Genomic DNA, 224417 nt, shown 5'->3' on the forward strand with positions numbered 1-224417 from the left:
AGCAGCAGCGCTCATGGGGATGGTCCTTCCTGATTGAGTGCGTTTTTGTGTGGCCGCCGACGACATTGCGGCGCGGCCGAAGCGATCGTACCGAGTCGGCTGCGCACAGGCTGTTTCAAAGCGTTGCAATCGAGCGGGTGAAGCCACGCTAGACCAGCGGGGCAGGGAGTAGGTGGTTTGCACACGGCTCATTCATAGACGCTTCCGCATGGCCTGATCCTGAGCACGCGCACCAACGCCCGCCTACCCGTAATCGCACCCAACGCGCGGCGAGCAATCACGCGCATATCGACACCGGCTTGGGCGAGGTCCCCTATTCCGATCGCAAAGATTCGCATCGAGCGTTGCACCAGCGCTCACCTATGGCCCATGGTCGTGCCGACCAGGAGCGAACCCCACCGATCATTCCCTGCTTATTGTTGGAGGCTCTGCGGTCGCGCATGAGCACAGAGCGGCGCTCTGCGTCTAAGACGCCCCTTGTGATGCCGCAAGATGCCACCACGGCGCATGGCGATCTTTGGCACGCCCAGCAGCAGCCTTGCGATCAAAGGTCTTGGTGTAGACTGCTTACCCCTTGCGACGGACTTGAGTGCGGCGCTTCCCTTGATATTGGATGCTGCTTGCCATCCGTGCGACCGGCGGCCATCGGTCGCACTGGCTATCAACGCAGCGCGCAGCCACAGAGGGAATCGACAGGCGTGCACCATGACGCGTCCCAGGTGTCCCGCCGTAGTTCAATGGATAGAACGAGCGCCTCCTAAGCGCTAGATGTGGGTTCGATTCCCGCCGGGGGGACCAAGCCCGTTCAAGGGTCGACCACGGGCTTGCGTTTGCTGGCCCCTGGCGCGAGCGCACCGGTGCGTATCGATTCATGCGCCACATATCGCGGTAGCACCGCCATGCCGAAGCCCTCTTGGGCTGCAGCCAGCCGGCAGCTGCTCGTCCACGGGGTGGACTTTCGTCGTCTCGCTCATCGATGTCTCCTCTGGGGGTGAATCCGCGGGGGCTGGAACATGGCCAACCCCTCATGGCGGCATGCCGACTCAGTGGGCCTGAGCGCCCTGCTCGAACCAACGTTTGACCAGCGCGCGCTCGTCTTCGGTGATCTGGGTGGCGTTGTTCAAAGGCATCAAACGCAAGACCACCACCTGTTGGTACACCGCCTGCGCATGCTGTGCGATCAGTTCGGGGGTATGCAGCGCGACGTTTTTGCTCGCCAAGGCCTCGTTATGACACATGACGCAGCGCTGTTGCAGCACCTGCTGCACCTGATCGAAGCGCACCGGCGTGGCCTTGGCTGCCGACGCGTTGGATGCCTCGGCGCTTGGCGCACGCCACACCACCACGGCCAGCATCAGCAACACCCCCACCAACGCATGCTCCCACGGCGTGCGCCGCCCCAGCACCTTCGCCTTGTGTCGCGCCACGAAGCTGTGCCGGATCAAAGCGCCGGCCAGCATCAGCCCCACCAGCACCACCCAGTTGTGCTCACCCTGATACAGCCAGCCATAGTGGTTGGACAACATCGCCACGATCACCGGCAGGGTGAAATAGGTGTTGTGAACGCTGCGTTGCTTGCCGCGCCGCCCATGCGCCGGGTCGGGCGCCTGCCCGGCGCGCAAGGCCGCCACCACCTTGCGCTGCCCGGGAATGATCCAGAAGAACACATTGGCGCTCATCGCGGTGGCGATCATGGCGCCCACCAGCAAGAACGCAGCCCGGCCCGAAAACAGCTGGCACGCCAGCCACGAGGACAACACGATGAACCCGGCCACCAGCAAGCCCACCACCAGGTCACCATGGCGACGCTGTCCCAGCGTGCGGCAGATCGCGTCATAGACCAACCAAAAACCCACCAAGAAGCCCAGCGCCGCCGCGGCAGCCGCAGCCGGCGACGACCAGGCATACACCTGCCGGTCGATCAGAAACGTGTTGGCCTGCCACAAGTACATCAGCGCAAACAGCGCAAAACCCGTCAACCAGGTGGAATAGCTCTCCCAGTACGACCAATGCAGGTTGCGCGGCAAGGGCAGCCAGCGCGGTGCCACCAGGTATTTGTTGGAGTGGTAAAAGCCCCCACCATGCACGGCCCACATCTCGCCGTCCACGCCTTTGGCCTTCAGATCCTCGTGCTGCGGCGCGCTCAGGCTGTTGTCCAGCATGACGAAATAAAACGAGGCACCGATCCAGGCGATCGCCGTGACCACGTGCGCCCAGCGCAGCAACAAATTCAGCCAGTCGAGCAGGTAGGACTCCATGACCTCTCACCCTCGGAGCATGCACGGCACCAGGCCATGCAAACACCTCACCACAGCGGGCTCTGTGAGGATGACGACATCGCAACCGGCGCAGGACCTCGAGCGGCCCCACCACACGGGCTCCGCGGCGATACGAGAAAGTGTATACAGTTTTGAATACAGCACTGCTGGGGAATTTCCCTGAGGAGGCGCCTCAAGAGCCGCGATAGGTGGCATACGACCACGGGCTCACCAGCAAGGGCACGTGGTAGCGTGCGGCCGCATCGGCGATTCCGAAGTCGACCGACACCACGTCCAGAAACGCCGGCTCGGGAAGCGCCACCCCCTTGGCGCGGAAGTACGCCGCCACCTCGAAGCTCAGCCGGTAGCGGCCTGGCCTCATCGAAGCCGCCTCGAGCAAAGCGCCGCCATCGTTGCGGCCATCGTGGTTGAGCGTGATGCTCTTCAAGGCTTGCGCCCCCTGTTCGGTGATGCGCTGCAGCGTGACTTTCATGCCTGCGGCCGGACAGCCATGCATGGTGTCCAACACGTGGGTGCTCAAATGGCCCATGATTGCCTCCAGAAATCGGAACGAACACCAACCAGCAAGGGCGGCTTGCGCCCCGTGATTTTTTGTATACACTTTAGCACACACTTTAGCGAAGTCGATCGGCCCGATTGCCGCAGACTTCAACCCGCCCCGCCCGAGCCTTGCGATGAGTCCACTGCCCCCTCATTACCCCCGAGACCTGCGTGGCCACGGCCGCCATCCGCCGCACGCTCAGTGGCCCGGCCAGGCCCGCGTGGCCGTGCAATTCGTGCTCAACTACGAGGAAGGCGCGGAAAACTCGGTGCTGCACGGCGACCCCGGCAGCGAGCAATTCCTCTCCGAGATGTTCAATCCTGCCGCCTACCCGGCCCGGCACCTGAGCATGGAGAGCATTTACGAATACGGTGCGCGGGTCGGTGTGTGGCGCATCTTGCGCGAGTTCGAGCGTCGTGGCCTGCCGCTGACCGTCTTCGGCGTGGGCATGGCCATGCAGCGCTGTCCCGAGGTGAGCGCAGCCTTCAAGGAGTTGGGCCATGAAGTGGCCTGCCACGGCTGGCGCTGGATCCACTATCAAACCGTGGACGAGGCCACCGAGCGCGAGCACATGCGCTTGGGCGTGCAAGCCATCGAAGACCTCCTGGGCGAGCGCCCCCTGGGCTGGTATACCGGACGCGACAGTCCGAACACGCGCCGCTTGGTGGTCGACTACGGCGGCTTCGAATACGACAGCGACTACTATGGCGACGATTTGCCGTTCTGGCTGCAGGTGCGCAAGTCCGACGGCACGCTCGCCCCGCATCTGGTGGTGCCCTACACGCTGGACTGCAATGACATGCGCTTTGCGCTGCCGCAGGGCTTCAGCCACGGCGATGAGTTCTTCGAGTACCTGCGCGATGCCTTCGACGTGCATTACGCCGAAGGTGCAGAACGTCCAGCCATGATGAGCATCGGCATGCATTGCCGACTGCTGGGTCGGCCCGGTCGCATGCGCGCGCTGCAGCGCTTCCTCGACCACATCGAGCGGCACGATCGGGTATGGGTGACTCGGCGCATCGACATCGCGCGTCACTGGAAGGCCACGCACCCCTTCGACCCTGCCACCGCCTTCGTGTGGGAGTGAGCGCCATGCCCTTGACCCTGGACCAACTCAACACCGCCAGCCCGGCCGAATTCGTCGCGCTGCTGGACGGCACGTACGAGCACTCGCCTTGGATCGCCGAGCGCGCGGCCGCGCGGCGGCCCTTTGCCACCGTGGCCCAGCTCAAGCGAACGCTGGTCGAGGTGGTGCGCCAAGCCTCTCGGGACGAGCAGCTCCAACTCATCCGCGCCCACCCCGAACTGGCCGGACGCGCCATGGTCAGCCGCACGCTGACTGCCGAGTCGACCCACGAGCAGCGCAAAGCGGGCCTGACGCAGTGCACGCCCGAGGAATTCGACACGCTGCAGCGGCTCAACGCCCAGTACAACGCCAAGTTCGGCTTCCCTTTCATCCTGGCCGTGCGCGGCCCGCGTGGCACGGGGCTGGACAAGTCCGAGATCATCGCCACCTTCGCACGCCGGCTGGACAACCCGATCGATTTCGAGTTCGCCGAAGCCCTGCGCAACATCCATCGCATCGCCGAGCTGCGGCTCAACGACAAGTTCGGCTGCGAGCCCCAACTGGGCCACCTGGTGTGGGATTGGGCCGAACGACTCGCCGAGCACAGCGAGCCCGGCTATGCCGAGCGTGGCGAACTGACCGTGACCTACCTCAGCGACGCCCATCGCGCCTGCGCCCAACGCATCGCGCACTGGATGCGCGCCGACTGCGGCTTCGACGAGGTGGACATCGACGCCGTGGGCAACGTGGTGGCCCGCTATCACCCTGAACGCGGCGGCTTGGCGAAGTACCTGCTGACCGGCAGCCACTACGACACCGTGCGCAATGGCGGGAAGTACGACGGCCGCCTGGGCATCTTCGTGCCGATGGCCTGCGTGCGCGAGCTCTCGCGCCAGGGCCGGCGGTTGCCTTACGGTGTGGAGGTGGTGGCCTTCGCCGAAGAAGAAGGCCAGCGCTACAAAGCCGTCTTCCTCGGATCGGGGGCCTTGGTCGGCCAGTTCGACATGCGCTGGCTCGACCAGGCCGATGCCGAGGGCATCACGATGCGCCAAGCCATGCAGCGCGCCGGCCTGTGCATCGAGGACATCCCCAAGCTGCGGCGCGACCCCAAGCGCTATCTCGGCTTCGTGGAAGTCCACATCGAGCAGGGCCCGGTGCTCAACGAGTTGGACCTGCCGCTGGGCGTGGTCACCTCGATCAACGGTGGTGTGCGCTACATGGGGGAGATCCTCGGCATGGCCAGCCACGCCGGCACCACGCCCATGGGTCTGCGCCGGGATGCCGCCGCCGCAGCGGCCGAGCTGGCCCTTTATCTCGAACGTCGCGCTGCGGCCGTGCCGGACCTGGTGGGCACCATGGGCATCCTGGAGGTGCCTCACGGCTCGATCAACGTGGTGCCCGGTCGCTGCCGCTTCAGCCTGGACATCCGCGCCACCACCGATGCGGTGCGCGATGCCTGTGCCGCCGACGTGCTGGCCGAGCTCGATCGCATCTGCCAGCGTCGCGGGCTGCGCCATCGCATCGAAGAAACCATGCGCGCTGCGGCGGCCCCGTCCGATCCCGTCTGGCAGCAGCGTTGGGAACGCGCCGTCCAGGCCCTGGGCCTGCCCGTGCACCGAATGCCCAGCGGCGCCGGTCATGATGCGATGAAGCTGCATGAGATCCTGCCCCAGGCCATGCTCTTTCTACGGGGCCAAAACGCCGGCATCAGCCACAACCCGCTGGAATCCATCACCAGCGATGATGCCGAGCTGTGCGTGCGCGCCTTCCAGCACCTGCTCGATCACCTCTGCGCGGAACTCTCATGACTTCGCCCGACCTGTACCAGGCCCTGGATGCCTGGATCGACGCCCACTTCGACGAACAGGTGCGCTTCCTGCAAGCGCTGGTGCGCGTGCCCACCGACACTCCGCCGGGCGACAACGCCCCGCATGCCGAACACACGGCGCAGTGGCTCGCCAGCTTCGGCCTGCCTGCCGAGAAGCACCCGGTGCCCGCCGACGAGGTGCGCGCCTATGGCCTGCAATCGATCACCAACCTGATCGTGCGACGCCGCTATGGCGCAGGCCCCATCGTGGCGCTCAATGCCCATGGTGACGTGGTGCCCCCCGGCGAGGGCTGGACGCACGACCCCTACGGCGGCGAGATCGTCGAGGGCCGCCTCTACGGGCGTGCCGCCGCGGTGAGCAAAAGCGATTTCAGCACCTACACCTTCGCGGTGCGCGCGCTGGAGTCGCTGGGCGTCGCGCTCAAAGGCGGTGTGGAGCTGATCTTCACCTATGACGAGGAATTCGGCGGTGAACTCGGCCCGGGCTGGCTGCTGCGCCAGGGGCTGACCCGTCCGGACTACCTGCTGGCTGCCGGCTTCAGCTACCAAGTGGTCACCGCCCACAATGGCTGCTTGCAGATGGAAGTCACCGTGCATGGCGTGATGGCCCATGCGGCCATCCCCGACACCGGTGTCGATGCGCTGCAAGGCGCCGTGCGCATCCTGCAAGCGCTGTACGCCCAGAACGAGCGCTACCGGGCCGTGCGCTCGCAAGTGCCGGGCATCACCCATCCCTACCTCAACGTCGGTCGCATCGAGGGCGGCACCAATACCAATGTCGTGCCCGGCAAAGTGGTGTTGCGCCTGGACCGGCGCATGATCCCCGAAGAAGACCCGGTCGAAGTCGAGACCGAGATCCGCCGCCTCATCACCGAGGCCGCCGCCGGCATGCCCGGCCTCACGGTCGAGATCAAACGCCTGTTGCTGGCCCACGCCTGGAAGCCCGACGCGCGCAACGCCCCGTTGGTGCAAGCGTTGCAACGCCATGGTGAAGCGATCTTCGGTGAACCGATTCCCACCTCGGGCACGCCGCTGTACACCGATGTGCGCCTGTTCGGCGCCCAGGGCATTCCGGCAGCCATCTACGGCGCCGGCCCGCGCACCGTGCGCGAAAGCAATGCCAAGCGCGCCGACGAGCACATCGTGCTGGAGGACCTGCGCCGTGCCACCAAAGTCGTGGCGCGCACGCTGCTGGACCTGCTGGGCTGAGCCGCAGGCGGCCCGCTCAGCTCGGCGCCGCGGCCGTCACGCCCACCCGGCGGATGAGCGCCTCGAAGTCCTCGGCCGGCATCGGCCGGCCCAGGTAATGGCCCTGGGCTTCGTGGCAGCCATGTTCACGCAAGAAATCCAGCTGCTCGCGCGTCTGCACCCCTTCGGCCACCAGCCCCACCTGCAGGGTGTGGGCCATCGCGATCACCGCGGCGGTCAGGCGCGCGTCGCTCGAAGAGCCCGGCACCCCGACCAGGAAAGACCGGTCGATTTTGAACTTGTCCACCGGCAGCTCGCGCAGGTAGGCCAGGCTGGAGTAGCCAATGCCAAAGTCGTCGATCGCAATCGAGATGCCCAAAGCGCGCAGCCGCGCCAACACCGTGGCCGTGGACAGGGTGTCGCGCACGATGGCGCTTTCAGTGATTTCCAGCTCCAGACGCCAGGCCGGCAAGGCCGCGGCCTCCAAGGCGCCTGCCACCGTCTGAAGCAAATCCTCCGACTCGAGTTGGCGCGGTGAGAGGTTCACGGCCACGCGCAAAGGCTGGCCCGTCGCCTGCTCCCAGCGGCGCGCCTGCATGCACGCTTCTCGCAGCACCCAGGCCCCGATGGGCACGATCAGCCCCGTGTCCTCGGCCAGCATGACGAACTCGCCAGGCGGCACCAGGCCGTGGCCCGGCCGTTCCCAGCGCAGCAAGGCCTCCGCGCCCACCAGCGCGCCACTGGCACAGTCGAACTGCGGTTGGTAATACACCCGCATCTCGCCGCGATCGATGGCCTCATGCAGATCATTCTCCATGCGCAGACGATCAGCCGAGTCGCGCGTCATGCTCTCATCGTAGAACTTGACGTTGTTGCGCCCGGCCGCTTTGGCGTGGTACATCGCCGCATCGGCCGCACGCATCAAAGTGGCCGGGTCGCTGCCCGCTTCGGGGAAGGTCGCCACGCCGATGGAGGGGGTGACCCGCAGCAAATGAGGCCCCACCTGCATGGGAGCCCCCAGCGCGGCGATCATCTTGCGCGCCACCAGTTGGCAGTCGTCCACATGCGCCACTTTGGGCAGCAGCACGACGAACTCGTCGCCGCCCATGCGGGCCACCGTGTCCGAGGCGCGCACCGTGGCACGCAGACGCTCGGCCACGATCCTCAGGATGCCATCGCCCACGTGATGACCCAGCGAATCGTTGATGTTCTTGAACCGGTCCAGATCGATGAACATCAGCGCCACGCAGTCGCTCTCGCGACGCGCCCGCGTGAGGGCCGCACTCAGGCGCTCTTGCAGCAACACGCGATTGGGCAGGTCGGTCAAGGCATCGTGGTGCGCCATGTGGCGGATGTGCTCCTCGGCGCGCTTGCGCTCGGTCACGTCATAGGAGATGCCCAGATAGCCCGCCGGCTCGCCGGCCTCGTTGCTCAAAGCCGTCATCACCAGGATCACCGGCGTGCGACGACCGTCTTTGCGGATACAGGTCCACTCACGCTCGTCCGGACGGCCCCGCCTGGCGCGGGCGATGAACACCTCCACCCCCGCAGGCACCGGCTCGCCCAGCTCGGCGCTGAGCTGCGAGGCCCGCAGCGCGATCTCCTGCGGATCGTGATAGAGGGCCGGCGTGGCGCGCCCGACCAGTTCATCGGCGCTGTAGCCCAGCAGCATCTCGGCCGCCGGGTTCATCGCCTGGATCACGCCGCGCAGATCGAGCGCCACGATCGCAAAGGGAGCGCTGTCGTATATGGTGCGCCGCAAAGCATCGGCACGGCGCAGCTGGCGTTGCGACTCCTCCATGGCCAGTTCGGTGGCGCGCCGCTCGCTGATGTCGCGCAGCATGGCCACTCGATGGGGCCGGCCATCGAGCTGCACGTCGCTGACGGCCAACTCCAAAGGAAAGAGCAGCCCATCGCGGCGCAACCCGGTCACCTCGCGCACCGGGCCGGCCGCCCAGGCCAAGGCCACACCGGCACCTTCACGGGCGGTGTCGGTCGGTGGCAACAGCTCGTTGACACTGGCGCCACGCAACTGCGCTTCGGTGGCGCCGAACATGCGCGCGGCCGCTGCATTCACATCGACGATGCGCCCGTCATGGTCGAACGTGATGATGCCATCGACCGTGCCGTCGATCACGCTGCGCAGCCGCGCTTCGCTCTCCTTGGCTTGGCGGCTCAGGTAGCGCGCCAAGGCGGTGGCCCGCGTGTAGCGACCGGCGAACACCCGCAGGGCCATCCACAACACGATGGAGCCGGCCACCCCGCCCAGCAGCACCGTCAACGGATAAGGCTCGGTGTACACATCGATCGGGCGGCGCGTGATCACCACCTCCCACATCCGCCCCCCGAGGGCCTTCACATGGACCCGCTGATCCTCGGGCTGGACCTGCGGCGGCGGCTCGTAAGGATAGGACCAGACCTCGTCGCCGCGCAGCACCACCGCGCGCGGTTCCACCGGCTGACCACTGCGGTAGTTTTGATCGCCGATGTCGGTGATGCGCACGTGATAACGGCTGGCATCGTGGTCGACCAATGCATAGCGCAACAAATCTGCCGCGCGCAACACCACGCTGACCTGCCCCACATGCACCGGCTCGCCAGCGCCGTCCTGCGTCGCCGACGGTTCGGCAAACAACGCCGAGCGGATCACGAAGCCGCGGGTGGGCTCGACCTTTTGCTGCAGCATCAGCGGGGCCGACAGGGCCGGCCGCCGCGTGTCTCGGGCCCGCTCCAGTGCCGCGCGTCGAGTCGCCTCGGCGGCCTGGTCGTGACCCAAAGCCGCCTCATTGCCTTGCATCGGCTCGTTGTAGAGCACCGGAAAGTACTCGTCGCGCTGCCCCGGCGGATGGATGCGGAACTCGGGATAGCCCTGGGGCGAGAGGCTGGTGTCGGCCCGCACCGATGCCTCGAATTGCGCCCGTTCGGCATGGCTCACACGAGGCGCGTACTGCAGCGCCTGCAAGGCCGGATACCGATCCAGCGCCCGCAGCGATCGGAAGTGTTCATGGAATTCGCGCCGGCTGACGTGCTGGCTGGCCTCGAACAGGGCCGACAGGCTACCGGCCAAATCCATGTAGCGCTCCACCGAGTCCACGATACGCGCCACTTTCTCGCTGGCCACCGCGTCGAACTGCCGGTCATGCTCGTCCCGCAGTGTCTGGGCGCTGTGGCGCCAGCCCAAGACGCTGGCCAGCACGCCCAGCACCAGCACGAGGTCGGCCAGGCGCCGATAAAACACCGGGCGCTCGGGCGGGTGGGCGGGCAAAGCATCCATCGCACAAGTGTGTGGGGCAGGCGTCGCATGCTACCGTGCCTGAGGGCCTTGCGTGCGCCTCGCCCCGGCACAAAGAAGCCACCCGAGACCTTTGCACGCCCCCTCGAGCCGCCGGCAGCGCGTGCCTCAGCCGCGCTGGCGCAACGCACGCGACAGCAAGATGACCGGCAGCAAGCCCACCAGCACGATGGCCAGCGAGGGCAGGGCCGCCTCGCCCAAGCGCTCGTCTTTGGCCATTTGGTAGGCGATCACCGCCAGCGTGTCGCTGTTGAACGGCCGCAGCACGTAGGTCGCCGGCAGCTCCTTCATCACATCGACGAACACCAGCAGTGCGGCGGCCAGCGCCGAGCGCCGCAGCAGCGGCAGGTGCAGGCGTCCCAGCAAACGCCAGCGGGTGGCCCCCAGCATGCGCGCCGACTCGTCCAACGTCGTGGGAATGCGGGCATAGCCCGATTCCACCGATTGCAAAGCCACCGCCGAAAACCGCACGAGGTAGGCATAAATCAGCCCCAGGGCGGTGCCGGTGACCCAAGCCGTCGCCCCGCTGTCGGGCCAATAAGCCTGCACCCAGGCGGCCGGCAACAAGATGCCCACCGCGATCACGGCCCCCGGGACCGCATAGCCCAAAGACACCACCCGAGCCATGGCTCGCAACACGGGGCCCGGCCGATCGCGCTGCGCAAAGGCCAGCGCCAGCGCCAGGCCCACGGCCGCCAAGGCCGCCAGGGCCGCCAGCCGCAAACTCGTCCAGCCCCATTGCGCAAAGCGTGCCCAGGGCAGGCCCAGCTCGGCGTAACGCGCCTCCTGCCACAGCAGGTGCAGCAACACCCCCACCGGCAGCACGAAGCCCAGCAACACCGGCAGCGCGCACAGGACCCAGGCCCAGGCCGCATGCCGGCCCCGCAGCACGATCGGCCGGGCCTCGGGCCCCTGGGCTGCGCCGGGCCGGGCCGTGGCAAAGCGCAGCCGGCGCTGGGCGCGGCGTTCCAGCCACAGCAGCACGGCCACCACCAGCAGCAGCACCGTGGCCAACTGCGCGGCCGCCACCCGATCGTCCATCGACAACCAGGCCCGGTAAATGCCCGTGGTGAAGGTGTTCAGGCCAAAGTAAGACACCACCCCAAAATCGGCCAGGGTTTCCATGAGGGCCAAAGCGACGCCCGCCGCCAGCGCCGGGCGGGCCAAGGGCAGCGCCACGGTGCGCACCCGGCGCACCACCCCGGCGCCCAACAGACGAGCCGCCTCCATCAACTGCACGCCGCGCTCGGCCAAGGCCGCGCGCGTCAAGAGATAGGCATAGGGATACAGGCAAAAAACGAACATCAGCACCGCCCCCCACAGGCTGCGCACATCGGGCAACAAGCGCTGCGACGAGCCACTCCAGGCCCGCCAGGCGGTCTCCAGCGGTCCGCTGTACTGCAGGAAGTCGGTATAGGCATACGCCAGCACATAGGCGGGCATGGCCAAGGGCAGCAACAGCGCCCACTCGAAGATGCGCCGCCCCGGAAAATCGAACAAGGTCACGGCCGCCGCCGTCAGCCCGCCGACCACCGCCACCCCGAGCGCCACCCACAGCGACAGCCACAGCGAGGTCCAGGCATAGCTTGGCAACACGGTGCTGGCCTGATGCCGCAACACCTCCAGGCTGGCGGCATCGAAGCTCAGCCAGGAACCGAAGATCGCCAACACCGGCAAAGCCAGCACCAGGGTCACGAGGCTCAGCAATCGCATGGCAAAAGGCGCAGGCCGGGCCAGCCGGGACAAAGCCCGCCGGCAGTCCTGACCCAGGTCAGGCCGGAATGCGAAAAGTAATCATTTGTTTTGAAGGCTCTATCATAGGGGTTGTCCCGTCCGCCCCTCGGCGTCCGCGTCCGGCAGGCCATCACGCCACCGACCGTCATTCCCATGTTTCTCGAGATACAGCAACTTTGCGTGCGCTATGCCAGCGCGCAGTCTTCCCATCCTGCCGTGCAGGGGCTCAGCCTGGTCCTGCCCGAAGGACAGATCGGTGCGCTCATCGGCCCATCGGGTTGCGGCAAAACCTCGATGCTGCGTGCCATCGCGGGGCTCGAACGCATCGCCGGCGGGCGCATCGCCATTGGCCAGCAAGTGCTCAGCGCCGCCCAGCCCGGGCAGCCCGCAGTGCATCTGCCGCCCGAGCAGCGGCGCATAGGCATGGTGTTCCAGGATTACGCCCTCTTTCCCCACCTCAACGTCAGCGAGAACGTCGCCTTTGGCATCGCCCACCTGCCACGCCGCCAGCGCGAGGCCCGCGTGGCCGAAATGCTCGAGCTCGTCGGCCTGGGCCCGGAGGCGGCCCGCTACCCGCATCAGCTGTCCGGGGGGCAGCAACAGCGCATCGCGCTGGCCCGGGCCCTGGCTCCGGCCCCGCGCCTGCTGCTGCTGGACGAACCCTTCTCCAACCTCGACGTGGACCTGCGAGAGCGCCTGGCCCAAGAGGTGCGCGGCATCTTGAAGCGCTCGGGCACCACCGCCTTGCTCGTCACACACGACCAGATGGAGGCCTTCGCCGTGGCCGACCTGATCGGCGTGATGCACCAAGGCCAGCTGGAACAATGGGACACTGCCTACCAGCTCTACCACCGGCCGGCCACCCGCTTCGTGGCCGACTTCATCGGACACGGGGTTTTCACCCCGGCGCGCATCGTGCAGCAGCCCGGCGGACCGGTGGTGCGCACCCCACTGGGCGACCTGGTCGATGTGGAGGAATGCCCGCTGCCCAGCGCCTACCCAGGCGGCGAATGCGACGTGCTGCTGCGCGCCGACGACATCGTCCACGACGACCAGGCCCCGGTGAAAGCTCGGATCGAGCGCAAAGCATTCCGTGGCGCCGAATTCCTCTACACCCTGCGGCTGGCCAGCGGAGAGATCATTCTGGCCCATGTGCCGTCCCATCACGACCATGCCGTGGGCGATTGGATCGGCATCCGCCCCGAGGTCGATCACGTCGTGACCTTTCCGCGCCAACCCTGAGGGCCTCCCGGGGCACTGCCCGTGCAACTTTCCTGCCCCTGAGGGCGTCCAAGCCAACAGCCTGACCCTATACTGAGTGTCACGTGTTGTGCCTCATTTGTGCCTTATGGCAGCAACGCGGTTTCGCTGAAAAGGACCAGGACCGTCATGGGTGCCAAATTCAAGATCGCAGGCTGGGTGGCCATCGGAGCCCTGGCCGGTGCCCTCACCACGATGCAGCTGCAGGCCACGGCGCGCAATGCTCTGGCGCCGCTGCCGCTGGAAGAGATGCAGCAGCTGGCCGCGGTGTTCGGCATGATCAAATCCGACTATGTCGAACCGGTGGATGAGAAAAAGCTCATCACCGATGCCATCAGCGGCATGGTCTCAGGGTTGGACCCGCATTCCCAATACTTCGACAAAAAGAGCTTCAAGGAATTCCGGGAAGGCACCAGCGGCCGCTTCGTCGGCGTGGGCATCGAAATCGGCATGGAAGACGGCCTGGTGCGTGTGGTGTCGCCCATCGAAGGCTCGCCGGCTTTCCGCGCCGGCCTGAAAACCGGCGACCTGATCACCCGCATCGACGACACCCCGGTCAAAGGCATGACCATCGACCAGGCGGTCAAACGCATCCGCGGTGAGCCCAACACCAAAGTCATTCTGACGATCTTCCGCAAGAGCGAAAGCCGCACCTTCCCGGTGACGATCACCCGCGAGGAAATCCGCGTGCAAAGCGTGCGCGGACGCATCGTCGAGCCCGGCTATGCCTGGCTGCGCATCAGTCAGTTCCAAGACCGCACCATCGAAGACTTCGCCCGCAAGCTCGAAGAGCTGTTCAAGGCCGAGCCGCACATGAAAGGCTTGGTGTTGGACCTGCGCAACGACCCAGGCGGCCTGCTCGAAGGCGCGGTGGCCGTGTCGGCCGCCTTCTTGCCGCGTGATGCGGTCGTGGTCACCACCAACGGCCAGATCCCCGAGTCCAAGGCCACCTTCAAGGCCGCGCCGGAATACTACGTGCGCCGCGGCGGCAGCGACCCCCTGCGCCGCTTGCCCGAGGCGGTCAAGACCGTGCCGCTGGTGGTGCTGGTCAACGAAGGCTCGGCCTCGGCCAGCGAGATCGTCGCCGGCGCCCTGCAAGACCACAAGCGCGCCATCATCATGGGCTCGCAAACCTTCGGCAAGGGGTCGGTGCAGACGGTGCGCCAACTGACGGCCGACACGGCGCTGAAGCTGACGACCGCGCGCTACTACACCCCTTCCGGGCGCTCCATCCAAGCCACGGGCATCGTGCCCGACCTGATGATCGACGAAACCCCCGAGGGCAATGTGTTCAGCGCCCTGCGCACGCGCGAGGTCGATCTCACGCGCCATCTCGAAAACGACCATGGCGACAAACAGGACCCGGCGCGCGCCAAAGCGCGCGAGGAAGCGCTCAAGCGCCTCGAAGAAGAAGCCGCTCGGCAAAGCCAAGTGCCGCAGCGCACCCTGCCCGAGTTCGGCAGCGCCGAGGACTTCCAGCTGCAGCAAGCCCTCAACCGACTCAAGGGGCAGCCCGTGATCCTCTCCAAGACACTGACCGAGCGCAAGCCCGACAGCACCCAATCCAACTGATCCCGCGCCGCAACCCCAGACACGCCACGCGCCCGCCTCGTGCGGGCGTTTTCGCCTTATGCTGCCAGCATGAACGACGACCAGCTCTTGCGCTACAGCCGCCACATCCTGCTCGAAGAGCTCGGCGTGGATGGCCAGCAACGCCTGCTCGACAGCCATGCGTTGGTGATCGGCGCCGGCGGCCTGGGCTCGCCGGTGGCCTACTATCTGGGCACCGCCGGCGTGGGCCGCCTCACGGTGGTGGACCACGACACCGTGGACCTGACCAATCTGCAGCGTCAGATCCTCCATGACCTCTCGCGGCTGGGTCGGCCCAAGGCCGAGTCGGCAGCGCAGCGCATCGCGTCGATCAACCCTGACGTGCAGGTGCAGGCCCTGTGCGAGCGCGCCGACGAAGCCCGCTTGCACCAACTGGTGGCCACCGCCGACGTGGTGCTCGACTGCTCCGACAACTTTGCCACCCGTCACGCCATCAACCGCGCCTGCGTGGCGCACGGCAAACCGCTGGTGGCCGGTGCGGCCATCCGCTTCGACGGCCAGATCGCCGTGTACGACCCGCGCGATGCGGCCAGCCCCTGCTATGCCTGCGTGTTCCCGCCCGACCAGTCCTTCGAAGAGGTGCGCTGCGCCACGATGGGCGTGTTCGCACCGCTGGTGGGCATCATCGGCAGCATGCAAGCCGCCGAAGCGCTCAAATTGCTGGCTGGCGTGGGAGGGTCGCTGGCCGGGCGGCTGCAGATGCTCGATGCCCGTCGCATGGAATGGACCGAGATCCGCGTGGCTCGTCATCCCGAATGCCCGGTGTGCCATGCACGGTCATCACAGACCCAGCCCGCGGCCGAAGCCGGCATCCGCTAAGCTTTCGACCCTTTACCCCGACGACGACACAAGCCCGGCATGGACGACAAGCGCCAGGAACTCAAAGCCCGCAACTTTCCGACGGCCCAGGACGACGCGGCCGCCCTGGCCAGCCTGCCCCGCTACGGCGGCCCCGACAGCGCCTACCGCCTGGCGTTCATCGACGAGGACTTCCTGCTGCGCGAGGAATTGCGCCCGGTGCGCATGCAGCTCGAACTGCTCAAACCCGAGTTGGTGCAACAGCAGCACGGGATCGAGTCGACGATCGTGATCTTCGGCAGCGCCCGCATCCTGCCCGCCGATGTCGCACGCCAAGCCCTGGAGCAGGCGCAACGCAGTGGGGATGCCCAAGCCATCGCACGGGCGCAATCGCGTCTGCGCATGTCGCATTACTACGAAGAAGCACGTCGCTTCGCCGCCCTGGTCACCGAGGCGTCCAAGCGCCTGAGCCCGCCGATCTACGTGGTCACCGGCGGCGGCCCCGGCATCATGGAGGCCGGCAACCGCGGCGCCCATGAAGCCGGCGGCAAGAGCATCGGCCTGAACATCGTGCTGCCCCACGAACAGGAGCCCAACCCCTACATCACCCCGCAGTTGTGCTTCCTGTTCCACTATTTCGGCCTGCGCAAGATGCACTTCCTGATGCGGGCCATTGCCCTGGTGTGTTTTCCCGGGGGCTTCGGCACGCTCGACGAACTGTTCGAGGTGCTCACGCTGGTACAAACTCGCAAGAGTCGCAAGCGTCCGGTGCTGCTGTTCGGACGCGAGTTCTGGAGCCGCCTCATCAACTTCGACGTGCTCGTCGAAGAAGGCATGATCGCGCCCGAAGATCTACAGCTGTTCCAGTACGTCGAGACCGCCGAAGAAGCCTGGCAAGCCATTGCCGAAGCCTATGGCCTGGATGCACCGCCCAGCACCAGCGGTGCCTTTGCCGACGATTTCTGATCTCACCATGCAGCGTCCCCCCAAAGCCGTCAGCCTCATTGGCGCTCCCACCGACGTGGGTGCCGGCGCCCGTGGAGCCTCCATGGGGCCCGAAGCCCTGCGTGTGGCACAACTGCAGCCCGTCCTCGAAGCCCAAGGCTGCGAAGTCATCGACCGGGGCAATCTGGCCGGCCCCCCCAACCCCTGGCAACCCCCCGTGGACGGCTACCGACACCTCGACGAAGTGGTCGCCTGGAACCAAGCCGTGCATGAAGCCGTGTACGCCGAACTGCAGCAAAACCGCCTGCCGATCCTGCTGGGGGGAGACCATTGCCTGGGCATCGGCTCGATCAGCGCCGTGGCGCGTCACTGCCGAGAAACCGGCAAAAAGCTGCGCGTGCTGTGGCTCGATGCGCATGCCGATTTCAACACCAACACGCTCACGCCCACCGGCAATGTCCACGGCATGCCCGTGGCCGTGCTGTGCGGCCATGGTCCCCAGGCGCTGACCCATCTGGGCGGCCAGTGTCCAGCGATCCGCCCCCAAATGGTGCGCCAGATCGGCATCCGCAGCGTGGATGCCGGTGAGAAGCACTTCGTGCATGCAGAAAACCTCGAAGTCTTCGACATGCGCTACATCGACGAGATGGGCATGCGCCACACCATGGAGATGGCCCTGGCCCTGCTCGATGCGCAAACCCACCTGCACGTGAGCTTCGACGTGGACTTCCTCGATCCCGACATCGCCCCCGGGGTGGGCACCACGGTGCGCGGCGGGCCGAGCTACCGCGAGGCCCAGTTGTGCATGGAAATGATCGCCGACACCGGCCGCCTGGGCTCGCTGGACGTGGTCGAACTCAACCCGGCGCTGGACGTGCGCAACCAGACCGCCGAGGTGGCCGTCGAGCTGATCGCCAGCCTGTTCGGCAAGTCCACGCTGATGCGCCGCTGAGCGGGCCTGCCCCACGGGGGCCCGGCTCATCCCTGTGTAAGCGGAGCACCGCCGCCGCGCTCGTCCCTGCCGTATCGGTCACGACGCTGGTGCGGGTCCGTGCGGATGGCAGCGTTGGCGATGGTGTATACAGTATGGTGCACGTCTTGAATGCACCATGTCTCGAATCGCTCCTGCCTCCCGTTCGACCCCACGTCGCGCCGCGCGCCGGACGCCAGCGCGCACCGCTGCGGCGCTGGACTCTCTGGCCGCCTCCGACCGCCGGCGTGCGGCCCCCGCATCCGCGGGTCATGCGACCGAGCGCATCGTCGCGGCCATCACCGCGGCCATCGTCGAGCGTCGCCTGATGCCCGGCACCAAGCTGGCCGAACAGAAGATCGCCGACATCTTTCAAGTCTCGCGCACCCTGGTGCGCCAAGCGCTGAACCAGCTCAGCCGCGACAAGCTGGTCACCCTCGAACCCGCCCGCGGGGCCTTCGTGGCACAGCCCAGCGTCGAAGAAGCCCGCCAAGTCTTCGAAGTGCGGCAGATGCTCGAATCGGTCATGATCAAACGCCTGGCCTCCCGCATCACCCCCGCACAAATCGCCCAACTGCGGGAACACCTCCACGCAGAACAGGCCGCCATCCAACGCACCGACGTGCCCGGCCGCACCCATTTGCTGGCGGACTTTCACGTGGTGCTGGCCCGCATGCTCGGCAACGACGTGCTGGCCGAGATGCTGCACGACCTGGTCTCGCGCAGCTCGCTGATTTCCTTGATGTACCAATCCTCGCTGTCGGCCGAACAATCACAAGCCGAGCATGTGGCCATCGTCGATGCCCTGGAACGAGGCGACGCTCGCGCGGCCACCAAGTTGATGCTGGAACATCTGGACAGCGTGGAACGCAACCTCAGGCTGCATCCGCGCGTCGATGACCTGGCCGCCGTCTTGCGACCGCAAGCCCCCGATCCATGACCGGACGCAGCCGCAGGCCGACGCATCCGCTGTGCATGAAACTTGCTCCAGCCGTTCCATCCTCTTGTCGGAGATCGCACCCATGACGCACTGCCTTCCCTGCTCGACCAAGCGTCGCCTGCTCGGCCTGGCCGCCGCCCTGACGCTGGCTGCGGCCGCCCCGCTCGCCCAAGCCCAAGACACGGCCATCAAATTCCAGCTCGACTGGCGCTTCGAAGGCCCTTCGGCCTTCTTCCTATGGCCGGTGGCCAAAGGCCACTTCAAGGCCGAGAAGCTCAACGTCACCATCGATGCCGGCAATGGTTCGGGCAATGCCGTCAACCGTGTGGCCTCGGGCACTTATGACATGGGCTTTGCCGATATCGCCGCGCTGATGGAGTTCCATGCCAACAATCCCACCGCACCGAACAAACCGGTGGCGGTGATGATGGTCTACAACAACACCCCAGCGGCCGTGTTCTCGCTGAAGAAGACCGGCATCAAGACCCCGGCCGACCTCACCGGCAAGAAACTCGGCGCCCCGGTCTTCGACGCGGGCCGGCGGGCCTTCCCGATCTTCCAGAAGGCCAACCAAGTCGGCAACGTCAACTGGATCAGCATGGACCCGCCGCTGCGTGAAACCATGCTGGCACGCGGTGACGTGGATGCCATCACCGGCTTTTACTTCACCTCCCTGCTCAACCTGGAAGCCCGCGGCGTCAAGCCCGAGGACATCCATGTGATGCCGTATGCGCAATACGGCGTCAAGCTCTATGGCAACGCCATCATCGCCTCGGAGGAATTCCTCAAAAAGAATCCCGAGGCCGTCAAAGCCTTCTTGCGGGCCTTCACCAAGGCCGCCAAAGAAGTCTTGGCCCATCCCAAAGCGGCCATCGACGTGGTCAAGGAGCGTGACGGCATCATCAACCCAGCCCTGGAAGAGCGCCGCCTGCGCCTGGCCATCACCTCGTCCATCGTCACCGACGATGCACGTGCCGACGGCTTCGGCGACGTGAGCAAGCCGCGCCTGGCGCTGATGGCCAGCCAAGTGGGCGACGCCTTCAACACCAAGACGCGCGTGGACCCCGACGCCGTGTGGAATGGCAGCTTCTTGCCACCGGCGGCCGAACGCGCCATCTTCCCCGCCAAAAAGTAAGCCCGCGCCATGCGCCCCGCGACGGGCGCATGGCCGCTGGCCTGGTTTCTCCGACAACCGAGCCCTTCCCGTGATGGCAGGGCCCCCGCGCATGGACGCCTTCGTCGATTTCAAGAACGTCTGGCTCGCCTACAACGACGAGCTGCTCGCTCAGAACCAGTTCGCCGTCGAGGACATCTCGCTGCAAATACGCGAAGGCGAGTTCGTTGCCATCGTCGGACCTTCCGGTTGCGGCAAGTCCACCTTCATGAAGCTGGCCACCGGCCTGAAGCGCCCCTCGCGCGGCAGCATCCTCATTGGCGGCGAGCCGGTCACCGGCCCACTGAAAATCACCGGCATGGCCTTTCAGGCCCCCTCGCTGCTGCCCTGGCGCACCACGGTGGACAACGTGCTGCTGCCGCTGGAGATCGTCGAGCCCTACCGCTCCCACTTCAAGGCCAAACGCGCCGAATACGAAGACAAGGCCCGCCGCTTGCTCCAAAGCGTTGGCCTGGCGGGCTACGAGGACAAGTACCCATGGCAGCTCTCCGGTGGCATGCAGCAACGCGCCTCCATCTGCCGCGCCCTGATCCATGAACCCCGCATGCTGCTGCTGGACGAACCCTTCGGCGCCCTGGACGCCTTCACGCGCGAGGAGCTCTGGAACACCCTGCGCGACCTGTGGACCGCGCAGCGCTTCAACGTCATCCTCGTCACCCATGACCTGCGCGAAGCGGTCTATCTGGCCGACACCGTGTACGTGATGAGCAAGAGTCCGGGGCGCATCCTGGCTCGCCGCGACATCGACCTGCCGCGTCCGCGCGACCTGGAGGTCACCTACACCCCGGCGTTCTCCGAGATCGTCCACGAACTGCGTGAGCGCATCGGCGCGATCCGCCGCCACTGAAGTCCCTCTGCCCTCATGAATCAGAACAAACCACTCGAACGCCTGGCACCTTGGCTGCTGCTGGTGGCCCTGCTGGTGCTATGGGAAGCCCTTTGCCGCGGTCTGGCCATCTCGGAATTCATCTTTCCCAGCCCCTCACGCATCTGGGAGCAGATGGTCGAGTACCGCAGCATCATCGTGCAGCATTCCTGGCGCACCTTCTGGGTGACGCTGGCAGGCTTTGGCCTGGCCATCGTCGTGGGCGTGCTGCTGGGTTTCATCGTGGGCAGCTCGCGCCTGGCCTATGCCGCGATGTATCCGCTGATGACCGCCTTCAACGCCCTGCCCAAAGCCGCCTTCGTGCCCATCCTGGTGGTGTGGTTCGGCATCGGCATCGGCCCGGCCATCCTGACGGCCTTCCTGATCTCGTTCTTCCCCATCACGGTGAACATCGCCACCGGCCTGGCCACGCTGGAGCCCGAGCTCGAAGACGTGCTGCGCGTGCTGGGCGCACGCCGCTGGGACGTGCTGGTCAAAGTCGGCCTGCCGCGCTCCATGCCCTACTTCTTCGCCTCGCTGAAGGTGGCCATCACGCTGGCCTTCGTGGGCACCACGGTGTCGGAGATGCAGGCCTCGAACGAGGGCATCGGCTACCTGCTGGTGTCAGCTGGTTCGGCCATGCAAATGGGCCTGGCTTTTGCAGGCCTGGTGGCCGTGGGTGTCATGGCGATGCTGATGTACGAGTTCTTCTCGTGGATCGAAAAGCGCACCACAGGCTGGGCGCATCGCGGCTCACAAGCGGCCTGAGGCATGGGCTGGCACGGCCAACTGACCCTGAACTACCGCCACGAGGCGCCCCGCACCCTCGTGCACGACCGCCACGAAGGGCCGCTTCGTGTGCTGGCCAGTCTGTATCCGGAAGGACCGGGCATCTGCCACAACGTGCTCGTGCATCCCCCCGGCGGCATCGTCGGGGGTGACCAGCTGCACCTCACGGTGGACGTGGCCTCGCAGGCCCATGCGCTGATCACCACGCCGGGGGCGACACGCTTTTACCGCAGTGCGGGCGAGACCGCCGAGCAGCACCTGGTGGCGCGCGTGGCCGCGCAGGCGCGGCTGGAATGGCTGCCGCTGGAAACCATGGCCTACAACGGCACCCGAGCCATCAATCATCTGAGTTTCGAGTTGGCGCCAGGGGCAGAGATGATGGGCTGGGACGTGCTCGCCTTGGGACTGCCAGCGTCCGAGCAGTCTTTCGTGCAGGGACGCTTCGAGCAGCAGATCGAGCTGCCCGGCCTGTGGCTGGAGCGCGGCATCTTGGATGCGGCGCACCCGCACACGAGGCAGCTGCTGGCCAGCCCCTTGGGTTGGGACGGGCAATGCGTGTTGGCCACGATGTGGTGGGCTGCCGGCCAGGCGCTGGACCGCCCCCGGCGGGAACGCTTGATCGATGCCGCACGCCACTGCGTCGAGGATTCGGCCTTGCTGCGCGATCACTCGGGCGTGACCTCACCCGATGAACGCCTGATCGTGCTGCGCGCCCTGGCCCCCCGCACCGAGCCCGCGCTGGCCTTGTTGAAGGCGACATGGTCGGCGTGGCGAGCCATCGGCTGGCAGCTGGAGGCGTGCCCGCCACGCGTTTGGAACACCTGATCAGGCCGCCGCTGCCTTCGGCGCGGCCGGCGGCGTCTGCCGCGCGCGACGCCGCTGCGACCATACGACCAAGCTCAGCAAGGCCAGGGCGGGAACGAACATCCATTCCTTGGGCGGACGATCCGTCGGCATCTCGATGCCCGTGATGCGCCAGCCTTGCTCCAGGCCGAGCTTTTCCGCCGTGCTGCCGAACTGCACCATGATGATTTGCAGCTCATCGCCCATGGGCACGACGCGCAGACCGGCCTGGGCCAGACGCTCCCGCGCCGAACCGGGTTCGCCCAGCGGCAACAGCACGCCCTTGCGCACTTCCTTGCCTTCCAACGTCAGCCCTTCGACCCAAATGCGTTTGTTTGCGTTGCGCGGCGCGGTTTCGGCAAAACGCATCAGCTCGACCGCCGGCGCCTCCTCGTACGGCGGAAACACCATGTCCCACCAGAACCCCGGACGGAACAAGGTGAAGGTCACCAACAGCAGGGCCAGGGTCTCGTACCAGCGGTTACGCACGAGGAACCAGCCTTGCGTGGCAGCCGCAAAGACCAGCATGGCCACCGTGGCACTGACGATGGTCAGGATCAGATGCCACACGCTGGTGATGCCGATCAGCAGCAATTGGGTATTGAAGATGAACAGGAAAGGCAGGATGGCCGTTCGCATGCTGTACCAGAAGGCCGTCACCCCGGTCTTGATGGGGTCGGTGCGTGCCACCGCCGCCGCCGCAAACGAGGCCAGCCCCACCGGTGGCGTCACATCGGCCATCAAGCCGAAGTAGAAGACGAACAAGTGCACGGCAATCAGCGGCACGATCAACCCGCTTTGAGCCCCCAGCTCCACCACCACGGGCGCCATCAGCGTGGACACCACGATGTAATTGGCCGTGGTCGGCAAGCCCATGCCCAACACCAGGCTGATGACGGCCACCAGCACGAGCATGAGCATCAGGTTGCCCCCAGACAGGGCCTCGACCAACTCGGTCATGACCAAGCCCACCCCCGTGAGCGACACGGTACCGACGATGAGGCCGGCAGCAGCCGTGGCCACACCGATGCCGATCATGTTGCGAGCACCGGTGGCCAAACCATCGACCAGGTCCGCCACCCCCTGACGCGACGCGCCCAGCCAGTCCCCCCGGCCGCGGAAAGCCGCTTGGATGGGGCGCTGCGTCAGCAAAATGAAGATCATGAACATCGTGGCCCAAAATGCCGACAGGCCCGGGGACATCTGTTCGACCATCAAGCACCAGATCAGCACGACCACCGACAGCAAGTAATGCAGACCCGATTTGAGCGTGGGCCCGGTCTCGGGCAGCTCGAACACCGGCGCGTTGGGATCGTCCAATTCCAATTCGGGCTGACGCGCGCCATACCACAGCAGGCCGATGTATGCAGCCAGCAGGCCCGCGCCGATGACCCAGATCGCAGCATCCCCCAACGCTGCCTTGATCCAGCCGATGCCCCAGTACACCAGTCCGGACAAGATGATGAATCCGGCCACCGTCATGCCAAACGACAGCAAGCGTTGCATCGCCGTGCCGCCGCCGCGGCGGGGCAGCCCCGTCATGCCCCCCTTGAGCGCTTCGAGGTGAACGATGTAAAACAGGGCGATGTAAGAAATGATGGCCGGCAAAAAGGCGTGCTTGATGACCTGCGTGTATGGGATGCCGACATACTCGACCATCAGAAAGGCCGCGGCACCCATCACCGGAGGCATGATCTGGCCATTGACCGAGCTGGAGACTTCCACGGCACCGGCCTGATCGGGCCGATAGCCCACCCGTTTCATCAAGGGAATGGTGAAAGTGCCCGTGGTGACCACGTTGGCGATCGAAGACCCCGAGATGATGCCGGTGGCCGCCGAGGACACCACGGCCGCCTTGGCCGGGCCGCCCCGCATGTGGCCGAGCAAGGCAAAGGCCGATTTGATGAAGTAGTTGCCCGCGCCGGCTTTGTCCAGCAAGGAGCCGAACAGCACGAACAAGAAAATGAAGCCGCTGGAGACTCCCAGCGCAATGCCAAACACGCCCTCCGTGGTGAGCCAATAGTGCGAGGCTGCGCGGTTCAGTGAGGCCCCGCGGTGGGCGATCATGTCGGGCATGTACGGCCCGCCGAAGGTGTAGACGAGGAAGATCACCGCGACGATCACCATCGGCAGCCCCAGCACGCGACGCGTCGCCTCCAGCAGCAAGACCACGCCGAGCACCGCGGCATACACGTCCATCTCGGTGGGCTGGCCCGGCCGCTGCGCCAAGTCACGATAGAACAAGAACAGATACGCAGCACAAAAGGCGCCGACCACGGCAAACACCCAGTCCGTCAGCGGAACATGGTCTCGGGGCGAGCGCTTGAAAGCCGGGTAGGCCATGAAAGCCAAGAACACCGCAAACGCCAGGTGGATGGCGCGCGACTCGGTGTCGTTGAGCACGAACACGCCCAGCGAGAAAGGCAGCGGTGAGGCGATCCACAACTGGAACAGCGACCAGGCCACGGCCACCACGAGCAGCAGCTTTTGCATCCAGGGCCCGGGCTTGCGGCCGCCGGTGTCGGTATCGCTCACGAGCTGTTGGACGTCCACGCTCGCGGCTCGATCTTTCTTCTTTCCGAACATGAGGCTTCCACCTTCTGAGTCAGGAGCGGTCTCGGAAACAGTCTGCGGGAGAGGGTGAGGCCCCGCAACACATCCATAGAAAAAGGGCCCCGGGTCACGGGGCCCCTCTCATGCAGGCCGACATTTTACGTCCTCAGCTTGACGAAGAAGCCGGACCTGGACGAGGGCTTACATCCAGCCCTTTTCCTTGTAGTACTTGACCGCACCGGGATGCAGCGGCGCGGTCAAGCCGTCCTTGATCATGCGCTTGGGATCCAGATTCGCCAAGGCTGGGTGCAGCTTCTTGAACTCGTCGAAGTTCTCGAACACCGCCTTGACCAATTCGTAGACGGTGGACTCCGGCACCTTGGCCGAGGTCACGAAGGTCGCCAGCACGCCATACGTAGGCGTGGGATTGGGGTTGCCGGCATACAGCCCGCCGGGAATCTCGACCTTGGCGTAGAAGGGATACTGCGCGACCAGCTTGTCGACGGCCGGACCGGTCAGCGGCACGAGCTTGGCTCCGCAGGTGGTGGTCGGGTCCTGGATGTTGGCCGACGGATGCCCCACCCCGTAGAAGAAGCCGTCGATCTTGTTGTCGCACAGCGCCGGGCCATGCTCATCGGCCTTCAATTCAGCAGCCAAGGAGAAATCGCTGATCTTCCAGCCCAGGGCCCCCAGCAGCTCTTCCATCGACGCACGCGTGCCCGAGCCGGGGTTGCCGATGTTGAAGCGCTTGCCCTTCAGGTCCTCGAAGCGAGTGGCATTGATTTCCTTGCGAGCCACCACGGTGAAGGGCTCGGGATGCAACGAAAACACCGCACGCAAATCGGCAAAAGCGCCATCCTTCTCGAACACCTTGGTGCCCTTGACCGCGTGGTACTGCCAATCGGACTGCGCCACGCCGAAGTCGAGTTCGCCGGCGCGGATGGTGTTGATGTTCACCACCGAGCCGCCGGTGGACTCCACCGAGCAGCGGATGCCATGCTTGGCGCGGTCCTTGTTGACCAGCCGGCAAATCGCGCCGCCGGCAGCATAGTACACGCCGGTGACGCCGCCGGTGCCGATGGTCATGAACTTCGTTTGGGCCACGGCCGATCCGATCGGCAGCGACAGCGACACCAGGGCCGCGGCCGTCAGCCACCGGCGCAGGGGTTTGACTTGGAAGAGAGAATTCACTTCGACCTCCTGTGACACGTTGGGAGAACCTCGAAAGGGCGGCAGCTTACCGCAAGCGCTTGCACCCGTGCGATACCGACCACGCGGTGGCGCAGTCCAAAGGGCAAGGCAGAATCCCGACAGTAGCACCAACGCGCTGCGGTGCCACCCCCGGAAACCCGAAAACCCTGGTGCGTCTCATGCATGGGTCGATGCGATGGCCGCATCGATGGCCAAGGCCAGACGATCGACGATGGCATCGAGTTCGCCATCGCTGACGATGAAAGGCGGCGCCAGCAGCACATGGTCTCCTTGCTGGCCATCGATCGTGCCGCCCATCGGGTACACCATCAGCCCACGCGCCATTGCTTCGCGCTTGATGCGGGCATGCAGCTTGAGCGCAGGATCGAACGCCGTCTTGTGATGGCGATCGCGCACCAACTCGACGCCGCGAAACAGCCCTCGCCCACGCAAATCGCCCACGTGAGGATGCTCGCCCAGGCGCGCCTGCAACCGCTGCGCCAGCCCCTCGCCTTGCCGCTGGCACGCCTCCAGCAAGCCGTCGCGGCGGATCACTTGCTGCACGGCCAGGGCTGCCGCACAGGCCACCGCGTGGCCGATGTAGGTGTGGCCGTGCTGGAACAACCCGCTGCCCTGCGCAAAGGCTTCGACCACACGCCGCTGCACCAGCACCGCGCCGATGGGCTGGTATCCACCGCCCAAGCCTTTGGCAATGGTCATCAAATCGGGCACCACGCCTTCCTGCTCGCAGGCATGCAGCGTGCCCGTGCGCCCCATGCCACACATCACCTCATCGAGGATGAGCAAGATGCCGTGGCGATCACACAGCTGCCGCACCCCCTTCAGATAGCCCGGCACCGGTGTCAACGCCCCCGCAGTGGCGCCCACCACCGTCTCGGCCACGAAAGCGATCACGTTTTCGCCCCCCAAGCGGTCGATGGTCTGCGCCAGCTCCTTCACCAAGCGCTGGCCGTACTGCTCGGCCGTCTCGTCGGCTTGGCGGTCGCGGTACTCGTAGCAGGGCGACACATGGGTGACGTCCATCAGCAGCGGCGCAAACTGGGCGCGACGCCACTGATTGCCTCCCACGGCCAGCGCCCCCAGCGTGTTGCCGTGATAACTCTGGCGACGGGCGATGAAGTGCCGTCGCTGCGGCTGCCCGATCTCGACAAAGTACTGCCGCGCCATTTTCAGCGCCGCCTCCACCGCCTCGGAGCCGCCCGACACGAAGTACACATGACTCATGCCGGCCGGCGCGTGGGCGATCAGATCGTCGGCCAGAGCCTCGGCCACTTCGGTGGTGAAGAAGCTGGTGTGGGCATAGGCGATGCGATCGATCTGGGCATGCATCGCGGCAATCACGTCCGGGTGGCCATGGCCTAGGCAAGACACCGCCGCGCCACCGGAGGCGTCGATGTATTGCCGGCCCTGACGATCGGTGATGTACACCCCGTGGGCCGCCACGGCCACAGGCAGCTCGGCATGCAAATGACGGTGGAAGACATGGGTGGTTTGCGGGTTCATTCAAGCATGCTCCGAACGGACGGCTGGGCGCAGCGGCCGCTCCCAATAGGCTTTGCGGGCCTGCAACAAGGCTTGGCGTCGGCCCAGATGCTCGACCACCGCAGCCCCTCCTTGCGCCGCCACCGCCGCCACAAGGGCTTCGGCCAGCGCCTGGGCCCCGGTCATCGACGGAAAAAACGACGGGGAAGTCGCCGAAAACAACAAGACCTGCCGCGCGCCACGTGCAATCGGCGACAACGCGCTGTCGGTAAGCGCCAGCACCGGCACGCCAGTGTGTACGGCCCGCTGCACGGCTTCCACCGTCTCGCGGGTGTAAGGGGCCTGGCTCACGGCCACGAGCAGGTCTCGCGGGCCCAGCAGATCGAGCTGCTCGACCACACTGCCCGATGGATCGGGCAGCAGCCGCCCCGTACCGCGCACCAGGGCAAAGGTGTAGTGCAAGTGGTAGGCAATCCCGAAGCTGGCTCGCAGACCCAAAAAGGCCACCTGTCGGCTTCGCAGCATCAAGCGGGCAGCGGCCTCGATCCGACCGGCGGCATTGAGCCCGGTGCACGATCGCACATCGGCGGCCTGGGCCTCGTTCAAGTCGCTCACCAGCGAGGCTCGAGCCGCTGCGGCGCGCCGAGCACGGTCCAGGTAGCCGGCAGGATCCTCGGCCTGCCGCGCCAAGGCGCGTCGAAAAGGCTCGCGCAACGCCTCGAAGCTCGGCAACCCCAACTGACGGGCCAGCCGGGTCATGGTGGCCGGCGAGACGCCGGCTTGCCGTGCACTGGCACGCATCGACTGCAGCCCCAAAGCCGCGCCATGTCGCACGACCCAGCGCGCCGCGCGCTGCAGCTCAGGGCTGAGGCGGTCGAAATGCTGCTCGACCAAGGACTGGACGTCTTGGGGCTCCATGGGACGCATGCCCTGCCGCTACCACACCGCCGCCACAGCCTGGCGACGTCACACTTGTTTCATAGTATGACACATGGTTCATTTGTTTCAAACGATGCGCCCGCATCGCGTCGGACGCTGACACCGAAGAGGGTCCTCCCGGGGCCCGACTCACGCTGCCCATGACCGCGCTCGTGATGTCTTTCGACGCCCCCCTTCACCCCCGAGGGGCTAGAACGATTGCGCCGCTCTAGATGGACAAACGCCGCCGCACGCCGTCGGCCTCCATGTGGGCGCCGCGGCCTTGCATCACCACCTCGCCGCGTTCCATCACGAGGTACTGATCGGCCAATTCGGCGGCAAAGTCGTAATACTGCTCGACCAAGACGATGGCCATGGGCGGGTGGCCGTCCATGCCGAGGTCGGCCAACCGGCGGATCACCCGGCCAATGTCCTTGATGATGGACGGCTGGATGCCTTCGGTCGGTTCATCCAGGAGCAGCACCTTGGGCCCAGCCGCCAAGGCCCGCGCAATGGCCAGTTGTTGCTGTTGTCCGCCCGAGAGGTCGCCCCCGCGTCGATGCAGCATCTGCCCAAGCACGGGAAACAGCTCGAAGAGCTGAGGCGAGATGGGCGTGCGCGCGCTCTTGTACGCCAGCCCCATGCGCAGGTTCTCCTCGACCGTGAGGCGAGCGAAGATCTCCCGGCCCTGCGGGACGTACCCCATGCCCTTGCGCACCCGTTCATAGGGCGCATCGCGCACGATGGGCTGCCCATCCAGCGTGATCGAACCGGTTTTGATAGGCACCACACCCATCAAGCTTTTGAGCAAGGTGGTCTTGCCCACCCCGTTGCGCCCCAAGATCACCGTGACTTCGCCCGCCTTGGCCTCGAAGCTGACGTTGCGCAGAATGTGCGAGCCGCCGTAGTACTGATGGATGCCTTCGACCTTGAGCATGCTCAGCGACCTAGATAGACCTCGATGACCTTCTCGTTGGCCTGTACCTGAGCCAACGAACCTTCGGCCAGCACGCGACCTTCATGCAACACGGTCACCTTCTTGGACGGATCGTCACGCGTGAGATCGTGGATGAACTTCATGTCGTGTTCGACCACCACCAGCGAGTGGCTGCCTTGGAGCGATAGAAACAGCTCGGCGGTTCGCTCGGTTTCCTCATCGGTCATGCCGGCCACGGGTTCGTCCAGCAGCAGCAGCTTGGGGTCTTGCATCAACAGCATGCCGATCTCCAACCATTGCTTTTGCCCATGCGAGAGCAGACCCGCTGCTCGCTGGGCCACTTCGCGCAAGTGAATGAGTGACAAGACCTCGCCGATGCGATCGAGCTGCTCCCCAGACAGACGAGAGAACATCGACGCTCGCACGCTGCGGTCGGCGCGCAGGGAGAGCTCCAGGTTTTCGAACACGCTCAGCCGTTCATACACCGTGGGCTTTTGGAACTTGCGTCCGATGCCCATGGTGGCAATCTCGCTTTCACGCAAGCGCAACAGGTCGATGGTCGATCCAAAGAACGCACGACCGGCCTGCGGACGGGTCTTGCCGGTGATGACGTCCATCATCGTGGTCTTGCCGGCCCCATTGGGGCCGATGATGCAGCGCAACTCGCCGGCAGCGATGCTCAGCGACAGTGCATCGAGCGCACGGAAGCCATCGAAGCTGACGGTGATGTCCTCCAGGTACAGAATGACGCCATGCGCCAGATCCACCTCGCCGGCGCGCACGACGCGGCCGTAGCTGGCAGCGCGACCGCCCGAACCGTCGATGCGCTCACGCAAGCGCTGACGGTGTTGCTCCAGGGCACGCGCCCCCGCTTCCATCAGATCGGGGGTCATGCTCGCGCCTCCGAGTGACGGCCGCGCCGGCGCAGCAGGCCCACGATGCCTTGGGGCAAGAACAAGGTCACCCCGATGAACAAAGCGCCAAGGAAGTACAGCCAGAACTCCGGCACGACCACCGTGAACCAACTCTTGGCCCCGTTGACGAAAAACGCGCCGAGAATCGGGCCAATCAAGGAAGCGCGGCCGCCCACGGCCGTCCAGATGGCCATCTCGATGCTGGCCGCGGGCGACATCTCACTGGGGTTGATGATGCCCACCTGGGGCACGTACAGGGCGCCGGCCACGCCGCACATCATGGCCGACAGCGTCCAGATCGACAGCTTGTAGCCCAGCGGGTCGTAGCCGGTGAACATCAGGCGGGACTCGGCATCGCGCACGGCTTGCAGCACCCGGCCGTACTTGCTGTTGACGATCCAGCGGCCCAGCAGATAGAAGCCGATCAACGTCAAGCCCGTCAGCATGAACAGCGTGACCCGCATGCCCGAGGTGGCCATCGGCATGCCGAGGATGCGCTTGAAGTCGGTGAAACCGTTGTTGCCGCCAAAGCCGGTCTCATTGCGAAAGAACAGCAGCATGGCCGCAAAGGTCATTGCCTGCGTGATGATGGAAAAGTACACCCCCTTGATGCGAGAGCGGAAAGCAAAGTAGCCGAACACGAACGCCAACAAGCCCGGCACGGCCACGACCAGCACGACGGTGGCCAGGAAAGAATCGCTCAAGCCCCAGTGCCAGGGCAGCTCCTTCCAGTCCAGGAAGACCATGAAGTCCGGCAACTCCGACTTGTAGTGGCCCTCGGTACCGATTTGGCGCATGAGATACATGCCCATCACATAGCCGCCCAGCGCGAAGAACAAGCCATGCCCCAGCGACAAAATGCCTGTGTAGCCCCAGATCAAGTCCATGGCCAGCGCGCAGATGGCATAGCACATGATCTTGCCGAACAGGCTCACGTGATAGTCGCTGAGGTGCCAGACGCTGTGGGCTGGCACCACCAGATTGAGCACCGGCACCACCAAGACCACGGTCAGGACGGCGGACAAGACCGCGGCCCAGCCTTTGGGCCCCAGCAGCAAGCCGCGACGCGGCACCAGCTCGGCAGCGCTTGCGGCATCGGCATGCACAACCGCGCTCATGCTTCGGCACTCCTTCCCTTCATCGCAAACAGCCCTTGTGGACGCTTCTGGATGAAAGCCACGATGAGCAACAACACGGTGATCTTGGCCAACACCGCCCCCTGCCAGCCTTCGAGCAGCTTGCTGACGACCCCCAAGCCCAAGGCTGCATACACCGTGCCGGCCAGTTGCCCCACCCCGCCAGTGACCACCACCAGAAAGGAATCGACGATATAGCTCTGTCCCAGGTCGGGTCCCACATTCCCCACCTGCGACAGCGCGCAGCCGGCCAGCCCGGCCAGGCCGGCGCCCAAGGCGAAGGCATAGGTGTCGACGCGAGCGGTGTTGACGCCCATGCAGGCGGCCATGGGCCGGTTCTGAGTGACGCCCCGCACGAACAAGCCCAAACGGGTGCGCGCGATCAGCAAGGCCACGCCGGCGACCACCAGCGCCGCGAACACGATGATGGCCAGGCGGTTGTATGGCAAGGTCAGATTGGGCATGAGCGCCACACCACCGCTGAGCCAGCTGGGGTTGTCCACTTGAACGTTTTGTGCGCCAAACACCGAACGCACGGCTTGCATCAGGATGAGACTGATGCCCCAGGTGGCCAGCAAGGTCTCCAGAGGTCTGCCATACAGCCAGCGGATCACGCTGCGCTCGAGCACCGCACCGACCACCGCCGCGGCAAGAAACGCCGTGGGCACGGCTGCCAGCACGTATCCATCGAACCAATCCGGCAGATAGGTCCGAAAGAGGTTTTGCACCACATAGGTGGCGTAGGCGCCGATCATCATCATCTCGCCATGGGCCATGTTGATCACGCCCATCAAGCCATACGTGATGGCCAGCCCCAAAGCCACCAACAACAAGATGCTGCCCAAACTGAGGCCGCTGAACAGTACGCCCGCACGTTCGCCCCAGGCCAGGCGGCTTTCCACCTCACGCAGCGATGACTTCAGCACCTCGCGCACGCGAGCATCGGTTTCGACGAAGCCGTCACCGTCCTGGGCGAGCCGTTCGCGCAACAAGGCCAGCACCGTGGGCTGGTTGCTGCGCCCCAACCAACGCGCTGCCTCCAAACGCAAAGCGGGATCCTCGGCAACGACCAGGGCGGTCGCCCGCAAGACCTGCAACTGCTCGCGCAGCTGGTCATCGGTTTCCCGTTCGAGCACCTTGTCGATCACCGGGAGCTGCTCGGCCGCCAGCGGTTCGCGCAGCATCTGCGCCACGGCGCCGGCCCGCACGGCCGCATCGCTCGAAAACAGCTCGAGCGCAGCCAAGGCGGCCTGCAAAGCCCGGCGCACGCGGTTGCTGGAAACCACTTCCTGCGCATCCTCTGGCAGCGAAGCGGGCTGACCGGTGATCGCATCACGCACCTCGTTGCCACGCACGATGTAGACCCGCTCGTCGCCAACGGTGCGCACCTCATCGTCCAGCAAGGCTTGCAGATAGGCGCGCAGCGCCGGGTCCCCGGTGGCGGCCACCTCGTTGAGCACCGCGATGCGCTCGTCGTTGTCGCCCAGCGCCAGGATCCGGATGTGCTCGGGGCTCAAAGCCGCCGCCGGGCCAGCCAGCGCCCAGCTCAGGACGACCCAGGCCAGGCGCATCATCCATCGTGTCGTGGTGCTCACTCGTGCGTCCTCACAGACCCAGGCTCACTTCTTCTCGGGCTCGTCTTTCTTGCCCTTGTTCTCGGGGATGTAAGGGCTCCATGGTTGGGCCTTGATCGGGCCTTTGGTCTTCCACACGATGTTGAACTGACCATCGGCCTTGATTTCGCCGATGAACACCGGCTTGTGGAGGTGGTGATTCTTCTCGTCCATCTTGGCGACGAAGCCGCTGGGGGCCTGGAAGGTCTGGCCGGCCATCGCCGCGATGACTTTGTCGGTGTCGGTGCTCTTGGCCTTCTCCACCGCCTGCTTCCACATGTGGATGCCGATGTAGGTGGCTTCCATCGGATCGTTGGTCAACGGGCGATCCTTGTGGCCAGGGATGTTCTTGGCCTTGGCGTAGGCCGACCAGGCCTTGATGAACGCCTCATTGGTCGGGTTCTTGATGGACATGAAATAGTTCCAGGCCGCCAGATGGCCGACCAAGGGCTTGGTGTCCACGCCGCGCAGCTCCTCTTCGCCCACGGAGAAAGCGACCACCGGCACATCGGTCGCTTTCAGCCCCTGGTTGCCCAGTTCACGGTAGAACGGCACGTTGGAATCGCCGTTGATCGTGGAGATGACCGCCGTCTTCTTGCCGGCGCTGGCGAACTTCTTGATGTTGGCGATGATGGTCTGATAGTCGCTGTGCCCAAACGGCGTGTAGGCTTCCATGATGTCGCTCTCAGGGATGCCTTTGGACTTCAGGAATGCGCGCAGGATCTTGTTGGTAGTGCGCGGATAGACATAGTCGGTGCCCAGCAGCACGAAACGCTTGGCCGAGCCGCCCTCCTTGCTCATCAGGTATTCCACCGCAGGGATGGCTTGCTGGTTGGGCGCAGCACCGGTGTAGAACACGTTCTTGCTGAGCTCTTCGCCTTCGTACTGCACCGGGTAGAACAGCAGGCTGTTGAGCTCCTCGAACACCGGCAGCACGGACTTGCGCGACACGCTGGTCCAGCAGCCAAAGACCACGGCCACCTTGTCCTGCGTGATCAGCTGGCGCGCTTTTTCGGCGAACAGAGGCCAGTTCGACGCCGGATCGACCACCACGGGTTCGAGCTTCTTGCCCAGCACCCCGCCGCTGGCGTTGATCTGTTCGATGGTCATCAGGGCCACGTCCTTGAGGACGGTTTCCGAGATGGCCATGGTGCCTGACAGCGAGTGCAAGATGCCGACCTTGATGGTGTCGGACTGGGCCTGTACGGGCAGGCCGATGGTCGCAGCCCCCAGGGCGATGGCGCCCAGGGTCTGGTTGAAATGACGGCGAGAGGTGTTCATGGGTTGGCGCTCCTTGATCGACACAACGGCGAGGGTGAGGACCACTGCAGGTTAAGGAGCCCCCAAGAACTGGGAAATACGCCATCTGGCGTAGGCACATGCGCCGGCTGCACCGACGCGCGCCCATCCCCCATGCACGCTATAGTGCCGACGCACACCTCGGCGAAGGTGACCGACACCATTTCATTCGGAGACAAACGTCATGACGATGGCTGCACGCTTTCGCGCGCCCCTGGTCCTCACCTCGGCCCTGTGCGCCACTCTGGTGGGCGGATGCGCCCACACCCCCAGCCAAGAAGCCCCGCCTGTGGCCACATCCTGTCCAGAAGGCGTTCCGGCCGAGACCCGCTGCCTGCGGGGGCGGGATTCCGCAGGTGCGCACTACCTGATCGCCGTGCCGAAGGACTGGAACCGCATGCTGGTCGTGCATGCCCACGGTGGCCCGACCTTGGGCGAGCCTCAGGCCCGCCGCGCCGATGAAGATCTCACACGCTGGGCCATCACGCTGCGGGCCGGCTATGCCTGGGCAGGCTCCGTGTTTCGCCAAGGTGGCGTGGCCGTGCGCTCGGCCGCCGAAGACACCGAGCGGGTGCGCCGCATCTTCGTCGAGCATGTGGCGCAGCCGACCCTGACCCTGCTGCATGGCCAGTCCTGGGGGGCCAGTGTGGCGGCCAAAGCCGCCGAAATGTATGCCGCACCAGGCCAACGCTCCCCCTATGCCGGCGTGCTGCTGACCAGCGGGGTGCTGGCCGGGGGGACCCGCTCCTACGATTTCCGCCTCGATTTGCGGGTGGTGTATCAGTCCCTGTGCCACAACCATCCGCGGCCCGATGAGCCTCAATACCCGCTATGGATGGGTTTGCCGCCCGACAGCACGCTGACCCGCTCGGAACTGGCCGCGCGCGTGGACGAGTGCCTGGGCGTGCGCAAACCGGCGGCTCAACGCACGCCCGAGCAGGCGCGCAAGCTCAAGACCCTCGTCGACGTGATCCGCATCCCGGAGAGCTCGGTGATCGCTCACCTGAACTGGGCCACCTGGCACTTCCAGGACATCGTGCAACACCGCACCGGCGGCTTGAATCCCTTCGACAACGCTGAGGTCCGCTACAGCGGCTCGCAGGACGATGCCGCACTCAACGCCGGCGTGCTGCGCTACCGTGCCGACCCCCGAGCCGTGGCCCGCTTCGGTGCCGACGCCGACTTGACGGGCCGCATCGGGATCCCGGTGCTGACGGTGCACGGCATTGGCGACCCCACGGCGTTCGTCGAACTGGAGACCGCCTTTGCCCGCACCATGGAACGCGCCGGCACGGCCTCACACTTGGTCCAGGTGTTCAGCGATCACCACGATCACAGCTATCTGAGCGACCCGATCTACGCCACGCTTTTCGATGCGCTGGTGCGCTGGGCACGGCAAGGCGACAAACCCACTGCGGCGGGACTGGCGCAGCAGTGCCAAGCCTATGAAGCTCGCTTCGGCCCGGGCTGTCGCCTGCGGCCCGACTACCAACCCGCCCCGTTGGAAGCCCGCGTGCCACCGCGTCGCTGAACGCACGGGCAGCCGCATCACACGGCACCGCACGCGGCGCGGTGCGCCTCAGCGGCGCCCCAGCAGAGGGACTCGACCGATCGCCACGGCCGCCGCCGCGGTGCGGGTCTCCACGCCCAGCTTCTCGAAGACATGCTCCAAATGCTTCTTCACCGTGGCGGGGCTGGCGCCCAGGATGTCGCCGATGTCCCGGTTCGTCTTGCCCTGCACCACCCAATACAGCACCTCGGCTTCGCGGGCCGTGAGCCGAAAAGTGGCCGACAACGCTTCCAGCAATGCCGCATCGTTGGCTTCGCGCAGCACCAAAAACCACTCCCCATCGCCACTGGGGTGATGCAGCACCAGCGTCAGGCGGCCGGCGCCCCGCACCAGCGTGCGGCTTGCGGGCTCGTGCGTGACGAGCACTTGCTCGGCCTGCTGGCGCAGCCACTCGGTCAACCCCGGCTCCAGGTGGCCATCCTCGCTGCCGCCATAGGTTTCCAGATACTGCCGGGCCAGCGGGGTTTGCCAAGTGATGCGTCCGTCGGCCAGCCGCACCGCCAAGGTGGCATTGCCAAAGACGTCGAGCGCCTGCTTGGCCTGGCGCACCTGGCGGGCCCCCTGCACATGGGTGGCGATGCGGGCGATGACCTCGCGCGTGCGCACCGGTTTGGTCACATAGTCGACCCCACCGGCCTGAAAAGCCGCCACCACATGTTCGGTGTCGCTGAGGCCCGTCATGAAGATGATGGGAATGCTGGCCGTGGCCGCCTGAGATTTGAGTCGTCGAGCCACCTCGAAGCCATCCATGCCCGGCATCACCGCGTCAAGCAACACGATGTCGGGCTGCGCCTGGGCCGCGCTGCGCAACGCGCCTTCGCCATGGGTGGCCACCAACACGGTGTAGCCCGACTCGTCCAGCGCATCGTGCAGCATGGCCACGTTGTCAGGCACGTCATCGACCACCAGCACCACGGCGCTGGTCGGGTCAAGGTCGGGAAAGACGGGGTTCATGGACGGCGTTGTGCAGCAGTCGGCTGATCGTGTCGAACTGGAACTCGCGCGCCAGTCCTCGCAAACGGGCCACGAAGCCCGCACACTCGGGCTGCTCGGACTCGATCTGGTCGAGGACGCGAACGATGCCACGGTAATAGCCCAAGGCCACTTGTTCGGCCAGGGCACGCAGAAGATGAGGGGCGGGCAGAACCTCTGAATCCGCAGGCGGCATCTGGGGCGTCGTCTGCGTCGCTCGCACCCACTGCAAGGACAAGCGCGTGCCCAGCCAGTCCAGCAGTTCGCCCACCCGCACGGGCTTGAGCAGGAAATCCTGCGGCGTGATGCCCACGTCGTTGTCCAACCCCTTGTCGAAGGCATTGGCCGACACGATGGCCGCAGGCGCCGCGCTGAGTCGGTCGCGGCGAATGCGCCTCAACGTCTCCCAGCCATCGATGCCCGGCATGGCCAAGTCGAGGAAAATGGCGTCGGGCTGGAGGTGATGCAGCATGGCCAGGCATTCCGAGCCTGATGCGGCCTGATGGATGTCGAAGCCCAAGGGCTGCAACAGGTTCACCAGCAGCCCGCGATCGACCTTCTCGTTGTCCACCACCAGAATGCGCCGACGCGGCCCCAAATAGCCAATGCGTGCCGAACGAGGCGTTTCGCTCTCGATCGCCGTGGCGCGCAACTCGGGCAAGAACAGGCGGATCGCAAAACAGGTGCCCACGCCTGGGGTGCTGCGCACCGTCATCTCGCCGCCCATCAAGTCGGTCAACATCTTGGCGATCGTCAGCCCCAAGCCCGTGCCTCCCACCGAAGCGCCTCCTGCAGCCGAGCCGCGCTCGAAGGGTTCGAAGATGCGCGACAGTTCCTCGGCGCTCATGCCCGGCCCCGTGTCCTCGATCTCGAAGCGCGCCATCTCACGAGCGTACTGCAGGCGAAACGCCACCTTGCCTTGGGCCGTGAATTTCACGGCATTGCCCAAGACATTGATCAGGATTTGCCGCACGCGCTTTTCATCCGCGCGCACGACCTCGGGCAAACCGTCCTCGAACTGCTGCTCGAAGGCGATGCCCTTGCCGGCAGCCTGCAGTTCGAACAGGCGCGCCATCTCGAGCATGTCCTGCCGAAAGCGCATGGGCTTGGGCTCCAGGGTCAGCTTGCCGCTTTCGATGCGCGCCAAATCCAAGGTCCCCTCGATCAACGACAGCAAGTGATCCCCTCCACGGCGGATCACGCGCACGGCCTGCTTGCGGTGAGGCGGCATGGTGTCGTCTTCCTCGAGCAATTGCGCATAGCCCAAGATGCTGTTCAGAGGCGTGCGCAGCTCGTGGCTGATGGTCGTGATGTAGCGGGTCTTGGCCTGATTGGCCAGTTCGGCCTGACGCTTGGCCTGTTGCAGCGCTTCGTCGGTGCGGCGGTGCGATTCGATCTCACGCATGAGCGCCTCGGTTTGACGGTTCGATTCCTCCTGCGCCACCAAGCGACTGCGATGCGTCAGCACCAACCACCACGCCACGATGCCCAAGACCAGCAGCAATACCGCATAGGCCTTCAAAAAACTGAGCTTCAGCGCGGGCGCCAAGGCGGCCGCCTGCTCGCCCAGCGCTCGCATCTCGTGGTGATAGAGCAAGCCAAACAGGCAGGCCAGCGCCGGCGTGATCAGGCTCATCAACAACAGGTATTGAGCCAAGCCGGTCTGGACATACGGGGCTGCGCGGCGCGGCAACAGGCAGCGCAGCGCGGCCGACCACTGTGCGGACCATCGCGCATGCGGCTTGCACAGATCGTTGCAACGAGCATCCAGCGTGCAGCACAAGGAGCAGATGGCGTCCTGATAGGCCGGGCACCAGGCCATGTCCTCGCGCTCGTATTCCCGCTCGCAGATCGCGCATCGATGAACCGCACGCAAGCCCCCATCTCCGTCTCGAGCGCCCGCCCCAGGCGCAAGCGGCGCATCGCGCCGGGCGATGTAGTAGCGTCCCTTCGTGACCCAGGCGATCAACGGTGAAACGATCACGGCCGTCATCAACGCAATCAAGGCCGAAAACGCCTGCGCCACTTCGCCAAAGAACCCCACATGAGCGGTCATGGACAACGCCGAGGCGGCGAACATCGCCCCCACGCCCACCGGGTTGATGTCGTACAGATGGGCCCGCTTGAACTCGATGCCCTGGGGCGACAAGCCCAAGGGCTTGTTGATCACCAAGTCGGCCACCACGGCCATCATCCAAGAGATCGCGATGTTGGAATACAAGCCCAACACCCCCCCAGGGCTTGGAAGACATTGAGCTCCATCAACATCAAGGCGATCAGGGTGTTGAAGACCACCCACACCACCCGACCGGGATGGCTGTGCGTCAGCCGCGAGAAGAAGTTCGACCACGCCAGCGAGCCCGCATAGGCATTCGTCACGTTGATCTTGAGCTGCGAGACCACCACGAAAAGCGCCGTGGCCGCCACGGCCCATCCGTAGTCGGCGAACACATACTCATAGGCCGCCAAATACATCTGGTTGGGATCCACCGCCCGCTCGGCCGGCACCATGTGAGACAGCGCCAGGTAGGCCAGCAAAGCGCCCCCCAGCATCTTCACCACCCCCAGCACCACCCAGCCCGGCCCGCCCATCAGCAGGGCAGCCCACCAGCGCCAGCGGTTGGCGGGCGTCTTCTCCGGCATGAAGCGCAGGTAGTCCACCTGCTCGCCCATCTGTGTGACCAGCGCGATGCCCACCGTGGTGGCCGACCCAAACGCCAGCCATTGGAAGGATCCGCCACCGCCATCCACCCCGGCATAGGACACCAGCCCCGACAGCACCCCGGGGTTGTGGTGGAACACATAGACGTAGGGCAGCACCAGCATCACCAGCCACAGCGGCTGCGTCCAGACCTGCAAGCGGCTGATCATGGTCACGCCATGGGTCACCAGCGGAATCACCACCAGCGCACACACCAGATAGCCCCAACTGGGCGGCAGACCAAAGGCCAGCTCCAGCGCGTAGGCCATCACGGCCGCCTCCAGCGCGAAGAAGATGAAGGTGAAGCTCGCGTAGATCAGCGAGGTCAGTGTGGAGCCGATGTAGCCGAAGCCCGCCCCCCGCGTGAGCAAATCCATGTCCACGCCGTGACGTGCCGCATAGATACTGATGGGCACACCGGCCAGGAAGATGATGAGACCGGTGACCGCGATGGCCACCGCCGCGTTGATGAAGCCATGCTGCACCAGCAGCGTGGCCCCCACCGCTTCCAGGATCAGGAAAGATGCCGCCCCAAAGGCCGTGTTGGCGACCCGCCACTGCGACCACTTGCGAAACGAGCGCGGCGTGAAGCGCAGCGCGTAGTCCTCCAGCGTCTCGCGCGCGACCCATCCGTTGTAGTCGCGTCGGATCTTGATGACGCGCTGCACCGCCCCTGCAGCGGGCGGCTGGCGGTCGGACGGCAGAGCGCGAAGATCCATGGCCATGCCAGGCACACACAAGAATCGCACCAGCCCGCCCTCGGGGCTGGCATCCATCCTGCAAGGAAGACGGCATGGAACTGACCCCGCGCGAAAAAGACAAGTTGTTGATCTTCACCGCGGCCCTGTTGGCCGAGCGGCGCAAGGCCCGTGGCCTCAAACTCAACTATCCGGAAGCGGTGGCCTTGATCACGGCCGCCATCCTGGAAGGCGCCCGAGAAGGCAAATCCGTGGCGCAGTTGATGAGCGAGGGCAAGACCGTGCTCACACGCGCCGACGTGATGGAAGGTGTGCCGGAAATGATCCCGGACATCCAGGTCGAGGCCACCTTCCCCGATGGCACCAAACTGGTGACCGTGCACCAACCCATTGCATGAACCCTGGGCGCGCCTGTTTTTGGTGCGCCCACGACTTGTGGAGGACGCCATGAACCGAATTGCTCCCCGGCTGGCCGCCCTGGCGCTGGCCAGCCTGCCCCTGGTGACCCTGGCCCATACCGGGGGCGATGGCGGCAGCCATCACGGCTTCGTGGACGGCCTGAGCCATCCCTTCACCGGCCTGGACCACCTGGCCGCCATGCTGGCCGTGGGCTATTGGAGCGCCCTGACCGCACGCCGCATCTGGGTGGCCCCGCTGGCCTTTGCCCTGTGTCTGGCCGTGGGCGCCGGCCTGGGCCTCGGTGGCATCGAGCTGCCGGCCATCGAACCGATGATTGCGGTGTCACTGCTGGTGCTGGGCCTGTTGGCGGCCACCCGCGCCAGCCTGCCCGCGTGGGCCGGCGGTGCGCTGGTGGGCGCCTTCGCCCTCTTCCACGGCCTGGCCCACGGACTGGAGCTGGCCGGCAGCGGCACCGTCGCCCCGCTGCTGGGCATGCTGCTGGGCACCCTGGTGCTGCATACGGTCGGCCTGCTGGTCGGCCGCCTCAGCCGCGAGCGCAATCCCTGGTGGCCACGCCTGACCGGCGGTGCCGTGGCCGCCTTCGGCGCCGTGCTGTTGCTGCCCATGGTGGCGGGATGACCCACGGAGGCTCCATGATCCCCGGCGAACTCTTCACCGACGGCCCCGACCTCCACCTGAATCCGGGCCGACGCACGATCACCCTGGTGGTGCAGAACACCGCCGACCGCCCAATCCAGGTCGGCTCGCACTACCACTTCGCAGAAACCAACGAGGCCCTGCATTTCGATCGCCGCGCCGCGCGCGGCATGCGCCTGAACATCGCCTCGGGCACCGCGGTGCGCTTCGAGCCCGGCCAACAGCGGACGGTCGAGCTGGTCGACTACGCAGGCGATCGTGTCGTGTATGGCTTTCGGGGCCAGGTTCAAGGAAAGCTGTGATGGCCACTCTCTCCAGACGCGCCTATGCCGAAATGTTCGGCCCCACCGTGGGCGACCGCGTGCGCCTGGCCGACACGGACCTCCTCATCGAAGTGGAGCAGGATTACACCCTGGCGGCCGGCGGCTACGGTGAAGAAGTCAAGTTCGGCGGCGGCAAGACCATCCGCGACGGCATGGGCCAGAGCCAACGCATCAATGGTCCAGCGGCCATGGAGGCGATGGACTGCGTGATCACCAATGCGCTGATCCTGGACCACTGGGGCATCGTCAAAGCCGACATCGGCATCAAAGGCTCACGCATCGCCGCCATCGGCAAAGCCGGCAACCCCGACGTGCAGCCCGGCGTCAACATCGTCATCGGCCCGGGCACCGAGATCATCGCCGCCGAAGGCATGATCGTCACGCCCGGCGGCATCGACACCCACATCCACTGGATCTGTCCGCAACAAATCGAAGAAGCCCTGACCTCGGGCATCACCACCATGATCGGTGGCGGCACCGGCCCGGCCACCGGCACCTTCGCCACCACCTGCACCCCTGGCCCCGAGAACATCCGGCGCATGCTGCAGGCCGCCGAAGCATTTCCGATGAACTTGGGCTTTTTCGGCAAAGGCAATGCCAGTCGGCCCGAGGCCCTGCAGCAACAGGTGGAAGCCGGCGCCATCGGTCTGAAGCTGCACGAGGACTGGGGCACCACCCCCTCGGCCATCGACAACTGCCTGGAGGTGGCCGAGCGCTACGACATCCAAGTGGCCATCCACACCGACACCCTCAACGAAAGCGGTTTCGTGGAGGACACCATCGCCGCCTTCAAGGGCCGCACCATCCACACCTTCCACACCGAAGGCGCCGGCGGCGGCCACGCCCCCGACATTCTGAAAGTCGTCGGCGAGCCCAACGTGCTGCCCTCGTCCACCAACCCCACGCGGCCCTTCACCGTCAATACCCTCGACGAACATCTGGACATGCTGATGGTGTGCCACCATCTGGACGCCTCCATCGCCGAGGACCTGGCCTTCGCCGAAAGCCGCATCCGCCGCGAAACCATCGCCGCCGAGGACATCCTGCACGACCTGGGGGCGATCAGCATGTTCTCCTCTGACAGCCAAGCCATGGGTCGGGTGGGCGAAGTCATCCTGCGCTGCTGGCAGACCGCGCACAAAATGAAGCAGCAGCGCGGCCCGCTGCCTGGGGACACCGAGCGCCATGACAATGCCCGCGTCAAGCGTTATCTGGCCAAGCTCACCATCAATCCCGCGCTGGCCCACGGCATCGCGCATGAAGTCGGCAGCATCGAAGTGGGCAAATGGGCCGATCTCGTGTTGTGGAAGCCCGCCTTCTTCGGCGTCAAACCCTCGCTCGTTCTCAAGGGTGGCTTCATCGCCGCCGCGGCCATGGGCGACCCCAATGGCTCCATTCCCACGCCGCAGCCGGTGCACTACCGGCCGATGTTCGCCAGCTTCGGTGGGGCGCTGTGCGCCACCTCGATCACCTTTCTGAGCCCATCGGCGCTGGCCGCAGGCGCGGCCGAGCGTTACGGACTGCGCAAAACCGTGGCCGCCGTGAAGGGCTGCCGCCGCGTGAAGAAGGCCGACATGGTGCTCAACGCCTACACCCCACGCATGCACATCGACCCGCAGACCTACCAGGTCCATGCCGACGGCCAGTGGCTCACCTGCGAGCCAGCCACCGTGCTGCCCATGGCGCAGCGCTACTTCCTGTTTTGACCCCTCGCCGACGGACCTTCACCGACATGCTGCCCGTCCACAAACTCCTTCCCCAAGGCCAGGGCCTGGCCGCCGTGCTGGTGCAGCGAGCGGCCACCGTGGCCCTCGACTGGGACGTGCGACAAAAAAGCCGCTTCGACGCCACCGACAGCCTGGGCCGCCCGCTGGGCGTGTTCCTGCCGCGCGGCATCGTCGTGCGCGGCGGCGACGTGCTCGTGGCCGAAGACGGCTCGCTCATCCGCGTGCAGGCCGCACCACAACCCGTGCTGCGCGTGAGCATCTGCCCCGACCACGGCTCGCCCCTGGACCTGCTGCGCGCCGCCTATCACTTGGGCAACCGCCATGTGCCACTGGAAGTGCGGCCCGACCACCTGCAACTCGAGCCCGACCACGTGCTGGCCGAGATGCTGCGGCAGATGCACCTCGTCGTCACCGAGGTGCAGGCACCTTTCGAACCGGAAGGCGGCGCCTATGCGGCCGGCGGCCATGGACACGCTGCCCACGGTCACGGCCACGCGCCCCACACCCATGGCCATGCGCACGGCTGCGGTGGTGGCCCCCACGCCCACTGAGCATCCGCGCCACGCTCACCGAGATGTCGGCCTCGACCCCCTGGTTGCAACTGATGTGGCTGGCCTCGCCGGCGTTGCCGGTGGGCGGATTCAGCTATTCCGAAGGGCTGGAAGCGGCCGTGGAGGCCGGCCTCGTCACGAACGAAGCCCAGGCCAGCGCCTGGCTGAGCGACCACTTGCATCTTGCGCTGGGCCGCGCCGATGCGGCCGTGCTGGCCCAGGCCGTGCCGGCCTGGCAGGCCGGCGACCTGCGGCGGATCACGGTTCTGAACGACTGGGTGCGCCACACCCGCGAGTCGGCCGAATTGCGCCTGCAGACCGAACAAATGGGACGCTCGCTGCTGGAATGGCTGAAAAACCGATCCAGCGATGAGCGCCTGGCTGCGCTGGCCGCCCTGTCACCGGCGCCCACCTATCCCGTGGCATTTGCCCTGGCGGCGGCCCAAGTGGGCGCCTCGGCCGAACAGGCCCTGCTGTCATTTGCATTCGGCTGGGCCGAAAACATGGTGCAAGCCGCCATCAAGGCCGTACCGCTGGGTCAAAGCGCCGGCCAGCGCATCCTCGAGCGCCTGACGCACGACATTCCCGCCATGGTGGCTGCCGCATTGTCCTTGGACGATGCCAGCCGCCAGGCCTTCACCCCGCGGCTGGCCATTCTGTCGGCGCGGCACGAAACCCAATACTCACGCCTGTTTCGATCATGAGCGCCCTCTTGCACACCATCCCCGGCCGCACCAAGAAACTCCCCCCCTTGCGCGTGGGCGTCGGCGGCCCCGTGGGCTCGGGCAAGACCACCTTGGTCGAGATGTTGTGCAAAGCCATGCGCCACCGCTACGACCTGGTGGTGGTCACCAACGACATCTACACCAAGGAAGACCAGCGCCTGCTCACCGTGGCCGGCGCTCTGGAGCCCGAGCGCATCATGGGCGTGGAGACGGGCGGCTGCCCGCACACGGCGATCCGGGAAGACGCCTCCATCAATCTCGAAGCCGTGGACCGCATGCTGGCGAAGTTCCCCAATGCGGACATCGTCTTCATCGAGTCTGGCGGCGACAACCTGGCCGCCACCTTCAGCCCGGAGCTGTCGGATCTGACGATCTACGTGATCGACGTGGCCGCCGGCGAGAAGATCCCGCGCAAGGGCGGCCCCGGCATCACCAAGAGCGATCTGTTCGTCATCAACAAGATCGACTTGGCGCCTCACGTAGGCGCCAGCCTGGAGGTGATGGCCGCCGACACCGCCCGCATGCGGCCCCACCGCCCCTGGGTGATGACCAATCTCAAGACCCATGAAGGTCTGGACCGCGTCATCGATTTCATCGAACGCAAAGGCTTGCTCCAGGCCTGAAGCCGGGGGGATCAGCGCAAGCCGCCAAGGCCGCGTAGAGCCGCCACCATGCCCTCGCCCACGGCCGCACCGAAACGCTTGGCCAGGCGTTCGGCCACGTTTTCGCGCGGCGTGTAGTCGATGATCTCTTCGGCCTTGACCACCTCGCGAGCCACATAGTCCAGGCTGCCCAAGTGGTCGGCCAGGCCCAGGTCGATGGCCTGCTGGCCGCTCCACACCAGTCCCGAGAACACCTCGGCCTGGTCGCGCAAACGCTCCCCCCGGCCTTCACGCACCTCGGCGATGAACTGTTGGTGGATCTGATCGAGCAAAGCCTGGGCATAGGCCCGGTGCTTGTCGGTTTGTGGCGAGAACGGGTCCAGGAAGCCCTTGTGCTCACCGGCCGTCAGCAGCCGGCGCTCGACGCCCAGCTTGTCCATCAAGCCAGTGAAGCCGAAACCATCCATCAGCACCCCGATGGAGCCCACCAGCGAGGCCTTGTCCACGAACACCTCATCGGCAGCCACCGCGATGTAGAAGGCCGCCGACGCACACATTTCCTCGCACACCGCATAGACCGGCTTGCCATGCAACTGCCGCAGCCGTTCGATCTCGTCATTGATCAAGCCGGCCTGCACCGGACTGCCCCCAGGCGAGTTGATGCGCAACACCACCGCCTGCGCGCCGCTGTCTTCGAAAGCATTGCGCAGGGCGCCGATCAGGTTCTCTGCGCTGGCCGGCGCATCGGCGGCAATTTCCCCGCGCACATCGATCAGCGCGGTATGCGGCGCACTGGGGGCCGTGGCTTGCACGCCTTGCCGATACACCAGCACCAGCGCCGAGACGGCGAGCAACAGCCAGGCCAGGCGGAAAAAAAGACGCCAACGCCGCTCGCGCCGCCGATCCTGGAGATAGGCTTGGGCCAGCCGGGCAATCGCATCATCCCCGCGGGACGCGGTGGGGGTGGAAAGAGAGGTCTCGGGTTCCATGACATCCTGTCGAAAAGAAGATTCGTCGTCGTTCGGAGGGGCGCAAAGTGCATCAGCCGTCCGACACCGGTTGCACGTCGTCACTGGGATACCAATAGACCTTGCCCTCGTGTTCGCCCACCGGCACCTCGATCAGGCGCGCGCGGGCGCAAGGTCCAGCAACGCATTCCCCGGTGCGCGGGTCATAGACGGCACCGTGGATGGAACAAATGATCCATTCGCGGCTGTCGTCGAGAAATTCCCCAGGCTGCCAGTCCATCTCGGCCGGCACATGGGCGCAACGGTTCACATAGGCAACCGCACGACCCTCGAAGCGTAGCGCAAAAGCCCGCACCGGCTCGTTCCACAGGCGCACCTCGAACAGCACCGCCTTGCCGCGCTCGGTCAGCGTTTGTGAATCGCACAGTTCGATCCCCGGGTTCATGCATGAGCCTCCAGCCAATGGTGCAGCTCACCCACCGAGTCGGCCACGAAGCGCGGGGACCACTCGCGCAAGGCCGCCGCATCATGAGCCCCGTACGTCACCGCCACGCCCACCGCACCCGCATTGGCCGCCAGCTGCATGTCGTGCACCGTGTCGCCGATCATCAACGTGCGCTCGGGCTCCACGCCGAACTCACGCATCAGTTCCAGCAGCATGCGCGGGTGGGGCTTGGAGGCGGTTTCATCGGCCGTGCGCGTGCCGTCGAAAACGCCTTGGAGCTGCGCATGGCGCAGCGCCTCGTCCAGCCCGCGACGCGACTTGCCCGTGGCCACGGCCAGCCAGTGGTGGCGACGCTTGAGCGCGTGCAACATCGCCAAGCTGCCCTCGAACAGCACCAGTTCGTGCTGCTGCGCGAAATAGTGGTGTCGATAGCGCTGCCCCAGCTCGGCATAGCGCTGCACCGGCAAGCCCGGTGCGACCCGCTGCAACGCATCATGCAAGCCCAGGCCGATCACATAAGCCGCCTCCCGCTCCCCAGGGACGGGCAGCCCCAGGTCGGCGCATGCCGCCTGGATGCAGCGCACGATCAGCGCGGTGGAATCGAACAAGGTGCCGTCCCAATCGAAGACGATCAGGTCGAACTGGCGGGGTCGCAGGCTCATAAGTGGTGGAGCAATTGGGCGCACGCAGGCGGCAGGGGCGACTCCAGGTCCAGGGTCTGGCCACTGGCCGGATGCTCGAAACGCAAGCGCCGCGCGTGCAGGAACATGCGATCGAACCGGTGGCCCGCCACGATCTGCCCCCGCGCCCAGGCGCGATTCAAGGCAAAGTCGCCGTACTTGTCGTCACCCAGAATGGGATGCCCCTCATGGGCCAGATGCACACGGATCTGGTGAGTCCGACCGGTCTTGATGCTCACATCGAGCAAGGTGTAGCCAGCAAAGGCCTGCACCACTTTGACCAGACTGATCGAGCGCCGCCCCTCCTCGGCGCCGGGGGCCACCGCGCGCACCCGCCGTTCGCCCTCGGGCGTGAGATATTTGTGCAGCGCAACGTCGATCCGCTTTTTGTGCGCTGGCCAAGCCCCGACGACCAAGGCGGCATAGGTCTTGCCGGTCTCCCGGCTGCGAAACTGGTCCTGCAAGGCCGTCAGTGCGCTGCGTTTCTTGGCGATGAGCAGCAGGCCGGAGGTCTCTTTGTCCAGGCGATGCACCAACTCCAACATCCGCGCCTGCGGCCGCGCACGGCGCAGCTGCTCGATCACGCCAAAGCTCACCCCACTGCCACCATGCACGGCCACCCCAGCGGGCTTGTCCACGACGAGGAGATGTTCGTCTTCGTACACGACCGGAAACTCACGCGCCGGCGTAAGCACGGACTCACTTCTTGCCGCCAGACGCACCGGCGGCACACGCACCTCGTCGCCCAAGGCCAGGCGAGTGTCGGCTGCCGCCCGGGCCTTGTTCACGCGCACCTCGCCGCTGCGCACGATGCGATAGATGAGCGACTTGGGTACCCCTTTGAGCGTTTTGGCCAGAAAATTGTCCAGACGCTGGCCGGCCGAGGCTTCATCGATCACGACATGGCGCACCGCGGGCTGTGGCTCCACACCGCTGCGCGCAGCCGGCGGTTTCGCCCCTATAATCTGTTGCACCACGTTTGCGTTGTAAGTGTTTGATTTGCAAGAGTTTACCCTTCCCGCCCCGGCGGGGGTGGTCTGAGGGCTCTCGAACACCCAGCGCCAACGGGTCGGCTGCCCACGCTCACCGTGCCTGAGTCCGTGGGGGAGTGGGGGGCGGCCACAAGAGTTGATGCAGCGCAGGCGCGTGGCTGCGGGTCGTCTCCCAAGGTGAGCCGACGGCAGAATCCACGGCCTGCGTCAGAGCCAACGCACACAAGAACCCAACAACAAGGTTTTCCGGCCGCAGGCCGGCATTGCTGGCGAAACCGTCCGCGCCCTCCCGAGGCGCCCCGGTCTCGGAAGCATCCGCCTGCAGCCTTGCGTTCAGTGATCCCATGCGGACCCTGCCTTCCGACCTCCTTCCCCCGCCGCCGCAGCGCTGCGGCCATTCGGCGGCCCTGTGCTTGGGCCGGCGGGCTCGGCGGCTTGGCGGCGAGAAGGCATCCGGCCCAGCCAGCGCAAGGGCGCTGCGGCGCCCACGGTCCGCAATTCCGTTCACTCCTCGCACGCGCCAACGCGGCTGACCGACGGAAGCTCCGTCGTGCCGGCCGTCCAGGGCGATTCCTTCCGGTTCCTGATTGCGTTCCTCGTGCATCGTTGAGCCGCCCCGGTCGTCGAGCCGACGGCGGTATGTGGTAGTGCTTGCGCTGGCCCCCTGAGGGGCCCGCTCAGGCGAAGGAGTGCACATGAAGCGCATGCTGATCAACGCGACGCAGCAGGAAGAGCGTCGCTTGGCCATCGTCGATGGCCAGAAGCTGCTCGATTTCGAGACCGAGATCGAAGGTCGCGAACAACGCAAAGGCAACATCTACAAGGCCGTCGTCACCCGCGTGGAGCCCTCGCTGGAGGCCTGCTTCGTCGATTACGGCGAAGACCGTCACGGCTTCCTGCCCTTCAAGGAAATCTCGCGCCAGTACTTCAAAGAAGGCGTCGACGTGCGCAACGCCAAGATCGCCGACGTCATCAAAGAAGGCCAGGAACTGCTGGTCCAGGTGGAGAAGGAAGAGCGCGGCAACAAAGGAGCGGCACTGACCACCTTCATCTCGCTGGCCGGGCGCTACCTGGTGCTCATGCCCAACAATCCGCGCGGAGGTGGCGTCTCGCGCCGCATCGAGGGCGAAGACCGCGAAGAACTCAAAGAGGCGCTGGACCAGCTCGAATACCCCAAAGGCATGAGCCTGATCGCCCGCACCGCCGGCATCGGCCGCAGCGTGGCCGAGCTGCAGTGGGACCTCAACTACATGCTCAAGCTGTGGTCCGCCATCGACGAGGCGGCCAAAGCCGGCAAGGGCGCCTTCCTGATCTATCAGGAATCCTCGCTCGTCATCCGGGCCATCCGCGACTACTTCACCCCGGACATCGGCGAGATCCTGATCGACACCGATGACATCTACGAGCAGGCTCACCAGTTCATGAATCACGTGATGCCCGAGATGGCGCACCGCGTGAAACGCTACCGTGACGACGCCCCGCTGTTCAGCCGCTTCCAGATCGAGCACCAAATCGAAACGGCCTTCTCACGCACCGTGACGCTGCCCTCGGGCGGGGCCATCGTGATCGATCACACCGAGGCCCTGGTGTCCATCGACGTCAACTCGGCCCGCGCCACCCGTGGCAGCGACATCGAAGAAACCGCCACCCGCACCAACCTCGAAGCGGCCGATGAAATCGCCCGCCAGATGCGCTTGCGCGACCTGGGCGGATTGATCGTCGTGGACTTCATCGACATGGAGGAGTCCAAGAACCGCCGCGAGGTCGAACAGCGCCTGCGCGATGCCGTGCGTCCTGACCGCGCGCGCGTGCAGCTGGGCACGATCAGCAAGTTCGGCCTGCTCGAACTGTCGCGCCAGCGCCTGCGCCCGGCCTTGAGCGAAGGCAGCCACATCACCTGCCCGCGTTGCAACGGAACGGGCCATATCCGCGATACCGAATCCTCCGCCTTGCAAATCCTGCGCATGGTGCAGGAAGAGGCGATGAAGGAAAACACCGCGGCGGTGCACGTGCAAGTGCCGGTGGAAGTCACCAGCTTCTTGCTCAACGAAAAGCGCACCGAGATCACCAAGATCGAACTCAAGCAACGCGTCACCGTCATCCTGGTGCCCAACAAGCACCTCGAGACCCCCAACTACAAGCTCGAGCGCCTGCGCCACGACGACCCCCGGCTGGAGAACCTGCAGGCCAGCTACACCATGATCGAGGAACCCGACGACGAGGTGGGCATCACCCGTCGTCGCGACGCCAACGAGAAAGGGCGATCCAAGCAGGAACCGGTGATCAAAGGCATCCTGCCCGAAACCCCGGCCCCGGTGGCCGCGCCCAAGCCGGCACCGGCGGCCGCGGCGCCTGCCCCAGCGGCCCCCCCGCCCGTGGCCTCGCCGCAGCCCGCCAGCGGCGGATTCTTCGGCTGGCTGAAAAAGCTGTTTGCCGGCCGCTCCGAGCCGGCCGCAGCCCCTGCGGCCGCCCCTGCCCCGGCGCAGCCAGCGGCCAAGGGCCCCCAATCCGATCGACAGGAGCCACGCCGTGGCGAAGGCCGCCGCGCAGCCCGTGGGGGCGACCGCAGCGAGCGTGCCGAAGCACGTGCCGACAACCGCCGCGAAGGGCGTGCGAACCGCGGCGAGGGGCGCGGCGGACGCCCTGGCGAAGCACGCAGCGACGCGACCGACAGCACCGCGGCGCGCGGGGCGCGTGGCAGCGACCCCCGGGGCGAGCCGCGCAGCGACGCACGGCCGCAGGAGTCGCGTCGCCCGGCGTCCGCCCCTCCCGAACGTGAAGCCGCCGCCACGGCAGACGCGGTCGCGGACACGGCCTTCGTCGACACCGTGCCTCAGCTCCCGGGCGACACCCCGGCCGAAGGCAGCCGCGAACCCGGCCGTCGCCGCCGCCGCAACGGCCGGGGCCGCCGGGGTGAGCGCGAGGCCGCCAGCGACACGCTGGCCGCCGCCCCCGACGGCCTGAGCGCCGAAGCCGTGGTCGAGCCTGAGGCTGCCCCCGAGCCGACGCGATCGGACGCATCATCCGAGCAGGCCCACCACGCCCAGGCGCCTGAAGGCGAAAGCCGTCGAGGCCGCGGGCGTGACCGCTTCCGCCGCGAGCGCCGTCCGCAAGACGGCGGTGAGCCGTCGTCCGCCGACGCGTCGGCCGCCGAAGGCTCGGCGTCCGAGGTGACCGAAGCCGCACCTGGTGAGGACGTGATCGCCCCCGCCGCGCAGACGCCCAGCGGCCCGCGTCCCTCGCCCGTGGTGCCGCCTTACGAGCTGCCCGTCTCCAGCCTCCAGCAGCTGGCCGCCTCCGCGGGTCTGGAGTGGGTGCATTCCGATGCGGACAAAGTGCGTGCCGCCCAGGAGTTGATCGCCAACACGCCTTCGCCCATCCACGTGCCGCGCCAACGCAAGCCCGTCGTGATGCTGGACGACGGCCCGCTGGTGCTGGTCGAGACGCGCAAAGACCTCGCCCAGTTCACCCTGCCCTTCGAGGCCGTCCAGGCCCAGCAGCAGCAACAGCAGCAGTGAGGCGCTCAGGGCAGGCGCGCCAGCGCCTGCTGATAAGGGGCATGATGCATCAGCTCGTCCCAGGCGCGCGGCGCGTCCTGGGGCAGCAGATCCAAGCGTCGCGCCTCGCTGTCGGCGCTGGGCTGCCAGCGGCCGTGCTCACGGGCCTCCCACAGGCCGTCCAGCAGGGCGTCCAGCGTCGCCCCACCGTCCACCACCGACTGGTTGCACAACAACACCAAGTCGCAGCCGGCCTGCAAAGCGGCCACGGCCCCCTGCACGGCATCTCCCATCACGCTGGCCCCACGCATGCTCAGGTCATCGCTGAAAATCGCTCCGGTAAAGCCCAGTCGACCGCGCAGGATGTCTTGCAGCCAACGGCGCGAGAAGCCCGCCGGCAAGGCATCGACCTTGGGGTAGATCACATGGGCTGGCATCACCGCAGTCAGCGCCGTGCTCAGCCATTCATAAGGCTTCGCATCCTCGGCCAAGATGGCTTTGAGCGAGCGGCGATCCACGGGAATGTCCACATGCGAATCGGCCGCCACATAGCCATGGCCGGGGAAGTGCTTGCCGCACGACTGCATTCCTGCCAGCAACAGGCCATGCATCAAGCTCTTGGCCAACAGCGTCACCACGCGGGCATCGCGGTGGAACGAGCGGTCGCCGATCACGCCGCTGGGGCCATGGTCGAGATCGAGCACCGGCGTGAAGCTGAAGTCCACCCCACAGGCGCGCAGCTCCGAGGCCAGCACATAGCCGCAGGCCGTGGCCGCCTCGGTGGCGCGCAGGGCATCCTCCATCCACAGCTCGCCCAGGCGGCGCATCGGCGGCAGGTGGGTGAAGCCATCGGTGCGGAAGCGCTGCACACGCCCGCCTTCATGGTCCACGCAGATCAACACGTCCGGGCGCAGCGATTTCACCTCCGCCGTCAGCTCGACAAGCTGGCGGCGGTCGGCCCAGTTGCGCGCAAACAAAATCAGGCCGCCCGTCAACGGGTGCTGCAGGCGGCGGCGGTCGTCCGCATCCAGCGTGGTGCCGGCGATGTCGAGAACCACCGGGGCATGCTCGGGCAGCAGGCTCATGTCACTCCTTCGTTTCCACCACCACGAAGCTGGCGGCATAGTCGGTTTCATCGCTCAGGCTCACATGGGCGCGCAAATGACGGGCCTCGAACCAGGCCGCCAGCTCCCCATGCAAGCGAATCTCGGGCTTGCCGCTCGATGCGTTGACGATTTCGCACGCCCGCCAGGTCATTGGCCAGCGCAGCCCCAGGCCGACGGCTTTGGAGAAGGCTTCCTTGGCCGAAAACCGCGTGGCCAAATAGCGCAGGCCGCGCGCCGACAGCTTGGCACGGCGCCGGCGAAACACCTCGATCTCATGCGGGCCCAGCACCCTGAGCGCAAAGCGCTCACCATGGCGCTGCCAGGCCGCCTCGATGCGGCGGATGTCGCAGATGTCGGTGCCGATGCCGTAGATCACGCGCCTTGCCTCGCCCGCACCGCTTCGGCCTTGAAGTCCGCGATCGCTTGACGCAGGCCCACGAACACCGCATGGCCAATCAGCGCATGGCCGATGTGCAGCTCGGCCACTTCGGGCAGGGCCGCGATCGCCGCGGTGCTGCTGGGCCCCGGATGCGGCGGCGGGCGATCCCACACGGCCAGACCATGGCCGGCGTGGGTCCGCAGGCCCAGCGAGCAGCCCAGCCGCAGGGCCTGCCGGATGCGCTCCAATTCCGCCTGCATGGCCGGCCGGTCCTGGGCCCACCAGGCCTCGGCATAGGTACCGGTATGGATCTCGATGCAAGGCGCACCGGCGCGGGCACTGGCCTCGATCTGCGCCGGATCCGGTCCGATGAACAGCGAGACGCGGCAACCCGCGGCCGCCAGACGCGCGCAGGCCTCTTGCACACGGCCGAACTGTCCCAGCACGTCCAACCCCCCTTCGGTGGTGAGCTCTTGACGGCGCTCGGGCACCAGGCAGACATGCTGCGGGCGCACCTGTTCGATCAGGCCCAGCATCTCGTCGGTGACGGCCGCCTCGAAATTGAGCGGCACGTGCAAGGTCGCTTTGAGTCGGTGCACGTCCTCGTCGCGGATGTGTCGCCGGTCTTCACGCAGATGGAAGGTGATGATGTCCGCTCCGGCGTGCACCGCCAGCTCGGCGGCAGCCACGGGGTCTGGAAAGCGCCCTCCACGGGCATTGCGCAAGGTGGCCACGTGGTCGATGTTCACGCCGAGCAAAGGCGCAGAGGAGGTGCCGGAAAAAATCATGGTTGCTGGAGTTCCATCAAGAGCTGGCGGGTGCGCAGCATGGGCGTGCCCAGATGATAGTGAAGCAAGCCGCGCAGCGCCGACTTGAGCTCGGGCAAGGCCAGGCGGCACGCCTGTTGCACGGCGGCCAGCCCATGCGGCCCGTCGGACAGCGCCAACGCCCGCTGAGCCTCGCGCAGCCAGGCCCCGCGCAAACCCACCTCGCCAGGGGCGAGCGCATGCACCCCAGCCTCGGCATCCAAGCCGTAGCGAACCTCATCCTGCACGGGCAGCTGAGTCAAAGTCTCGGTATGCAGCTCGGGCAGCACGCCAATCTCCCGCAGCAGCGCCAGTTCGAACGCCCGCAAAGCGGCCTGCACACCGACATCCTCCGCCCCGGTCAGGGCCGGCAAGGTGGCCGCATAGTGATCGAACAAACGCGGGTGAGCATCCGAGCGGGCCAGCAGCTTCATCAGCAGCTCATTGAGGTAAAAGCCGGTGAGCAAGGCCGCACCAGTGGGCATTGGCAAACCCCCGGCCCAGTCGGCGGCTTTCAAGGTGTGGACCTCCGCCCCATCCTCATCCCGACTGCTGTAGCTCACCAGCAAGCGCTGAAACGGCAACAACACCGGGCGCAGTTGCGAATAAGGCCGCTTGGCCCCTTTGGCCACCACCACCACGCGTCCGTGATGGCGGGTGAACAGGTCCAGGATCAGGCTGGACTCACTCCAATCGTAGTGATGCAGCACATAGGCGGGCTCGCCCGCCACGCGGTGCGCATGCCGCCGGCCGCCGGAGTTGCGTCTGGCCATGGTGTACGACGAGCAGCCTATTCGTAGCCGTAGGAGCGCAGCCGCTCCTCGTCGTCGGCCCAACCCGAGCGCACCTTCACCCACAGTTCGAGGAAGACCTTGGCGTCCAAGAGCTTTTCCAGCTCCTGCCGTGCTTCGGTGCCAATGCGCTTGAGCCGCTCGCCGCCCTCGCCGATGACCATGCCCTTGTGAGCCTCGCGCTCGACGATGATGGTGGCCGCAATGCGCCGCAAACGGCCTTCCTCTTCGAACTTGTCGACCACCACGGTCGAGGAATACGGCAGCTCGTCCCCGGTGAGGCGAAAGAGCTTCTCGCGAATGATCTCACCGGCCAGGAAACGCTCGCTGCGATCGGTGAGCGCATCCTCGTCGTACCACCAGGGCTGTTCGGGCAGATAAGGCCGCACGATGTCGAGCAATCGCCGCGCGTCCTCAGGCCGCTTGGCCGACAAGGGCACGAACTCCGCAAAGGGATGGCGCTCCTGCATGCCTTTGAGCCACGGGGCCAGTTCCGAGCGACGCACCACCTTGTCCAGCTTGTTGGCCACCAGAAAGACCGGCTTGCGCTCGGGCAACAAGGCCAGCACCTTGGCGTCGTCCATGCCATAGCGGCCGGCTTCGACCACGAACAGCACCACATCGACATCGGCCACCGACGACAGCACCGTGCGATTGAGGGTACGGTTCAGGGCATTGCTGTGGCGCGTCTGGAAGCCCGGCGTATCGACGAAGATGTATTGGGTATCGCCCACCGTGCGGATGCCCGTGATGCGGTGCCGCGTGGTCTGAGCCTTGCGTGAGGTGATGCTCACCTTCTGGCCCACCAGGGCATTGAGCAGCGTGGACTTGCCTACATTGGGGCGGCCGACGATGGCCACCAGACCGCAGCGTTGACCGCGGCTGGGTTCGGCAGGAGGCTGGTTGAGGTCTTCGAGGTTCACGACACATCAGGGCGGACGCACCGCCGAAAAAAAGGCCCCTCAGGAATGCGAGGACTTCAAATAGGCCAGCACGGCCTCGGCGGCCTGCTGTTCGGCGGCACGCCGCGAGGTGCCCTCGCCCAAACGCTCCACCTGCAGCGCCGCCACCGTGCAGCGTACGACAAATTCCTGGCGATGCGCCTGCCCCCGGGTTTCCACGATGGCATAGGTGGGCACCGGCAGACGCCGCGCCTGCAGCCATTCCTGCAATTCGGTTTTGGGGTCCTTGGCCGAGGCCTGCAGGTCGTCTTGGGACAGCACCGGCTCGAACAGTCGGCGCACCACGGCCTGGGCCGACTCGAAGCCGGCATCCAGGTAGACCGCCCCGACCAGGGCTTCCAGCGCATCGGCCAGGATGGACGGCCGCCGGGCGCCCCCGCTGCGAGCTTCGCCCTCGCTCAAGCGCAGGCAGTCGGGCAGTTGCAGGCTCAAAGCCAAGCGGTACAAGGAATCTTGACGCACCAAATGCGCACGCACCCGCGACAAATCGCCTTCGTCACTGCGGCCCAGGCGCTCATAGAGCAGGCTGGAGACGGCCAGCCCCAACACTGCATCGCCCAGAAACTCCAGCCGCTCGTTGTGATCGGCCCCGAAGCTGCGGTGCGTCAGTGCCGCGCGCAGCAGCGCCGGATTGGCAAAGCGGTGCCCCAGGCGCCGCTGCAAAGCTTCCAGGGTCTGGCTCACAGGCTGACGGACAAGGCTCGGGCGCACCTCATCGCGAGCGGCCGCGGTATTTGATGAGCAGGTAGACCGGCTCGATCAGCTCGATCTCCTTGTCGTAGGCAAAGCTGACAACGATTTTGTCGTTGACCTTCGTGATGTCCAAATCTGCCCCGGAGATCGAGGTGATGGAATACTCGATTTGCTTCTGGCGATCGAAAGCGGCCCGGATTTCCGGCACCGTGGTGCCCCCTTCCTGAGCCACCTTGTTGACGGTGCGCTGGATGGTCCAGTACTCGTTGAGCGTCGGGAACACCCGCATGGCCACCAGGGCGACGAAGCCGATCACAACGGCCCAGAACAACAGACCGATCAGGGTCACGCCGCGCTGCGGGTACCGCAGGATAGGGATCATCGAGCTGCTCCTCGTGGTGATGACGGTATTCCGAAAGACCGGGCGGCTCACTGGAAGAAGGTGCCCACGCGGCTGAGGTTACCGAAATTCATCCAGATCAAAAAGGCCTTGCCGACGATGTTGGCCTCGGGCACGAAACCCCAATACCGCGAATCCTGCGAATTGTCGCGGTTGTCGCCCATCATGAAATAGTGGCCCTCGGGCACCTTGCAGACCACGCCTTCGGCGTTGTAGCGGCAATGGTCACGGAAGGGAAAGCTGTCGACGGCCAGCATGAACGGCGGCACATCCTTTTGCAGCAGCACCTGGTGCTCCACGTCGCCGAGCTTCTCGCTGTAGAGCTGGGCATAGCGGCGGCTGTCTTCGTCGTAATACTCGCCCAGCGGCTGCATTGGCACGGGCTGACCGTTGATGCTCAGTCGCTTGTTCAGGTAGGCCACCTCGTCGCCGGGCACCCCCACCACACGCTTGATGTAGTCGATGCGCGTGTCCATCGGATAGCGGAAGACGATCACATCCCCACGCTGCGGTTTGTGGTTGTCGATGATCTTGGTGTTGATCACCGGCAAGCGCACGCCGTAGTGATACTTGTTGACCAGGATGAGGTCACCCACCAGCAGCGTGGGCACCATCGAGCCGGAGGGGATCTTGAACGGCTCGAACAAGAAAGAGCGCACCAAGAACACCACACAGATCACGGGAAACAGCCCGGCCGTCCAGTCCAGCCACCAAGGCTGCATCAGCAGCTTCTGGCGCGCCTGCTCGACGTCGCCGTCGACCTGCACGATGCCCTGCTCGGCCAGCGCGTTGCGGCGCTGGGCCGCCTGCTCGACCAAGCGGGCGGCCGCACGCTCGCGCTGCGGCTTGAAGTGAAAGCGCTCGGCCAGCCAATACAGCAGCGTCACGGCGGTCAGCAGGAAAAGCACGAGCGAGAAATTGCCGTGCCATTGACCGACATACCAACCACCGAGGTAGACGGCCAGACAGGCGTACAGGACTGCAGTGAGCAGCGACAAGGGACTCTCCCAGCGTTTGTGTTCAATCATCGACCTGGAGGATGGCCAGGAAGGCTTGCTGCGGCACCTCGACCGTGCCGATTTGCTTCATGCGCTTCTTGCCGGCCTTTTGCTTCTCCAGCAGCTTGCGCTTGCGGGTGATGTCACCCCCGTAGCATTTTGCCAGCACGTTCTTGCGCAGCGCCTTGATGTTCTCGCGCGCGATGATCGTGCTGCCGATGGCCGCCTGGATGGCCACGTCGTACATCTGGCGCGGGATCTGCTCGCGCATCTTGGCCGCCACCGCACGGCCACGCGCCTGGGCCTGCGAGCGGTGCACGATGATGGACAGCGCATCCACCCGGTCGCCATTGATCAACAAGTCCACCTTGACCACGTCGGAGGCACGGTACTCCTTGAACTCATAGTCCATCGAGGCATAGCCGCGAGAGATGGATTTGAGTTTGTCGAAGAAGTCGAGCACGATCTCGGCCAACGGCATGTCGTACGTCAGCATGACCTGACGGCCGTGATAGGCCATGTTGAGTTGCACACCGCGCTTTTGATTGCACAGCGTCATCACCGGGCCCACATAGTCTTGGGGCATGTACAGATGCACCGTGACGATGGGCTCGCGGATTTCGCGGATGCGGCCTGGATCGGGCATCTTCGACGGGTTCTCGACCTCGATGACCGTGCCATCGTTGAGCTCGACCTGGTAGACCACGCTGGGCGCGGTGGTCACCAGATCCTGGTCGAATTCGCGCTCCAGCCGCTCCTGCACGATCTCCATGTGCAGCAAGCCCAGAAAGCCGCAGCGAAAGCCAAAACCCAGGGCCTGCGACACCTCGGGCTCGAAACGCAGCGAACTGTCGTTGAGCTTGAGCTTCTCCAGCGCATCGCGCAACTGGTCGTACTCGCTGGACTCGCTGGGGTACAGGCCCGCGAAGACCTGCGGCTGGATCTCCTTGAAGCCAGGCAGCGGCTCGGTGGCCGGGCCGGCATTGTTGGGCAGCTTCTTCTCCACCGTGAGGGTGTCACCCACCTTGGCAGCGGCCAGCTCCTTGATCCCGCAAATGACGAACCCCACCTCGCCAGCGTTGAGCTCGGAGCGATCCACCGACTTGGGCGTGAACACACCCAAGTGCTCGACCGGGTAGACGGCATTCGTGGCCATGAGGCGCACGCGCTCGCCCTTCTTCAAGCTGCCATCGACCACCCGCACCAGCATCACCACGCCGACGTAATTGTCGAACCAGGCATCGATGATCATGGCCCGCAAGGGACCATCGGGCTGCCCCTTGGGCGGCGGCATGCGGGTGACCACCGCCTCCAGAATCTCATCCACCCCCATGCCGGTCTTGGCCGAACAGGGAATGGCCTGCGAAGCGTCGATGCCGATGACATCCTCGATTTCGGCCTTGGCACGCTCGGGGTCGGCCTGGGGCAGGTCCATCTTGTTGAGGACCGGGATCACCTCCACGCCCAGATCCAGCGCGGTGTAGCAATTGGCCACTGTCTGCGCTTCCACGCCCTGGCTGGCGTCCACCACCAGCAAGGCCCCTTCGCAGGCCGACAACGAGCGACTCACCTCGTATGAGAAATCGACATGCCCGGGCGTGTCGATCAGGTTGAGCGTGTAGACCTGACCGTCTCGGGCGGTGTACTGCAAGGCGGCCGTCTGCGCCTTGATCGTGATGCCCCGCTCTTTCTCGATGTCCATCGAGTCCAGCACCTGCGCCTCCATCTCGCGCTCGCTCAAGCCTCCGCAGCGCTGGATGATGCGATCGGCCAGGGTGGACTTGCCGTGGTCGATGTGGGCGATGATGGAGAAGTTGCGGATGTGCTTCATGAAACCGAAGGTGTGCGTTGCGACCTCGCGGCCCACCGGCCCGCCAACGAGCCACGATGCCTCAGGGGACCGCGGGAGGGACAACAAAAAAAAGGCGCGTCGAATCGGCGACGCGCCTTCCAACAAAAGGCTTGGCAACTGCTTTGTTGGGCTTTCATTGTAGCCAAATCCACCCCCTTGGAAACCGCGCCAGCCGTGGCTTGCCGCGCGTTGCACGCCACCAACAGGCAAGATATCAACAAGATATCCACAATCTCTTGTGGATGACTTGGGGATAGTCCAGGCCGCCCCGGGGATCCTTCCGCAGCTGCATCGAAAGCGCGTCGAACCACCCCGGATTCTACCGAAGCGGCGCCACAATCCGGCCCGGATCGGAGCTCGTGAGCCCACGCTCACATTCTTGAACGGTGACTTATCAACACCCGAAGGCCGGCCGGCGTGCGGGATTTCCCCCGCCTGACTCTCGCGATGCGAAAAAACCCGACACCCTAGTCGGATGCCGGGTGGCTGCGCTCATCCCGCGCCGGACCTCAGCGCGAGGGTCGAATCATCGTGTAATGGGCCCATTCCCCGCGACGGAAAAACACGTTGAACGGGCGTCCTTTGTCGAGCTTGGCCAGCACCGCCTCGAACTGGCGCACGTCGGCAATCTCGGTGTTGGCAATGGCCAGGATGATGTCGCCTTCACGCAGGCCGGCACGGGCCGCGGGTCCATCGACCGACTCCACGCGCACCCCGCCCTTGACGCCCAGCGCCGACTTCTGAGCCTCGGTGAGATTGGCCACGGTCAGGCCCACGCTGGATGCAACCCCACTGCCCGGCGTGCTGCGAGGTTCATTGCTGGCCACACGGCGCGGCGGGTCGGGCTCGAATTCACCGACCACCACGTTCAGATCCCGATAGCTGCCACGACGGAAGACCTGGACAGTGACCTTGGCGCCTGGCTTGGTATTGCCCACGATGCGCGGCAGCTCGCCGGCCTTGTCGATCACGCGGCCATCGAAGCGCGTGATGATGTCTCCTGCCTCGATGCCGGCCTTGGCCGCCGGACCATTGGGCTCCACGCTGCGCACCAATGCGCCCATGGGCTTGCCCAGTCCGATGGACTCGGCCACGTCCTTGGTGATCTGATCGATCTGCACACCGATGCGCCCCCGGATCACGCGGCCCGTGGTGCGCAGTTGATCGGCCACGCGCATGGCCTCGTCGATCGGGATCGCGAACGAAATGCCCATGAAGCCGCCCGAGCGGCTGTAGATCTGCGAGTTGATGCCCACCACCTCGCCACGCAGGTTGATCAGCGGCCCCCCCGAATTGCCCGGGTTGATGGCCACATCGGTCTGAATGAAGGGCAGGTAGTCGCCGGTATCGCGCGCCTTGGCGCTGACGATGCCGGCGGTGACCGTGTTCTCCAGACCAAAGGGCGAGCCGATGGCCATCACCCACTCGCCCACGCGCAAGCGGTTGACGTCGCCGATGCGCACGGCCGGCAAGCCAGTGGCATCGATCTTGACGACGGCCACGTCGGTGCGACGGTCGCTGCCGATGATGCGCGCCTTGAACTCGCGCTTGTCGGTGAGGGTCACGTAGACCTCGTCGGCGCCCTCGACCACATGGGCATTGGTCATCACGTAGCCGTCGGAGCTGATCACGAAACCGGAGCCCACGCCACGAGGCACCTCCTCCGGCTGCCCCTGACGCTGGCCGCCTCGTGGCGCTGGGGTGCCTGGCAGCGGCACGCCGAAGAAACGCCGGAAGAATTCCTGCATCTCCTCATCCATTTGCGGACCGGCCATCCGCGCCCGCTCGGTGGTACGGATGTTGACCACCGAGGGCCCCACCTGCTCGGCCAGATCGGCGAAGTCCGGCAACGTCGCTGCCTGCGCTCGTGCCGGCAGCGATGCCACGGCCAGGATCCAAGCGACTGCCAAGGCCATCAAAGCGGCCAGCGCACGTCGAGACATCGAGGGCACGATCGTGCCCAGGTGCATTGCTGTTTTCATTTCTCACCTCAACACGGGTTCCGCATTCCGAACGACGGCGCGGCGCGCCATCGTTCACTGCGGCTTCTTGCGTTCGAGGCCCCGGACGAACTCGTGAAGCGTGGCCACTGGCACCTCGCCCACGGCAGTCACCCACCAGGCCCCGTGACGTCTCATGAGCGTATGGGTGGCCCCCATGCTCATCAGCACCTCCTTGCGATGCCGACCGGCGTCATAGGGTTCCACGAAAATCGATACATGGGCCAAACCATCGGAGAAGATGGTCTGAAGCATGCTGCCGTGCTCACCGCCGTCGGCCGCGGGGCTGGCCGCAACCGCCCCATCCACCGCATTGGCACTGCGCTTGACGCAGCTGATGTGACGAAACCCCGGCACGATGCGTCGGTACACCCAGCCTTCGTCCTCATAAAAAGTGGGAGTCATCACCGGACGCTCGACGCGGTAGCCTTTGAGGCGCTTGAGCGGCTGGGTCACGCTCTCCGGTTGAGGGCGCACGCCAATGGACACTTCCGAAAACGCCGAGGACTCGATCACTTCTCCGGCCGGGTTGATCACGTCGGCGCGCAGCAGCAAGCCGGTCTCTTTCTCCGCCCACAGACGGTAGCCATAGCGCATCGCATCTCGCGGCAGGAGCAACAACTGCCGCGCCTCATGGCCGGCCACGCGGTCCAGCCCCTTCTTGCGCACGTCGTAATAGTCGAGGATGTGATCGCTGTCGGCATCCACCAGCCGCGGGAATTTGTTCACCATCTCCCGCTGCTCGATGAGCGCGGTGCGTTGTTGGGGCCACAAAGTGGCCACCAGGGTGTCGTGCCGCAAGATGCGGCGCGGCTGGCCATCCAGGGTGTCGATGCGCTCGAACTGTTGGTGGCCCTCCCAGTAGTGCGCAATGCGTGCGCTGGTCATCTGCCCGCCCGAGCTGACCACGAAGATGCCCTGGAAATTGCGGGTCTGGGCCGCCTCGTGGATGCGCAACAGCCAAGCGCGCACCTCGGCTTTGTCCAAGGGGAGATCGACCGGCGGCGTTTGAGCCAGACCCGTGCCGGCCAACGCCATCAAGCCCGCACCCATCCACGGGGCGAGCCAACGGGAAAACTGCATGCGCGTCCTCACAATCAACGGCCGGGTCCTTCGTGGGCAGCATTGCGCAGGAACAGAGACGGCCCCGCCCCCAGCGCCGAGCCCGCACCGAATTGCTTGTGCGCCGCGAGGTATTGGTCCAGCCGTGCGTCACGGATCAGGGTCTGATCCCCATGCACCACCCGCAATTCCGTGGCCGACGCCGCCGTCGGTGCGGCCGCAGGCGCGGCCACCGGCGTGACGGCCACCGCCGCCTCGGTGCCTGCGGATTGGGCCCGCAGGCCGATACCGGGCGCGGGCCACATCGCGTCGCCGCCGACCTCCCCCACATACAGCACCACCAGCGCCCCCGCGACGGCCATCACCCCCGCCGCCGTGGCCAAGGGGGTTCGCCAGCGTCGGCGCGCACGCGCGGCCGCGTCGGGCGTCGCAGCCGGCGCCAGGATCACCGGCTCACGCTGCAGGCGTTGGCGCACCCCTTGCAAAAACAGGTCGCCACGCGAACCGCCGGCCAAATCGTCGGAGCGCAGCACATCGCCGATCAGGTGGTACAGGTGCCAGTCTTCACAGTCTTGGCGGTGTCGCTCGGGATCGCTGTGGTGCGAGGCCAGCCATTCATCGAACTGCGAGGCAGTGGCCTCCCCATCGAGCAAGGCCGACAGGCGTTCACGAGAAGCCGCCTGGTCGCCCGCAAGATCCATCCGTTGCGCAGACATCACTCACTCTCCTGATCACCAACGTTTGCCATCGGGCGTGTCCAACAGCGGACGCAAGCGCTGCGCGATGGCCTCACGCGCTCTGAAGATGCGCGATCGCACCGTGCCGATCGGGCAGTTCATGACCTCGGCGATTTCCTCATAGCTCAGCCCTTCGATCTCACGCAAGGTGATGGCCTGGCGCAAATCCTCGGACAACGCCTCGATGGCCGCGTTCACGGTGGCGGCCACCTCTTTGCTGGCCAGCACGGCATCGGGAGTTTCGCCGTCGGTTAGTTCGTTTTCCACCCGGGAAGTTTCGTCCTCCTCGTCGGCGGACATCCGCGCCGTTTCAGTGACCAGCGGGTCCCGTTTGAGCTCGGCCAGGCTTTTCTTGGCCGTGTTGACGGCGATCCGGTACAGCCAGGTGTAGAAGGCGCTGTCCCCGCGAAACTGAGGCAACGCCCGGTAGGCCCGGATGAAGGTCTCTTGGGCAATGTCCTGGATCAGGTCGGCGTCGCGCACCATCCGGGCGATGAGGCGCTCGATCTTGCGCTGGTACTTGATCACCAGCAGGTCGAACGCCTTCTGGTCGCCGCGCTTGACGCGCTCAATCAGCACAGCATCGGCGTCGGCGGTCATGCGGTGGACGAGGAGGGTCCTGCCAAGGGGTCCATGGCGCAAGTGGGCGAATATACCGCACAGCGCAAGGCATGCCAGCGCGCCTCCAAGCCAGCGCGCTGCAGCGGCAGCCACACCGTGCCGCGGCCCTGGTGCGGCACGAGCTGCAGCAACATCCACGCCCCCAGGTCGATGCGCACCGTCGCGCGTCCGCGGCATTCATGCCTGCGTTCAGGCTCACGCCAATGCCAACACTGTCCGTCCCAGCGCAGCACGAAGCCCGGACGGCGCCAGTGGCGACCCAGCACCCCCCACAGACTCAGCAGCAGCGCAGGCCCCAGCGCCGCCACGGCCCAGGCTCCCCGATGCGCGACGGCCCAAGCCCCCAGGGCCAGCCACCCGACGCCCGCCAGCGCCAGCACCGCGGCGCGCCACCAGGTGTGACGGACGACCACCACCGTCACCGGCGGTGCGGTACGCTGGCGCATGGGATGGAGCCCGACATCAAACCTGTGCCGCGGCGTTCAGACGCGTTTGAACACCAGCGTCCCATTGGTGCCGCCGAAGCCGAAGTTGTTCTTCAGCGCCACCTCGATCTTCATGTCACGGGCGGTATTGGCGCAGTAGTCCAAATCGCACTCGGGATCTTGGTTGAAGATATTGATCGTCGGCGGCGACACCTGGTGGTACACCGCCAGGGCCGTGAACACCGATTCGACCCCGCCGGCGCCACCCAGCAAGTGGCCGGTCATCGACTTGGTGGAATTGACCACCAAAGCCTTGGCGTGGTCGCCAAAGGCCAGCTTGATGGCGTTGGTTTCGTTCACGTCGCCCAGCGGCGTGGAGGTGCCGTGCGCATTGAGGTAGTGCACCTCATCGGGATTGACGCCGGCATTGCGCATGGCCGCTTGCATCGAACGGCGCGGGCCGTCCACGTTGGGCGCGGTCATGTGGAAAGCGTCGGCACTCATGCCAAAGCCGGCCAGCTCGGCGTAGATCTTTGCACCACGCTTTTTCGCGTGCTCGTATTCCTCGAGCACCATCACCCCGGCACCCTCGCCCAGCACGAAGCCGTCGCGGTCTTTGTCCCAGGGACGCGAGGCCGTCTTGGGATCGTCGTTGCGTGTGGACAGCGCGCGTGCCGCGGCAAAGCCGCCGATGCCCAAGGGCGAGACGGTGGATTCGGCGCCGCCGGCAATCATCACGTCGGCATCGCCATACTCGATGAGGCGAGCGGCTTGGCCGATGCAGTGCAGACCGGTGGTGCATGCGGTGACGACGGCCAGGTTCGGCCCTTTGTAGCCGCACTGGATCGACACATGGCCCGAGATCATGTTGATGATCGACGCCGGCACGAAGAACGGCGAGATGCGGCGCGGACCACGCTCGCTGAGTTCTTGCTGAGTGGCCTCGATCATGGGCAAGCCGCCAATGCCCGAACCCACCATGCAGCCGATGCGCTCGGCCATCTCCTCACTCAGCGCATCGCCGGTGGGCAAACCCGCATCCCGCACGGCCTGCAGTGAAGCCGCCAAGCCGTAATGGATGAAGGTGTCCATGTGCCGAGCTTCCTTGGCCGGCAGATAGTCCTCGATGTTGAAGCCCTTGACCTCGCCAGCAAAGCGACAAGCGAAGTTCGAGGCATCGAACCGGGTGATGGTATCGATGCCGGACTGGCCGGCAACCAGGTTGCTCCAGGACTCGGCCACCGTGTTGCCCACGGGGGTGACGAGCCCCAGGCCGGTGATGACAACGCGGCGACGGGTCATGTGAGGAGGGGGGAATGCGGAACCAGGAACCCTTCGGGCCGATCAGGCCTTCTGGTGCTTCAGAGCGTAGTCGATGGCGAGTTGCACGGTGGTGATCTTCTCGGCTTCCTCGTCCGGAATCTCGATGCCGAACTCGTCTTCCAAGGCCATCACCAGTTCCACGGTGTCCAGCGAATCGGCGCCCAGATCGGCGACGAAGGACTTTTCATTGGTGACCTCCGATTCCGCCACGCCGAGTTGCTCGGCAATGATCTTCTTGACGCGTGCTTCGATATCGCTCATGACTCCTCCAAGAGGGTTTTCCAAAACAGCCCGTGATTCTACGACCGTCAGGGTGCCTACTCTAAGCCCCTCGGCGGCCGGGGTCCCGGACGGGCTCCAACCGGTCGGCGCCCCACGCAGGGCTTCCCAAAAGCCTTTTCAGTCCTTCAATGCCTTCAATTCATGAACATGCCGCCATTGACGTGGAGCTCCGCGCCCGTGATGTAGCCGGCCTGCGGCGAAGCCAAGTACGCCACCGCATGGGCAATGTCCTCCGGGCGGCCCAGACGGCCCAGCGGGATCTGCGCCATCAGGGCCTGGGTCTGCTGTTCGGACAGTGCGCGAGTCATGTCGGTTTCGATGAAGCCGGGGGCCACGCAATTGACCGTGATGCCGCGGCTGCCCAATTCCCGGGCCAGCGAGCGGGTCATGCCGGCCACGCCGGCTTTGGCCGCCGCATAGTTGGCCTGACCGGCGTTGCCGCTGGCGCCCACCACCGAGGTGATATTGACGATGCGGCCGTAGCGCTGCTTCATCATCGGGCGGATCACCGCTCGGCTGAGACGAAACACCGCTTTGAGATTGGTGTCCAGCACGGCATCCCAGTCTTCGTCCTTCATGCGCATGGACAGCGTGTCGCGCGTAATGCCGGCGTTGTTGACCAGCACATGCAAGGCGCCATGCTCTTTGAGGATCGCCTCGACCAGGGCCTCGACGCCAGCGGCATCGTTGACATCGAGCCGATGCCCGCGACAGCCCGGATAGGCCGCCAGCGTGTCTGTGATCGTCGCCGCGCCGGCATCGGTGGTGGCCGTGCCCACGACCTTGAGTCCGTGGCGGGCCAATTCCAGCGCGATGGCTCGGCCGATCCCACGCGTGGCCCCGGTCACCAGGGCGACTTGACCTTTGAAGACGACCTCGTTCATGCGAGCAGCTCCTTCACCTCGGCCAAGGTGGCCGGATCGTACAACGCGGCGCTGACCAGCTCCGCATCGATGCGCTTGACCATGCCGGACAGCACCTTGCCCGGCCCGCATTCCACCACGTGGGTGACGCCACGCGCGCGCAGCGCCTGGACGCATTCGACCCAGCGCACCGGCCCAAAGGCCTGGCGGTACAAGGCGTCACGGATGGCCTGAGGTTGGTCGTAAACGGTCACGTCGATGTTGTGGACCACCGGGATGCGCGGCACGGCAATGCTCACCTGGGCCAAGCGCTCGCGCAAGCGTTCGGCCGCCGGTTTCATCAGACTGGAATGGAAAGGCGCCGACACCGGCAAGGGCAGCGCCCGTTTGGCCCCGGCCGCCTTGAGCACCTCGCAGGCTTTCTCGACCCCGGTTTTGCTGCCGGCGATCACGGTCTGCTTCGGATCATTGAAGTTCACCGCCTCGACCACCTCGCCGCTGGATGCGGCCACCTCGGCGCAGTGGCGACGCACCTCGTCGGCCTCCATCCCCAGGATCGCGGCCATGCCGCCGGCGCCCACCGGCACGGCCTCTTGCATGGCCTGGGCACGAAAGCGCACCAGGGGCAGCGCCTCGGACAAGCTCAACGCACCGGCGGCCACCAAGGCGGTGTATTCCCCCAGCGAGTGGCCCGCCACCACGGCAGGCTCGCGGCCGCCTTCGGCGCGCCAGGCGCGATAGCAGGCGATGCCGGCCACCAACATCACGGGCTGGGTGTTGGTGGTGAGATCCAAAGCCTCCTTGGGGCCCTGCGCAATCAAGCGGGCGACATCCTCGCCCAGGGCCGCGCTGGCTTCGTCCAGCGTTTGGCGCACGGCGGCATGGTCGCCCCAGGCGTTGAGCATGCCCACGGCCTGGGAGCCCTGGCCGGGAAACACGAAGGCGAAAGTGCTCATGACGTTCGAAGTCAAGGAAAACTCAGGAATGCACCCATGCGGCGACGGCCATGCCGCCGCGTTCGTTCAGTAATCGAGCAACACCGCACCCCAGGTGAAGCCGCCGCCGACGCCTTCGAGCAGCAAGGTGTCTCCCCGCTGGATGCGGCCTTGCCGCACGGCATGGTCCAGCGCCAGCGGGATGGAGGCCGCCGAGGTATTGCCATGCTCGTCCACGGTGACGATGAGCTTGTCCTGTGGCAGCTTCAGCTTCTTGGCCGTCCCCTGCATGATGCGGATGTTGGCCTGGTGCGGGATCAGCCAGTCGATGTCGCTGTCTTGACGGCCGGCCTTGTAGAGCACGGCGCGGGCCACTTCGTCGAGCACCTTGACGGCCAGCTTGAACACCGCCTGACCGTCCATCTTGAGGAAGGGCTCGCCCAGCACCTGGCCGCCGCTGACCGTGCCTGGGGTACACAGCACCCCGGAATGGCTGCCATCGGCATGCAGCTCGGTGGCCAGGATGCCCGGGCGGTCGCTGGCTTCGAGTACGACGGCGCCGGCACCGTCGCCGAACAAGACGCAGGTGGTGCGGTCTTTGAAGTCGAGGATGCGCGAAAAGACCTCGGCGCCCACCACCAGGGCGCAATGCGCCGCGCCGGACTTGATCATCGCATCGGCCACGCTGAGCGCGTAGACGAAGCCCGAGCACACGGCCTGCACATCGAACGCCGGGCAACCGGCCACCCCCAGCTTGTGTTGCAACAAGCAAGCCGTGGACGGGAACACCATGTCCGGGGTGGAGGTGGCCACGATGATGAGGTCGATGTCGGCCGCCGTGCGTCCGGCGGCCTCCAACGCATGCCGAGCCGCGTGCAGGGCCAAGTCGCTCGAGGCGACGTCGGGCGCGGCGAAATGGCGCGCCCGGATGCCCGTGCGCTCGACGATCCAGGCATCGGAGGTTTCGATGCCCTGGGCCGCCAATTCGGCCGCGAACTCGGCATTGGTCACACGGCGCGGCGGCAGGTAGCTGCCGGTGCCGGTGATGCGGGAATAGCGATCAGAAAAAAGGGTCATGCCGTCTGGGCGACCGGCGCGGGCGCCGCTGCCTCACCGTTGGCCGGCAAGGCCTGCAGGGTTTCGACGATCCGATCGTGCACCCGGTCGAGCAACCGGTTCCGGGCCGCATCATACGCCCGATTCAGCGCCTGCTCGAATGCGAAAGCATCGGCCGAGCCATGGCTCTTGAAGACCAGGCCGCGCAACCCGAGCAAGGCCGCGCCGTTGTAGCGCCGGTGATCGACGCGCTTTTTGAAGTGGTTGAGCACCGGAAGTGCCACGATCGCCGCAAGTTTGGTGAAGATGTTGCGTGTGAACTCTTGCTTGATGAAGCGGGTGAGCATCGAGGCCAGGCCTTCGGCCGTCTTGAGCGCGACATTGCCCACGAAGCCATCACACACGACGATGTCGGTGCGGCCGGTGAAGATGTCGTTGCCCTCGACATTGCCGTAGAAGTTCAGATGCCCAGCCTGGGCGGCCGATCGCAGCAGCTCGGCGGCCTTTTTGATGGTTTCGCTGCCCTTGATCGCTTCTTCCCCGATGTTGAGCAAGCCCACGCTGGGCTGGGCCTTGCCCTCCACCGCGCTGACCAGCGCACTGCCCATCAGCGCAAACTGCAGCAGGTGCTCGGGCTCGCAATCGACATTGGCGCCCAGGTCCAAAACGGTGGTGAAGCCATCGTTCTGGTTGGGCATCACGGTGGCAATCGCGGGGCGATCGATGCCTTGCAGGGTTTTGAGCACGTAGCGCGAGACGGCCATCAAGGCCCCGGTGTTGCCAGCCGAGACACAGGCATCGGCCGCCGCGCGACCGTCCTCGCCGGGCTTGACCTGGCTGATGGCCACGCGCATGGAGGAATCCTTTTTGCGCCGCAAGGCCACCTCCACCGGATCGTCCATCTCGACCACTTCGCTGGCCTCGACCACGGTACAACGCGGCCAAGCGCGCGCCGGCGCCAGCGCTTCGGCACGCCCAACGAGAATGAGCTCGGCCTCGGGATGCGAAGCCAGAAACGCTTGACAGGCCGGCAAGGTCACGGACGGGCCGTGGTCGCCGCCCATGCAGTCGACGGCCAAGCGCACGACGCGCGTCGCAGCAGGCGTCGCCGACGCAGACGCCACCCTCTGGGTCGTGGAATTCATGGCAGGCGTGGGCAGACCGACATCAGATCACTCGCCCGGGCCGCTGCGGCACGATCAAGCCCACACCGGGCCGCCCAAGAGACCAAGCAGGCCACAGAGCCGGGCAGGCACAAGCCGCCGGCGCCCCGCTTGGGCATCGGCAACCGATGCGACTGCACTCCCATGACGCTGCAGGATCAGGCGTCGGCCTTGGTCTTGAGGACCTTGCGGCCGCGGTAGAAACCGCTGGGGCTGATGTGATGACGCAGGTGAACTTCGCCGGTGGTGGGCTCGATCGCCGTGCCCGGAGGGGTCAAGGCATTGTGCGAACGGTGCATCCCACGCTTGGAAGGCGACTTCTTGTTCTGTTGAACGGCCATGGCTCGCTCCTTGGAAAACCTGTCATTTTAGCATGGCCGTCATGGGCCGGTCTGGCTGACCCAGACGCCCGCACACCGCCTCAGGTGAGCCTGCGTTTAAGCGCGGCCAAGGCCGCAAAGGGATGGGGGCGTTCGGCCACGACCGGATCCGCACCCGTCGGGGCTGGCTCCCCCTCCACCGCAGCGGGATAACGGCAATCGGCATGCCGAGGCACCAAGGGCAGCGCCAGAATGAGTTCGTCTTCGACCAGTGCCTGCAGGTCCAGGCTGCGGTCGAGCACGAGGATGTCCTCTTCGACCTGGGCATCGAGTTCGGCCGCCTCGCGCTCATCGCGCACGAAGCGGAAACTGCGGTCGACTTCGAGCACCACGTCGACCGGATTCAGACAACGCTGGCACTGCAGCCGCACGGTCGCCCGCGCCCCCAGGTGCAGCCACACCTCGGCCGGCGCGCCGAGGCGATCGACACGCTGCCCGTGCGCCTCCCAGAGCACCTCCCGTCCTGCCGGGGCGACCCCGTCGACCTGGCTTTCCGCCAGCCGCGGCAACGCTGCAAGCAGCCAGCGGCCTTGCAGTTGCCCGGCGTCGCGGGCGAAGCGTTCCATGTCCAGGCGTTGCGCGTCGAAGGGCTTGGCGGACTTCATGCCAGCAGTGTAGCCCGATGGCGAGCGACAATGGCGGCATGTCCATGCCATCCATGCCCCGAGCCCTGATCCTGGGCTCCACGTCCCCGTATCGCCGTGAGCTGCTGCAGCGTTTGCGGCTGCCGTTCGACGTGGAGCCGCCCCATGTCGATGAAACCCCTCGCCCGGATGAGACGCCGGCGTTGTTGGCGCTGCGCCTGGCCTTGGCCAAGGCCCATGAGGTCGCCTCCCGCCATCCCGAAGCGGTGGTGATCGGCTCGGACCAGGTGGCCGACCTGGACGGCCGGCCCGTGGGCAAGCCAGGTCATCGGGCTCGAGCCTTGGCGCAGTTGCAAGAGATGAGTGGGCGCACGGTGATCTTTCAGACCGCCGTGGCCGTGGTTTGTCAGGCCACCGGCTTCGAGCAGGCCGCGCTGGTGCCGGTGACGGTGAAGTTCCGAGCCTTGTCGCAGCCCGAGATCGAGGCCTATCTCGATGCCGAGCAGCCTTATGACTGCGCCGGCAGCGCCAAGGTCGAGGGCTTGGGCATTGCCTTGCTGCGCGCCGTGGAAAGCGACGACCCGACCGCGCTGATCGGCCTGCCCTTGATCCGCACCTGCGAGTTGCTGCGTGCCGCCGGGGTGCCGCTGCTGGGTTCGGGGGGTCGATGAGCACCGGCAGGCTGTGGTTGGTGCCCACCCCGTTGGACTTCGGCACGCTGGATGCCGGCGGGCAGGCGCCCGACCTGCGCGAGGTCTTGCCCATGGGCACGCTGCGCACGGCGGCCCGTCTGTCGCATTGGGTGGTGGAAAACGCCAAGACCGCGCGCGCGTTCCTCAAGCGCGTGCATGCGGTGGTGCCTCTGGCCCAACCGCTGCAGTCCTTGCAGATCCAGGAGTTGCCGCGCGGGTCGAAGGGCCCCCGCGGAACGCCCCCCGCGGTGCCCGAGCACTTGCTGCAGCCGGCGCTGTCGGGGCTGGAGATGGGACTCATGTCCGAAGCAGGCATGCCGGCGGTGGCCGATCCGGGCGCCGAGCTGGTGCGCCGCGCGCAGGCGCTGGGCCTGACCGTCACTCCGCTGGTCGGCCCGTCGGCCTTGCTGCTGGCCCTGGCCGCCAGCGGCATGAATGGGCAAAGCTTCGCCTTCGTGGGCTATCTGCCGGTGGACGAAACGGCGCGCGCGGCACGCATACGTGAACTGGAAGGGGTGTCGCGGCGGCTGGGACAAACGCAGCTGATGATCGAAACGCCGTACCGCAACGCCGCGCTCTTTCGAGCGCTGTTGCAGCACTTGCATCCCAGCACCCAGCTGGCGGTGGCCTGCGGCCTGACCTTGGAGGACGGCTGGAACCACAGCGCGCCGGTGGCGCAGTGGCGCGAGGGCCGCGGCGCGGCCGCCCGGCACGTGCCGGCAGACCGCCCCGCAGTGTTTGCCTTGTGGGCGCGCTGAGCGCCTTCACGCCGCCGGCTTCTTGCCACCACTGCCGCCCAGCAAGACCGCCACTTTGCGCTTGGGCCGGATGTAGGCCGACAGCGATTTCGGTGCCGGCACGGGCACGGCGCTGCGTTCACGCTCCCAGGCCGGAGGCTCGGTGCGCTCGATGGGGGGCTCGTAGGGCTGGCTGAAGATGGGATCGCTGGGTTGTGCGCGCGGCGGCGCCGCACGGGGCGCCGCGCCGTCTGCGACCGGGCCGGCCGCCGTCGGGAGCTCGTCGTCTGGGCGGCGTCGCGGCCGGCGCGGGCGCTCGTCGTCCAGCTCCAGCGGCTCGATGTCGATTTTCTTCTTCAAGAGCTTTTCGATCTCGGCCACCAGGCGCTGATCGTTGCGCGACACGAAGGAAATCGCCAAGCCCGAGGCCCCGGCGCGGCCGGTGCGGCCGATGCGGTGCACGTAGTCTTCGGCGTTGAAGGGAATGTCGAAATTGAAGACGGCCGGCAAGTCGGCGATGTCCAGGCCGCGGGCGGCCACATCGGTGGCCACCAGCAGTTCGACCTCGCCACGCTTGAAGGCGTCCAGTGCTTTGAGACGCTCGTCCTGCGACTTGTCGCCGTGCAGCGCGGTGGTCTTCAAGCCATCGCGCTCCAGCGCTCGGGCCAGGCGTGCCGCACCCAGCTTGGAGTTCACGAAAACGATGGCCTGGGTGATGGCGCGTTCGCGCAGCAACTGGCGCACGGCGCGACGCTTGTCCTCATCTTCGACGCTGTAGAAGTGTTGCTCCACCGTGGCAGCGGTGGTGTTGGGCCGTGCCACCTCGACGAGCACCGGGTCGTGCAGGTAACTTTGTGCGAGCTTTTTGATCTCGGGCGAGAAGGTGGCCGAGAACAGCAGGGTCTGGCGCTGCTGGGGCAGGTAGCTCAGGATGCGCTGCAAATCGGGCAGGAAGCCGATGTCGAGCATGCGATCGGCTTCGTCGAGCACCACGTATTCCACCTGGCCGAGGTGGCAGTTCTTGGCCTGGATGTGGTCGAGCAAGCGGCCCGGAGTGGCGATGAGCACCTCGACGCCCGCCTTGAGCTCGGCCTCTTGGGGTTTCATGTCGACCCCACCGAACACGCAGGCCACCCGCAAGAGGGTGTAACGGGCATAGGCCTTGACGTTCTGGGCCACTTGGTCGGCCAGCTCACGCGTGGGGGCCAGCACCAAAGCGCGCACCGGATGGCGCGCCGGCGACATGCTGGCGTTTTGGTGGCGCAGCATTTTCTGCAACAGCGGCAGCGAGAACGCCGCCGTCTTGCCCGTGCCGGTCTGGGCCGCGCCCATCACATCGCGGCCAGCCAGGACGATGGGGATCGCCTTGGCTTGGATGGGCGTCATGCGGGTGTAGCCCTGGTCCGCGATGGCCTTCTGGAGCACGGGGTCCAGGGGCAGGAGCGAGAACTCGCCAGGCTCGGCGGTTCCGATGGAAGGATCGGTCATGCCCCCAATTATCCGCCACCGGGCGGCGCATCATCGGCCCAGACCGCCCGCCCTCCGGCATCGGCCGCGGCGAGCGCCTCGCCGGCGGGCCGGTATTCCGGCACGTGACGGCGCAACCAGGCGCGCACTTCGCGGTCGTCGCCGTCGGCCAGCAGTTCGACCGAGCGGGCCAGTTCGGCCACCCAGGTCTCGTCACCTTGCACGCCCAGCCGAGCGATGCGCAGGCGCGCAAACCGCGTGGGCAGGGTGGTGTCGGCATCGGCCAGCAGCTCTTCGTAGAGTTTTTCTCCGGGACGCAGCCCGGTGTAGACGATGGGAATCTCGTCCAGGCTGTGACCCGACAAACGGATCAGGTCCTGCGCGAGCTGGGCAATGCGCACCGGCTCGCCCATGTCCAGCACGAAGACTTGCCCCGACTCGCCGATCACCGCCGCTTGGATGACCAGGCGCGCCGCTTCGGCAATGGTCATGAAGTAACGGGTGATGTCGGGATGGGTGACGGTGACCGGACCGCCCTGCGCGATTTGCGCCTGGAACTTGGGCACCACCGAGCCGCTGGAGCCCAGCACATTGCCGAAGCGCACGGCCATGAAGCGCGTGGCATGGCCCTGGGCGGCCAGGTGGGACAGCACCATCTCGGCAGCGCGCTTGGTGGCGCCCATCACGTTGGTGGGGTTGACGGCCTTGTCGGTGGAAATGAGCACGAAACGCGCCGCACCCGCTTCGGCGGCAGCACGGGCGGCATACAGCGTGCCCAGGGTGTTGTTGCGCAGTGCCGCCCAGGCATTGTGCTCCTCGGTCAGCGGCACGTGCTTGTAGGCTGCCGCATGGAAGACGATGTGCGGCCGCCAGGCCAGGCAGCAACGGCGCAGCTGGGCGGCATCGCGCACATCGCCCAGCAAGCGCACCAGCGGGATGTGCGGGAAACGCCGACCCAGTTCCTGCTCGATGGTGTAAAGCGCGTATTCGCTGTGCTCGAACAGCACCAGGCGCGCCGGACCGTATTGGGCCAGACGCCGGCACAGCTCCGAGCCGATGCTGCCGCCGGCGCCTGTGACCAGCACGGTGGCCCCCGACAGGCATTCGGCGATGCCTGCCTCGTCGAGCTGCACCGGCTCGCGGCCCAGCAGGTCTTCGGGCTCGATCTGTCGCACCCGGCCGACCTGTGAGCCTTCGATGAGCTCTTGCATCGTCGGCACGGTGAGCACCGGCAGTCCGCTGCGGCTGGCCAGCTCGATCACCCGGCGACGCTGCGGCAGGCGCAGCGAGGGCATGGCCACGATGAGATGGGTGGCGCCCAGGCGCTTGGCCTGCTCGTTCAGGCTGGCCAAAGGCCCCAACACGGGCACGCCGCCCAGACGGGCGCCTTGCTTGGCCGGATCGTCGTCGAGCAGACCGAGCACCACATACCCCTGGTGCTGGATGCCTGCCAGCAGCATGCGCGCAGCCTGGCCAGCGCCCAGCACCAAGGCGCGGCGTGGGGCATGCCCCCCCGGCGACAAGCGCTCGCGCAAATGCTCGTAGAACATGCGGTAGGCGATGCGCACGGCGATCAACCCCATCAGCGTGACCAGGGGATGCAGCGCCAGGACCGAGCGCGGGATCTTGCTCCAGCCCGCCATCAGCACGACCACCGCCGCCACCAGGCCTGCGCCCGCACAAACCCAGGCCAGGCGACGCACCTCGGAGAAACCGGCAAAACGCCACATCGCCTGCGGCACACGCAAGAGCACCAAGCCCAGCAGGTACAGAGCGATCACACCGGCCATCACCCACGGGTCATAGTCGGCACGGGCGCTGATCCAGCGCTCGAAGCCCAGCCGAAAGAGGTAGGTCAGGTTCCAGGCCGCAGCGATCACGGCCGCATCGATGCACAAGGACAGGCCCTGCCGGTGCGGACGCACCCGGGCCAGAACCCGTTCGATGGCCAGCCAGAAGCGCGTCTCCATGTTCAACGCCCCGCCCAGACGCGGCACAAGGTGCGCCACAACACCCGCACATCCGTGGCCAAGCGGGCATGGTCCACGTACTGGGCCGACAACCGCAGCTTGGCGGGCAAGATCTCCTCGACATAGGTGCGCTCCGGATCGCTTGCGCGGCCCAGGCGCTCGCTTTCGTCCAGATGCGCAAGCGAGGCCGGGTCGGTGAGGCCGGGACGCACCGACAGGAGCTTGTCACGCAGATGCTCGGGATACAGCGCCACGTAACGCGGCACCTCGGGCCGTGGGCCCACCAGGCTCATCTGGCCGCGCAGCACATCGATCAACTGCGGCAGCTCATCGAGACGGTAGCGGCGCAAGAAGCGACCGGCGCGCGTGATGCGCGCATCTTGTCCGACGGTCAAGGGCAGGCCGCTGCCGGCCGGGTCGTCCACCATGGTGCGGAACTTGTGGATGCGAAACAGCCGCCCCCCACGCCCGACACGCTCTTGACGGAACAAGACCGGCCCGGGCGAATCGAGCTTGATCCACAGCGCCAGGGCCAGCAGCAGCGGCGCAAGCAAAACCAGCCCCACCAGGGCCGCGCTGAGGTCGAAGGCACGCTTGAGCATGGCTCAGTCTCGCAAGGCTTCGCGCACAGCCTCGGTCACACGGTCGACGTCGGACTCGCGCATGCGGGTATACAGCGGCAGGCTCAGCAAGGTCTCGAAGGCCCGCTGGCTGTGCGGGAACTGCTCGGGACGCAGCCCGTAGCGATCGCGCCAATAGGGATGCAGATGCAAGGGGATGTAATGCACGCTGCAACCGATGCCCTTGGCGTAGAGCCGGTCGATCAGCGCATCGCGCCCCAGGGGGGCGTCCTCGCGCAGGCGCAGCGCGTAGAGATGCCAGGCATGGCGCTCGCCCTGCGCGGGCCGCGGCGGCAGCATCACCGGCAGGTCGGCCAACGCGGCGTCGTAGCGCTCGGCCAGCGCCTGTCGGCGCCGTTGAAAGGCATCGGCGCGCTTGAGTTGGTGCAGGCCCAGCGCAGCGGCGATGTCGCTCAGGTTGTACTTGAAGCCCGGTGCGACGATTTCGTAATACCAACTCGGACGCGGGGCCGTGAAGCGGTCGAAGGCATCGCGGTCGATGCCATGCAAGCGCATCACACGGGCGCGGCGGGCCAGCGCTTCGTGGCGCGTGACCAGCATGCCGCCCTCCCCCGTGGTGATGGTTTTGTTGGCGTAAAAGCTGAACACCGTCGCATCACTGTCGAGCGTGCCCACGAGTCGGCCACCGCAGGTGGCCGGCAGCGCGTGGGCGGCGTCCTCGACGATGCTCAAGCCATGCCGGCGCGCGAGGGCCGTCAGCGCCGGCATGTCCGCTGCCAGCCCCGCGTAGTGCACCGGAATGATGGCCTTGGTGCGGGGGGTGATGGCCGCCTGCACCGCCGCCGGATCGAGATTGAGCGTGGCCGGGTCGATGTCCACCAAGACCACGTCGGCCCCGAGGTAGCGCACCACCTCGGCCGTGGCGGTGAAGGTGTGCGTGGTGGTGATGACCTCATCGCCAGGACCGATGCCCAGCGCTTCGAGGGCCAGATGCAAGCCGGCCGTGGCGGAGTTCACCGCAATGCAGTGCAAGCCGGCATCGCCCAGATAGGCAGCAAAAGCGTCCTCGAAGCGGCGCGCCTTGGGACCGGTGGTGATCCAGCCCGAGCGCAGGGTATCGACGACCTCGGCAATCTCGTCTTCGCCGATCTCCGGCAGCGCGAAGGGCAGAAAAGGCGGGGCAGCGGTGTTCATGCGGGTTTGGCAATCCAGGCCAAAACATGGGTGCGCAGCCAGGGCAGCGCATTGGCCACAGTGTAGGCAGACGGATGAAGACGCACGAGGGCGCGGGCCAGCGGCGGGGCCAGGGTGAGCCGGCGGGCGTGGATGTGCCCGCAGGGAAACAGCGCGCGCACCCGCCGCAAGGGCACCCCGCGCACGTCCGGGTTGCGCGGGTTGTCCACGGTAAAGTCATACCACAGCACGCCGCCGCCGGGGCGCACCCAGCGCCACATGGCCTCGGCCAAGGCCTGCTGCGCGGCGTCGTCCAGCAGCGATGAAAACACGGTGGATTGCATCACCACGTCCTGGCTGGCTGGCGCCACCGGGGCTTGGCTGGCATCGCCGATGAGCACCCGCAGCGCCGCCGGCAGGCGCCGACGTGCGCGTTCAGCCCGCTCGGCCAACAATTCCAGGCCGATGAGATGCGCAGGGTCGAAGCCCAGCAGCAAGGCGTCGAGCAACAGACCGCCGGTGCCACAGCCGACTTCGACCAGGCAGCGCCGTGAGAGGTCGTGCCACCCCAGGCGCCGAAACAAGGCCGCGATGGCACACTGGCGCTCCTGCCATGCCGCCAAGGCCGCCGGGTCGAGCAGGCTGTAGCGGGGATCGTCAGGCATGCGGCGGGCATAGCGCGCGCGCACGGCCTCCAGTTCGGCAGGGGCAGTCATCGCATCCTCAACGGCTCAGCCGCCCCATGCTTGCGCGGGGCCGGCCTCGGCCCCAGGCATCGAAGGCGCCCAGCAGGAAGCCCAGGCCATAGCTCAGGTGGTACGTCGGTATCACCAGCAACAGCCAAGGCAGGTGAGCCCAGCGGCTGCGCGCCGCAATGAGCAGCGCAGCGACCCACACCGCGGCCAGGTACAGCCCGGGCACCAGCGCGCCCACCCATGCCGCCCCCAACCAGGCCGCTGGCAGGCTGCCCACCAGGCCCAAAACCAGAGCCGCCGGCACCCAATGTCGCCAGGACGCGGCCCCCCGATGTTTGCGGATCACGAAGGGCTTCCAATAGCCATACTGCTGATACTGCCGCCACAAGGCCCCCAGGCTGTTGCGCGGACGGTAAGCGCAGCGGATGGCTGCCGATTGCCAGATGCGCCCCCCGCCACGGGTGATGCGCAGATTGTGTTCGTCATCTTGGTTGCGCACCAGGGTCTCGTCGAAGTCGCCAAAGCGCTCGAAAGTGGCTCGCGGCCAGCACCCCAAATAGACGGTATCGACCCAGCCGGTGTAATCCAGCTGGCGTGAGCGGGCGCCGCCGGCCAGCCAACGCGACTGAAAGGCCGCCGCAATGGCCGAGGACAGTTCGCCTTCGCCCTGCGCCCGCCATGGGCCCCCGACGTTGTCCGCGCCGCTGGCCTGCAAGGCCGCCAGGCATTGCGCGATGTAGTCTGTGGCATACGTGGTGTGCACGTCCATGCGCACGATCACTTCCCCCCGGCTGACCGCCAGCGCGCGGTTCAAGCCGCTGGAGACGATGCGTTGGGGATTGTCGATGACGCGCAGCCCGAAGCGTTGGGCATGGTCTTCCAGCCAGGCCCGGCTGCCGTCGTCGCTGTGGCCATCGGCCACCAGCACTTCCATCGTCCAGCCCTCGGGCAACCGCTGGGCCCGCAGCGAGGTGCAAAACGCCTCCAAGTGGGCGCGCTCGTTGCGGCAAGGCACGATGACCGAGACGGTGGGCATCAACGGCCTCCCTGGGTCAGCAGCTCACGGTACAGCGCGGCCATGCGGTCCATTTGTTCGTCGCGCGACACTTCGGGCACGACCCGACGGCGGTTGTGGCGGCCCATGGCTTCCAGGGTTTGGACATCGGCGGCCAGCTCGACCAGGGCCTGCGCCAGCGCCTGCCCATCGCCCGCCGGCACCAGCCGGCCGCCCCGGCCATCGACCCACTGCCGGTTGGCCGGCAAGTCGCTGACGATCACGGCCAGCCCAGCGGCCATGGCTTCCAGCAACGCCACCGAGGTGGCATCGCTTTCGGGCACGGACACGGCCAAATGGGCGTTGCGCACGATCTCGGCCAGGCGGTCTTCATCGACACGGCCATGCCAGCGCACCACACCGTCCACGCCCAGGGCCTGGGCCTGGGCGCGTAGCTCGGCCTCCAGCGGGCCGCCACCGCACAAATGCAATTCGAAGGACAGCCCCGGACGGCGCTCGCGCAACTGAGCCGCTGCGTGCAAGACGAGATCGATGCGGTAGTTGGGTTCCCAGTTGCGCAGGCTCACCAGACGCAAGGGAGTGGCGGTCTTGTGCACGGCGACGAACTTGGTCGTGTCCACGCCCCATAGCACCTGGTGCAAGGCTGCACGGGGACGGTACGCGGCGATGGCCTCGAGCATGTCGCGGCTGTCGGCCGTGACGAGGTCGGCACGGCGCAGGGTCCAGCCGGTGAGCGCGCGCACCAGGCGGCTGTGGCGCGGACTGACCAGCACGTCCGAGCCCCAGGCCGACAGGACCAAGGGATGCCGCCCCAGGCTGGCCGCCCAGAATCCGTAAGAAGTGAGATAGTGGCCATGCACCAGGTCGGGCTGCAGCTGGCCGGCCAGCGCACGCACCCTCGGCAAGGCGGCAAACCAGGGCCAGCGCCCCGGCGGGGTGTTCAAGGCATGGACCTGCGCCCCCGGCACTTCGCCATCCAGGCGGGAAATCACGCTGCAGCGAAAGCCGCGCTGTGCGATCGCACCCACCCAGCGGCGGGTGTGCACGCTGGTGGCATCGGCGACGAACAACAAGTGGGGCGCACTCATCGGCCTGGCCAGCCTTGTCCGCAGTAGGTCGACCGGATCTGCGGGTGAGGCTCGACCCAGGCCGCATCGCCCTGCCGCACATCGCCCACCACGCGGGCCGGCTGACCGGCCACGATGGCGTAGTCCGGAAACTCACCGTCCACATAGCTGAAGGCGCGCACCAGCACCCCGCGGCCCAGGCGAGTGCCGGGCATGATGACGCTGTGGGGCCCGATGAAGCAGTACGGACCAATCTCCGTCGATCGACGCACGAATCCCAGGGGCTGCGGATGACCGAAGTAATCCCGCCCCATCAAGCGCAAGGCGCGGTGGCTCGAATGCGTGAGCACCGAGACGTGATTGGTGATCTGGGTGCCTTCGCCGATTTTCAGACCGCCCGATGCATCGATGAAATTGTGATGTCCGATGAACACATGATCGCCCAGGTCCAGGAGTTCGGGGCTTTCCAGTTCGGTGCTGCTGCCAATGCGGGTGTGGGCCAACCACGCCCCGCTGGGGTGGCGATGGCCGTAGAGCATGCGCGGCCGCAGCAGCGCGCGCAGGGTTCGCAGGATCCAGGACTTGATCGGCATCATGGCGAGCAACAGGCGCAACAGTCTACCGGCACGGCCGCAGCAGATCGCGCCAGCGCAGGCCGGCATGCCGACGAAACAGCGCCACCCCCCAGACCATGGCCAGCCCATAGGACAGCGAGGTGGCCACGGCCGCGCCCGTGGCACCCCAACGCGGCACCAGCCACAGGCAGGCCGCCAGATTGATCAGCAACGACAAGCCCGCCACCGCGGCCGACAAGCGCGGCTTGCCCAGGAAATTGGTGTAGTAGGCCGACAGCGTGGAGGCGCACCCATAGGCCCACACGCCGGGCAGCAGCCACAGCATCAGAGGCACGGCCTCGGCGTAGGGGGCGCCCAGCACCCGCGGCAAGACCCAGGCCGCCAGGGCCAACAGCACGGGCGCAGCGATCGACAGCAACGCCAGATTGAGGTGCACCAGCCGCAGGGTCAGCGCGGCGGCGGCCGCCGGCTCGGGTTGCCCGATGCGACCATAGGCCGCAGCGCTCACCGAGGAGGAGATGAACCACAGCAACTCCGTCACCGTCACGGCCACCGCGTACACGCCGGTGGAAGACAGGCCGCCGTAGGCTTCGACGATGAACAGATCGACACGGTAATTGAGCCAGCTGATCAGATTGGTCAGGCCCAGCACGGCGCAAAAACCCGCCTGGGTGCGCCATGCCGACCAGTGCAGCGCCTGGACGCGCTGCTCGCGCCAGGCCCAGGCCGCACCGACCAGACCCACGAACACGCGCGCGCCCAACCAGGCGATCATGACCGCCCACAGACTGAGCGCTTGATCGGCCCAGGCCCAGACCGCCAGCACCAGCAGCGCCAGCGCCGGCGGCGCCACCGTGAGGACGTTGATCGGACCCATGCGCCCCAGCCCCAGGTACAGCCCCGAGACGGTAGGCGTCAGCAGCAGTGCCGGCGCGGCCCAGGCCAAGGCCGGCAGGTAGCGGTAGGCGGGCGCCTGCGACCATGCCCAGCCGGCCACCGCGAACACCAGCGCCGCGACGCCGCCGGCGACCACCGCCAGCCCCAGCGCCCCCCCCAGCCAGCGGGCGGCGGCTTCGCGGTGGTGCGACACCTGGCGGGCCACCACCAGACCGAAGCCGGAAAACATGGCCGCATACACGGCCTCGGTGGCCACCAGCAACGAGAACACCCCTTGCTCTTGCGGACCCTGGCGAGCCACCAGGCCCAACAAGACCAAGCCCAGCCCCACGGCCGCCAGTCGGCACAGGAAATGGCTGAGGGCCGAGCGGGTCAGGGAAGCAGGCATTGGGCGAGCAGGCACAGTGCAGGGGCGACGAGCGGCGGGAACCGCCCGGATGATACGTGCGCCGGCCCGGTAAAATCGCCGGTTTCCCGCCGATACGCTGCCCACCATGACCGACCGTGCGACGCCTGCTGCCGCCGAGGCTGCCGCCCCGGCCACCGACACCCACCAGCTGATTGCCGAGCGTCGCGAGAAGCTCGCTGCGATTCGCCGGCAGGGCGTGGCCTTCCCGAACGACTTCAAGCCCCAGCACCGGGCGGCCGGCCTGCTCCAGCAGTATGGCGACAAATCCAACGAAGAGCTCGAGCCGTTGGCGCTGAACGTGAGCGTGGCCGGACGCATGATGCTCAAGCGCGTGATGGGCAAAGCGAGCTTTTGCACGCTGCAAGATGCCACCGGCCGCCTGCAGCTGTACGTCACCCGAGATGGCGTGGGAGAGGAGGTCTATACCGCCTTCAAGCACTGGGATCTGGGCGACATCCTCGGCGCCGAAGGCCAGCTCTTCAAGACCAAGACGGGCGAGCTGTCGGTGCACGTGCGGCGGCTGCGCTTGCTCACCAAGAGCCTGCGTCCGCTGCCGGACAAGTTCCACGGCATGACCGATCAGGAACAGAAGTATCGGCAGCGCTACGTGGACCTGATGACCGATGAGCAGGCGCGACGCCGTTTCATCGCGCGCAGCAAGACCGTGAGCGCCATCCGCGACTTCATGACCGGCCACGGCTTCCTGGAAGTGGAGACGCCCATGCTGCATCCCATTCCGGGAGGCGCCAACGCCAAGCCCTTCGTGACGCACCACAACGCGCTGGACCAGGACATGTACCTGCGCATCGCGCCAGAGCTGTATCTCAAGCGGCTGATCGTCGGCGGCTTCGAGCGGGTGTTCGAGATCAACCGCAACTTCCGCAACGAAGGCATCTCGGTGCGCCACAACCCCGAGTTCACGATGATGGAGTTCTATGCCGCGTATTGGAACTACCATGATCTGATGGACTACACCGAGACGCTGATCCGCCAGGCCGCGCGAGACGCCACCGGCTCGGCCACTCTGACCTACCAGGGCCGCGTGGTGGACCTGGAGCCGCCTTTTGCGCGCCTGAGCATTCGCGATGCCCTGCTCCAATACGCGCCCCGTCTGAGCCCCGCCCAATTGGACGACCCTGCCTTCTTGCGCGAAGAGCTCAAACGGCTGGGCCAAGACGCACCGGCCCATTGGGGACTGGCGCAACTGCAGTTCGCCGTCTTCGAGGAGCTGGTGGAAGACCAGCTGTGGGAGCCCACTTTCATCATCGACCACCCGGTGGAGGTCTCGCCGCTGGCGCGCGCCTCCGACACCGACCCGTCCAAGACCGAGCGCTTCGAGCTCTACATCACCGGCCGAGAAATCGCCAACGGCTTTTCGGAGCTCAATGATGCGGAGGACCAGGCCGCACGGTTCCAGGCGCAAGCCGCCCAGAAGGCCGCCGGCGACGAGGAGGCCATGTATTACGACGCGGACTTCATCCGGGCGCTCGAATACGGCATGCCGCCCACCGGCGGCTGCGGCATCGGCATCGACCGGCTGGTCATGTTGCTGACCGACAGCCCCAGCATCCGCGACGTGATCCTCTTCCCGGCCCTGCGGCGCGAGCATTGAGGCACCGCCCATGAGTCGGCACGCGGAAGCTGACGGCGCACTGGGCGCCATCGAGGCCGCGGTGTGGCAGGAACTGGCGCAGGCGGCCCGCGACCGCCAACACCCCTGGCGCACGCCGGTCTTGGCCACCGGGCTGTCCGACGGGGCCGATGCCCGAGTCGTGGTGTTGCGCGAAGTCGATGTGCCGACCCGCACCCTGGTGTTCTATACCGACACCCGCTCAGGCAAGGTGGACCAGCTGCGCCAGCGGCCCACCGGCACGGTGGTGATGTGGTCGGCCGCGCTGGGCTGGCAGCTGCGCTGCCGCGTCCAGCTCAGCCTGGACACCCAGGGGGTGAGCGTGTCCTCGCGCTGGGCCCGCATGAAGCTCTCGCCCTCGGCGCAGGACTATCTGTCGCCCTTGCCGCCGGGCAGCGTGATCGACGCCCCGACGCTGGCGACCTGGTCCCGCGAGGAGCGTGGACACTTCGGCGTGATCTATGCACGCATCGACAGCCTGGACTGGCTGGAGCTGCGCCCCGACGGGCATCGCCGCGCCCGTTTCGATGCCCAAGGCGCACGCTGGTTGCAGCCCTGAGGAGCGCCCTGGCCTCAAGGCTGCCGCAGTCAAGGCTGCCGCAGCAAAGACGCCTGCAGCGAACGCGCCAACAACGCTCGGCTGTCCTCCAAATGGGCCCGCAGGCTCTCCGAGCCCCCCGGGCGGCGCAGCGCCCGGTCGAGCTCCCCCAACAACTGCCGCGCCAGGCGGCGCTGCAGACTCAAGGCATCGGCAGGCCAGCCTGTGCCGCCGCGCGTGAGCAGGCCCGACACACGCCGCAAATGCTCACGCTGCAACTGCCGCCGCAGCAAGGAAATCTCGCCCCCGGTGCGCAGCTCGCTCCACACCGCCTGCTGCACGGTGCGGTAGACCTCGTCCAAGCCCAGCACCGGCTCGCCCGGCTTGGCATACAGCGGCGCCTCCAGCACCCGTGTGGCCGTGCCCGCGCCCAGCAAACGGTCGAGCACCGCCGACTGCACGCCACGCACCAGCTCGGGCACCGACACCGGACCGGCCACATGGCGGTCGAGGTAATCGGTGGGCAGACGGCGCAAAAACTCGGGGCGAAACCGAAAATTGTCGGCACTGAACAAATGCCGCGTCAGGAAAGTGAGCGCGCGGCGCTGCTCATGCGCGGCCACCGGCGTGTAGGTGGCCCGCGCTTGCGGCCCCGGCAAGTCGCGCACCTGCACCATGCCCCCCACGTACTTGGCGGCCAGCTCGGCCACCACGCGCAGCGGCCCAAAGCCGCTGATCATCGCGCGACGCGCCCGCAGCGGATCCTCGCCCGGCTGGGGTTGGCGCGTTTGCAGACGCTGCCACAACTCCTGCGACAACACCAAGCGGCGCTCGTAATAACGCAGCGGGTCGTCCCCGAGGTCGAAGCGGTTGGCCAGCGGATCGAAACCCTCGAAGCCGCCCATCCCTCCGGCGTCGAAGTCATCGGCATAGGCCAATTCGGGCTCGCCACTGCGAGCGGCGATGCGGGCCAAGCCCTGTGCCTCGTCCTCGGGCGCGAAGGGCCGGTAAGCGTACTCGATGGCCCAATAGTCGTAGGGGCCGAGCGTGGTGTTGACGATGGCCCCCTGAGGCTGGCCGGCCGGCGCCAGGTTGTAGGCGTTGTAATCCATCACCGAGCCCGAGATGCCGCGCTCGGCCGTGTCCGCTGCATCCCCCAGCCGCGCCCAAGACACCGTGGTGGACGCCTTGAAGTTGTGCTTCAGGCCCAGCGCATGCCCCACCTCGTGCATGACCACGTCTTTGAGCACCGCCTGCACGAAGGCCTCGGCTTGCGGGCCATCGGGCGCGAGCTGGCCACGGGCTGCCAGCAAGTCCCAGACGAACTGCGCTTCGGCCGCCACCTCGCGGGCATAGTGGCAGGCCCCCTGGGCGGCTTCCCCGCGCCAGGCCGCCGTGAGTTCGGCCAGCCGATCCTCGCTGCTGGCGCGCGGCGTCTCGACGATGAAACGCCGCGCTCCACGGGCGAACAGGTCGGCGATCGCAATGTCCGCATCCAGGATCTCGCCGGTGCGCGGGTCGGCATGGTGCGGCCCGCGCGCCGTGGCCGCATCCGCCCCCACATACCAACGAATCGAGGCATGACGCGCATCCAGGGCCTCCCAGTCGGCCTCATCGCTTTGCTGACGCACCTCAATGGCGCCGATGAAGCCGATGCGCTCGAACGCCCGGTTCCATTCCAACACGCCTGCACGCACCGCCTCGCGGTAGCGCTCCGGGATGTTGCGGTCCAGCCAAAAGACGATGGGCTGGCGCGGCGCTGAGCGCTCGGCCTGGGGATCGGCTTTGTCCAGCCGCCAGCGCGCGATGTAATGCACGCGGGGCGGCACCGGCAGGTCGCGGCTGAGGTCGGTGTGCGCATGGGTGAAATGCCCCAGCCGAGGATCGGCCAGGCGCGGACGCATCGGCTCGGCGGGCAAGGCCAGGAAGTTGTAGACCAAGTCGATGAAGAAACTGCGCGCATCGGGCAGCACGGTCGGCGGCGTCGGCACGGCCGCCGCGGCAGCGCCCGCCGCTGGCGCCGGCAGCACCGGGATGCGCGCCACCATGTGGTGCTGACGCACGCGCACCGCGGTCAACTGCGCGGACTGGTGCACGCGCTCGATCTGCGAATTGGCGCGATCCAAGGTATAGCTCAGACGAAACGCCGACTCGATCGCGCTGCCGTAGGCCCCGATATCGCCCAACAAGAAACTCGCATCGACCAACACCGACTGGCGCTGCGGATGTGGCGCGCTGGCCAACGGCATGGCCGCCAGCAAGCTCTCGGAATAGCCCTCGCCCACGGCCCGGCTCAACGCGGGATCCCCGGGGGCCCGAACCGCCGTGTTCAAGGCCACCAGCTGCATGCGGTCGCCCTGCCGGCGCCACTGCACCAGCCAGCTGCGGCCCATCTGGCTGGCATACAGGCCGCGTTGGCCCACCGAGCCGGCCACGTTGATGCTGAACATCAAAGGCTGGCCCAGCTGCGCAGGCGCCAGCTCGAACCACACCTTGTCCTCGCGCCGCCACACCGGCAGGTGGCCGTCCTCGCGCGTGGCGCCGCGGACCACCTCCTCGAAGGCCGGCAGGGCGCCAGCCGGCGGCCTGGGGGCCGAAGCGGCCGCCGCAGGTGGCGGTGCGGGGGCCTGCGGCGAGGTCGCACCGATGCCGGCACAGCCGGCCACACTGGCGGCAAGCCACATCACGGCCCAGCGCACTGACGAGACATTCGCAGACATGCGCCCATCATGCCGCGACTGCGGGCCGCAGCAGGTGCAAAACCTTTCACACTCGGCCCTAGAACAAACCCCAGGAATGGTTCCGGGCGGGCTGGGCCGGCTTAGACTGCGACGCTTTGCCGCCGGCCTTGTCGTCCCGATGCCCCGCCGCGACCTGTTGTACCTCCACGGCTTCCGTTCCTCCCCACGCTCGACCAAAGCGCAGCACATGGGTGCGTGCGTCGCACGGCGACAAGCCCAAGGGGAAGACTGGAGCTGGCACTGCCCGCAATTGCCCCCATCGCCGGCGCAAGCATGGTCCTTGATCGAATCCGTGCTGCTGCGGCTGCCCCACGACCGACGCGCCGTGATCGGATCCTCGCTCGGCGGCTTTTACGCGACGGTGGCGGCCGAACGCTTCGGCTGCCCGGCCGTGCTCATCAACCCTGCGGTCGACCCGGCGCGTGATCTGGCTCGCTACATCGGTGAGATCACCGCCTGGCACAGCGAGGAACGCTTCTGGTTCCGCGCCGAGTACATCGAGGAGCTGCGCGCCCTCACTCCCGGGGCGATCACCCGGGGCGAGCGCTATTTCGTGCTGGTGGCCCAAGGCGACGAGGTGCTGGACTGGCGCGAGATGGCCGCGCGCTATGCCGGCACCCGGCTGACCGTGCTGAAGGGCGGCGACCACGCCCTCAGCAGCTTTCCCGACCACATCGACGACATCTTTTCTTTCTTGGAGCACGCATGAGACTGCAAGACAAAGCGGCCATCGTCACCGGCGCGGCCCAAGGCATTGGCCTGGCCACGGCGCTGAAGTTCGCCCGCGAAGGTGCGCGCGTGATGGTGTGCGACATGCGCCGCGAGGCCGTGGATGCCGCTGTGGCGCAGTGCCGCGCCCTGGGCGCCCAGGCCGAAGGCCTGGTCGTGGACGTGACCTCGCGCGAACAAGTGCAGGCGATGGCCCAAGTCGCGCTGGCGCGGCTGGGGCGCATCGACGTGCTGGTCAACAATGCCGGCATCACGCAGGACGCACGGCTGCAGAAGATGACGCTGGAACAATTCGACCGCGTCATCGATGTGAACCTGCGTGGCGTCTTCCACTGCACGCAGGCCGTGCTGCCGGCCATGCTCGAGCAAGGCGCCGGCGTGATCCTCAATGCCTCCTCGGTGGTCGGCCTGTATGGCAACTACGGCCAGACCAACTACGCGGCCAGCAAGTTCGGTGTGATCGGCTTCACCAAAACCTGGTCGCGCGAACTCGGCCCCAAGGGCATCCGCGTCAATGCGGTCGCGCCGGGCTTCATCGAAACCCCCATCCTCGCCACCATCCCGGACAAGGTGCTCAGCGCCATGCGCGAGGACGTGCCGCTCAAACGCCTGGGGCGCCCCGAAGAAGTCGCCAACGTCTATGCCTTCCTGGCCAGCGACGAGGCCTCCTACGTCAACGGGGCGGTGCTGGAAGTCAGCGGCGGCCTCACGATCTGAGATCGGGGCCCGGACAGGCGACAATCGGGGCATGTTCGCCCTGTTTGAAGAAGCCGGCAAATTCCTGGCCGGCCGTGTGATGTCCCAGACCGAGGCCTCGGTGCAGATCGAGCTCGAGTCCGGCAAGCGCGTGAAAGTCAAATCGGCCCACGTGCTGCTGCAATTCGACCAGCCCGCCCCGGCCCAATTGCTCGCCCAGGCGCAAGCCTTGTCTCAGGAGATCGACCTCGATCTGGCCTGGGAGTTCGCCCCCGAAGACGAATTCGGCTTCGCCGATTTAGCGAAGGACTATTTCGATCCCCACGCCGACGCGGTCCAGCAAGCCGCCGCACTGCTGCGCCTGTTCGAGGCACCGCACTACTTCCGCCGTGTCGGAAAAGGCCGCTTCAAAAAGGCCCCCCAAGACACCGTTAAGGCCGCCTTGCTGGCCATCGAGCGCAAGCGGCAACAACAGGCGCAAATCGAGGCCTGGGCCACCGAACTGGTCGCAGGCCAGTGCCCCGCGCCGGTGCGCGAGCAGCTCTACAAAATCCTGTTCAAGCCCGACAAAAACGCCCCGGAATACAAAGCCGTCGTCGAAGCCAGCAAACGCACCCACCGCAGCCCGCTGGACTTGCTCAAAGCCGCCGGCGCCATCGACAGCCCCTACCAGTTTCACTGGCGGCGCTTTCTGTTCGAGCACTTTCCCAAGGGCTATGGCTTTCCGGCCGTCAGCGCCCCAGCCATCACCGAGACGCTGCCCGTGGCCGCGGTGCGGGCCTTCAGCATCGACGACTCGACCACCACCGAAATCGACGATGCGCTGTCGGTGCAAGGCCTGGGCAGTGGCACCGTGGTGTTCGGCGTGCACATTGCCGCGCCCGGCCTGGCCATCACCCCCGGCGATGCGCTGGATCAAATCGCGCGCAGCCGCTACTCCACGGTGTACATGCCAGGCTACAAGATCACCATGCTGCCCGACGCAGTGGTGCAGGCCTACACTTTGCAAGAAGGGCGCGACTGCCCGGCCGTGTCGATCTATTTCACGATCGACGAAGCCACGCTCGAAGTCCGTGGCCACGAAACGCGCTTGGAGCGCGTGCCCATGGCCGCCAACCTGCGCCACGACCGGCTCGACGGCATGATCACCGCCGACACCCTCAGCGGCACCGCCCCGGCGACCTACCCGTTCCCGGACGAATTGGCGTTCTGCTGGCGCCTGGCCCGCCACCTCAAGACCCAGCGGGAAGTGCTGCGCGGCAAACCCGAGACCTTCACCCGCCCCGACTACAGCTTCAAGCTCGAAGGCCATGACGGCGGCGAACCCACCGGCCAGGAAACCGTGCGGATCACCCCACGCAAGCGCGGCGAACCGCTCGATCTGATCGTGGCCGAGGCCATGATCCTGGCCAACGCCACCTGGGGCGGCTGGCTGGCCGAACTCGGCGTGCCCGGCATCTACCGCAGCCAGGCCAGCCTGCTGCCTGGTGTGAAAGTGCGCATGAGCACCAAGCCGCTGCCGCACGCGGGCATGGGAGTCAAGCAATACACCTGGGCCACCTCCCCGCTGCGCCGCTATGTCGATCTCGTCAACCAGTGGCAAATCATCGCCTGCGCTCGCCATGGCCGCACCGCCGCGCTGGCTGCGCCTTTCAAGCCCAAGGATGCCGAGCTGTTCTCAGTGATCTCCGGCTTCGATGCCGCCTACACCGCCTACAACGACTTCCAGCACAGCATCGAGCGCTACTGGACGCTGCGCTACCTCGTGCAAAACGATGTTCAGGAGCTCACCGCCACCGTGCTGAAGGACGCGCTGGTGCGCGCCGACAGCCTGCCGCTGGTCTTGCGCGCCGCCGGCACCGAGAACCTGCCGCGCGGGGCCCATGTGCGGGTACGCATCACCGGGGTGGACGAACTCACGCTGGACGTGCATGCCAATCTCATCGAGCGCCTCGATGAAATCCCTCCCGAGGCCGTGGACGATGACAGCGAGGACGACACGGCCGCTGCCGGCCCGATCGCCTTGGCCATCGAGCTCGACGATGGCGACCCTGCGGCAGCGCCCCCGGGCCCTGCCGACGCGGCCGCCTGACCCGACACCGCGCCGCCATGCTCAAGAAGCTCAGCACCCTGCAGATCGCTCTGGCCATCTCCTTGGCCGTGCATGCCGCGTTGCTGACCGTGCGCTTCGTCGATCCCGAAGCCTTCAACCGCGTCTTCGAGGACACCCCGCTGGAGGTCATCCTCGTCAATGCGCGCTCCGCCGAACGCCCGGAACATGCCCAAGCCATCGCCCAGGCCAACCTCGCCGGCGGCGGCCAAGCCGAACGCGGCCGTGCCAGCTCGCCCCTGCCGCCGTCGGCCATGCTGGAGACGGGCAACGCCCTGGAGGATGCGCAACGCCAGATCGAATCCTTGATGGAGCAACAAGAGCGCCTGCTGGCCAGCCTGCGACGCGAGCTGGCCCAGCTGCCAGCGCCCGACCCGCGCCACGCCCAAGGCAGCCCGGAGGCCCGATCGCTCGAAGACAAGCGTCGCCAGTTGCTGCGCATGCTGGCCGAGATCGAAAAGCGCATCAACGAAGAAAACTCACGCCCCAAGCGCCGCTACGTCAGCCCCAGCACCCGCGAAGAAGCCTACGCGCTGTACTACGACCAGCTGCGCCGCAAAATCGAAGACCGTGGCACACGCAACTTCCCGGAGCATCAAGGCAAGAAGCTCTACGGCGAGCTCACCATGATCGTCACCGTCGACGCCCAGGGGCGTGTGGTGGACACCGAAATCGTGCAAGGCTCCGGCCAACCCGTGCTGGATCGACAGGCCGTGGCCATCGTGCACGCAGCCAGCCCGTTTGGCCCCTTCACCCGTGAAATGCGCGCCAAGGCCGACCAAATCGTCGTCGTCTCGCGCTTTCGTTTCACGCGCGAGCAGTCCCTGGAAACCACCCTGACCGGCAACTGATGGACACCGCCGAACGCCCCGACCGCTATGCGGTCATCGGCCACCCCGTGGCCCACAGCAAATCGCCCGACATCCATGCACGCTTTGCCGCTTTGACCGGGCAAAGCCTCGTCTACGAGCGCGTGCTCGCTCCGCTGGACGGCATGGCCGCCACCGTGCGCGACTTCGCCGCCGCCGGCGGCCGCGGCTGCAACGTCACCGTGCCCTTCAAGTTCGAGGCCCACGACCTGGCGCAACGGTGCAGCCCACGCGCCATGCTGGCCCAAGCGGTCAACACCCTGCGCTTCGATGCCGACGGCTGGTTCGGCGACAACACCGATGGCGCCGGCCTGGTGCACGACCTGCAACACAACGCCGGCATCGATTTGGCCGGCCGCGACCTGCTCCTGCTGGGCGCCGGCGGCGCCGCCTCCGGCGTGCTGGGCCCGCTGCTGGCGGCGCGACCGCGCCGGGTGGTGGTGGCCAACCGCAGCCCGGACAAGGCCCGCGCCCTGGTCCAGCGCCATGCCCCGTGGGCCCAGGCCCATGAGGTGGAGCTGTGGGCTTGTGGCTTGGACGACTGCGGCAGCGGCTACGGCCTCGTGCTCAATGCCACGGCCGCCAGCCTGCAAGGCGCAGGCAGTCCAGTCTCGGCCGCCGTGCTGGGCCCAGGCGCCGTCGCCGTGGACCTGATGTACGGCCCGGCCGCCCAAGCCTTCCTGCAATGGGCGCGCGAGCATGGTGCCACCGCCCGCGACGGCCTGGGCATGCTGGTCGAACAAGCCGCCGAAGCCTTTCAGGTGTGGCGCGGCGTGCGCCCCCCCACGGCCGAGGTCCTGCGCGAATTGCGCACCGGGCTGACCGCCTGAACCCGAGGAGCCCATGCCATGCGTCGCATGCTCGACTGGGCTTGGCGTCTGATCGCCCTCTTGCTCGTCTGCACCCTGTCGCTCCAGTTGTATTTCTTGGCGCGGGTGGCCCTCATGCGCGTCATCGATCCGCAGTCCACCACCTTCCAACGCAGCCAGGCTTGGCGCATCACCCTGGAGACAGGTCGTCTGCCCTGGCGGCAGGCTTGGCGCGCCTACGACGACATCTCCGACCACCTCAAACGGGCTGTCATCGCGGCCGAAGATGCCAGCTTCGCCGAACACGACGGCGTGGATTGGGACGCCATCGAGCGTGCCTGGGAACGCAACCAGCAAGCCCTGGAGCGGGCCGAGCGCCTGGCCCGGCGCCGTCCCGAAGCGGCCAAGCCGCCGGTGCGCATCGTCGGGGGCTCCACCATCACGCAGCAATTGGCCAAGAACCTTTTCCTCTCCGGCGAGCGCAGCTTGCTGCGCAAGGGCCAGGAAATCGTCATCACCTACGCGCTCGAACACCTCCTCGGCAAACGCCGCATCCTGGAGATCTACCTCAACAGCGTGGAATGGGGCGAAGGCGTCTTCGGCGCCGAGGCCGCCGCGCAGCACTACTTCGGCGTCCCCGCCGATCGACTCACCCCCTGGCAGGCCGCCCGCCTGGCCGTCATGCTGCCAGCGCCGCGCCGCTACGAGCAGCGCCCACACTCGGCCTACTTGCAGCGCCGTGCGCAAACCATCCTGGCGCGCATGAGCGCCGTGACCCTGCCGTGAACCTCCACACCGTCCCACGGGTCTGACTGCCATGCCCCCCTCCGCCCTCACCGCCGAAATCGCCGCCACCGCCGCCCGACTCATCGTCGAAGACGGCATGGAATACGGGCCGGCCAAGCGCCGTGCCGCCAAACTCGTCGCGGCGCGCCGCGGCGGGACGGTCGAGCTGCCCGACAACGACCTGGTCGAAGAGGAAGTGCGTGCCTACATCGAGCTCTTTTGCGCCGACACCCAGCCGGCCGAGCTGGCCGCACTGCGCAGCGTGGCATTGCGCTGGATGGAACGCCTGGTCCAATTCGACCCGCACCTGAGCGGCGCCGTCTGGAATGGCACGGCCACGCGCCACAGCGACATCTGGATCCAGCTCTATTGCGACGACCCCAAGTCCGCCGAAATCAGCCTGCTCAACCTGGGCATCCCCTACGATGTCGGGCGGGCCCAGGGCTGGCGCGGCGAGCCGGTGGACGTGCTGACCGTCACCGACCGGCATGCCGCGCTCGCGCAGCCGGTGCTCGTGCACTTGGGGATCTACGACCGCGACGACCTGCGCGGCGCCCTGCGCCGGGACGCTCGCGGGCGCAGCGAGCGCGGCTCGCTGGCAGCCCTGCGCGCCCTGATCGACCCCGACACGCCTGCACCCGAATGAACCGACGACACGCCCTTTCATATGCCGGCGCGGCCCTGGCCGCCGCCCTGGCCGGAGCCGGACTGGCCTGGTGGCGATGGCGCCCCACCGAGGCGGCCGCCCATGCCGCAACCACCTTGTTTTCCCAGACCTTCGACAGCCCCGAGGGCAGCCCCCTGGCGCTGCGCCAGTTCGCCGGCCGGCCGCTGGTGGTCAATTTCTGGGCCACCTGGTGCCCGCCGTGTGTGAGAGAAATGCCCGAGCTCGACCGCTTCTACCGCGGCCATCGGGCCCAGGGCTGGCAGGTGCTCGGCGTGGCCATCGACCAGCCGCAAGCCGTGCGCGAGTTCTTGCTCAAGGTGCCGGTGAGCTTTCCGATCGCCATCGCCGGCTTCGCCGGCACCGAACTGGCCAAGGCCCTCGGGAACACCTCGGGTGCCCTCCCTTTCACCGTGGCGCTGAATGCCTCCGGTGAAATCACGCACCGAAAGCTGGGCGAAACCAGTTACGATGAATTGCTCGGTTGGGTGCAGCCGCTGGCCTGAGGCACTGGCCGGAGGTCGCGGCCCCATCGTCCGGCCCCATGCCCATGACGAGGTCGATTGAAACAATTTCTCGACTTTTGGCGTGATTTGCGCTTAAAGTTGCGCCTTCGTCTCACAACTTGCGCGTTCGCGCTTTCCACCCCATGTCGATCCTCGTCCTTCATGGCCCCAATCTCAATTTGCTTGGCACCCGTGAGCCGCAGGTCTATGGGTCGACCACTTTGGAGCAGATCAACGCTGATCTGGTCAAGATGGCGCAAGATCACGGCCAGACCCTGGTGACCTTTCAAAGCAACCATGAAGGAGCCCTGGTCGACCGCATCCATGCCGCCCGGCTGGATGGCACCCGCTTCATCCTGATCAACCCGGCGGCCTACACCCACACCAGCGTGGCCCTGCGCGACGCCTTGGCCGCCGTGGCCCTGCCCTTCGTCGAAGTGCACCTGTCCAACATCCATCGGCGAGAATCCTTCCGCCACCACTCCTACCTGTCGGACCTGGCCGAAGGCGTGATCTGCGGCCTGGGCGCCAGCGGCTACCGGCTTGCGCTGGCCTATGCGCTGGAGCGCCTGAGCCGGGCCCCAGCCTGACATTTCACAACACAAAAAATGATCGGTGCACAATGCGCGCCGATCTCAACAATCCACCTCGAAGTCTGTTGGAGAGCCACCATGGATCTACGCAAGCTCAAAACCCTGATCGACCTGGTGTCCGAGTCGAACATCTCGGAACTGGAGATCACCGAAGCTGACGGCAAGGTCCGCATCGTGAAGTCCGATGGTCAGGCTGCAGCCCTGCCCGCCATGGTGGCCGCGCCCATGCTGGCGCCCACGCCCGTGACCGCGGCGGCCGTGCCCGCCCCGGCGCCTGCCGCCCCGGCCCCGGCCCCGACTCCGGCCGCCCCGACCGGCCATGCGGTCAAGTCCCCGATGGTCGGCACCTTCTACCGGGCCTCCAGCCCCGGTGCCAAGCCCTTCGTGGAAGTGGGCCAGCAGGTCAAGGAAGGCGACCCGATCTGCATCATCGAGGCGATGAAAATCATGAACGAGATCGAAGCCGACAAGTCCGGCACGATCACCCAGATCCTGTGCGAAAACGGGCAAGCCGTCGAATACGGCCAGCCGCTGATGATCATCGAGTGAGGCGCACTCGATGTTCAAGAAGATCCTGATCGCCAACCGCGGGGAGATCGCCCTGCGGATCCAGCGCGCTTGCCGTGAAATGGGCATCCAATCGGTGGTGGTCTATTCCGAGGCCGACCGCGATGCCAAATACGTCAAGCTGGCCGACGAAGCCGTCTGCATCGGCCCGGCGCCGTCCTCGCAGAGCTATTTGCACATGCCGGCCATCATCTCGGCCGCCGAAGTGACCGACGCCGAAGCCATCCACCCCGGCTATGGCTTCCTGTCCGAGAACGCCGACTTCGCCGAACGCGTCGAGCAAAGCGGCTTCACCTTCATCGGCCCCACGCCCGAATCGATCCGCCTCATGGGCGACAAGGTCTCGGCCAAAGCCGCGATGATCAAGGCTGGCGTGCCTTGCGTGCCCGGCTCCGACGGTGCCTTGCCCGAGGACCCGAAGGAAATCATCCGCATCGCCCGCTCGATCGGCTACCCGGTCATCATCAAGGCTGCCGGCGGCGGTGGTGGGCGCGGCATGCGTGTGGTGCACACCGAAGCCGCGCTGATCCATGCCGTGCAGACCACCCGGGCCGAAGCAGGCGCCGCCTTTGGCAACTCGGCGGTCTACATGGAGAAGTTCCTCGAGAACCCGCGCCACATCGAGATCCAGGTGCTGGCCGACCAACACCGCAATGCCGTCTACCTGGGCGAGCGCGACTGCTCGATGCAACGCCGCCACCAAAAGATCATCGAGGAAGCCCCCGCACCAGGCATTCCGCGGCGCATCATCGAGCGCATCGGCGCGCGCTGCGCCGATGCCTGCAAAAAGATCGGCTACCGCGGCGCAGGCACCTTCGAGTTCCTCTACGAAAACGGCGAGTTCTACTTCATCGAGATGAACACCCGGGTGCAGGTCGAGCACCCGGTCACCGAGCTGGTCACCGGCATCGACATCGTGCAGATGCAAATCCGCGTGGCCGCTGGCGAGAAGCTGCCGTTCTCGCAGCGTCACATCCAGATGCGCGGTCATGCGATCGAGTGCCGCATCAATGCCGAAGACCCGTACAAGTTCACCCCGTCGCCTGGGCGCATCACCATGTGGCATGCCCCTGGCGGCCCCGGCGTGCGCGTGGACTCGCACATCTACACCAACTACTTCGTGCCCCCGCACTACGACTCCATGATCGGCAAGATCATCGTGCACGGGGACACCCGCGAACAAGCGCTGGCCCGCATGCGCATCGCGCTGTCCGAGACGCTGGTCGAGGGCATCCAAACCAACATCCCGCTGCACCGGGAATTGATGGTCGACTCCAAATTCATGGAAGGCGGCACCAGCATCCACTACCTGGAAAGCTGGATGGCGCAGCACCAGCGTTGAGGTCATGGTCGAACTCATTCTGCTGGCCGCCGAGGACGACGTCGAAACGGTGTCCGATGCCTTGATGGAACTCGATGCGCTGTCGGTCTCGGTCGAAGATGCCGATGCCGACACCGCCTCCGAGCACGCCTTGTTCGCCGAGCCGGGCCTGCCGCCGCCCCGCGCGGGCTGGCAGCGCTCCACGGTCAAGGCCCTCTACCCAGACGAAGCCGCCGCGCTGGACGCTGCCACACTGCTGCTGGCGCAGCCGTGGGCCGGCAACGTGCACGTGGTCGCGATTCAAGACGTGCCCGACGAGGACTGGGTGCGCCTGACGCAATCGCAGTTCGCGCCAGTGGAAATCACGCCCGAGTTCTGGATCGTGCCCAGCTGGCATGAGCCCCCTGCGCAAGCCCAACGCGTGGTCCGTCTCGACCCAGGCCTGGCCTTCGGCACGGGCACCCATCCCACCACGCGCATGTGCCTGCGCTGGATCGCCCAACAAGCGCCATCGCTGGGCAGCACCTGGACGCGCGTGCTCGACTACGGCTGCGGCTCGGGCATCCTGGCCATCGGCGCGGCGCTGCATGGTGCCGGACAGATCGACGCCGTCGACATCGACCCAGCCGCCGTGGAAGCCACCTGCCGCAACGCCCAGGCCAATGGCATCACGCTGCAAGCCGGGCCGCCCGAACTGGCCCGGGGCGCCTACCCCCTGGTGCTGGCCAACATCCTGGCCACCCCCCTGAAGCTGCTCGCCCCGCTGCTTTGCGCTCATGTGCAACCCGGTGGTCACTTGGTGCTGGCCGGCATCTTGGAGCGGCAGGCCGAGGAATTGCGCGCCGCGTACGCCCCTTGGGCGGCTCTGCACGTGAGCGACCAGGAAGAGGGCTGGATCCTGATGACCGCCCGCCGTGACTGAACCCCTGCCGCCCTTCGGGGCGGATGGTGCATCGTGGCATCATTCGCGCCATGAGCCTGGCTACCCGTTGCCCCGCCTGTCATACCGCCTTCCGCGTGGTGCAAGACCAGCTCAAGGTCTCTGAAGGCTGGGTGCGCTGCGGCCGCTGCAACGAAGTCTTCAATGCCTTGGACGGGCTGTTCGACCTCGAACGCGAGCCCGCCCCCACCCGTGGCACGGCCTCGGCCAGTGGGCTGCCGCAAGACAGCCCCAGCGCGGCCGTGCAGGCCGGCTTGGGCGCCTTGTTGTCCCGCGCCTCCAGCGACATGGCCCCACCGCCAGCCCCTCCTGCGGTCTCGCCCCCCTCCCGCGCGCCCGAGCCGCCCAGCGTGCCGAACGATCCCCACGAGCACGAAGCCATCGCCACTTCCGAAGTGCTGGATTCGCGCTTTCTCGACCGCAGCACCTACGGCGCACAGCACGACGCCGACGGGGAACATGGGTTCGCCGATGCACGCCTGGACAGCCGCCTGCACGGCCCCGACGACAGCCAGCCCCCGCGTCCTTCGGCCTGGACGCCTCGCGCGACCTCCAGCGCCGCACGCGGCGCTCGACACCGCAGCGCCCGTGCCAGTGACACACCCCCAGAGGCGTCCGCCGCCACCCCGGGCTTTTTGCGCCGGGCCGAGCGCGAGGCCCGCTGGCGCCACCCGGCGATGCGCGCCCCGCTGGGCTTGCTTGCCTTGTGTCTGCTGAGCGGGCTGGCCCTACAGTGGGCCTACCACGAACGCCAATGGCTTGCCGCCCATCACCCCAGCACGCGCCCCTGGCTGGAACGACTGTGCACCTGGACCGGCTGCCGCATCGGTCCTTGGCAGTCCATCGACCATGTGGTCGTGGACAGCAGCAGCTTGAGCCCCGGCAGCACACCGGAGAGTTATCGCCTCTCCGTGCAACTGCGCAACCGGGCCCCGGTGGCGCTGGCCGTACCGGCCATCGAATTGGTGCTGACCGATATGCAAGGTCAGCTCGTGGCGCGCCGCGCCCTGCTGCCTTCGGACTTTCGTGTGGGCGACACCCTCGCGCCGCACGGCGACCTCAGCTTGCGGCTCGAATTCCGCACCCCCGGACACCGTGTGGCCGGCTACACGGTCGAAGCCTTTTATCCTTGACGATCCCCCCCTCTCTCTGCTCGGAGCTTGTCCATGCCAGCGCTGATCTGCGGTTCCCTCGCCTTCGACACCATCACCAACTTCCACGGGCGCTTCCGCGATCAGATCCTGCCAGAGCAAATCCACATCCTGAACGTCTCGTTCCTCGTGCCCACCTTGCGTCGGGAATTCGGTGGCTGTGCCGGCAACATCGCCTACTCCTTGTACCAGCTGGGCGGCACGCCGCTGGTGATGGCCACGCTGGGCAGCGACGGACACACCTATCTTCAGCGCTTGCGTGACTGGGGCGTGTCCACCGAGTTCGTGCAGGTGCTCGAAGATCACTACACCGCCCAGGCCATCATCATGACCGACCTGGACAACAACCAGATCACGGCCTTCCACCCTGGCGCGATGGCACAGGCCCACCGCATTCGCATCCAGGCGCGGCCGGACATCGCACTGGCCATCATCGCTCCGGACGGGCGCGAGGCCATGCTCAGCCACGCCGAACAGCTGGCCGCGGCCGGCATCCCCTTCATCTTCGATCCGGGTCAGGGGCTGCCGATGTTCACTGGCGAGGAACTGCGGCACTTCATCGCTCAGGCCACCTGGGTCGCGCTGAACGACTATGAAGCCCGCATGCTGTGCGAACGCACTGGCCAAGATCTGGCCACCCTGTCGCGTTCACACCTGCGCGGCGTGGTGGTCACGCTCGGGGAGCATGGCTGTGAAGTCTGGATCCAGGGCGAACGCCAGCACATTGCCGGCGTGAAAGCCCAGGCCGTGGTCGATCCCACCGGCTGCGGAGACGCCTTCCGCGCCGCGCTGCTCTATGGTCTGGAGCGGGGCTGGCCTTTGGCCCGCTGCGCCGAACTGGGCAATCGGCTGGGCGCCTTGAAGATCGCCTGCAGCGGTCCGCAAAACCACCGCATCGACCACGCCGCCCTCGGTTTGTGACCCGCCAATAAAAAACCCGGCCGCAGCCGGGTTCTCGGTCCGCAGGGCACTGCAGGCACTTGCCGCAGCGCCCTTGCGGGCAGGCTCAGGGCTTGTTGCCCGTCGGGAAGGGCCAGGCCGCTTGAGGGCTGAGCGCCGTCTTGGCCGCGGGGGCCGCCGGAGTCGCCGCAGGGGCAGCCGGGGCGGCAGGGGCCGCTTTGGCCGCAGGCTTCTTCGCTGCCGCCTTCTTGGCCGGAGCCTTCTTCGCTGCGGCCTTCTTGGCTGGGGCCTTCTTGGCCGCCGCCTTCTTGGCCGGAGCCTTCTTCACCGCGGCCTTCTTGGCCGGAGCCTTCTTCGCCGCCGCCTTCTTGGCCGGCGCGGCCTTCTTGGCGGCGACCTTCTTCACCGCGGCCTTCTTGGCCGGGGCCTTCTTCACCGCCGCCTTCTTGGCCGGCGCGGCCTTCTTGGCGGCGACCTTCTTCACCGCGACCTTCTTGGCCGGAGCCTTCTTCGCAGCGGCCTTCTTGGCGGCCGGCTTCTTCGCTGCCGCCTTCTTGGCGGCCGGTTTCTTCGCAGTTGCCATGACGAATCTCCTTGATCAAGTGGCAAAGAGCACCGCGCTGCTCGATACAGCACGGGGATTCACAGCCCGGGGTTCTGTCCTTGCGGGACGCCCCGGTACGGTGAATGCGTTGGCAGGCCGTCGGCGCGGCTTCTACGTCCGCTGCATTGGGCCTGCAAAGTCAGTTGTTCTTCGTTCATGTCCCGAAGCCCGGCCTGCGGCCGCGGCGCTTCAATCCCACGACAGCGCGCCACCGGACTGGTATTCGATGACGCGGGTCTCGAAGAAATTGCGCTCTTTCTTCAGGTCGATCATTTCGCTCATCCACGGGAAAGGGTTCTCCTCATGCGGGAAGAGCTCCTCCAAGCCAATCTGCGTGGCGCGCCGATTCGCGATGTAGCGCAGATAGCCCTTGAACATCGAAGCGTTCAGCCCCAACACCCCGCGCGGCATGGTGTCTTCGGCATAGCGGTATTCCAGCTCGACGGCCTTGAGGAACAGGGCCTTGATTTCGGCCCGGAACTCCGGCGTCCACAGATGCGGGTTCTCGAGCTTGATCTGGTTGATCAGGTCGATGCCGAAGTTGCAGTGCATCGACTCGTCGCGCAGGATGTACTGATATTGCTCGGCCGCCCCGGTCATCTTGTTCTGGCGACCCAGCGCCAGGATCTGGGTGAAGCCGACATAGAAGAACAGCCCTTCCATCAAGCAGGCGAAGACGATCAGGCTCTTGAGCAGCTTCTGATCGTTCTCGGGCGTGCCCGTCTTGAAGGCCGGATCCATGATCACGTCGATGAACGGAATCAGGAACTCGTCCTTGTCCCGGATCGACGGAATCTCGTGATAGGCATTGAAGATCTCGCCCTCATCCAAACCCAGCGACTCCACGATGTACTGGTAGGCATGGGTATGGATCGCCTCTTCGAAGGCCTGGCGCAACAGGAATTGGCGGCACTCGGGCGCCGTGATGTGACGGTAGGTGCCCAGCACGATGTTGTTGGCCGCCAGCGAGTCGGCCGTGACGAAGAAGCCGAGATTGCGCTTGACGATGCGGCGCTCGTCTTCGGTCAGGCCGTTGGGGTCTTTCCACAGCGCGATGTCGCGGGACATGTTGATCTCCTGCGGCATCCAGTGGTTGGCGCATGTGGCGAGGTACTTCTCCCAGGCCCACTTGTACTTGAACGGAACGAGCTGGTTGACGTCGGTCTGCCCGTTGATGATGCGCTTGTCGGCGACATTGACGCGGCGCGTGGAGACCGCAGCAGCGGACAGCGGTGCCCCTTGGGGTGACGATGCCGCGGACCGCACGGCACCAGGCGTCGTGGGCACGGTCTGCAACGCAAGAGAGTTCGAAGCTTGGAGGTCTTCTTCCCAGGCCAACATGGTGGACTTCCTATGGGTGCGAATTATGAGAGTGTTGTGTCCAAACACCAAGCACTTCTTGACAAGGACGCGATGAACTTGTTGCTGTGCTGCATCGAAATCGGCGCTCCTTGCAGCACCTCATCACCGTCTGGTGCGAACACACGATGGCATCGATGCGAGCACGCGGCCGAACACCGCGCCTCGCATCACACCGGTCTGCTTACTGACAGGCCTCGCAGGTCGGATCGTCGATGGAGCAGAACTTCACGTCGGTGGCCGGCACGGCGGCCATCTGCGCACGCGCCTGCGCGGCCGCGGCCTCCAGCGCCGCAGACCCGCCGCTCACACCGCCTTGCGCAGGCACGGCATTGAGCTGACCAGGCCGGACCGTGGACTTCTCGGCATGGGTCGCGCCGATGGTGCGCAGGTAGTAGGTGGTCTTCAGACCACGCCGCCAGGCGAGCTTGTAGGTCTCGTCGAGCTTCTTGCCCGATGCGCCGGCCATGTAGATGTTCAGACTTTGCGCCTGGTCGATCCACTTCTGACGGCGCGCGGCAGCCTCCACCAGCCACACCGGCTCGATTTCGAAGGCCGTGGCATACAGCTGCTTGAGATCCTCGGGCACCCGATCGATGCGACGCAGCGAGCCGTCGAAGTGCTTGAGGTCCATGACCATCACGTCGTCCCACAAGCCCAGCTTTTTCAGGTCGCGCACCAGGTACTCATTGACCACGGTGAACTCGCCCGAGAGGTTGGACTTGACCGACAGGTTGCCAAAGCAAGGTTCGATCGAAGCATCCACCCCAACGATGTTGGAGATGGTGGCCGTCGGCGCGATGGCCACACAGTTGGAGTTGCGCATGCCGTACTGGGCGATGCGAGCGCGCAGCGCCTCCCAGTCCATCGTCGAGGACGTGTCGACCTCGACGTAGCCGCCGCGCTCCTCGGCCAGCATCTTCAGCGTGTCCAACGGCAGGATGCCGCGGTCCCACAGCGAGCCGCGATAGCTGGAGTAGCGGCCACGCTCCTCGGCCAACTCGGTAGACGCCCAGTAGGCGTAGTAGCACACCGCCTCCATCGAGCGATCGGCGAACTCCACGGCCGCCTGGCTGGCATAGGGGATGCGCAGCTGATACAGCGCGTCCTGGAAGCCCATGATGCCCAGGCCGACCGGGCGGTGGCGCAGGTTGGAGTCGCGGGCCTTCTTGACGGCGTAGTAGTTGATGTCGATGACGTTGTCCAGCATGCGCATGGCCGTGGCCACCGTCTTCCTGAGCTTCTCGTGGTCGATGCCGCCGTCCTTGAGGTGCCGCGCCAGGTTCACCGAGCCCAGGTTGCACACGGCGATTTCCTGGTCGTTGGTGTTCAGCGTGATCTCGGTGCACAGGTTGCTGCTGTGCACCACGCCGACGTGCTGCTGGGGCGAGCGCACGTTGCAAGCGTCCTTGAAGGTGATCCAAGGATGCCCGGTCTCGAACAGCATGGTCAGCATCTTGCGCCACAGATCGACGGCCCGCACCTTTTTGTACAGCTTGATCTCGCCGCGGGCGACCATCTCCTCGTAGCGGGTGTAGGCCGCCTCGAAGTCCTTGCCGAACTTGTCATGCAGGTCCGGGCAGGTGGACGGCGAAAACAGCGTCCACTCCCCGTTTTCCATCACCCGCTTCATGAACAGGTCGGGAATCCAGTTGGCCGTGTTCATGTCGTGGGTGCGGCGGCGATCGTCGCCGGTGTTCTTGCGCAGCTCCAGGAACTCCTCGACATCCAGGTGCCAGGTCTCCAGATAGGCGCACACGGCGCCCTTGCGCTTGCCGCCTTGGTTGACGGCCACGGCCGTGTCGTTGACCACCTTCAGGAAGGGCACGACCCCTTGGCTCTCGCCATTGGTGCCTTTGATATGGCTGCCCAGGGCGCGCACGCGGGTCCAGTCGTTGCCCAAGCCGCCGGCGAACTTGGACAACAGCGCGTTTTCCTTGATGGCCTCGTAGATGCCTTCCAGATCGTCGGGCACGGTGGTGAGATAGCAGCTCGACAGCTGCGAGCGGCGCGTGCCGGAATTGAACAGCGTGGGCGTGCTCGACATGAAGTCGAAGCTGGACAGCACTTCGTAGAACTCGATGGCGCGGGCTTCGCGGTCGATTTCATTGAGCGCCAGGCCCATGGCCACGCGCATGAAGAAGGCCTGAGGCAGCTCGATGCGCTGCTTGCGGATGTGCAGGAAGTAGCGGTCGTACAGGGTTTGCAGGCCCAGATAGTCGAACTGCAGGTCGCGATCGGCTTTGAGCGCTTGGCCCAAACGGGTCAGATCGAACTGCAGCAGCCGCTCGTCGAGCAGCTCGGCCTCCACCCCCTTCTTGATGAAGCCGGGGAAATACTCGGCATAGCGCTGGTGCATCTCGGCATGGGTGACCTCCTCGCCGAGCACTTCCTTGCGGATGGTGTGCAGCAGCAGCCGCGCCGTGGCGCGGGTGTAAGCCGGGTCTTTTTCGATCAGGGTGCGCGCAGCCAGGATGGCAGCCTTGTGCACCTCCTCCATCGGCACCCCGTCGTAGAGATTGCGGCGGGTCTCGGCCAAGATGGGCTCGGGTTTGACGTCCTCACCCAAACCCTCACAGGCCGACTGGATCAGGGCCTGCAGGCGCGTCATGTCCAGGGGCACGCGGTGGCCTCCATCGACCACCATCAGCGTGGGCTCGGCCTGCTGGGCGGCCGCCTGCTCGGCTTGACGGGCGCGCTCTTGGGCGCGGCGTTCCCGATAGAGCACATAGGCTCGCGCCACTTCATGGTGGCCGCCACGCATCAGACACAGCTCGACCTGGTCCTGCACGTCCTCGATGTGGAAGGTGCCACCGCCCGGACGTGAGCGCAGCAAGGCACGCACCACCGTCTCGGTCAGGTTGTCCACCGTCTCGCGCACGCTGGCCGAGGCCGCGCCTTGCGCCCCGTGCACCGCCAGAAAAGCCTTCATCAAGGCCACCGCGATCTTGTGCGGCTCGAAAGCCACCACCGCGCCGTTGCGACGGATGATCTGGTAGCCGGCATAGGCCGAGGACGTGGCGCCGGCCGGACGGGCGGTGGAGGCACTGAGGGCGGAGCCAGTGTGCGGCTCGGAGCTGGCAATGGTGGTTTGCATGGGTTCCCCTAAATCTGCGTGTGGCGGTGCATGTCCAGCGGTGCCGGTGGCGCAAGCTCGGTGCGAGCCCTCACCATGACGGGCCGCGGCCATGCACACATCGTCTGGACCGCTGCGCTGCCTGCGGCTCCGGCGGCTCGGCGGCCGGCCTGGCTGACGTGTGTCACCGTGTCTCGGAACGCGCGCAGGGCATCGCAGTCGAAAACACTATATCTAGTGTACCAACCCCTTTCAAGCGCTACCGATAGTGTCCTGAGGGCACGCAATGCAGGATTGACGAACGCCCCGTTTGGTGCTTGCCTGGCCCGCGCAACACCACGCGAAACACCCCGGATCGGCCGCCCGGCCGCTTCACGACGGCCTGGGCCACGGCATGGCCAAGCACCATGCGGGCTGGCGGCCCAAGGTCGGGCGCAAGACCGCGCCAGGCTTGGTCAAGGACGATCAGGCCGACGCAGCGGCCAAGGGAGCGAAGCAAGCCACCGGCCAGTCCAGGGCACGCTGCAAGCCCTGCCAGTCGAAGGCCGCTCCAGGGTCGGCCTTGCGGCCCGGGGCCACGTGCTCGTGGCCGGCGACGTGGGCAATCGGATACACCGCGCGCAATTCGCGCAGCAGGAGGACCAGCGCACGGTACTGCACCGGAGCGAAGGCTTCGCCCTCCAAGCCCTCGAGCTCAATGCCCACGCTGAAGTCATTGCAGTTCTCGCGTCCGCGGAACACGGAGCGGCCCGCATGCCAAGCCCGCCGGTCGCAGGAGACGAACTGCAACAGCTCGCCATCGCGCCGCACGACGAAATGGGCCGACACCTCCAGCCCGCGCAGCCGCTCGAAATAGGGATGCTGCGCGCAGTCGAGCCGGTTGGTGAAGAAGTCCTCGATCTCGGCTCCGCCGTAGCGGCCCGGCGGCAGGCTGATCGAGTGGATCACGACCAACTCCGGCACGACCCCCGGCGGTCGCGGCCCCTCATTGGGACTGGGCACCGCGCGTGCCCCGGCCCACCAGCCCTCGCGCCAGCGCTGCGCCGGCGTCGGCCCCACATCATTCGGATGCATCGCCGTCGGTGGTCACGCCATGCTCGGCCACGGTCACGCCCAGCCGTGCCATGCGATAGCGCATCTGTCGCAAAGACAGGCCCAGGCTCGCACCGGCGGCCGTGCGGTTGTAGCGGTGCCGCTCCAACGCGCGGATGAGGATGTCGCGTTCGACCGCATCGAGGTAGGCTTCCAAGTTGGACGGCAGCGGTGGCTCGCCAGCCACCGTGCTCGGGGCCCCCGCCTGCGGGGCGGGCGCCTCGAGATCTTGGCTCAGGGTATCGCCCTCGGGCTCGTCGGGCAAAAACAGCGCCCCCTCGTCGACCCAATCGCCGCCAGACAGAGCAACGGCTCGGTGCAAGAGGTTCTCCAATTCGCGCACATTGCCCGGGAAGGTATAGCGGCGCAATTGTTCCAGCGCCTGCGGCGCCAGGCGGGGCGGCGGCCACACGCCGGCGTCCTGGGCGATGCGTTCGAGCACCCGCTCGCAAATGGCCGGCAAATCCTCCAGGCGCTCGCGCAGCGGCGGCACACGGATCTGAATGACGTTGAGGCGGTAATACAGATCCTGACGGAAGCGCCCGGCCTGCACTTCGGCAGCCAGATCTTTGTGGGTGGCGCTGATGATGCGCACGTCCACTGGCGTCTCGCTGACCGCGCCCACCGGGCGCACGGCACGCTCCTGGATGACGCGCAGCAGCTTGGACTGCATCGACAAGGGCAGATCGCCAATCTCGTCGAGGAACAACGTGCCACCACGCGCTGCCTGGAAAAAGCCTTCACGATCTTCGTTGGCGCCGGTGAAGGCCCCTTTGCGGTACCCGAAGAACTCGGCCTCCAGCAATTGCTCGGGAATGGCTCCGCAGTTGACGGCGATGAAGGGCTGATCCTGGCGTGGACTGACTTCGTGCACGGCGCGCGCGACCAGCTCCTTGCCGGTGCCCGATTCGCCGGCCACCAACACCGGTGCCATGCTGCGGGCCACTTTGTCGATGAGGCTGCGCACTTGCTGCATGGCCGGGGATTGGCCGGCCATGCGATCCAGGGCCCGACGTGCCGTGCTGCCGCTGCCGGCGGCGCCTGCGCGCGCGGTCGACCGCGGGGGGGTGGACGCCGCCGTGGCGGGTGCCGACGGGCTGGCTGCGCTTTGGCGCCCCAGCGCCGAGGCAATCACCGAGCGGAATTGCCGCAAATCCACAGGCTTGGTGAGATAGTCATAAGCCCCCGCTTTGAGCGCCTCGACGGCGTTCTCCGGCGAGCCGAAGGCGGTGATCACGATGATCTTCTCACGCCGACCGGCCTGTTCGAGGCGGCGCAGCAAGTCCAAGCCGGTGCCATCGGGCAGGCGCATGTCGGTGATGACGGCGCTGTAGGTGCGGTCGCGCAGACGCGCCCAGGCATCTTCGACGCTGGAGGCGGTCTCTACGTCGTAGCCCTCGCGCAGCAGCGTCAGCTCGTACAGGGTACGCAAGTCGGGCTCGTCATCGACGACCAACAGGCTGTAATGGGAGGCGAGCGTCATGTGTCGAGGTGCAGAGTGGGCGAGCTGGCATCGAGGGCTTCGCGCCGCATGACCAGGTAGAACTCATTGCGCGCGACATGGTGAGCACCGCGCAGCCGGTAGTCGATGGTCGCGCCATAGCGCTCACACAACTCTTTGCAAATATACAAGCCCAAACCAGTGCCACGGCTGCGCGTCGAGAAGAAGGGCTCGAAAAGATAACGCTCGACCTCGGGAGGAATCGGCGCCCCGTCGCTGGCCACGCTCAAGGTGACGATCTGCTCGCCATCGGGGTACAAGTGCACCTCCACGCTGCCGGGCCGGCCAGAGGCATGGCGGTAGGCATTGTCCAGCAGGTTCACGAGCACACGGCGCAGGTGGTCCGGATCGAAGCGCGAACCCACAGGCTGCGAGGGCAGGTTCAGACGCAATGCGCTGTGCTCGTCTGAGGGCAGGCCTGCCGTGCGCGCCCAGTCGTGGCAAATGGTGGCCACCAAGGCGGTCAGATCCACCACTGCGGCGGCCGCCGCCGGCCCCCCCGGGGCGACCTCCATCACGTCATCGACGATGCGCTTGAGCCGCTCGACATTGTCACTGACCATCTGCGTGAGCCGGCGTTGAGCCGGGGTGTCGGCATCCTCGGCCAAAAGCGCATTGGCCTGGGCAATGGCCGCCAAGGGATTGCGAATCTCGTGCGCAATGCCGGCGGAGATGCGTCCCATCGCGGCCAGTTTTTCTTGACGCACGCGCGCCTGCACGTCGCGCTCGTCTTCCAGAAACAACACACACAGCTCCTCGCTGCTGTCCGGATCGCGCCGACGCGTGAAACGCATGCGCACCCGCAGCACACGCTCCACGCCAGAGTCGAACTTCAAATGGATTTCGCGCCCCGCCGCGGGCCATTGGCCTTCGGCGAAGGCGCGGCGCACCGCCTGGGCCAACGGCTCCCAAGCCGGATGAGACTGCAGCGGAAAAGGCGCCGGCCGCGCCAGCCCTGAGTCCGAAATGATGCGCCGCGCCGCCGGATTGGCCGCGCGCACCTTGCCGCGGCGATCGACCACCAAAACACCATGGTGCAACTCGTCGATCACCAGCCGATTGAGCTGCGCTTGCTGCCGGGCCAGTTCGAGGCTGCCGCGGGCGGCCAGCTCCTCGCGAGCCAGCCGGCCGGCCATCTCGCCGGCCAAGATCGCAATCACGAAGAAGCCGCTGGCCACCAAGCCGGCCTGTGTCATGAGCACGCCCAGGTCGGCCCCGCGAGCGGCTTCGCGCCAGGCTTCGCCCAAGAGCATGAGCGTGACGGTGGCGGCCACGGCCAGCGCGGTGCGCCTCCGGGTCAACACCCCGGCCATCAGCACCGGCAGCACCAGCAGCGGCACGAAATTGAGCCCACCGCGCGGCGCAAGCAGGTGCAAACTTCCAAAGGCCACCACGTCCACCACGATGGTGCCCAGCCACTGGGTGCGGTTCAGACGCACCGGAAGGCGGCCCAAGCCGCCAGCTCGGCGATAGGCAAACCAAGTGACCAGGGTCAAGACCGCGTAGGCCGCGCATCCGGCCAGCACCGGCCAGGGCACGCCGGCCGTCCCCAACCCTGCGGAGGCCAGCTGGGTGCTCAGCAGCAACAGCCCCACCACCACCCGTGCGCCGAGGAAGGCCCGGAAGATGCGCTGGAACGAGGGGATGCCCGAACCCAGCAGGCGCCGCGCATGACGGGTCAGGAAGCGCGAGTCTTCGCTGGGCAAGGTGTTGCCGTCGTTGTAGCGCGATTCCTCGTCGATCTGCGTGTCTTGCTCGACGCCAATCGCTGCGAACCAAGACTCCGGCGCGGGACGTTCGGCCGCCACAGGGCGGCGCTGCGTGGCGCGTCGTGGGGCGAGCCTGCGGTTCATCGCGGACCGGCCAGGCGGTGGGCCGCGCTGCAATAGTGGCGCCCGTCGTCGCCCGTGATGGCCTCGTCCCGTGGCAGGTGCAGCCCGCAGTGCGCGCAGTCGACCATGGTCTGCGGGCGCGCTCGAGGGCCGGCCGCCCGGGACGCCGCCGCCCCGGCATCGCGCCGGCGTCCGCTGCGCAGCACCCACACCAGCGCCATCACCACCACCAAGACGACGAGATATTTCACGATGCCGCCCCCACGGACACGGCCCGATGCAGCAAGACTTCCATCACGAAGCGGGAGCCGACATAGGCCAGCAACAACAGGCCCGCACCGGTATACAGCCAGCGCGTGGCCATGCGCCCACGCCAGCCGAAGGCACGACGCCCCGCCAGCAAACCGGCGAACACTGCCCAGGCCAAGATGGAGAACACCGTCTTGTGATCCCAGCGCCACGGGTCGGCAAACCACCAGCCCAGCACGAGCGCCGCCGACAACACCACGAAGCCCGCCGCAACGAAACGAAAGGTCAGCTTTTCCACACGCAGCAAGGGCATGCCCAGCGGCGCGGGCGGCAGCACACCGCGGCGGATGCGCATTTGACGCTCTGCATGCGACAGCAGGCCCGCATGCAGCACGGCCGCGCCGAACAAGCCATAGGAGGCAATGCCCAGCACCCAATGCAGGGGCATCCAGGGCGAGTCGGCATGCGCCCGCACCTCGCCCGGAAACGCCAGCATCAGCAACACCGCCGCGGCGCCCAGTGCGGCCAGCCACCGCTGCACGCCCGGCAGCGGCACGAAGCGGCTCTCGATCGCATAAACCGCCAGCACCAGCCACAACGTGGCCGACAGCGCCGGTGCAAAGCCGAAGCGGGCCCCGTGCAAGCCCGAGCCTGCGGTGTCCAGCACCAGAGCCAGTGCATGGGCCACCCAGCCCACTGCCAAGGCCCAGCGCAAAGCGTGCACCGTCCGTGGGCTGCGCAGGGCCGCCAGGGCATAGGCCAGCAGCGCGATGCCGCCGGCGGCCAGCGTCAGGAAGGGCAGACCAAGGTCGGCGCTCAGCATGCGAGACGAGGATCTAGAATCATCCGCACAGTGTACTTTCGCGGCCGGCTGCGCTGGCCCGGCCGCCTCTTCCATGGCCTCCACACTTTCCGAACGCCTGTCTCGGCTGGTCAAGCAGATGCGCGGCCAAGCCCGCATCACCGAAAGCAACGTCCAGGACATGCTGCGCGAAGTGCGCATGGCATTGCTCGAAGCCGACGTCGCGTTGCCCGTGGTACGCGACTTCATTGCGCGCGTGAAGGAGCGCGCGCTCGGGCAGGAGGTGGTTGGATCGCTGACGCCCGGACAAGCGCTGGTCGGCGTGGTGCACAAGGAGCTCGCCGCCACGATGGGCGAAGGCGTCAGCGACCTCAATCTCGCCACCCAGCCGCCGGCCGTGATTCTGATGGCCGGCCTGCAAGGCGCCGGCAAGACCACCACCGCCGCGAAACTGGCCCGCCACCTGATTCAGTCGCGCAAGAAAAAGGTGCTCACGGTCTCCGCCGACGTCTACCGGCCCGCGGCCATCGAACAGCTCAAGACGGTCACCCGGGCCGCCGGCGCCGAGTGGTTCCCCTCGCAGCCGAGCGACAAGCCCTTGGACATCGCCCGCGCGGCGCTGGATCATGCCCGGCGCCATTATTTCGATGTGCTGATCGTCGATACCGCCGGCCGTCTGGCCATCGACGAGGTGCTGATGGCGGAAATCCGTGAGCTGCACGCAGCGCTCAAGCCGGTGGAGACGCTGTTCGTCGTCGATGCGATGCAAGGCCAAGACGCGATCAACACCGCGCGCGCGTTCAAGGAGGCGTTGCCACTGACGGGCATCGTGCTCACCAAGCTCGACGGCGACTCGCGCGGCGGGGCCGCGCTGTCGGTGCGCGCAGTCACCGGCGCGCCGATCAAGTTCGCCGGTGTGTCCGAAAAAATCGACGGCTTGGAGATCTTCGACGCTCAACGCCACGCCGGACGGGTGCTGGGCATGGGCGACATCGTCGCCCTGGTCGAGGAGGTACAAAAAGGCGTCGACATGGAGGCCGCCCGCAAGCTGGCCGAAAAGGTGAAGTCCGGCGACGGCTTCGACCTCAACGACTTCCTGGCGCAGATCAGTCAGATGAAGAAGATGGGCGGATTGGCTGGCCTGCTGGACAAGCTGCCCACGCAGATTGCCGCCAAGGCCGGCCAGGCCGATATGGCGCGTGCCGAACGCGAGGTGCGCCGCATGGAAGGCATCATCAACGCCATGACGCCCTTGGAGCGCCGCAAGCCCGAGCTGATCAAGGCCAGCCGCAAGCGCCGCATCGCCGCCGGCGCGGGCGTGCAGGTGCAAGAGGTCAATCGCCTGCTCAAGCAGTTCGAGCAAATGCAGGGCATGATGAAGAAGATGAAAGGAGGCGGCCTGATGAAGCTGATGAAACGCATGGGCGGGATGAAAGGCCTGCCCGGGCTGGGACGCTGAGTCCTCCGCCCTGCCTTGCCGAGATCGAACTGGCCATGGAGATGATTCTGCTTCTGGGGCTGGCCGCCGTCGTGCTGCTGGGCCTGGTGTTCTGGCTCACGCGCCGCCCCGCCTCGGCCAGCAGCACACGGCCGCGTGCGGTCGAAGCGCTGGACACCCTGATGGCCTGGCAGCCCAGCCCCACGCGCCTACTGACCGGCCCCGAGCGCGAAGCCCATGCGGTGCTGCGCCGCGCCCTGCCCGAGCACCTGGTGTTCGCCCAGGTGCCGCTGGCGCGCTTCCTCAAAGTGCCCACACGGCATTCCTACACCGAATGGCTGCGGCGGGTCGGTCAGGTCTGCGCCGACTTCGTGATCTGCGAAGCCAACACCTTGGCCGTGGCCGTGGTCGAGGTGCGCCCTCCCGAAGGTCGGGACAGCCCGCGCGCCCGCAAACGACAGGCCCGCATGGAGCGGGTCGTGCGCGCAGCCGGATTGCCGCTGCATGTCTGGCATGAAGGGCAGATTCCCGACGTCGAGCAAGCCCGCGCCTCGATCCTGCAGTCCCTGGGCTTGCTCACCACCGAGGAAGGCGCCGCCCACGTGAGTACGCGCGGGGCGGAACATCCCGCCGGCGCGCGCCGACCGATGGCCACGCCCGAGACGACCGAGCCGCCTTCATCGACCTGGTTCGACGACCTGGATTCCGCGCCGACGCCACTGTCGCCGCCCCACTCGGCGCGGCGGCCCTGATCAGCTCAGCAGCGCCTGTGCGAACTCGCGCGCCTGGAAGGTCTGCAAGTCTTCCAGCTTCTCGCCCACGCCGATGAAATAGACCGGGAGGGGCCGCTCACGAGCCAATGCGGCCAGCACCCCGCCTTTGGCCGTGCCATCCAGCTTGGTGACGATGAGCCCGGTGAGTTGCAGAGCATCGTCAAAGGCCTTGACCTGCGCCAAGGCGTTTTGGCCGGTATTGCCGTCCACCACCAACAGCACCTCGTGCGGTGCGCTGGGATCGGCCTTGGCGATCACGCGACGGATCTTCTTGAGCTCCTCCATCAGGTGCAATTGGGTGGGCAAGCGTCCGGCGGTGTCGGCAATCACCACATCGCAAGCGCGTGAGCGGCCGGCGGTGACCGCATCGAAGCTGACCGCCGCCGGATCGCCGCCTTCCTGGCTGACGATTTCCACCTGGTTGCGATCGGCCCACACCGACAGCTGCTCGCGCGCGGCGGCGCGAAACGTATCGGCGGCGGCCAGCAACACCTTTTGCCCGGCAGCGGCCAAATGGTGCGTGAGCTTGCCGATGCTCGTGGTTTTGCCGGCCCCGTTGACGCCGACCACCATGATCACCGTGGGCTGGTGTTCGCCCAGCATCAATGGCTTTTCCAGCGGCGCGAGCAGTTCGGCCAGCGCATCGACCAGCAGGGCTTTGACCGCGGCCGGATCGGTGGCCTTGTGCTCCTTCACGCGCCGTCGCAAGTCGCTCAACAGGAACTCGGTGGCCTTCACTCCTGCGTCGGCCATCAGCAAGGCCGACTCCAGCTCTTCGTAGAGAGCCTCGTCGATGCGCGTGCCGGTGAAGACCTGCGAGAGGCTGCTGCCGGTCTTGCGCAGGCCGTTGCGCAGGCGCTCCATCCATGAGCGGCGCACACCGGGTTCGGCCGCTGGCGGCGTTGGCGTCATGTCCGCGGGCGAGACCGGCGGCGCCACCGCCGTGGCACCCGTCGCCGATGCCGGCTCGGCCGCCGCAGACGTGGGTGCAGGAGGCGTAGGGGTCTTCTTACGGAAAAAGCTGAACATGGAAAGATCGAGGTTTTCGGGCTCGATTCTAGAATCCAGGCCGTGCCTGCCTCCCGCCCTCCCGTCCCCCCCCGGCCCGACCGCCGCGCAGCGGCCCACGAGGTGCGCATCATTGGCGGCCGATGGAAGCGCAGCAAGCTGCCGGTGGCCGACCGCCCTGGGCTGCGCCCCACCCCCGACCGCGTGCGTGAAACCCTGTTCAATTGGCTGGGACAGGACTTGAGCGGCTGGCGCTGCCTGGATGCCTTCGCCGGCAGCGGGGCCCTGGGACTGGAGGCCGCCTCCCGGGGGGCTGCGCACGTGTTGCTGCTCGAACGCGATGCGACCTTGGTGCGCAGCCTGCGCGAGACGGTGCAAAGACTGGGGGCCGGCGGCGTCGACATACAATGCGCCGACGCCCTGGCCTGGATGCGCCAGCATGTCCGCCCCGAGTGGGATTTGATCCTGTTGGATCCGCCCTTCCAGGCCGAGGTGTTCACCACCGCGTTGATGGCGGCGCGGCCCTTGCTTGCCAGCGGCGGGCTCATCTACCTCGAAGCCGATCGGGCCTGGTGCGAGGCGCAGGCCGCCGCCCTGGGCTTGAGCCTGTGGCGCCAAGGCCGCGCTGGCGCGGTGCACTATCACCTGCTGCGCCTGGCCCCGCCTACACTGGCAAGCTGCGACCCTGCGCCCAAGACATCATGACCCGCTCTGACCGCATCACGGCCGTCTATCCAGGCACCTTCGACCCCATGACCTTGGGGCACGAAGACCTGATGCGCCGTGCCAGCACCTTGTTCGATGCCCTCATCGTGGCCGTGGCCGCCGGACACCACAAGCGCACGCTGTTCTCCTTGGACGAGCGTCTGGAAATCGCCCGCGAGGCCGCGGCCGCCCATCCCAACGTGCAGGTGATGTCTTTCGCCGGCTTGCTGCGCGACTTCGTCCTCTCCCAGCAGGCCAAGGTCGTGGTGCGGGGCCTGAGGGCCGTCAGTGACTTCGAATACGAGTTCCAAATGGCCGGCATGAACCGCCAGCTGATGCCGGAGGTGGAAACGGTCTTCCTCACCCCCTCGGATCAGTACCAGTTCGTCTCGGGCACGTTCGTGCGCGAAATTGCCATGCTCGGCGGTGATGTTTCCAAATTCGTGGCACCCTCGGTGCTGGAGCGCCTGCGCCACAAGGTGACTCAGGCTCACTGACGACGACGGGGTGGCCCATGGCCCTGATGATCACCGATCAATGCATCAATTGCGACGTCTGCGAGCCCGAGTGCCCGAACCAGGCGATCTCGATGGGGCCGGAGTACTATCAGATCGACCCGCAACGCTGCACCGAGTGCGTCGGGCATTTCGATGCGCCCCAGTGTGTGCAAGTCTGCCCGGTGGAATGCATCCCGATCCATCCCGACTACCAAGAGGATCGAGACGCCCTGTGGGCCAAATACCAGCGCCTGCAAGCCCAAGGACGGGCCATGGCGCCAGCCAGCGCCCCGGGTGAATCGGTGCCGCGCTCAGCCTGAGGCGGGCCGGGTCTTGGGGCGCTTGGGCGGCTTGGGCAGCCTCACCTTGAAATCCTTGGGCCGGCGCGAGCGGCGCGTCTCCGACGGCGCCGCAGGCGCAGCCGCCTGCGGCGGCTCCTCGGGCAAGCGCTGTGCCGCCCGCAACGCCTCCTCGCGCCGCAGCCGCTGCTGCTCCAGCTCGTCGGCCATCCAGCCCTGGCGCAAGCCGTGCTCCCGCGCTTGCCATCGCTGTTCGTCGGTGCGGGGGTCGGCCAGGTCCGTGCGCAGCTTGGCGTCGGCGCACGGCCGGTCGCTGTACTGCGTGCCGCATTGATACACCGGCTGGGCCGCAAGCCACGGGGCCACCACGGCCCAGACGACCCCGACCCACCCCGGCACGGCGCGGCTCATGGGTGGGGGGCCGCAGGGCTGTCCTGCGGGGCACGGGGGGCCGCCGGCCGGGCATGGATGAGACGCGAGGCCAGCTCCATCTCACCGCGCAGCATCGGCGCCAAGGCCTGCTTGGATCGCGCGATGCAGGCTTCGATGGCTTCGCGCTCGGCTGCCGGCGGCTTGCGCAGCACGTAGTCGGCCACCTCGGCCTTCACCCCTGGGTGGCCGATGCCCAGACGCAGGCGCCAAAACTCCGGGCTGCCCAGCTGGGCCTGGATGTCTTTCAGGCCGTTGTGGCCCGCATGCCCTCCGCCGCGCTTGAGCTTCATCTGGCCCGGCAGCAGGTCGAGCTCGTCGTGCACGACCAAGATTTCCTGCGGCTCGATCTTGAAAAAGCGTGCCAACGAGGCCACCGAGCGGCCTGACAAATTCATGTAGGTCTGGGGCTGCAGCAGCCACACCGCAGTGTCCACCCCGGCCAGGGGACGGTTCACCCGCGCCACCAGCCCTTGATGGGCGCGTTCGGGCAGCAGACGCACGCCCAGCTCACGGGCCAGCTCGTCGATCCACCAAAAGCCGGCGTTGTGCCGTGTGGCCTCGTATTGCGGCCCGGGATTGCCCAGGCCCACCAGCAGTCGAATCATGGACGCCATTATTGCCGCGGCTGCAGCAACGAAAAACCCCGCCGAAGCGGGGTGTGGCCAAGCGCTCGCCGAGAGTGGCTCACTTCTTCTTTTTCGCGTCTTTGCCTTTGGCCGGAGCCGCCGGTGCGGGGGCGGGAGCGGCCACGACCTCCTCCACGGGCTCGACCACCGACACCACGGCCGGATTGGGCTTGCCATGGGTGACCACCTTGATGCCCTTGGGCAGCTTCAGGTCATTGACATGCAGGGTCTGGCCTTTGACCAGTTCACCCAGATCGACCTCCAGGAACTCCGGCAAGGCTTGCGCCAGGCACTGGATTTCGAGTTCGTTGAGGATTTTGTTGACCAGGCACTTGTCGGTCTTGACCGCTGGCGAGTTTTCTTCGTTGACGAAATGCAGCGGCACCTTCTTCTGGATCTTGGTCTTGGGATCGACGCGCTGGAAGTCGACATGCAGCACCTGGGGCTTGTACGGGTGCATCTGATAGTCGCGCAGCAAGACCTTCTCGACCTTGCCGGCCAGCTCCATGTCCAGAATCGAAGAATGGAAGGCTTCTTTCTTCAGCGCAAAGAACAGCGCGTTGTGATCGAGCTCGATCGGCTGGGGCGAACCGGCCCCATAGACGATGCCGGGCACCTTGCCGGCACGACGCAGGCGGCGGCTCGCTCCGGTCCCCTGCACAGTGCGCTCGTAAGCGACGAATTTCATGCAACTCTCCAATGAGTCAGCGTCCGCGACCAGACGCAAGAAACGGGGGGCTCGAAGGCCGCCCCACCCATGAACCGGATCAGAAGTTGTTGTTCTGCTCCGAGAACAGCGACGTGACCGACTCGCCGTCGGAAATGCGGCGGATGGTCTCGGCAAACAGGAAAGCCACCGAGAGCTGGCGGATCTTGGGAATGGAGCGCGCCTCCTCGGCCAGCGGGATGGTGTTGGTGATCACCACCTCGTCGAGTTCGGAATTGCGAATGCGCTCCAGCGCCGGGCCCGAGAACACCGGATGCGTGCAATAGGCATACACCGACTTGGCATTGCGCTCTTTGAGCACCTCGGCAGCCTTCACCAGCGTGCCGGCGGTGTCGATCATGTCGTCCATGATGACGCAATTGCGGTTCTCGATCTCGCCGATGACGTGCATCACCTCGGACACATTGGCCTTGGGCCGACGCTTGTCGATGATGGCCAGATCACAACCGAGCTGCTTGGCCAGCGCACGCGCGCGCACCACGCCGCCCACGTCGGGCGACACCACCACGAGGTCGTGGTAGTTCTTGCTCTTGAGGTCCGACAGCAGCACCGGCGAGGCATAGATGTTGTCCACCGGGATGTCGAAGAAGCCCTGGATCTGGTCGGCGTGCAGGTCCATGGTCAGCACGCGGTTGACGCCCACGGCTTCGAGCATGTTGGCCACGACCTTGGCGGAAATGGGCACGCGGGTGGAGCGTGGGCGGCGGTCCTGGCGGGCGTAGCCGAAGTACGGAATCACCGCGGTGATGCGCCGGGCCGAGGCACGCTTGAGCGCATCGACCATGATGAACAGCTCCATCAGGTGCTCGTTGGTCGGCGCGCAGGTGGGCTGGATGACGAAGATGTCGCGCCCACGCACGTTTTGCTGGATCTCGACCGCGACCTCGCCGTCGGAGAAGCGTCCAACCGAGGCCCGGCCCAGCGTCAGGCCCAGGTGATTGGCGATCTCGAGGGACAGTGCCGGATTGGCGTTGCCGGTGAACAGCAGGGTGTCGGACAGCATCGTGGGCTCCGTCGGACCGGCACCGGCAAGAACCGGCGCTTCAGTGCGGCCCCCGCGGTCCGTGGCTCGGGGGCTCGTGCAAAAACCACAGAACCTCTGGATGATCCCCGCAGGGCTCGTCCAGAGGTTCTCGAAGAAGGTGGCAGGGGAGGAAGGATTCGAACCCTCGAATGTCGGAATCAAAATCCGATGCCTTGACCAACTTGGCGACTCCCCTACACCGGCCATCGCCTGGGCCTCCAAGCCCTGACGCCGGCCGACAACTCGTCGCGCTCAATCCGAAACCCAACCCGCAAGGGGATGTCGCTCCAGACTGCGGCACCTGCGCCACTGCCACCCCTCGGGTACATCAGGACCCTGCAGGCTGACACCGGTTGCGGCGCCAATTTTCTCGCCAACCCATGCGAACACCGCACTGCCCGAACCCGTCATGCGGCTGTTGCCGCACCGCTGCTTCAAGCATTCCAGGGCTTGACCAACCGACGCACAAAGCGCAACCGCTGCCGCTTGCATGTCGTTCCTGCCAAATCCCCGGGGGTCTGCAAGAAAGTCCGCAACTATAGCAGGTTTTGTGTCGCGTACCAAGAGGGGGCTGGCAAAAAGATCGCGGGTGGCCAAGCCTTGCGGGGGTTTGAGCACTTCCAGCTCGGCCGCCGGCAGGTCCAACGGGGTCAAGCGCTCGCCGATGCCCTCGACCCAGGCCGGTCCGGGCCCCAGGAAGAAGGGCACATCCGCGCCGACCGTCGAGCCCAGCTCGATGAGCCGAGCGCGGGGCCAGTGCAAGCCCCACAGGCGGTTCAGCGCGATCAACGTGGTGGCCGCATCCGAGCTGCCGCCGCCCAGACCGGCGCCCCAGGGCACGCGTTTGTCGAGGTGGATGTCCGCGCCGTAGCGGGTGCCGCTGGCCGCTTGCAAGGCACGGGCCGCGCGCAGGCACAAATCGTCGTCGGGCAGGCGTGCGCCCAGGTCGTGCCGCCGCAGCCGGCCGTCGTCGCGACGCTCGATGTGCAGGACATCGCCCCAATCGATCGGCACGAAGACCGATTGCAGCAAGTGATACCCGTCGGCCCGCCGGCCCACCAGATGCAAAAACAGATTCAGCTTGGCCGGCGCCGGCAGGTCGTAACAGGCTTTCATGAGTCCAAACGGGCGCGCACGATCACCGGCACCGGAGCAGCGCGCCGCGCCACGATCAGCCCTTGGTCGGCGCCGTCGAGCTCCACCGTCCAGCCCAGTTGCTCGAAGCCCGCGCCGCCTTCGCGCGGCCGGCTCGAGGCCCCCGGCCAGGGACGGGCACGCAACCAATCGAACAAGGCGGCCACGGGCAAGGATGCCCCCACGAGCTCGCGGGTGAGGTCCTCCAAGCCGGCATAGTCGTAGCGCTGCCCGCGCATCAGCACCCAAGCCGCCCCGGGTTGCCAGGCGGCCACGGCCATCACCGTGCCCAACGGACTGGCCAGGCGCAATTCGCCCCGGTCGGGGTGGCCCAGCAGCTCGAAGGCGGCCGTGGTCGAGCGCACACCTTCGGGGCCATCCACCCGCACGGCCAGGCGCCCCGAGGCCGCCAAGGCCAAGGCCTCATCGGCACCGGGCAGGCTGGCGCAGCCGGCCAACACGGCCAGCACCATGCCAGCCCAGCCGGCGCGCCACACCGCTGCGGCCCCGCGCCTCACAGATCCACCCCGAATCGGCGCAAGGTCTCGCGCAGCACCTCGTTGGACGCATCACGCGCCTGCCCTTCGCGCCAGATGCGCCGCGCCTCCTCGTGCCGCCCCAGCACCCACAGCACTTCGCCCAAATGCGCCGCGATCTCGGTGTCCGGACGCGCTCGATAGGCGCGTTGAAGGTGTTGCAGCGCTTCTTCGCGCTGGCCCAGGCGGTATTTCACCCAGCCCAGGCTGTCGACGATGAAGGGCTCATCGGGCGCCAAGGACAACGCTTTTTCGATGAGGGCGCGCGCTTCATCCAAGCGCAGGTTGCGGTCGGCCAGCGTGTAGCCCAGGGCGTTGTAGGCGTGATAGTGGTCGGGCTTGAGCTCGATGACCCGCCGCAGCAATTCCTCCATGCGGTCGATGCGGTTGGTCTTTTCGGCCATCATGGCCTGCTCGTACAGCAGGTCCACGTCATCGGGAAAGCGTTCATTGGCCTGCCCCAACACCTGATAGGCCCGCGGCCACTGCTGCTGGTCACGCAACAACTGGGCCTCGGCCAGCAGCTTGGCGCGCGCCATCTGGGGCTCGTCTTCGGGCAGGCGGCGGATCAGCGCAATGGCTTCGTCGAGCCGGCCTTGCCGAGCCAGCAAGGAGGCGCGACGCTGCTGCACGCTCAGCGCCGCGGCCGGGTCGTCCACCCGCGCCAGCCACTGTTCGGCCTGCTGCATCAGGCCACGCGACTCGGCGGCCTGGGCCAGCATCAGATAGGCCTGCGTCAGACCCTCGGTGGTGACGGCCGTGGACGCATCGTCCGAACTCGGCGCCGCAGCCCCAAGCTCGACATAGCGACGCAGCGCCTGTTCGGCAGCCTCGAGCTCCTTGAGCTCCAGCCGCAAGGCGCCCAGGCTGAGCCAGGCCGGCGCCAACGCGGGGTCGTGCCGCAGCGCTTCGTCCAGTTGGGCTGCGGCCTCGACATAGCGCTGCTGGCTGACGAGTTGGCGCACATAGCCCAGGCGCAGGGCATGCCCTTGCGGTCGTGCCTGCAAATAGGCCGCCACCACGGCATCGGCTTGCGGCTGTTGGCCCACCAACTCCAGCGCAATGAGCGCCGGCCCCTCGGCAGCCGGGTCGATCTGCTGGGCCTGCCGGGCCAGTTCCAGCGCCTGCAGCGGCTCCCGCAGCAGCAGGCGCATGCGCGCCTGGGCCACCAAGGCCGCAAGACGGGTGTCCGGCTGCGCCAGATAGGGCCGCAGCACCGCATCGAGCATGGCCACCACCTGCGGCAATTGCGCCGCACGGGCAAATTGACGCGGCAGCAGTGCGATCGCGTGCGCCCGCTCGGCCGGCGCGGTGCGCTCCAGCATGGTCTGCAAGGGTTCTTGCGCCTGCGCCACTCGACCCAGGCCCACCTGGATTTGGGCCAGGTAGCGCAAGGCATCGAGCGACTGGGGCACGGCGGCGCGCCAGGCCTGCGCCGCCGCCAGGGCTTGCTCGCCAGCACGGGCTTGCAACGCAATGTCGGTGGCCCGCTGAAACAGGCGCTCGTCGCCGGTCTTGCGTGCGGCATCGAGCAACAGTTCGTAGGCCGTACCGGCCGCGCCAGCGCGCAGCTCCATCTCGGCGACGAGAAGCTGGTAGAACAGGGCCGCGTCCAGGCTCGAGTTCACGACGGCCGGCTCGGCCGCGCTGGGCGTCGGGGCGGCCGAGGCGGCCGAGGCGGCCTGCGCCCGCGCCGGGGCGCCCCAAAGCATGGCCTGCGCGGCCAGGGCCGCGACCAGCACTCGCACATTCAGGGCACGCATGGGCATGAGCAACTCCTCGACGTCGATTGGATTCTACGGACGCCCGGATAATTCCCCGCATGCCCGAACTGCCCGAAGTCGAAGTCACCCGGCAAAGTTTTGCTGCTCAGCTGCTCGGCGCCCGCGTGCTGCACGTGCGCCTGGGCAAGCCATTGCGCTGGCCCTTGGGATGCGCCCCCGAGTCTTTGCAGGGCCAGACGGTGGGCGAAGCCCGTCGCCGCGGCAAGTACCTGTGGCTGCCGCTGGATCGCGGTGGACTGCTGATGCACTTGGGCATGTCTGGCTCGCTGCGCTATGAACGCATGCCTCAGCCGCCGGGGCCGCACGACCATTTCGATCTGTGGACGACCCACGGCCTGCTGCGGCTGCATGATCCGCGACGCTTCGGCGCCGTGGTGTGGTCGCAGTCGCTGGAGACCGACCCGGCGCGCAAGCTGTTGGCCGCCTTGGGTGCGGAACCGCTGGAGCCCGGTTTCGATGGAGCCGTGCTGCACGCCGGCCTGCGCGGACGCCGCTTGGCCATCAAACAGGCCTTGCTGGCTGGGGACGTGGTGGTGGGCGTCGGCAACATCTACGCCAGCGAGGCCCTGTTCGCCGCGGGCATCGACCCGCGCACCCCGGCCGCTCGGCTGAGCCGGCCGCGCTGCGAGCGCCTGGCGCAAGCCATCCGCGAGACGTTGAGGCGCGCACTGGCGGCCGGCGGCTCCACGCTGAGAGACTTTCGCAATGCCCAAGGCCATGGCGGCGCCTACCAGGACCAAGCGCGCGTCTACGGCCGCCAAGGGCTGCCGTGTCTGAACTGTGGCACACCGATCCGTCGCATCGTGCAAGGCCAGCGATCCACCTACTTCTGCCCGCAGTGCCAAACTCGCGGCTGACCCGGTGCCCCACCTCACAAGGTGTGGTCGCCGCTGCGGTCGTGACGAAGGTCCGTCCGGTGACGACCCGAGGCAACGCCGCTGGCAAGCCATGCGCTACCATGCTTGCTTCCCTCTCGCATGCCCGGTATGGCCGCCATGTCCTCTGCCGCTACGTCACCCTCGTTCGCGCTGAAGTTCGATGCCTTGAGTTTGTGGCGCGCCGATCTCGAGATCCAGCTGCAGGAGTTGTCGCGCTTTCTCTTCGACCATGATTTGCTGGACGAGCCGGCAGCGGACTTGCTGGAGTCTTTGCAGACCCGGCTGGCCCGCGATCGCCTGGTGGTGGCCTTCGTCGCGGAGTTTTCCCGCGGCAAGTCCGAGCTGATCAACGCGATCTTCTTTGCCGACACCGGCCGACGGATCCTGCCGGCCACGCCTGGGCGCACCACGATGTGTCCGGTGGAGCTGAGCTACGACCCCGACGAGGCGCCATCGCTGCGCCTGCTGCCCATCGACACGCGATTGGGGACGGCGTCGCTGGCCGAATTGCGCCTGCAAGACGATGCCTGGGTCCAGGTTCCACTCGACGTGAAGCGGCCCGACGAACTGGCCGAGGCGCTGACCCGCGTGATGGCCACGCAGCGTGTCTCGCCAGAACAAGCCCGTGCACTGGGCTTCTGGGATGAGGAGCGAACCCAGGACAATCCGCCGCTGGGCGAAGACGGGCTGGTCGAGGTGCCGGCCTGGCGACATGCCATCATCAACTACCCGCATCCGCTCCTCAAGCGCGGCCTGGTGATCTTGGACACGCCGGGCTTGAATGCCATCGGTGCCGAGCCCGAGCTGACCGTCAGCCTGTTGCCTTCGGCGCATGCCACCGTGTTCATTCTGGCGGCCGACACCGGCGTGACGAAATCCGACCTGGCGATTTGGCGGGATCATCTCTGCGGCCAGCCGCTGGAGCGCTACGTGGCGCTGAACAAGATCGATGCGCTGACCGATCCGCTGAGCTCGCCGGCCGAAGTGGAGGCGCACATTGGCCGACAGCGCGCCCAAACGGCGCAGACGCTGGGCATCCCCGAGGAGCGGGTGTTTCCGATTTCGGCCAAGCTCGCGCTGGCCGGCCGTGTGACCGGCGACGCCGACGACCTGCGCGCCAGCCGCCTGCTGGAGCTGGAGGACGCGCTGGGCCGGCAGTTGCTGCCGCATCGCAAGGAGGTGCTGGCGCAACTGGTGATCGACAGTGCCGGCCAGCTGGAGGCGCAGATCGGCCGCCGCCTGGCCGACCGTCGGCGGCAGTGCGCCGAGCAGTTGCTCGAACTGCGCGGGCTGCGCGGCAAAAACGCGGGCATGGTCGAGGTGATGATCCGTCGCGTGGAGGCCGAAAGCAGGGAGTTCGAACAGTGCATCGCCCATGTGCAGGCCATGCGCTCGGTGCACTCGCGCATGCTCAAGGACGCGCTGGTGGGCATCTCCAGCGATGTGGTGCGCCGGCACACCGAGGTGCTGCAGGAGCGGCTGCGTTCGGCCATTCTCAATTTCGGCGCGCGCAAAGCTTTCGCCGAAATGGCACACACGTTGCGTGCCAAGCTCGACGAGGCCCAGGCCAAGGGCCACGAGATCCATGCCATGCTGGGCGCGTCGTTCCAGAAACTCAATGCCGAGTTCGGGTTCGGCCTGGCCATGCCGGCCGCCCCCGACCTCTCGCGCTTCATGCGCGACCTGGAACTGATCGAGCGCAACTACACGCAATACTTGGGGCTGTCGCATGCGCTGCGCTTGTCCAACGAGCGCTTCATGTCGCAGTTCCGCCGCATGCTCGTCTCCAAGCTGCGCGTGGTGTTCGAAGGCGCCAGCGCCGAGCTCGAGCTGTGGAACAAGACCGCCTCGGCGCAGATCGACACGCAATTGCGCGACCGCCGCCGCAACTTCAAACGCCGCCGCGAAACCCTGGAGCGCGTGCGCAGTGCCGCCGCCGAATTGGAAGCCCGCGTGCATGAGATGGAAGCCCAGGAAGTGCGCATCCGCGAACTTCAGGAGCGCCTGCACCGTCTGGTCAGCCGCCTGCAGCAGCTGGCCGCCGCCCCCTTGCCCGCGGCAGACTTCGAGCCATTGACGCTCGATCTGGATCTCAGCACACAGTCGGCGCCCTTGCAGGCCTGAGTTCGGTCGCTCGAGCGTGCTCCCGTACACCGCCCGCAGCCTCGGTACATGTCGCGCCCAGCTTCGTCCATCGCCTTGCTGCGTCGAGCTTTCGCACCGGCCGTGATCGCTTGGCAGCGCGAGCACGGCCGCCACGATCTGCCCTGGCAGCGCAGCCGAGAGCCCTACCGTGTCTGGCTGTCGGAAATCATGCTGCAGCAAACGCAGGTGAGCACGGTGCTGGCCTATTACGAGCGCTTTTTGCAGCGCTTCCCCGACGTGCATGCGCTGGCCCGCGCCAGCCATGACGAGGTGATGGCCGCCTGGAGCGGGCTGGGCTACTACAGCCGTGCGCGCCATCTGCATCGCTGCGCCCAAGTGGTGGTGGCCGAACACGGCGGGCAGTTCCCGCGCACGGCCCAGGCGCTGGCCGAGTTGCCGGGCATCGGTCGCTCGACGGCGGCGGCCATTGCGGCCTTCTGCTTCGGCGAGCGTGCGGCCATTCTGGATGGCAATGTCAAGCGGGTGCTCACGCGCGTGCTGGGCTTCGGCGAGGACCTGGCTCAGGCCCGCCACGAGCGCGCTTTGTGGGTCGAGGCCACCGCATTGCTGCCAGCCCACGACATGGCCACCTATACCCAAGGCCTGATGGATCTGGGGGCGACGGTGTGCACGGCACGCTCGCCGCGCTGCGCGCAATGTCCGGTGCGGACTTGGTGTGCCGCACATGCCCAAGGCCGCCCCGAGGCCTACCCCGTGCGCAGCCGCAGGCTGCGGCGTGGGCGTCGTGAGCATTGGTGGTTGTGGTTGGAGCACGAAGGCCGGGTATGGCTGCAACCACGGCCCGCCGGCGGCGTGTGGGCCGGCCTGCACAGCCTGCCGGAATACGACAGCGAGGCCGCCTTGCGAGCGGACTGGCCGGGGCCGCTGATCGCCTGGCCCAGCATCTCGCATGCGCTGACACATTTCGACTGGCTGCTGCACCCCCGCCAGTGCGTGCTGCACGGTCCGCAGCCGCAGCCTCGCGGTCCGGGGCAATGGGTCGCCTATGAAGCCTTGGAGGACTGGGGCCTGCCAGCGCCGCTGCGCAAGCTGCTGGCCTTGCGCAGCGCGCCGTGAGGTGCGACGCGCCCTCAGGGGCCGCCGATGATGCCCTTGCTGCGCAAGAATTGATCGACCAACTTCAAGCGCACCTGCGGGTCGTCCAGTTCCATCAGGCGTTGGCGCGCAACCAGCGGGATCGGCAAGATCTCGCACCAGCGGTTGGCGATCCAGCCGGCATCGTCGAAGTGGAAGGGCTCCAGGAAGGGCAAAGGTCCGCGCTGGCGCAACATCCGGATGGCATTGGCCAGGGCCTGTGCGCTGGCCAGATGCTCTTTCTGCGGCAGCACGGCCGCATCGGGCGCCAGCCATTGCACCTCGGCCCACCACAGCCCGTCCTCGCCTTGACGCGTGGACAGGATGCGGAAACGCTGCGAGCCTCGGCAGCGCACCTGCAGGATGCCGGCCTGCTCGCTGTCGACCTCGATCAGCTCGGCCAGGCAGCCCACGGCCTCGAAGGCCACCGCCTCGCCCGGGCGGCGAACCTCATGCCCTTGGCGCAAAGCCACCACGCCAAAGGGATGCTGGGTGCGCAAGCTGCGGCTGACGAGGTCGAGATAGCGCGCCTCGAACACCTTCAGGCTCAGCAAGCCCTCGGGGAACAGCACGGTTTGCAAAGGGAACAGCGGCAGCGCGGAAGGGTCGGGCAAAGCAGTCATGAAGCAGCGTCACGCGCATCGAGTTCGCGGTGACGAATGAGGGTGGAGCCGCGCGCCCGGAAGCGCTGGGCCAGTTGTTCGACGAGGTAGACAGAGCGGTGCTGCCCGCCGGTGCAGCCCACCGCCACGGTGAGGTAGGCGCGCTGGTCCTGCTCGAACGCGGGCAGCCAGCGGCGCAAGAAGGCCTCGATCTGGGCCACCATCTCGGCCACCTCCGGCTGTTGTTGAAAGTACGCGATCACCGGCGCGTCGCGCCCGGTGTAAGGGCGCAAGTCGCGGTCGTAATAGGGGTTGGGCAGCATGCGCACGTCGAAGACGTAGTCCGCATCGAGCGGCACGCCATGTTTGAAGGCGAAGGATTCGAACACCAGCGTCAGCGAAGCCGCCGGGGCCTGCACGATCTGGCGTATCCACTGGCGCAGTTGGGTCGGGCGCAGCTCGCTGGTGTCGATGATGGTGGACAGCTCGCGCAGCTCGGCCAGCAGATCGCGCTCCAGCTCGATGGCCTCGATCAGCGCGCGCTGGGCAGTGGGGTCGGCCGCCGAGGGGTCCGACAGCGGATGGCGGCGGCGGGTTTCCGAAAAGCGCCGCACCAAGGTGTCGGTGGAGGCATCGAGAAAGACCGGCCGCACCGCCACACCCTGCTCACGCAGCCGCGCCAGGGCAGGCTTGAGCAAGGGCAGCGACTGCACGGCCCGCACATCGGCCGCAATCGCCACACGGGCAGAGCCTTTCTCATGCACGAGTCGCACGCAGGGCTCCAGCAGCTCCGCCGGCAGGTTGTCCACGCAAAAATAGCCGGCGTCTTCCAGCGCGTGCAGCGCCACCGACTTGCCCGAGCCGGAAATGCCGGTGATGAGCACCAGCTCGCGCCACGCGTTCGTCGCCGCCGGGCTCATCCGCGCCTCCGTGCCCGCGGCGGCTCGGCCGGCTCCAGCGAGGTGGCCGCCGTGGCCAGCATTTCCTGGGCATGCGCGAAGCTGGTGCCCGAGCGCTGCTGCCCCCCCAGCATGCGGGCGATCTCGGCCACCCGGTCCTCACCGAAGACCGCGCGCAAGCCGCTGGTGGTGTGGCCTTCCTGGGTGGTCTTGCTGACCACCCAGTGATGATCGGCACATGCGGCCACCTGGGGCAGATGCGTGACGGCCAAGACCTGGCGGTCGCGCCCGAGCTGCTTCATCAAACGCCCCACCGTGTCGGCCACCGCGCCGCCCACGCCAGCGTCGATCTCATCGAAGATCAGCGTGCCGGCCTCGCCCAGCTGGCTGGTCGTCACGGCAATGGCCAGCGCGATGCGCGACAGCTCACCTCCGGAGGCCACTTTGGCCAGCGGCCGCGGTGAGCTGCCGGCATGACCGGCCACGAGGAATTCCACGGTCTCCAGGCCATGGGCCTGAGGGGCCTCGTTGGGCACCAGCACCACCTCGAAGCGGCCCCCGGCCATGCCCAGCCGTTGCATCGCCTCGGTGACGGCTTGGGACAGGCGAGGCGCGGCCTCGCGGCGGGCCCGGGACACCTCGCGTGCAGCCTGCTCGTAGGCTTTGCGGGCCTGAGCCTCGGCTCGCTCCAGCCCTTGCAGGTCGCTGGCCGCCTCGAGCCGGGCCAGTTCGTCCTTCCACCGGGCCCACAGCCCCGGCAGATCCGGCGGGGCACAGCGGTAGCGACGCGCCAGGCCCATCCAGCTCGACAAACGCTCGTCCAGCTCTTGCAGGCGCGCTGGGTCGAGCTCGCCACGGCGCAAGTAGGCATTCAGGCTGTGGGCGGCATCTTCGAGCTGCGCCTGGGCGCTGCGCAAGACCTCGATCACGTCGGCCAGCGAGCCGTCGTAGCCGACCACGGCCTCCAGGCCGTCGATGGCACGGGCGGTCAACTCGTCGGCGCTGCCCTCGGACTCCGACACCGCCTGCAAGGCGGCCTGCACCGCATCGAGCAGGGCCTGGGCGTGGCTCAGCCGCCGGTGCTCGGCATCGAGCTCGGCCCATTCGTCCGGGCCCGGCGCAAGCTTGTCCACCTCGCCGATCTGCCAGGCCAGGCGCTCGCGCTCACGCTGCAAGTGATCCTGGCCGGCGCGGGCGTCTTGCAGCGCCTGGGCCGCCGCTCGCCAGTCCGACCAGGCGCGCGCCAGCGGCGCCAGGTCGCAGCCCGCATAAGCGTCGAGCAACCCCCGCACCGCGTCGGGCCGCGTCAGGCTTTGCCAGGCATGCTGGCCGTGGATGTCCACCAGGTGCTCGCCCACGGCCTTGAGCTGGGCCACGGTGGCCGGACTGCCATTGATCCAGGCACGGCTCTTGCCCTGGGCGTCGATGCTGCGCCGCAACAACAGCAGCTCATCGGTCTGGAACCCGGCTTCGTCCAACCAGGCAGCCAAAGTGGCGGGGCTGTCGAATTCGGCGCTGATCTCGGTGCGCGATGCGCCCTCGCGCACCACGCCGGCATCGCCGCGCGCGCCGAGTGCCAGCTGCAAGGCATCGATCAGGATGGATTTGCCAGCCCCGGTTTCACCGGTCAGCACGGAAAAGCCAGGCCCGAACTCGACCTCGAGTTCTTGAACGATGACGAAATCCTTCAGGGCGATGCGGCGCAGCATCGGCTCAAGCCCCCAAACCTTCGTTCCAATGGAGTTTTTTGCGCAGCGTGGCGTAATAGCTCCAGCCACGCGGATGGAGAAAGCGTACCCGGTGCGCCGAACGTCGCACGCGCACGACGTCGCCGTGCAACAGGCTGGCCAGGCTTTGCATGTCGAAATTCACGCTCGTGTCGCGCCCGCCGACGATCTCCACGGCCACCTCGCTGTCGTCGGGCAGCACGATGGGGCGGTTGGACAGGGTGTGCGGCGCAATGGGCACCAGCACCCAGCCGGCGATGTCCGGATGCAGGATGGGCCCGCCGGCGGACAGGGCATAGGCCGTCGAGCCGGTGGGCGAGGCCACGATGAGGCCGTCGCAACGGATGTTGGCCATGAAGTCGCCGGCCACCTCGATGCGCAGCTCCACCATGCCGGCGGTGGCCCCGCGGTTGACCACCACGTCATTGAGGGCGAAAGCTTCGAAAATCACTTGGCCATCGCGCACGACCTGGCCTTCGAGCATGCTGCGGCGCTCCTCCTCGAAGTCGCCGCCCATCACGGGCCCCAGCACCTCGCGCACCTCGCCCACCGGAATGTCGGTGATGAAGCCCAGGCGGCCTTGGTTGATGCCCACCAGCGGCAACCCATGGCGCGCGACCTCGCGGGCAATGTGCAGCATGGTGCCGTCGCCGCCCACCACGACGGCCAGGTCGCATTCGCGGCCCATGCCGTCTGCATCGAGCATCGGATAGCCGCTCAAGCCGGTGTTCATCGCGGTGTCATGCTCGAGCGAGACCTCCGCCCCCTGGCGGCAGATGAACTGGGCAATGTCCTCCAGCACCCCGCGCATGCCCTGGGCCTGGTATTTGCCGATCAGTGCCACGTGACGGAAGCGGGATTTCATGGGCGCGATTACACCACAGCGCCGGCGCCGCCCAGGATCGATCGCACCCCCGGCCCGACCCGGGAATACGCCCAGCCCACCCCCCCTTGTAGCGCGGCGGCGCGCCCTAAAATCCATGGCATGCTGGACGACCGCGCCAAAACCCTGCTGAAAACCCTGGTCGAGCGCTACATTGCCGACGGCCAGCCGGTGGGTTCTCGCACCCTGTCCAAAGCCTCGGGGCTCGAGTTGTCCCCGGCCACCATCCGCAACGTGATGGCCGATTTGGAAGACATGGGGCTGATCGCCAGCCCTCACACCTCGGCCGGGCGGGTGCCCACTGCGCGCGGCTATCGCCTGTTCGTCGACACGATGCTCACCGCCCGGCCGCTGGATTTGAACCAGCCGCCGCCCGAGGTGGCCAGCGTGCGGGACCAGCTGCAGCCCGACCAGCCACAGCGGGTGATCGCCACGGCCGCGCAGTTGCTGTCGAATCTGTCGCACTTCGTGGGCGTGATCACCGCGCCGCGCAAGCCCTCGGTGTTTCATCACATCGAGTTTCTGCGCCTGTCCGAGCGGCGCGTGCTGGTGATCTTGGTCGCTCCCGACGGCGATGTCCAAAACCGCGTGCTGTTCACCGATCACAACTACACCCAGGCGCAGCTCGTCGAGGCCACGAACTATGTCAACACTCACTTCGCCGGCTTGACCCTGGAGGAAGTGCGCAATCGCTTGCAAACCGAGGTGGAGGCCCTGCGCAGCGAAATCGCCAGTCTGATGCAGGCGGCCGTGCAGGCCGGCTCGGAGGCCATGGCCAGCAGCCAGGAGCAGGTGGTCGTCTCGGGCGAGCGCAACTTGCTGACGGTGCAAGACTTTTCCAGCGATCTGGAATCGCTGCGCAAGCTCTTCGATCTGTTCGAACAAAAAACCCAGCTCATGCGCCTGCTCGATGTCTCCAGCCGCGCCGAGGGCGTGCGCATCTACATCGGTGGCGAAAGTCAAGTGGTGCCCTATGAGGAGCTGTCCGTCGTGTCGGCCCCTTACGAGGTGGACGGTCAGGTCGTGGGCACCCTGGGCGTGATCGGTCCGACCCGCATGGCCTACGATCGCATGATCCAGATCGTGGACATCACCTCGCGCCTGGTGTCCAACGCGCTGAGTCAAAAGTAGCACGGCCTACAATCGGGGGCTTGCCCTTTGGGCCGTTAGCTCAGTCGGTTAGAGCAGAGGACTCATAATCCTTGGGTCGCAGGTTCGAGTCCTGCACGGCCTACCACGGTTTGACGCCGCCGTCGTGACCTGCGTCTACGGTTGCAGCCAGTGCCGCAGCCGGGCATACAACAAGGCCGGCTCGACCGGCTTGGCGATGTGGTCGTTCATCCCGGCCGCCAGGCAGGCTTCGCGGTCTTCGCCGAAGGCATTGGCCGTCATCGCCACGATGGGGGTTTGCGCATACCCGGGCAAGGCCCGTATCGCCCGAGTGGCTTGCAAACCATCCATCTCGGGCATGTGCATGTCCATCAAGATCAGACGGTACGGATAGGCCGAAGCCATGCGCACGGCATCCACCCCGGTGCCGGCCACGTCCACCTCCAGACCCGCCGCGCGCAGCAGTTCGCAAGCCACTTCTTGATTGACGGGGTTGTCTTCGACCAGCAGCAAACGCCCTTGCGGCCACGGCGCTTGCGGCGGCGTCGGCGCCGGAGTGGGCGATGGCGCACGCAACACGCGCTGGCCCAACAAGGAGATCAAGGCATCGTGCAGCGCCGAAGGCGTCACCGGTTTGAGCAGCACGGCCCCCACCCCTTCATCGCGCGCGGCTTGGCGCAAGGCCGCATCGTCACGCGCCGTGACCATCAGACAAGGTGGCATGGCCTGCGGCCCCCACAGTTCGCGCAAGCGCCGAACGGTTTGCAAGCCGTCCAACTCGGGCATGAGCCAGTCGGTCACGATGACATCGGGCCGGCATGCATCGCCCCGACCCATGTCGTGCACGGCCTGCAAGCCGCTGTCGCAAGCCTGCACCTGCAGTCCCATGATGTGGAGCATTTCGCCCAGCGCCTGGCGAGCCTCGATGAGGTCGTCGATGAGCAAGACCCGCAAACCACGCAGCCGCACATCCGAGCGTGCGGCCTGGGTGGCCGCGCGACGCAGAGTCACCGTGAACCAGAAGGTGCTGCCCCGGCCAGGCTGGCTGTCCACGCCGATCTGGCCACCCATCAGCTGCACCAGATGGCGGGTGATGGTCAAGCCCAGGCCGGTGCCGCCGTGGCGGCGGGTGCGGCTGCCGTCGACTTGCTCGAACGGATGGAAGATGCGTTCGATCTGCTCGGGGGTGAGGCCCGGGCCGGTGTCGCGCACCGCAAACCGAAGCTCAATGGACTGGGCATCTTGGGCGAGCACCTCCCCGCTGAGCACGATGATGCCTTGGTCCGTGAATTTCACGGCATTGCTCAGCAAATTGAGCAGGGCTTGCGACAGCCGGGTGGCGTCTCCGTGCACCGACACGGGCAGATGGTCCGCATCGAGCACGAGCTCCAGGCCTTTGTCGCGCACCTTCGGGCCCACCAGGTCGCAGGCGCGCGACAACATGGTGTCGATGCGGAAGTCTGCCGACTCGAGCTGCAGCTTGCCGGCCTCGATCTTGGCCAGGTCCAGCACGTCGTTGATGATGGACAGCAGATGCTGGGCGGCCGCATCGATCTTGTCCAGTTTGTCGGCATGTTCGCCCGTGCCGATGTGTTGGCGCAGCAGATGGGTCAATCCGATGATGGCATTCATCGGCGTGCGGATTTCATGGCTCATGTTGGCCAGGAACGCGCTCTTGGCCCGGTTGGCCGCCTCGGCGCGGTCGCGCGCGCGCGTGAGCTCGACATTGAGCGCTTCCAGGTGGTCTTGCGCCACTTTCAGGTCGGTCACATCGGTGGCGAAGAAGTAGTAACCGTGGACCTGGCCGTCTCGCCGGTCCGGCATGCGATAGGCCCAGAACTGCCGCGGCGTGTGCTCGCCCACGGCCCAGGTGTACTCGCCCTCGAAGCTTTCACCTTCCAAGATGCGCCGGATCTTGGGCCATTCGCGCTGAAAGAGGTCTTCGCCCACGACTTCGGGAATGGTGCGACCGATCGCCTCTTCGGCACGCTTGCCCAGCCAATCGAGGTAGGCTTTGTTGGCAAAGCGCAACCTCAGCTCTTTGTCCCAATAGGCCACCAGGGTCGGTTGGTGATCGACCACCGTGCGCCAGAAGGCATCGGCCCGCCGCTGTTCGGCCAAGGCTTGGTCCAGATGGGTTTTGCGCTGGTCGGCCAGCGCCCGGTAGCGCTGCTGGCTGTCTTGCAAAGCGGCTTCGATGCGCCGCTGTCGGCGCAAGGCGCGATGCACCGCCCACGCCAGCACGGACCATAAAAGAATGGTGCCGCCCCAAGCCACCCCGTGGCGACGCCGCTGCCTCTCGATGCTCTCGTCCAAACGCTGCGCCAGTGCCTCCACCATGCGCGCGGCCGCCGCGTCGATGCGGCTGAGCATCAAACGTGCGGCACTGGAGCGCAACCATGCCTGCCGCTGTGGGCCGGCGCGCGCCCATTCCTGACGCAGCTGCGTGATCGCGGCGGCCAGCTCTTGCGCGGGCGCATCGAGATCGCCCGCGGCAGTGGCCATCTTGTGGAGCTGGTCCAGGGCCTGGTCGATCAAGGCCTGCCCCTGGGCCGCATTCCAAGGCCCGAGCGCATCGTCCGAGCCGAACGCCAGATGCAACATCCCTTGGGCCACGTCGCTGCGGGCCACCCGCATGTAGCGCAGGGTCTCGACCGTCTGCTCCAACTGGTTCAAATGGCTGCGCTGCAGCCACACGATGGTCAGGCAGATCAGCCCCGATCCCACGATGGCGGCCCAAGCCCACACGGGCCAATCCCAAACCCCCCGCATGCGTGATCGATGTGCTGCGCGGCTGTTCGTCATGAGCCGCCCTCCCTCGGCGCTCGTTCCAAGGCGGGATGCGCGTCCTGGCCCACCTGCCAGCGTACCAGCAAGGCCGCGTACTGCGGGCTGCCCAGCACGTCGCGCAAGGCGGCGTCCCAGGCTTGGCGCAAGGCCTCGTCTTCATGTCGGAACTGGAAAGCGGGGTGGTCCAGGTCCGTGCCCAAGAGCTCCCCAGGGGCCAAGGGCTGCGCCTGCAAGCGGCCTTGGCTGTGCGCGGCCATCCACTGCACCGACGGCCATGACAATGCGAACGCATCGGCCAAGCCTTCGAGCACGGCCGCCTGTCCGCTGGCCGCATCGGGCACGAGCATCAAGCGGTCTTGCAGGCCGCCGCCGGCCAACCAGCGCTGGTGCTCCACCGAACCTTCGATCACGGCCACACGCTGCACCGTCTCCCACCCGTGCCAGGCGGCCGCAGGTGAGGCGTCTTCGGCGGCACGCCGCCACAACACGCCGCTGCGCACTTGCATCATCGGTTGAGAATGGGCCACCCAGGCCTCCCGCTGCGCGGTGATGAACATGCCTGCGGCCACCACGTCGAAGCGATGCGCCCGCAGCTCGGGGATCAAGGCGTCGAAGCGGGTCTGGATCCACTCGTAACGGGTCACGCCCAGGCGCTGGCCCACCATCCGCGCCACTTCGGGCGCCAAACCCTCGACCTGCCCATCGGCGCGCACCACGGCATACGGCGGCTCGACGGCATACCCCACCCGCAAAGGCTCACCGGCGCGCAGGCGCTGCAAGGCATCGGCCCGGTCATGCGTGGCGTGCCTGCCTGGCAAGACACCCCACATCGTGATCAGACCCATGACGGCTGCCGCCGCCCACATCCACCGCCGCGTCACCGCGCCCTCCTGTGCCCGGCTGCGTCGCTGAGGCCAACACGGCCCGCATGCGCGCTTTCATACCGAGCGTCCATACCCTCATGCTAGAAGGGCTCGGCCCAAGGTCCCATACCCCCAAAATGGGGGGTGTTGTGCGATCAACGCACAACCGGGATGGGGTGTTCCAAGCTGGCGCGATCGTGTGCGCCGCGACAATCGGGGGATGGACTCCGTTTCTCAGTTGGCGTTGGGCGCGGCCGTCGGCCTGGCGGTGATGGGGCGGCGCACGGCACGGTGGAAGGCCGCCCTGTGGGGCGGCATCGCAGGCACCCTGCCGGATCTGGATGTGCTGATCGACTTCGGTGATGCGGTGCGCAACATGACGTATCACCGCAGCGCCAGCCATGCCTTGCTCTATCTGAGCCTGGCCTCACCGCTGCTGGCCGCGATCGTGACTCGAGTGCATGGGGAGACGGGCCTGTTTCGGCGTTGGTGGCTGGCCCTGTGGCTAGCACTGGTGACCCACCCGTTGCTGGATGCGATGACGGTGTATGGCACCCAGCTGGCCTTGCCCTTCACCGACCACCCCTTCGGCATGGGCAGCATCTTCATCATCGACCCGCTGTACACCTTGCCTTTGCTGGTGGGCATCGCGGCGGCTTTGGGGTCGCGCCGGGTCGACCGTCTGCACTGGAATGCGGCCGGGCTCGTGCTGAGCACCGTCTATCTTGGCTGGAGTGTCTTGGCCCAGCAACAAGCCCTGGCCGTCGCGCGCGAGTCGCTGGCGGCCCAGGGCGTGGCGGTGCAGCAGCTGATGGCCACGCCCACGGCCTTCAACACCGTGTTGTGGCGCATCGTGGCGGTCTCGCCCGAGGCGCACTGGGAGGGCTTCTACTCCTTGCTGGACGAGGGCCGCCAGATCCCGTTCGACCGCTTCGATCGCGGACAGGCGCTTTACGAAGCCCTGCGCGATCACGAACCCGTGCAGCGCATCGCCTGGTTCAGCAAGGGTTATTTCAAGATGCAGGTGCGTGATGGGCAGGTGCTGATGAGCGACCTGCGCATGGGCCAGGAACCGTTTTACGTCTTCACGTTCCGCATGGCGCAGCTGCGCAGCGACCCGGTGCCGCTGGCGCGCCCCGAGCAGGTCGGCTCGCGCCCCGACCTGGCCGAGGCCCTGCCCTGGTTGTGGCGGCGCGCTTGGGGCGAGCCGCTGCGGCCGCCGCGCTGAGGCTCAGGCCACGATCCAGCCAGCCTTGCTCTCGCGCACCCGGCCTTCGGATTGCAGCTTGAGCAAGTGGGCCAGCAAGGAGCGTTCGGCCATGGCATGCAGGGCCGGCCTCAAGTCGGCGTAGACCTGCTCGCGCAACACCGGCACCGACGCCGGCCCCAGGCGGGCGACGGCCTGCAGCACCAGGGCCTCGCGGTGCAAGCGGTGGGCGATGAGGCCTTCGAGCACGCGCCGCGGCTCGGCCATCAGAAAGCCGTGGCCAGGGGCCAGCCAGTCCAGGTCCAGGTCGAGCAAGGCGCGCAGCGAGTCGAGGTAGGCCGTCATGTCGCCGTCCGGGGGGTTGATCACCACGGTGGACGACTGCATCACGTGATCGCCGGTGAACAGCAGCTTTTCCTCTTCGAGCAGGAAGCACAGATGGTTGGACGCATGCCCGGGGGTGTGCCACACGCGCAGATGGGCATGTTCCGCGCAGCTCAGGCGCTGCCCGTGTTGGAGCTCGACATCCAGTGCCAAATGGGCATCGTGCCCCTGCGGATGGGCCGGCCAGCGGCCGGCCACCGGCGCGCCGGTGAGCTCGCGCAATCGCCACGCGGCCGGGGAATGGTCTTGGTGGCTGTGGGTCAGGACGATGGCCTCGATCGGACCGGTGGCCGCGGCCAGGACGGCTTGGACATGCGCCTCGTCCGGCGGACCGGGGTCGATCACGGTCCAGCGATGGGCTGCGCCGCCACCGACGAGGTAGGTGTTGGTGCCCGGCCCGGTCATCACGTTGCCATTGGGCGCGGTGATGCGGATCACCCGCTCGGACAAACGCACCGGCACGCCGGGCTCGAGTGCGTAGGACGCATGCCCATGGCCTTGCGGGTCCAGGCGGCCGATCTCGGCCCAGGCGGGTTCATCGGGCATCACCGGGCGCTCGCCCTGCGGTCCGCGGCCGATGCGCGGCATCACCAAGGCCACCTGGCGCGGCGCCTGAGCCCAGGCCATGAGGGCGCTGGTGTGGGCAAAACGCGACAGCAAGTCCAGCGTGACGCGCGTGGGGGTCATCAGCTTGAACCGAGCGGGGGCGCGGGCCAAGGCGTCCTCGGGGCGGAACCAGCCATGCTCGACGGTTTCGAGCTCGTCATGGGCCGTGTCTTGCCCCGCGGGCGCCACGGCCACGAAGAAGCGGGTATCGAAGCGCTTGGCCCGCCCTTTGGGCGTGAGCCAGTGGCTGAGATAGGCCAGCCGGTCTGGACGCAGCACCCAGCCGGCCTGGCGGCACAGATCGGCCCAGGCCAGTTCGCCGCGGTGGACCCGTTGCCGCCAGGTTCGCAGCGTGGGCGCGTCGGGCCGCGGTCCGTCGGCGAACAGCAGACCGCATTCCTCGAAGCATTCGCGGATCGCACACAGGTAGTGGTCGAGCGCCCCCTCGTCCAGGCCGAGCCGCTCGTTGGCCGTGCGCGCATCCAGCCCAGCGGCGCAGGCGCTGGCCAGCCGGTCGCCAGGGTCGACCAAGCCCCCCGGGAACACCCAAGCGCCGCTGTTGTGATCGCCGCGTTCGGCTCGGCGCAGCAGCAGCACCTCCAGTCCGCAAGGTCCGTCGCGCACGACGACCAAGGTGGCAGCCGCACGGGGCGCAGGCTCGGACGAGGAGGCCAGGGCCTCGGCATGGACAGCAATGTCATTCATCGTGGATGTGGTGTGAGCCATGGGGCTGGATCATGCACGGCCGCGGGATCGCCGGCCGTCACCTGGGCGACCGATGAGGCCCGAACCGCGCACGGCACCCTCGCTACACCACCCGGTGGAACCAGAACACCGACAGGCCGGCGGCCAGCAGCATCAGCGCGGCCGCTGCAGCGGCAAACAGGGCCGTGACCTCGATCTCGCGGGTCTCCAGGGCCAGCTTGGAATGCAGGCCCTGGTAGATTTTCTTCAGGTCCGGGGCCGAGCCGGCGTAGAAATATTCGCCGCCGGTGATCTGGGCAATGCTGCGCAAGGCGTCTTCGTCCAGGCGCACGCGCATCGACCAGCCGTCGCCGACCAAGATTTCGCCATGCTCGGTGCCCACCCCGACGGTGTAGACCTTCACGCCGCGTTCGGCCGCCATGCGGGCCGCCTCCAACGGGTTGGGGCCGGTGGTGGTTTGGCCATCGGTGAGCAAGATGATGGCTGCCGAGCCATAAGAGCCCGGCTCCACCGGCGGCGGGGGCTTGCGAGCCGAGTTGCGCTGGTCGAGCGAGCGGCCCAGGCGGTTGTCCTCGCCACCCGGACGCGGATTGCTGCCGCGCAGGTCGAACTCGATGTCTGGAAAGATGGCCTGCAGCGACACCAGGATGCCGCTGCCCACGGCCGTGGCGCGCTGGAAGTTGAAGCGGTCGATGGCGGCCAACACGTCTTCTTTGTTGTAGGTGGGCGGCTGGGTCAGCAACGCCGTGCCGGCAAAGGTGACCACGCCGATGCGGGTGCTGCTGTCTTGCAAGGCCACGAACTCCCGCGCCGCAGCCTGCGCGGCAGCCATGCGGTTGGGCTCCACATCGGTGGCGCGCATGCTGCCCGAGACGTCCATCGCCAAGATCACCATGCGCTGTTGCGAGGGCAGGATCACGCGGGCCGTGGGCCGGGCCACGGCCACGAGCAGGCCGGCCAAGGCCAGCAGCATCAGCGCCGGCGGCAGGTGGCGACGCCAACCCGCACCGCGACCCAGCGCCTCGCGCACCAGGGACAGCCCGGAATAACGCAGCGCCAGGCGTCGGCGACGGCGCAGCAGCCACAGGTAAGCCACCACGCTCGCAGGGACGAGCCCCAGCAACCACAACATCTCCGGCCAGAGGAATGCCATGTCCGTCTCCCTAGGGACCCAACGGGGGGGGTGTGGCCAGGGCCGCCGCCGGACGCATCGACGTGGCCCCGCCGCCGGCGGCCAAGCGCACACGCAGCCGGCGCAGCTCGACGAAACGGCGCACCGCCGCCACCAGGTCTTCGTCGGTGGCCAACTCCAGCACATCCACCCCGGCATCGGCGAAGGCCAGGCGCAAACCGGCCTCGCGGTCCTGCGCGGCCTGCTCGAAGCGCCGGCGAAATCCCGCATCATGGGTGTCCACCCACAGCTGCTCGCCGGTCTCGGCATCTTCGAACATCACCAAGCCCAGGTCGGGCAGCGCCACCTCCAGAGGATCGGTCAAACGGACGGCCAGGACCTCGTGGCGCTGCGCCAAGTGGCCCAGCGCCTCGGTCCAGCCAGGGGCTGCGATGAAGTCGGACACGACGAACACCAGCGAGCGCCGGCGCATCAAGCTGCCGGCGCGGTGGAACAGGCGCGCCAGATCGGTGCCTTGCGTGGCCGCAGATGCCGCCGGGGCGGGCCGCATCAGCAGCCGGTGCACCAGTTGCAGCACCTGGCCGCGTCCGCCGCGCGCCGCCATCACGGTATCGACCGTCTCGCCGCAGACGAGGGCGCCCACGCGGTTGCCGTGGCGTGTGAGCAGGCGGGCCATCAAAGCCACGAAGGCGACCAACACGTCGCGCTTGCTGAACTCGCCAGCCCCGAAATGAACCGAGCCGCTGAGGTCGAGCAAGAACCACACGTTGATGTCGCGGTCTTGCTGGAACTCGCGTACATGAGGCACCTGGATGCGGGCGGTCACGTTCCAGTCGATGGAGCGCACGTCGTCGTGGAGCTGGTATTCCCGCAGGTCGGCCAGATCGAGCCCCTGGCCACGCCACAGCGTGCGGTAGTCGCCTTCGAGCCAGCCGTCCAGGCGTCGCAGCACCGTCCACTCCAACCGGCGCAGCAGGCGATCGGCCTCGCCGAGGGCGGCATGCGTTTGCTCGGCATCGAAACGTGCGGTCTGGCCATCCGACGCGGCTCGGGCATCGGCCCGGCGCCGGACCTCAGGCGACGGCTTCGGGGCGCGCATGGGGGTCCAGGGGCTTGTCAGGCACGGGCAGCTTGTCCATGATGCGCCGCACCAGATGGTCCGCCGACAATGCCTCGGCCAGCGCCTCGTAAGACAGCACCAGCCGGTGCCGCAGCACGTCAGGCACCAGGTCGGTCACATCCTCCGGCAGCACATAAGACCGCCCGCGCAGCAGCGCCAGCGCACGTGCGCCTTCGATCAGGTGGATCGTGGCCCGTGGACTGGCGCCAAAGCTCAGATAGCGCGACAGCTCGGGCAGCCCGACACGCTCTGGCGCGCGCGTGGCGGCCACCAGCTTGACCGCGTACTGAATGAGCGAGGGGTCCACATAGCACTTGCGGCATTCCTGCTGCAGCCGCGCGAGCTCCTCGGTGCTGACCACCGAGCTCACGTCCTCAGGGCTGCCGGTGACGCGCTGCACGATGACGAATTCTTCCTCCTCGCTCGGATAGCCCACCAGCACCTTCATCATGAAGCGGTCCACCTGGGCCTCGGGCAGCGGATAAGTGCCTTCGGTCTCGATGGGGTTTTGCGTGGCCATCACCAGGAAGGGTCGCGGCACCGGGTGCGTCTGCCCGGCAATGGTGACTTGGTATTCCTGCATCACCTCGAGCAAAGCGCTTTGCACCTTGGCCGGGGCCCGGTTGATCTCGTCAGCCAGCAGCAAGTGGGTGAACACCGGTCCCAATGAGGTATGGAACTCCCCGGTCTTCTGGTTGTAGATGCGCGTGCCCACCAAGTCGGCCGGCACCAGATCGGGCGTGAATTGCACCCGTTTGAAGCTGCCGCGCATCACCCGTGCCAGGGTCTTGACCGTCAGTGTCTTGGCCAGCCCCGGCACACCCTCGACCAACAAATGCCCCTGGGCCAGCATGGCCACCAGCACGCGCTCGAGGAAGTGGTCTTGCCCGACGACCACGCGCTTGACCTCGTACAGCACTCGCTGCATCTGCTCGGCCACCGCTTGGGCAGAGGAGACGGTGTTGTTCATGCGGGCGTCCTTTCATCACGGGTCGAGGGACAAACATCAGAAGGGCGACAGGCCCACCGCTGCGGCGGCGTTTTCGATGGGAACGGCGAATCCGATGCCCACGAAGACGCGGTGCTCGGTGGGGTTGAGGATGGCCGTGACGATGCCCACGACCTCACCGTCGGCCGTCACCAACGGGCCGCCCGAACTGCCGGGGTTGGCCGCCGCATCGAACTGGATCAGGTTGGTCAGAAGGCGCTCGCCTTCGGGCGAGCGGAACTCGCGCCCCAAGCCCGAGACCACGCCGGCGGTGACCGTGGGGCCGATGCCGAAGGGGAACCCCACGGCCACCACCGCATCGCCCACGGCCAGGTCGCTGGTGGAACGCAGGGTGGCCGGCTGCAGATCATCGGGCAGGCTGCGCGGCTTGATCACCGCCAAGTCGTTTTCCGGCTGCACCGCCACCACGTCGGCCTCGGCCTCGTGCCCGTCGTGAAAGACCACCTGCAACCTCGGCGCGCCCATCACCACGTGCAAGTTGGTCAGGATCAGGCCTTCATCGACGATGACCACGCCAGTGCCCGTGCCGATTTCGCGTTGCTGGCCTTGCGCATTGGGGGGGCTCAGCCCCCGCACGCGCACCACCGAGGGGCGGATCTTTTCATAGGCCTTGGCCGCCATCGACGGCAGGGGCTTGTTCACCAGGGTGTGCAGCACCGCTTTGTCGATGTCGTCCTGCGTCAGAGGCCCCAGGGGAGCGCGCCAGGCCTCGTGCAGCACGGTCAGCGCCAGCCCCAACAGGCCACCGGCCAGCACCAATCCCCAACGCTCGTGCCGCCGCGCCCAAGCGCGCCAGCGGGCGGCACGAGACACGGGGGCCGGCGCATCAGGGGGGTGGGCTGCGGCCGCCTGCGGCGAGGCCACCGGGCCCGCCGCGGCCCCGCCGGCCGAAGGCCCGCCGAGTGGGGGCCCGGCGCGAACCGGCTGCGCCGAAATCGCCGACTTGGAACTGCTGTACAGCGCGCGCTTGCCCATCGGTGAGCCGCCCCGACCGCCACCTCGTGCGCGAATGCCTGCGCAGAGACGCTGCATGCAGTGGTGGCGCCGACTGCATGGCATCGCTGGCGGGCGCCCGTGCCCGCCTTCACTCTGACGCTAACACGTCAAAGGCCGACTTGCATCTTGCCGCCGACAACCCCCCAGCGCAAGCCGGGATGCGCACCCCTGCGGCGCCGGCCGAGCTCAAGACCGCAGCGCGCCTGCCCGGCGCGGCAGGCCCAGCGGCACACGGGCCGCCGCCTCCCAGGCCGGCCCGTCGAACCACGCATCACCCCGCAGGTAGGCCGCCAGCATGTCCAGCCCGTCCAAGCCCCAGAACGCTTTGTCCTCGACCACCACCGTGGGCACCCCGAAGATGCCCGCAGACACGGCCTGCTCCGTGTTGGCCCGCAGCAAGGCTTTGACCTCCTCCTCCCGCAAGGCCGCCAGCAGGCTCTGGGCCTGCCCGGGGGCCAGCGCTTCGGCCAAGGCCTGCAGCTGCGCGGCTTCGCCGGCGGCCTCGCCCGTGCGCCACACACGGCGCAAGACGGTCTCACAGGCAAACCGATTGGCCGAGCCGGCCATGCCCGTGGTCCGGCCATGGGCCAGCAGCAGGCGCGACAAGGCCAAGGGATTGAAGGGGTGCTGCGCGGGCATCACCAAAGGGATGTCCAAACGCTGCGCCAGCCAGGCCACTTGGCGGTAGGTCCAGTCCCGCTTGGGCGCGATCTCGGCCGGCCCCAGTTGCCCCCAATGCTGCAACAAACCCGCCAAGAGCACCGGCCGGTAGCTCACCGCACAAGACGAACCGGCCAGCACCTCGGGCAGCCGCTCGAAGGCCAGGTAGGCATAGGGAGACACCGGGTCGAACCAGAACTGCAAGGATTTCATGATCCCTCCGGGCTGCGGTGCGCGGCAGCCTGACGACGCGCAGGCAGTTGCTTCCAGACCGCACGTTTGTCGGCATCGCTCATCGTCGACCAGGCGGCGATCTCCTCCAGGGTGCGGTGGCAGCCCTCGCACCACCCGGTCGAGGCATTCATGCGGCACACCCCGATGCAGGGGCTAGCGACCTGCCCGGGCCGCAGCGATGGGGCACGAGCGCTCACAGCACCACGTCCTCGACCGGCGCGCCGGTGAGCGCCACCAGCTGCGACGGTGTCACCGGGAAGACCCCGTTGGGATGCCCGGCGGCGGCCCAGACCACCTCGAAGCGGAAGAGTTCACGGTCGATCAGCACCACCGGCGCCTGCCGATGCGCCACCGGTGCCACCCCGCCAATGGAAAAGCCCGTGCGCTCCTTGACGAACTGCGCATCCGCCCGCGCAAGCGGCCCCACCCGCGCGGCCACTTTGTGCTCGTCCACGCGCTTGTCGCCCGAGGTCACGACCAGCACCGCGGCATCATCGGCCAGGCGCCGGAACACGATGCTCTTGGCGATCTGACCGACGGCCACCCCCAGGGCCTCGGCCGCCTCCTGGGCCGTGCGTGCAGCCACCTCCAGGAACACCGGCGGCTGCGGATGACCGGCTTGGGCCAGCGCCCGGGCCACGCGCTGGAAGCCCTCCGGGCGTTGGCTCAGATCGGCAGGCCACACCGCATTCATGCCGCAGCCTCCATGCGTGCACGTCGGGCCAGCAGCGCATTGGCCACTCGCGACACGGGCTTGCGGCCCAGCACGCGCGAGATGAACTCGCCGGCATCGACCAGCGCTTGCAAATCGATGCCGCAGTCGATGCCCAGGCCCTGGAGCAAAAAGACCACATCCTCGGTGGCCACATTGCCCGTGGCCCCTTGGGCATAGGGACATCCCCCCAAGCCCGCCACACTGGCATCGAAATGGTGGATGCCCATCTCCAGGCAGGCGTAGATGTTGCCGATGGCCTGGCCGTAGGTGTCGTGAAAATGACCGCTCACTTCGTGCAAGGGATAGTGACGCAAGGCCCGCTCCATCGCGGCGCGCACCTGACGCGGCGTGCCCACGCCGATGGTGTCGGCCACCCCCACGTGTTGCACGCCGATGTCTTTCATCAGGCGCACGACCCGCTCGACCTCGTCGGCAGAGACCTCGCCTTGGTAGGGGCAGCCCACGGCACAGGAAATCGCCCCGCGCACCTTCAAGCCCTGTTCACGCGCCAGGCGCACCACCGGGCGGAAACGCTCGATCGACTCCTCGATCGAGCAGTTGATGTTGCGCTGGCTGAACGCCTCGCTGGCCGCGCCAAAGACGACGATCTCGTCCGGCCGCGTGGGCAACGCGGCCTCCAAGCCCTTCATGTTGGGCACCAACACCGAATAGCGCACGCCCGGCCGACGCTGGATGCCGGCCATCACCTCGGCGTTGTCGGCCATCTGCGGCACCCATTTGGGGGAGACGAAACTGGTGACCTCGATCTCGCGCAGACCCGCGGCCTGCAGGCGGTGGACCAACTCGATCTTGTGCGCCGCCGACACCGGCTGCTTTTCGTTTTGCAGCCCATCGCGCGGGCCGACGTCGACCAGGGTGACACGTTCAGGAAACATTCTGCCTCTCCAACCGATGCCCTCGGATTGTGCCCCCCCAAAAAGTGGGAGGGGGATTCCACCTTAATGGGGATGGCCAACCCGCGCCAGGGGGAGAAAAATTCCCGTCCAAGACGAGGATCATTGCCATGGACGCTCAGAGCCGTCGCCTACAAATCGCCACCCGCATCCACTTCACTTTGCTGCGCGAGTTGGGCAGCGGTATCGACGTGGGCCTGATGCTCAGCCGCGAGCGGTACGCGCTGGATGTGCTCCATGTCTGTCGCGCCAGCGAGAACGAAGAACTCGAGCGCTTGGCCGAGGAATTCGCCCAGATCAGCCGCCAGCATGCCGCGCAGGCCGCCCATCCCGCTCGCACGGCATCGACCCGCCGCGGGCACCGCCCTTGGTGGCGCGCGCTGGGCTCGGTGTTGCGCCCCACAACCGCCGCCGCCCACTGAGCCTGGCCGCACACGACGGCCTCACGCCTTCAGGCGCAGCAATTCGGCCCCCTCGGGCACCTGATCGCCCACGCCATACAACAAGGCCTCGATCACGCCATCGGTCGGCGCCGCGATCGTGTGCTCCATCTTCATCGCCTCCATCACGGCCAGCGCCTGACCTTTCTTCACGGATTGTCCGACGCTCACATGCACAGCCAGCAGCTTGCCCGGCATCGGTGCGGTCAAGCGGCCGGCCTCGTGGCCGCTGTCGCCCGCATGGGCGATGGGATCGATCCACTGCAGCACCGCCACCCCCTCGGGGGCGAACACGTGGAACTGCTCGCCGTGGCGGTACACCGTCAGGCGCCACCGTGAGGCCCCCAGCATCACGTCGTGCACTTCGGCCGAATGGGCATGCACCTGCAAGAGCTGCCGCTGCCCCCCCAGATCGAGGCGGTGTCGGCCGTCGTGCAGGTACTCGAGGAAGGCCACATGGCGCTGCCCGCCGACGTCGATTTCCATGCGCCGACGCGCCATGCCATGCAAGCGCCAGCCGTCGCGTCGGCTCCAAGGATCGGCATCCTGCAGGGCCGCTTCATCGGCCAGCACCCGCGCGGCCACACCGGCCACGGCACAGTCCAAGGGCAGACCCGGCGGACCGAACAGATGGGCACGCTCGCGCTCGATCAAGGCCGTGTCGAGGTCGGCCCCAGCGAACGAGGCACTGGTCACCACACGGCGCAGAAAGTTCACATTGGTGTGCAGCCCCACGATATGGGTGTGCGCCAACGCGGCATCGAGCTGCGCCAGGGCCTGCTCGCGCGTAGGAGCATGCACGATGAGCTTGGCGATCATCGAGTCGTAATACGGCGAGATCTCGTCGCCCTCGCGCACCCCGGCGTCCACCCGCACCGGCGCCACCGTGAACTCACTGGCCTGCGGTGGCAAACGAAACACCCGCAAGGGCCCGGTGGCCGGCAGGAAATGGGCCTCGGGGTTTTCGGCGCAGATGCGCGCCTCGATCGCATGGCCCTGGATGCGCAAATCCTCTTGCCGCACCGGCAAGGGCTCGCCGGCGGCCACACGCAGCTGCCATTCCACCAGGTCGTGCCCCGTGATGGCTTCGGTGACCGGGTGCTCCACCTGCAGCCGGGTGTTCATCTCCATGAAGTAGAAGCGGCCGTCCTGCTCGGCAATGAACTCCACCGTGCCCGCCCCCACATAGCCCACGGCGCGCGCCGCGGCCACGGCCGCCTCACCCATCTCACGCCGACGCTGCGGGGTCATGCCCGGCGCAGGGGCTTCTTCCAGCACCTTCTGGTGGCGCCGCTGCACCGAGCAGTCGCGCTCGAACAAATACACGCCGTTGCCATGGGTGTCGCAGAACACCTGGATCTCGATGTGGCGCGGCCGGCTCACGTAACGCTCGATCAACACATGGTCATCGCCGAAGCTGGATCGAGCCTCGCGTTTACAGGCCGCCAGCGCGGCTTCGAACTCCTCGGCCACCTGCACCGCCCGCATGCCCTTGCCCCCGCCGCCGGCGCTGGCCTTGATCAACACCGGAAAGCCGATGGCCTGGGCCTGCGCGAGCAGGAAATCGCTGTCCTGCCGATCGCCGTGGTAGCCCGGCACCAGCGGCACGCCGGCCTTCTCCATCAAAGCCTTGGCAGCGGCCTTGCTGCCCATCGCGGCAATCGCCGCAGGCGGCGGCCCGATGAAGACGATGCCCGCCTGCGCACAGGCCTCGGCGAAAGACTCGTTCTCGCTGAGAAAGCCATAGCCCGGATGGATGGCCTGCGCGCCGGTGGCTCGCGCGGCCTCCAGGATGCGCTCCTGACGCAGGTAGCTGTCGCGCGGCGCCGCAGCGCCGATGTGCACGGCCTCGTCGCACACCTGCACGTGCTTGGCCGTCGCGTCGGCATCGGAATACACCGCCACGGTACGGATGCCCAGGCGCCGCGCGGTGGCTGCCACGCGGCAGGCGATCTCGCCACGGTTGGCAATGAGGATCTTCTTGAACATGCACAGGCTTTCTTGTCGTTGAACGGCTCGTGGTTCAGGCCGTCGCCCACGGCGGGCTGCGTTTGTCCAGGAAAGCACGCACCCCGGCGCGGCCTTCTTCACTGGCGCGGATGTCGGCAATGCGTCGCGCGGTGTCTTCACGCAGCGCTGCATCGATCGGCTGGCCCGCAACGTCTTGCACCAAGCGCTTGCAGGCCTTCACCGCCTGCGGACCATTGGCCAGCAGGGCCGCGACGATCGCCTCGACACGCTCGTCCAGCGCCTCGGCCGCACACACCTCATGCACGAAGCCCAGGCGATGGGCCTCGGCCGCATCGAAGCGTTCGGCCGTGAGGAAATAGCGCCGCGCCGCCTGTGGGCCCATGGCACGGATCACGTAGGGGCTGATGGTGGCCGGCAGCAACCCGAGCTTGGCCTCGGACAGACAAAAATGCACGCCTTCGGCGGCCACCAACACATCGCACACGGCCGCCAGACCCACCCCGCCGGCATAGCAATCACCGTGGATGCGAGCCACCACCGGCAGCGGGCAGCTGTACAGCGTCCACAGCATCTGCGCCAGCCGCGCCGCGTCATCGCGGTTTTGCTCCCAGGTGTAATCGGCCATCGCACGCATCCAGTGCAAGTCGGCGCCGGCGCTGAAAGCCTGGCCATGTGCGCCCAGCACCACGGCGCGCAACGAAGCGTCGCGGCCCAGGGCTTCGAAGGTGTCGGTCAGCTCGGCGATGGTGGCATCGTTGAAGGCATTGCGCACCTGCGGCCGGTTGAGCCAGACCCGGGCCACGGAGCCGTCGATGCGGATGTCGAGAGTGGTGGGCATGGGCAGCCTCCGGCGCTCAGATACGGAAGACGCCAAAGCGCGTCTGCGCAATGGGGGCGTTGAGACTGGCGCTCAGCCCCAAGGCCAACACCCGGCGCGTGTCGGCCGGATCGATCACGCCATCGTCCCACAGCCGGGCCGAGGCATAGTATGGATGTCCCTGCTCCTCGTACTGCCGGCGGATCGGCGCTTTGAAGGCTTCCTCTTCCTCGGCACTCCAGGTGCCTCCCCGGGCCTCGATGCCGTCGCGCTTGACCGTGGCCAGCACGCTGGCGGCCTGTTCACCCCCCATCACGCTGATGCGCGCATTCGGCCACATCCACAAGAAACGGGGCGAGTAGGCCCGGCCGCACATGCCGTAATTGCCGGCACCGAAGCTGCCGCCAATGATCACGGTGAACTTCGGCACCTGGGCGCAGGCCACGGCCGTGACCATCTTCGCGCCGGCACGCGCAATGCCTTCGTTCTCGTATTTGCGGCCCACCATGAAGCCGGTGATGTTCTGCAGGAACACCAGCGGCACCTGGCGCTGGCAGCACAGCTCGATGAAATGCGCCCCTTTGTTGGCGCTTTCGCTGAACAGAATGCCGTTGTTGGCCACGATGCCCACGGGCATGCCCTCGATGTGGGCGAAGCCGCACACCAGGGTGCTGCCGTAGCGGGCCTTGAACTCGTCGAACTCGCTGCCATCGACGATGCGGGCGATGACCTCGCGCACGTCGAAGGGCTTGCGCACGTCGACCGGAATCACGCCATGCAGCTCTTCGGGCGCGTACTTCGGAGGCCGCGGCCGCACGCAGGCCAGCGGCTGGGGTTTGCGCCGGTTGAAGCGGGCCACGGCGGCACGCGCCAGCGCCAAGGCATGCAGGTCATTGTCGGCCAGGTGGTCGGCCACGCCCGACAGGCGCGTGTGCACGTCGCCACCGCCCAGGTCCTCGGCGCTGACCACCTCGCCAGTGGCGGCCTTCACCAACGGCGGCCCGCCCAAAAAAATGGTGCCCTGGTTCTTCACGATGATGGCCTCGTCGCTCATGGCCGGCACATAGGCGCCACCGGCCGTGCACGAGCCCATGACCACTGCCAACTGCGGAATGCCGGCAGCGCTCATCGTGGCCTGGTTGTAGAAAATGCGCCCGAAGTGGTCACGATCGGGAAACACCTCGTCCTGATTGGGCAGATTGGCCCCACCGCTGTCGACGAGATAGATGCAAGGCAGATGGTTTTGCTGCGCCACTTCCTGCGCGCGCAAGTGCTTCTTCACCGTCATGGGATAGTACGTGCCGCCTTTGACGGTGGCGTCATTGCAGACGATCACGCACTCCACGCCCGACACCCGGCCAATGCCGGTGATGATGCCCGCCCCTGGCGCCTCGTTGCCATACATGTTCAGTGCGGCCAGCGGGGCCAGCTCCAGAAAGGGCGTGCCCGGATCGAGCAGCATCTCCACCCGCTCACGCGGCAGCAACTTGCCTCGGGCCACGTGCTTGGCCCGCGCCGCCTCGCCCCCACCCTCGGCCACGGCGGCGAGCTGCCGGTTCAGGTCGTCCACCAGGGCTTGCATCGCAGCCGCGTTGCGCTTGAATTCGTCGGAACGGGGATGGAGTCGAGACTCGAGGACGCTCATGCAGGCTCCCAGCCAACCAAAGGGAAAGCGGTCGGCAAATCATTGACGCACATTTTGACGTTTACGTAAACGTCAATTCTAGGGCGACAAACGCCCGCTTGACCAGCGGTCCAGCCCGATTGTCCAACCCTATTTCTTGGGCTTGTCGGCCACGGGCGCACCGGCTTGCTTCCAAGCCGTGAAGCCCCCTTCGATGTGCGCCACGCGCGGCAAGCCCATGTCTTGCAAGGTCTTGGTGGCCAAGGCCGAGCGCCAGCCAGCGGCACAAAACAGGATGAACTCCTTGTCCTCGGCGAATACCGGCCGATGGTAGGGCGACTCGGGATCGACCCAGAACTCCAACATGCCGCGCGGCGCATGGATGGCGCCGGGGATGACGCCATCGCGCTCGAGCTCGCGCACATCGCGCACGTCCACGAAGCACACGCCGGGGTCGCCGAGTCTGGCGCGCGCCTGCTCGACGCTATAGGTTTTGATTTGCGCCATGGCCTCGTCCACCAAGGCCTTGTAGCCCTTCTTCATGCGCACCTCCGCATCAGAACGGCCCTTGCGCGAGCCAGCGTTCGATCTGCGCCTTGCGGTCATTGCCCCAGAAGGGTTCCCCATCGATCACGATGTAGGGCGCACCGAACATGCCGGCGGCCACCGCGGCTTCGTTGGCCTGTTTGAGGCGTTCTTTCCACACCGGGTCGTTCCAGACCGCCTCGGCCTGGTCCGCATCGAGCCCAAACTCGCGGGCCAAGCCCTTGAGCGCCTGCACCTCCGACAAATTGACTCCGCGCGCGAAATAAGCCCGCAGACACGCCCGTGCCCAAGCCACGGCGCGCGCGGCATCGCCATCGTGTAGCCACCAGAACACGCGCGCGGCGTTCTGCGTGGGGATGGGGAAAACCTCCGGCTGGGTGTAGGGCACCCCCTCGAAGCGGGCCGAGCGCGCGAAGTCGCGCAGCACATACTCGCGCTTGAGCGGATGGGCCACTGGCGGCTTCAATTCGGCGGCCTGGAAGGTCACCCCCAGCAGCACCGCATGCCAGCGCACGGTGCGCCCATGCCGTGCGGCCAGCGCCTCGATCCATTCGGAGGCGATGTAGGAATACGGCGACGAGAAGTCGAAATAGAAGTCGATCGGCAGCTTGTTCATGGCCTCAACGGTACAACAGTTGCGGCAACCACAGGCCAATGCCCGGGAACACGTAGAGCAGCACGATCGCGATGATCTGGATGCCCATGAAGGGCAACATGCCCAGGAAGATCTGATTGAGCGTCACGTGCGGCGGGGCCACCCCCTTGAGGTAGAAGGCCGACATCGCCACCGGGGGGCTCAGGAAAGCGGTTTGCAAGTTCAGCGCCACCAGCAGGCCGAAGAACAGCGGGGCGATGCCGAAGTTGTCCAGCAAGGGGATGAAGATCGGCATGAAGATGACGATGATCTCCGTCCACTCCAGTGGCCAGCCCAACAGGAAGATCAACACTTGGGACAAGATGAGGAACTGCGTGGGCGTCAGATCCAGCCCCAGCACCCATTGCTCGACCAGTTCTTGTCCGCCCAACAGCGCAAAGGCTGCCGAAAAGATCGCCGAGCCGACGAACAGCCAGCACACCATCGCCGAAGTCTTGGCCGTCAGAAAGACCGACTCCTTGAGTACCGTGAAGTTGAGCTGCCGATAGGCCGCTGCCAACAAAAAGCCTCCCAGCGCCCCCATGGCTGCGGCCTCCGTCGGTGTGGCCAAACCAAACACGATCGACCCCAGCACGGCCAGGATCAGGATCACCAACGGGAAGAAGGAGGCCAGGAGCATCTTGAAGATCTCCAGCCGCGCAAAGCTCAAAAACAGATAAAACGCTGCGACGATGGCCCCAAGGATCGAGAACACCACCCACCACCAAGTGGGTGCCGGCCGGCGGCCATCGTCGGCGATGGGCTCCTGGGCCTGCGCACCGGGCTCGGCCAGGGCAGGCGGGGCCGGCTCGGCGGCCTCCTGCGCCTGCGCCCCCGGGGGCTCGCCCAGGGCCTCGGGTTCGCCGGCCGCCTCCTCCTCGTCCGCGGCAGGCTCGGCCAGACCGCCGGCCACCGGGGGTTCCTGCAAGCCTTGCGTGGCCGACGGACCATCGGACGAGAAGCTGATGGGCTCGATGTCGTACTCCGGCTCGGCCGACACAGCGGTGACCGCGCGATGGCTGCTCGTGGCCAGCAGCACGAACAGCAGCCCCGGCAGCAGCACGATGCCCAGTTGCTTGAGCACGTGCGACAGCGGCACGTCCGCATTGCGCCGGCCCTTCAGCGCCGACAGCAGACGCAGCAACGCATGATGGCTGCCCGTGTCGGCCAGGCGCTGGTTGGCCGGCGCCAGGTCCACGCGCCGGTCGGCCTCGGACAGCGGCGGCGCCCACTGCGGCTTGAGCTTGGCCATGATGATCACGTAGACCACATACAGCCCGGCCAGCATCAGCCCGGGGAAGAAAGCCCCGGCATACAGCTGCACGACCGACACACCCGCCGTGGCACCGTACAGGATGAGCAGCACCGACGGCGGGATCAGGATGCCCAAGCAGCCGCCGGCCGTGATGGACCCTGCGGCCATGGGCGTGCTATAGCCTGCGCGCAACATCGCCGGCAGCGCCAACAACCCCATCAGCGTGACCACGGCCCCGACGATGCCCGTGGCCGTGGCAAACACGGCGCAGGTGACCAACGTGGCCACGGCCAGCGAGCCGGGCACGCGCGCCATCGCCAAGTGCAGGCTCTTGAAGAGTTTTTCGATCAGGTTGGCGCGCTCGACCAGATAGCCCATGAAGACGAACAGCGGCACGGCGATGAGCACGTCGTTGGTCATGCTCTTGTAGGCGGCTTGCACCATCAGATCGAGCGTGCGCGTGATGTCGCGGTCGTAGGCCAGCCAGGTGAAGATCATGCCCATGCCCATCAGCGTAAAAGCCGTGGGAAAGCCCAACATGATGGCCACCACCACGAGCGAGAGCATCAGCAGGCCCAGGTGGCCTTTGGTGAGGGTCTCCACGCCCAGCATCAGCCAGACGATGACCCCGACCACCAGGGCCATGATGCCAAGGCCGAAACGCAATTCGGGACGGATCTTCACGGGCGGCCTCCCGCGGCCGCATCGCCATCGTTCACGTGGACCATCTCCTTGAGCTTCTCGACGTCGACCTCCTCGACATCATGCTCGCGCGAAGGCCACTGACCATCGCGCAGACACAGCACGCAGCGCGCGATCTCGGCCAGGCCTTGCAGCAACAGCGCCGCCCCGGCCAGCGGAATGACGAATTTGAAGGGATACAACGGCAGCGGCGTGGCCGAGAAGGTCTGCTCCCGAATGGCCAGCGACTCCTGAGCATAGGCCCAGCCCGCCCAGGTCAGCGCCACCACCCCGGGCAGGAAGAACAGGAAGTACAGCACCAGGTCCACTGCCGCCTGCGCCCTCGGGCTGAAAAAGCCGTAGAGCACGTCGCCGCGCACATGGCCGTTCTTCGACAGCGTGTAGGCACCGGCCAACATGAACATGGTGCCGTAGAGCATGATTTGGGCATCCAGCACCCAGGCATGGGGCTCGTTGAGCACGTAGCGTGAAAAGACCTCCCAGCTGATCAGCAGGGTCAGGCCCACGGCCGCCCAGGCCGCCGTCTTGCCGATCCAGGTGGACACCGCATCGATGGCCAACAACAGCTTTTGCATGAACAGGTCGCCTGCGGCCTCGTGCAGCCGCCTTGAAGCCAGAGTCTTGAAACCAGAGTCCAGACCGTGCACCGCGATGCGGGCGCCACAACCACACCGCGGTGCACGCGTAAAGGACGTAAAAGAATGAGCCAGATCAGCTCTTCTTGGGCCCGAAGTAGTGGTTGTAAGCCATACGGTAGTCGACCATGGTGTCGAACTGCCATCGGGCGGCCCGCTGCGCGAAGGCCCGCATGGAATCCATGACCTTCTTGAACATCGGGTTTTCAGCCGCTTTCTTGGCCGTGACCTTGTCCCAGGCTTGCAACTGGGCTCGCAAGATGGCATCGGGCGTCTTGTAGAACTTCACGCCCTGCTTGCTTTGCATCTCCAGGTAGTCGGTGGAATAGCGGTGCGCAGCCTTCCAGCTCATGTCGGCCGAGGCCGCCTGCACCGCATAGTCGATCACCGACTTGAGCTCGGCCGGCAGCGCGTTGTATTTGGTCTTGTTGAACAAGATCTCGAACTGCTCACTGCTTTGGTGGAAGCTTTGCAGCATGCAGACCTTGGTCACGTCCGGAAAGCCCAGCACGCGGTCGCTGGAGGCATTGTTGAACTCGGCGGCGTCCAGCAGGCCGCGGTCCAAGGCCGGCACGATTTCGCCGCCGGGCAGCGGGTTGACCGCCGCCCCCAGCTCGGTGAACACATCCACCGCCAGGCCCACGGTGCGGAATTTCAGGCCCTGGAGATCCTGCACCTTGGCCACCGGCTTCTTGAACCAGCCCAGCGGCTGGGTGGGCATGGGGCCGTACAGGAAGGACTGCACGTCCAGGTTCAGGCTCTTGTAGATCTCGTCGAGCAACTCCTTGCCGCCGCCGTAGTAGTGCCAAGCCAGCACCATGTTGGCATCCATCCCGAAAGCGGGGCCCGAGCCCCACAGCGCGACGGCCTGGTTCTTGCCGTACCAGTAAGCCACCACGCCGTGGCCGCCGTCCAAGGTGCCCTTGGACACTGCATCGAGCAGCTGGAAGGCCGGCACGACCGAGCCGGCCGGCAGCACCTCGATCTTCAGGCGGTTGCCCGCCATGTCGTTGACCTTCTTGGCAAAGTCGTTGGCGTATTCGTGGAAGATGTCCTTGGCCGGCCAAGTGCTTTGAAAGCGCATCGACACGGTTTGCGCGGTCGATACCATCGGGAATGCCGCTGCGCCGGCGCCCACGGCCCCCGCTGCTGCCGACTTCAAGAAGCGGCGGCGCTGGGCCGGCTTGGGAGTTTGGGTCTTGCTCACGTTCGTCTCCTGGTGTGCTGACATCGATACACCCCCTCGCCCGTCTCGACGCGGGTTTTCGGGTAAGGGCATGCTAGGCAGCCCTCCCCGCCGGTGGGATAGCACAAACCCGCGTTCCAGGCGGCAGTCGAGCCGATGTGTGCGCAACTCGCCCCAACCGAGGCATCGGCGCTCACTTGCGCCAAAACGACGGGGTCAGCAGCACCATGAAAGACAACATCTCCAAGCGCCCCAGCAGCATGGCCAACGTGCACACCCACGTCTGGAAATCGCTCAGCACCGAGAAATTGCCCGCCGGACCGACGCTGCCCAGGCCCGGCCCCATGTTGTTGACGCTGGCCACCACGGCCGTAAAGGCGGTGATCACGTCCAAGTCCGTCAGCAGCAGCAGCATGGTCAGGCCGATGATCGTGGCGCCGTAGACGAGCATGAAGCCCAGCACCGCGAAGATGGTGTGGTTGTCCACGGTGCTGCTGCCCAAGGTCACCGGCTGGACCGCCCGGGGATGCACGATGCGCGTCATCTCTCGGGCCGCCTGCTTCAGCAGAATCAATACCCGCACCATCTTGATGCCGGCTCCCGTGGAGCCCGCACTGGTGCTCAGGCCGGAGAGCATCAACATCAGCACCGGCGCAAAGATCGGCCACTGGGCATAGTCGGTGTTGGCATAGCCGGTGGTGGTGGCAATCGAGATCACATTGAAAAAGGCCATGCGCACCGCCTGCCACGGCTCGTCATACACCCCTTTGCTCCACAACAGCCCGGCGACGATCACCGAGGACCCCAGCAGCAAGCCCAGCGTGCCTCGGGTCTCCGGGTCGGCCCACAGCCGCTGCAGGCTGCGCTTGCGCACCGCCACGAAATACATCGCGAAGTTGCACGAAGCCACCAGCATGAAGACCACGCAGACGGCCTCGATCAGGGCCGAGTCGAAATGCCCGAAGCTGGCATCGTAGGACGACAAGCCCCCCAAGCTCACGGTGGTGAACATGTGCACCCAAGCGTCATACCAGCTCATGCCGGCGGCCCGATACGCCAGCACACACAACAGCGACAAGACGCAGTAAATGCTCCACAAACCCTTGGCCGTCTCGGTGATGCGCGGCGTCAGCTTGGTGTCCTTCATCGGGCCGGCGACCTCGGCCCGAAAGAGCTGACTGCCACCGACGCCCAGCATCGGCAGGATGGCCACCGCCAGCACCAGAATGCCCATGCCGCCCATCCATTGCATGAAGCAGCGCCACAGATTGATCGACGGCGGCAGCGCATCCAAGCCGCTGAGCACCGTGGCGCCGGTGGTCGTCAGACCCGACATGGCCTCGAAATAGGCGTCGGTGAACGACAAGGGCGTGCCCGCCTGCCGGAAATAGACCATCAGCGGCACGCTGGCAAACAGCGGCAGCACCGTCCACACCAGCGACACCAGCATCACCCCATCGCGCGGCTGCAACTCGCGCCGATGTCGGCGGGCCAGCAAGCGCATCACCACCCCTGCCCCGAAGGTCAGCGCCATGCCCACATGCCATGAGGCCAGCGCCTCATCTTGGCCGAACCAGGCCACGGCCAGCGGCACGCCCATGGTCAGGGCAAAGGCCATCACGATGGTGCCCAGGATCGACAAAGCCGGCAAAAACGAAGACGGCATGGGCCTGGCTCAGAAAAACGTCGCGCTGACCTGCAAGAGCTTTTCCACTTCGCGCACCATGCGCTTGCGCGGCAAGAACACGATCACGTGGTCATTGGCCTGGATCACCGTGTCGTGATGGGCGATGATGACCTGCGCCTGACGCAAGGCGCGCTCGCGCGCTTCATCGTCCATCTCGCCTTCGGGCAATCCGCGCACGATGGCGCCGATCTGCGCCCCCGGCGGCAGCTTGAGCTCGCCAATGGGCCGCCCCACCACCTTGGAGGTCTTGGCATCGCCGCGCACCACGGCTTCCAAGGCCTCGGCCGCGCCGCGCCGCAGCGAATGCACCGCTTCCACGTCGCCACGCCGCACATAGGCCAGCAGCTCACCGATGACCGTCTGGGCCGGCGACAGTGCGATGTCGATCTGCGATCCCTGCATCAAATCGGCATAGGCCTTGCGGTTGATCAAGGCCAACACCCGCTTGGCGCCCATGCGCTTGGCCAGCAAGCAGGCCATGATGTTGTCCTCGTCATCACTGGTCAGCCCGAGGAAGAGGTCCATGTCGTGGACGTTCTCGCCTTCGAGCAGCTCCTCGTCGGTGGAATCGCCATGGAGGATGAGGGTATCGGCCGGCAATTGCGAGGCCAAGTACTCGCAGCGCTTGGCATCGTGCTCGATGATCTTGACCCGGTACTCGCCCTTGAGCTCGCGCGCCAAGCGCAGGCCGACACGCCCTCCGCCGGCGATCATCACGCGCTTGACCGGGCGGTCACGCCGCCGCAGCGCCTCCAGCACGGTGCGGATGTGCTTGGTGGCGGCCAGCACGAACACCTCGTCGCCGGGTTCGATGCGGGTGACGCCATCGCAGACGATGGCCTGGTCGGGCCCCTCGGGGTCGGGCCGGTAGATGGAGACGATGCGCATGTCCGCCTCGGGCACCAGGCTGGGCAATTCGGAGATGGTGTGGCGCACCAGCGGTGCCCCTGCCACGGCACGCACGGCGATCAGGCTGACCAGCCCCTGCGCGAATTCCAGCACTTGCAAGGCCTCGGGGTAGGCGATGAGCTGGCGCACATAGCGCGTCACCGAGGCCTCCGGACAAATCACCCGGTCCACCGCGAAACCGCTCTTGTCCATCAGCGGCGATCCGTCGGGAAACTCCGGCGAGCGCAGCCGCGCGATCGTGGTCGGGATGTTGAACACATCGTGGGCGATCTTGCAGGCCACCAGGTTGGTCTCGTCCAGTGGTGCACAGGCAATCATCATGTCCGCATCCTGGGCGCCGGCCTCTTGCAGCACCGAAGGTTGGATGCCATTGCCCACCACCCCGCGCAAATCCAGGCGGTCCTGCAAGGCCCGCAGGCGCTGCGGGTTGGTGTCGATCACCGTGATGTCGTTGCGCTCCGACACCAGGCTTTCGGCCACGCTCTCACCCACCCGCCCGGCGCCGAGGATGATGATGTTCATGGGCCGCGATTATGCGCCCAGACCAAGGCACCGCAAGATCGCGGCGAGGCGCGCCGCCGATTCAACCCAAAGCCCGGCCGATCAGAATGCGCTGCACGTCGGACGTGCCTTCATAGATTTGGCAAACCCGCACGTCGCGATAAATTCGCTCGACCGGAAAATCGCGGACGTAACCATAGCCCCCATGGATCTGGATGGCGTCGGAGCAGACCCGCTCGGCCATCTCGCTGGCAAACAGCTTGGCCATGGCTGCCTCTTTCAAACAAGGCACGCCTGCATCCTTCAGGCTGGCCGCATGATGGATCATCTGGCGCGCCACCTCGATCTGCGTGGCCATGTCGGCCAGGCGGAACTGCACCGCCTGATGGTGGAAGATGGGCTGCCCGAAGGCCACGCGCTCTTTGCTGTAGGCCAGCGCCGCCTCGAAGGCCGCGCGTGCCATGCCCACGCTCTGCGCCGCAATCCCGATGCGCCCGCCCTCCAGACCCGACAGCGCGATTTTCAAGCCCATGCCCTCCTCGCCCAAACGGTTCTCGACGGGCACCCGGCAGTTCTCGAAGACGATCTGCGCAGTATCGCTGCTGTGCTGCCCCAGCTTGTCTTCCAAGCGCGCCACGGTGTAGCCGGGCGTGTCGGTCGGCACCACGAACGCGCTGATGCCCTTCTTGCCCGCGGCCTTGTCGGTGACGGCCATCACGATGGCCACGTCCGCATGCCGTCCACTGGTGATGAACTGCTTGACGCCATCGAGCACGTAGTGATCACCATCACGCACCGCCGTGGTCTTCAGGCCCCCGGCTTCGCTGCCCACATGCGGTTCGGTCAGACAAAACGCGCCCAACATATCGCCTCGCGCCAGCGGCTTGAGGAAGCGCTGTTTTTGCTCCTCGTTGGCATAGGCCATCAAGATCGAACACACCGGGCAGTTGTTCACGCTCACCACGGTGCTGGTCCCGCCGTCGCCAGCGGCGATCTCCTCCAAGATCACGGCCAGGGCCAGGTAGTCCAGGCCCGCGCCGTCGTACTCGGACGGCACGGCCACGCCAAAGCAGCCCAGCGAGGCCAAGCCTTTGAGCTCCTCGGCCGGAAAATGGTGCTCCTTGTCCCAGCGGGCCGCATGCGGCGCGATGCGGTCCTGCACATAAGCGCGCACGGCGTCTTGCACCGCACGATGATCTTCGCTCAACAGCATGATGTCTTGGCTCGGATGCGCGGCTCACCAGGCAATCGGTGTGCCGTCGTAGTGAAGGAAATGCCCGTTGTCCTCGGGTCGCAGACGCGCGAGCAACTGGCGCAAGCGGGCCACACTGTCTTCGGGAGCCAGGCTGGCATGGGGCCCGCCCATGTCGGTGCGTACCCAGCCCGGATGCACGGCCACACAGGTGATGCCCCGCGGCCCAAGCGCGAGGGCGACATCGCGCAGCACCGAATTCAGCGCAGCTTTGGACGCCCGATACAGCCAGCCCGTGCTCGTGCTGCGCTGGCCGATCGAGCCCATCATCGACGACAGCACCATGAGCTTGGCGTCCTGAGCCAAGACCGGCTCGAGCTGCGGCAGCACACGCATGGGCCCCAGCACGTTGGTGCGCATCACCGCATCGAAATCGTCCTGCGTGGGCGTCTCGAGACCCTGCGTGCGCGGACCATACACCCCGGCATTGAAGATCACGGCATCGAAGCGCTGTCCATCCAGCCGCCAGCCCAATGCGGCCACGCTGGCCGCATCCAGCAAGTCCAGCGGCCAAGCCTCGCAGCCCAGGCCCCGCAACCGCGCCAAAGCATCGTCGCTACGCGCCGTAGCCACCACATGGTCGCCTGCTTGGCGATATTGGCGGGCGAACTCCAGCCCCAGCCCGCGCGACGCACCAATGACCAGGACCCGCATCATTCACCCCGTCAAAGCATTTCCACCGCGATGGCCGTGGCTTCCCCGCCGCCGATGCACAGCGAGGCCACGCCCTTCTTCAAGCCACGTTGACGCAAGGCCCCAAGCAGCGTCACGACGATGCGCGCACCGCTGGCGCCGATGGGATGGCCCAGCGCCACGGCCCCGCCGTTGACATTGACCTTCTCGTGCGGCAGCTTGTGCTCGGTCATCGCCGCCATGGTCACCGCGGCAAACGCTTCGTTGATCTCCCACAGATCCACGTCTTTGGCCACCCAGCCGGCTTTCTTCAGCACCTTGTCGATGGCGCCCACCGGAGCCGTGGTGAACCATTCGGGCGCCTGGGCATGCAGACTGTGGGCCACGATGCGTGCCAGCGGCCTGACGCCCAACTTGGCCGCGGTGGACTGGCGCATCATCACCAACGCCGCCGCACCATCGGAGATGCTCGACGACGTGGCCGCCGTGATGCTGCCGTCTTTCTTGAAGGCCGGCTTGAGGCTCGGAATCTTGTCCAGCTTGGCCTTGGCGGGCTGCTCGTCCTGGGTGATGCTCACCTCGCCGCCCTTGCCCGGCACCGACACCGGCACGATCTCCCAGGCGAAGCTGCCATCCTCATTGGCGCGACGAGCCCGCTCGGTGGAGGTGATGGCGTATTGATCCTGCGCCTGCCGGCTGAAACCGTACTTGGCCACACAGCTTTCGGCGAACACGCCCATGGCCTTGCCACGCTCGTAGGCGTCCTCCAGGCCGTCCAGCGCCATGTGGTCGTAGAACGCCGTCGCGCCATACTTCTGCCCTTTGCGGATGAACGCCAAGTGCGGCGCATTGGTCATGCTTTCCATGCCGCCGGCCACCATCACATCGGCGCTGCCGGCGGCCAGCATGTCGTGCGCGAACATCATCGCGCGCATGCCCGAGCCGCACATCTTCGACAGCGTGACCGCACCGGCCGTATCGGGCAGGCCGGCGCGACGCGCAGCCTGACGCGCCGGGGCCTGGCCCTGACCGGCCATCAGGCAGTTGCCCATGAGCACCTCGTCCACGGCCGCCGGCTCGATGCCGGCGCGCTCGACCGCCGCGCGAATGGCCACTGCCCCCAGTTCCCAGGCTTGCAGACCAGCGAAATCACCCAGCAAGCCCCCGATCGGGGTGCGGGCCGCAGAAACGATGACGATGGGGTCGGACATGATGCTCTCCTTCGGGAAACACGGGGAATGGGTCAAGCCTCAGGACACCGCAGCAGGATGGCCGGCCGCCTGAGGCGATGAGGGCGGCTGCGCCTGACGCAGCCGGACGAAGCGCTTGTGCGCCTCGTAAGGGAACACGTCGTGGACATGGCCGGCCAGGATGCGCTCCTTGTGCGCCTGCCAATAGGCCGGGTCGAGCAATTCGGCGTGGTGACGCATGAACACCTCGCGCACGGTCGGGTTGCTCAGCAAAAAGGGCCCAAAGGTTTCCGGGAAGACATCTTTCGGCCCCACGCTGTACCACACCTCGCCCGACAACTCTTCTTCCTCGGTACGCGGCTGGGGCACCTTGCGGAAATTGCAGTCGGTGAGGTATTCGATCTCGTCGTAGTCGTAAAACACCACTTTGCCATGCCGCGTGACGCCGAAGTTCTTCCAGAGCATGTCGCCCGGGAAGATGTTGGCCGCCACCAGGTCTTTGATGGCGTTGCCATACTCGATCACCGCGTGCTCGATTTGTGCTGGCGAGGCTTCCTGCAAGTAGATGTTGAGCGGAATCATGCGCCGCTCGATGTACAGATGACGAATGACCAGATCGTCGCCATCTTCTTCGATCTGGCTGCCGCAAAAATGCTTCAATTCAGCCACCAGCTCGTCTTCGAAACGCGAACGCGGAAACGCCACGTTCGAATACTCCAACGTGTCGGCCATGCGCCCGACGCGGTCGTGTGTCTTGACCAGCAAGTATTTGCGCTGGATCAGCTCGCGCGAGGTGTCTTTCTGCGGCGGATAGAAATCCTTGATGACCTTGAACACATAAGGAAACGAAGGCAGGTCGAACACCAACATGACCATGCCCTTGATGCCCGGCGCGATACGGAAGCGATCGCTGGAATGCCTCAAGTGGTAGAGAAAATCGCGATAGAACAGGTTCTTGCCCTGCTTGTGCAGACCCAGCGCGTTGTAGATCTCCGACCGCGGCTTGCGAGGCATCAGCGAACGCAAGAATTGCACATACGCGGCCGGGATTTCCATGTCCACCATGAAATAGGCCCGCGCGAAGCTGAAGAGCATCTGCAGGTCGTCCTCGCCGAACAAGGCTGCATCGATGACCAACTGGCGCCGCGAGGTGTGCAAAATCGGCAGCGCAAACGGAATCTCGCGAAACCCGTTGACGATCTTGCCGACGATATAGGCTCCCTTGTTGCGGAAGAACAGCGACGACAACACCTGCAGCTGGAAGTTCGTGCGCAGCCGCACGTCGCCAAACTCCCTGCGCATGGCCTGCAACACGAAGTCCACATCGCGCCCCAGGTCCTCGAACTCCACGGCCAGCTGAAAATTCGTCACCACCCGCAGCAGCGTCTCGCGCAGGGTCTCGCGGGTCGGGTAATAGGCGCGGTAGGTCGGCTGCGAGCCCGGCTCGTCGTTCTCGAGGTATTCGGTCGAGATCGCCGGACGCACGAAGATGAAATCGTTGTGGAAGTAACTACGGTGCAAGATCTTGGTCGTCACCGAGTTGAAGAAGGTCTCGGCCAGCTCGGGCTGCAAATGATTGGTCAGCAAACCGATGTAGTGCAGCTTGACCTGGTGCCACACGTCCATCGGCAGCTCATGGGCGCTGAACTCCCGCTGCAAGCGCTCCACCGCCTCGGCCACACGCTTGTCGTAGAACTCGATGCGCTCGCGCTGCGCGCGCTGCTGGCCATGCCAGTCGGCCAACTCGAAGCGGCGCTTGGCCTCGATGCTGGTCTGGCGAAACAGACGGTAGTGCCGATTGAAACCCTCCAGCAGGGCCGCGGCAATGTGAAACGCGCGCGGATCCGTGAGCTTCTGAGGGAACATCCTGATCTCCGAAAAAGGGCTGCCCTGCGACGGCTGCCGCGCTGAGCCCTCCCTGACGGCCCAGCCGCGCCACGGCCGACGCGCCATCGACGTTCGACGCAGAAGGCCTGCGCTGGCGCCCGCCTTCCCGATCGACGCCAACGTATTGTGCAAAGGATCGGCCCGACCGTGTGCAAGCCGCAGCGTCTGCGGCCGCCCTCACATCGTCTCGGCGAACAACTCCCGCCCGATCAGCATGCGCCGGATCTCGCTGGTGCCCGCGCCGATTTCGTACAGCTTGGCATCGCGCCACAGCCGGCCCAAGGGATACTCATTGATGTACCCATTGCCGCCGAAGATCTGGATGCCTTCTCCGGCCATCCAGGTGGCCTTCTCGGCGCACCACAGGATCACGCTGGCGCAGTCCTTGCGCACCTGGCGCACATGCTCGCTGCCCAATCGATCCAAGTTCTTGCCCACGGTGTACAAGAAGGCGCGCGCCGCCTGCAGCGTGGTGTACATGTCGGCCAGCTTGCCTTGGATGAGTTGGAACTCACCAATGCTCTGGCCAAACTGCTTGCGATCGTGGATGTACGGGATGACGTTGTCCATCACCGCCTGCATGATGCCCACCGGCCCAGCGGCCAGCACCGCGCGCTCATAGTCCAGGCCGCTCATCAGCACCTTGGCACCACCGTTGACCGCGCCCAAGACATTGTCCGCCGGCACCTCGACGTTGTCGAACACCAGCTCACCGGTGTGGCTGCCACGCATGCCCAGCTTGTCGAGCTTTTGCGCCACCGAAAAGCCCTTCATGCCCTTCTCGACGATGAACGCCGTGATGCCGCGGGCGCCCAGCTCGGGCTCGGTTTTGGCATAGACCACCAAGGTATCGGCATCGGACCCATTGGTGATCCACATCTTGCTGCCATTGAGCAGGTAGTAGCCGCCCTTGTCCTCGGCGCGCAGCTTCATGCTCACCACATCCGAGCCGGCGCCGGGCTCGCTCATGGCCAGCGCGCCCACATGCTCACCGCTGATCAGCTTGGGCAGGTACTTGCGCTTTTGGGCCTCGGTGCCATTGCGCCGGATCTGGTTGACGCACAGGTTGGAGTGCGCCCCGTACGACAGACCCACCGACGCGCTGGCGCGGCTGATCTCCTCCATCGCGACCATGTGGGCCAAATAGCCCATGGCCGCCCCGCCATAGGCTTCCTCCACCGTGATGCCCAGCACGCCCAGCTCGCCCATCTTGCGCCACAGGTCCATCGGGAACTGGTCCGTGCGGTCGATCTCGGCCGCGCGCGGGGCGATCTCGGCCTGCGCGAAGGTGTGCACCGCCTCGCGCAGCGCATCGATGTCTTCGCCAAGCTGAAAGTTGAGTCCGGGCACTTGCATGGTCATGGTTCCTTCGTCTACGAAAACTTCGCTGCTGGCCGCTCAATGCTGCACGTCGGGGCGTCCGAGCACGGTCATCAGCGTGGCGGTCATCGTGGCCACCAGGCGCGAGCCGGCCGCACCGACTTCCAAGGCCCGGCCATCGACCACCGAAATGCTGCGGCCGGCCTTGGTGACCTCGGCCTCGATGCGAAAGTCCGGCCCGCGCGCAGGCGCCAGCAGGTTCACCTTGAATTCGATGGTCAGCACCCCGGCCTGCGCCGGCATCAGGGAAAACGCGGCATAGCCGCAGGCCGAGTCCAGTGCGGTGGACACCACACCGGCATGCAAAAAACCATGCTGCTGAGTCAAGTCTTGCCGGTGACGCATCGTCAACACCACCCGCCCGGCTTGCACCTCTTCCAGCCCGATGCCCAGCGTGGCCATCACCGCTTGGCGCGCGAACGAAGCCCGCACCCGGGCAGCGAAGTCCGGGTCGGCCGGCACCCACTCATGCGCACGGGACATGGAACACTCCTTCGGCCTCGACGGCGAAAACCCACAGCCTAATTGACGTTGACGTAAACGTCAATTATGGCCTCCACCGCCGCCGCCCGGCCCAGGGGTGTCAGGCGCGTTTCTTGCGCTCGAATTCGTTCAACAAACGCCGCGCCTCGCGTTCGTGGCTGCTCACTTCCTCCAGTGTCACCTGCAAATCGGCCAGCTGCTGTTCGAGCTGCTCCCGATGGGCCGCCAGCACGACCAAAAACTTCTTCAACTGGGGCACGGTATCGCGGGGCGACTCGTACATGTCCACCAGTTCCTTGATTTCGGCCAGGCTCAAGCCCAGCCGCTTGCCGCGCAAGGTCAGCTTCAGCCGCGTACGGTCGCGCGCGGTGTAGATGCGGTTGCGTCCGTTCGGGCCGCTGCGCTGCGGACTGAGCAGCCCGCAGTCTTCGTAAAAGCGGATGGCGCGCGTGGTCAGATCGAATTCACGCGCCAACTCACTGATGGTGTAGGTGGGCGACGCGGGGGTGACAGCAGAATTGGCCATGCCTGCCTATACTGGAACGAATGACGTTTACGTAAAGTGTAGCGAATGAACCCGCAGGAACAGCGTCTGCACTACCCGCTGGGGGAACGCCTGCCGCCGCCGGCTGGCAGCCTGGAGGTGGCCCCAGGCTTGCGCTGGGTGCGCATGGGCCTGCCCTTTGCGCTGGACCACATCAATCTGTGGCTGCTGCGCGACCGGCTCGACGGCCGAGAAGGCTGGACGCTGGTGGACTGCGGCATCGCCAACGATACGACACGCCAGGCCTGGGAACGGATCTTCGCCCAGGAGCTCGACGGGCTGCCCGTGCTGCGTGTGATCGTCACGCACATGCACCCCGACCACATCGGCCTGGCCCACTGGCTGACCGAGCGTTGGCAGTGCCGAATGTGGATCAGCGCGACGGACTACCATGCCGCACGCGCGGCAAGCCTGCGCGCCGAGGGGCACGGCGGAGAAGCAGCCGCCGCTTTTTTTGCCAGCCACGGCCTCACCGAACCGGCATCGATCGAACAGGTGCGCCAACGTGGCAATTACTACGCCTCGATGGTGCCGCAGGTCCCCGAGCAGTTCCGCCGCCTGATGGACGGCCAAGTCCTGCGCATCGGCGATCGCGCTTGGCGATGCATTGCCGGCCATGGCCATGCCCCGGAACACATCTCGCTGTACACCGAAGACGGCGGCCCGATGCTGATTGCCGGAGACATGCTGCTGCCGCGCATCTCCACCAATGTCAGCGTCTTCGACCTCGAACCGGAAGGCAACCCCCTGCCGCTGTACCTTGCCTCGATCCAAAGCCTGTGCAGCTTGCACGAACACACCTTGGTCCTGCCCTCGCACGGGCGCCCCTTCCTCGGACTGCACGAGCGGGTGCGGCAGTTGCAGGCGCACCATGCCGAACGCCTGCACGAAGTGATGCAGGCCTGTCGTCAGTCTCCGCGCAGCGCGGCCGACCTGCTGGGCGTCATGTTCAAGCGCCCGCTCGATCTGCACCAAACCACGTTTGCCATGGGCGAGGCCCTGGCCCATTTGCACGCCTTGTGGTTCGAGGGTCGCCTGCAGCGCCAACGCGCAGACGACGGGGTGTGGCGTTTCGCCACCCCCTGATCAAAACAGTCGCCGCCCCGTCAAGCGCTCGTGCTCGCGGATGGCAAAACGGTCGGTCATGCCCGCGATATAGTCGGCAATCGCCCGGCGCCCCTTGCGCCCATCGCGCCAGTGATCGGCCGGCATCTCCCGCGGATCTTGCTCATAGGCGGCGAACAACTCCCGCACCACTTGCTTGCCGCGTTCGGTGGTCTCCACCACCTGCGGATGGCGATAGAGATTGGCGCGCAAGAAACGCTTCAGTTCATCGCTTTGTGCGCGCATGGCCGCGCTGAAGCTCACCAACACCGGCAAGGCACGCACTTCGTCCACATCCTTGGGTCGATGGATGGCCAAAGCCGCACGCGTCGCATCGATGACGTCATACACCTGGTCCGACAACATCCGACGGATCGCCTCGGCCAGCACCCGCTTGGCCGGCAGATCAGGATGCTCACGCAACACCGCATGCCGGTAACGGGCCACCAAGGACACCTCGTCCAGTTGCTCGAACCGCAACAGCCCCGAGCGCACGCCGTCATCGATGTCGTGCGCGTTGTAAGCGATTTCGTCGGCCAGATTGCACAACTGGGCTTCCAGACTGGGCCGCGTGCCATCCAGAAAACGTCGCCCCACCTCCCCCAAGCGCTGAGCATTCGCGCGCGAGCAATGCTTGAGCACGCCTTCGCGGGTCTCGAAACTCAGATTCAAACCATCGAAGCCCGGATAGCGCTCCTCCAGCTCGTCGATCACCCGCAGGCTCTGCAGGTTGTGCTCGAAGCCACCGTCCTCGCGCATGCATTCGTTCAAGGCGTCTTGCCCGGCATGGCCGAACGGCGTGTGGCCCAGATCATGCGCCAGCGCAATCGCCTCGACCAAATCCTCGTGCAACCCTAGCACCCGGGCGATGGAGCGGCCCAATTGGGCCACTTCCAGCGAATGCGTCAGACGGGTGCGAAACAAATCGCCCTCGTGGTTCAGGAAGACCTGGGTCTTGTAGACCAGACGCCGGAACGCGGTGCTGTGCACGATGCGGTCGCGATCGCGCTGGAACGCGTTGCGAGTCGGCGCATCCGGCTCGGGATGACGCCGCCCCCGCGAGCGGGCCGGATCGCACGCATAGGGGGCGAGCATGGCGTCCTGCATCGGAGTTCAGGCCGTGCAGGCCTCGATCACTTCGGCCACCAGGGCCTCGGGCACCGCACGCACTGCCGCACGCCCCAGCGCCTCGATGACGACGAAGCGGATCTCCCCGCCTTCGTTCTTCTTGTCCACCCGCATCAGCTCGAGGTAACGCGGCACCCCCAAGCCGGGGCCCACCACCGGCAAGCCGGCGCGCTCGATCAGCCCACGCATGCGCTGGACGAAGCCATCGGGCATTCCGCCCAGGCGGGCCGACAGCTCGCTGGCCATCACCATGCCGCAGCCCACTGCCTCGCCATGCAGCCATTGGCCGTAGCCCAGCCCGGCCTCGATCGCATGCCCGAAGGTGTGGCCGAAGTTCAGGATCGCGCGCAAGCCGGACTCCCGCTCGTCCTGCCCCACCACTTGGGCCTTGATCTCACAAGAGCGACGCACCGCATAGGCCAGCGCAGCCTTGTCGCGGGCGCGCAAAGCATCGATGTGGGCCTCGATCCAGTCCAGAAATGCCGGATCGGCGATCGGCCCGTACTTGATCACTTCGGCCAAGCCGGCCGACAGCTCACGCTCGGGCAGGGTGTCGAGCACATCCAGATCGCACACCACCCGCAGCGGCTGATAGAACGCACCGATCATGTTCTTGCCGCGCGGGTGGTTGATCGCCGTCTTGCCGCCGACCGAAGAATCCACCTGCGCCAGCAGCGTCGTGGGCACTTGCACGAAGGGCACCCCACGCATGAAACAAGCCGCGGCAAAGCCGGTCATGTCGCCGATCACCCCGCCGCCCAGTGCATACAACACCGTCTTGCGATCGCAGCCTGCGGCCAGCAAGGCATCGAAGATGCGGTCCAGCGTCGGCCAGTCTTTGTACGCCTCGCCATCGGGCAACACGATCTGGATCACCCGTTCATGCCGAGCCGCCAAGGCGCTGGCCAAACGTTCGGCATACAAGGGCGCGACCGTCTCGTTGCTGACGATGGCCGCCGTCCGGCTGTGCGGCAGCCCTGCATAGCTGTCCGACGACGCCAGCAGACCGGGGCCGATCAGGATGGAATAGCTGCGCTCGGCCAGTTCGACCGTCAACGTCTGGAACACCGGGGATACGAGACCGCGTTCTTGCATGCGCCGCAGTGTAGTGGATCGTCAAGCGCCCTCGGCCGACAAGGGCCACCGGCCGCTCAACTCCAGCTGCGTGGCAATGGTTTGGGTCAACAGGGCCACCGAGGGCCGGCCCGTCTCCACCGAGAAATGCGCCACCTCGCGGTACAACGGGTCACGCACCCGGTACAGTTCGCGCAACTTGGCCAAGGGATTGGCCACCTGCAGCAAAGGCCGTTGACGGTCATGGCGCAAGCGACGCGCCAAGTCCTCTGGCGAGGACCGCAGGTACACCACCGTGGCCCCTTGCGACAAAAGCCGCCGATTGTCTGCACGCAGCACGATGCCGCCACCGGTGGCCAGCACACCGCCACGAGGCTCGGCCAAAAGCTCGCGCAAGATATCGTGCTCGATCTGTCGAAACCGGTCTTCGCCTTCGCGTTCGAAAAAAGCCCGGATGGTCTCGCCCAAGCGCTTTTCGATCAACACATCGGTATCGATGAAATCAGCGCCCAAGCGCCGCGCCAGCTGGCGCCCAATGGTGGACTTGCCACTGCCGGGCAAGCCCACCAGGGCCACCGGCCTGGGCACGGTGGATTCGACAGAGCCTGGTCTTGTCTGCAATGGTCAGGCAACCGTGGAACGGTGGCGACTCGGCATCACCGCGGCCTCAAGGTAGCGTCACTGTCACCGTATTGCTTTCGAAAGTACCAAACTTGGCGACGACCGTCGCTGAAGCCCCCGAACAAGAAGTGCCCGAACCAACGAGACGATGCACCGTTGGGTAGACATCCCCATTGCTCACTTGCGCCGGAGACACGGAAATCGTGCACCCACTGGGCGCCCCCTGCACGGACAGGGTCGTCCCAGCAGGCGCAGCAGTGCGGTTGGTCCCAAAGTCCGAGTACAAACGAACTTCCGCCGGCGCACCGGTGGCCTCCAGCCCCATAAAACGTGGATCCGACACCGGAAGCACGATGCGCGTGCGAATGATTGAGCGGCCCCACACCCCATCACACGTATCAGGAACAGACCGCGGAATGGAGTTGCTGTTCAGATAGTTGGGATATGCCGTCGGGAAAGAACAGGCCACCGTCCCGATACCCAAAGAACCCGAAGCCGTCGCGCCAAGGTTGAGCTCATCGAACCCGGATTCGTAAGCTTCGCTTTCATTGTCATCGCGGAACAATCGACCCGCATCCCAGAAAGGTTCGCCAGAGTCGTAGCGACCGTTGCCATTCACATCGACATAGGCCTCTTCGCCATCCAACCAGGCCAGGATCGTCACGAAACCATCGGCAGGCCGCCGGTTCTGCGTCGCAAAGGTCACGCTGCATGCGCTGATGTTCGCGCTCGTTCCGGTCACCCCAGACAAGGTACAAGACGTCTGGATCTGACCGCCTTCGGTGGAAAACTGCACCCGCGTGCCTTCTGGCACCGGGTTGCCTGCGGTATCGGTCACACGGACGGAAATCGTTGTCTCATCACCATCTTTCGACCAGTCCAACGCGTACTTTTCCGCCGAAATCGACAACGATTTTTGCGTGGGGACGTTGGTGCTGACATCCGAAATCCCTCCGCCAGAGGAGCTTCCGCCGCTACCCGATCCCGAGCCGGATCCGGACCCCGAGCCTCCACCATACAAAGGATCCCCTGCGCTTCCTCCTCCGCCGCCACAGGCCCCCAGCACCATCGCCGCGGCGACGATCGCCCCCACATCCCTCAATCGTTTTGCGATACCAGCCATTGAAAGACCTTTGAATGTAATTGCCTCAGCCGCCATGCGTGTGTGCGGTCAACACGCGCCAGCGCGCCCTCACTGCACCCCGCCGCGCTCGGAGACGATGCGCGGGGTGAGGAAGACCAACAACTCGGTTTTCTCGCGAGACGTGCCGCGCTGCTTGAACAGGTGGCCCAACACCGGGATGTCTCCCAGCAAGGGCACCTTGCTGACGTCCTCACGCTCGCTCATCGTGAAGATGCCGCCGATCACGACCGTGCCGCCGTTTTCCACCAGCACTTGGGTCTTCACATGCTTGGTGTCGATCGCATAGCCGCCGGGCGTCAGGATGCCCGGGGTGTCTTTGTTGACGTCCACATCCAGGATGATGCCGCCTTCGGGCGTGATCTGCGGTTTGACCTCGAGCTTGAGGCTGGCCTTGCGGAATTCCACGCTGGTAGCACCGCTGGAGGTGGCGTTCTGATAGGGCAGCTCGGTGCCCTGCTCGATCAGCGCGGTCACCTGGTCGGCCGTGATGACGCGCGGGCTGGACACGACGCGACCGCGCCCATCGGCTTCCAGGGCCGAAATCTCCAGATTGAGAAAACGGTTGGCCGTGGAGCTGAACAACGACAGCGCCAGCGACGCCGGATTGGCCCCATCGATGGACTGCGCCGGCAGGTTCACGAAATAGCTGTTCGGGATGTAGCTGCCCCCGGTGACGGCGGTTTGCAGGGTTTGCTCGCCGATGCCGAGGTAGGTGCCGCCGATGCCGATGCGGTTGTTGCCCCCCAGGCTCCAGCCCGGCGTGCCGCCCCGGATCCCGCGCAAGTCGGTCGCGCCCAGCTTCACCCCCAACTGGCGGCCAAAGCTGTCATCGGCCTCGACGATGCGCGCCTCGATCATGACCTGCCGCACTGGAATGTCGATCTTGCTGATGAGCTGTTGCACTTCTTCCAGCTTGGAGGCGATGTCCGTGATGAACAGCTGGTTGGTGCGCGGCTCGGCGATGACGCTGCCGCGCGGCGTGAGGATGCGCATGCCGCCAGCGCCACCGCCCGGCGCCCCGGGCACACCGGCCCCACCGCCGGAGCCGACCAAGCTGCGCACCACGTCGGTGGCCTTGGCATAGTTGAGCTGGAAGGACTGGGTGCGCAAGGGTTCGAGCTGGGCGATCTGGGCCTTGGCCTCCAGTTCGAGCTTCTCTTTGGCCGCGATTTCATCTTTGGGCGCCACCCACAGCACGTTGCCAGTCTTGCGGTAGCCCAGTCCCTTGGCCTGCAAAATGATTTCCAGGGCCTGATCCCAGGGCACGTCGCGCAAGCGCAGCGTGACATTGCCGGTGACGGAGTCGCTGGTCACGACGTTGAAGTTGGTGAAATCGGCGATCACCTGCAACAGTGAACGCACCTCGATGTTCTGGAAGTTCAGCGAGAGCTTCTCGCCCTGGAAGCTGGGGCCTTGCACCAGACGGTTGGGATCTTCCTTCTGCGGCCGCACCTCCAGCACGAACTGGTTGTCGGTTTGGTAGGCGCTGTGCTCCCAGTTGCCAAACGGCTGGACGACCATCCGCACCATGTCACCGACTTGCGTGGCGGTGACCGTCTGCACCGGGGTGCCAAAATCGGTCACGTCCAAGCGACGGCGCAAGCTGTCGGGCAGGCTCGTGCGCGGGAACTCCACGACCAGGTTCGCACCTTGCTGCCGAATGTCCACGCCGACCTGGGTGCTGGGCAAATCGACCACCACGCGCCCCGCACCTGCGGCACCGCGGCGGAAATCAATGCCGCGCAAGGCCTGCACGGTCTCGTTGGCGCTGGGGGCGAAATGCACGGTGCTGCCTGCGGCAGCGGCCGCCTGCGCGGTGTTTTCCAGCACCAGCAGCAAAGCATTGCCTTGGAGCTGCGCGGTGTAGCTGGCCGGCTGCTTCAGGTTGAGCACGATGCGGGTGCGCTCGCCCGACTGGGCCACGACCGCCGAGCGCACATTGCCCTGATTGATGTCCAGGTTGGAGCGCGGCAGCTCACTGGAGACGCCCGGCAGGTCGATGGCGATGCGCGGCGGGGTCTGCACGGTAAAGCCATTGGGCACGGCCTGCAGCGGTTGGGACAACTCGATGCGCACGACTTCGGCGCCCGCGCTCTGGCTGGCGCTGATCGAGCGGATGGCCGCCTGGGCCAAGGCCAACACCGGTGCCACGAACAAGACCAGCCCCAGGGCGCCGATGCGCAGGTTCTTCCTCTTGGTGTGTTGCTGCATGGTTCTCATTGGGTCTTCTCCTGAAGCTGCAGGCTGCTGGTGCGCTCGATCCACTCACCAGCGGCGTCCTGAACGATCTCCCGGAGAGAAACCTCCGTCTCGGTGATACGGGTGATGCGGCCGTAGTTTTGCCCCAGGTAGTCGCCCACCTTGACCTGGTAGAGCAGGTTGTCCACGCGCAGCAAGGCGTACTGGCGCCCCTGACGGGACACACTGCCGACCATGGTCATGCTGTCCAGGGGATAGGCCTCGAGCGGTTCGCGCCGCCGGTTGAGCTCGGCAGCAATCAGCGAGTTGGGTTGGCGGGCCTCCTGCTTGAGCGCCACGGTCAGCTTCTGGACGCTGAAGGGATCGACCCCGTCGGCAGCCACATAGGCCTGTGGGTTGAAGGTCTTGGGGGGATCCAGCGGAACGACGCGGGGCTGCACCTCGCGCTTTTGCTGCTCCATCCACGCCTGCAACTCATCCTGCGGCCCACCGCAGCCCGACAGGGCAGCCAGTGCGGCCACCACGGGCACGGCGCGCGACATCATCGACCGGAAGATCATTTCTTGCCCCCCTGCTTGGCAGCCTCGGCCTTGGCCTTGCGCTGTGCTTCGATCTCCGACGGATCCAGATAGCGGTAGGTGCGCGCCGTCGCTTCCATGGCCAGCGCCCCGCTGGCATCGCCAGCCTTGGGCACGGCCACGTTGAGGCCGTGCAAGGTCACGATACGCGAGAGATTGGCGATGTCGGCCGTGAAGGCGCCGATGTCATGGTAGCGACCGGTCACGCGGATCGCGATGGGCAGTTCGGCGTAATAGTCCTTGACGACCACTTGGCCAGGACGGAACAACTCGAACTGCAAGGCCCGACCCAGACCGGCCTGGTTGATGTCCGACAGCAAGGCGTCCATCTCGGCCTTGCCCGGCAGTTGCTTCTCGAGCTGGGTGACGTATTCCTGCACCTGCAGGCGCTGCTTGCGCAGCTCGCCCAGGTTGACCGCCTGGGCCAGCTTGCTGCGGTAGGTCTGTTTCAATTCGGGCTCGCGGTTGCGCTCGGCCTCCAGCAGGTCGGATTCGCCCGTCAGCACCAGAAACCACCCCAGCACCACCACGGCCACGGCCGCCAGCAGCCACACGGTCACCTGCGGGAGGATGGGCCACTGGCCGGGCTCGTTCGGATCCAGCCCCCGGAACTGCGAGGCGATCTCGTCCGACAGCTCGCTCAAATTGAGGTTTGCTTTGGCCATGACGTCTTCCTCAAGAAGGCGAACCCACCGGCGCGCTGGCCGCCGCAGCCGGCGCCGAAGCATCCTGCGGACGCTTGAGCGACACGCGCATCGAAAATTCGAAGAGCCGGCGCTGTTCGCGCCCATCGGTGCGCACGTTGGCCGCCTTGATCTCGATGAGCTCGGGACGCTCCAGCCACGTGGAGTTGTAAGCCGTGTTGCGCAACATCTCGGACACGCGCTCGTTGGTCTGAGCCACCCCGTTGATGGACACGGCCTGCCCATCTTGTCGGATGGCCGTCAGGTACACGCCTTCGGGCGTTTGGCGCACCAACTCGTTGAGCAGGTGCACGGGCATGTTGCGATCGGTCTGCAAATCCTCCACGGCCCGCTGCCGCGCCTTGAGCGCTTCGATTTCCGCGCGCAGGTTGGCAATGTCTTTGATCTGCTCGTCGAGCTTGGCGATTTCCTGCTGCAAGAAGGCGTTGCGCTCTTGCTGGGTGGAGATCATTTGTTGCAGCACGGCATACCACAGTGCCACGATGAGCGCCCCGCCCAAGGCCGAGAAGCCCAGAACGGCAAAAAAGGCTTGCTTGCGGCGGCGGCGTTTTTCTTCCCGGTGGGGAAGCAGGTTGATGAGGATCATTGCAGGAACCTCCGCATCGCCAAGCCGCACGCCGTCAGGTAGGACGGCGCCTCCCGGCGCAGCTTGCTCTCACGCACGCTGGAGCCGAGCTTCATGCCTTCGAAGGGATTGACGATCATCGAGGCGAAGCCGGTCTGCGCGGTGACGCGCTCCTTCAGGCCGGGCAAGGCGGCGCTGCCACCGGCCAGCATCACGTAGTGCACCTTGTGATGCGGCGTGCTGGTGAAGAAGTACTGCAGCGCGCGGCCGACTTCCTGGGCCATGCTGTCCACGAAAGGATTGAGGATGGTTTGCTCGTAGTCCTCGGGCAGGTCCCCGGCGAGCTTCTTCTGCTCGGCCTCCTCGAACGAGAAGCCGTACTGGCGGGAAATCAGCTGGGTGAGCTGGCTGCCGCCAAAGGCTTGGTCACGGTCGTACAGCAGCTCATCGTCTCGCAGCACTTTCAGGCTCGTGGTCTCGGCGCCGATTTCGAACAAAGCCACCAGCATGTCGCGCCCTTCGTTGGGCAAGGCCCGGATCAGGCGGCTGACGGCCAAGCGCGAGGCATGTGATTCGATGTCGAGCACCACCGGCTTGAGCCCTGCGGCCTCGGCCAAGCCCTGACGGTCCTGCACCCGGTCTTTGCGGGACGCAGCGATCAACACTTCCACATCGCCCGCCGAGGTGGGGCTGGGGCCGATCACGCAAAAGTCCAGGCTGACCTCATCGAGCGAGAAGGGAATGTATTGGTTGGCTTCGGACTCGACTTGCATTTCGAGCTCTTCTTCACGCAAGCCCGCCGGCAGCACGATCTTCTTGGTGATCACCGAGGACTGTGGCATGGCCATGGCCACATGCTTGGTGCGTGTGCCGCTCTTGACCACCACGCGGCGTACCGCCTCGGCCACCTCGTCGAACTTCTCGATCTGGCCATCGGCGATCCAGCCCTTTTCGAAACTCTCGGTCGCGAAACGTTCGACGACGTATTCGCCAGAAGCAGTCTGCCCCAGCTCGACCAGCTTCACGCTGGACGAGCTGATGTCCAGCCCGACAAGCGGCGGATGCTTGCGGCCCAGCAAAACGTCAAGAAAGCTCACGGAGTCCCCCAACGGCAGGAAAGGTGCGCCGGATTGTTAATAAGTTACTTCAATGCTAGCAGTAAACCCTTTGTGCAACAAAGATTTTTTCACGGTTTGAACGTTTGTTTCCGTTGCCAAAAGTGAACGCCAAAACCCGGCTTGCGGGAGAACCCTGAGCCCGCCTCGAGATTGAAACAAACTGTGTCCGAATGCGGCGCGCATGCGCGGCGGATATCGTCCACGCAGCCGTCGCCGCCGCAGGGCTGTTCCTATAATCCTCGCATCGGCGGCCCACCGCCCCCGCGGCGCACGGCGCCGGGGCAAATGCTGGCCCGTAGCCGGCTTGTCCGCTCTTTGCGTAGCGGCCCATCGAAAGCGCATGCATGTCTGAATCTTCCCGCTCGTCTTCGCCGCAGGGTCGCTCTGCTGGGCCCTCCTGGGCTCGATGGACGGCCCGTTTAGTCGCCTGGGCGTTGGGACTGCTGGCCGCCGCCGCAGCCGCTGGCGCGATGCTGGCGGCCATCGCGCTGGCCGTGGCTTACCCCAATCTGCCTGACATCGATGGCCTGACCGACTATCGACCCAAGCTGCCGATGCGGGTGTTCTCCGCCGACGGCGTGCTGCTGGGGGAGTTCGGTGAGGAGCGCCGCAAGTTCGTGCCGATCGAGCAGATCCCCGCGGTGATGAAACACGCGGTCTTGGCCATCGAGGATGCGCGTTTCTACGATCACAGCGGCATCGATTACAAGGGCATGTTGCGAGCAGCCCTGGCCAACTTCGGTTCGGTCGGCAGCCAAGGCGCCTCGACGATCACGATGCAGGTGGCCCGCAATTTCTATCTGTCTTCCGAGAAAACTCTTACTCGCAAGATCTACGAGGTGCTGCTGGCGCTCAAGATCGAGAGCCTGTTGAGCAAGGACGAGATCCTCGAGCTGTACATGAACCAGATCTACCTCGGCCAGCGGGCCTATGGCTTTGCTGCCGCCGCGGAGATCTATTTCGGCAAGGATCTGAAAGACATCAGCATCGCCGAGGCAGCGATGCTGGCCGGTCTGCCCAAGGCGCCCACGGCCTACAACCCGATCCGCAACCCGCCGCGTGCGCGGGTGCGCCAGCAATACATCATCGACCGCATGCTGGACAACGGTTTCATCACGGAAGAACAACACGCAGCAGCCAAGGCCGAGGTGCTGCGCTACCGGCAGGCTGCGGCCCTGCCGGTGCATGCCGAGTACGTGGCCGAAACCGCCCGTCAGCTCATCCACAACCAGTATGGCGAAGAGAGCTACACACGGGGGCTGAACGTCTACACCACGATCCGCTCGGACGAGCAGGCCGCCGCCTATCGCGCGCTGCGCAAAGGCATCATGGATTACGAGCGCCGTCAGTGGTATCGCGGCCCCGAGGGCCATGTGGATCTGCCCAAGGACCCGGATCAGATCGATGCCCGGGTGGCCGAGGCGCTGGTGGAGCACCCGGACAATGACGAAGTGCGCGCCGCCGTCGTGCTCGAGGTCGACCCGAAGAAGGTCGTGGCCATGTTGGCCGACGGGCAAACCGTCACGGTGCAAGGCGAGGGCCTGCGTCCGGCCCAGTCCGGCCTGTCCCCCAAGGCCAAACCGAACATCCAGATCCGTGTGGGCTCGGTGATTCGGGTCATCGATTTGGGCCGCGCGGGCTGGTCGATCACGCAACTGCCCGAGGTGGAAGGGGCCTTCGTCTCGCTCGACCCGCGCACGGGCCAGATCCGCGCGCTGGTCGGCGGCTTCGACTACGCCAAGAACCGCTTCAACCATGTCACCCAGGCCTGGCGCCAACCCGGCTCGAGCTTCAAGCCCTTCATTTACTCGGCTGCGCTGGAGCGCGGATTCACCCCGGCCACGGTGGTCAATGACGCGCCGCTGTTCTATGACGCATCGACCACCGGCAGCAAGCCCTGGGAACCCAAAAACTACGATGGCACTTTCGATGGGCCGATGTCGCTGCGTCGAGCGCTCGCCCGCTCGAAGAACATGGTGTCCATTCGGATATTGGAAGCCATCACCCCGGCCTATGCGCAGGAATGGGCGACGCGCTTTGGCTTCGACCCAGAACGCCACCCGCCTTATCTGACGCTGGCCCTGGGCGCCGGTTCGGTCACCCCGCTGCAAATGGCCGCTGCCTATGCGGTGTTCGCCAATGGCGGCTACCGGGTGCCGCCCTCGCTGATCACCAAAGTCACCGACAACCGCGGCCGGGTGCTCGTGGAGCATGCCCCCGCGCCGCTGGACGAGTCGATGCGCGCGATCGATCCACGCAATGCCTTCGTGATGAGCAGTCTGCTGCAAGAAGTCACCCGCAGCGGCACGGCGGCCCGGGCCCAGGCCACGCTGAAGCGGCCCGACTTGTTCGGCAAGACCGGCACCACCAACGACGCCATGGACGCTTGGTTCGCCGGCTACCAGCCCCAGGTGGTGGCCGTGGTGTGGATCGGCTATGACACGCCGCGCAAACTGGGCGAACGCGAAACCGGCGGCGGCCTGGCGCTGCCGGTGTGGATCGACTACATGGCCACGGCGCTCAAGGGTGTACCCGTCAGCGAGCTCGACCCACCGCCAGGGTTGGTCCAAGTCGGCGGCGAATGGTTCTACGAGGAATACGCCCACGGCGCCGGGGTCACGAGTCTGGGCATGGACTCCTCGCCGGTACCGAGTTCCACCCCCACCCCGGAAGAGGAACGGCGCAGCATCCTGGACTTGTTCAGGCCGTGATCGGACCGGGGCGCCTCATGCGCCCTCCTCCACGGGCCGCATCGGCCGCCTCAGCGCGCCGGAGGGGGCAAGGGCTGACCCGCCAAGTCGCTGGCGCACTGCACGAGCCGCTCGAAGAACTCGCCACCGTCGCGGGTATCGAGCCAGCGGCCTTGGACATACTTGTAGTGATAGCCCCCGGAGCGGGCCGCCAGCCAGATTTCGTGCAAGGGCGGCTGGGTGTTGAGAACCAGCTTGGCTCCACTGGGAAAGACGAGTTCGAGCAAGCCCCCGGTGCGGTGGGTGTCGATGTCGATCACATCGTCTTCGAGCAGGCGGTCCACCCAGGCTTCCACCGTGGCCAGCACGGCTTGCGCGCGTTCGTGGTATTCGCTGTCGCTCAAGGGGGTGGGGTCGAGGGCCATCGCCGATAGAATCCGCGCATGTCGAAACGGGCAATCATTCTAGCGGCCGCTGCGCTGACGCTCCTGCCAGTAGGCCTATCGGCCTGCGGCCAGAAGGGGCCGCTGTACCTGCCTGCCGCGTCCCCGGCGGCCACTGCCGCCGCCGAGCCGGCTTCGGCGCCCGCTGCGTCCTCCCCTTCTGCCTCACGTCCCCAATGAAATTGCCCGGCGCTCCTTTTCTCGCCTACCGGGGCGAGTCGCTGTATCTCGACGGCTGTGAGCTGACGGCCTTGGCCGATCGTTTCGGCACCCCGCTGTATGTCTACTCGCAGGCCGCGATGCTGGCGGCGCTGGCGCCCTATCAAACCGCTTTGGCCGGCCGCGATCATCTGATCTGCTACGCGGTGAAGGCCAATTCCAATCTGGCCGTGCTGCAGACCTTCGCACGCGCCGGATGTGGTTTCGACATCGTCTCCGGCGGCGAGCTCCAGCGCGTGCTGGCCGCTGGCGCAAGTGCCGATCGCGTGGTGTTCTCCGGCGTGGGCAAGACCCGCGAGGAAATGCGCGCAGCGCTGCGGGCCGGCGTGAAGTGCTTCAATGTGGAAAGCGAAGCCGAGCTGGAGGTGCTGTCGGCCGTGGCCGTGCAAGAAGGGATCGAGGCGCGCGTGAGTCTGCGCGTGAACCCCGATGTGGATGCAGGCACCCATCCCTACATTTCCACCGGGTTGAAATCGAACAAGTTCGGCGTGGCCCATGGCCGCGCCGTGAGCACCTACTGCCGGGCCGCGGCCTTGCCGGGCCTGTCCATCGTGGGGATCGACTGCCACATCGGCTCGCAAATCACCGAAATCGCCCCGTATCTGGACGCGCTGGACCGCGTGCTCGATTTGGTCGAGGCGATCGAGGCCCAAGGCATCGCGCTGCATCACCTGGACCTGGGCGGTGGCTTGGGCATCACCTACACCGATGAACACCCACCGGGGGCGGACGAGCTGATCGGTGCTTTGCTGGCCCGTCTGGATGCGCGCGGCCAGGGTCACCGCATGCTGATGTTCGAGCCCGGGCGCTCGCTGGTGGGCAATGCCGGCGTGCTGCTGACCGAGACGCTCTACCTCAAGCCGGGAGATGAAAAGAACTTCTGCATCGTCGATGCCGCGATGAACGATTTGATGCGCCCGGCCATGTATGAGGCCACGATGGCCATCGTGCCGTGCCGCCAGCGCCCAGACCCGGCGCAGCGCTATGACGTGGTGGGGCCGGTGTGCGAATCGGGCGACTGGCTGGGCCGCGACCGCTGGCTGGCCGTGCAACCCGGGGACCGGCTGGCCGTGCTGTCGGCAGGGGCTTATGGCATGAGCATGGCCAGCAACTACAACACCCGCGGACGGGCCGCCGAGGTGCTGGTCGTCGGCGACCAGGCGCATTTGGTGCGACAGCGCGAGCAGCCGGCCGAGCTCTTTGGCGGCGAGCGGCTGCTGCCTTGAAGCCGCTCGCCGCCCCGCCAGGGATTCAGTCGGCTTGCTTGAGGATGGCCAAGCCCTTGAGATATTCCCCTTCGGGAAAACAAATGGTCATCGGATGATCCGGCGCGGCCTCCAGACGTGACAGGATCATGCCGTCCACCCCGGCGTCGAGCCCAGCCCCGGCGACGATTTTGTGGAACAGTTCGGCCCCGATGCCGCCGGAGCAGGAAAACGTCAGCAGCAATCCGCCGGGGGCCAGCAGCTTGAAGGCCAGGCGGTTGATGTCCTTGTAGGCGCGTGCCGCGCGCTGTGCATGGGCCGCCGAGGGCGCGAACTTGGGCGGATCGAGCACGATGGCATCGAAGCGGCGGCCTTCGTGCAGGAAGCGACGCAGCGTGTCGTTCACATCGGCATCGAGGGTTTGGTGACGCGCAAGCTCGAAGCCATTGAGCTTCACATGGGCTTGCGCCCGAGCCAGTGCCGGTGCGGAGGAGTCCACACTGAGCACTTCCCGCGCCCCACCGGCCAGTGCGGCGACACTGAAGCCGCCGGTGTAGCTGTAGCAGTTGAGCACCCGTTGGCAGCCGAAATGGCGCACCCATTGCGCAAAGCGTTGCCGGTTGTCGCGCTGATCGAGGTAGTAGCCGGTCTTGTGGCCTTCGGCCACGTCCAGCGTGAGTTGCCAGCCATGTTCGCGGATGGTGATCTCGGTGGGCCCCTCCCCCAGCAGCCAACCGCGCTGCGCAGGCAACCCCTCCAGCGCACGCACGCCTGAGTCCGAGCGCTCGTACAGGCGGGTCAAGCCAGTGGCCGCCAGCAATTGGTCGGCGATCACGGCTTTCCAACGCTCGGTGCCGGCCGACAAGAACTGGGCGCTGAGCGTGTCCCCGTAACGGTCCACGATGAGACCGGGCAGACCATCGGCTTCGCCGTGGATCAAGCGCACTGCATCGCTGTCGATGGGCAGACGCGCACGCAGCGCCAAGGCACGCGCAATGCGGCGCTGGAAAAAATCCGCATCGATGCGTTCGGCCTCGTCGAAGCTCCAGGCGCGGGCCCGGATCATCGAGGCCGGGCTGTACGCGGCCCAAGCGAGAAAGCGGCCATCATGGGCCTGGATGCGCACGGTGTCGCCGGCGCCGGCTTGGCCACGCGCAATCGACCCCTGAAAAACCCAAGGGTGTTGACGCAGCAAGGAACGCTCCTTGCCTTCGCGCAGAATGATGGTGTTCATGGCAACGAAGCAGCGAATTCAGGATTTACGACGTGCCCGCGGATGGGCCGCGTCATAGGCCCGGGCGAGGTGTTGAAAGTCCAGCCGGGTGTAGATCTGGGTGGTGGTGATATGGGCATGCCCCAACAATTCCTGCACCGCGCGCAGATCGCCGCTGGATTGCAGCAGGTGCGAGGCAAACGAGTGTCGCAGCATGTGCGGATGGACCCGTGTGGGCACGCCCGCCTGCAGCGCGCGCCGCGACAGGCGCACGCGGATCTGCGCAACCGACAAGCGGCGACCACGCTCGCTCAGCAGCAGCGCGGCCTCCTCGCCGCGCAGCAGGCGCGGGCGCACCGCCAACCATTCGCGCAGGGCTTGGCAGGCCGCCCGCCCCAGTGGCACGCTGCGCCGCTTGCCCCCTTTGCCCAACACATGCACTTCGGCACCGTCCAGATCGACCCAGCCGCGGCCTGCCGCTGTGGCGTGCACATCCAGCCCCGCCAGCTCGCTGATGCGCAAGCCGCAACCGTAGAGCAACTCGACGATGCAGCGATCGCGCACCGCCAGCACGGGGTCGTCGGCCGCGCCGGGGGCCTGCTCGGCCAGGGCCACCGACTGCTCCACCGACAAGGCTTTGGGCAGGAGCTTGGGCGCCTTGGGCGCTTTGATCCCATCGACCGGGTTGTGGGCCAGGCGGCCCTGCCGCCCCCACCAACGGTAACACCCGCGCCACGCGCTGAGGATGCGCGCCAGGCTGCGCGCGGACAAACCCGCCGCATGCAGGCGGCCCAGCCAACGGCGCACGTGGTGCGCCTGCACGTCTTCCAAGGCCACGCCGGACTCGTCGGCCAAGCGGGCCAACTGGGCCAAGTCGCTCGTGTAGGCACGCAAGGTCAGCTCGGCCACGCGCCGCTGCGCGCGCAGGTGCTCGAGATAGCTCTCGATGGGAGGCGGCAACGACGGGTCCTTCATCGTCATTCGGACTCAGCCTTCGGGCAGCAAGCGGGTGAGGCCAGCGCTGGCCAAGTCCCCCACTCGCACCAGAAACTCGGTGCCCATGTCGGCCGTGTAGCGGGTGGGGTCCGGCGAGCCCAGCACGAGCAGGCCGAAGGCTTCGGTCCCCACGCCATGGCGCAGTGGAATCAAGGCCACCGAGGCCACCGTGGCAGGGTCGTCCAGCCAAGCCACGGCTTCGAAGCCGGCATTGGGCCCACAGTAGGGCTGCACCAGACTGCTTGCGAACGTGCGCGTGTTCTCGCTGGCGCCTTGGGCAAAAGGCTGGTCGGCATAGGCTCCGACCACTCCCCACACACGGATGCTGGCCTGGGGGATGAGAAACTGGGCCTTCAGCTCGTGCACCAGAGTGCCAGGCAGATCCACGGGATCGGCCGTGAGCATCAGGGCACGTGTCCAGCGATGCAGCTTGTCGGCAATGGCCATGTTCTCCTGGCCGTGACGGATCATCTCCATCAGGCGCATCTCCAGGCCACGGATCTTCTCGCGCAGCATTTCCATTTGGCGCTCTTGCAGCGAGACGGCGCGATGGCCATGCGGGCTGGTGAGCTGAATGCTGGCCAGCAGCTCGGCATGACGCTCGAAAAATCCGGGCGTGTTGGCCAGAAAGCGGGCGATGTCGTCCTCGGTGATGCCCTGGATGCCAGAAGAGATGCTCACAGTTCGATTTCTCCTTCAAAGACGGTCTGCGCCGGGCCGGTCATGAACACATGGGCATCGCCACCGGCCCATTCGATGCGCAGCCGGCCACCGCGGGTGTCGACCTCGACGGCCGCATCGAGCAGCCCCTGTCGGATGCCAGCCACCACGGCCGCGCAGGCTCCGGTGCCACAGGACAGGGTCTCGCCCGCATCGCGCTCGTACACGCGCAGCTTGACGTGCCCGCGATCGATGATCTGCAAAAAGCCGGCGTTGACCTTGCGCGGGAAACGCGGGTGTTGCTCGATGCGCGGCCCCCACTGCGCCACCGCAGCCGCATCCACATCGTCCACCAACACGACCGCATGGGGGTTGCCCATCGACAACACCGCCACCTCGACCGTGACCTCTCCCAGATCGAGCGGCCACAGCGGCCATCCGGGCGCGGGTCCCACCAGGCGGGGTGTCAGTCCCGTGGTGTCGAAGGGCACACGATCGACGTCGAACAGCGGGGCATTCATGTCCACCGTGACCCGGCCATCGGCCTGGGCCTGCAACACCAGGCGGTTGTTGATGGTCTCCACACGCAAGGGGTTGCGGTCGCTGAGGCCCTTGTCGTGCACGAAGCGCACGAAACAGCGCGCGCCATTGCCGCAATGCTCGACTTCTTGGCCGGTCGCGCCATTGAAGATGCGGTAGCGAAAATCGGCCTCGGGCGTCGAGGCCCGCTCGACCACGAGGATTTGGTCGGCCCCCACGCCCAAGCGCCGGTCGCCCAAGCGCTGGAGTTGCGCCACGGACAACGACAGTGGGGCCGCCGTGGCGTCGATCACGACGAAGTCGTTGCCCGCCCCGTGCATCTTGGTAAAGCGCAGTTTCATGCGCCGATTATCCCCCCACGACGCGCCGCGCCGCTGGCTCAATAGAGGCGAGGCTCACCCGGCGGTCGAGTCTTGAACCGCTTGTGCACCCACAGATACTGGGCCGGCATGCGCTCGATCTCTTGCTCGATCCACTGGTTCATGCGGCGCGTATCGGCCAGCGCGTCATCGGTGGGAAAGTCGGTCCATGGCGGCAGGAAACGCACCACATAGCCCCTCCCCCCTGGCAGCATTTCGGCCACCACGGGCTGCACCACCATGTCCAGCGCACGGGCCATGCGCGAGGGCGCCAGCAGCGTGGCCGCAGGCACGCCGAAAAAGGGCACGAAAGCCGCATCCTTCGGGCCGAAGTCCATGTCGGGCAGATTGAAGAAGGGCTGGCCACGACGGATACAACGCATCAAGGGCTTGGCCGACTCCTTGCGCGAAAAGATTTCGGCATTGCCAAAGCGCAGCCGACCGCGGCGAATCGCCGCATCGAAGACTTTGTTGCTTTGGGCCTGATAGATGGAAGTGCCGGTCTTCTTCACATGCAATTGAATCGCCACCCCGGCCACGTCCAGCGCCATGAAATGCGGGGCCAGCCACATCACCGGCTTGTCGCTGCGATCGGCCAGGCCGATATCGCCCTCGATGCGGATCAGGCGTTCCAGGCGACGGCGCGGGGCATACCAGAGCAAGCCTCGCTCCAGCAGGCTGCGCCCCAACCACTGGAAATGCTCACGGGCCAAAGCCTCCCGCTGAGCCAGCGTCCAGTGCGGAAAGCACAGCTCCAGGTTGCGCAAGGCGATGCGCCGACGCGAGCGCCCCAGCGCGAACAAGGCGCGACCCAGGCCGCGGCCCAAAGCAGCCTGCACCGGCAGCGGCAGCCAGTGCACCAGCCACATCAAGCCGATGGCCGCATGACTGGCCCAGCGCTTCAAGGTTGCCCCCCTTCGTGCGGCAACGCGCGCGGGTGTTTGTAGCGGTGATAGCCCCACAGGTACTGACCGGGGCATTGCAAGATCAGTCGTTCCATCGCACGGTTGATGCAAGCGGCGGCCGATTCTGCCTCAAGCGGCAGGGGCTCGGCCATCGGCGAGAACCGCACCACATAGCCTGCCCCACCAGGCAGACGCTCGCCCCAGACGAGCAAGATACTCGCTGCGCTTTGGTGGGCCAGACGCGCGGCCAGGGTCATCGTGTACGCCGGCCGGCCGAAGAATGGCGCCCATACCCCCAGGCCTTCGGGCGGCACTTGGTCGGGCAACAGCCCTACCGCCTCGCCCGCCTTGAGCGCGCGTATCATCTGCCGCACGCCGGCCAGCGTCGCCGGCGCCGTCTTCAGCCCCGGGCGGTGTCGCGCCGTGTCCACCAACTTGCGCAGCACGGCTTTGCGCGGCGGCCGATACAACGCGGTCAGCGGCCCGCACTCGGCGCCGAAGTGCTCGGCATAGGCCTGCGCCGTCACCTCGAAACACCCCAGGTGCGGCGTAAGGAAGATCAACCCGCGCCCCTGGGCATGGGCTGCACGAATGTGCTGCTCCCCTTCGATGCGCACCCGTGCCCCCAAGGGCTGGTCCTGCGGACGCATCCACAGCCACGGCAGCTCGGCCACCATGCGCCCGGCAGCCGCCACGGCGGGACGGACTTGCGACCACGGCACACCCGCTTGCGCGGCGTTGGCGCGGAAACGGCGCCGATAGGTGGGAGACAGTGCGAAGGCCAGCCATCCCAAAGCCGCCCCGATGTGATGGAGCAGCCACAAGGGACATCGAGACAGCAGGCGAAAGAGGATCAGCATGTGTTTCTATAATGTGGGGGTCGCCGGGTTAAGGAACAACTTGCGGGGCGATGCGCAGGTGGCAAGCATAGCGAGCCGCCTGCCCGGTGGGCACCGGCCTTGGGTGCTTGCTCGACAACAAATACCGCTAAAGCGTTCGCCGCTCCTCCTTCGTGACCCGGGTCGGCAAACGCCTGGAGTGTCATCGAAACAGGAGGCCCTGCAGTGGCGAACGAATTTCTTTTTACGTCCGAATCCGTCTCCGAAGGCCACCCCGACAAGGTGGCCGACCAGATTTCCGACGCCATCCTCGACGCCATCCTCGAGCAAGACCCTCGCTCGCGCGTGGCCGCCGAAACCCTGTGCAACACCGGGCTGGTGGTGCTGGCCGGCGAGATCACGACCAATGCCCATGTCGATTACATCGAGGTGGCGCGCAATACCATCAAGCGCATCGGCTACGACAACACCGAATACGGCATCGACTACAAAGGCTGTGCGGTGCTGGTGGCCTATGACAAGCAGAGCAACGACATCGCTCAGGGCGTGGACCAGGCCAGCGACGACTACCTGAACTTGGGCGCCGGCGACCAGGGCCTGATGTTCGGCTACGCCTGTGACGAAACGCCCGAGTTGATGCCAGCGCCCATCTATTACGCGCACCGACTGGTCGAGCGCCAGGCGCAGCTGCGCAAGGATGGCCGGCTGCCGTTCCTGCGCCCCGACGCCAAGAGCCAGGTGACGATGCGCTATGTGGATGGGCGTCCGCACAGCATCGACACCGTGGTGCTGTCCACCCAGCACAGCCCGGACCAAAGCGAAACGCCCAAGAAGATGAAGCCCTCGTTCATCGAAGCGGTGATCGAGGAAATCATCAAGCCGGTGCTGCCCAAGGAATGGCTGAAAGACACCAAGTACCTGATCAACCCGACCGGCCGCTTCGTCATCGGCGGCCCGCAGGGTGACTGCGGCCTGACCGGCCGCAAGATCATCGTCGACACCTACGGCGGCGCCTGCCCGCACGGCGGCGGCGCCTTCTCGGGCAAAGACCCAACGAAGGTGGATCGCTCGGCCGCCTATGCCGCCCGCTATGTGGCCAAGAACATCGTGGCCGCGGGCCTGGCCCGTCAGTGTCAGATCCAGCTCAGCTACGCCATCGGCGTGGCCCGCCCGATCAATGTCACCGTCTACACCGAAGGCACGGGCGTGATTCCCGATGAAAAGATCGCCGCCTTGGTCAACGAGCACTTCGATCTGCGTCCCAAGGGCATCATCCAGATGCTGGACCTGCAGCGGCCGATCTACAGCAAGACGGCCGCCTACGGCCACTTCGGTCGTGAGGAACCCGAGTTCACCTGGGAACGCACGGACAAGGCCCAGGCGCTGCGTGCAGCGGCGGGACTGTAAAGCCCGCAGGCGCGCCAGCGCCTCCAGGGACTTGCGCCACAAGGCCCAGGCGCTGCGTGCGGCAGCCGGGCCGTAAGCCCCACGGACACCGCGTTCGGCGGCCCGGCCCAGCCGCCCCGTGGCAGGGCGGTGCCCGCGGGTCGGATGTCCACGCGGCTCACGGCCGCAGAGACTGCACGGCCGATGTGAGCCCCAACTCGCCGCTCCCACCCACCTCAGCCCGCACAGCACTCCGAATGGGCAGGCCCCCGGGGTCGCTCCGATCGGCGATGAAGCTTCGAGTGAGGCTTTTGCCACGCAATTTTTCGCATCCCCCATCGACCGACGGGCTAGCATCGGTCGCACCATGTTGAAGAAGATTCCCGTACACCAAGTGCGTGTGGGCATGTACCTCCATGCGCTGTGCGGCACGTCCTGGCTGGATCATCCGTTTTGGAAGACCTCGTTCGTCTTGAAATCGCCAGCCGATCTGGACAAGCTGTTGCAGTCCCCGGTCAAGGAAGTGGTGATCGACGTGGACAAGGGCCTGGACGTGGCGCCCGAGCCCGCAGCGCTGCGCCTGCCCGAGGTCGGCTCGGCCGATGACGAGCGTTTGCGTGCCGAGCTGCGCACGCCGCTGCCCGATCGCCCGGCATCGCCATCGGCGCCACGCCGCATGAGCCTGGAAGCCGAGGTGCTACACGCCCAGCGGGTCCTGACTCAAGCCAAGACACAAATCAAGCACCTCTTTCGGCAAGCCCGCTTGGGCCGCGTGGTCGATACCACGCCGCTGAAGGCCCTGGCCCACGAGGTCTCGGATTCTTTGGAGCGCAACCCTCATGCACTGATCAGTCTGGCCCGCCTCAAAACCAAAGACGACTACACCTATTTGCACTCCGTGGCCGTGGCCGCGTTGTGTGCCGCCGTGGCACGGCAACTCCAGCTCAGTGCCGAAGACGTCCGGGAAGCCGCCCTGGCCGGCTTGCTGCACGATCTGGGCAAAGCGGTCATCCCTCTGGAGATCCTGAACAAGCCGGGTCGGCTGACGCAAGAGGAGTTCCTCTGCGTTCAAGCCCATCCGCGAGCCGGCTTCGAGATGCTGCAGCGGGCCGGTGTGCGCAGCGAGATGGCGTTGGACGTGTGCCTGCACCACCATGAAAAAATCGATGGCAGCGGCTACCCCGACCGGCTCAGCGGCGATGCCATCAGCCTGCACGCGAAAATCGGGGCGGTGTGTGATGTGTATGACGCCATCACCTCGGATCGCCCGTACAAAGCCGGCTGGCATCCTGCCGAGTCTGTGCGCAAGATGGCGCTGTGGGCCAAGGAGGGGCATTTCGACGAGCGGGTGTTTCAAGCCTTCGTGAAATGCGTGGGCATTTATCCGACGGGCTCGCTGGTGCGCCTGCAGTCCGGACGGCTGGGCGTGGTGCTGGAACAAAACGAACACTCGCTGTTGCGGCCTCGGGTGAAGGTCTTTTTCTCGACCAAATCGAACACCTACATCGTGCCCGAGGTGCTGGATCTGGGCGCTGCGTACACCCATGACCGCATCGTCGGCCCCGAAAATCCTGCGGACTGGGGAATCTCCAACTTGGATGCGCTATGGACAGGCCTGCCCGGCTTGGCGCCTTGATCAGCGGGCCGCCAGCACGGCATGCGCGACCTCGGCAAAGCCGGCTCCTTGCGCAGACGCAGTGACATAGCGCGGCAGGTGCTGCATCTGCGGCACGAAACGCGCGATGTTGGCCACGCCCACGCTGTGCTCGAAACGCTCGAACATGGGCTGATCGTTGGTGGAGTCGCCCACATAAGCCCAACGGTCGAGCTCTTGCTCCAGATCGACGCCCAGCAGTTCCTGGGCGATCCAACACGCACCGCTCCACTTGTCATGCGTGCCAAACCATCCATTGATGTGGATGGAACTGACGGTGGCCACCATCCCCTGCCCGCGCATCAGCGCCACGACCTGGTCGATGCGCTCGGGCGGCAAGTGCGTGAATTCGCCATGATCGATGGCGATGTCGGTCAGACGTCCTGCGCTGTCGCGCGCCAGCCGAGCGCCCGGCACTTCGGCCAGGATGCGCTGGGCCACTTCGGCCAGGCGTCGGGCGTTGCGCTGCCGCGTGGCCTCGTCCTGCAGGTACAGGCGCCGGCCATCGGGCAGCACGGCCAGGGCGCCGTTCTCCGGCACGATGGCCGCCACCGGCCACTGCCGCGCCAAGGGCTCGGACCACCCCAGCGACCGCCCGGTGACGGGGATGACCACCACCCCGGCAGCGCGCAGCGCGTGCAGGGCCTGCAGCGCCTCGGGCATGATCACCCCCTCGCGGGTGAGGGTGTCGTCGATGTCGGTGAACAGGCCGCGCAGCCGCCGGCGCGCCAAGGCCGGCCAGGCCGACAAGGGCAACATCGGCGAAGCCATCAAGCCGCCTGCTGCAATGTCAGACCCGCGTGTTCGCGCAGCGGATGGAAGCGGATGCGTGGGTGCCGCTCTTGCGTCAAACGCAGGTCATAGGGCGAGGTCATCAGATAGGCCAAGGTGTCGGCCGCATCCAGCGCCAACTTGCTGCCGTTGAGGTCGATGAACTTCTTGAGCTCCTCGGCAGAGTCGGAGCTGACCCAGCGGGCGCCGACGAAGCGCGAGGGCATCAGGCGCACATCGACCCCATATTCGGTCTTCAAGCGGTGCTGCACCACCTCGAACTGGAGCTGACCCACGGCCCCCAGCAGCATCGGGCCGCCCTCGTGCGGACGGAAGACCTGGATGGCGCCTTCTTCGCCCAGCTGCATCAACCCGGCCTGCAGCTGCTTGCTCTTCATCGGGTTGGCCAATTCGACGGCCTGGAAGAGTTCGGGCGCAAAGAACGGCAGTCCGGTGTATTGCAAGGCCTCGCCTTCGGTGAGGGTGTCGCCCAGTTGCACGCCGCCATGCGTGGTGAAACCGATGATGTCGCCGGCATAAGCCTCCTCCACGGCTTCACGGCGTTGCGACAGAAAGGTCACGACGCTGGTGGGGCGCAACTCCTTGCCGGTGCGCTGCACCTTGAGCTTCATGCCCTGGGTGTAGCGGCCCGAATACACGCGCACGAAGGCAATGCGATCCCGATGCGCCGGGTCCATGTTGGCCTGCACTTTGAAGACCACGCCGGAAAACTGCTCCTCGTCGGGCCGCACCAGCCGCGTGGTGCTGCGCCGCGGCGCCGGCGGCGGGGCCAGATCGACCAGGGCATCGAGCACTTCCTGCACACCAAAGTTGTTGACGGCCGAGCCAAAAAACACCGGCGTCTGCTTGGCCGCCAGAAAGGCCTCCATGTCGAACGCCGGCGCGGCCTCGCTCAGCAGCTCGATGTTCTGCTCGGCCAGCTCGAAGTCGTGACCGAAGCGCGCGCGCAACGTCTGCGCCTGTTCCAGCGGCACGATCTCGTCGTCGGTGAGGCGATCTTGCCCCGGCTTGAACAGCCGCATGTTCTTTTGGCGCAGATTGACGATGCCGGCAAACGCCTTGCCCTGGCCCACCGGCCAGGTCATCGGCACGCAAGGCATGCCCAGTTCCTGCTCGATCTCGTCCAGCAGCGCGATGGGGTCGCGGCCCTCGCGGTCCATCTTGTTGACGAAGGTGAGGATGGGGGTGTCGCGTTGGCGGCACACCTCGATGAGGCGTCGGGTCTGCGCCTCCACGCCATTGGCCGCGTCGATCACCATCAGCGCCGAATCCACCGCGGTCAGCACGCGATAGGTGTCCTCCGAAAAATCCTTGTGGCCCGGTGTGTCCAGCAAGTTGATCACGTGGTCCCGGTACAGCATTTGCATGACCGAGCTGGCCACCGAGATGCCACGCTGCTTTTCGATCTCCATCCAGTCGGAGGTGGCATGGCGGCTGGCCTTGCGCGCCTTGACCGAGCCGGCGATGTGGATCGCGCCTGAAAAGAGCAACAGCTTTTCGGTCAGCGTGGTCTTGCCCGCATCGGGGTGGGAAATGATGGCAAACGTCCGGCGACGCCGGGTTTCGGAGGCAAAAGACACGGGAAACTCTCCACAGTCTTGGCCGATGAGCCAAGGAAAGGACGCCTGGCGACGCCCGAGCACGTCAAAGCCGCGTGCAAAGTGACAATGCTACCGGTTTTGGCCGTCGCGGTGCAGCCCAGCCCAACATGCCCCCGCCCGGGGCGGCTACAATCGAGGTCTGTCCGAGGAGCGTTGCAAGGCCTGCAGGCCCCAGGCTCGGACGGCTTCGATCGCAACGGCGCTCACCCGCATGTGTCTGGCCGGGTGGGCCTGTCCACCTTCCCCCGGCGCACGGCGGTTTTTCCATCAGGAGAAACTCATGAACGCTGTCCTCAAGCCCGCCCTGTCGAGCGACCAGTACGTCGTGGCCGACCTGTCGCTCGCCGACTGGGGGCGCAAGGAAATCCGCATCGCCGAAACCGAAATGCCCGGCCTGATGGCCATCCGCGAGGAATTCGCAGCCAGCCAGCCGCTCAAAGGCGCGCGCATCGCCGGCAGCTTGCACATGACCATTCAGACGGCCGTGCTGGTCGAAACGCTGCAGGCCCTGGGCGCCAGCGTGCGCTGGGCTTCGTGCAACATCTTCAGCACGCAAGACCATGCGGCCGCCGCGCTCGTCGCCCAAGGCACGCCCGTGTTCGCGTACAAGGGCGAGTCGCTCCGGGACTATTGGGACTACACCCACCGCATCTTCGAGTTCGGACCGGCCGGCTCGGAAGGCGAAGGCCCCAACATGATCCTGGACGACGGCGGTGATGCCACGCTGCTGATGCATTTGGGCCGACGTGCCGAAAAGGACCGCTCGGTCCTGGCCCATCCCAGCAGTGAAGAAGAGCGCGTCCTCTTTGCGGCCATCGAGGCCAAGCTGGCGCAGGACCCGACCTGGTATTCGCGCAAGAGCGCGGCCATCATCGGCGTCACCGAAGAGACCACCACCGGCGTCAACCGGCTCAAGCAAATGGCCGCACGTGGCGAACTGATGTTCCGCGCCATCAATGTCAACGACTCGGTCACCAAGAGCAAGTTCGACAACCTCTACGGCTGCCGTGAATCGCTGGTGGACGGCATCAAGCGCGCCACCGACGTGATGATCGCCGGTAAGATCGCCGTGGTGTGTGGCTATGGCGACGTGGGCAAGGGTTCGGCCCAGGCACTGCGGGCCTTGTCGGCCCAGGTCTGGGTGACCGAGATCGACCCCATCTGCGCGCTGCAGGCGGCCATGGAAGGCTACAAGGTCGTCACGATGGACGAGGCCTGCGACAAGGCCGATATCTTCGTGACGGCCACCGGCAACAAGCACGTCATCACCTACGAACACATGGCCCGCATGAAAGACCAGGCCATCGTGTGCAACATCGGCCACTTCGACAACGAGATCGATGTCGCTTCGTTGGAAGCCCGGTGCCGCTGGGAAGAGATCAAGCCGCAGGTCGATCACGTGATCTTCGAGGATGGCAAACGCATCATCCTGCTGGCCAAGGGGCGCTTGGTGAACTTGGGCTGCGCCACGGGGCATCCGAGCTATGTCATGTCCTCCAGCTTTGCGAACCAGACGCTGGCGCAAATCGAGCTCTACACCCAGCCCGAGCGCTACGAAGTGGGCAAGGTCTATGTGCTGCCCAAGCATCTGGACGAGAAGGTGGCGCGACTGCAGTTGTCCAAGCTCGGCGCCAAGCTCACCGTGCTGACCGACGAACAAGCCGCCTACATCGGCGTGCCCAAAGAAGGGCCCTACAAGCCCGACACCTACCGGTACTGATCGTCGGCCCCGCCACCGCAGCGGCCTGTGCTTCGGGCCACCGGGGCCGCCGCCGCTGCGGCCTGGGCGGCATGCCGGAGGCTTGCGATGCCCCGTCTCGATCAACTCCTCGTGCAGCAAGGTTTGGCGCCGTCGCGCTCGGCCGCCCAACGGCTGATCGAGCGCGGGGCGGTGCGCTGGAAGGGGCCGCAAGGCTGGCAGGCGCCGAAGAAGGCCGGAGAAATCCTGCCCGAAGGCTGCGCCTTGGAAGTGGTGGACGATGCCGAGCTGCGCTTCGTCTCGCGCGGCGGACTCAAACTGGAAGGCGCTTTGCGCGCAACCGGTCTGGACGTGCGGGGCTGGCGCTGCCTGGACGTGGGGCAGAGCACCGGCGGCTTCACCGACGTGCTGCTGCAAGCCGGCGCTGCCGCGGTGGTGGGGCTGGAGGTGGGCCAAGGCCAATTGCACGAGCGCTTGCGCGGCGATGCGCGCGTGACCGTCTACGAAGGCCTCAACGCGCGCTCGCCACAGGGCACGGCCTTTGCCACCGAGCAGGCCCAGGGCAGTTTCGATTTGATGGTGGGGGATCTGTCCTTCATCTCACTGACCTTGGTGTTGGCCCCGCTGGCGCCGTGGCTCAAGCCCGGGGCCCAGGTGCTGATGCTAGTCAAGCCGCAGTTCGAGCTGAGCCCCGGCCAGGTGGGCAAACGCGGGTTGGTGAAAGACGCCCACCTGTACCCGCGGGTCGAGCAGCGTCTGCGCGCGGCCTGTCGAGCGCTGGATTGGACGGTGCGCGCTTGGTTCGACAGCCCCATCACCGGCGGGGATGGCAACCGCGAGTTCTTCATCTGGGCCTGCACGCGCGGCTGATGTCTACCGAACACACACGAAGAGGAATCGATGAACGCCACTGAGAACCGGCTGCCGATCAGCCTGGAGTTCTTCCCGCCCAAAACCCCCGAAGGGGTGGACAAGCTCGCCGCGGTGCGCGCGCAGCTCTTTGCACTCCAGCCCGAGTACTGCTCCGTCACCTACGGCGCCGGCGGCTCCACGCAGGATGGCACCCTGCAAACGGTGCAGGCCATCCTGTCCGAAGGCGTGGACGCCGCACCGCATTTTTCCTGCATCGGCGCCACCCGTGAGAGCGTGCGCGCTCAGCTAGCGCAGTTTCGCCAACTGGGCATCCGCCGTGTGGTGGCGCTGCGAGGCGACCTGCCCAGTGGCTATGGCAGCTTCGGCGAGTTCCGCCATGCCAGCGATCTGGTGGCCTTCATCCGGGCCGAGACGGGGGACCACTTCCACATCGAGGTGGCCGCCTATCCCGAAATGCACCCGCAGGCCCGCTCTCCGGACGCCGACGTGCAAGCCTTCGCCGCCAAAGTGCGGGCCGGGGCGAACGCGGCGATCACGCAGTACTTCTTCAATGGCGATGCGTACTTCCGCTTCGTCGATGAAGCTCGCAAGCTCGGAGTGGACGTGCCCATCGTCCCGGGCATCATGCCCATCACCAACTCGTCACAGCTGATGCGCTTTTCCGATGCGTGTGGCGCCGAGATCCCGCGCTGGATCCGGCTGCGACTGATGGCCTATGGCGACGACAAGGCATCGATCCAGGCGTTCGGGCTGGACGTGGTCAGCCAGCTGTGCGAGCGCCTGCGTGCGGGCGGGGCGCCAGGGCTGCATTTCTATACGATGAACCAAGCCCACGCCACGCTGCAGATCTGCCAGCGGCTGGGTTTGGCCTGAGGGGCCGCATCAGCCGCGCTCCCACATCACCCCCTCCTCGGTGAGCAGGGTATCCAGATGGACATCGCCGGCCAGGGGTTTGAGCAGCGGCACGAAGCCGTGCGCATAACTCAGCCCCACCGACCACGGACGCGGCTGCAGGGCCGCCAGGGTGCGGTCGATGAACCCACCGCCGTAGCCCAAGCGCAGGCCGGCCGGCCCAAAGCCCACACAGGGCACGAGCAAGAGCTCGGGCTCGAAGGCCTCGGTGCCCTTGGGCTTGGGAATGCCATAGGCGTCCTCTTCCATCGGGCAGCCCGGAAACCACACGTGAAAGCGCAACTGCCTGCTGGTTTTGTCCACCACCGGCAGGCCGATCTGGCGGCTCACCCCCGGCGGGGCGCCGTCCTGCCAACGGTATAGCGCGGGCAGCGGGTCGAACTCGCCCTTGATGGGCCAGTAGGCGCCGATGCGTGTCTCGCGCCGGCCCACCAGCCAGCTGCGCAGCACCGTTTGCAAGGCCACGGCCCGCTCGAGCCGATCCGGCAGCGCCTGGCGCGCCGCCAGCAAGCGCCGTCGCAATGCATCACGGTCTTGGTCCAACGCGCTCATCGAAGCTGTCTCCTGGGCCGCGGGCCCTCGCCACGGCCCAGGATTGTGCCCGCACATGGCCATCCCGCGTGCTCGGTCTTGCCCAACCCGGAAAGGCAGTCCGTGGCAGCATGGGGTCATGGACAGCGCGGTGATGAGGAGCTGGTTCGCGGACATGCCCTCGGTCCTCGGGCCCGGTGGGTGGGCCTCGCTCGCCCTGTGGCTGCTGGGCCTGTCGTTCATGGCTGCGGCCTTTCGCAGCCTGCTGCGCGCTCGCCCGCTGGGCCTGCTGGTCCACACACTCACCGGGATGGTGCTGCTGATCGGTGGGGTGGCCTTCAGCCTGGTCGGGCTGGGCATGCACGGCTACCAGGCCCTGACACAAGAGCAAGTGGCCGCACGCATCCGCATCGAACCCCTGGGGCCACAGCACTTCCGCGCCCACTTCACCCTGCCGGACGGTCGCCGCCAGTCCTTCGAGCTGCGTGGCGATGCCCTGTACGTGGACGCACACGTGCTGAAGTGGAAGCCATGGGCCCACCTGCTGGGTCTGCACACCGCCTATGAGCTGGACCGGGTGGCAGGCCGCTATCTCTCGCTCGAGCAAGAACGTGCCGAGCAGCGCACGGTCTACAGCCTGCGCCTGGACCGGCCGGTGGACCTGTTCAGCCTGCGAGAGCGCTTCGGCTGGCTCTCCGGTGTGCTCGACACCGACTATGGTTCGGCCACGTTCAAGGCCATCCATGGGACCGGTGAGATGGAATTGCGGGTGTCCGCCACCGGACTGCTGCTGCGGGCCGTCCCGCTCCAGGCGTCCTCCTCGGCCGACTGATCAAAGGCCCACGGGGGGCACCGCCTCCTGAGCCAGCCGCGGTCTCCAATCATCCTATGTTCAGGTCGCTGTACGCCAGTTTTGGCGACAATGCCCTTTTACTGTCGCTTGCATGAACCTCTCGCAACTACGCGCCGTCTGGCGCCATCCCGAATTCCGCCTCGGCGCCCGTCACATGGTCAGCTTGGCGCTGGGCATCGCCGCCTGGGGGCTGGTCACTGGCGTGGCCATGGTCAAATCGGGCTTGTCGGTGCCGTTGGCGCTGTTCATGACCTTCTTCGTGTTCGCCGGCAGTGCCCAACTCACGGCCTTGCCGCTGATGGCCGCCGGCGCGCCGATGTGGGTGGTCTGGGCGGCAGCCACCTGCGTGAACCTGCGCTTCGTGATCTTCAGCGCCATGTGGCGGCCCTACTTTGCGCGCTTTCCTTTGCACCAGCGCTGCGTGCTGGGCTATTTCAGCGGGGACTTGAACTACGTGCTGTTCATGAAGCGCTTTCCCGAGCCCACGCACCGGGTGGACGATCAGATGCCCTACTACTGGGGCGGCGTGGCGACGAACTGGATCGCCTGGCAAAGCGCCTCGGTGCTGGGCATCGTGCTGGCCCATGCGATTCCGCCCGCATGGGGGCTGGGTTTTGCCGGCGTGCTGGCGCTGCTGGGGGTGATGTGCTCGCTGTTGGGCGAGCGCGCCACCTGGGTGGCCGCGGCGGTGGCCAGTGCTGCCGCCGTGGCGGCCTATGCGCTGCCGCTGAAACTGAACATCGTGGTGGCCATTGCCGCTGCAGTGGCTGCCGGCCTGATGATGGAAACCGCCGAGCGGGCCTACAAGCGCATGCACCGGCGCGGAGCCGACACATGAATGGCTGGGAAGCCCTCCTGACGATCAGCGGGCTGGCCGTGATCACCGTGATCACGCGCAGCTTCTTTTTGTTGCCAAGCCGCGAGCTGCCCCTGCCTGGCTGGGTCAAGCGCGGGCTGAAGTACGCCCCTCTGGCGGCATTGGCGGCCGTGATCGCCCCCGAAGTGCTGATGACGCATGGGCAATTGATCACGACTTGGCGCGATGCGCGCCTGTTCGGCTTGGTCGCGGCCACGGCCTACTACTTCTGGCGCCGCGACATCCTGGGCACCATCGTGGTGGGCATGGCGCTGTACCTGCCGCTGCGGCTCGGACTGGGCTGGTGAGAACGCTCACGAAGCCCACGTGGCTTCGACCAGCAACAGCACGAACAACCCGAACAGGTAGCCGATCGAATAGCGAAACAGCGGCAACGCCACGCGCAGGTCGCGCTGCAACCTCCAGGCCATGGCGACGAAGCGCAGGCCCAGCAGCACCGCCCCGGCCAGGTAGAGCCAACCGCCCATGCCAAGGGCCACCGGTAACAGGCTGACCGGCACCAAGGCCAGTGCGTAGCCCAGCACCCGCCGCGCCGTGTAGGCCACGCCGTGGGTGACCGGCAGCATCGGCACCCCTGCGCGTGCATAGTCATCCCGCCGGTCGATGGCCAAGGCCCAGAAATGCGGCGGCGTCCAGATGAAAATGATGAGGAACAGCAGCCACGCGCCCGGCTCGACCTGCCCCGTGACGGCCACCCAGCCCAGCAGCGGCGGGGCTGCGCCAGCCGCTCCGCCGATCACGATGTTCTGTGGCGTGGCCTGCTTCAGGTACAGGCTGTACAGACCCGCATAGCCCACGAGCGAGGCCAGCGTGAGCACCGCGCACAGCGGGTTGGTGCCCCACCACAGCACCGCCCAGCCGCCCAAGCCCAGCAGCAGCGCAAACATCATCACCTGCACGGCACCCAACTGTCCGCTGGGCAAAGGTCGCCGCCGGGTGCGTGCCATGCGTGCGTCCACATGGCGGTCCACCACATGGTTGATCGCCGCAGCGCTGGCGGCCATCAGACCGATGCCCAGCAGGCCGGCCAGCACGGTCCCGGGATCGGGATGCCGCGGTCGCGCCAGCCACATGCCGACCCAGGCGGTGAACAGCATCAACAGCACCACACGCGGCTTGGTCAGCGCCAGATAGGCCCGCCAAGGAAGGGCCGACGCAACGGCGGCCAGCCTCGGCCCGCGTGGCCGCACACGACCGATCGAAGGCCCCGCCATCGAACGACCTCTCAGCGGAAAAAGGCCAGTCTGGAGGCGAGCGTGTGGTCGGCCTCGGCCGCCATCAGGCCCACCAGCACCAGCAGCAACAGCGGCGGCAGCACGATGGCCGTGACCAGTGCCACACGCTCCCAAGCCAAGTGCATGAAGACCGCCATGATCAACCCGGCCTTCAGCAGCATGAAAATCAGGATCAGGCTCCACCGCCACAGGCCCTGAATCTGGAAGTAATCCACCAAGTACGACAGCGCACTGAGCACGAAGAGCAACCCCCAGATCTTGAGGTACAGGCTGATGGGGTGCTGTTGCGGATGTTCTTGGTCCATGAGCCCCTCACCACAAGTAGAAGAACGCGAAGATGAAGACCCACACCAGATCGACGAAGTGCCAGTACAGTCCGACGATCTCGACGATCTGGTAATTGCCGCGACGGTCGTAATCCCCACGCAGCAGCTTCCAGCTCACCACGAACAGCAGGATCACCCCACCCGTGACATGCAGGCCATGGAAACCGGTGATCATGAAAAAGCTGGCGCCGAACTGGGCCGCGCCAAAAGGATTCTCCCAGGGCCGCACCCCCTCCAGGATGAGCTTGGACCATTCGAAGGCTTGCATCAGAACGAAGGTCTCGCCCAGCGCGGCGGTCAGCAGCATCAGGGCCGCGGCATTGACCTTGTCGCGCCGGTAGGCGCAGTTCACGGCCATGGCCATCGTGCCGCTGCTGGTGATCAGCACGAAGGTCATGATGGCAATCAGCAGCAGCGGCACTTCCGTCCCGCCCACGTGCAGCGAAAACACCTGGCTGACGTTGGGCCAGTCCACGGTGGTCGAGGCCCGTACCGTCATGTAGCCGGTCAGGAAAGAGCCGAAGACGAAGGTGTCGCTGAGCAGAAAGATCCACATCATCGCCTTGCCCCAGGACACCTGGAAGGCTTGGCAGTCGCTGGACCAATCGGCCACCAGCTCGCGCCAGCGGCCAGCCCCGGCACGGGCCGCGCCTGCCGGCAAGGACGGAGGCACTGGGATGCTGCTCATGTCGGTCTCCTCAGGCCGTGCCGCACAGGTAGGCCACGAGCTCGGGCGTGAGCCATCCCAACGCGGCCACGAGCACGATCCACACGGCCAGCAAGAAGTGCCAGTAGCGCGCGCACAGCCCGAGCCGCCAAGCCACCTCCTGGACCTGCGCTGCGTGGGTCAAGCCACGCAGCGCCACGCCCCAGCCCACCAAGCCACCCAGCACATGCAGGGCGTGCATGGCCGTGAGCAGGTAGAAAAAGCTGGCTGCCGGATTGCCCACCGGCATCACCTCGGCGCTACGCAACGCTGTCCAAGCCCAGGCTTGCGTGGCCAGAAACGCCAGCGCCAGCCACCCGCCCGCCCCCAGGGCTGCACGGGCGGCCGCACGCCGTCCGGCCGCCGCAGCGCCAGAGGCGCGCTGCAGCACGAGGCTGACCAGCACCAGCAGCGCGGTGCTCAGCCCCACCTGCCAAGGCAGGGCCACGGGCGCCCAGTCCCCGCCGTCCATGCGCATCACATAGGCCGCCAGGAACAGGCCGAACAGCGCACTGCCCACGCCGATCATCACCCACACCCCCAGGCCCAGGGCCTGCGGACGCGGTACCTCGGCCGCACGGTCCGACACCAAAGACATCGCGGTGGTATTCATGCGCGCACCCCCCGAATCTCGGCAGCGCCCGACGGTCGTTGTGGCTCCATCCCGCCAACCTCGGGCGGCTCGGTCTGAGCGATGTAGTCTCGCGGCGCTCCCGGCACGCTGTAGGCATAGGCCCAACGGTAGACCACGGGCAGCGACGGCCCCCAGTTGCCATGGCGCGGCGGTGTATCGGGCGTGTACCACTCCAGCGAAGCCGCGCGCCAGGGGTTGGGGTCGGCCCGCCGGCCTTTGAAGGCGCTCCACACCAAGTTGTAGAGAAAAACGAGTTGCGCCACGCCCACGAAGATCGCCACCACCGTGATGAAGACATTGAGCGCATCGGCCGACGGCGGGACGAAGTCGTAAATCTCGTAGGAGTAGTAGCGCCGCGGCATCCCCAGCACGCCCAGGTAGTGCATCGGAAAGTAAATCGCATAGGTGCCAAGAAAAGTCACCCAGAAATGCAGGTGGCCCAGACGGTCATCCAGCATGCGCCCGGTGATCTTCGGGAACCAGTGATAGATGCCGCCAAACACCACCAGGATGGGCGCCACGCCCATCACCATGTGGAAGTGCGCCACGACGAAATAGGTGCCCGACAGCGGAATGTCGACACTGACATTGCCCAGGAACAGCCCCGTGAGCCCGCCGATCACGAAGGTGCACAGGAAGGCCAGCGAGAACAGCATCGGCACCGACAGGTGGATGTCCCCACGCCACAGCGTGAGCACCCAGTTGTAGACCTTGATGGCCGTGGGCACCGCGATGATCAGCGTACTGGTGGCAAAGAAAAACCCGAAATAGGGATTCATGCCGCTGACGAACATGTGATGCGCCCACACGATGAAGCTCAGGCCGCCGATGATCACGATGGCCCACACCATCGTTCGGTATCCGAAGATGGCTTTGCGTGCGTGCACGCTGATCAGATCGGAAACGATGCCGAAGGCCGGCAGCGCCACGATGTAGACCTCGGGGTGCCCGAAGAACCAGAACAAGTGTTGGAACAGCAGCGGGCTGCCGCCTTTGTAGTCCGTGGCCTGACCCAGCGACACCAAGGCCGGCATGAAGAAGCTGGTGCCCACGGTCTTGTCCAGCAACATCATCACGCCGCTGACGAACAGCGCCGGAAAAGCCAGCAGTGCCAAGATGGTGGCCACGAAGATGCCCCACACCGTCAGCGGCATGCGCAGCAGGGTCATGCCTCGCGTGCGGGCCTGCAGTACGGTGGTGACATAGTTGAGGCCGCCCATGGTAGCTGCCACGATGAAGATCAGCAGCGACACCAGCATCAGGATGATGCCCCAGTCGTGCCCCGGCGTGCCCGGCAGGATGGCCTGCGGCGGATAAAGCGTCCAGCCCGCGCCAGTGGGTCCCCCTGGCACGAAGAAGCTGGCCAGCAGCACGATCACCGACAACAAGTACACCCAGTAGCTCAGCATGTTGAGGTAGGGGAAGACCATGTCGCGAGCCCCCACCATCAACGGAATCAGGTAATTGCCAAAGCCGCCGAGAAAGAGCGCGGTGAGCAGGTAGATCACCATGATCATCCCGTGCATCGTGACGAACTGGTAGTAACGCTCGGGATTGATGAACTCGAAACTGCCGGGAAAACCCAGTTGCAACCGCATCAGGTGCGACAACACCAACCCGACCAGACCGACGAAGATGGCGGTTCCGGCGTACTGGATCGCAATGACCTTGTGGTCTTGGCTCCAGACATAGCGGCGCCAGAAGCTGCGGGGCTCGTGCGCCTCATCCTGCATGTGGTGGACGGTGTCTTGCATGCTCATCGACCCCCCCTCAGGGCGTGGCCAGGGACTTGATGTGCGCCACCAGCGCATCGAGCTCCGCCTCGCTGAGCTCGATGCGCGGCATCACCGGCGGGAAGCCCTGGATGCTCATGGCCTTGGGATCGCGGATGAAGTCGCGCAGGAATTGCTCGTCCACGCGCACTCGCCGGCCATCCTCGAGCGTCTCCAGCTTGCCGTACAAGCCTTTCCAAGTGGGCCCCACGCTGGGGCTTCCATCGCTGCTGTGACAGGCCACGCAGCCCTTGGACTGCGCCAACGCGCGCCCCAGGGCCACCGGGTCGCCCTCGGCGGCCGACGGTGGCGTTTGCGTGCGGGCGAAGCTGGGCTGCTGTGCCATCCAGGCTTGGAACTGCGAGGCCTCGGCCACCACCACGTGAGCGCGCATCGCCGAATGTCCCAGGCCACACAGCTGGGCACACATGGCCTCGTAACGCCCGGTGCGCGTGGGCGTGAACCAAAACGTGCTGACCTGCCCCGGCACCAAATTCATACGGGCCCGAAACTGGGGCACGTAAAAGTCGTGCAGCACATCGACCGAGCGCATCGTCACCTTGACCGGACGATCCACTGGCAACAGCACCTCGCCAGCGTCGATGATCACATCATCCTGGCCGGCCGGATCGCTCGGATCCAGGCCCAAGGGATTGGTCGGGCTGACGAAGCGCACATCGGTGCGGCCAAACTCGCCGCTGGGCCCAGGCATGCGGAAACGCCATTGCCACTGATAGCCCACCACCTCCAGCTGCAGCGCATCCGGGGGCGCACGGACGTAGTCCGCATAGACCACCAGGCCCGGGGCCAGCAACCCGACGATGCCCCCCGTCGTGATGCCGATCAACCAGCGCTCCAGGCGATGATTCTCCGGTTCGTAGGTCGCGCGATGCCCCTCACGATGGCGATAGCGCCATATCGCGTAGGCCACGAACAGATTGATCGCGATGAAAAAAATCCCCGTGATGACCACCGTGATGGTCAGGGTGTCGTCCATGCGCTGCCAATGGCTGGCCAAGGGCGTGGTCCACCAGGGCGTGAGCAGGTGGAAAGCCACCGACCCCACGACGATGACCAGCAGGACCGCCGCGATGACCATGCCGACCTCCCACTCGAGCGCACCCCACGGCGATCAAGCGTCGGAGCGGCGCCGCGCGAGCTTCCAGTACAGCAGCGCAGCACAGATGCCGAACACCAGGTGCGCCATCAGAGTGGCCCCACCACGCAGGTCCAGGAACCACGGGAAGCCGTGCGCCAGTCCATGGAAATTGACCACGTAGAGCAACACCCCGAACGCAGCCCCGAGCGCCTCCATGCGGCCCAGCAGGCTGTCCAAGCGCCACCAGGACACCAGCGCCCCCAGGGCCAGGCCGAACAGCATCCCCAGGGCATAGTGCACCAGCAGTGCGGCGGCCACCACGCCGGCATGGAAGGCGTAGCCCTGCGCCGCGGCCGTCTCCAGCCAGTCGGCGCCCAAAACGAGAGCGGCCACCATGTGGGGCAGCCGCCAAGGTCCATCGCCGCCCATGCTGGCGGCCCAGAACAGTTCGAGCACCATCAGCACGGCCCCGGCAGCCAAGCCAGAGACGGCCGCAGCCGTCCAATCCGGGCGGCTCGAGCCCGAGCGCCAGGTCGACAAATGCAGTTCCATGGTCTTGCCTCCTCAGACCCAAGCGAGGCGACCCGGCCCAGCGCCGGGCCACACGCCGCACATTCAGGGAAAGGCCGGGATGTTGGGTTCGACGCCTTCGAGATGGGCCTCCGGATGCAAAGCCTGCAGCCGGGCCTCGATCTCGGCCACCCGTGAGCGCGGCACATCGACCATCAGCAGGATCTGCCCTTGCTCGATGGCCGGCCGGAAACGCTCCAGACGGTGGCTGGGCGTGGAGATGCCGATCATGCTGGCCGCCCAGGCCCCGAACAATCCGCCCAGCACCGCCAGCACCGCAGCCACGCCCCATTGCGGCGAATCGCCGACGATGGGAAAGAAGATCGCCACGACCACACCCGCGACCGTGCCCACCACACCGCCGATCACCAGCCCGAGCTGGGCGGCGCGCAACACGTCGGAGGTCTGCAGCACGTTGGCGGCATGCAGGCCGCTCATGTCGATGTCATCCCGTGCCACGAAGTGGATGTGGGGCTCGGCGATGCGCGCCAGCAAAAGATCATCCATCGTCCGCCTGGCGCTGGCCAGGTCGGGCAGAAGCCAATAAATGCGTCTGCGCATGGTGCCCTCCTTACGTCACAAAGGAAGTGGACGAAGCGAGCATTGATGACCTTGTACACCCGAAATTGATGCATGACAAGCCGCCGGCCCCCAGCCTTGGGTAGGGAAGGCCCTTGCCCTGCCCCTCTAAAATCTTGGGTTCTCCTTTCCTGCCACTGCCCGCCCTTTGCCATGAACGTGCTTCGTTTTACCGATCTGATCGCCCAAGGCCAGGTGGCTGGGCGGCGTGTCTTCATTCGTGCCGATCTGAACGTGCCACTGGATGAGGCCGGACGCATCACGGAAGACACCCGCATTCGCGCGTCGGTGCCTTGCATCGAGATGGCTTTGAAGGCCGGCGCCGCGGTGATGGTGACCTCGCATCTGGGGCGCCCCACCGAAGGCGAATTCAAACCCGAAGATTCGCTCGCCCCGGTGGCACGGCGCTTGGGCGAGCTGCTCGGACGGGACGTGCCGCTGCGCACCGACTGGGTCGACGGCGTGGACGTGCAGCCCGGACAAGTCGTGCTGCTGGAGAACTGCCGCCTGAACAAAGGCGAAAAGAAAAACGACGAAACGCTGGCGCGCAAGATGGCGGCGCTGTGCGACATCTTCGTGCATGACGCCTTCGGCACCGCCCACCGCGCCGAGGCCTCCACTTACGGCATCGCGCAATTTGCGAAAGTGGCCTGCGCCGGCCCGCTGTTGGCCGCCGAAATCGATGCCATCACCCGCGCCTTGGCCGAGCCGAAGCGTCCGCTGGTGGCCATCGTGGCCGGCTCCAAGGTCAGCACCAAGCTCACCATCTTGCAAAGCCTGGCCAGGAAGGTCGACCAGCTCATCGTCGGCGGAGGCATCGCCAACACCTTCATGCAGGCCGCCGGCCTGCCCATCGGCAAGTCGCTGGCCGAGCCCGATCTGGTGGGTGAGGCCCGCGCCGTGATGGACGCCATGCAAGCCCGCGGCGCGGCCGTGCCGATCCCGGTCGATGTGGTCGTGGCCAAGGCATTCAAGGCCGATGCCACGGCCACCGTCAAGGCCGCCACCGACGTGGCCGAGGACGATTTGATCCTGGACATCGGCCCGCAGACCGCGGCAATGCTGGCCCAGCAGCTCCAAGCCGCCGGCACCATCGTCTGGAACGGGCCGGTGGGCGTGTTCGAGTTCGAGGCGTTTTCCAAGGGCACCGAGACGCTGGCCCGTGCCATCGCGGCCTCCAAGGCGTTTTCGATCGCCGGCGGCGGCGACACCCTGGCGGCCATTGCCAAATATGGCATCGAGAAGGACGTGGGCTACATCTCCACCGGCGGCGGCGCCTTCCTGGAAGTGCTCGAAGGCAAACAGCTGCCCGCCTTCGAGATCCTGGCCCGACGCGCGGCAGGTTGACGCGGCGTGCGGTCGGTCCCGCAAGGGGATGTAACTCCGTAGGCCTTCAGACGGCCTGCGAAATGGAATAAAGTTACATCCTCACCGGAGACAAGCCATCATGACCCGCGCCACCAAGATCGTCGCCACCCTCGGCCCTGCGTCGTCCACCCCCGAGATCCTGGAGCGCATGATCCGCGCCGGGGTCGATGTGGTGCGCTTGAATTTCTCGCACGGCACGGCGCAAGACCACATCGAGCGCGCCGCGCTGGTGCGCGAAGCCGCCCAGCGTGCCGGCAAGGAAGTCGCCATCATGGCCGACTTGCAAGGCCCCAAGATCCGGGTGGGCAAGTTCGAAGGCGGCAAGACCCTGCTGGAGGCCGGTCAGACCTTCATCCTGGATGCCAGCTGGTCGGAGCTGGGCAACAACGAACGCGTGGGCCTGGACTACAAGGAACTGCCGCGCGACGTGAAGCCGGGCGACACTTTGCTGCTCAATGACGGCTTGATCGTGCTCAACGTCGAGCGCGTGGTCGGCGATGCGGTGCACACCCGCGTGAAAATCGGCGGCGAGCTGTCCAACAACAAAGGCATCAACAAGCAAGGCGGCGGGCTCACCGCCCCGGCGCTGACGGCCAAGGACATGGAAGACATTCGCACCGCGATGAGTTTCCAGTGCGAATACCTGGCCGTCAGCTTCCCCAAGAGCGCCACCGACATGGAAATGGCACGCCAGCTGGCCAACGTGGCCGGTGAGCCATGGCGGCACAAGCCGGCCTTGATTGCCAAGATCGAACGCAGCGAGGCCATCCCGCAGCTGGAGGGCATCCTCAAAGCCAGCGACGGCATCATGGTCGCGCGAGGCGATCTGGCCGTGGAGGTGGGCAATGCCGCCGTGCCGGCGCTGCAAAAGCGCATGATCCGCTTGGCGCGCGAGATGGACAAGGTGGTCATCACCGCCACGCAGATGATGGAGTCGATGATCGTCAACCCCGTGCCCACGCGCGCCGAGGTCAGCGACGTGGCCAACGCGGTGCTCGACGGCACCGACGCCGTGATGCTCAGCGCCGAAACCGCCGCAGGCAAGTACCCGGTGGAAACCATCGAGCACATGGCGCTCATCGCCCTGGAAGCCGAGCGGGCCGAAGAGATCGCGCTGGACTCCGATTTCGTGAACAAGAAGTTCGGCCGCATCGATCAGGCCATCGCGATGGGGGCACTCTTCACCGCCCACCACCTGGGCTGCAAGGCCATCATCGCATTGACCGAGTCGGGCTCCACCGCGTTGTGGATGAGTCGGCACAAGATCCATGTGCCGATCTTCGGTCTGACCTCTCAGCTCGTCTCGCAGCGCAAGATGGCCTTGTACCGTAACGTGCGACCGCTGCTGATGCCCGCCTACCAAGACCGTGACGAAGCCTTGCACAAAGCCGAGGCCCTGCTGGTCGAGCGCGGCGTCCTCAAGCCGGGCGACACCTACGCCATCACCTGCGGCGAACCGATGGGCTACCCCGGCGGCACCAACATGCTCAAGATCTGTCGCGTCGGCGGCTGAGACTGGCCGGGCTCAATCCAGTCCGAGCGACACACCCGTCACGAACTGCGTGTCCGATTTGCTGAAGCCCGCACCGGGCTGGCTGTCGAAGCGGTGCGTGAGGCTGGCCGTCAAACTCAGGCGTTCATTGATCGCCACGTTCAAGCCGGCGGACAGCTCGGCGCGGAATTCACCGGCATCGCGCAGGCTGGGCAGCAGCCGCGCTTGCTGCTTCAGGCGCGCACCATCGGACAGGTAGGTGGTGGACTCTTGCGCCAACACCAGCTCCAGACGGTCGCGGCTGCGACGGCTCTGTCCATCGATCACCGTGGGTGCCAGGAAGCGGTCACGCGAGTAGCCCAGGCCGGCGGACACGTCCCAATACCCGTCTGCGGTGCGACGCAAGTGATAGCCCAGCCCCGAAGCCACCGATGCGCGGAACTCGATGTTCGCCGCCTCGTCGTGCAGGCCCGCCACGCTGCCATACCCGAACCATTGCAAGGACAGATCGCGGTCGTACTGCGTCTTGAGTTCGGCACGCCGCGCGGCCGTGCTGCCTTCGGTGCGCGACTGCAATGCGCTGCCGGCAAGCGACCACTTGTCCTCATACGTCAGTCGGACACTGTCGAGGGAGGCATTCAAACTGCTGGCCTTCGTGTTGCCCGAGGCCACGCTGGCGCCCAAGCCGATGAGATGGCGCCACTGGCCGTCGGGAATCTGGGTCACTTGGGCGCAAGCCCCCGTGACGGCCACCCACAGGCCCAGGGTCGAAACGATCGCCCCACGGCCGCAACGAGCCCAACCCGTAGAACACACGTGCCAGATGCTCCCCATGTTGGCAGGCAAGAATGGAAAGCGGCCGACTTTAAGATGCCCGGCCGGGGCGCGCCACCTCGGCCGCGCGGAAACCCCATGCTGCACTGCGACATTCGTCCCCGCACCCCAGGGGGCCAGACCGTTCAGCGGCAGTGGGGTCGGTAGAATTCCGAGCAATTACAGTGCGGTTTCATCTGTCGCCGGCCCAAGACCTGCGTCCATCCGCCCTAGGTCCATCCGCCCTCGATCCAACCGATTTCCTAGCGTTCCAAGAGGCCCCACCATGCCACTCGTCTCGATGCGCCAACTGCTGGACCATGCCGCCGAAAACAACTACGGCATCCCAGCCTTCAATGTCAACAACCTCGAACAAGTCCAGGCCGTGATGGCCGCGGCCGATGAAGTGGGCGCGCCCGTGATCCTGCAAGCCAGCGCAGGAGCGCGCAAGTATGCGGGCGAGAGCTTCATCAAGCACTTGATCCAGGCCGCCGTCGAAGCCTACCCGCACATCCCGCTGGTGATGCACCAAGACCACGGCACGTCCCCCAAGGTGTGCCAAGGGGCCATCGAACTGGGCTTTGGCTCGGTGATGATGGACGGCTCGCTGCTGGAAGACGGCAAGACCCCGGCCTCGTTCGAGTACAACGTCAGGGTCACGCGCGAAGTGGTCGAGATGGCGCACAAAGTGGGCGTCACCGTCGAAGGCGAGCTCGGCTGCCTGGGGTCGCTGGAAACCGGCATGGCCGGTGAGGAAGACGGCATCGGCGCCGAGGGCAAACTCGACCATTCCGCCTTGTTGACCGACCCGGAAGAAGCCGCCCGTTTCGTGCAAGCCACCCAGCTCGATGCGCTGGCCATTGCCATTGGCACCAGCCACGGCGCCTACAAATTCACCCGCAAGCCCACCGGAGACATCCTGGCGATCTCGCGCGTGAAGGAAATCCATGCCCGCATCCCCAATACGCATTTGGTGATGCATGGCTCGTCCTCGGTGCCGCAGGAGCTGCTGGCCATCATCAACCAGTACGGCGGCAAGATGAAGGAAACCTATGGCGTGCCCATCGAGGAGATTCAAGAAGCCATCAAGCATGGGGTGCGCAAGATCAACATCGACACCGACATCCGCCTGGCCATGACCGGTGCGGTCCGCAAGTTCATGGCCGAGAACCCCGACAAATTCGACATGCGCGAGTGGATGAAACCCGCGCGCGAAGCGGCCAAGCAGGTCTGCAAGGCGCGCTACCTGCAGTTCGGCTGCGAAGGTCAGGCCGGTAAAATCAAACCCATTCCCCTGTCCGAAATGGCGCGCCGCTATGCGGCCGGCGAGCTGGCCCAAGTGGTGCAGTGAACCCCGCGGCCCAGCCGCCCACGTCGAGCCCGCTGGACTGGCGGGCTTTTTTCTTTGCCGGAGAACCGTCGTGACCGTCGCCCTGCTGCACTCTTCGATCCACTCACTGCCCCTGCTGGCGCGCGGCAAGGTGCGTGACAACTACGCCGTGGGCAGCGACCGCATTCTGATGATCGCCACCGATCGCCTCTCGGCGTTCGACGTGGTGATGGGCGAGCCCATTCCCGGCAAAGGCGCCTTGCTCACCGAAGTGGCGCTGTTCTGGTTCGACAAGCTGGGTCACATCGTGCCCCACCATCTCACCGGCGAAGACCCGCAGCAGGTGGTCACCGAAGCCGAACGGGACCAGGTGCGCGGCCGCGCCATGCTGGTCAAACGCCTCAAGCCCCTGCCGGTGGAGGCCGTGGTGCGCGGCTACCTGGCCGGCAGCGGCTGGAAGGAATACCAGCAAAGCGGCGAGGTCTGCGGCGTGAAGCTGCCCGCCGGCCTGAAAAACGCCAGCCGGCTGCCCGAGCCCATCTTCACCCCGGCCACCAAAGCCGAGATCGGCCAGCATGACGAAAACATCTCCTTCGAGCGCATGAGCCAGATCATCGGAGGCGAGCTGGCCGAGCGCGTGCGCGCGGTGTCCATCGAGCTGTACCGCAGCGCCGCGGACTACGCGCTGTCACGCGGCATCATCATCGCCGACACCAAGTTCGAATTCGGCCTGGACGAGTACGGCACCCTCACGCTGATGGACGAAGTGCTCACCCCCGATTCCTCCCGCTTTTGGCCGGTCGAAGGCTATGCCGAGGGCACCAACCCGCCCAGCTTTGACAAGCAATTCGTGCGCGATTGGCTGGAGCAAGCCACGGTGGACGGCCGCCCGTGGAACAAGCAGCCTCCCGCTCCGGCGCTGCCGGCCGAGGTGATCGAGAAAACCGCCGCCAAGTACCGCGAAGCACGCGACCGGCTGCTGGGGGCCTGAGGCCGCCTCAAAACAGCGTCATCGACAGCTTGCGGCGGTATTGCTCGACGACCGGATCGGCCGGCGTCACCGCGGTCTTGCCGGTCAGCTCCAGCGTGCCCTTGACCTCGGTGGCCGCCGGCTTGGGCGCCGGCTTGCTCATCATCTCCAGGACGGCCACATAGGTCTTGCGCGCCAGACCATCCTTCCAGGCCTTGTCGCGCATCAAAATTTCGAGCAGCTCGTCCATGGCCTGCGTGAAGCGGCCGGCCGCAAAGTGCACCTGGGCCAGCTCGTAGCGGGCGTCGAAGTCGCGTTTGTTGGCCGCGATCGCCTCGGCCAGCGCCTGCGGCGAGCGGGCCTGCGCAGCTGCCTGGCAGGCCTCCAGGTACAGCCCGAGGGCGGCCAAGCGCGCATCCACCGCCGCCTTGGAAGCCACCGGCTCATAAGCCGCACGCGCCTCGGCCAGCTGGCCGCGTTCCAGCAACAGCTTCACATAATCGAAGCGCGCCGCATCATTGGCCGGATCGATGGCCACGGCCTGCTGCAGCTTCTCCAAAGCGGCGTCGGTATGGCCCTCGGCCGCCAATTCCAGCGCTTCTTCGGTCTCCTCCTCGGCTTGCAGCTCGGCCGGGCTGGGCACATGCTTGTCCAGGAATTGCTGGATCTGCGCCTGGGGCAAGGCGCCGACGAAACCATCGACGGGCTGGCCGTCACGAAACATCACGCAAAACGGGATGGAACGCACCCCGAACATCTGTGAGAGCTGGCCAGCGATCTCGGGCTGCTCGTCGGAATTGAGCTTGGCCAGCACGAAGCGGCCCCCGTATTGGGTTTCGAGCTTCTCGAGCAAGGGGCCCAAGGTGCGGCAGGGCCCGCACCAAGGAGCCCAAATGTCCAGCAGCACGGGGCGGGACATCGAGGCTTGGAGCACCTCGGTTTCAAAGTTCTGCAAAGTGATGTCGATCATGGCAACGCCGTTCAAAAGAGGCGAGGCAGCCTCACGGGCGACGCCGAGGACGGAACCTTCCGTTCTCAGCCCCGCCTAAAATCGCGATTTCTGCCCAGCCTGGAGCCGTCCTTGTCGAGTGCTTCGCCCCTCATCGGTGTGGTCATGGGTTCCAACAGCGATTGGGACGTCATGCAGCACGCTGCCCAGATTCTCGCCGACTTCGGCGTGCCTTACGAGGCACGGGTGGTTTCTGCCCACCGCATGCCCGACGACATGTTCCGTTATGCCGAGCAAGCCGCGCCCCGCGGCCTCAAAGCCCTCATCGCCGGCGCCGGCGGGGCCGCGCACCTGCCGGGCATGCTGGCGGCCAAAACGGTGGTGCCGGTGCTGGGCGTGCCGGTGCCCAGCAAGCACTTGCAAGGGGTCGATTCGCTGCACTCCATCGTGCAAATGCCCAAAGGCATCCCGGTGGCCACCTTCGCCATCGGGGCGGCCGGCGCGGCCAATGCCGCCTTGTTCGCCGTGGCCCTGCTGGCCAACGAAGACGCCGCGCTGCGCGACAAGCTGCTGGACTTCCGCGCCCGGCAAACCGAGGCCGCGCGTGCGATGAGCCTGCCGCCGCCGGGAGCCGCGGCATGAGCGCGACGGTGCTGCCTGGAGCCACCCTGGGGGTGATGGGCGGAGGCCAACTCGGCCGCATGTTCGTCCATGCCGCCCAGACCCTGGGCTATTTCACGGTCGTGCTCGATCCGGATGGGAACAGCCCGGCCGGGCTGGTGGCCCACCACCACATCCGAGCCGACTACTTGGACGAGCAAGGCCTGGCACAGCTGATGCAGCGCAGTGTGGCCATCACCACCGAATTCGAAAACGTGCCCTCGGCAGCGCTGATGACGCTCCAAGCCCATCGCCCGGTCGCCCCCAGCGCCCAGGCGGTGGCCATCTGTCAGGACCGCGCCCTGGAAAAAGCCCATTTCCAGCGCTGTGGCGTGCCCTGCGCGCCCCATGCCGTGATCGAAACCGCTGAACAGCTCGCCGCCGTCGATCCGGCCTTGCTGCCGGGCCTGCTCAAGACCGCCCGCCTGGGCTACGACGGCAAGGGCCAAGTCCTGGTGCAGACACCGCAAGACCTGGCCGCCGCCTGGGAGCAGCTCGGCCGAGTGCCTTGCGTGCTCGAGCAGCGCTTGGACCTGGCCTTCGAGCTGAGCGTGATCGTCGCCCGCAATGCCCAGGGCGAGGTGGTGCACTTCCCGGTACAGCGCAATCTGCATCGACGCGGGATTCTGGCCGTCACGACCGCCCCGGCGCCCGACGTGGGCCCCGAGCTGCAGGCCCAGGCCATCGGCGCGGCCGAACAGCTGGCCGCCTCGATGCACTATGTGGGCGTGCTGTGCGTGGAATTCTTCGTGCTGCGCGACGGTCGGCTGCTGGCCAACGAAATGGCGCCGCGGCCCCACAACTCGGGCCATTACACGCTGGACGCCTGCGACGTGTCGCAATTCGAGCTGCAGGTGCGTGCGATGACCGGGCTGCCGCTGGTGGCCCCGCGCCAGCACTCCCCGGCCGTGATGCTCAACCTGTTGGGCGAGCTGTGGTTCGACGCGCAAGGGCGCGAGCGCGAACCCGCCTGGGCCGAGGTGCTGGCCTTGCCGGGGGTGCATCTGCACTTGTACGGAAAACTCACGGCGCGGCCGGGGCGCAAAATGGGTCACCTGACCGTGACGGCGCCCACCGCAGCCCAGGCCGACGACGTGGCGCGTCGCTGCGCCGAACGGCTGGGCATCGACCCGTGGTGAGGAACGGCATGGCACGCATCCTCGACGGCCCGCAAGCCGCCCAGTTGGACCAGGCCCTGGAGGCGCTGGCTGCAGGGCGCCTCGTGGCCTTTCCCACCGAAACGGTCTACGGCCTGGGCGCCGATGCCGGCCGCGACGAGGCCGTGCGGGGCATTTTCGCGGCCAAAGGCCGGCCTACGGATCATCCGCTGATCGTGCATGTGTCCAATGCCGAAGCCGCCCTGCCGCTGGCCCGAGCCGTGCCGCCGGCCGCCCAGCGGCTGATGGATGCCTTCTGGCCCGGCCCCCTGACCGTGATCGTGCCCCGGCGCGACGGCGTGGCCACGGCCGCTGCCGGCGGCCAAGACACCATCGGCCTGCGCTGCCCGGCCCATCCACTGGCTCAGGCCCTGCTGCAAGCGGCCAGTCGGCGCGGCCTGCTCGGGCTGGCTGCGCCCAGCGCCAACCGCTTCGGCCGGGTCAGCCCGACCACCGCCGCCCATGTGGCCGCCGAATTCGGTGAGGACGTGCTGGTGCTCGACGGCGGCCCCTGCCCGGTGGGCATCGAATCGACCATCATCGACTGCTCACGGGGCCGCCCGGTGCTGTTGCGCCCCGGAACCCTCACCCGCGCGCAAATCGAAGCGGCTTTGGGCGAGCCCCTGCTCGACCGTGACGCGCAGGCCCCGCGGGCCCCGGGCACGCTGAAGGCCCACTACGCTCCTCGGGCCACGGTGCGTCTGATGAGCACCGACGTGCTGCGCACGGCCCTGCAGGTGTGGGCCGACTCGCCCGGCCCGGTGGCCTTGTATGCCCGCACGGTGCGCCCGGCCCCCGGCATGCTGTTTCGAGCCATGCCCGAGGATGCCGCCTCGGCCGCGCGGGAGCTGTTTGCGGCGTTGCGCGACTTCGACGCACGCGGCGCGCGCATCATCTGGGTCGAAAGCCCGCCCCCAGGCCCTGAATGGGACGGCGTACGCGACCGACTGATCCGCGCCGCCGCGGCCTGACCCCTTCCATGTTGACTGGAGTGTGCATGTCTTTGTCGTCTTTCGTCGCCGCTTGGCAGCGTCGAACACTGGCCGCCATGGCCGCCTTGACATTGGCCAGCTGTGGCGGCGATGTCTACAACCCTTTCCAACCGACCCGGCTGTTCTCCTTTGGCGATGGCCACAGCGCCATGGCCAGCGACGGACGCAAGTACACCGTCAACGACCTGTCCAACTGCCAGTACACGCGCAGCTGGAATCAAATCGTGGCGGAAAACTATGGCTTTGCCTTCGCCGCCTGCAACCCCGGCGGACTGAGCGGCAACCGCATCGCGCAGCTCTATGCCGATGCCACGTGGAAGCTGGCCGACGTGCGGGCCCAGGTCGAAGCCCAGCTGTCCAACCTGGGCACCGGCGACATGGTGTTGATCCAAGTGGGCGCGCAAGACGTGTGGGAGCTGTACCAACAAAACCCCTCGGTCGTGCCGCCCGACTACCAAGATGAAGGCCTGTGCAGCCAAGGCAGTCTGCCGACCACGCTGCGCGAAGCCTGCGACCGCGGGGCCGACTTCGGCCGGCTGGTGCAGCAACTGGTGGATCGCGATGCGCGCGTGCTGGCCATCGACGTGGTCAACCAGGGCAAGACCCCGCGCGGACTGGCCGAACCCGTCAGCGGGCGCACCTTGCTCAAGGCCTTGACCGACGCCTACAACTCTGGCTTCTACAACAGCTTCGGCAACAACAGCCGCAAAGCCGCCTACGCCCAGGTGAACAATCTGGTGCGTCTGGCCACCGATGGCGACAGCAACACCGGCTATCACTTCACCCATGAAGGCACGGCGGCGTGCACCGTGACACCCGCCCTGGATTGTTCGACCTCGACCGTGCAGTCGGACTACAACACCAGCTTGGGTGCTTATGTGTACGTGTGGGCCGACGATCTGTACTTCAGCCCCCAGATGAACCGCCTGATCGGCAACCTGGCCTGGCAGCGCGCCGAGCGGCATCCCTATTGAGGCGACCGTCCCACGCCCAAGGGCCGGTCGTGCATGGCCCAGGCCACCAAGGCCTCCAACACCGGCCGGGCGGCCGCGGCCCTTGGGTGGTTGACGATGGCCACGAAGCTGTAGCGCTGCCCGCTGTCGCCCAGCACATAGCCGGCCAAAGCGGCCACATCCCGCAACGAACCGGTCTTCAGATAGGCGCGGCCCGGCTCGATCCGGCTGCGCCGCAAGGTGCCGTCGCGGCCACTGGCGGGCAAAGAGGCGATGAACTCGGGCATCACCGGGTCGGCCCAGGCCGACTGCAGCAGCCGGGTGAAGAATGCCGCGCTGGCGCGCGCTTCGCGTGAAAGCCCGGCACCGTTGTCCAGCACCACGCTGGGATCGGGCCCGCCCAGCCGGCCGCGCAACCAGTCTTCGACCACGGCGCGCGAGGAGGTCAAGTCGCCCCGCCCACGGCGCTCGCGCCCCAGGGTCAGAAACAGCTGGCGGGCCATCACGTTGTTGCTGAACTTGTTGATGTCGCGCACCACTTCGGCCAGCGGGGGCGAGGTGGCCGCCAGCACCGGCGTCAGCCCCTCGGGCACCCGACCCTCGCGCACGGTGCCCGACAACTGCCCGCCCAGGCTGAGCCACACACCCAGCACGGCCTGCGCGTTGTAGCGGCGTGGATCGGCATGGGCGATGGCCCATGAGTTCTCGCCACAGCGCGCCGGATAAGCCCCACGAAAGCGCAAGCGGCTGGGGTCGCCCAGCTCGGCCCGCAGCTGAGCGCGCCAGTCGGAGCATGCGGCGCCGAAGTCCAAAGGCACCCAAGGATCGACCGCAAAGCCGTGCAGCGGCGGCTCCACCGTGACCCAGGCCCGCCCGCGGGCCACATCGGGCACGAAGCCCAGCACGATGGACTTGTAGTTGATCAGCAACGCATCGGGCAGCACGTTGTACGGTCGCCAAGGCTCCTCGTCGAACGCGCCGGGGTCCCCGGGCGGCACCTCGAATGCCGAGCCATCGAGAACGATGTCGCCCCGAATCTCGCGTATCCCCAACTGCTGCACCCGGCGCAGCAACAGCCACAGCCGCTCCACCACCAGCTTCGGATCGCCTTGGCCTTGCAGATACAGCGTGCCGTGCAACACACCGTCGCTGACCCGCCCCTCGACATACACCGGGGTGGACCAGGTGTAGGCCGGCCCGAGCAAGTCCAGCGCGGCATAGGTGGTGATGAGCTTCATCAGCGACGCCGGGTTGACCGGCGCCTCGGCCCGGTAGCTCAAACGAGGGCTGCCGCCGCCGAGCGGCACCACCTCGACCGACAAGGCCTGCGGCGGCAGCTGGGCCTGCGCCAGAGCCGCTTCCACGGCCGGCGGCAATGCTGGCGGCGCCGTCTGGGCCGGCACCGGCCCGTGCAGCAGCACCCAGCCCCAAGCCCACACGGCCCCACGCCAAACGCCCCAAGCACCGCTTCGCCCCCGAATGCGGCGCCACATCGATGACAACGCAGCAGCATGCATGCCCGGATTATCCCGGCAGCTACACTCTGGGCATGTCCACCCGTGCACACGAACCCTGCCTGCTGGCCATCGAGACGGCCACCGAGACCGTGCACCTGGGCCTGCGCTGCAACGGCCAGCAGCGCATCTACACCGGCCCAGGCGGCGCTCGAGCCTCGGCCACACTGCTGCCGGCCGTGCGAGGGCTGCTGCAGGAGGCCGCAATCGCCCCGCGAGACCTCGATGCGATCGCCTTCGGCCGCGGCCCAGGCGCGTTCACCGGTTTGCGCACGGCCTGCTCGGTGGCGCAGGGCCTGGCGCTCGGTGCCGGCTGCCCTGTGATCCCGGTGGACACCTTGCTCGTGGTGGCCGAAGATGCGCGCCGCGCCCAGGGACACACCGAGATCTGGGCGGCACAAGATGCGCGCATGGGCCAGCTCTATGCCGCCCGCTACCAGCACGACGGCCAGCGCTGGCTCACCCTGAGCGCGCCGGCCTTGTACGACCCCGAGGATTTCAATGCCCTGCTGCGCGCCGATCCACAGGCCGCGCTGGCGGGCAATGCCCCCGCCGCGCTGGGGGGGCGGCTGGACGGCGGCGGCCGCGCCGTGCTGGCCACGGCCGTCCCCAGCGCACCGGCCTTGCTGGCGCTGGCGCTGGCGGCCTGGCAGCGCGGCGAGGCGATCGACGCGGCCCTGGCCCTGCCCCTGTACGTGCGCGACAAGGTGGCGCAAACCACCGCCGAGCGCGATGCCTTGCGCCGCGCCCTGACATGAACGCCGCGCTCCAATCCGCAGGCCGTCGCCTGGAACCCCTGCGCCTGGAAGACCTCGATGCCTTGCTGGCCATCGAGGTGCAGGCCTATGAATTTCCCTGGACCCGCGGCAATTTCATCGACTCCCTGGCTGCCGGCCATGCGGCATGGTGGCTGCGCGAGGGCGGCGGCCCGATGATCGGCTACTTCCTGGCCATGCGGGGCGTGGAGGAAATGCACTTGCTCAACCTCACCGTGGCCCCGTCGCAGCAAGGACGCGGCCATGCCGTCTGGATGCTCGATCGCCTGTGCGAGATGGCACGCCGCGAAGGCGCCGCCCAACTGTGGCTGGAGGTGCGCCCAAGCAACCACCGGGCGCGGCGGCTGTATGAGCGCTATGGGTTCGCCGAGGTGGGGCTGCGCCGCGGCTACTATCCGGCCGCACGGGGCTTGCGCGAAGACGCGCTGCTGATGAGCCTGCCGCTGTGAGGATCTGCCCATGAGCCTGGACGATCGTCGAGTGGCCCTGTTGCGCGAAATGGGGCTCACGGCCTGGGTGCTGCGCCGAGCCGATGCCGCCACGCTGCCGCCAGCGTTCCACGTGGCCGAACCCACGGGGCCCGATCCGGCCTCTGAGGAGGCGCCCCGCGCGCCCGAGACCCCGCTGCCGCGCGGCACCCGCCCCAGCGGGGTCGAACAGATGGATTGGCCCACCCTGCGCGCAGCCGTGGCCGGCTGCCGAGCCTGTGCGCTGTGCGAGAGCCGCCACCACACCGTGTTCGGCGTGGGGCATGAACAGGCGCACTGGATGATCGTCGGCGAAGCCCCCGGCGAACACGAAGATCGTCAGGGCGAGCCCTTCGTCGGCCAAGCCGGCCGCCTGCTGGACAACATGCTGCGCGCCATCGGCCTGACCCGCCAGCCAGCCCCGCCCGCGCAGCAGGTCTACATCTGCAACGTGCTCAAATGCCGGCCACCGGGCAACCGCAATCCCACGCCGCAGGAAGTGGCCCAATGCGAGCCGTTCCTGAAACGCCAAGTGGCCTTGGTCAAGCCGCGCATCATTCTGGCCATGGGGCGCTTTGCGGCGCAGTCGCTGCTGCGCAGTGACGAGCCCATCGGCCGGCTGCGCGGGCGGGTGCACGACTACGAAGGCGTGCCGGTCATCGTCACCTACCACCCGGCGTATGTGCTGCGCAACCTGACCGAGAAAGCCAAGTCCTGGGAGGATCTCTGCCTGGCCCTGGACACACTGCAGACGCGGGCCTGAGGCGCAGGCTCAGAGCCGCGTGCCCAGGTAGCGCTTGCGCCAAAAGAACAGGCCCAAGCCCAGACCGATGGCGGCCATCAGACCCAAGGCGATCCACACTCCCGTGGCCTGGTGGATCAGCGGCATGCGGTCGAAGTTCATGCCGAAAATGCCGGTGATCAGGTTCAGCGGCAAGAAGATGGCCGTCAGCACGGTGAGCGTGCGCATGATGTCGTTGGTGCGGTTGCTCTGCGCCGAGAAGTGCATCTGCACCGCCGTCTCGGCCGAAGACTCCAGCCGACGCACATGGCTGAGCACGCGCTCGATGTGCTCGAGCACATCGCGTGAACGCAGCCGCAGCAGCTCGCGCTCGCGCCGCGCCTGCGGCGTGGTCTCGGGAGGCCACTCCTGCAAGGCATCGATCCACTCTTGGATCGCATTGCGCTGGTCTTCGCAAATGTCTTCCAGCAGATGCAAGGTATTGCGCGCATCGAGCAGCAACGGCCAGCTTCGGAACCGAGCCCGCGGATTGAACAACGCCTGTTGCAGCACGCCGAACTGGCGCGTCAGCAGCCGCCGCAGCTCCAGATAGCCATCCACGATGTGGTTGACCATGCGCAGCATCTGATCGGCCGGGCTGCTTGGCAGACGCACGGCCACCGGTCGGCCTTCGGCGCGGGGATCGGCCTGGCCTTGGGCGATCTGGGTGTAGCGCTGAGCAAAATGCTCCAGCACCAGACAATCGGCCGGATGCACGGTCAGCAGCACGCGGTCGAAGACCACAAAACCCACTGGGCGGGTGTCGATCGCCTCCAGCGCGCGCCGCGCGCTTTGCAAATCGCCGCCGCCCGTCTCACCGAGGAACAGCTCGCTCGTGCCCGCACCGGCGGCCAAACGCCGGAACACCAGCACGTCATACCACGGCGTGTCCTCGAAGTGCGAGGGCAGCTGCGGGTTGAGCAAGTCGGAGACATGCAAGTCCACCAAGGGCCCGCCGGTCCAGGCTTGCAAGCAGGACTGCACCCGGGCGATGTCGGCCTCGAACTCGCTGCGCGTGAGCCCGAGCCAGAGGTAACCGCTCTCGGGCAGGGCCGCCGGCAGCGCCGACCGTTCTTCGAAGCCGTCGGGGCGGACGTGGAAGATGCGCATCAGGCCTTCAGTCGCGCCGCGGCCTCCAGCGCGAAGTAGCTCAGCACCCCATCGGCGCCGGCCCGCTTGAAGGCCAGCAACGACTCCATCATCACCGCGTCATGGTCCAGCCAGCCCTGGGCCGCGGCGGCCTTGAGCATCGCATACTCCCCGCTGACCTGGTAGGCAAAAGTAGGCATGCGAAATTCGTCCTTGACCCGGCGCACGATGTCCAGGTACGGCAGGCCGGGTTTGACCATCACCATGTCGGCGCCTTCGGCGATGTCCAGCGCCACCTCGCGCAACGCCTCGTCGCCGTTGGCCGGGTCCATCTGATAGACCTTCTTGTCGCTCTTGCCCAGCTGGGCGGCCGAGCCCACGGCATCGCGGAAAGGGCCGTAGAACGCCGAAGCGTATTTGGCGCTGTAAGCCATGATGCGGGTGTGGATGAACCCTTGCGCCTCCAGCGATTGGCGGATCGCGCCGATGCGTCCGTCCATCATGTCCGAAGGCGCCACGATGTCCACCCCGGCTTGCGCCTGCACCAAAGCCTGGCGCACCAGCACCTGCACCGTCTCGTCGTTCAGGATGTAGCCGGTGTCGTCCAACAGCCCGTCCTGGCCATGACTGGTGTACGGATCGAGCGCCACATCGGTCATCAGCAACAGCTCGGGGAAGCGGCGCTTGAGCTCGCGCACCACCCGCGGCACCAAGCCCTCGGGATTGAGGGCTTCGCGGCCATCGGGCGTTTTGAGCGCTGGCTCGACGACCGGGAACAGCGCCATGGCCGGCACGCCCAAAGCCAGGCAACGCTCGGCCAGTGGCAGCAGGCGGTCCAGGCTGAGGCGCTGCACGCCTGGCATCGAGGCCACCTCCTGGGCCTGCCCCTGTCCGTCGAGCACGAACACCGGCAAGATCAAATCGTCGGCCCGCAGGGCATGTTCGCGCACCAAGCGGCGCGTGGCATCGTCACGTCGCAGCCGGCGGGGGCGGGCCGCCGGGAAGGAAGCAGGGAAAGCCAAGGCTGTGTCCTAGGTAACAAGCGTTCGAAAGCGTGAAAAGCTGGTGTTTTCCATGCCCGAGTGGATCACTGGGGTCCTCCAGCCGGTCATCAATCTGTGATAAGCTCACATGTGAATGATACGTCGCAAGACGGTCATTCCCTGCTTTTCCTCCCTGAGCAGGTGCCTTACCGTGATGACAGCGATAAGGCTTTGAAGCCCCAGTCCCCGACTGGGGCTCTTTCTTTTTGGGCGACGCTTTGGGCCCGCCCGCGCTGCGGTCGGTCATCGCACCGACGCCCGGCCAGGGTGGCTATCATCCGGCGCATGCTCTACGCCGTGGTCAAATCCCTGCACATCGTCTTTGTCGTCGGCTGGTTTGCCGGTCTGTTCTACCTGCCGCGCATCTTCGTGAATCTGGCGCAGGTCAGCCCCGACAGCCATGCCGAGCGCGAGCGCCTGCTGCTGATGGCGCGCAAGCTCTATCGCTTCATGTCGCTGCTGATGCTGCCGGCCCTGGGCTTGGGCCTGTGGCTATGGCTGGGCTTTGGCATCGGGCGCGGTCCCGGCAGCGGCTGGATGCATGCCAAGCTCGCGCTGGTGCTGGGCCTCATCGGCTACCACCACGGGTGCCGTCGCCTGCTGCGCGGCTTCGAGCAGTCCCCGTCCTCGTCCCGATCCCATGTGTGGTACCGCTGGTTCAATGAGGTGCCAGTGGTCGTGCTGCTGGCCGTCGTGCTGCTGGTGGTGCTCAAGCCCTTCTAAGCGAGGCGCCGGTGCCGGCTCATCGCAGTTCGTTGGTGCCGCTGGCGCTGCTGTATGCCGCGCTCATCGTCTATGCGAGCCTGTACCCCTTCGGCGACTGGGTCACCCCCCATCAGCCGCTGTGGGCCTTCATGCTGGAGCCCTGGCCGCGCTGGTGGACCGGCTTCGACCTCATCTCCAATCTGCTGGGCTACCTGCCCTTGGGGATGGCCGTGGCCGGTGCGGCATTGCGCGGCGGCCGCTCGCGCGGCTGGGCCTTGGGCCTGGCCTTGGGCTGCGGCATGCTGCTGTCCGGCGCCATGGAGACGCTGCAAAACTTCCTGCCGCAGCGCGTGCCGTCCAACCTGGACTGGGCCCTCAACGCGCTGGGCACCGCTGCCGGCGCGCTGGCCATGCTGGCCTTACAGGCCATGGGCGCGCTGGGGCGCTGGCAGGCCTTGCGTGAGCGCTGGTTCATCGAACGCAGCGCCGGCGGCTTGACGCTGTTGCTGCTGTGGCCCTCGGCCCTGCTGTTTCCCACCCCGGCGCCGCTGGGCGTGGGCCAAGTGGCCGACCGGGTGGACGATCTGGTGGCGCGCGCCTTGCAAGGCAGCGCCTTGGAAGGCTGGATCCAGGCCCCGGTGGCCAGCGCCGTGGCCAAGCTGCCCGCGGTCACCGAGCTGGTGGTGGTGGCCCTGGGCCTGCTGGCGCCGTGCCTGTTGGCCTTCTCGATCAGCCCGCCGCGCTGGCCGCGCTTGGTGTTGGTGGCCGGCGCGCTGGCGCTGGGCTTTGCCACGACCACCTTGTCCACCGCGCTGAGCTATGGCCCGCAGCATGCACTGGCCTGGATCACGCCGGCCACCCCGGTGGGGCTGACCGTGGGGACGGCCATCGCGCTGGCGCTCATCCCCGTGCCGACGCGCGCGGCCGCTGCGCTGGGCTTGGTGGCCATCACCGCACTGGCCGGCTTCGTCAACGACGCGCCCGCCGATCCCTACTACGCCCAAAGCCTGGCAGCCTGGGAACAGGGCCGCTTCATCCGCTTCCATGGCCTGGCCCAATGGGTCGGCTGGCTGTGGCCATATGCCGTGCTGGTCTATCTGATCGGCCGCGCGGCCGCGCGGGAGCGCGCCCCTTAAAATCCTCCGATGAGTTATTACGAGCGCCACGTCTTCTTCTGCCTGAACCAGCGTGACAACGGCCAGTCCTGTTGCGCCGATCGGGCCGCCGAGGCCGCCTTCGATCACTGCAAGTCCCGCGTCAAGGCCGCCGGCCTGGCCGGCCCAGGCCGGGTGCGGGTGAACCGGGCCGGCTGCCTGGATCGCTGCGCTGGCGGCCCGGTGGTGGTCATCTATCCCGAAGCCACGTGGTACACCTATGTCGATCTCGCCGACATCGACGAGATCGTCGAGCGCCATTTGCAGCACGGTGAAATCGTCGAGCGGCTGCTGCTGCCTCCCGATGTCGGCCGATGAACGCCCAGACCGAAAAATTTCAGCTCCCCGGCCCAAGCGGTGAGCTCGAATGTGCCGTCGATACCCCCAGCAGCGGGCCTGCCTGCGGGCTGGCCGTGTTGGCGCACCCGCACCCCTTGCACGGGGGCACGATGGACAACAAAGTCGTGCAGACCCTGGCGCGCGCCTTCGTGCAGCGCGGCTGGCGCACGTTGCGCTTCAACTTCCGCGGCGTGGGACGATCGCAAGGCGGCTGGGACGCCGGCCGGGGCGAGATCGACGACATGATGGCCGTGATCGATCAGTGCCGGCAGAACGGGGAACCTTTGGCCCTGGGCGGATTCTCTTTCGGGGCTTATGTGGCCTCACACGCTGCTTGGCGACTGGGCGAGCCGGTGACCCACCTGGTGCTGGTCGGCCCGGCCACCGGCAATTTCCAAGTGGCGCCCGTGCCGGCCCACACGGTCGTGATCCATGGGGAGCTCGACGAGGTGGTGCCTTTGCAATCCACGCTGGACTGGGCTCGACCGCAGCACCTGCCCATCGTGGTCGTGCCCGGAGTGGGCCACTTTTTCCACGGGCAGCTGCCACTGCTGAAGACCTTGGTGCTGCGTGCCCTGGCCTGAGGCGGTGTGCGCACACACCGTCGGGTCCGCGCCCGCCGCACCTGAACCGACTCCACACCGATGAAACGACTGATTGCCTCCTTGCTGACCATTGCTTCACTGGCATGGGCCGCGCTGTCTTCCGCGCAGCCGCTACCGCCCCCAGACGTGGCGGCCAAGTCTTATGTGCTGCTGGACATGAACAGCAACCAAGTGCTGGCTGCCCGCGAGCCGGACACCCCCTCGGACCCGGCCTCACTGACCAAGCTGATGACCGCTTATGTGGTCTTCAGCGCGCTGCGCGACAAGCGCCTGTCGCTGGAACAAGAACTGCCGGTTTCGGTGCGCGCTTGGAACGAACGCAAGGGCGGCGCCTCGGTGATGTTCATCGAACCGCGCATGCGCGTGAAGGTGGAAGATCTGCTCAAGGGCATGATCGTGCAATCCGGCAACGACGCTTCGGTCGCCCTGGCCGAAGGCGTGGCCGGCAGCGTGGAGGCCTTCGTGGAGCTGATGAACCGCGAGGCCCAGCGTATGGGCCTGAAGAACACGCGCTTTGCCAACGTCACCGGCATGACCGAGCCCGGCCACCACAGCACTGCGCGCGATCTGTCGGTGCTGGCTTCACGGCTGATCACCGATTTTCCCGAGTACTATCCGATGTACTCGATTCGCGAGTTCCGCTTCAACAACATCACCCAGCCCAACCGCAACCTGCTGTTGCGCCGCGACCCCAGCGTGGATGGTCTCAAGACCGGCTACACCGAAGCCGCCGGCTACTGCCTGATTGCCTCGGCGCAGCGCGAATTCCCCAACGGCAAGCGCCGCCTGCTCAGCGTGGTGCTCAACACCACCTCGATGGAAGCGCGCGCCAACGAAAGCCAGCGCCTGCTCAACTGGGGCTTCCAGGCCTTCGACACGCTGCGCTTGTTCGACGGCGGCCAAGCCGTGGTCGAGCCGCCGGTGTGGAAGGGCAAGGCCCCCAAGGCCCGGCTGGGAGCGGCAGCCCCTCTGTTCGTGACCGTGCCGCGTGGTCAAGGGGACAAAATCACCACCAAAATCGAGCGCATCGACCCGCTGGTGGCCCCGCTGCAACAAGGGCAGACGGTGGGCCGCATCAAGGTGCTGCTGGGCGACTCCGTGATCACCGAAACCCCTCTGGTGGTCCAGGATGCCGTGCCCGAGGCCGGTCTGCTCGGCCGCGCCTGGGATGCCATCCGGCTGTGGATCCAGTAATCTCTTACCCTCGTTCGCGCCGCACCGAAGGAGCCGATCATGCAAGCCTTGCCCGACACCCTGTGCTACCTCAATGGCGAGTACCTGCGCCTGTGCGATGCCAAGGTGTCCGTCTTGGACCGTGGCTTCATCTTCGGCGACGGCTGCTATGAGGTCGTGCCGGTGTACGGGCAGCGTCTGTTCCGCTTCGAGGAGCACATGGCGCGACTGGAACGCTCGCTGGCCAAGCTGCGCATCCCCAATCCGCACTCGCGCATGGAGTGGCTGCAGCGCATGCGCAAGCTCATCGCGGCGCATGCCGAGCAGGAAGGCGCCCGCGATCAGCTCGTCTACCTGCAGCTGACCCGCGGCGTGGCCCTGCGCGACCATGTGATGCCGCCGGACATCGCGCCCACCGTCTTCATGATGGTCAGCACGATGAAGCCCGCCACCCCCGAGCAACGCCATGCCGGTGTGGCCTGCACCACCGCGCGTGACTTCCGCTGGGAGCGCGGCGACATCAAGTCGATTTCCTTGCTCGGCAATGTGCTGGCGCGCCAAATGTCGGCCGATCAAGGAGCTGCCGAGACCATCCTGTTCCGCAACGGCCACCTCACCGAAGCCTCGGCCAGCAATGTGTGGATCGTGCAAGAAGGCGCCGTGCTGGGCCCGCCCAAGAGCGAGCACGTGCTCGAAGGCATCCGCTATGGCTTGATCGCCGAGCTGTGCGAAGAACTGGGCATTGGCTTCAACCTGCGCCCCATCAGCGAGGCCGAGGTGTTTGCCGCCGACGAAATCATGCTGTCCTCGGCCACCAAGGAAGTGCTGCCGGTCACGCGCCTGGATGGCCAGCCCGTGGGGCACGGCGCCGGCAAAGGCAAGCCCGGGCCGGTCTATGCCCGCCTGTACGAAGCCTATCAGCGCGCCAAGGCCGAACAATCGATATGAGCCCCGACCGCTCCCTGATCGAATACCCCAGCGCCTTCCCCATCAAGGTGATGGGCCCCAATGTCGATGGATTCGCCGCGGCCATGGTCGAGGTGGCTTTGCGCTTCGACCCGAGTTTCGACCCGGCGACGATCGAAATGCGCCCCAGCCGCAGCGCGAACTACCTGGGCCTGACCCTGACGGTGACGGCCACCAGCCGCGAACAGCTCGATGGGTTGTACCAGGCGCTGAGCTCGCATCCGATGGTCAAAGTGGTGCTGTAACACGCCTCCAAGCACGCGCCTCAAAGCGCCCGCCCGCGCAACAGCGCGTCCATTTCCTCGACTTTGTACGGCGCGATCTCATCCC

Annotated in this window: 211 protein-coding genes, 3 tRNA genes, 2 pseudogenes and 1 riboswitch (1 of these 217 running past the window's edge); of the genes and pseudogenes, 83 read left to right on the forward strand and 133 right to left on the reverse strand. The window is 66.5% G+C overall.

Annotated elements, in window-relative coordinates:
• Positions 1 to 723 precede the first annotated feature (723 nt).
• Positions 724 to 798, forward strand: a tRNA-Arg gene (locus tag CTA01S_RS01700).
• 245 nt (positions 799 to 1043) lie between these two features.
• Here the strand turns inward: CTA01S_RS01700 and CTA01S_RS01705 are convergent.
• Positions 1044 to 2258: a urate hydroxylase PuuD gene (locus CTA01S_RS01705; RefSeq protein ID WP_062191484.1), complete on the reverse strand. Its 1215-nt coding sequence runs from the start codon at positions 2256 to 2258 to the stop codon at positions 1044 to 1046.
• 193 nt (positions 2259 to 2451) lie between these two features.
• Entirely contained in the window at positions 2452 to 2808 is a 357-nt protein-coding gene (gene uraH / locus CTA01S_RS01710; protein WP_019559689.1) for a hydroxyisourate hydrolase, read from the reverse strand.
• 145 nt (positions 2809 to 2953) lie between these two features.
• Between uraH and puuE the strand changes: the two genes are divergently transcribed.
• Genes puuE through CTA01S_RS01725 form a run of 3 tightly spaced genes read left to right on the forward strand, consistent with a single transcriptional unit; the run spans position 2954 to position 6923 of the window.
• On the forward strand, positions 2954 to 3907 hold the full coding sequence (gene puuE, locus CTA01S_RS01715; RefSeq protein ID WP_019559690.1) for an allantoinase PuuE: 954 nt from the start codon (positions 2954 to 2956) through the stop codon (positions 3905 to 3907).
• A gap of 5 nt (positions 3908 to 3912) precedes the next feature.
• Entirely contained in the window at positions 3913 to 5694 is a 1782-nt protein-coding gene (gene uraD, locus CTA01S_RS01720) for a 2-oxo-4-hydroxy-4-carboxy-5-ureidoimidazoline decarboxylase (protein ID WP_062191487.1), read from the forward strand.
• Positions 5691 to 6923 (forward strand): M20 family metallopeptidase, encoded by a 1233-nt coding sequence (locus CTA01S_RS01725; protein WP_019559692.1) that lies wholly within the window; start codon positions 5691 to 5693, stop codon positions 6921 to 6923. The genes uraD and CTA01S_RS01725 overlap by 4 nt, the downstream gene beginning before the upstream one ends.
• A gap of 16 nt (positions 6924 to 6939) precedes the next feature.
• Here the strand turns inward: CTA01S_RS01725 and CTA01S_RS01730 are convergent, their stop codons facing one another.
• Both CTA01S_RS01730 and CTA01S_RS01735 read right to left on the reverse strand, forming a co-directional pair.
• A complete protein-coding gene (locus CTA01S_RS01730; protein ID WP_062191489.1) occupies positions 6940 to 10176 on the reverse strand; it encodes a bifunctional diguanylate cyclase/phosphodiesterase in 3237 nt (1078 codons plus the stop codon).
• A gap of 126 nt (positions 10177 to 10302) precedes the next feature.
• Positions 10303 to 11907 (reverse strand): ABC transporter permease, encoded by a 1605-nt coding sequence (locus tag CTA01S_RS01735; RefSeq protein ID WP_019559694.1) that lies wholly within the window; start codon positions 11905 to 11907, stop codon positions 10303 to 10305.
• A 174-nt stretch (positions 11908 to 12081) separates the two neighbouring features.
• Between CTA01S_RS01735 and CTA01S_RS01740 the strand changes: the two genes are divergently transcribed.
• From CTA01S_RS01740 to CTA01S_RS01785, 10 genes are all read left to right on the forward strand, one after another.
• Entirely contained in the window at positions 12082 to 13170 is a 1089-nt protein-coding gene (locus CTA01S_RS01740) for an ABC transporter ATP-binding protein (protein ID WP_019559695.1), read from the forward strand.
• A 147-nt stretch (positions 13171 to 13317) separates the two neighbouring features.
• Positions 13318 to 14760 (forward strand): S41 family peptidase, encoded by a 1443-nt coding sequence (locus CTA01S_RS01745; protein WP_062191491.1) that lies wholly within the window; start codon positions 13318 to 13320, stop codon positions 14758 to 14760.
• 69 nt (positions 14761 to 14829) lie between these two features.
• Complete coding sequence (locus CTA01S_RS01750) at positions 14830 to 15618, forward strand: HesA/MoeB/ThiF family protein (RefSeq protein WP_062191492.1); 789 nt, start codon at positions 14830 to 14832, stop codon at positions 15616 to 15618.
• 39 nt (positions 15619 to 15657) lie between these two features.
• Positions 15658 to 16563 carry an LOG family protein gene (locus CTA01S_RS01755; protein ID WP_062191493.1) on the forward strand — a complete coding sequence of 302 codons (906 nt, stop codon included), beginning with the start codon at positions 15658 to 15660 and terminating at the stop codon, positions 16561 to 16563.
• 7 nt (positions 16564 to 16570) lie between these two features.
• Positions 16571 to 17494, forward strand: coding sequence for an arginase (gene rocF, locus CTA01S_RS01760; RefSeq protein ID WP_062191498.1), 924 nt, complete (start codon positions 16571 to 16573; stop codon positions 17492 to 17494).
• 157 nt (positions 17495 to 17651) lie between these two features.
• Entirely contained in the window at positions 17652 to 18452 is an 801-nt protein-coding gene (locus CTA01S_RS01765; RefSeq protein ID WP_157451273.1) for a GntR family transcriptional regulator, read from the forward strand.
• 82 nt (positions 18453 to 18534) lie between these two features.
• Positions 18535 to 19587 (forward strand): ABC transporter substrate-binding protein, encoded by a 1053-nt coding sequence (locus CTA01S_RS01770; RefSeq protein ID WP_019559701.1) that lies wholly within the window; start codon positions 18535 to 18537, stop codon positions 19585 to 19587.
• A gap of 91 nt (positions 19588 to 19678) precedes the next feature.
• A complete protein-coding gene (locus tag CTA01S_RS01775; protein WP_019559702.1) occupies positions 19679 to 20473 on the forward strand; it encodes an ABC transporter ATP-binding protein in 795 nt (264 codons plus the stop codon).
• Between the two features lie 15 nt (positions 20474 to 20488).
• On the forward strand, positions 20489 to 21259 hold the full coding sequence (locus CTA01S_RS01780; RefSeq protein ID WP_019559703.1) for an ABC transporter permease: 771 nt from the start codon (positions 20489 to 20491) through the stop codon (positions 21257 to 21259).
• Between the two features lie 3 nt (positions 21260 to 21262).
• Complete coding sequence (locus tag CTA01S_RS01785; protein ID WP_062191501.1) at positions 21263 to 22105, forward strand: urease accessory protein UreD; 843 nt, start codon at positions 21263 to 21265, stop codon at positions 22103 to 22105.
• Here the strand turns inward: CTA01S_RS01785 and CTA01S_RS01790 are convergent, their stop codons facing one another.
• From CTA01S_RS01790 to urtA, 9 genes are all read right to left on the reverse strand, one after another.
• Positions 22106 to 24709, reverse strand: a complete 2604-nt coding sequence (locus CTA01S_RS01790; RefSeq protein ID WP_062191502.1) for a TRAP transporter permease — start codon at positions 24707 to 24709, stop codon at positions 22106 to 22108.
• A gap of 168 nt (positions 24710 to 24877) precedes the next feature.
• On the reverse strand, positions 24878 to 25840 hold the full coding sequence (locus CTA01S_RS01795) for a TAXI family TRAP transporter solute-binding subunit (protein WP_062192143.1): 963 nt from the start codon (positions 25838 to 25840) through the stop codon (positions 24878 to 24880).
• Positions 25841 to 26044: 204 nt separating this feature from the next.
• Positions 26045 to 27391 (reverse strand): aspartate aminotransferase family protein, encoded by a 1347-nt coding sequence (locus CTA01S_RS01800; RefSeq protein WP_062191503.1) that lies wholly within the window; start codon positions 27389 to 27391, stop codon positions 26045 to 26047.
• A complete protein-coding gene (locus CTA01S_RS01805) occupies positions 27392 to 28288 on the reverse strand; it encodes a MurR/RpiR family transcriptional regulator (RefSeq protein WP_062191506.1) in 897 nt (298 codons plus the stop codon). It abuts the gene before it with no gap.
• Positions 28289 to 28517: 229 nt separating this feature from the next.
• Positions 28518 to 29225: an urea ABC transporter ATP-binding subunit UrtE gene (urtE, locus tag CTA01S_RS01810; RefSeq protein ID WP_062191509.1), complete on the reverse strand. Its 708-nt coding sequence runs from the start codon at positions 29223 to 29225 to the stop codon at positions 28518 to 28520.
• 2 nt (positions 29226 to 29227) lie between these two features.
• A complete protein-coding gene (urtD, locus tag CTA01S_RS01815) occupies positions 29228 to 30118 on the reverse strand; it encodes an urea ABC transporter ATP-binding protein UrtD (protein ID WP_062191513.1) in 891 nt (296 codons plus the stop codon).
• On the reverse strand, positions 30115 to 31257 hold the full coding sequence (gene urtC / locus CTA01S_RS01820; protein WP_062191517.1) for an urea ABC transporter permease subunit UrtC: 1143 nt from the start codon (positions 31255 to 31257) through the stop codon (positions 30115 to 30117). The genes urtD and urtC overlap by 4 nt, the downstream gene beginning before the upstream one ends.
• Complete coding sequence (gene urtB / locus CTA01S_RS01825; RefSeq protein ID WP_084362258.1) at positions 31254 to 32849, reverse strand: urea ABC transporter permease subunit UrtB; 1596 nt, start codon at positions 32847 to 32849, stop codon at positions 31254 to 31256. Before urtB ends, urtC begins: the two co-directional genes overlap by 4 nt.
• Before the next feature lie 45 nt (positions 32850 to 32894).
• Positions 32895 to 34169 carry an urea ABC transporter substrate-binding protein gene (gene urtA / locus CTA01S_RS01830; RefSeq protein WP_062191518.1) on the reverse strand — a complete coding sequence of 425 codons (1275 nt, stop codon included), beginning with the start codon at positions 34167 to 34169 and terminating at the stop codon, positions 32895 to 32897.
• A 202-nt stretch (positions 34170 to 34371) separates the two neighbouring features.
• On the opposite strand from urtA, the gene CTA01S_RS01835 reads away from it, so the two are divergent.
• Complete coding sequence (locus CTA01S_RS01835) at positions 34372 to 35718, forward strand: alpha/beta fold hydrolase (protein WP_062191519.1); 1347 nt, start codon at positions 34372 to 34374, stop codon at positions 35716 to 35718.
• 48 nt (positions 35719 to 35766) lie between these two features.
• Here the strand turns inward: CTA01S_RS01835 and CTA01S_RS01840 are convergent, their stop codons facing one another.
• Together CTA01S_RS01840 and CTA01S_RS01845 are read right to left on the reverse strand one after the other, a co-directional pair.
• Positions 35767 to 36711 carry a response regulator transcription factor gene (locus CTA01S_RS01840; RefSeq protein WP_026329975.1) on the reverse strand — a complete coding sequence of 315 codons (945 nt, stop codon included), beginning with the start codon at positions 36709 to 36711 and terminating at the stop codon, positions 35767 to 35769.
• Positions 36686 to 40155 (reverse strand): annotated as a pseudogene (locus CTA01S_RS01845) (hybrid sensor histidine kinase/response regulator). The gene CTA01S_RS01840 and the pseudogene CTA01S_RS01845 overlap by 26 nt, the downstream one beginning before the upstream one ends.
• A gap of 68 nt (positions 40156 to 40223) precedes the next feature.
• On the opposite strand from CTA01S_RS01845, the gene CTA01S_RS01850 reads away from it, so the two are divergent.
• The 7 genes and pseudogenes from CTA01S_RS01850 to ureG all read left to right on the forward strand — a co-directional run bounded on the left by CTA01S_RS01850 (position 40224) and on the right by ureG (position 45133).
• Positions 40224 to 40526: an urease subunit gamma gene (locus tag CTA01S_RS01850; protein ID WP_019559720.1), complete on the forward strand. Its 303-nt coding sequence runs from the start codon at positions 40224 to 40226 to the stop codon at positions 40524 to 40526.
• Between the two features lie 49 nt (positions 40527 to 40575).
• The gene (locus tag CTA01S_RS01855; RefSeq protein WP_062192149.1) at positions 40576 to 41166 is read left to right on the forward strand and encodes a HupE/UreJ family protein; all 591 of its coding nucleotides are present in this window, start codon (positions 40576 to 40578) and stop codon (positions 41164 to 41166) included.
• Positions 41167 to 41180: 14 nt separating this feature from the next.
• Positions 41181 to 41486 carry an urease subunit beta gene (locus tag CTA01S_RS01860; RefSeq protein ID WP_062191520.1) on the forward strand — a complete coding sequence of 102 codons (306 nt, stop codon included), beginning with the start codon at positions 41181 to 41183 and terminating at the stop codon, positions 41484 to 41486.
• Entirely contained in the window at positions 41486 to 43213 is a 1728-nt protein-coding gene (ureC, locus tag CTA01S_RS01865) for an urease subunit alpha (protein ID WP_019559723.1), read from the forward strand. The genes CTA01S_RS01860 and ureC overlap by 1 nt, the downstream gene beginning before the upstream one ends.
• A gap of 26 nt (positions 43214 to 43239) precedes the next feature.
• Positions 43240 to 43782 (forward strand): annotated as a pseudogene (gene ureE / locus CTA01S_RS01870) (urease accessory protein UreE); the annotation flags it as partial.
• Positions 43783 to 43808: 26 nt separating this feature from the next.
• Positions 43809 to 44489 carry an urease accessory protein UreF gene (locus tag CTA01S_RS01875; RefSeq protein ID WP_062191522.1) on the forward strand — a complete coding sequence of 227 codons (681 nt, stop codon included), beginning with the start codon at positions 43809 to 43811 and terminating at the stop codon, positions 44487 to 44489.
• Positions 44486 to 45133: an urease accessory protein UreG gene (gene ureG, locus CTA01S_RS01880; protein WP_062191525.1), complete on the forward strand. Its 648-nt coding sequence runs from the start codon at positions 44486 to 44488 to the stop codon at positions 45131 to 45133. The genes CTA01S_RS01875 and ureG overlap by 4 nt, the downstream gene beginning before the upstream one ends.
• Positions 45134 to 45144: 11 nt before the next feature.
• On the opposite strand, the gene CTA01S_RS01885 is transcribed toward ureG, so the two are convergent.
• The 4 genes from CTA01S_RS01885 to CTA01S_RS01900 are packed head-to-tail and all read right to left on the reverse strand — an operon-like array spanning position 45145 to position 48179.
• Positions 45145 to 46101 (reverse strand): S49 family peptidase, encoded by a 957-nt coding sequence (locus CTA01S_RS01885; RefSeq protein ID WP_019559727.1) that lies wholly within the window; start codon positions 46099 to 46101, stop codon positions 45145 to 45147.
• A 52-nt stretch (positions 46102 to 46153) separates the two neighbouring features.
• The gene (locus CTA01S_RS01890; protein WP_019559728.1) at positions 46154 to 46525 is read right to left on the reverse strand and encodes a Rieske (2Fe-2S) protein; all 372 of its coding nucleotides are present in this window, start codon (positions 46523 to 46525) and stop codon (positions 46154 to 46156) included.
• Positions 46522 to 47187 carry an HAD family hydrolase gene (locus CTA01S_RS01895; protein WP_019559729.1) on the reverse strand — a complete coding sequence of 222 codons (666 nt, stop codon included), beginning with the start codon at positions 47185 to 47187 and terminating at the stop codon, positions 46522 to 46524. Before CTA01S_RS01895 ends, CTA01S_RS01890 begins: the two co-directional genes overlap by 4 nt.
• Positions 47184 to 48179: an RluA family pseudouridine synthase gene (locus CTA01S_RS01900; protein ID WP_033370913.1), complete on the reverse strand. Its 996-nt coding sequence runs from the start codon at positions 48177 to 48179 to the stop codon at positions 47184 to 47186. Before CTA01S_RS01900 ends, CTA01S_RS01895 begins: the two co-directional genes overlap by 4 nt.
• Positions 48180 to 48892: 713 nt before the next feature.
• On the opposite strand from CTA01S_RS01900, the gene CTA01S_RS01905 reads away from it, so the two are divergent.
• The gene (locus CTA01S_RS01905) at positions 48893 to 51715 is read left to right on the forward strand and encodes a ribonuclease E/G (protein ID WP_062191528.1); all 2823 of its coding nucleotides are present in this window, start codon (positions 48893 to 48895) and stop codon (positions 51713 to 51715) included.
• Positions 51716 to 51720: 5 nt separating this feature from the next.
• On the opposite strand, the gene nagZ is transcribed toward CTA01S_RS01905, so the two are convergent.
• The 22 genes from nagZ to CTA01S_RS02015 all read right to left on the reverse strand — a co-directional run bounded on the left by nagZ (position 51721) and on the right by CTA01S_RS02015 (position 71133).
• Complete coding sequence (gene nagZ, locus CTA01S_RS01910) at positions 51721 to 52770, reverse strand: beta-N-acetylhexosaminidase (protein ID WP_062192151.1); 1050 nt, start codon at positions 52768 to 52770, stop codon at positions 51721 to 51723.
• 10 nt (positions 52771 to 52780) lie between these two features.
• Positions 52781 to 53176, reverse strand: a complete 396-nt coding sequence (acpS, locus tag CTA01S_RS01915) for a holo-ACP synthase (protein WP_019559733.1) — start codon at positions 53174 to 53176, stop codon at positions 52781 to 52783.
• Complete coding sequence (locus CTA01S_RS01920) at positions 53173 to 53967, reverse strand: pyridoxine 5'-phosphate synthase (protein WP_062191530.1); 795 nt, start codon at positions 53965 to 53967, stop codon at positions 53173 to 53175. The genes acpS and CTA01S_RS01920 overlap by 4 nt, the downstream gene beginning before the upstream one ends.
• The gene (gene recO / locus CTA01S_RS01925) at positions 53964 to 54758 is read right to left on the reverse strand and encodes a DNA repair protein RecO (protein ID WP_062191533.1); all 795 of its coding nucleotides are present in this window, start codon (positions 54756 to 54758) and stop codon (positions 53964 to 53966) included. The genes CTA01S_RS01920 and recO overlap by 4 nt, the downstream gene beginning before the upstream one ends.
• 17 nt (positions 54759 to 54775) lie before the next feature.
• Entirely contained in the window at positions 54776 to 55699 is a 924-nt protein-coding gene (era, locus tag CTA01S_RS01930) for a GTPase Era (protein ID WP_062191536.1), read from the reverse strand.
• Between the two features lie 39 nt (positions 55700 to 55738).
• Positions 55739 to 56422, reverse strand: a complete 684-nt coding sequence (rnc, locus tag CTA01S_RS01935; protein ID WP_062191539.1) for a ribonuclease III — start codon at positions 56420 to 56422, stop codon at positions 55739 to 55741.
• A 28-nt stretch (positions 56423 to 56450) separates the two neighbouring features.
• The gene (locus CTA01S_RS01940) at positions 56451 to 56813 is read right to left on the reverse strand and encodes a DUF4845 domain-containing protein (protein ID WP_062191543.1); all 363 of its coding nucleotides are present in this window, start codon (positions 56811 to 56813) and stop codon (positions 56451 to 56453) included.
• Positions 56814 to 56860: 47 nt separating this feature from the next.
• The gene (lepB, locus tag CTA01S_RS01945; RefSeq protein ID WP_026329979.1) at positions 56861 to 57829 is read right to left on the reverse strand and encodes a signal peptidase I; all 969 of its coding nucleotides are present in this window, start codon (positions 57827 to 57829) and stop codon (positions 56861 to 56863) included.
• Between the two features lie 22 nt (positions 57830 to 57851).
• Complete coding sequence (gene lepA / locus CTA01S_RS01950) at positions 57852 to 59660, reverse strand: translation elongation factor 4 (RefSeq protein WP_062191546.1); 1809 nt, start codon at positions 59658 to 59660, stop codon at positions 57852 to 57854.
• Between the two features lie 530 nt (positions 59661 to 60190).
• Entirely contained in the window at positions 60191 to 61624 is a 1434-nt protein-coding gene (locus CTA01S_RS01955) for a DegQ family serine endoprotease (RefSeq protein WP_198150749.1), read from the reverse strand.
• A 93-nt stretch (positions 61625 to 61717) separates the two neighbouring features.
• On the reverse strand, positions 61718 to 62764 hold the full coding sequence (locus CTA01S_RS01960; protein ID WP_156824524.1) for a MucB/RseB C-terminal domain-containing protein: 1047 nt from the start codon (positions 62762 to 62764) through the stop codon (positions 61718 to 61720).
• A 14-nt stretch (positions 62765 to 62778) separates the two neighbouring features.
• A complete protein-coding gene (locus tag CTA01S_RS01965) occupies positions 62779 to 63459 on the reverse strand; it encodes a sigma-E factor negative regulatory protein (protein WP_084362259.1) in 681 nt (226 codons plus the stop codon).
• A gap of 15 nt (positions 63460 to 63474) precedes the next feature.
• Positions 63475 to 64080: an RNA polymerase sigma factor RpoE gene (rpoE, locus tag CTA01S_RS01970; RefSeq protein ID WP_019559744.1), complete on the reverse strand. Its 606-nt coding sequence runs from the start codon at positions 64078 to 64080 to the stop codon at positions 63475 to 63477.
• Positions 64077 to 64547 (reverse strand): hypothetical protein, encoded by a 471-nt coding sequence (locus CTA01S_RS01975; protein ID WP_062191552.1) that lies wholly within the window; start codon positions 64545 to 64547, stop codon positions 64077 to 64079. The genes rpoE and CTA01S_RS01975 overlap by 4 nt, the downstream gene beginning before the upstream one ends.
• Before the next feature lie 36 nt (positions 64548 to 64583).
• On the reverse strand, positions 64584 to 65828 hold the full coding sequence (fabF, locus tag CTA01S_RS01980) for a beta-ketoacyl-ACP synthase II (RefSeq protein ID WP_019559746.1): 1245 nt from the start codon (positions 65826 to 65828) through the stop codon (positions 64584 to 64586).
• Positions 65829 to 65870: 42 nt separating this feature from the next.
• Entirely contained in the window at positions 65871 to 66110 is a 240-nt protein-coding gene (gene acpP / locus CTA01S_RS01985) for an acyl carrier protein (RefSeq protein ID WP_019559747.1), read from the reverse strand.
• Between the two features lie 155 nt (positions 66111 to 66265).
• On the reverse strand, positions 66266 to 67015 hold the full coding sequence (gene fabG, locus CTA01S_RS01990) for a 3-oxoacyl-ACP reductase FabG (protein ID WP_062191555.1): 750 nt from the start codon (positions 67013 to 67015) through the stop codon (positions 66266 to 66268).
• Positions 67012 to 67950, reverse strand: a complete 939-nt coding sequence (fabD, locus tag CTA01S_RS01995) for an ACP S-malonyltransferase (protein WP_019559749.1) — start codon at positions 67948 to 67950, stop codon at positions 67012 to 67014. The genes fabG (CTA01S_RS01990) and fabD overlap by 4 nt, the downstream gene beginning before the upstream one ends.
• Positions 67951 to 68016: 66 nt before the next feature.
• Positions 68017 to 69006 carry a beta-ketoacyl-ACP synthase III gene (locus CTA01S_RS02000; protein WP_062191558.1) on the reverse strand — a complete coding sequence of 330 codons (990 nt, stop codon included), beginning with the start codon at positions 69004 to 69006 and terminating at the stop codon, positions 68017 to 68019.
• Positions 69003 to 70130, reverse strand: a complete 1128-nt coding sequence (gene plsX / locus CTA01S_RS02005) for a phosphate acyltransferase PlsX (RefSeq protein WP_051090178.1) — start codon at positions 70128 to 70130, stop codon at positions 69003 to 69005. Before plsX ends, CTA01S_RS02000 begins: the two co-directional genes overlap by 4 nt.
• A 176-nt stretch (positions 70131 to 70306) precedes the next feature.
• The gene (rpmF, locus tag CTA01S_RS02010) at positions 70307 to 70489 is read right to left on the reverse strand and encodes a 50S ribosomal protein L32 (RefSeq protein ID WP_019559752.1); all 183 of its coding nucleotides are present in this window, start codon (positions 70487 to 70489) and stop codon (positions 70307 to 70309) included.
• Positions 70490 to 70569: 80 nt separating this feature from the next.
• A complete protein-coding gene (locus tag CTA01S_RS02015) occupies positions 70570 to 71133 on the reverse strand; it encodes a YceD family protein (protein WP_062191561.1) in 564 nt (187 codons plus the stop codon).
• A gap of 44 nt (positions 71134 to 71177) precedes the next feature.
• On the opposite strand from CTA01S_RS02015, the gene CTA01S_RS02020 reads away from it, so the two are divergent.
• Both CTA01S_RS02020 and CTA01S_RS02025 read left to right on the forward strand, forming a co-directional pair.
• The gene (locus tag CTA01S_RS02020) at positions 71178 to 71783 is read left to right on the forward strand and encodes a Maf family nucleotide pyrophosphatase (protein WP_062192154.1); all 606 of its coding nucleotides are present in this window, start codon (positions 71178 to 71180) and stop codon (positions 71781 to 71783) included.
• Positions 71780 to 72562: an SAM-dependent methyltransferase gene (locus CTA01S_RS02025; protein ID WP_062191564.1), complete on the forward strand. Its 783-nt coding sequence runs from the start codon at positions 71780 to 71782 to the stop codon at positions 72560 to 72562. Before CTA01S_RS02020 ends, CTA01S_RS02025 begins: the two co-directional genes overlap by 4 nt.
• Positions 72563 to 72568: 6 nt before the next feature.
• Here the strand turns inward: CTA01S_RS02025 and CTA01S_RS02030 are convergent, their stop codons facing one another.
• From CTA01S_RS02030 to CTA01S_RS02070, 9 genes are read right to left on the reverse strand one after another with little or no spacing between them, the layout of a single operon-like run.
• Positions 72569 to 74029, reverse strand: a complete 1461-nt coding sequence (locus CTA01S_RS02030) for a DEAD/DEAH box helicase (protein WP_062191568.1) — start codon at positions 74027 to 74029, stop codon at positions 72569 to 72571.
• Between the two features lie 8 nt (positions 74030 to 74037).
• Positions 74038 to 75978 (reverse strand): polysaccharide biosynthesis protein, encoded by a 1941-nt coding sequence (locus CTA01S_RS02035; RefSeq protein WP_033370916.1) that lies wholly within the window; start codon positions 75976 to 75978, stop codon positions 74038 to 74040.
• A 2-nt stretch (positions 75979 to 75980) separates the two neighbouring features.
• Entirely contained in the window at positions 75981 to 76580 is a 600-nt protein-coding gene (locus tag CTA01S_RS02040) for a sugar transferase (RefSeq protein ID WP_062191572.1), read from the reverse strand.
• Positions 76581 to 76583: 3 nt separating this feature from the next.
• Complete coding sequence (locus tag CTA01S_RS02045) at positions 76584 to 77753, reverse strand: DegT/DnrJ/EryC1/StrS family aminotransferase (RefSeq protein WP_019559759.1); 1170 nt, start codon at positions 77751 to 77753, stop codon at positions 76584 to 76586.
• The gene (locus CTA01S_RS02050; RefSeq protein WP_062191575.1) at positions 77750 to 78448 is read right to left on the reverse strand and encodes a class I SAM-dependent methyltransferase; all 699 of its coding nucleotides are present in this window, start codon (positions 78446 to 78448) and stop codon (positions 77750 to 77752) included. The genes CTA01S_RS02045 and CTA01S_RS02050 overlap by 4 nt, the downstream gene beginning before the upstream one ends.
• A gap of 7 nt (positions 78449 to 78455) precedes the next feature.
• Positions 78456 to 79463, reverse strand: coding sequence for a glycosyltransferase family 2 protein (locus CTA01S_RS02055; protein WP_062191578.1), 1008 nt, complete (start codon positions 79461 to 79463; stop codon positions 78456 to 78458).
• Complete coding sequence (locus CTA01S_RS02060) at positions 79463 to 80530, reverse strand: glycosyltransferase (protein ID WP_019559762.1); 1068 nt, start codon at positions 80528 to 80530, stop codon at positions 79463 to 79465. Before CTA01S_RS02060 ends, CTA01S_RS02055 begins: the two co-directional genes overlap by 1 nt.
• Positions 80527 to 81105, reverse strand: a complete 579-nt coding sequence (locus CTA01S_RS02065) for an acyltransferase (protein WP_019559763.1) — start codon at positions 81103 to 81105, stop codon at positions 80527 to 80529. The genes CTA01S_RS02060 and CTA01S_RS02065 overlap by 4 nt, the downstream gene beginning before the upstream one ends.
• A gap of 22 nt (positions 81106 to 81127) precedes the next feature.
• Complete coding sequence (locus CTA01S_RS02070; RefSeq protein ID WP_062191581.1) at positions 81128 to 82369, reverse strand: MATE family efflux transporter; 1242 nt, start codon at positions 82367 to 82369, stop codon at positions 81128 to 81130.
• A gap of 106 nt (positions 82370 to 82475) precedes the next feature.
• On the opposite strand from CTA01S_RS02070, the gene lysS reads away from it, so the two are divergent.
• A complete protein-coding gene (lysS, locus tag CTA01S_RS02075) occupies positions 82476 to 84002 on the forward strand; it encodes a lysine--tRNA ligase (RefSeq protein WP_062191584.1) in 1527 nt (508 codons plus the stop codon).
• A gap of 10 nt (positions 84003 to 84012) precedes the next feature.
• Complete coding sequence (locus CTA01S_RS02080) at positions 84013 to 84579, forward strand: pyridoxamine 5'-phosphate oxidase family protein (protein ID WP_062191587.1); 567 nt, start codon at positions 84013 to 84015, stop codon at positions 84577 to 84579.
• A gap of 29 nt (positions 84580 to 84608) precedes the next feature.
• Here CTA01S_RS02080 and CTA01S_RS02085 read toward each other — a convergent pair whose 3' ends face one another.
• Entirely contained in the window at positions 84609 to 87278 is a 2670-nt protein-coding gene (locus tag CTA01S_RS02085; RefSeq protein ID WP_198150750.1) for a zinc-dependent metalloprotease, read from the reverse strand.
• 139 nt (positions 87279 to 87417) lie between these two features.
• Between CTA01S_RS02085 and CTA01S_RS02090 the strand changes: the two genes are divergently transcribed.
• The 14 genes from CTA01S_RS02090 to CTA01S_RS02155 all read left to right on the forward strand — a co-directional run bounded on the left by CTA01S_RS02090 (position 87418) and on the right by CTA01S_RS02155 (position 99961).
• Positions 87418 to 88008 carry a YqiA/YcfP family alpha/beta fold hydrolase gene (locus CTA01S_RS02090; protein ID WP_062191595.1) on the forward strand — a complete coding sequence of 197 codons (591 nt, stop codon included), beginning with the start codon at positions 87418 to 87420 and terminating at the stop codon, positions 88006 to 88008.
• Complete coding sequence (gene fabG / locus CTA01S_RS02095) at positions 88005 to 88745, forward strand: 3-oxoacyl-ACP reductase FabG (protein WP_019559769.1); 741 nt, start codon at positions 88005 to 88007, stop codon at positions 88743 to 88745. Before CTA01S_RS02090 ends, fabG (CTA01S_RS02095) begins: the two co-directional genes overlap by 4 nt.
• A 31-nt stretch (positions 88746 to 88776) precedes the next feature.
• Positions 88777 to 90816, forward strand: a complete 2040-nt coding sequence (locus CTA01S_RS02100; protein WP_062191598.1) for a ribonuclease catalytic domain-containing protein — start codon at positions 88777 to 88779, stop codon at positions 90814 to 90816.
• 17 nt (positions 90817 to 90833) lie between these two features.
• Positions 90834 to 91685, forward strand: coding sequence for an energy transducer TonB (locus tag CTA01S_RS02105; RefSeq protein WP_019559771.1), 852 nt, complete (start codon positions 90834 to 90836; stop codon positions 91683 to 91685).
• The gene (gene aroE, locus CTA01S_RS02110) at positions 91685 to 92533 is read left to right on the forward strand and encodes a shikimate dehydrogenase (RefSeq protein ID WP_062191602.1); all 849 of its coding nucleotides are present in this window, start codon (positions 91685 to 91687) and stop codon (positions 92531 to 92533) included. Before CTA01S_RS02105 ends, aroE begins: the two co-directional genes overlap by 1 nt.
• A gap of 18 nt (positions 92534 to 92551) precedes the next feature.
• Positions 92552 to 93298, forward strand: coding sequence for a monofunctional biosynthetic peptidoglycan transglycosylase (gene mtgA, locus CTA01S_RS02115; RefSeq protein WP_062191605.1), 747 nt, complete (start codon positions 92552 to 92554; stop codon positions 93296 to 93298).
• A 31-nt stretch (positions 93299 to 93329) separates the two neighbouring features.
• A complete protein-coding gene (locus CTA01S_RS02120; RefSeq protein ID WP_062191609.1) occupies positions 93330 to 93944 on the forward strand; it encodes a hypothetical protein in 615 nt (204 codons plus the stop codon).
• Positions 93941 to 94468 carry a TlpA family protein disulfide reductase gene (locus CTA01S_RS02125; RefSeq protein WP_019559775.1) on the forward strand — a complete coding sequence of 176 codons (528 nt, stop codon included), beginning with the start codon at positions 93941 to 93943 and terminating at the stop codon, positions 94466 to 94468. The genes CTA01S_RS02120 and CTA01S_RS02125 overlap by 4 nt, the downstream gene beginning before the upstream one ends.
• A 143-nt stretch (positions 94469 to 94611) precedes the next feature.
• On the forward strand, positions 94612 to 95058 hold the full coding sequence (gene aroQ / locus CTA01S_RS02130) for a type II 3-dehydroquinate dehydratase (RefSeq protein ID WP_062191612.1): 447 nt from the start codon (positions 94612 to 94614) through the stop codon (positions 95056 to 95058).
• Between the two features lie 81 nt (positions 95059 to 95139).
• Positions 95140 to 95610 carry an acetyl-CoA carboxylase biotin carboxyl carrier protein gene (gene accB, locus CTA01S_RS02135; RefSeq protein WP_062191615.1) on the forward strand — a complete coding sequence of 157 codons (471 nt, stop codon included), beginning with the start codon at positions 95140 to 95142 and terminating at the stop codon, positions 95608 to 95610.
• 10 nt (positions 95611 to 95620) lie between these two features.
• Positions 95621 to 96970, forward strand: a complete 1350-nt coding sequence (gene accC, locus CTA01S_RS02140; protein ID WP_019559778.1) for an acetyl-CoA carboxylase biotin carboxylase subunit — start codon at positions 95621 to 95623, stop codon at positions 96968 to 96970.
• 4 nt (positions 96971 to 96974) lie between these two features.
• The gene (gene prmA / locus CTA01S_RS02145) at positions 96975 to 97871 is read left to right on the forward strand and encodes a 50S ribosomal protein L11 methyltransferase (protein ID WP_062191619.1); all 897 of its coding nucleotides are present in this window, start codon (positions 96975 to 96977) and stop codon (positions 97869 to 97871) included.
• 50 nt (positions 97872 to 97921) lie between these two features.
• Positions 97922 to 99022: a zinc-ribbon and DUF3426 domain-containing protein gene (locus CTA01S_RS02150; protein WP_198150751.1), complete on the forward strand. Its 1101-nt coding sequence runs from the start codon at positions 97922 to 97924 to the stop codon at positions 99020 to 99022.
• Positions 99023 to 99055: 33 nt separating this feature from the next.
• Complete coding sequence (locus tag CTA01S_RS02155) at positions 99056 to 99961, forward strand: carbohydrate kinase family protein (RefSeq protein ID WP_062191626.1); 906 nt, start codon at positions 99056 to 99058, stop codon at positions 99959 to 99961.
• Between the two features lie 85 nt (positions 99962 to 100046).
• Here the strand turns inward: CTA01S_RS02155 and CTA01S_RS02160 are convergent, their stop codons facing one another.
• From CTA01S_RS02160 to CTA01S_RS02195, 8 genes are all read right to left on the reverse strand, one after another.
• A complete protein-coding gene (locus tag CTA01S_RS02160) occupies positions 100047 to 100523 on the reverse strand; it encodes a histone H1-like DNA-binding protein (RefSeq protein ID WP_062191630.1) in 477 nt (158 codons plus the stop codon).
• A gap of 210 nt (positions 100524 to 100733) precedes the next feature.
• Positions 100734 to 101885, reverse strand: a complete 1152-nt coding sequence (locus CTA01S_RS02165) for a ribonucleotide-diphosphate reductase subunit beta (protein WP_062191633.1) — start codon at positions 101883 to 101885, stop codon at positions 100734 to 100736.
• A gap of 202 nt (positions 101886 to 102087) precedes the next feature.
• Entirely contained in the window at positions 102088 to 105000 is a 2913-nt protein-coding gene (locus tag CTA01S_RS02170; protein WP_062191637.1) for a ribonucleoside-diphosphate reductase subunit alpha, read from the reverse strand.
• Positions 105001 to 105444: 444 nt separating this feature from the next.
• A complete protein-coding gene (gene ampD / locus CTA01S_RS02175) occupies positions 105445 to 106053 on the reverse strand; it encodes a 1,6-anhydro-N-acetylmuramyl-L-alanine amidase AmpD (protein WP_062191641.1) in 609 nt (202 codons plus the stop codon).
• Positions 106040 to 107554, reverse strand: a complete 1515-nt coding sequence (locus tag CTA01S_RS02180) for a sigma-54-dependent transcriptional regulator (protein ID WP_062191646.1) — start codon at positions 107552 to 107554, stop codon at positions 106040 to 106042. Before CTA01S_RS02180 ends, ampD begins: the two co-directional genes overlap by 14 nt.
• Positions 107551 to 109425, reverse strand: a complete 1875-nt coding sequence (locus CTA01S_RS02185) for a sensor histidine kinase (RefSeq protein ID WP_062191649.1) — start codon at positions 109423 to 109425, stop codon at positions 107551 to 107553. Before CTA01S_RS02185 ends, CTA01S_RS02180 begins: the two co-directional genes overlap by 4 nt.
• Positions 109422 to 109655: a PP0621 family protein gene (locus tag CTA01S_RS02190; protein ID WP_062191653.1), complete on the reverse strand. Its 234-nt coding sequence runs from the start codon at positions 109653 to 109655 to the stop codon at positions 109422 to 109424. Before CTA01S_RS02190 ends, CTA01S_RS02185 begins: the two co-directional genes overlap by 4 nt.
• Positions 109652 to 110476 (reverse strand): cytochrome C assembly family protein, encoded by an 825-nt coding sequence (locus CTA01S_RS02195; protein WP_062191657.1) that lies wholly within the window; start codon positions 110474 to 110476, stop codon positions 109652 to 109654. The genes CTA01S_RS02190 and CTA01S_RS02195 overlap by 4 nt, the downstream gene beginning before the upstream one ends.
• Before the next feature lie 73 nt (positions 110477 to 110549).
• Here CTA01S_RS02195 and ffh point away from each other — a divergent pair, with 73 nt between their 5' ends.
• Positions 110550 to 111914 (forward strand): signal recognition particle protein, encoded by a 1365-nt coding sequence (gene ffh, locus CTA01S_RS02200; RefSeq protein ID WP_019559790.1) that lies wholly within the window; start codon positions 110550 to 110552, stop codon positions 111912 to 111914.
• Positions 111915 to 111949: 35 nt separating this feature from the next.
• Positions 111950 to 112645: a DUF2726 domain-containing protein gene (locus CTA01S_RS02205; RefSeq protein ID WP_019559791.1), complete on the forward strand. Its 696-nt coding sequence runs from the start codon at positions 111950 to 111952 to the stop codon at positions 112643 to 112645.
• Here CTA01S_RS02205 and ftsY read toward each other — a convergent pair whose 3' ends face one another.
• On the reverse strand, positions 112646 to 113695 hold the full coding sequence (gene ftsY, locus CTA01S_RS02210) for a signal recognition particle-docking protein FtsY (RefSeq protein WP_062191662.1): 1050 nt from the start codon (positions 113693 to 113695) through the stop codon (positions 112646 to 112648). It lies immediately after the preceding gene.
• 42 nt (positions 113696 to 113737) lie between these two features.
• Here ftsY and rsmD point away from each other — a divergent pair, with 42 nt between their 5' ends.
• From rsmD to CTA01S_RS02225, 3 genes are read left to right on the forward strand one after another with little or no spacing between them, the layout of a single operon-like run.
• Positions 113738 to 114379, forward strand: coding sequence for a 16S rRNA (guanine(966)-N(2))-methyltransferase RsmD (rsmD, locus tag CTA01S_RS02215; protein ID WP_062191665.1), 642 nt, complete (start codon positions 113738 to 113740; stop codon positions 114377 to 114379).
• Positions 114376 to 114876 (forward strand): pantetheine-phosphate adenylyltransferase, encoded by a 501-nt coding sequence (gene coaD / locus CTA01S_RS02220; protein ID WP_019559794.1) that lies wholly within the window; start codon positions 114376 to 114378, stop codon positions 114874 to 114876. The genes rsmD and coaD overlap by 4 nt, the downstream gene beginning before the upstream one ends.
• 17 nt (positions 114877 to 114893) lie before the next feature.
• Entirely contained in the window at positions 114894 to 115196 is a 303-nt protein-coding gene (locus tag CTA01S_RS02225; RefSeq protein WP_062191670.1) for a YfhL family 4Fe-4S dicluster ferredoxin, read from the forward strand.
• Here CTA01S_RS02225 and CTA01S_RS02230 read toward each other — a convergent pair.
• The 8 genes from CTA01S_RS02230 to CTA01S_RS02265 form a co-directional block, all read right to left on the reverse strand.
• Positions 115188 to 115586, reverse strand: coding sequence for a hypothetical protein (locus CTA01S_RS02230; protein ID WP_062191674.1), 399 nt, complete (start codon positions 115584 to 115586; stop codon positions 115188 to 115190). The genes CTA01S_RS02225 and CTA01S_RS02230 overlap by 9 nt on opposite strands.
• The gene (pth, locus tag CTA01S_RS02235; RefSeq protein ID WP_019559797.1) at positions 115583 to 116212 is read right to left on the reverse strand and encodes an aminoacyl-tRNA hydrolase; all 630 of its coding nucleotides are present in this window, start codon (positions 116210 to 116212) and stop codon (positions 115583 to 115585) included. Before pth ends, CTA01S_RS02230 begins: the two co-directional genes overlap by 4 nt.
• 79 nt (positions 116213 to 116291) lie before the next feature.
• On the reverse strand, positions 116292 to 116921 hold the full coding sequence (locus tag CTA01S_RS02240; RefSeq protein WP_019559798.1) for a 50S ribosomal protein L25/general stress protein Ctc: 630 nt from the start codon (positions 116919 to 116921) through the stop codon (positions 116292 to 116294).
• Between the two features lie 79 nt (positions 116922 to 117000).
• Positions 117001 to 117963 carry a ribose-phosphate pyrophosphokinase gene (locus CTA01S_RS02245; RefSeq protein ID WP_019559799.1) on the reverse strand — a complete coding sequence of 321 codons (963 nt, stop codon included), beginning with the start codon at positions 117961 to 117963 and terminating at the stop codon, positions 117001 to 117003.
• Positions 117964 to 118103: 140 nt separating this feature from the next.
• A tRNA-Gln gene (locus CTA01S_RS02250) sits at positions 118104 to 118180 on the reverse strand.
• Positions 118181 to 118236: 56 nt separating this feature from the next.
• A complete protein-coding gene (gene ispE, locus CTA01S_RS02255; protein WP_062191679.1) occupies positions 118237 to 119100 on the reverse strand; it encodes a 4-(cytidine 5'-diphospho)-2-C-methyl-D-erythritol kinase in 864 nt (287 codons plus the stop codon).
• The gene (locus tag CTA01S_RS02260) at positions 119097 to 119591 is read right to left on the reverse strand and encodes a lipoprotein insertase outer membrane protein LolB (RefSeq protein WP_084362277.1); all 495 of its coding nucleotides are present in this window, start codon (positions 119589 to 119591) and stop codon (positions 119097 to 119099) included. The genes ispE and CTA01S_RS02260 overlap by 4 nt, the downstream gene beginning before the upstream one ends.
• Positions 119592 to 119632: 41 nt before the next feature.
• The gene (locus CTA01S_RS02265) at positions 119633 to 121423 is read right to left on the reverse strand and encodes a tetratricopeptide repeat protein (RefSeq protein ID WP_062191687.1); all 1791 of its coding nucleotides are present in this window, start codon (positions 121421 to 121423) and stop codon (positions 119633 to 119635) included.
• Positions 121424 to 121476: 53 nt separating this feature from the next.
• Between CTA01S_RS02265 and mutM the strand changes: the two genes are divergently transcribed.
• From mutM to mutY, 3 genes are all read left to right on the forward strand, one after another.
• Positions 121477 to 122295, forward strand: a complete 819-nt coding sequence (gene mutM / locus CTA01S_RS02270; RefSeq protein ID WP_062191690.1) for a bifunctional DNA-formamidopyrimidine glycosylase/DNA-(apurinic or apyrimidinic site) lyase — start codon at positions 121477 to 121479, stop codon at positions 122293 to 122295.
• A gap of 138 nt (positions 122296 to 122433) precedes the next feature.
• The gene (locus tag CTA01S_RS02275; protein WP_232300965.1) at positions 122434 to 124440 is read left to right on the forward strand and encodes a dynamin family protein; all 2007 of its coding nucleotides are present in this window, start codon (positions 122434 to 122436) and stop codon (positions 124438 to 124440) included.
• A 48-nt stretch (positions 124441 to 124488) separates the two neighbouring features.
• A complete protein-coding gene (gene mutY, locus CTA01S_RS02280) occupies positions 124489 to 125538 on the forward strand; it encodes an A/G-specific adenine glycosylase (RefSeq protein WP_062191698.1) in 1050 nt (349 codons plus the stop codon).
• Positions 125539 to 125552: 14 nt separating this feature from the next.
• Here the strand turns inward: mutY and CTA01S_RS02285 are convergent, their stop codons facing one another.
• Genes CTA01S_RS02285 through CTA01S_RS02300 form a run of 4 tightly spaced genes read right to left on the reverse strand, consistent with a single transcriptional unit; the run spans position 125553 to position 129649 of the window.
• Complete coding sequence (locus tag CTA01S_RS02285) at positions 125553 to 126179, reverse strand: LON peptidase substrate-binding domain-containing protein (RefSeq protein WP_062191702.1); 627 nt, start codon at positions 126177 to 126179, stop codon at positions 125553 to 125555.
• Complete coding sequence (gene rapZ, locus CTA01S_RS02290) at positions 126176 to 127078, reverse strand: RNase adapter RapZ (RefSeq protein WP_062191705.1); 903 nt, start codon at positions 127076 to 127078, stop codon at positions 126176 to 126178. Before rapZ ends, CTA01S_RS02285 begins: the two co-directional genes overlap by 4 nt.
• On the reverse strand, positions 127075 to 128766 hold the full coding sequence (gene recN, locus CTA01S_RS02295) for a DNA repair protein RecN (protein ID WP_062191709.1): 1692 nt from the start codon (positions 128764 to 128766) through the stop codon (positions 127075 to 127077). The genes rapZ and recN overlap by 4 nt, the downstream gene beginning before the upstream one ends.
• Before the next feature lie 4 nt (positions 128767 to 128770).
• The gene (locus CTA01S_RS02300; protein ID WP_019559809.1) at positions 128771 to 129649 is read right to left on the reverse strand and encodes an NAD kinase; all 879 of its coding nucleotides are present in this window, start codon (positions 129647 to 129649) and stop codon (positions 128771 to 128773) included.
• 120 nt (positions 129650 to 129769) lie between these two features.
• On the opposite strand from CTA01S_RS02300, the gene hrcA reads away from it, so the two are divergent.
• Together hrcA and CTA01S_RS02310 are read left to right on the forward strand one after the other, a co-directional pair.
• Positions 129770 to 130798 carry a heat-inducible transcriptional repressor HrcA gene (gene hrcA, locus CTA01S_RS02305; RefSeq protein ID WP_019559810.1) on the forward strand — a complete coding sequence of 343 codons (1029 nt, stop codon included), beginning with the start codon at positions 129770 to 129772 and terminating at the stop codon, positions 130796 to 130798.
• 29 nt (positions 130799 to 130827) lie between these two features.
• Positions 130828 to 130904 (forward strand) — tRNA-Ile (locus CTA01S_RS02310).
• Positions 130905 to 130933: 29 nt separating this feature from the next.
• Here CTA01S_RS02310 and CTA01S_RS02315 read toward each other — a convergent pair.
• Positions 130934 to 133549, reverse strand: coding sequence for a PAS domain-containing hybrid sensor histidine kinase/response regulator (locus CTA01S_RS02315; protein WP_062191712.1), 2616 nt, complete (start codon positions 133547 to 133549; stop codon positions 130934 to 130936).
• 29 nt (positions 133550 to 133578) lie between these two features.
• Positions 133579 to 134448, reverse strand: a complete 870-nt coding sequence (locus CTA01S_RS02320; protein ID WP_157451275.1) for a transporter substrate-binding domain-containing protein — start codon at positions 134446 to 134448, stop codon at positions 133579 to 133581.
• Positions 134449 to 134650: 202 nt separating this feature from the next.
• On the opposite strand from CTA01S_RS02320, the gene CTA01S_RS02325 reads away from it, so the two are divergent.
• Positions 134651 to 135658 (forward strand): metal-dependent hydrolase, encoded by a 1008-nt coding sequence (locus CTA01S_RS02325; RefSeq protein WP_062191720.1) that lies wholly within the window; start codon positions 134651 to 134653, stop codon positions 135656 to 135658.
• Between the two features lie 3 nt (positions 135659 to 135661).
• On the opposite strand, the gene CTA01S_RS02330 is transcribed toward CTA01S_RS02325, so the two are convergent.
• From CTA01S_RS02330 to CTA01S_RS02370, 9 genes are all read right to left on the reverse strand, one after another.
• A complete protein-coding gene (locus CTA01S_RS02330; protein ID WP_062191723.1) occupies positions 135662 to 137332 on the reverse strand; it encodes an MBL fold metallo-hydrolase in 1671 nt (556 codons plus the stop codon).
• Between the two features lie 103 nt (positions 137333 to 137435).
• A complete protein-coding gene (locus CTA01S_RS02335) occupies positions 137436 to 138485 on the reverse strand; it encodes a VWA domain-containing protein (RefSeq protein WP_062191726.1) in 1050 nt (349 codons plus the stop codon).
• 10 nt (positions 138486 to 138495) lie between these two features.
• Entirely contained in the window at positions 138496 to 139563 is a 1068-nt protein-coding gene (locus CTA01S_RS02340) for a DUF58 domain-containing protein (RefSeq protein ID WP_062191730.1), read from the reverse strand.
• The gene (locus CTA01S_RS02345) at positions 139538 to 140554 is read right to left on the reverse strand and encodes an AAA family ATPase (RefSeq protein WP_062191734.1); all 1017 of its coding nucleotides are present in this window, start codon (positions 140552 to 140554) and stop codon (positions 139538 to 139540) included. Before CTA01S_RS02345 ends, CTA01S_RS02340 begins: the two co-directional genes overlap by 26 nt.
• A gap of 36 nt (positions 140555 to 140590) precedes the next feature.
• The gene (locus CTA01S_RS02350; protein WP_019559818.1) at positions 140591 to 141568 is read right to left on the reverse strand and encodes a S1C family serine protease; all 978 of its coding nucleotides are present in this window, start codon (positions 141566 to 141568) and stop codon (positions 140591 to 140593) included.
• 207 nt (positions 141569 to 141775) lie between these two features.
• Positions 141776 to 142462, reverse strand: coding sequence for a 2-hydroxychromene-2-carboxylate isomerase (locus tag CTA01S_RS02355; RefSeq protein WP_062191737.1), 687 nt, complete (start codon positions 142460 to 142462; stop codon positions 141776 to 141778).
• Positions 142459 to 142680, reverse strand: coding sequence for a DUF1289 domain-containing protein (locus CTA01S_RS02360; RefSeq protein ID WP_033370907.1), 222 nt, complete (start codon positions 142678 to 142680; stop codon positions 142459 to 142461). The genes CTA01S_RS02355 and CTA01S_RS02360 overlap by 4 nt, the downstream gene beginning before the upstream one ends.
• Positions 142677 to 143177 (reverse strand): YbaK/EbsC family protein, encoded by a 501-nt coding sequence (locus CTA01S_RS02365; RefSeq protein ID WP_019559821.1) that lies wholly within the window; start codon positions 143175 to 143177, stop codon positions 142677 to 142679. The genes CTA01S_RS02360 and CTA01S_RS02365 overlap by 4 nt, the downstream gene beginning before the upstream one ends.
• Entirely contained in the window at positions 143174 to 144094 is a 921-nt protein-coding gene (locus CTA01S_RS02370) for a hydroxymethylglutaryl-CoA lyase (RefSeq protein ID WP_019559822.1), read from the reverse strand. The genes CTA01S_RS02365 and CTA01S_RS02370 overlap by 4 nt, the downstream gene beginning before the upstream one ends.
• A 128-nt stretch (positions 144095 to 144222) precedes the next feature.
• Between CTA01S_RS02370 and CTA01S_RS02375 the strand changes: the two genes are divergently transcribed.
• Complete coding sequence (locus CTA01S_RS02375) at positions 144223 to 144534, forward strand: hypothetical protein (RefSeq protein ID WP_019559823.1); 312 nt, start codon at positions 144223 to 144225, stop codon at positions 144532 to 144534.
• A 21-nt stretch (positions 144535 to 144555) separates the two neighbouring features.
• On the opposite strand, the gene CTA01S_RS02380 is transcribed toward CTA01S_RS02375, so the two are convergent.
• From CTA01S_RS02380 to CTA01S_RS02460, 17 genes are all read right to left on the reverse strand, one after another.
• Entirely contained in the window at positions 144556 to 146541 is a 1986-nt protein-coding gene (locus CTA01S_RS02380; protein ID WP_062191740.1) for an acetyl/propionyl/methylcrotonyl-CoA carboxylase subunit alpha, read from the reverse strand.
• A 34-nt stretch (positions 146542 to 146575) separates the two neighbouring features.
• Complete coding sequence (locus CTA01S_RS02385; protein ID WP_062191743.1) at positions 146576 to 147361, reverse strand: enoyl-CoA hydratase/isomerase family protein; 786 nt, start codon at positions 147359 to 147361, stop codon at positions 146576 to 146578.
• A gap of 16 nt (positions 147362 to 147377) precedes the next feature.
• Positions 147378 to 148985: a carboxyl transferase domain-containing protein gene (locus tag CTA01S_RS02390; protein ID WP_062191746.1), complete on the reverse strand. Its 1608-nt coding sequence runs from the start codon at positions 148983 to 148985 to the stop codon at positions 147378 to 147380.
• Positions 148986 to 149114: 129 nt separating this feature from the next.
• Complete coding sequence (locus CTA01S_RS02395) at positions 149115 to 149513, reverse strand: rhodanese-like domain-containing protein (protein WP_026329986.1); 399 nt, start codon at positions 149511 to 149513, stop codon at positions 149115 to 149117.
• Between the two features lie 7 nt (positions 149514 to 149520).
• Entirely contained in the window at positions 149521 to 150126 is a 606-nt protein-coding gene (locus CTA01S_RS02400) for a 2-hydroxychromene-2-carboxylate isomerase (protein ID WP_062191749.1), read from the reverse strand.
• A gap of 4 nt (positions 150127 to 150130) precedes the next feature.
• Positions 150131 to 152083 (reverse strand): TRAP transporter large permease, encoded by a 1953-nt coding sequence (locus tag CTA01S_RS02405; RefSeq protein ID WP_062191754.1) that lies wholly within the window; start codon positions 152081 to 152083, stop codon positions 150131 to 150133.
• Entirely contained in the window at positions 152080 to 152676 is a 597-nt protein-coding gene (locus tag CTA01S_RS02410; RefSeq protein ID WP_062191758.1) for a TRAP transporter small permease subunit, read from the reverse strand. Before CTA01S_RS02410 ends, CTA01S_RS02405 begins: the two co-directional genes overlap by 4 nt.
• A 136-nt stretch (positions 152677 to 152812) precedes the next feature.
• A complete protein-coding gene (locus tag CTA01S_RS02415; protein ID WP_259370073.1) occupies positions 152813 to 153943 on the reverse strand; it encodes a TRAP transporter substrate-binding protein in 1131 nt (376 codons plus the stop codon).
• A 172-nt stretch (positions 153944 to 154115) separates the two neighbouring features.
• A complete protein-coding gene (locus tag CTA01S_RS02420) occupies positions 154116 to 155588 on the reverse strand; it encodes a TrkH family potassium uptake protein (protein ID WP_062191765.1) in 1473 nt (490 codons plus the stop codon).
• A gap of 9 nt (positions 155589 to 155597) precedes the next feature.
• Positions 155598 to 157040, reverse strand: coding sequence for a Trk system potassium transporter TrkA (gene trkA / locus CTA01S_RS02425; RefSeq protein WP_019559833.1), 1443 nt, complete (start codon positions 157038 to 157040; stop codon positions 155598 to 155600).
• Positions 157041 to 157101: 61 nt separating this feature from the next.
• The gene (locus CTA01S_RS02430; RefSeq protein ID WP_062191769.1) at positions 157102 to 158232 is read right to left on the reverse strand and encodes an acyl-CoA dehydrogenase family protein; all 1131 of its coding nucleotides are present in this window, start codon (positions 158230 to 158232) and stop codon (positions 157102 to 157104) included.
• Between the two features lie 24 nt (positions 158233 to 158256).
• Positions 158257 to 158928 carry an SDR family oxidoreductase gene (locus CTA01S_RS02435; protein ID WP_062191772.1) on the reverse strand — a complete coding sequence of 224 codons (672 nt, stop codon included), beginning with the start codon at positions 158926 to 158928 and terminating at the stop codon, positions 158257 to 158259.
• Positions 158929 to 158936: 8 nt separating this feature from the next.
• Positions 158937 to 160115: an acetyl-CoA C-acyltransferase gene (locus tag CTA01S_RS02440; RefSeq protein WP_019559836.1), complete on the reverse strand. Its 1179-nt coding sequence runs from the start codon at positions 160113 to 160115 to the stop codon at positions 158937 to 158939.
• Between the two features lie 39 nt (positions 160116 to 160154).
• Positions 160155 to 161960 (reverse strand): bifunctional isocitrate dehydrogenase kinase/phosphatase, encoded by a 1806-nt coding sequence (gene aceK, locus CTA01S_RS02445; protein ID WP_019559837.1) that lies wholly within the window; start codon positions 161958 to 161960, stop codon positions 160155 to 160157.
• Between the two features lie 198 nt (positions 161961 to 162158).
• Positions 162159 to 163337 carry an isovaleryl-CoA dehydrogenase gene (locus CTA01S_RS02450; protein ID WP_198150761.1) on the reverse strand — a complete coding sequence of 393 codons (1179 nt, stop codon included), beginning with the start codon at positions 163335 to 163337 and terminating at the stop codon, positions 162159 to 162161.
• Between the two features lie 42 nt (positions 163338 to 163379).
• On the reverse strand, positions 163380 to 163844 hold the full coding sequence (locus CTA01S_RS02455) for a PaaI family thioesterase (RefSeq protein ID WP_019559839.1): 465 nt from the start codon (positions 163842 to 163844) through the stop codon (positions 163380 to 163382).
• Positions 163845 to 163944: 100 nt separating this feature from the next.
• A complete protein-coding gene (locus tag CTA01S_RS02460) occupies positions 163945 to 164370 on the reverse strand; it encodes a MerR family transcriptional regulator (RefSeq protein WP_019559840.1) in 426 nt (141 codons plus the stop codon).
• Positions 164371 to 164415: 45 nt separating this feature from the next.
• Between CTA01S_RS02460 and CTA01S_RS02465 the strand changes: the two genes are divergently transcribed.
• The gene (locus CTA01S_RS02465) at positions 164416 to 165474 is read left to right on the forward strand and encodes an MBL fold metallo-hydrolase (protein WP_062191779.1); all 1059 of its coding nucleotides are present in this window, start codon (positions 164416 to 164418) and stop codon (positions 165472 to 165474) included.
• Here CTA01S_RS02465 and CTA01S_RS02470 read toward each other — a convergent pair whose 3' ends face one another.
• From CTA01S_RS02470 to CTA01S_RS02510, 9 genes are all read right to left on the reverse strand, one after another.
• On the reverse strand, positions 165475 to 166599 hold the full coding sequence (locus tag CTA01S_RS02470) for a deoxyguanosinetriphosphate triphosphohydrolase (RefSeq protein ID WP_062191782.1): 1125 nt from the start codon (positions 166597 to 166599) through the stop codon (positions 165475 to 165477).
• 6 nt (positions 166600 to 166605) lie between these two features.
• Entirely contained in the window at positions 166606 to 167715 is a 1110-nt protein-coding gene (gene aroB, locus CTA01S_RS02475) for a 3-dehydroquinate synthase (RefSeq protein WP_062191784.1), read from the reverse strand.
• 21 nt (positions 167716 to 167736) lie between these two features.
• The gene (locus CTA01S_RS02480) at positions 167737 to 168282 is read right to left on the reverse strand and encodes a shikimate kinase (RefSeq protein WP_232300966.1); all 546 of its coding nucleotides are present in this window, start codon (positions 168280 to 168282) and stop codon (positions 167737 to 167739) included.
• 79 nt (positions 168283 to 168361) lie between these two features.
• On the reverse strand, positions 168362 to 169474 hold the full coding sequence (locus tag CTA01S_RS02485) for a hypothetical protein (RefSeq protein ID WP_157451276.1): 1113 nt from the start codon (positions 169472 to 169474) through the stop codon (positions 168362 to 168364).
• 33 nt (positions 169475 to 169507) lie between these two features.
• Complete coding sequence (locus tag CTA01S_RS02490; protein ID WP_019559846.1) at positions 169508 to 171670, reverse strand: type IV pilus secretin PilQ; 2163 nt, start codon at positions 171668 to 171670, stop codon at positions 169508 to 169510.
• A gap of 5 nt (positions 171671 to 171675) precedes the next feature.
• Positions 171676 to 172203: a pilus assembly protein PilP gene (locus CTA01S_RS02495; RefSeq protein ID WP_062191793.1), complete on the reverse strand. Its 528-nt coding sequence runs from the start codon at positions 172201 to 172203 to the stop codon at positions 171676 to 171678.
• A gap of 11 nt (positions 172204 to 172214) precedes the next feature.
• Positions 172215 to 172901 carry a type IV pilus inner membrane component PilO gene (locus CTA01S_RS02500; RefSeq protein WP_019559848.1) on the reverse strand — a complete coding sequence of 229 codons (687 nt, stop codon included), beginning with the start codon at positions 172899 to 172901 and terminating at the stop codon, positions 172215 to 172217.
• 10 nt (positions 172902 to 172911) lie between these two features.
• A complete protein-coding gene (locus tag CTA01S_RS02505; RefSeq protein WP_019559849.1) occupies positions 172912 to 173526 on the reverse strand; it encodes a PilN domain-containing protein in 615 nt (204 codons plus the stop codon).
• Complete coding sequence (locus CTA01S_RS02510; RefSeq protein ID WP_026329990.1) at positions 173523 to 174602, reverse strand: pilus assembly protein PilM; 1080 nt, start codon at positions 174600 to 174602, stop codon at positions 173523 to 173525. Before CTA01S_RS02510 ends, CTA01S_RS02505 begins: the two co-directional genes overlap by 4 nt.
• 365 nt (positions 174603 to 174967) lie before the next feature.
• On the opposite strand from CTA01S_RS02510, the gene CTA01S_RS02515 reads away from it, so the two are divergent.
• The gene (locus CTA01S_RS02515; RefSeq protein WP_062191798.1) at positions 174968 to 177334 is read left to right on the forward strand and encodes a penicillin-binding protein 1A; all 2367 of its coding nucleotides are present in this window, start codon (positions 174968 to 174970) and stop codon (positions 177332 to 177334) included.
• Positions 177335 to 177384: 50 nt separating this feature from the next.
• Here CTA01S_RS02515 and cyaY read toward each other — a convergent pair whose 3' ends face one another.
• Entirely contained in the window at positions 177385 to 177738 is a 354-nt protein-coding gene (gene cyaY / locus CTA01S_RS02520) for an iron donor protein CyaY (RefSeq protein ID WP_019559852.1), read from the reverse strand.
• A gap of 18 nt (positions 177739 to 177756) precedes the next feature.
• Between cyaY and lptM the strand changes: the two genes are divergently transcribed.
• Positions 177757 to 177936 carry an LPS translocon maturation chaperone LptM gene (gene lptM / locus CTA01S_RS16845; RefSeq protein WP_232300968.1) on the forward strand — a complete coding sequence of 60 codons (180 nt, stop codon included), beginning with the start codon at positions 177757 to 177759 and terminating at the stop codon, positions 177934 to 177936.
• Positions 177933 to 179201, forward strand: coding sequence for a diaminopimelate decarboxylase (lysA, locus tag CTA01S_RS02525; protein ID WP_062191803.1), 1269 nt, complete (start codon positions 177933 to 177935; stop codon positions 179199 to 179201). The genes lptM and lysA overlap by 4 nt, the downstream gene beginning before the upstream one ends.
• Positions 179202 to 179226: 25 nt before the next feature.
• Here lysA and CTA01S_RS02530 read toward each other — a convergent pair whose 3' ends face one another.
• Genes CTA01S_RS02530 through CTA01S_RS02555 form a run of 6 tightly spaced genes read right to left on the reverse strand, consistent with a single transcriptional unit; the run spans position 179227 to position 184713 of the window.
• Complete coding sequence (locus tag CTA01S_RS02530; protein ID WP_062191807.1) at positions 179227 to 180414, reverse strand: class I SAM-dependent rRNA methyltransferase; 1188 nt, start codon at positions 180412 to 180414, stop codon at positions 179227 to 179229.
• An 18-nt stretch (positions 180415 to 180432) separates the two neighbouring features.
• On the reverse strand, positions 180433 to 181374 hold the full coding sequence (gene xerC, locus CTA01S_RS02535; protein ID WP_062191810.1) for a tyrosine recombinase XerC: 942 nt from the start codon (positions 181372 to 181374) through the stop codon (positions 180433 to 180435).
• 6 nt (positions 181375 to 181380) lie between these two features.
• A complete protein-coding gene (locus CTA01S_RS02540) occupies positions 181381 to 182070 on the reverse strand; it encodes a DUF484 family protein (RefSeq protein WP_062191814.1) in 690 nt (229 codons plus the stop codon).
• Positions 182067 to 182930: a diaminopimelate epimerase gene (dapF, locus tag CTA01S_RS02545; protein WP_062191817.1), complete on the reverse strand. Its 864-nt coding sequence runs from the start codon at positions 182928 to 182930 to the stop codon at positions 182067 to 182069. The genes CTA01S_RS02540 and dapF overlap by 4 nt, the downstream gene beginning before the upstream one ends.
• Positions 182931 to 182968: 38 nt before the next feature.
• On the reverse strand, positions 182969 to 183853 hold the full coding sequence (locus CTA01S_RS02550) for an LpxL/LpxP family acyltransferase (RefSeq protein WP_019559858.1): 885 nt from the start codon (positions 183851 to 183853) through the stop codon (positions 182969 to 182971).
• Positions 183850 to 184713 carry a lysophospholipid acyltransferase family protein gene (locus tag CTA01S_RS02555; protein WP_062191818.1) on the reverse strand — a complete coding sequence of 288 codons (864 nt, stop codon included), beginning with the start codon at positions 184711 to 184713 and terminating at the stop codon, positions 183850 to 183852. Before CTA01S_RS02555 ends, CTA01S_RS02550 begins: the two co-directional genes overlap by 4 nt.
• Positions 184714 to 184917: 204 nt before the next feature.
• Between CTA01S_RS02555 and metK the strand changes: the two genes are divergently transcribed.
• Positions 184918 to 186099: a methionine adenosyltransferase gene (gene metK / locus CTA01S_RS02560; protein WP_019559860.1), complete on the forward strand. Its 1182-nt coding sequence runs from the start codon at positions 184918 to 184920 to the stop codon at positions 186097 to 186099.
• Between the two features lie 346 nt (positions 186100 to 186445).
• Positions 186446 to 187714: an HD-GYP domain-containing protein gene (locus tag CTA01S_RS02565; RefSeq protein ID WP_062191820.1), complete on the forward strand. Its 1269-nt coding sequence runs from the start codon at positions 186446 to 186448 to the stop codon at positions 187712 to 187714.
• Here CTA01S_RS02565 and CTA01S_RS02570 read toward each other — a convergent pair whose 3' ends face one another.
• A complete protein-coding gene (locus CTA01S_RS02570; RefSeq protein ID WP_019559862.1) occupies positions 187715 to 188503 on the reverse strand; it encodes an HAD family hydrolase in 789 nt (262 codons plus the stop codon).
• Positions 188503 to 190104, reverse strand: coding sequence for a peptide chain release factor 3 (locus CTA01S_RS02575; RefSeq protein WP_019559863.1), 1602 nt, complete (start codon positions 190102 to 190104; stop codon positions 188503 to 188505). Before CTA01S_RS02575 ends, CTA01S_RS02570 begins: the two co-directional genes overlap by 1 nt.
• A gap of 160 nt (positions 190105 to 190264) precedes the next feature.
• Positions 190265 to 190337, forward strand: a riboswitch (S-adenosyl-L-homocysteine riboswitch).
• 68 nt (positions 190338 to 190405) lie between these two features.
• On the opposite strand from CTA01S_RS02575, the gene ahcY reads away from it, so the two are divergent.
• From ahcY to metF, 3 genes are all read left to right on the forward strand, one after another.
• Complete coding sequence (gene ahcY, locus CTA01S_RS02580) at positions 190406 to 191845, forward strand: adenosylhomocysteinase (RefSeq protein ID WP_062191823.1); 1440 nt, start codon at positions 190406 to 190408, stop codon at positions 191843 to 191845.
• An 87-nt stretch (positions 191846 to 191932) separates the two neighbouring features.
• Positions 191933 to 192694 (forward strand): TlyA family RNA methyltransferase, encoded by a 762-nt coding sequence (locus CTA01S_RS02585; RefSeq protein ID WP_062191826.1) that lies wholly within the window; start codon positions 191933 to 191935, stop codon positions 192692 to 192694.
• 30 nt (positions 192695 to 192724) lie between these two features.
• Positions 192725 to 193570, forward strand: a complete 846-nt coding sequence (gene metF, locus CTA01S_RS02590) for a methylenetetrahydrofolate reductase [NAD(P)H] (RefSeq protein WP_062191830.1) — start codon at positions 192725 to 192727, stop codon at positions 193568 to 193570.
• 9 nt (positions 193571 to 193579) lie between these two features.
• On the opposite strand, the gene CTA01S_RS02595 is transcribed toward metF, so the two are convergent.
• Positions 193580 to 194161, reverse strand: coding sequence for a 5-formyltetrahydrofolate cyclo-ligase (locus CTA01S_RS02595; RefSeq protein ID WP_062191834.1), 582 nt, complete (start codon positions 194159 to 194161; stop codon positions 193580 to 193582).
• A 154-nt stretch (positions 194162 to 194315) separates the two neighbouring features.
• On the opposite strand from CTA01S_RS02595, the gene CTA01S_RS02600 reads away from it, so the two are divergent.
• The 3 genes from CTA01S_RS02600 (at position 194316) to CTA01S_RS02610 (ending at position 196157) form a co-directional block, all read left to right on the forward strand.
• On the forward strand, positions 194316 to 194972 hold the full coding sequence (locus tag CTA01S_RS02600) for a hypothetical protein (RefSeq protein WP_157451277.1): 657 nt from the start codon (positions 194316 to 194318) through the stop codon (positions 194970 to 194972).
• Positions 194973 to 195084: 112 nt separating this feature from the next.
• Positions 195085 to 195831, forward strand: a complete 747-nt coding sequence (locus CTA01S_RS02605; protein ID WP_019561794.1) for an AzlC family ABC transporter permease — start codon at positions 195085 to 195087, stop codon at positions 195829 to 195831.
• Entirely contained in the window at positions 195828 to 196157 is a 330-nt protein-coding gene (locus tag CTA01S_RS02610) for an AzlD domain-containing protein (protein ID WP_062191843.1), read from the forward strand. The genes CTA01S_RS02605 and CTA01S_RS02610 overlap by 4 nt, the downstream gene beginning before the upstream one ends.
• Before the next feature lie 6 nt (positions 196158 to 196163).
• Here CTA01S_RS02610 and CTA01S_RS02615 read toward each other — a convergent pair whose 3' ends face one another.
• The 8 genes from CTA01S_RS02615 to CTA01S_RS02650 all read right to left on the reverse strand — a co-directional run bounded on the left by CTA01S_RS02615 (position 196164) and on the right by CTA01S_RS02650 (position 202773).
• Positions 196164 to 197084: a heme o synthase gene (locus CTA01S_RS02615; RefSeq protein ID WP_019561796.1), complete on the reverse strand. Its 921-nt coding sequence runs from the start codon at positions 197082 to 197084 to the stop codon at positions 196164 to 196166.
• A gap of 11 nt (positions 197085 to 197095) precedes the next feature.
• On the reverse strand, positions 197096 to 197410 hold the full coding sequence (locus CTA01S_RS02620; RefSeq protein ID WP_019561797.1) for a cytochrome C oxidase subunit IV family protein: 315 nt from the start codon (positions 197408 to 197410) through the stop codon (positions 197096 to 197098).
• 7 nt (positions 197411 to 197417) lie between these two features.
• Positions 197418 to 198119 carry a cytochrome c oxidase subunit 3 gene (locus tag CTA01S_RS02625; protein WP_062191847.1) on the reverse strand — a complete coding sequence of 234 codons (702 nt, stop codon included), beginning with the start codon at positions 198117 to 198119 and terminating at the stop codon, positions 197418 to 197420.
• Between the two features lie 10 nt (positions 198120 to 198129).
• A complete protein-coding gene (locus CTA01S_RS02630; protein WP_062191851.1) occupies positions 198130 to 198750 on the reverse strand; it encodes a cytochrome c oxidase subunit 3 in 621 nt (206 codons plus the stop codon).
• Positions 198747 to 200531: a cytochrome c oxidase subunit I gene (gene ctaD, locus CTA01S_RS02635; RefSeq protein WP_062191856.1), complete on the reverse strand. Its 1785-nt coding sequence runs from the start codon at positions 200529 to 200531 to the stop codon at positions 198747 to 198749. Before ctaD ends, CTA01S_RS02630 begins: the two co-directional genes overlap by 4 nt.
• A gap of 10 nt (positions 200532 to 200541) precedes the next feature.
• Positions 200542 to 201642, reverse strand: a complete 1101-nt coding sequence (locus CTA01S_RS02640) for a cytochrome c oxidase subunit II (protein ID WP_062191860.1) — start codon at positions 201640 to 201642, stop codon at positions 200542 to 200544.
• A gap of 33 nt (positions 201643 to 201675) precedes the next feature.
• The gene (locus CTA01S_RS02645) at positions 201676 to 202194 is read right to left on the reverse strand and encodes a hypothetical protein (protein ID WP_062191864.1); all 519 of its coding nucleotides are present in this window, start codon (positions 202192 to 202194) and stop codon (positions 201676 to 201678) included.
• 63 nt (positions 202195 to 202257) lie between these two features.
• On the reverse strand, positions 202258 to 202773 hold the full coding sequence (locus tag CTA01S_RS02650) for a hypothetical protein (protein ID WP_019561803.1): 516 nt from the start codon (positions 202771 to 202773) through the stop codon (positions 202258 to 202260).
• A gap of 171 nt (positions 202774 to 202944) precedes the next feature.
• On the opposite strand from CTA01S_RS02650, the gene CTA01S_RS02655 reads away from it, so the two are divergent.
• Positions 202945 to 204138, forward strand: coding sequence for a phosphoglycerate kinase (locus CTA01S_RS02655; RefSeq protein ID WP_062191868.1), 1194 nt, complete (start codon positions 202945 to 202947; stop codon positions 204136 to 204138).
• A gap of 100 nt (positions 204139 to 204238) precedes the next feature.
• On the forward strand, positions 204239 to 205672 hold the full coding sequence (gene pyk, locus CTA01S_RS02660) for a pyruvate kinase (protein ID WP_019561805.1): 1434 nt from the start codon (positions 204239 to 204241) through the stop codon (positions 205670 to 205672).
• 12 nt (positions 205673 to 205684) lie between these two features.
• On the opposite strand, the gene CTA01S_RS02665 is transcribed toward pyk, so the two are convergent.
• Entirely contained in the window at positions 205685 to 206485 is an 801-nt protein-coding gene (locus CTA01S_RS02665; RefSeq protein WP_084362265.1) for a DUF481 domain-containing protein, read from the reverse strand.
• Between the two features lie 265 nt (positions 206486 to 206750).
• Here CTA01S_RS02665 and fba point away from each other — a divergent pair, with 265 nt between their 5' ends.
• Positions 206751 to 207815, forward strand: a complete 1065-nt coding sequence (fba, locus tag CTA01S_RS02670) for a class II fructose-bisphosphate aldolase (RefSeq protein WP_026330331.1) — start codon at positions 206751 to 206753, stop codon at positions 207813 to 207815.
• A gap of 70 nt (positions 207816 to 207885) precedes the next feature.
• Positions 207886 to 208785, forward strand: coding sequence for a phosphoribosylaminoimidazolesuccinocarboxamide synthase (locus CTA01S_RS02675; protein ID WP_062191875.1), 900 nt, complete (start codon positions 207886 to 207888; stop codon positions 208783 to 208785).
• Between the two features lie 7 nt (positions 208786 to 208792).
• On the opposite strand, the gene CTA01S_RS02680 is transcribed toward CTA01S_RS02675, so the two are convergent.
• Positions 208793 to 209734 (reverse strand): tetratricopeptide repeat protein, encoded by a 942-nt coding sequence (locus CTA01S_RS02680; protein ID WP_019561809.1) that lies wholly within the window; start codon positions 209732 to 209734, stop codon positions 208793 to 208795.
• Positions 209735 to 209878: 144 nt separating this feature from the next.
• Between CTA01S_RS02680 and purE the strand changes: the two genes are divergently transcribed.
• Genes purE through CTA01S_RS02700 form a run of 4 tightly spaced genes read left to right on the forward strand, consistent with a single transcriptional unit; the run spans position 209879 to position 213496 of the window.
• Complete coding sequence (gene purE / locus CTA01S_RS02685) at positions 209879 to 210355, forward strand: 5-(carboxyamino)imidazole ribonucleotide mutase (RefSeq protein ID WP_062191878.1); 477 nt, start codon at positions 209879 to 209881, stop codon at positions 210353 to 210355.
• Positions 210352 to 211512 (forward strand): 5-(carboxyamino)imidazole ribonucleotide synthase, encoded by a 1161-nt coding sequence (locus tag CTA01S_RS02690; RefSeq protein WP_062191881.1) that lies wholly within the window; start codon positions 210352 to 210354, stop codon positions 211510 to 211512. Before purE ends, CTA01S_RS02690 begins: the two co-directional genes overlap by 4 nt.
• 8 nt (positions 211513 to 211520) lie before the next feature.
• Positions 211521 to 212501: an L-threonylcarbamoyladenylate synthase gene (locus CTA01S_RS02695; RefSeq protein ID WP_062191884.1), complete on the forward strand. Its 981-nt coding sequence runs from the start codon at positions 211521 to 211523 to the stop codon at positions 212499 to 212501.
• 26 nt (positions 212502 to 212527) lie between these two features.
• On the forward strand, positions 212528 to 213496 hold the full coding sequence (locus tag CTA01S_RS02700; RefSeq protein ID WP_062191888.1) for an SGNH/GDSL hydrolase family protein: 969 nt from the start codon (positions 212528 to 212530) through the stop codon (positions 213494 to 213496).
• On the opposite strand, the gene dacB is transcribed toward CTA01S_RS02700, so the two are convergent.
• Entirely contained in the window at positions 213490 to 214992 is a 1503-nt protein-coding gene (gene dacB / locus CTA01S_RS02705; RefSeq protein ID WP_232300969.1) for a D-alanyl-D-alanine carboxypeptidase/D-alanyl-D-alanine endopeptidase, read from the reverse strand. The two genes, CTA01S_RS02700 and dacB, sit on opposite strands and share 7 nt — an antisense overlap.
• A 32-nt stretch (positions 214993 to 215024) precedes the next feature.
• On the opposite strand from dacB, the gene tsaB reads away from it, so the two are divergent.
• From tsaB to CTA01S_RS02720, 3 genes are read left to right on the forward strand one after another with little or no spacing between them, the layout of a single operon-like run.
• A complete protein-coding gene (gene tsaB, locus CTA01S_RS02710) occupies positions 215025 to 215747 on the forward strand; it encodes a tRNA (adenosine(37)-N6)-threonylcarbamoyltransferase complex dimerization subunit type 1 TsaB (protein WP_062192166.1) in 723 nt (240 codons plus the stop codon).
• Positions 215744 to 216214 carry a ribosomal protein S18-alanine N-acetyltransferase gene (gene rimI / locus CTA01S_RS02715; RefSeq protein ID WP_062191891.1) on the forward strand — a complete coding sequence of 157 codons (471 nt, stop codon included), beginning with the start codon at positions 215744 to 215746 and terminating at the stop codon, positions 216212 to 216214. The genes tsaB and rimI overlap by 4 nt, the downstream gene beginning before the upstream one ends.
• 10 nt (positions 216215 to 216224) lie before the next feature.
• Complete coding sequence (locus tag CTA01S_RS02720) at positions 216225 to 216995, forward strand: uracil-DNA glycosylase (protein WP_062191896.1); 771 nt, start codon at positions 216225 to 216227, stop codon at positions 216993 to 216995.
• A 9-nt stretch (positions 216996 to 217004) separates the two neighbouring features.
• Here the strand turns inward: CTA01S_RS02720 and CTA01S_RS02725 are convergent, their stop codons facing one another.
• Both CTA01S_RS02725 and hemB read right to left on the reverse strand, forming a co-directional pair.
• Positions 217005 to 218123, reverse strand: a complete 1119-nt coding sequence (locus tag CTA01S_RS02725; protein ID WP_062191901.1) for a magnesium transporter CorA family protein — start codon at positions 218121 to 218123, stop codon at positions 217005 to 217007.
• A complete protein-coding gene (hemB, locus tag CTA01S_RS02730; protein WP_062191905.1) occupies positions 218123 to 219124 on the reverse strand; it encodes a porphobilinogen synthase in 1002 nt (333 codons plus the stop codon). The genes CTA01S_RS02725 and hemB overlap by 1 nt, the downstream gene beginning before the upstream one ends.
• 306 nt (positions 219125 to 219430) lie before the next feature.
• Here hemB and CTA01S_RS02735 point away from each other — a divergent pair, with 306 nt between their 5' ends.
• The 7 genes from CTA01S_RS02735 to CTA01S_RS02765 are packed head-to-tail and all read left to right on the forward strand — an operon-like array spanning position 219431 to position 224332.
• Entirely contained in the window at positions 219431 to 219868 is a 438-nt protein-coding gene (locus tag CTA01S_RS02735; RefSeq protein WP_062191909.1) for a CopD family protein, read from the forward strand.
• An 11-nt stretch (positions 219869 to 219879) separates the two neighbouring features.
• Positions 219880 to 220986, forward strand: coding sequence for a VanZ family protein (locus CTA01S_RS02740; protein WP_026330332.1), 1107 nt, complete (start codon positions 219880 to 219882; stop codon positions 220984 to 220986).
• 9 nt (positions 220987 to 220995) lie between these two features.
• Complete coding sequence (locus CTA01S_RS02745; protein WP_062191913.1) at positions 220996 to 221322, forward strand: (2Fe-2S) ferredoxin domain-containing protein; 327 nt, start codon at positions 220996 to 220998, stop codon at positions 221320 to 221322.
• A complete protein-coding gene (locus tag CTA01S_RS02750) occupies positions 221319 to 221927 on the forward strand; it encodes an alpha/beta hydrolase (RefSeq protein ID WP_019561823.1) in 609 nt (202 codons plus the stop codon). The genes CTA01S_RS02745 and CTA01S_RS02750 overlap by 4 nt, the downstream gene beginning before the upstream one ends.
• Positions 221928 to 221987: 60 nt before the next feature.
• Positions 221988 to 223142: a D-alanyl-D-alanine carboxypeptidase family protein gene (locus CTA01S_RS02755; RefSeq protein ID WP_062191916.1), complete on the forward strand. Its 1155-nt coding sequence runs from the start codon at positions 221988 to 221990 to the stop codon at positions 223140 to 223142.
• A gap of 39 nt (positions 223143 to 223181) precedes the next feature.
• The gene (locus CTA01S_RS02760) at positions 223182 to 224069 is read left to right on the forward strand and encodes a D-amino acid aminotransferase (protein WP_019561825.1); all 888 of its coding nucleotides are present in this window, start codon (positions 223182 to 223184) and stop codon (positions 224067 to 224069) included.
• On the forward strand, positions 224066 to 224332 hold the full coding sequence (locus tag CTA01S_RS02765; protein ID WP_019561826.1) for a YbeD family protein: 267 nt from the start codon (positions 224066 to 224068) through the stop codon (positions 224330 to 224332). Before CTA01S_RS02760 ends, CTA01S_RS02765 begins: the two co-directional genes overlap by 4 nt.
• A 20-nt stretch (positions 224333 to 224352) precedes the next feature.
• On the opposite strand, the gene CTA01S_RS02770 is transcribed toward CTA01S_RS02765, so the two are convergent.
• Positions 224353 to 224417, reverse strand: partial view of a tetratricopeptide repeat protein gene (locus CTA01S_RS02770; protein ID WP_084362266.1) — the final stretch only. 685 nt of this gene lie beyond the right edge of the window; only the last 65 of its 750 coding nucleotides appear in the window; its start codon lies beyond the right edge, outside the window; the stop codon is at positions 224353 to 224355.

Source organism: Caldimonas taiwanensis NBRC 104434, from assembly GCF_001592165.1.
In the GTDB taxonomy this organism is placed as follows: Bacteria; Pseudomonadota; Gammaproteobacteria; order Burkholderiales; family Burkholderiaceae_C; genus Caldimonas; species Caldimonas manganoxidans.

Excerpts from the sequence above, each read along its gene's own strand:
- CTA01S_RS01705 (WP_062191484.1), bottom strand. The coding sequence starts at position 2,258 with ATGGAGTCCTACCTGCTCGACTGGCTGAATTTGTTGCTGCGCTGGGCG.
- uraH (WP_019559689.1), bottom strand. The coding sequence starts at position 2,808 with ATGGGCCATTTGAGCACCCACGTGTTGGACACCATGCATGGCTGTCCG.
- puuE (WP_019559690.1), top strand. The coding sequence starts at position 2,954 with ATGAGTCCACTGCCCCCTCATTACCCCCGAGACCTGCGTGGCCACGGC.
- uraD (WP_062191487.1), top strand. The coding sequence starts at position 3,913 with ATGCCCTTGACCCTGGACCAACTCAACACCGCCAGCCCGGCCGAATTC.
- CTA01S_RS01725 (WP_019559692.1), top strand. The coding sequence starts at position 5,691 with ATGACTTCGCCCGACCTGTACCAGGCCCTGGATGCCTGGATCGACGCC.
- CTA01S_RS01730 (WP_062191489.1), bottom strand. The coding sequence starts at position 10,176 with ATGGATGCTTTGCCCGCCCACCCGCCCGAGCGCCCGGTGTTTTATCGG.
- CTA01S_RS01735 (WP_019559694.1), bottom strand. The coding sequence starts at position 11,907 with ATGCGATTGCTGAGCCTCGTGACCCTGGTGCTGGCTTTGCCGGTGTTG.
- CTA01S_RS01740 (WP_019559695.1), top strand. The coding sequence starts at position 12,082 with ATGTTTCTCGAGATACAGCAACTTTGCGTGCGCTATGCCAGCGCGCAG.
- CTA01S_RS01745 (WP_062191491.1), top strand. The coding sequence starts at position 13,318 with ATGGGTGCCAAATTCAAGATCGCAGGCTGGGTGGCCATCGGAGCCCTG.
- CTA01S_RS01750 (WP_062191492.1), top strand. The coding sequence starts at position 14,830 with ATGAACGACGACCAGCTCTTGCGCTACAGCCGCCACATCCTGCTCGAA.
- CTA01S_RS01755 (WP_062191493.1), top strand. The coding sequence starts at position 15,658 with ATGGACGACAAGCGCCAGGAACTCAAAGCCCGCAACTTTCCGACGGCC.
- rocF (WP_062191498.1), top strand. The coding sequence starts at position 16,571 with ATGCAGCGTCCCCCCAAAGCCGTCAGCCTCATTGGCGCTCCCACCGAC.
- CTA01S_RS01765 (WP_157451273.1), top strand. The coding sequence starts at position 17,652 with ATGTCTCGAATCGCTCCTGCCTCCCGTTCGACCCCACGTCGCGCCGCG.
- CTA01S_RS01770 (WP_019559701.1), top strand. The coding sequence starts at position 18,535 with ATGACGCACTGCCTTCCCTGCTCGACCAAGCGTCGCCTGCTCGGCCTG.
- CTA01S_RS01775 (WP_019559702.1), top strand. The coding sequence starts at position 19,679 with ATGGACGCCTTCGTCGATTTCAAGAACGTCTGGCTCGCCTACAACGAC.
- CTA01S_RS01780 (WP_019559703.1), top strand. The coding sequence starts at position 20,489 with ATGAATCAGAACAAACCACTCGAACGCCTGGCACCTTGGCTGCTGCTG.
- CTA01S_RS01785 (WP_062191501.1), top strand. The coding sequence starts at position 21,263 with ATGGGCTGGCACGGCCAACTGACCCTGAACTACCGCCACGAGGCGCCC.
- CTA01S_RS01790 (WP_062191502.1), bottom strand. The coding sequence starts at position 24,709 with ATGTTCGGAAAGAAGAAAGATCGAGCCGCGAGCGTGGACGTCCAACAG.
- CTA01S_RS01800 (WP_062191503.1), bottom strand. The coding sequence starts at position 27,391 with ATGAACCCGCAAACCACCCATGTCTTCCACCGTCATTTGCATGCCGAG.
- CTA01S_RS01805 (WP_062191506.1), bottom strand. The coding sequence starts at position 28,288 with ATGGAGCCCCAAGACGTCCAGTCCTTGGTCGAGCAGCATTTCGACCGC.
- urtE (WP_062191509.1), bottom strand. The coding sequence starts at position 29,225 with ATGCTCAAGGTCGAAGGCATCCATCAGTACTACGGCGGCTCGCACATT.
- urtD (WP_062191513.1), bottom strand. The coding sequence starts at position 30,118 with ATGACCCCCGATCTGATGGAAGCGGGGGCGCGTGCCCTGGAGCAACAC.
- urtC (WP_062191517.1), bottom strand. The coding sequence starts at position 31,257 with ATGAGCGCGGTTGTGCATGCCGATGCCGCAAGCGCTGCCGAGCTGGTG.
- urtB (WP_084362258.1), bottom strand. The coding sequence starts at position 32,849 with ATGATGCGCCTGGCCTGGGTCGTCCTGAGCTGGGCGCTGGCTGGCCCG.
- urtA (WP_062191518.1), bottom strand. The coding sequence starts at position 34,169 with ATGAACACCTCTCGCCGTCATTTCAACCAGACCCTGGGCGCCATCGCC.
- CTA01S_RS01835 (WP_062191519.1), top strand. The coding sequence starts at position 34,372 with ATGACGATGGCTGCACGCTTTCGCGCGCCCCTGGTCCTCACCTCGGCC.
- CTA01S_RS01840 (WP_026329975.1), bottom strand. The coding sequence starts at position 36,711 with ATGAACCCCGTCTTTCCCGACCTTGACCCGACCAGCGCCGTGGTGCTG.
- CTA01S_RS01850 (WP_019559720.1), top strand. The coding sequence starts at position 40,224 with ATGGAACTGACCCCGCGCGAAAAAGACAAGTTGTTGATCTTCACCGCG.
- CTA01S_RS01855 (WP_062192149.1), top strand. The coding sequence starts at position 40,576 with ATGAACCGAATTGCTCCCCGGCTGGCCGCCCTGGCGCTGGCCAGCCTG.
- CTA01S_RS01860 (WP_062191520.1), top strand. The coding sequence starts at position 41,181 with ATGATCCCCGGCGAACTCTTCACCGACGGCCCCGACCTCCACCTGAAT.
- ureC (WP_019559723.1), top strand. The coding sequence starts at position 41,486 with ATGGCCACTCTCTCCAGACGCGCCTATGCCGAAATGTTCGGCCCCACC.
- CTA01S_RS01875 (WP_062191522.1), top strand. The coding sequence starts at position 43,809 with ATGTCGGCCTCGACCCCCTGGTTGCAACTGATGTGGCTGGCCTCGCCG.
- ureG (WP_062191525.1), top strand. The coding sequence starts at position 44,486 with ATGAGCGCCCTCTTGCACACCATCCCCGGCCGCACCAAGAAACTCCCC.
- CTA01S_RS01885 (WP_019559727.1), bottom strand. The coding sequence starts at position 46,101 with ATGGAACCCGAGACCTCTCTTTCCACCCCCACCGCGTCCCGCGGGGAT.
- CTA01S_RS01890 (WP_019559728.1), bottom strand. The coding sequence starts at position 46,525 with ATGAACCCGGGGATCGAACTGTGCGATTCACAAACGCTGACCGAGCGC.
- CTA01S_RS01895 (WP_019559729.1), bottom strand. The coding sequence starts at position 47,187 with ATGAGCCTGCGACCCCGCCAGTTCGACCTGATCGTCTTCGATTGGGAC.
- CTA01S_RS01905 (WP_062191528.1), top strand. The coding sequence starts at position 48,893 with ATGAAGCGCATGCTGATCAACGCGACGCAGCAGGAAGAGCGTCGCTTG.
- CTA01S_RS01920 (WP_062191530.1), bottom strand. The coding sequence starts at position 53,967 with ATGATTTTTTCCGGCACCTCCTCTGCGCCTTTGCTCGGCGTGAACATC.
- recO (WP_062191533.1), bottom strand. The coding sequence starts at position 54,758 with ATGGCCAGACGCAACTCCGGCGGCCGGCGGCATGCGCACCGCGTGGCG.
- CTA01S_RS01940 (WP_062191543.1), bottom strand. The coding sequence starts at position 56,813 with ATGATCCCTATCCTGCGGTACCCGCAGCGCGGCGTGACCCTGATCGGT.
- lepA (WP_062191546.1), bottom strand. The coding sequence starts at position 59,660 with ATGAAGCACATCCGCAACTTCTCCATCATCGCCCACATCGACCACGGC.
- CTA01S_RS01955 (WP_198150749.1), bottom strand. The coding sequence starts at position 61,624 with ATGTCTCGACGTGCGCTGGCCGCTTTGATGGCCTTGGCAGTCGCTTGG.
- CTA01S_RS01960 (WP_156824524.1), bottom strand. The coding sequence starts at position 62,764 with ATGCAGTTTTCCCGTTGGCTCGCCCCGTGGATGGGTGCGGGCTTGATG.
- CTA01S_RS01965 (WP_084362259.1), bottom strand. The coding sequence starts at position 63,459 with ATGTCTGCGCAACGGATGGATCTTGCGGGCGACCAGGCGGCTTCTCGT.
- rpoE (WP_019559744.1), bottom strand. The coding sequence starts at position 64,080 with ATGACCGCCGACGCCGATGCTGTGCTGATTGAGCGCGTCAAGCGCGGC.
- CTA01S_RS01975 (WP_062191552.1), bottom strand. The coding sequence starts at position 64,547 with ATGCGCCAGCGTACCGCACCGCCGGTGACGGTGGTGGTCGTCCGTCAC.
- fabF (WP_019559746.1), bottom strand. The coding sequence starts at position 65,828 with ATGACCCGTCGCCGCGTTGTCATCACCGGCCTGGGGCTCGTCACCCCC.
- acpP (WP_019559747.1), bottom strand. The coding sequence starts at position 66,110 with ATGAGCGATATCGAAGCACGCGTCAAGAAGATCATTGCCGAGCAACTC.
- fabG (WP_062191555.1), bottom strand. The coding sequence starts at position 67,015 with ATGAACGAGGTCGTCTTCAAAGGTCAAGTCGCCCTGGTGACCGGGGCC.
- fabD (WP_019559749.1), bottom strand. The coding sequence starts at position 67,950 with ATGAGCACTTTCGCCTTCGTGTTTCCCGGCCAGGGCTCCCAGGCCGTG.
- CTA01S_RS02000 (WP_062191558.1), bottom strand. The coding sequence starts at position 69,006 with ATGACCCTTTTTTCTGATCGCTATTCCCGCATCACCGGCACCGGCAGC.
- plsX (WP_051090178.1), bottom strand. The coding sequence starts at position 70,130 with ATGAATTCCACGACCCAGAGGGTGGCGTCTGCGTCGGCGACGCCTGCT.
- rpmF (WP_019559752.1), bottom strand. The coding sequence starts at position 70,489 with ATGGCCGTTCAACAGAACAAGAAGTCGCCTTCCAAGCGTGGGATGCAC.
- CTA01S_RS02015 (WP_062191561.1), bottom strand. The coding sequence starts at position 71,133 with ATGAAGTCCGCCAAGCCCTTCGACGCGCAACGCCTGGACATGGAACGC.
- CTA01S_RS02020 (WP_062192154.1), top strand. The coding sequence starts at position 71,178 with ATGCCATCCATGCCCCGAGCCCTGATCCTGGGCTCCACGTCCCCGTAT.
- CTA01S_RS02025 (WP_062191564.1), top strand. The coding sequence starts at position 71,780 with ATGAGCACCGGCAGGCTGTGGTTGGTGCCCACCCCGTTGGACTTCGGC.
- CTA01S_RS02030 (WP_062191568.1), bottom strand. The coding sequence starts at position 74,029 with ATGACCGATCCTTCCATCGGAACCGCCGAGCCTGGCGAGTTCTCGCTC.
- CTA01S_RS02035 (WP_033370916.1), bottom strand. The coding sequence starts at position 75,978 with ATGGAGACGCGCTTCTGGCTGGCCATCGAACGGGTTCTGGCCCGGGTG.
- CTA01S_RS02040 (WP_062191572.1), bottom strand. The coding sequence starts at position 76,580 with ATGCTCAAGCGTGCCTTCGACCTCAGCGCGGCCCTGGTGGGGCTGGTT.
- CTA01S_RS02045 (WP_019559759.1), bottom strand. The coding sequence starts at position 77,753 with ATGAACACCGCTGCCCCGCCTTTTCTGCCCTTCGCGCTGCCGGAGATC.
- CTA01S_RS02050 (WP_062191575.1), bottom strand. The coding sequence starts at position 78,448 with ATGACTGCCCCTGCCGAACTGGAGGCCGTGCGCGCGCGCTATGCCCGC.
- CTA01S_RS02055 (WP_062191578.1), bottom strand. The coding sequence starts at position 79,463 with ATGCCCACCGTCTCGGTCATCGTGCCTTGCCGCAACGAGCGCGCCCAC.
- CTA01S_RS02060 (WP_019559762.1), bottom strand. The coding sequence starts at position 80,530 with ATGAGTGCGCCCCACTTGTTGTTCGTCGCCGATGCCACCAGCGTGCAC.
- CTA01S_RS02065 (WP_019559763.1), bottom strand. The coding sequence starts at position 81,105 with ATGATGCCGATCAAGTCCTGGATCCTGCGAACCCTGCGCGCGCTGCTG.
- CTA01S_RS02070 (WP_062191581.1), bottom strand. The coding sequence starts at position 82,369 with ATGCCTGCTTCCCTGACCCGCTCGGCCCTCAGCCATTTCCTGTGCCGA.
- lysS (WP_062191584.1), top strand. The coding sequence starts at position 82,476 with ATGACCGACCGTGCGACGCCTGCTGCCGCCGAGGCTGCCGCCCCGGCC.
- CTA01S_RS02080 (WP_062191587.1), top strand. The coding sequence starts at position 84,013 with ATGAGTCGGCACGCGGAAGCTGACGGCGCACTGGGCGCCATCGAGGCC.
- CTA01S_RS02085 (WP_198150750.1), bottom strand. The coding sequence starts at position 87,278 with ATGTCTGCGAATGTCTCGTCAGTGCGCTGGGCCGTGATGTGGCTTGCC.
- CTA01S_RS02090 (WP_062191595.1), top strand. The coding sequence starts at position 87,418 with ATGCCCCGCCGCGACCTGTTGTACCTCCACGGCTTCCGTTCCTCCCCA.
- fabG (WP_019559769.1), top strand. The coding sequence starts at position 88,005 with ATGAGACTGCAAGACAAAGCGGCCATCGTCACCGGCGCGGCCCAAGGC.
- CTA01S_RS02100 (WP_062191598.1), top strand. The coding sequence starts at position 88,777 with ATGTTCGCCCTGTTTGAAGAAGCCGGCAAATTCCTGGCCGGCCGTGTG.
- CTA01S_RS02105 (WP_019559771.1), top strand. The coding sequence starts at position 90,834 with ATGCTCAAGAAGCTCAGCACCCTGCAGATCGCTCTGGCCATCTCCTTG.
- aroE (WP_062191602.1), top strand. The coding sequence starts at position 91,685 with ATGGACACCGCCGAACGCCCCGACCGCTATGCGGTCATCGGCCACCCC.
- mtgA (WP_062191605.1), top strand. The coding sequence starts at position 92,552 with ATGCGTCGCATGCTCGACTGGGCTTGGCGTCTGATCGCCCTCTTGCTC.
- CTA01S_RS02120 (WP_062191609.1), top strand. The coding sequence starts at position 93,330 with ATGCCCCCCTCCGCCCTCACCGCCGAAATCGCCGCCACCGCCGCCCGA.
- CTA01S_RS02125 (WP_019559775.1), top strand. The coding sequence starts at position 93,941 with ATGAACCGACGACACGCCCTTTCATATGCCGGCGCGGCCCTGGCCGCC.
- aroQ (WP_062191612.1), top strand. The coding sequence starts at position 94,612 with ATGTCGATCCTCGTCCTTCATGGCCCCAATCTCAATTTGCTTGGCACC.
- accB (WP_062191615.1), top strand. The coding sequence starts at position 95,140 with ATGGATCTACGCAAGCTCAAAACCCTGATCGACCTGGTGTCCGAGTCG.
- accC (WP_019559778.1), top strand. The coding sequence starts at position 95,621 with ATGTTCAAGAAGATCCTGATCGCCAACCGCGGGGAGATCGCCCTGCGG.
- prmA (WP_062191619.1), top strand. The coding sequence starts at position 96,975 with ATGGTCGAACTCATTCTGCTGGCCGCCGAGGACGACGTCGAAACGGTG.
- CTA01S_RS02150 (WP_198150751.1), top strand. The coding sequence starts at position 97,922 with ATGAGCCTGGCTACCCGTTGCCCCGCCTGTCATACCGCCTTCCGCGTG.
- CTA01S_RS02155 (WP_062191626.1), top strand. The coding sequence starts at position 99,056 with ATGCCAGCGCTGATCTGCGGTTCCCTCGCCTTCGACACCATCACCAAC.
- CTA01S_RS02160 (WP_062191630.1), bottom strand. The coding sequence starts at position 100,523 with ATGGCAACTGCGAAGAAACCGGCCGCCAAGAAGGCGGCAGCGAAGAAG.
- CTA01S_RS02165 (WP_062191633.1), bottom strand. The coding sequence starts at position 101,885 with ATGTTGGCCTGGGAAGAAGACCTCCAAGCTTCGAACTCTCTTGCGTTG.
- CTA01S_RS02170 (WP_062191637.1), bottom strand. The coding sequence starts at position 105,000 with ATGCAAACCACCATTGCCAGCTCCGAGCCGCACACTGGCTCCGCCCTC.
- ampD (WP_062191641.1), bottom strand. The coding sequence starts at position 106,053 with ATGCATCCGAATGATGTGGGGCCGACGCCGGCGCAGCGCTGGCGCGAG.
- CTA01S_RS02180 (WP_062191646.1), bottom strand. The coding sequence starts at position 107,554 with ATGACGCTCGCCTCCCATTACAGCCTGTTGGTCGTCGATGACGAGCCC.
- CTA01S_RS02185 (WP_062191649.1), bottom strand. The coding sequence starts at position 109,425 with ATGAACCGCAGGCTCGCCCCACGACGCGCCACGCAGCGCCGCCCTGTG.
- CTA01S_RS02195 (WP_062191657.1), bottom strand. The coding sequence starts at position 110,476 with ATGCTGAGCGCCGACCTTGGTCTGCCCTTCCTGACGCTGGCCGCCGGC.
- ffh (WP_019559790.1), top strand. The coding sequence starts at position 110,550 with ATGGCCTCCACACTTTCCGAACGCCTGTCTCGGCTGGTCAAGCAGATG.
- CTA01S_RS02205 (WP_019559791.1), top strand. The coding sequence starts at position 111,950 with ATGGAGATGATTCTGCTTCTGGGGCTGGCCGCCGTCGTGCTGCTGGGC.
- ftsY (WP_062191662.1), bottom strand. The coding sequence starts at position 113,695 with ATGTTCAGCTTTTTCCGTAAGAAGACCCCTACGCCTCCTGCACCCACG.
- coaD (WP_019559794.1), top strand. The coding sequence starts at position 114,376 with ATGACCCGCTCTGACCGCATCACGGCCGTCTATCCAGGCACCTTCGAC.
- CTA01S_RS02225 (WP_062191670.1), top strand. The coding sequence starts at position 114,894 with ATGGCCCTGATGATCACCGATCAATGCATCAATTGCGACGTCTGCGAG.
- CTA01S_RS02230 (WP_062191674.1), bottom strand. The coding sequence starts at position 115,586 with ATGAGCCGCGCCGTGCCGGGGTGGGTCGGGGTCGTCTGGGCCGTGGTG.
- pth (WP_019559797.1), bottom strand. The coding sequence starts at position 116,212 with ATGATTCGACTGCTGGTGGGCCTGGGCAATCCCGGGCCGCAATACGAG.
- CTA01S_RS02240 (WP_019559798.1), bottom strand. The coding sequence starts at position 116,921 with ATGAAATTCGTCGCTTACGAGCGCACTGTGCAGGGGACCGGAGCGAGC.
- CTA01S_RS02245 (WP_019559799.1), bottom strand. The coding sequence starts at position 117,963 with ATGCTGTCCGACACCCTGCTGTTCACCGGCAACGCCAATCCGGCACTG.
- ispE (WP_062191679.1), bottom strand. The coding sequence starts at position 119,100 with ATGAAAGCCTGTTACGACCTGCCGGCGCCGGCCAAGCTGAATCTGTTT.
- CTA01S_RS02260 (WP_084362277.1), bottom strand. The coding sequence starts at position 119,591 with ATGGTGCTGGCCGTGTTGGCCGGCTGCGCCAGCCTGCCCGGTGCCGAT.
- CTA01S_RS02265 (WP_062191687.1), bottom strand. The coding sequence starts at position 121,423 with ATGCCCATGCGTGCCCTGAATGTGCGAGTGCTGGTCGCGGCCCTGGCC.
- mutM (WP_062191690.1), top strand. The coding sequence starts at position 121,477 with ATGCCCGAACTGCCCGAAGTCGAAGTCACCCGGCAAAGTTTTGCTGCT.
- CTA01S_RS02275 (WP_232300965.1), top strand. The coding sequence starts at position 122,434 with ATGTCCTCTGCCGCTACGTCACCCTCGTTCGCGCTGAAGTTCGATGCC.
- mutY (WP_062191698.1), top strand. The coding sequence starts at position 124,489 with ATGTCGCGCCCAGCTTCGTCCATCGCCTTGCTGCGTCGAGCTTTCGCA.
- CTA01S_RS02285 (WP_062191702.1), bottom strand. The coding sequence starts at position 126,179 with ATGACTGCTTTGCCCGACCCTTCCGCGCTGCCGCTGTTCCCTTTGCAA.
- rapZ (WP_062191705.1), bottom strand. The coding sequence starts at position 127,078 with ATGAGCCCGGCGGCGACGAACGCGTGGCGCGAGCTGGTGCTCATCACC.
- recN (WP_062191709.1), bottom strand. The coding sequence starts at position 128,766 with ATGCTGCGCCGCATCGCCCTGAAGGATTTCGTCATCGTTCAAGAACTC.
- CTA01S_RS02300 (WP_019559809.1), bottom strand. The coding sequence starts at position 129,649 with ATGAAATCCCGCTTCCGTCACGTGGCACTGATCGGCAAATACCAGGCC.
- hrcA (WP_019559810.1), top strand. The coding sequence starts at position 129,770 with ATGCTGGACGACCGCGCCAAAACCCTGCTGAAAACCCTGGTCGAGCGC.
- CTA01S_RS02315 (WP_062191712.1), bottom strand. The coding sequence starts at position 133,549 with ATGCGGGGGGTTTGGGATTGGCCCGTGTGGGCTTGGGCCGCCATCGTG.
- CTA01S_RS02325 (WP_062191720.1), top strand. The coding sequence starts at position 134,651 with ATGGACTCCGTTTCTCAGTTGGCGTTGGGCGCGGCCGTCGGCCTGGCG.
- CTA01S_RS02330 (WP_062191723.1), bottom strand. The coding sequence starts at position 137,332 with ATGAATGACATTGCTGTCCATGCCGAGGCCCTGGCCTCCTCGTCCGAG.
- CTA01S_RS02335 (WP_062191726.1), bottom strand. The coding sequence starts at position 138,485 with ATGGCATTCCTCTGGCCGGAGATGTTGTGGTTGCTGGGGCTCGTCCCT.
- CTA01S_RS02340 (WP_062191730.1), bottom strand. The coding sequence starts at position 139,563 with ATGCGCGCCCCGAAGCCGTCGCCTGAGGTCCGGCGCCGGGCCGATGCC.
- CTA01S_RS02345 (WP_062191734.1), bottom strand. The coding sequence starts at position 140,554 with ATGAACAACACCGTCTCCTCTGCCCAAGCGGTGGCCGAGCAGATGCAG.
- CTA01S_RS02350 (WP_019559818.1), bottom strand. The coding sequence starts at position 141,568 with ATGGGCAAGCGCGCGCTGTACAGCAGTTCCAAGTCGGCGATTTCGGCG.
- CTA01S_RS02355 (WP_062191737.1), bottom strand. The coding sequence starts at position 142,462 with ATGAAATCCTTGCAGTTCTGGTTCGACCCGGTGTCTCCCTATGCCTAC.
- CTA01S_RS02365 (WP_019559821.1), bottom strand. The coding sequence starts at position 143,177 with ATGAATGCGGTGTGGCCTGCCGATCTGAGCCAACGCCCGGAGGGCTTC.
- CTA01S_RS02370 (WP_019559822.1), bottom strand. The coding sequence starts at position 144,094 with ATGTTTCCTGAACGTGTCACCCTGGTCGACGTCGGCCCGCGCGATGGG.
- CTA01S_RS02375 (WP_019559823.1), top strand. The coding sequence starts at position 144,223 with ATGGACGCTCAGAGCCGTCGCCTACAAATCGCCACCCGCATCCACTTC.
- CTA01S_RS02380 (WP_062191740.1), bottom strand. The coding sequence starts at position 146,541 with ATGTTCAAGAAGATCCTCATTGCCAACCGTGGCGAGATCGCCTGCCGC.
- CTA01S_RS02385 (WP_062191743.1), bottom strand. The coding sequence starts at position 147,361 with ATGCCCACCACTCTCGACATCCGCATCGACGGCTCCGTGGCCCGGGTC.
- CTA01S_RS02390 (WP_062191746.1), bottom strand. The coding sequence starts at position 148,985 with ATGAGCGTCCTCGAGTCTCGACTCCATCCCCGTTCCGACGAATTCAAG.
- CTA01S_RS02400 (WP_062191749.1), bottom strand. The coding sequence starts at position 150,126 with ATGAACAAGCTGCCGATCGACTTCTATTTCGACTTCTCGTCGCCGTAT.
- CTA01S_RS02410 (WP_062191758.1), bottom strand. The coding sequence starts at position 152,676 with ATGCAAAAGCTGTTGTTGGCCATCGATGCGGTGTCCACCTGGATCGGC.
- CTA01S_RS02420 (WP_062191765.1), bottom strand. The coding sequence starts at position 155,588 with ATGCCGTCTTCGTTTTTGCCGGCTTTGTCGATCCTGGGCACCATCGTG.
- trkA (WP_019559833.1), bottom strand. The coding sequence starts at position 157,040 with ATGAACATCATCATCCTCGGCGCCGGGCGGGTGGGTGAGAGCGTGGCC.
- CTA01S_RS02430 (WP_062191769.1), bottom strand. The coding sequence starts at position 158,232 with ATGCTGTTGAGCGAAGATCATCGTGCGGTGCAAGACGCCGTGCGCGCT.
- CTA01S_RS02435 (WP_062191772.1), bottom strand. The coding sequence starts at position 158,928 with ATGATGCGGGTCCTGGTCATTGGTGCGTCGCGCGGGCTGGGGCTGGAG.
- CTA01S_RS02440 (WP_019559836.1), bottom strand. The coding sequence starts at position 160,115 with ATGTCCGACCCCATCGTCATCGTTTCTGCGGCCCGCACCCCGATCGGG.
- aceK (WP_019559837.1), bottom strand. The coding sequence starts at position 161,960 with ATGTTCCCTCAGAAGCTCACGGATCCGCGCGCGTTTCACATTGCCGCG.
- CTA01S_RS02450 (WP_198150761.1), bottom strand. The coding sequence starts at position 163,337 with ATGCAAGTGCCCGGACTCAACTTTCAGCTTGGCGAAGACATCGATGCG.
- CTA01S_RS02455 (WP_019559839.1), bottom strand. The coding sequence starts at position 163,844 with ATGTCCCGTGCGCATGAGTGGGTGCCGGCCGACCCGGACTTCGCTGCC.
- CTA01S_RS02460 (WP_019559840.1), bottom strand. The coding sequence starts at position 164,370 with ATGGCCAATTCTGCTGTCACCCCCGCGTCGCCCACCTACACCATCAGT.
- CTA01S_RS02465 (WP_062191779.1), top strand. The coding sequence starts at position 164,416 with ATGAACCCGCAGGAACAGCGTCTGCACTACCCGCTGGGGGAACGCCTG.
- CTA01S_RS02470 (WP_062191782.1), bottom strand. The coding sequence starts at position 166,599 with ATGCAGGACGCCATGCTCGCCCCCTATGCGTGCGATCCGGCCCGCTCG.
- aroB (WP_062191784.1), bottom strand. The coding sequence starts at position 167,715 with ATGCAAGAACGCGGTCTCGTATCCCCGGTGTTCCAGACGTTGACGGTC.
- CTA01S_RS02485 (WP_157451276.1), bottom strand. The coding sequence starts at position 169,474 with ATGGCGGCTGAGGCAATTACATTCAAAGGTCTTTCAATGGCTGGTATC.
- CTA01S_RS02490 (WP_019559846.1), bottom strand. The coding sequence starts at position 171,670 with ATGCAGCAACACACCAAGAGGAAGAACCTGCGCATCGGCGCCCTGGGG.
- CTA01S_RS02495 (WP_062191793.1), bottom strand. The coding sequence starts at position 172,203 with ATGATGTCGCGCGCCGTGCCCGTGGTGGCCGCACTGGCTGCCCTGTCG.
- CTA01S_RS02500 (WP_019559848.1), bottom strand. The coding sequence starts at position 172,901 with ATGGCCAAAGCAAACCTCAATTTGAGCGAGCTGTCGGACGAGATCGCC.
- CTA01S_RS02505 (WP_019559849.1), bottom strand. The coding sequence starts at position 173,526 with ATGATCCTCATCAACCTGCTTCCCCACCGGGAAGAAAAACGCCGCCGC.
- CTA01S_RS02515 (WP_062191798.1), top strand. The coding sequence starts at position 174,968 with ATGTCTGAATCTTCCCGCTCGTCTTCGCCGCAGGGTCGCTCTGCTGGG.
- cyaY (WP_019559852.1), bottom strand. The coding sequence starts at position 177,738 with ATGGCCCTCGACCCCACCCCCTTGAGCGACAGCGAATACCACGAACGC.
- lptM (WP_232300968.1), top strand. The coding sequence starts at position 177,757 with ATGTCGAAACGGGCAATCATTCTAGCGGCCGCTGCGCTGACGCTCCTG.
- lysA (WP_062191803.1), top strand. The coding sequence starts at position 177,933 with ATGAAATTGCCCGGCGCTCCTTTTCTCGCCTACCGGGGCGAGTCGCTG.
- CTA01S_RS02530 (WP_062191807.1), bottom strand. The coding sequence starts at position 180,414 with ATGAACACCATCATTCTGCGCGAAGGCAAGGAGCGTTCCTTGCTGCGT.
- xerC (WP_062191810.1), bottom strand. The coding sequence starts at position 181,374 with ATGACGATGAAGGACCCGTCGTTGCCGCCTCCCATCGAGAGCTATCTC.
- dapF (WP_062191817.1), bottom strand. The coding sequence starts at position 182,930 with ATGAAACTGCGCTTTACCAAGATGCACGGGGCGGGCAACGACTTCGTC.
- CTA01S_RS02555 (WP_062191818.1), bottom strand. The coding sequence starts at position 184,713 with ATGCTGATCCTCTTTCGCCTGCTGTCTCGATGTCCCTTGTGGCTGCTC.
- CTA01S_RS02565 (WP_062191820.1), top strand. The coding sequence starts at position 186,446 with ATGTTGAAGAAGATTCCCGTACACCAAGTGCGTGTGGGCATGTACCTC.
- CTA01S_RS02570 (WP_019559862.1), bottom strand. The coding sequence starts at position 188,503 with ATGGCTTCGCCGATGTTGCCCTTGTCGGCCTGGCCGGCCTTGGCGCGC.
- ahcY (WP_062191823.1), top strand. The coding sequence starts at position 190,406 with ATGAACGCTGTCCTCAAGCCCGCCCTGTCGAGCGACCAGTACGTCGTG.
- CTA01S_RS02585 (WP_062191826.1), top strand. The coding sequence starts at position 191,933 with ATGCCCCGTCTCGATCAACTCCTCGTGCAGCAAGGTTTGGCGCCGTCG.
- metF (WP_062191830.1), top strand. The coding sequence starts at position 192,725 with ATGAACGCCACTGAGAACCGGCTGCCGATCAGCCTGGAGTTCTTCCCG.
- CTA01S_RS02595 (WP_062191834.1), bottom strand. The coding sequence starts at position 194,161 with ATGAGCGCGTTGGACCAAGACCGTGATGCATTGCGACGGCGCTTGCTG.
- CTA01S_RS02600 (WP_157451277.1), top strand. The coding sequence starts at position 194,316 with ATGCCCTCGGTCCTCGGGCCCGGTGGGTGGGCCTCGCTCGCCCTGTGG.
- CTA01S_RS02605 (WP_019561794.1), top strand. The coding sequence starts at position 195,085 with ATGAACCTCTCGCAACTACGCGCCGTCTGGCGCCATCCCGAATTCCGC.
- CTA01S_RS02610 (WP_062191843.1), top strand. The coding sequence starts at position 195,828 with ATGAATGGCTGGGAAGCCCTCCTGACGATCAGCGGGCTGGCCGTGATC.
- CTA01S_RS02615 (WP_019561796.1), bottom strand. The coding sequence starts at position 197,084 with ATGGCGGGGCCTTCGATCGGTCGTGTGCGGCCACGCGGGCCGAGGCTG.
- CTA01S_RS02620 (WP_019561797.1), bottom strand. The coding sequence starts at position 197,410 with ATGGACCAAGAACATCCGCAACAGCACCCCATCAGCCTGTACCTCAAG.
- CTA01S_RS02625 (WP_062191847.1), bottom strand. The coding sequence starts at position 198,119 with ATGAGCAGCATCCCAGTGCCTCCGTCCTTGCCGGCAGGCGCGGCCCGT.
- CTA01S_RS02630 (WP_062191851.1), bottom strand. The coding sequence starts at position 198,750 with ATGAATACCACCGCGATGTCTTTGGTGTCGGACCGTGCGGCCGAGGTA.
- ctaD (WP_062191856.1), bottom strand. The coding sequence starts at position 200,531 with ATGAGCATGCAAGACACCGTCCACCACATGCAGGATGAGGCGCACGAG.
- CTA01S_RS02640 (WP_062191860.1), bottom strand. The coding sequence starts at position 201,642 with ATGGTCATCGCGGCGGTCCTGCTGGTCATCGTCGTGGGGTCGGTGGCT.
- CTA01S_RS02645 (WP_062191864.1), bottom strand. The coding sequence starts at position 202,194 with ATGGAACTGCATTTGTCGACCTGGCGCTCGGGCTCGAGCCGCCCGGAT.
- CTA01S_RS02650 (WP_019561803.1), bottom strand. The coding sequence starts at position 202,773 with ATGCGCAGACGCATTTATTGGCTTCTGCCCGACCTGGCCAGCGCCAGG.
- CTA01S_RS02655 (WP_062191868.1), top strand. The coding sequence starts at position 202,945 with ATGAACGTGCTTCGTTTTACCGATCTGATCGCCCAAGGCCAGGTGGCT.
- pyk (WP_019561805.1), top strand. The coding sequence starts at position 204,239 with ATGACCCGCGCCACCAAGATCGTCGCCACCCTCGGCCCTGCGTCGTCC.
- CTA01S_RS02665 (WP_084362265.1), bottom strand. The coding sequence starts at position 206,485 with ATGGGGAGCATCTGGCACGTGTGTTCTACGGGTTGGGCTCGTTGCGGC.
- fba (WP_026330331.1), top strand. The coding sequence starts at position 206,751 with ATGCCACTCGTCTCGATGCGCCAACTGCTGGACCATGCCGCCGAAAAC.
- CTA01S_RS02680 (WP_019561809.1), bottom strand. The coding sequence starts at position 209,734 with ATGATCGACATCACTTTGCAGAACTTTGAAACCGAGGTGCTCCAAGCC.
- purE (WP_062191878.1), top strand. The coding sequence starts at position 209,879 with ATGGGTTCCAACAGCGATTGGGACGTCATGCAGCACGCTGCCCAGATT.
- CTA01S_RS02690 (WP_062191881.1), top strand. The coding sequence starts at position 210,352 with ATGAGCGCGACGGTGCTGCCTGGAGCCACCCTGGGGGTGATGGGCGGA.
- CTA01S_RS02695 (WP_062191884.1), top strand. The coding sequence starts at position 211,521 with ATGGCACGCATCCTCGACGGCCCGCAAGCCGCCCAGTTGGACCAGGCC.
- CTA01S_RS02700 (WP_062191888.1), top strand. The coding sequence starts at position 212,528 with ATGTCTTTGTCGTCTTTCGTCGCCGCTTGGCAGCGTCGAACACTGGCC.
- dacB (WP_232300969.1), bottom strand. The coding sequence starts at position 214,992 with ATGCATGCTGCTGCGTTGTCATCGATGTGGCGCCGCATTCGGGGGCGA.
- tsaB (WP_062192166.1), top strand. The coding sequence starts at position 215,025 with ATGTCCACCCGTGCACACGAACCCTGCCTGCTGGCCATCGAGACGGCC.
- rimI (WP_062191891.1), top strand. The coding sequence starts at position 215,744 with ATGAACGCCGCGCTCCAATCCGCAGGCCGTCGCCTGGAACCCCTGCGC.
- CTA01S_RS02720 (WP_062191896.1), top strand. The coding sequence starts at position 216,225 with ATGAGCCTGGACGATCGTCGAGTGGCCCTGTTGCGCGAAATGGGGCTC.
- CTA01S_RS02725 (WP_062191901.1), bottom strand. The coding sequence starts at position 218,123 with ATGCGCATCTTCCACGTCCGCCCCGACGGCTTCGAAGAACGGTCGGCG.
- CTA01S_RS02735 (WP_062191909.1), top strand. The coding sequence starts at position 219,431 with ATGCTCTACGCCGTGGTCAAATCCCTGCACATCGTCTTTGTCGTCGGC.
- CTA01S_RS02745 (WP_062191913.1), top strand. The coding sequence starts at position 220,996 with ATGAGTTATTACGAGCGCCACGTCTTCTTCTGCCTGAACCAGCGTGAC.
- CTA01S_RS02750 (WP_019561823.1), top strand. The coding sequence starts at position 221,319 with ATGAACGCCCAGACCGAAAAATTTCAGCTCCCCGGCCCAAGCGGTGAG.
- CTA01S_RS02755 (WP_062191916.1), top strand. The coding sequence starts at position 221,988 with ATGAAACGACTGATTGCCTCCTTGCTGACCATTGCTTCACTGGCATGG.
- CTA01S_RS02760 (WP_019561825.1), top strand. The coding sequence starts at position 223,182 with ATGCAAGCCTTGCCCGACACCCTGTGCTACCTCAATGGCGAGTACCTG.
- CTA01S_RS02765 (WP_019561826.1), top strand. The coding sequence starts at position 224,066 with ATGAGCCCCGACCGCTCCCTGATCGAATACCCCAGCGCCTTCCCCATC.